The organism is Vibrio sp. NH-7 (assembly GCF_053643215.1).
Genome location: NZ_CM132188.1, coordinates 287347 through 518032, shown reverse-complemented (window position 1 = coordinate 518032; position 230686 = coordinate 287347). Strand labels below are relative to the sequence as shown.

Here is a 230686-nt window from a genome sequence, read left to right as displayed (position 1 = left end):
GCGGCCCTCAATGGTCACAGAATAACTACCTCGTTTTTAAGGGAAAGATGATGGTAATACCAGAAAACAGCAGCATCGTTATTTTTGGTGCTTCGGGTGATTTGACGTATCGTAAGTTGATCCCCGCGTTATACCACCTTTACGCGAGTAAGCAGCTTCCAGAAAACTTCGCTATTCTTGGTGTCAGCCGCACAGAGTACAGTGATGACTCTTACCGCGACAAGCTGAAGAAATCACTTCAGGAAATGGAAAAAACAGAGCCTGCTACGCTTGACGCATTCATCAATCATTTGCACTACCAAGCGATCAATACTTCCGATAGCGCAGACTACAGCAAACTGGTTACCCGTCTTGATCAACTGTCTGACCAATATGGTTTTGAGCAGCGCAATACCCTTTTCTACCTTGCCACACCTCCTAGCCTTTACAGTGTTATACCTGCAAGCCTCGCAGCGCATGGCTTAAACGGCGAGCAAGATGGTTGGAAGCGTTTGATCATTGAAAAGCCATTCGGCTACGATTTGGAATCGGCGCAAAAGCTCGATAAGGAAATTCACGAGCATTTCCAAGAACATCAAATCTACCGTATCGACCATTACCTAGGTAAAGAGACAGTGCAAAACCTGTTGGTTTTCCGCTTCTCAAATGCGATGTTTGAGCCGCTTTGGAACCGAAACTTCATTGATTACGTGGAAATCACAGGCGCAGAATTCTTAGGCGTAGAAGAGCGAGGCGGCTACTACGATGGCTCTGGTGCGGTGCGCGACATGTTCCAAAACCACCTACTACAGGTTTTGGCTATGGTTGGTATGGAACCCCCAGCGCAGATCAACGCAGACTCTATGCGCGACGAAGTGGTCAAAGTCCTTCAATGCCTAAAACCGCTTGAAGAAGAAGACCTACGCAACGATCTAGTTTTAGGTCAATACACCGCCTCTGATGTACGTGGCCAGCATTTGCTGGGTTACCGTGAAGAAAACGGTGTGGCTGACGACTCTCGAACTGAGACCTACATTGGTTTGAAAGCGCACATCAACAACTGGCGTTGGAACGGCGTGCCATTTTACGTACGTACAGGCAAACGTCTTCCAACTCGTGTGACTGAAGTCGTTATTCACTTCAAACAAACGCCACATCCAGTGTTTGGTCAAAATGCCCCTGAGAACAAACTGATTATTCGTATTCAGCCAGACGAAGGCATCCAAATGAGCTTTGGCCTGAAAGAGCCGGGCGCAGGCTTTAAAGCGAAGGAAGTGAAAATGAACTTCCACTATGCTGACCTGCAAGAAACCCAAATGCTGACAGCTTATGAGCGCCTACTTCTTGATGCGTTAAACGGCGATGCAACCTTATTTGCACGTAGTGATGCGGTTGAAGCATGTTGGAAATACGTGCAACCTATTCTAGATTTCAAACAAGATCCTCAAGCGCTCTTTGGCTACGCTTGTGGTACATGGGGACCAAAAGAAGCGGATGACCTACTTCAACGAGATGGCCGCGCTTGGCGCTTCCCGTGTAAAAACCTAACCGATACGGATTACTGTGAATTATGATCAACCATAAGATCTTCCAAACAGCCGAGCAGGTTGTTGAAAGCCTAGCGAACGATATGAAAACGTACAGCGAACTTGATCGCCCAGTTCATATCTCGCTCTCGGGCGGTAGCACACCAAAAATGCTGTTTAAGCTATTGGCAACCGAGGAGTACGCAACTTCTATTCAGTGGCAAAACCTACACTTCTGGTGGGGTGATGAGCGATGCGTAGCGCCTGATGACGCGGAAAGTAACTACGGTGAAGCAAATGCTCTGCTCTTCTCTCAAGTAAATCTACCTGCTGAGAACATCCACCGCATCCGTGGTGAAGATGAGCCAAAAGCGGAAGCAGAGCGTTTTGCAAAAGAAATGGCGGAAGTGATTCCAACTGAAAATGGCACGCCTGTTTTCGATTGGATCTTGCTTGGCGTTGGTGCAGACGGACATACCGCGTCGCTATTCCCAGGTCAAACAGACTACCAAGATGCGAACTTATCGGTACTGGCTTCTCACCCAGAGTCTGGCCAAATTCGTGTGTCTAAAACAGCAAAAGTTTTGGAAGCCGCTAAACGAATCAGCTACCTAGTGCTTGGTGCAGGCAAAGTTGACATCGTAAACGAAATTCATACTACTCCAGCAAACGAACTGCCATACCCAGCAGCGAAGATTCAGTCTAAGACTGGAGAAACGGAGTGGTACTTAGATTCTGACGCAGCAGCAAAAATCGCGTAATGCGAGCGTCCAAATAGGAAAATTGGAGAGAAACAATGAAAGGTGATATCGGTGTAATTGGCCTAGCAGTTATGGGTCAAAACCTTATCCTAAACATGAACGACCATGGCTTTAAAGTCGTGGCTCACAACCGTACTGCTGCGAAAGTAGATGAGTTCCTAGAAGGTCCAGCAAAAGGCACCAACATCGTTGGTGCATACTCACTAGAAGAACTCGTTGAGAAGCTAGAAACGCCTCGTAAAGTGATGTTAATGGTTCGCGCAGGTGACGTTGTTGACACCTTCATCGACAACCTAATCCCACTTCTAGACGAAGGCGACATCATCATCGATGGTGGTAACACTAACTATCCAGATACAAACCGCCGCGTAGCGCACTGCCGTGAGAAAGGCATTCATTTCATCGGTACTGGTGTATCTGGTGGTGAAGAAGGCGCACGTTTCGGTCCTTCAATCATGCCTGGCGGCGCAGCGGAAGCTTGGGAAGCGGTTAAGCCTATCTTCCAAGGTATCTCAGCAAAAACTGACGCTGGTGAGCCTTGCTGTGATTGGGTTGGTAACGACGGTGCGGGTCACTTCGTTAAGATGGTACACAACGGCATCGAATACGGTGACATGCAGCTTATCACTGAAGCATACCAGTTCATGAAAGACGGTCTTGGTATGTCTGCAGACGAGATGCAAGCAGTATTCGCTGACTGGAACAAGACTGAGCTAGATAGCTACCTTGTTGAAATCACGGCTGACATCCTTGGCTACAAAGATGAAGACGGCGAGCCGCTAGTAGAAAAGATCCTAGACACTGCAGGCCAAAAAGGTACCGGTAAATGGACAGGTATCAACGCACTAGACCTAGGTATTCCACTAACGCTTATCTCTGAGTCTGTATTCTCTCGTTGTCTATCTGCACTGAAAGACCAACGTGTTGAAGCTGAGTCTCTATTTGGCAAGACAATCACACCAGTTGAAGGCGATAAGCAAGAGTGGGTTGATGCACTGCGTCAAGCGCTACTAGCTTCTAAGATCATCTCTTACGCTCAAGGCTTCATGCTTATGCGCGAGGCGTCTAACGAGAACGGTTGGGACCTAAACTACGGTAATGTAGCCCTAATGTGGCGTGGTGGTTGTATCATCCGCTCTGCATTCCTAGGCAACATCCGTGATGCGTACGAAGCGAACCCAGACATCGCGTTCCTAGGTTCTGATGAGTACTTCAAAAACATCCTGCAAGGCAGCCTAGCAGCATGGCGTAAAGTCGCAGCGAAATCTCTAGAGTCTGGTATCCCAATGCCATGTACGATTTCTGCGCTATCTTTCCTAGACGGTTACACAACAGCTCGTCTACCTGCGAACCTGCTTCAAGCTCAACGTGACTACTTCGGTGCTCACACTTACGAGCGTACTGACCGCCCACGTGGCGAGTTCTTCCACACTAACTGGACTGGTACAGGCGGCGATACAGCGTCGACAACTTACGACGTTTAAACAAAAGGATGAGTTTAGTGTTTATTCAACCCTAAGACTCATACTATAATTAACCATTCATGGAGGATGTTAACTGAGTTAGCATCCTCTATTTTTTGAAACCTATACAAGGAACCGCGCACGTTTGTGCCGGCTATCGGTGGCTACTCTAACCTGGATGGTTAAATAACATTTAATTGAGGTTCTTAAGATGACTATTAATAAGTACTTTGTATTCGTTCCACAGGCTGAGGAACACAACACTTCAAAGGACAATAAAGTGGTAACAGATAAGGAAGCTCAACGTCAGGCTTTAGTAAAACAAGCGCAGCAGCAAGGCGGCTTGTAATCGGCTAGGTTTCAAAACAAAGAGGAGCAGAAATGCTACTCTTTTTATTTGTTCAACAAACTAAGCTCAACCGGAAATTAAACCCAGCGCCTTTAACTTGCGATACACCGTGTTTCGACTCACACCAAGTATCCGCGACACTTTACTGACATTCCCGTTGTGCGCTTGATAGGTTTCGATTAGCGTTGTATTGAGCGTAGACTGCAAATCACCGCCCTCTCTGCTCGCTTCTTTGATTGGTTGGCGCTGTAACAACTGCGACAAGTGGGATGGAATATGCTCCAAACGCAACTCTGGCTCATCGCTAGCGATCACCGACGAGACTTTGATTAAGTTATCTAACTCTCTAAAATTGCCCGGCCAATGGTAGTTGGTCAACAACAGCATAAGGCTGCTTGAGATGGTTTGCCGATTTTCGCGATGTTTCGCATGGATCGCCTCAATCACCGCCGCTTTGTCTTGGCGATCATTTAAAGCTGGCAATTTCACCATCAAACCATTAAGTCGATAGTACAAATCCTCACGAAACCGCCCTTCTGAGACCAGTTTGGGGAGGTCTTGATGCGTTGCAGCAATCACCTGAATATCAACTTGACAAGACTGCGTTGAACCAACAGGCATAACAACCTTATCTTGGAGTACCGACAACAATCGACATTGTGCATCTAGCGGCATTTCTCCAATCTCATCGAGAAAAAGAATGCCTTTATCCGCTTGTCTAATACGACCTAGGTAACCTTGCTTACTCGCCCCCGTAAAAGCTCCCGCAGCATGACCAAACAACTCAGACTCTATTAACTCCTTGGGCAGCGCACCACAATTGACGGTAACCAAAGGCTGGCTGCGTCTCGTGCTCTGTTTATGCAGTGCTTTAACGAACTCCCCTTTACCGACCCCGGTTTCTCCAAGAATCAAAAGGCTAATGTCTTTTCCTATCACTTTAAGTGCCTGCTGCCACGCTTGCTCCACGTAGTGATCCCCATAATGAAGCTCGCAAGAAGCAGACAAGGGAGATTTTCGGCTGCGCTGTTTGTTCAATGAACGCTTTTCAAACACGAGATCGGCGTTGTGGTCGGGCTGTTTTACAACAGTTTCAAACGACTCACCAAGTAACGGAAAATCAGGCATAAGCTGGCTAGCAACTTGATTGTGCGCCACGATCTGGCCATATTCATCGGCAATTACGATGCCTTGCCAACCACTGTTTAGAACCGATTCATTTTGTGCCAAGTTGATCTGCGTTACCCCCCCAGGCGCACTTGTGAGCAGTTGATTCTCGACCAGTTGGACCATGTTTTGTACCAACAGTTGGGTCGTCACATCGTGCTTACTTTGCTCACTTGTGATATCGAGTATCCCGACCAACTCCCCTTGATAGTCAAACAACGGACTGGCCGAGCAGCTAATAAAGCGATGCTGTTTAATAAAGTGTTGCTCGCCAATAATGGAGACGGCTTTTTTCTCGTAAAGCGCCGTCCCTATCGCATTCGTGCCTTTAAGTCTCTCTTGCCAGCAAGTGCCTGACTCTAGCGCAATCGACATCAAACGTTCTCGGAACCGCTCTTGTCCCCAGCTCGCTAGGATCACCCCTTCTGCGTCGGTCAGAATCAAACGACTGTCTGTTCTCGCAAGGACCTGATTAAAAAGTGGCAAAGCGCACTGCTCAACCGCTTCTATTACCGAGCTTGAATTGTGCATACGCTCTTTTAGGAGTGCACCCGTTACATTGATATCGTCCGGCTTTTTAACCTGTTTCAATCCTGCATTTGAGCTTCGCTCCCAAGAAGAAGCAAGCCAAGACTCTAACTGACGCGTTTGTATATCCATAGCTGTTCCATTTGTGAACAATTAAAGTGTTCCATTTTGGAACAGGTGAACATTTTGTTAACACCTGTTCGCCTTATCTGCGTTTTAAACAACACTCTCTACGCCCTGACAACTCTAGCGCGACAAACTTTTTACAACAAGTTTTTAACATCTGGTCTGTGATTTGCGTTATCTGATGAGAAACAATAAATGAGCAACAACGAGTGCTCATCAAACCAAACGAGAAATGTATAAGGATATTTTATGATTTACGCACAACCTGGCAGTCCGGACTCTGTTGTTACCTTCAAAACTCACTATGACAACTTCATCGGTGGAGAATGGGTTAAGCCAACCCGTGGTGAATACTTTGACAACACCTCTCCTATCAACGGTCAGCCTTACTGTAAAGTAGCACGCTCAACTGAAGAGGACATCGAATTGGCACTGGATGCCGCTCACAATGTCCGCGCGACCTGGGCGCAAACCAGTGTCACTGAAAGAGCCAATATCCTCCTCAAAATAGCTGACCGAATTGAAGCAAATCTCGAGGAGCTCGCAGTGGCGGAAACTTGGGAAAACGGAAAGCCTGTTCGCGAAACGCTTGCGGCAGATCTGCCACTCGTTGTTGACCATTTTCGTTATTTTGCAGGCTGTATTCGCGCCCAAGAAGGTAGTGCAGCGGAATTGGACGTAAACACCGCAAGTTACCACTTCCCAGAGCCGATCGGCGTGGTTGGCCAAATCATCCCATGGAACTTTCCAATGCTCATGGCGGCTTGGAAACTGGCGCCTGCATTGGCTGCGGGCTGTTGTGTCGTCCTTAAACCAGCGGAGCAAACCCCGACATCAATCTTGTTGTTAATGGAAAAAATCGGCGACCTCATCCCTGCGGGCGTTGTCAACGTCGTCAACGGTTTTGGTAGCGAAGCGGGACAAGCATTGGCCACCAGTAACCGCATTGCCAAGCTTGCATTTACTGGCTCAACGGAAGTCGGTAACCATATTCTGAAATGTGCCGCTGAAAACTTGATTCCATCGACGGTGGAGCTAGGGGGTAAATCACCAAATATCTACTTCCCCGATGTGTTTGATCACGAAGACGAGTACCTAGACAAGTGTATTGAGGGAACTCTGCTCGCCTTCTTTAACCAAGGCGAGGTGTGTACCTGTCCATCACGCGTTCTGGTCCATGAATCTATCTACGACAAATTTGTCGCTAAAGTTGCCGAACGAGCGAAGTCGATCCAACAAGGCAATCCACTAGATACCGATACACAAGTTGGGGCACAAGCCTCTCAAGAGCAGTTTGACAAGATTCTGAGCTACTTGGAAATTGGACGACAAGAAGGGGCAAAAGTGGTATTTGGTGGCGATATTGCCAAGCAACAGGATGATTTGGCGTCAGGCTACTACATTCAACCAACGCTGCTTCAAGGTCACAACAAAATGCGCGTGTTCCAAGAAGAGATCTTTGGTCCGGTCATTGCTGTGACGACGTTTAAAGACGAAGCAGAAGCACTGGCGATAGCTAACGACACTGAATATGGCTTGGGCGCTGGTGTCTGGACACGTGACCAAAACCTCGCCTACCGAATGGGGCGCAACATTGAAGCTGGCCGAATCTGGATAAACTGTTACCACGCCTACCCAGCACACGCGGCGTTCGGTGGATACAAAAAATCAGGTATCGGACGTGAAACCCACAAGATGATGCTGGATCACTACCAAAACACCAAAAACTTGCTGATCAGTTACGATGTCAATCCTTTAGGGTTCTTCTAACGTTGAGCGAAACGAGTGATAAGAGCGCGTTAAGCGCTCTTTTTTTGCTTGGAAGAACCTGAAGAAGACTCGTTGCTTTTGTACTTATCGTAGAGATAGAGCGCAGCGCTAAAGAACAGAGCAACAATAGAGACCGTCATCAGGGCAGGCATTTTGAGCACCCACGCAAACACAGCAGCCAAAAATGCAACAAAGCTAACCATTCGGCTGTTTGACATAACACGACCGAGCTTTCTGTTCATACATCCTCCCATCTTACGAGATGATTAACCCGCTTTTTCTCGCATTAAGTATCTGACAATTGAACAAAAATAACTCTAAAAGAACCTCAAAAACTATGGCAATGTGATGACTAACACATGCTCGCTTATGCGTACGTCGCCCAGAAAAAGTAACACGTCATGCCAATGCTAGACAGTGCGACAAAATTTTTGATGTGGTGCTGCGCGATGTTTCTTGATACCCGAGCCGCCACATACCCCCCAGCTAGTGTGCCAAGCATCACGACAAACCCTCGCTGCCAATCGACCGCTCCATTCGCAACAAAAAGCACAATTGCGATAATCGAGACGCACGATGAAACAAGCAACTTGATGCCATTCATTTGATTGATGTTGCTGTATCCGGCGAGTACTAGGTAGCTGAGAATAACAACACCCAGCCCTGCATTGAAAAAGCCACCGTAAGCGCAAACAAGCACAAGACAAATGGCCAGCGACAATTTGGCCCAAATCGGCGAAATCGTCGAACGACTGGCGAAACGGACGAAAAATTGATTGATATGTTGCCCACAAAGAAAAAGAGCCGTGGCGAACAGCAGTAGCCAAGGAATCGACTCGAGGAATGCGCTCTCATCAATCGTCAGCAGAAAATAAGCGCCTAGCCCTCCGCCAACCAGACTCCAAAGTATGATCGAACCAATCTGCTTAGTCTGTGAGATTTCTTGTTTAAAGCCATAAGCGCCGCTGATGTAGCCGGCACACACAGCAAAGGTATTGGTTGCGTTTGCGGAAATGGGAGGGACGCCAACGAAAAGCAGCGTCGGAAAGGTGATAAAACTGCCTCCGCCTGCCACGCTATTTAGAACGCCCCCCAACACGCCCGCGATAAATAACAGAATCCATTCCATAGTATTGTTGCGAAACTGGTTGTTGATGATTTAATGTACTGCACCCACCCTTGGCGGTAAACAACCTATCGACCACACTGAGCTCAAACTCACTGTATCGCCAAAGCTATCTCCTTCCAGTCGCTCAATTCTTTTCGGTAGTGTTCGATTTGTTTATCCGAGGCTTGAGTGGCGATTTCGACAATATAGCGAGTCGCAACATCACGATTGTGTTCAATTTTGCTCCGTAGCATAGGCGAATACAGACTCTCAGACTCAACAAGTAAGGTGTTCATTTCTCGCTCTGTCGCGTTCAAATCTGACCGCTGATTCAGCAGTTGGCTAATTCTGATTCGTAAGTTGGTTTGGTGGTCGCTCCAATCCGAGGTCGTAATCTGCAAATCGTTTGACCACTGTTCAACCAAGCGTTCTTGATCCTTTGTTAATCTGCCTAGCCAGTTTTCCATACTTTCTGCGATTCTCTCAGCGTACACTTGGCGAACTTCCTCCTCGTTCAGTTGGCTGTATTTCGCTTTGTATTTGCTGTGCCTGACTCGAATGTTGTCCATTAACTCATCCACTTGCTCGTCGGACAGTTTATGTATCAACTGGGCAAGATCAGGCGCAACCCGTTTGACGATGCGATCGGTATGCGCACGCAGCTTCTCCTCCTGCGCGTTTAACTGAGCGGCGGTCAGATTTTTTAGGTCAAGCGTCATCAGCTCGTCCAGATGCTCAACATAGTTAGGTATTTCTTCGCTCCGGTGCCACTCACTCAGTAGCGCCACCCTCTGCTCAATCAGCGACTCTTGGTCACTGTTTAGGTCGACATAGTCTTCCAAGTAATCGATCAATAGCCAGTCCATGTTGTTGTAGACAAACTTGGTTCCACACCCTACCAACAGCAAACAACACATCAGTGTTACCAACCCAGCTCTCATCATTCATCCTTGCTTTTTATGGTTGCAGAGCATCGTTAACGCCCAATATCAGTATCAAATATCCCATACTCTGATGTCACTATGTCGTCTCTCTGACAAGAAACGAAAGAAAAACACCAATGTCAGGATCGAGCAATCGGCATGTAATCATAATCAACAAATCCTTTACGAAACCTAGGATTATCTTTACATACCTTGACTGACCTCTTACGTAACTGAAGATAGTATGGTTCTCAACGGTTAGCCAAGAGGAGAAACCCGTATGAAAAAAATCATTCTATTAGCATCACTGGTTTTGAGCACATCGGTATTTGCAGCAACGTCAACGGTACTGTCAGAGCGCACGTTTACAACAGATAGTTACGCATCAAAAGAGCAAGCGTATCAAGCGGGTTTTGGCCTCGTTGAGGAGTTCAAACAGATGTCACAAAATGAACTAGAAAATAAACTCGTCACTGGGCCAAATGACGCGATTTACCAGAGTATTATCGTCAACGATATGAACGTCGCGGTGAAAGAGTTTGGAACGATTGACGGCAAGATTGAGTATAAAGCCGTTGTCGATGTCGACTACCAGTACAAACACAGAGAAAGCAACCACAGCTAATCTGCGCTGATTAACCAAACCGCCACTCTAAGAGTGGCGGTTTGCGTCTCTAATACCCGATTTCAGTGACAATCAAGCGATGATCCGATCCGCTTGGGCTTTGCTTGCTCTCTCGCTGGCAAATTCTCCGCCCTTCATTCGTGGATTTTAGCCATAAGTGATCAATCGCTATCATAAAGCTTGCTGGCACATACCAATGCTTTAATCGATTAGGCCAACTTGCCACTGGCGCGGTCTGGAAACTGGGGAAAAGACGTGCGAATCGCAAACTAATCGCCGACAGATTAAAATCACCGACGATCAAAACTTCATCATACGAATGATTGGACAACAAAGAACCCACTTCACTCATTAACGCATTACGCCGTTGCCACAGCTCTAATGACCTCGGTGAAGGTGGATGAGCCGTCATCAACTGAAAGGCTTGCTGTTTGTTTGGTCGCCATGTTCCTTGAATAATAGCCTGTCGATCGGACGTCCAATATACCGACAAACCACTGAGTTCCGTTTGGCTGAGTATCATCTGCCCAGAAGGATAACCAACGCCCTCTTGTCCCCCATACATATAAGGATAAATATCGTCCAGCAATTGGATTTTCTCCCCAACAGGTGGCGAGACTTCTTGCAAAACAACCAAATCAAAAGCGTGATTGTGAAGATAGCTGAGCACTTCATTCAGGTTTTCGTTGTCATAAAGCAAGTTGTACTGCGCCACCGTAATCGCATTGGCGCATTCATGGGAGACTTTCTGCACACTCACCGGGCTAAGCAACCAAAAAACAGCAGCAAAACTGCAACTGATGAGCGACCACACCCATCGTTGGCAAAACAAAAGCACACAGGCAACAAAAAGATAGGTGATAAAAAACAGGCTAGGAAATGTGACCACATTTTCCGCCCACCAAGTCACCTCATAAAACGTCAGCGTGACCCAAACTAAAGAGGGAGCAAACACGCCGATCCATATCATCCACCTCAGTTGAATCACTCCTAAGTTGCTAAGAACTCACTCAAGTATGAACAAACTTTCGGGTTATGCACTCTGTATAACCACTTAATTGTGATTTTTAACATTGCAGAATTTGGCGAGCCCGATATGATTGAAACATTTTGAAATATACTTGTTATTCTTTATAACAATTACGCAGCAAGGACCGCCTCTACTTCATGGCTGAGATTACCGATAAAAAACTACTTAAGTTAATCACTTATGCTCCTGCTAGCATCGTCGGTGCATTCACGTTGCTTTGGGTTGTGCTTGCTGTCACTGACGTGCTGATGGGCTCCCAAGAAAAACTTCTTGCACTCAAAGAAGAGTACCAGCAACGCGAAAACCAACTTTTAACCAAACAAGTCGAATACGTTGCTCAACAAGTAAAGTTTGCCCGTGAGCAAACAGAGCAACAACTTGAAGACACCATTCAGTCGCGTATCTATGAAGCGCACAACATCGCAACGCGACTCTACGAAAGCAACAAGCACCTGCCAGAAGCCGAAGTAACCAAAATCATTACCGATGCCCTTCGCGACATCCGCTTCAACAATGGACGCGGCTACTTTTTTATCTACAAAACCGAAGGGCTCAACGTGATGCACCCGTTGCTTCCTCGCGTGGAAGGCACCTCTCTTTGGGACTTTAAGGACGTTCGTGGCAGTTATATTGTTCGAGAAATGGGTGAACAAGTGAAAGCAAATGGCGAAGCCTTCTATCGTTGGTGGTTCGTCAAACCTGACAACAAAAACAAAGAGTTTGAGAAAATCGGCTTCGGTAAGTATTTCCAGCCCTACGATTGGTTCATTGGTACTGGAGACTATGTTGTTGACGTAGAAGACGACATTAAACAAACCGTCTTAGCATGGATTAAAAACCTAAGATTTGGTGAGTTTGGCTATGTTTTCGTGCTAGACGCGGACGGCACCATTTTATCGCACATTGATCCCGAATTGATTGGCAAGAACGCGCTCACGCTTGGCAATGAAGTTAACATCGAAGGGGTGCGAGACATTCTTCAATCAGACCAGCAGTTTGTCCATCACCAAGCCATTTACGCCCCGCCCGGTGTGTCTGACTTCGCCAAAAGCAGTTACATCCTGAAAGAGCCTAAATGGGAGTGGCGCATCGGCTCTGGGATTTACGATGAAAATAGTCAACGTTTTATCCTAGAAAGGCAGCAACAAACGGAAGAAGAACAGCAAAAAGCCGTCGCTCAGATGATCACTATCGGCGTGATTACGACGCTTATTGTGGCCCTGTTCTCGCTTATGATGAGTAAACTGATCGCTTCTCGGTTCGAACGATTTCAAAACAAGATCAACAGTGACTTTAGCCAACTTCAGCAAACCAAAGACAAACTGGAACACATGGCACTGCACGATGAGTTGACCGGTTTGCCTAATCGCTCTCTGCTGCACGAACACATCAGTGCAGGGATAGAGCGATCGAGAGGCCAATGCCAACAGCTTGCGGTAATGTTCGTCGACTTAGACGATTTCAAAAAAGTAAACGACCTATATGGCCACACGGCAGGCGATCGTTTATTAAGCGAAATTGGTAAGAAGTTTGAAGCCTTTCTACAACCCGATGAGTTTGTCGCTCGATTCGGCGGAGATGAGTTTATTTTCTGTTTTCCTGAGCTCAATAACTTGGCTGAAACAGAGAAGAAAGTGGAGTTGATCAAAGACGTGTTCAAGCAACAGTTTGTTATCGATAACAAAGTCTTATACGCAAGTTGCTCGATCGGTGTCTCCATGTTCCCAACCGATGGTGATGAACCAGAAGATTTGATCTCAAAAGCAGACATTGTTTTGTACAAATCTAAAGCGAGACAAAAAGGCGATGTGTTGTTTTTCGACAGCACCATCAATCAGCAAGTTCAGTATGACTTCCTGTTAGAGCGTGAACTTCGCGGTGCCATTGAACGCGGTGAGCTTTCTGTTGTTTACCAACCGCAAATCAACGCCAAGACGGGCAAGATTTACGGTGTCGAGAGCCTTTTGCGTTGGCACAACCCTCAGCTTGGCCATGTTTCCCCTCTCGAATTTATCACTCTGGCGGAGGAAATCGGCCTGATCAGCGAGCTTGGCGAATTTGTCCTTGAACGTTCATGCGAAGAGATCAATAAAATATTCCCCGACAGTGACTTGGCACTCTCTGTCAACATTTCACCCATGCAGCTAGTCAATGAGTCCTTCGTCACTCAACTGCTCTCGGCGAGTGCAAAACACGCGATGCCACCTAATCGCATCACTTTGGAGATTACCGAAAACGTACTCATTAACGATCTGCCCAAGGTGACACCGATCATCAATCAACTTAAAGAGCTAGGCTTTACCATTTCACTCGATGATTTTGGTACTGGTTATTCCTCCCTCAGCTATTTGAGTAACTTGCCACTCGATGAATTGAAGATTGACCGAGTGTTTATAGACAAGATGCTCAACTCTGAACAAAGTAACTCATTAGTCAAAGCGATCTTGGCGATTGCTCGCTCTTCGGAGATGCGTGTCGTCGCCGAGGGCGTCGAAACACAAGCACAAAAAGACAGGCTAATAGAATATGGCTGCGATTTATTGCAAGGCTACTTTATTGAGAGACCACTATCTGCCGATTTGCTGGCGAAGAATTACGCAAGCGGCGCTCAATAGATGAATCATTCACCACTTGTTGGTAATTCGCTGCGAATCTATTAATAAACATGTTAGTATCACACGCTTTTTGACGCACCTCACAGTTATTGTTTATTTCATATGAGGATACATGCATAGGTCATTCATAACGACTGACCAACAAATAGCGAACTTATTGATGTCTAATTTAACGCAGCCAATGGATGGTGACAGTATCAACGCCACCAGTGCCGCTGCTAACCGCTCGCACACTCAACACAACGCGTTCTTCTACAAACTCGAACTGCATAACCCAGTATTTTGGTTAAGTGGTACGTTCCTCACTGCCTTTGTCTTGTTAGCACTGTTTGATGCAGAGAGTCTGACAGGGCTCGTAAACCAAGGCTTCTCTCTGTCAACTCGTTACTTTGGTGCGTTCTGGCAAGTACTGCTGCTTGCGAACTTTCTGATTGGTTTATTTATGGCATTGAGCCGTTTAGGGGACGTCCGACTAGGCGCTCTATCTGTCCCTGAAATCGCCAACAGCAAGTGGCTTGCGATTGTGCTGTGCACACTGCTCGCAGGGGGCGGCGTATTTTGGGCGGCTGCAGAGCCTATCGCCCATTACGTTTCTCAGCCACCTCTGTTTTCACACGGCACCTCGCCACAGAATATGGCTATCAACGCTCTGGCTCAGTCGTTTATGCATTGGGGCTTTTTGGCTTGGGCAATACTTGGCGGCTTGTCGTCCATTGTGCTAATGCACCTGCACTACGAGAAAGGTTTGCCACTAAAGCCAAGAACTTTACTCTATCCCGTTTTCGGTGATCGCATTCATGGTGTCCTTGGCCATATTGCGGATGCCTGTTGTATTGTCGCTGTGGCAGCGGGAACCATCGGACCTATCGGGTTTCTTGGTCTGCAAATTAGCTACGCGCTCAATTCGCTTTTCGACGTTCCCGATACCTTTGCCACTCAAAGCATAGTGATACTCTTTGCCATTCTAGCGTATACGCTATCGGCACTGAGCGGACTTAGCAAAGGTATTCAAATTGTCAGCCGTTACAACGTCATTTTGGCAGTGCTTCTGGTTGGATACCTCTTGGTCTTTGGCCCTACTGGTTTCATCATCGATGGCTATGTGCAGGGTATTGGACGCATGGTGGACAACTTTTTCCCAATGGCACTGTATCGAAATGACAGCGAATGGCTGAGTTGGTGGACGGTCTTCTTCTGGGGATGGTTCATCGGTTACGGCCCAATGATGGCCATTTTCATTGCTCGGATTTCACGAGGCCGCACTCTGCGCCAAATGATTTTGTCCATTAGCATCGCCGCCCCACTGATCACATGTTTTTGGTTCAGTGTTGTTGGGGGAAGTGGCTTAGCGTTTGAGCTCGAATCGCCTGGGCTAATTTCACAAGCATTTGAAGGGTTTAACTTGCCTGCAGCCTTGTTAGCGATTACCGAGCAACTGCCATTTGCTACAGGGATTTCCCTGCTATTTTTGGTACTCACCACCACCTTTATTGTGACAACAGGTGATTCGATGACTTACACCATCTCTGTTGTGATTTCTGGCTCAACTGAACCAAACGGCTTGATGCGCTGCTTTTGGGGTGTGATGATGGGGATCGTCGCGATCGCGTTGATTTCGGTCGGTTCTGGCGGAATCTCAGCTTTGCAATCGTTTATCGTGATTACCGCAGTTCCCGTATCATTTATTCTGTTACCGAGTCTTTGGGCTGCTCCAACACTCGCAAATAAAATGGCTAAATCACAAGGGCTACTGCGATAGTAGCCCATACTTAGCCAAAGTCAGTATCGACTGTTCATTCCATAACGATTGGAGAAGTCGTCTTCCATTGCCCCACCTTTCCATTGGGATGGGGCAACAAGTTTGAGTATGTCCATTGCCGTATACTCTTCTCCTGAGAAAATCTTGTTCTCCAGTTCAACACGTAGCTTGTCAAGCTCAGCCTGACTCAAGTCGAGTTTCTCACTTGCTTGCTCGTCAAGCTCATTGCAGAAAAGCGCAACATTGTAGTGCAGGTAACGTTTAGAGGCATTCACTCGTTTCGAAGTCTGAATAACCTGTCCGCAAGAGTAAAATTCTCTTGAACCATAGCCTTTGATCAATTCAGGTGACATCTTTGCAATCATCTTACGTAAGATTCTGCGTTTAAAAAAAGATCGAAATATCGGCATTTATACTCCTCGATTATGGTTATCCAGCCACTATACCACGCAACATGTCGCGATCGATATCACTCCCCATACGTCTTTTTTTCTTTTCATTTTTGGAAATTATCTTTGCACATTTGATGTTTAACGCATAATAACAAAAGTGTTACTTTATCTCTCATTGGTTACACCGTTTTAAAATCACGCTCAAGCGCTTAATCTTTTATAACGGCGAGTATATGGATGTAAAACCAAACATTTCCAACTAAACAATTGACTAATTGTTACCTTTTGCCCGCTTAGTCTTTGCTATGCGGGCTTTTTTTCTGATGAGCGCGACTTCCTCTTCAACCATTGGCATAAATTAATCAATTGATTAAATAGTGTTGAATTAATCACCTGTTAACTCGCGTGCAACCCCCTATAATTAATCATCTGTTTAATTATGAGAGCGAATCACATGCCCCCCGTTCATCGAAAAGTCGGCAGGCCAAGCGAAAAGACGCAGGCACGAGAAAGCTTGATCACGCAATCTCGAGAGCTGTTTACCGTGATGCCTTACGAAAAAGTGTCAACGCGCTTGATCGCCCAGCGTGCTGGCGTCAATGTCGCCATGATTCGCTACTACTTTGGCAGCAAAGAAGGATTGTTCGAGGCAATGCTTCGCGAGACGATGGCGCCGATGCAAGAACAAATGGCCAAGTTAATCGCCAACGGTTCCCAAGCCAATTTCTTGGATATTATGCGTACCTATTACCGTGAAATGATAAAAGTGCCACAGTTTCCTCGCTTGGTGATGCAAGTCATGAACATGTCGCCATCTGAGACGCAAAGGAAACTGCTTGAAAAAGTGTTCATGGATGTCACGCAGCCAATGCAACATCTGATGTTTGAGAAAATGACTGGGGGTGGGATTCTCAAACCCGGCGCGGATCCGAAGCTGTGCAAAGTCTCTTACATTAGCTTGATGGTCTTTCCGTTTATCGCTCCCCCCGCGATGCTTGCCATTCACGGGATCGAACTCAATCAAGAATTCCTCGACAAATTACTCGAACACAATATTGAAATGATGAAATTTGGATTTCTCAATACGCAAGGTATCGCCGATGAAAATCAATAAGAAACTTCTGTTCTTTCCCGCCCTTGCTGTGGGAGTTATCGCACTGGTCACAGCGATAAAAATGAAACCTCAATTGCCAGTCAAACCCGCTGGCGACCGCGCACGAATCGTTGAAACCATACCACTTGAGCTGCGTGCCAGCGCCCCACTCGCGATTGGCTTTGGAAAAGTTGAACCTAAAGTGGAATGGAAAGCGATCGCCGAAGTATCGGGAAGAGTCGTATATAGAAATCCGATGCTACAAAAAGGTCAAGTACTCCAAGCCGGTACTGAAGTCATTCGTATCGACCCGCTCGACTACGAGCTCAAACTGGTTCAAGCTCAAGCTGATCTCAAATCTGCCCAAACCTCTTTAGCTAAGCTAAGCCAAGAAGAAGCCAACCTAAAGCAAACGCTAAAAATTGAGAAAAACCGCCTCGCGATTGCCAATAAAGAGTTGGAGCGTAAGCAAAACCTGCGCAAAAAAGGGCTGACTTCTCAATCCGATGTTGACCAGCAAACCCAAAGTGCGTTGTCACAACGTAAGATCGTGCTGGATATTGAAAATCAAATTGGTCTCATGCCCGATGAGAAAAGAGTGGCTCAAGCTTTGGTGAAAGTGAACGGTTCCAAAGTTGAAGAGGCGCAGCGCTCGCTAGAAAAAACCATCATCACTTTGCCCTACGACCTGCGTATTGCAGAAGTAGACATCGAACAAGACCAAGTGGTCAATCAACAGCAAACGATGATTGTCGCCCACGGCATCAACACCATGGAGGTGGAGGCGCAATTGTCCATTCACGACATGCATACGCTCGCGTCCAGCCTTGGCGAGTTCGAACGTGACACGTCGGGCATTCCCAAACCTGATACCTCCTTCATCAATGCGCGTATTGAGCTAAATAGCGGCAACGTTACCGCCACTTGGCCTGCGAAAGTCTCGCGTATCAGTGAAACCGTTGACCCTAATCAGGCGACTGCAGGCGTGATTTTAGAGATCACTCAAGACTACCGCGATCTCAACCCAGCCTCTGCTCCACCACTGGTTAACGGCATGTTTGTGCGTGCCTATATAGAAGGACAAGCCAACCCAAACTGGGTGATACCTGAGCGCGCACTGCATGGCAACAAAGTCTATCTATTGAATGATCTTAATCAACTGGATATCCGCCCGGTGGAAGTGCTGTATCGCCGCGATAACCAAGTAATCATTGATGGTGATTTCGAACAAGGCGAAAAGTTAATTCTGAACGATTTGCTTCCTGCAATTGAAGGAATGCAACTGAAAGAAGCCACCGCAGAGGAGCCAAATGTATGATTCGCTTCTTTGCCAAACACCCAACGGCAGCCAACTTGCTGATGCTGACTTTGCTGCTTCTTGGGATTACCTCATTGCCCAATATCAAACGCGAAACCTTCCCCGAGTTTGATCCTCCTTACATAATGGCGGGAGTCGTCTACCCGGGGGCCTCCCCGCTAGAAGTGGAAGAGAGCATCTGTGTGCGTATGGAAGACGCCGTTGATGGGCTAGCCAATATTGAAGAGACCCAATGTGAAGCGGTCGAGGGCTCGGCTCGATTAATACTGAAGCTCAATGAAAAAGCCGATATCAGCCGGATGCTCGTCGATGTCCAAACGCAAATTAACGCCATCAATGACTTCCCTCAAGAAATTGAGTCGCCCGTTGTTCAAGAGTTAGATTGGAACGAACCTGTTGTTGATGTGGCGATTACCGCGGACACCACTTGGCCAGAACTCAAAGCGTACGCAGAGCAGCTTAAACGAACGTTAAAGCTCGATTACGATGTCTCCTTGGTCGATGTAGCAGGCTTTTCTGACCATCAATATCGAGTCGAACTCGACACTCAGGCAATTCGTCAGCTCGGGTTAAGCGTCGGTGATATTGCTGAGCAAATTGGCCGTCAAAATGTCAAATTACCCAGCGGTAATATTGAAACGCCCGATAAGCACTTTCTGATTCGATTTGATGAACGTCGTATAACACCTGAAGCGCTAGAAACCATTGTTGTTGGTTCGGGCCCAAATGGCTCTCTCATTCGCCTCAAAGACATTGCCACCATTACAGACCGCTTTGAGCTTGATGAACAAAAGGTGCTGTTTGATGGTCATCCGTCCGCCCTGCTGAAAATCAGTAAAAATAAAGAAGATGACGCGCTGCGAATCAAAGAGCGAGTCTCCCAGTTTGTTCTCGACCAACAGGCCATCGCTCCCGATGGTGTCACGTTAGAACTGACCAATGACCTATCCTCTGTCCTTTGGGATCGTCTCACCATGATGGTCAGCAACGGCTGGCAGGGTATTGTCTTGGTGTTTGCGACCATGTGGCTTTTCTTTAGCCTACGCTACTCTTTTTGGGTGGCAGCAGGATTGCCGGTTGCCTTTTTAGGAGGCTTGTTCCTAATGGCGCAGCTGGGGCTGTCGATTAACATCATGTCTTTAGTCGGGTTGCTCATGGCGATTGGTATCATGATGGATGACGCCATTGTGATTGCCGAATCGATCGCTGCCCACCTAGACAGAGGAGAAGAGATAGACAATGCGGTTATCAAAGGCGTTAAAAAAGTACTCCCGGGCGTTATTTCATCGTTCTTAACGACGGTGTGCATCTTCGGCAGCTTACTCTTTTTACAAGGGGAAATGGGCGCGGTGCTCAAGGCGGTGCCTCAAGTTCTCATTTTGGTCCTCACTCTCAGCCTTGTGGAAGCCTTTTTGATTCTGCCAAACCACCTTTCTCATTCACTTCACAAAGAGAAGCGAGAAAAATCACCCGCTAAATTCAAGAAGAAACTGCTCGATGGCTTTGAGAATTTTCGTAATACCAAACTGGTGTCCGCGGTGGATAAAGTGGTCGAGTATCGCTACGCCTTTATTGGTGGCGTGATTACCCTGTTACTGATTTCGGTGGCAACGATAGTCGGCGGAATACTCAAGTTTCAGCCGTTCCCAGAACTCGACGGCGACATCGCAGAGGCGCGCATCATTTTGCCTCCGGGTTCTTCGCTCTCACAAACCGAATACGTGGTAGAAAAGATCGTTGCATCGGCGGAGAAGCTCGGCAAACAATGGACTATAGATAAAGAAAACGGCACGCCTTTGGTCGAGCACATCACTAGCCAGTTCAACGCCAATGCCGATGCCAATGAGTCTGGACCTCACATCGCAACGGTTAGGCTCGACCTACTTGGTGCGGAAAGTAGAAACACCCTTATCGACGAGTTTATCTCCGCATGGCGAGCAGATGTCGGAGAGCTAGCGCAGCCGATTTCTTTGGTGTTTAAGCAACCCACAATGGGCCCCGGTGGTCGCGCCATTGAGATTCGAGCCAAGCATGACGATCTTGAAGCATTGAAAGCAGCCTCGATTGATATCCAGCAATATTTGAACGAGTTTGATGGCGTTCACGGCGTACTCGACGATATGCGCATGGGTAAAGAAGAAGTCTTGGTCAAATTAAGACCGGGCGCAGAGACCTATGGTGTCAATGGTCAGCTCATCGCGAGCCAGCTCAGAGCCGCCTTCTTCGGCCAAACCGCGGACGAAATCCAAGTTGGCGTTGAGAACATTTCCATCGAAGTTCGTTTGGATAAAGTACAAGCCGGTGACTTACAACAGTTGGCAAACTTCCCAATCATAATGCCAGATGGTAGCCAAATTCCCCTGGCCTCGATTGCAACGCTCGATTTTCAGCGTAACTATGTGCGTATTCAACGTATCGATGGCCTACGTACCATCAGCGTGTTTGGCGATACCGACAATACCAAAGCTAACTCGACCGCTATCATTCGCCAATTCCAGCAAGAAGAAGCCCCTAAGCTACTGAAGAAGTATCCCGGCTTACGTTTCGACTTTGAAGGTGAGGCAAAAGACACCGCGGAAACGGGCGCTTCCATGGGTAAAGGCTTTGCATTGGGACTGTTTGGCGTTTTTGCCATTCTTAGCTATCAATTCCGCAGCTATCTTGAACCTTTTGTTGTGATGCTGGCCATTCCTCTCGCCTTTATTGGCGTGGTCTGGGGGCATATCCTTCTTGGCCACTCGCTGAGTATGCCAAGCATGATGGGATTTGTGTCTCTGGCTGGTATAGTGGTCAACGACTCCATATTATTGGTGCAATATATAAGGCATCACGTTGATGAAGGGGACAGCGTTCATGACTCTGTGGTTAAAGCCAGCAGAGAACGGTTTAGAGCGGTATTTTTAACCTCGATGACAACAGCGGCGGGGCTATTACCTTTGCTAACAGAGACAAGTTTACAGGCTCAGGTGATTCAGCCTCTGGTGATTTCCATTGTCTTTGGTATCTTCGCCTCGACACTCCTCGTCCTGTTTATGATCCCAGCAGCCTATGCGATTTTGGCTGACTTCGGCCTCGTTCATAAGCATGAGGAGATATAACTCATAGTATAAAAGCGGCTATCAAGCCGCTTTTTTCTTGTTTTTCAAAAAATTAGACAGTTTATCTGTTGACCTCTAGCCATAGCTCATTAATCTCTAACCACACTCACCAGCTAGGAAACCTCATGCGAACATCACTTAGGGAAAAGGTTATTGCAGTCTGCAACAAGAAAATCGCGCAGAAAGGCGATAATGTCGGCGTCTCATTCTATGCATTTTTTGCTAACAAGAATGATGACCCAGAGTTGCTAATGGAAGCAGCTACTTGGTGGATTCAAACCCACAAACTCGATCATTTTGAAAAAGCACATAAGATTATCGAAATGGTCGAAGCGGGGAAATAGTCGATTTCAAAAAAGAAAGGCGGAGAACAACTCCGCCTTTGATATTAGTTGGTTAGTGCTGGTTGCTTACGGCTGAACAACCGTTTGATGCGACGAAAAACATTTTTAATGTCTTCCAACATCAAGTAGAGACAAGGCACCAGTAGCAGGGTAAGCAAGGTAGCAAACAGAACGGCAAAGCCCAGTGCCACCGCCATAGGAATCACGAACTTGGCCTGCAAGCTGGATTCAAACATGATCGGCAATACCCCAACAAAAGTGGTAATGGACGTGAGTGTAATCGCTCTAAAGCGAGCACATCCAGCTTCAATCACAGCTTGCTTGATCGCCACGCCTTCGCTTCTCACCTTATTGACATAATCGGTCATCACCAACGAGTCGTTAACCACTACCCCCGCCGCCGCAATCAAGCCAAAGGTGGACATCATGCTCAGGTCAAGGCCAAACCAGTAGTGTCCCCATATTGCGCCAGTGAGACTAAATGGGATCACCGACATAATGATCAGTGGCTGGGTGTAGCTCTTGAGTGGAATGGCCAACAGCATGTAAACAATAATCATGCCTGCGACAAAGAAGATTTTCTGCTCATCTTGTTGAGCTTGCTGCTCTTCAATGGTGCCGCCAAGCTCACTCTTCACGCCCGGATATTTAGCAAGGATCTGAGGAATGATTTCCCCGTTGACTTTCTCCACCACCGCACCGGGTTCGACCAGTTCCTCATCAATTGAGCCGTATACATAGACGCTTCGGAATCCTCCTTCGCGGCGAATGGTACTTACCCCTGGTTTCTGAGTGATTTCGACGACATCCCCAAGCATGACTTTTTTGCCTTCCGGAGTTGTAATGATGGCGTAACGCAATGACGAGAACGCTTCGCGAGTCAGCTTAGGATAACGAACCATCACTTTAATCTCTTCACCATCACGAAGAACTCGTTGCGCTTCACCTCCGTAGAAGCTTCCGCCAACCTGACTGGCGATATCAAACAAATCCAAGCCTAAGTCGTACGCCACTGGCGCAAGAGACAACAATACCTCTTGGCTTCCGGCATCAATAGAAGAGGAGATATCAAACAAGCCTTCTTGTTGCTTAAGCGTTACGATCAGCTCTCGCCCTGCTTCATTCAATGTGTCGATGTCAGAGCCAAATAGCAAGAATCCAAACTCATCCCCTTTGCCGTCATCGTTAACATTGTCCGATATCGTCAGCGTCTTTAGACCGGCAATTGCAGGCATTTGCTCACGCCAACGTCTGGCGAGCTCGAAGGTGTTAAACGGTCTTAGCTCCTCATCCACTAACGGAATCACCAAGCTCCCTTGTTTACGCCCTTCATTGAAGGTCAAGATATCCTTGATCATCTTCTGACCGGTTTCTTCGGCGATCACGTCATCAATTGAAAGCACCGTGCTCTCAATCTGTTTTAACGCTGAGATAGTTTGCTCACTCGACACATTGTCATTCATTACCAGCTTAATGCTGGGAAAATCATGAGGCACTTTAGGCGAAGGCACGATACGCACATAGTTCGCCATCACCATTGCAATACTGATGACCAACAAAGCGACAAAGCCACTAAACACGCTCCAACGCCAGTGCGTGCATAGCGTGACAAATCGTTTGTACGGACCATTAACAAAGCTGAAGAAGCGAGTATTGAATCGATCGCGCCAACTCCCCTTCTTAATCGGCTTGAACTTTGAGTGCGCCAAGTGAGACGGTAAAATCAGTTTTGATTCGATCAGGCTGAATAACAGACACAAGATCACAATTGAGGCGATGCCGAAGAAGAAGGCACGCTCAATCCCTTTGGACATCATGAAGGGAGCAAACACCGCAATCGTGGTAAGCACGCCGAATGTCGCAGGGGTTGCGACACGTCTTACGCCACGAACGACATTGTCGACTCCGCCGCCGTTTTTCTCGATTTCAGTGTATGCACTCTCACCGATGACAATGGCGTCATCAACCACGATACCGAGCACCATGATGAAGGCAAACAGGGACACAATGTTGATACTCACGCCAATCGCTGGCATCAACATAACCGCACCCAAGAAACAAACCGGTAAGCCAACCATCACCCACATCGCCAGTTTGAAGCGTAAGAATATACTCAACATCAATGCGACCAATACCGCGCCTTGAAGTAAATTCTTCAGCATCATATCGAGACGCGCATTAAGGTAGTACGTCATGTCGACCAAGGTTTTGATGGTCAAATCCGATGGCAACGCTTTGTTTTTCTCTTCGATGTAACTCTTCACCGACTCTGCGACTGCCACCATATTTTGATCTTTGGTCGCTTTCACTGAGAGGTAAATGGCATTTTCACCGGAATACTTAAAGTATCGATCGTCTTCGGTAAACCCATCTTTGATGGTGGCAATATCTTGAAGTAAAACCTTGCCCCCATTGGCGCCTATTTTGACGGGGATTTGGCGAAACTCTTCGCCGCTGTAGTATTGATTTTCAATACGCACGGAGATCATCCCTGCGTTCGTGCGCACTTCACCCGCAGAATAGTTAGCCGAATAACGTTGAATCGCCTTGCTGACATCATTCAACGTTAAGCTGTATTTTTGCAGGATGCGTGGTTCGATCTCGATTGCGATCTCATATTCAGGCGCGCCCAACTCCACCAAAGCGACATTATTGAGTTGCAGCAGTTCATCTTCAATTTGCTTGGCAATTGGTTTTAGTTCAAGCAGCGAACGATTACCAACAATCGCCATTTCAATCACGTCTTGTCGAAACTCGAATTGGTAGACCTGTACCGGCTCCATTCCTGCGGGGAAGTTGGCGATAGAGTCGACTTTTTGCTTCACTTTGTCGAGAACGTCTTCGATCTCCTCATCCACGTCTATCTCAAGTTCAATTGAGCCATAACCACGACTCGCGGTTGAGATCGCTTTCTTGATGCCCGTAACATCCTTAAGCGACTCTTCGACCTTGATTAAGATGCTCTCTTCGATTTCTTGCGGCGACGCACCTGGATACTGCGCACTTACATTGATGTAGTTCACTTCAATATTGGGGAACATCTGCCTCTGAATGAAGAAAAAGCTCGCAGTTCCTACAATCAGAATGAACACCATCAATAAGTTCGCCGCCACCGAATTGTTGGCGAAATAAGCAATTAAGCCCTTTTGCTTAGTCTCTTCCATGTGGCGCTCCTAGAAAATAATCGCTTCATCTGACACGTTAACATCAACAAGCAGACCTTTTTGCGGATACTCCGGAACGGTCAGCACGATTTGGTCTTCATCTGAGAGACCTCCCGCAATCAACATAAACTCTTTTTCTGCTCTCACTACGTTGACCGTTCTTGGCTCTAGTTCGTTGTTCTCATTGACTACCCAAACCTGCTGATTGTTGACCAACTCTTGTGGCAAGCGATAGATTTGCTCCAGCTCTTTGCCAACAAACTGAACCTCGACATAAGAACCGAATTTAACTGGCGTCTTGTCTGAGGCGATCCCATAAGGGTCTTCCACTCTTACGACGACGTTAATCATTCGGGTACTCGTGTCTACCACGCCAAGATCGCGCTCAATCGCGCCTTCACGTTCAACCGTGTTTAATCCTCGCAACAACACTTTCGCTGGGAGACCGGCATAGGTTTCAGGTAAGAACGCGCTATCAAATCCAGCAATCGGAATGTGGATCTCTCCCGCTTCAACGTTATTAAGTGTCGCGACATGCGCCCCTGCGGTAATGAACTGACCGACACCAATATCTCGAGCAACGACCAAGGCGTCGTAAGGGGCGACCACTTTACAGTTGTCTAGGTCTCGCTTGGCGCGTTTCAATGCCGCTTGTGCTGATTTAACTTGTGCGGTCGCACTCAACACCTGAGGTTTGCGTAGGTAGAGATCTGTGACCTGCTTTTGAGGAAGATTTTTGGCTTGGCGCTTAGCGACTTCTGCCTTCGCTTTCTCTTCGATCAGCATTGCCTGAGCACTCGCCAATTGCGCTTGAGCTTGAAGAACCGCCGCTTGGTAGTTGTCGCTTTCTATCTCAAACAACACTTCTCCACGTTTGACGACGCCACCGACAACAAAGTTACGGTGCCAACTGATCACTTCACCGGAAACCTGTGCAGAAAGTTGGGTTACCTCAACAGGTTGTAGCTCTCCGTGGCTCGAGATAACAACGTTATAGTTGCTTGAGCGAATCGGTGAAACGGTAACAACTGGCAAGCTCTTGTTTGGTTTATCCGAATCAGGCTCTGGTTCGGTTGACGCAATCGCACTGTAGCCTCCGTATGCCCCGGCTAAAATGACACATGGCAGTAACCAACGTAACGACTTAGATATCATGACTATTCCTTATCTAGGTATGGTGCATAGCATTCTCTGACGCTGAGCGTGCGCTAAGAATGAGAATTATAATTTTTATACGTTCAGACTCATGCTTCGACATCAATAGAATCAAAACTATCCATAAGAATGAGAGTATTTATAGAACTCATTAATATTGATTTAGCCGCTCAGAACTTCCAGCTATACAGCAAAGTACATGCCACTAGATGAATTTATAATAATCAACCACTTATAGTATGAAATATCTCATTTAAACTATAGACATGGCGAATATAAAGCAGTTTAGGTATTTTTCACCAGTATCAAGTTCGGCATATTGGTGAGAGATCAGCAAGAAAGAAGAGAATGAAGAGTATAAACAGCAGAAATGAAAAAGGAGCCTGTAAGAGGCTCCTTCTAGAATGCTTGGATTTCCAAAGAGTTTAGGAATCGATTAAGCTTTTTTTAGGCTTTTCACTGGGTAAGTCAGAGTCATGCCGTCAACGCTAACGCGAATGTACGCGCCGCCACTGCTAATACCAACAACGACCATTTGGCCTAGATCGATACCTTGTGTAGCCACTACTACATCATCAATAGAAAACATATTAAACACCTTAAAGAAAGACGATGAAAATCTAGGTGCGTATTTAATATGAACTGCGCCTCATGTACTAATCGGGTATTTTGTCGTTAGGATAAGATTTTGTATTCATATACTTAACGCTTAAGTACGGCAAAGGAATCACAATGAAAAACTTGGATGTAATCTACCTATTTGATTGGGGCAACACCTTGATGTTCGATGACCCAACCCAACACGGCAAGATGTTACATTGGCCAACCATCTTAGCAATGCCGGGGGCAAAAGAAACGCTGAAGCACCTTTGCGCTTCCCACGCCATCTATGTTGCCACCAACGCTCAAGACTCAAACGAATCAGAAATACAGCAGGCATTTCAACGCGTAGAGCTGGATCAGTACATCAGTGGTTATTTCTGCAAAGCCAATCTAGGGATTGATAAAAATGATTCTGCTTATTACTCACGCATTGCTGAAAAACTTAATGTGCGCTGCAATCAGCTTGTCATGGTCGGTGATACGCTCGAGAAAGATATTGTTCCCGCATTAGCCGCGGGGTGCCAAGCCATCTATCTAAACCGAGAAAACAGGAAGGTGTCAGGCGCAATTTCACAGATTCACTCTTTGGACGCGCTCATTAACAAAACGGCTTAGCATCATGCTAAGCCGTTAATTATTCTTTAGGCGTTGCTCGGTTGAGGCTGATATCGGCCAGGCTTGTGATTCATCGCTAAGATGAGGTTGGTGGCAACAGCACCTAGTATAGACAGCGCAATCAGGGACACATCAACAATGAACAGCGACATCACTACAATCGAACAGTCTAGCGCCATTTGAACCTTGCCAGCGCGAATGCCGAAACGCTCTTGGAGGAAAAGCGCAAGGATGTTAAATCCACCTAAGCTCATTTTGTGGCGGAAGATGACTAACATACCAACGCCGATTAGACCGCCACCAATCAAGGCTGCGTACAAGGGGTCGATTCGCGCAATTTCAATCACGTTGTGCAAATGGTCCACGGCCAAAGAAACGATGGAAACCGCAATAAAGGTGTTAATCGTAAATCGCCATCCCATCCGCATCACGGACAATATATAGAAAGGTAGGTTCAAGGCAAAGAAAACTTGCCCAAAGCTAAAGTCGGTCACTTTCGTCAAAAATATTGCTAAACCTGCGGTTCCACCAGTAAGCAGCCCTACTTGGCTAAAAAAGATGACTCCAAGTGACACCAATGCACTGCCTAAAGTGAGTGCAAGTAAATTTTCTCGTAAGCTGTGTTCATTATCCATAATGTACTATCCCTGTATAACTGGCTTAAAAAGCAGACATAAGCCAAAACAGGGATAAGATGTCTATTATTGGAACTAAAGTCGAGTGACTAAGGCCATAAAGCATTTATAAAAGATGTTAAATTTTATTTACACCTAGGCTGTCAGGATACTTAGCGGTTGAATCAACTGGGGTGTTTTCTAACCTGAGCGAGCTCCACAACATCACTTGTGGAAGATTGACACTGCATGGTTTCGCCATCGTAACAGCAAGGTCCTTTTACGTGCTTGGAACGATACATGGCTTCGTCTGCCATGCTAAGCAGTACTTCTTTGTTTCTCGTACTGTCGGGGAAGTGGCTCACGCCAATACTGGCGCTGATCGACAGCTCTCGCCCATTGAAACCAATCGGCTCACAGATGGCTTGCATAATTTGCTCGACCTTTTGCGGTAGAATGTCAAAATTGTTCAGCAAATCGAGACAAATCACAAACTCATCGCCCCCTAGTCGCCCCACAAAATCTGACTGACGAATCGCGTTGCTCAATCTGTTTGCCACGTTGACTAAAATGGCGTCTCCCGCATCATGCCCGTATGTGTCGTTGACCACCTTAAAGTCATCAAGATCAATAAATAGAATCGCCAATTTGCACTTGGTTCGATTGGCTTTCACGATCGCATTTTCGAGCGATTTATCGAATGCGCGGCGATTGTATAACCCCGTTAGCGGATCATGCTCTGAAAGGAAAATCAATTGCTCGTGCTTTTTCTCCAGCTGCATGGTTTGGCGTTTCACCTCTTCTTCTAACTCATGTTTGGTCACCGTTGATTCACGCAGCGAGATAGTCATTTGGTTAAAGAAAAACGCGATTCCTTTAAATTCAGAGTCCATGGAAGCGGTGTCCACTTTTGCTTCGAGATTGCCTTTGGCCAACGCAACAATGGCTTCTTTGACCGACTCGGCATCGGATTTGAAACGCAGCAAAATGAGCCAGGCAATAAAACTGACCAGCAATGAACAAACTATCAACCATGCCGCGGCGGATTTCATGACATTAGAAAGGTTGCTCGCGCTTCGGTCGACCACCACTTGGTGAACATGCGCCAACTCTTCGGTCATGTTCTGTACAATCATGTTGTAGCGCGAATGAAGTAAACCAAACGCATTGATCCCCTCCTCGCTTGCCACGTCTCGGTCATAGAGTTGCTTCTCTTGGGTCAATAAGGCTTGTAAGCTTTGGTTCATCCTTTGCAAATTGTCGAATCGAGCGCCCTGTTCGCCATAAGCTGTGAGCTGCGTGGCAAGCTCAGCTTGGGCATACTCTACCTGCTTAAGACTGGATTGATCGCCAAACTGCAGAAATACCCATAACTGGCTGCGAAGTAGGTCAACTCTTAGTTGAAGGTCAATGATGGTATCAAGCTCAGATTTGGTCTGATTTTGTTCGCTGTTAATCTTGGCAAACGACGCCACAATCAGCAGCGTCAACAACATGGTGGTTGTCGACAGCAGAAACAGTTTTTTAAACAGTGAACTGATCATCGCTAATATCTCTGCAAAGTAGCCTGTTGGTAAGGACGAGAATAGAAAACGTCACGAAAATCTGGGTTCGGACCCGCGACAAGTCCCGCTTCGTCCGCCCAGCGGGCTTGAAACTGTAAGTTAGACAATAACGAATTACCCAACGAGAGCCGAAACACGTAATCTTGCCAAGACCATTCCACTTGATTAACCGGAATGTTAAGCCGCTCCGCGACTAAAATACGTGCTTGCTCTGGATTGATATTTATCCATTGAATCGCCTCATTTAGTGCGCTAAGTAACCGAGTTGGTTCGTCTCCAACAAACTCAAGGTAAGGCGTAGTAGAAAGAAGATTGAACGAGATTTGATACACCCCGCGAGTACCTAGATTAATGACTTCAGCAGCAGAGTGAAGGTTGGCTTGATACCCCATTGGCTCCCAAGCAGAAATCGCTTCAACTCGGTAAGAAAGCAAAGCAGGAACGAGATCATTGGCGTCTAAGTAGACTTTCTCCACATCCAACCCTTTTAGATCATTAGCCAGCAGAATGGAATCAAAGTAAAACTCGCTTGCGGTTCCCTTTATAAGGCCGACTCGCTTACCTTTAAGTTGAGCAACATTACGGATGTTGTTTGGCCCCAAAGTGAGCAACTTGAGATCATTGTCTGACTCAACAAACGACACCAACAAAGCAAGTTCATTGTGCTCGTGACTTTGAAACATCACTACCGATTCTGAGGCGGTGGCATAATCTACGTTGTGGTCTAGCATCAGCTGTGTGCACGCACTGCCAGAAACGCAAGGAAAGAGGCTAACGTCGAGAGAATGTTTTTCGAACAGTTTGAGCCTTTCAGCAATAAGAAAAGGAGACGCTGTCGGAGTCAAGGAGACTCCAACCCGAACCGTCGACATTTCTCCTTTCTGCTTTGAAAGAAGAAAGTACCCTGTCGCTCCTATTAAAAATAGACACACTGAACCTAGCCAAAAGCTCTTGCGTTGTAAAAGCAGCATGTTCTCCATACTTATTTTTTATGCAACCGAAACTTTTATTACATTAGCCTATGATTTGAGTTGCACATCAAAAATCACATCGTAATGAAGAAATCTTGCTACACAATTGCTTTAAACGTGTATTCCGTCACAAAAGGTTGGAAATTAACGACATGGTTATAGAATTTGATACAGGTAATTTTGACTCGTCAAAGAAGAATAATCCCAAGTTGGGACAGCAGTTGCTCTTGCTGCCAATCGCAGATCTTCGCGCCGAATAACGACACTCTCCGGACATCGACGCCTTCAAGGTCAACGTGGGCTAGGTTACACTCTTCAAAGTTGGCGCTTTCCCACTGCTCAGAGCTGAACTCACCACTAGACAGATCGGCGCCTTTGAAGTTAACACCAAATAGGTGCGCGCCATTCCAACGATTCTCAAATAGTTCGCACTTTTCCAACACTGCGCGCTCAAAGTTTGTGTATGAGAGATTGCATCGTGTTATGTATGCTGAGCAAAAATAGGCTTTATGACTGATTCGGTTGGTGAAATTCGCTCTAACAAAGTTGGCACCTTTCAAATCGCAGTCTCGCATTTCGATACCAAAACATTCCGCTGAGACAAATTGGCTCATCGCCAACTGACATCCTTTAAAACTGGCATCCCTTAGATTGGCATGGTTAAAGCTACACCCTTCAATCGCACCTGACTCAATAAAGCGGCAGTCAACAAATTGAGCCTCTCTTAAGTCGGCATACTCAAAACTGCAGTTGTAAAACTTACACGCTTCAAATACGGCTGAGTGAAGCTCTTGTTTTGAAAAGTCTTGGTTTATGTATGTCTGTTTGTGTTGGATCATATTCCCTCCGTTTAAGAGTCGACAACCTAGCATCTTCCTCACCGTTTAAGCCAGCTTCATAAGTGCATGAAAAACATAGCAATAAAAATCGCTCAAATCGCCAATTTAAGGCACCAAATACGCACGCTAAGCCCTCTGTTTTTGTTTTTTGATATGCGCATATCACTCATTTATTTTCTGCATCTTTAAAAAGTGTTAAAACGATCACACATCACCCGAAGAATTTATCGACATCAACAAACAAATAACCGTTACAGACTTGCCTATTATCAAGATTTTGCTCTAATTGATTCACTGTTTAATAATGATAAAAACACAATGCAAACAATCTATCTCGCAGGTGGCTGCCTTTGGGGTGTTCAAGAATTTTTAAGGCATCTACCGGGCGTAATATCGACCCAAGCAGGAAGAGCGAACGGGACAAGCTCAACAACTAATGGCCCCTATGACGGATACGCTGAATGTGTTCGGGTTGAATTCGATCCCACCCAAGTGAGTGTTGTCGAGCTGGTTGACTATTTATTTGAGATCATCGATCCATACAGTCTCAATCAACAAGGCAACGACGTCGGAGAAAAATATCGTACTGGCATTTACAGTGACGATCCCGCACATTTGTCGGCGGCGAAGCGCCATATTGTGCAGCGAGAAGACAGCGATCGTATTGTGGTAGAGATAAAACCACTGACAAACTACGTCAAAAGTGACGATGAACACCAAGATAGGCTATCTCGTTTCCCTAATGATTATTGCCATATCCCGATCTATTTGCTGCACAAATACCGAGAAAACTAGTCACCCAATTACAAAAAGAGATACGCTGATGTCGCGTACAAGCGGAGCTTAACCCCTATGCTGCAACAAGTTGTTGGTATCCTATTCCCCGTGTTTGCTTTGATTGCAGTGGGCTTTTCCGTCGGCCGTTGGCTTAAACCTGACTTTCGCCCCATTAATCGAATCAACATGGATACCTTCACGCCGGCATTAGTGTTTTCATCCCTCGTGTCGATGCCACTAGATACCCAGCAGCTTCCTCTACTTTCGGCATCACTCATCGCGGTACTGTTACCCGGAGTTATTATGTTGTTTTGGTGCCGAGTGTCAGGACTGAACTTTAAAGCATGGGCACCGCCGCATATGTTCAGAAACAGCGGCAATCTAGCGATCCCTCTATTTACTTATACGTTTGGTGATACGGCACTTGCCCCTGCGGTTTTGCTGTTTGTTGTATCAGCATGTATCCATATTAGCCTTGGGCTCGCCTTACTAAGCGAAGGCAACCCATTTAAGCAAATCATAAGAATGCCTATTTTTCTCGCCGCGGCATTGGCGCTCACGATCAACTTGCTGGGGATGGGTGTGTGGGCTCCCCTCTATGAGGCAACAGCTCTGCTCGGACAGGCAGCGGTTCCTGTCATGTTGCTTTCACTCGGCGCGCAAATGTGCAACATGAGATTAAGTGGCTTAAAGGTCGGCTTGCTCTGTACCTTACAATCGCTGATTACAGGTGGCATTGCGTTTGCCACCATCTATACGTTTGTCCCGCTGCCAAAGTTGGAGTTGCAGATGATGGTGCTTTTTTCCATGCTCCCACCTGCGGTGATGAACTATCTGTTTGCTGAGCGTTTTAGTATCGAGCCTGTCAATGTGGCCTCTATGGTCTTGTTTGGCAACTTTTTCAGTATTTTAACCTTGCCGATACTGCTGACGTTTGCACTCTCGCTATGACCACTCTTCTGGGTTAGTCAGCATGGTTTTTCCTTGATACGCTTCTGCGCGAATGTCTTGTGGATTGTATATCGCACAAGATTTCATCGATAAACAGCCGCAACCAATACAACTACCGAGATCGTCTTGCAGGGCTTTCAACTGAAGAATTCGGTGTTCTAACATCGCCTTCCACTCAGACGCCATCTCTTCCCATTGCTCTTTGCTTGGGGCTTGATGCTTGGGTAGATAAGCTAATGATTGAGCAATTTCTTCTAAAGTCAGCCCAACCTCTTGAGCCGCTTTGATCACCGCGACACGGCGAAGAACACTGCGGTGATATCTTCGTTGGTTACCTTGGTTCCGCCAACTACTGATTAACCCTTTCTGCTCGTAAAAATGCAACGTAGAGACCTTAACTCCCGCCCGTTTCGCCACCTCGCCAACACTCATATCCATATCCGAACTCCTTAACAAATCCATTTATTCCTCAAGTTTACTTTAGGTATACCATTACGCCTAGATCAGTGATCGCACTTTCGACGTACCCTACATTTTCGCCAAGCTGTTGAAAACTTGAGAGTACGCTGAGCCAGTTGGTTAAAAATTACCGCCGTATCATTGAGAGTTTCCTAAACTAAAGTAAGAATACAAAAATAGTCAGGAAGGCGAATATGGAAGCCATTGGAAATATCAACAATGAGAGCTTTTCAGTAGACTTAAAACACGCTCTCATCTGGGTGGCGCGGGCGCTCGATTATGTGGGCGTTGATGACATTCACCACAATCATCGAGTTGGGTACATCAGCTATGAATGCGCTAAACTTCTTAACTGGGACGTTAAAAAGCAAGAGTTTTGCTTTTTAGCGGGTCTGATTCACGACTGTGGCGTCTCTCAAACGGAAGAGCACACCAAGCTGGTGAGCAAATTCAAACCTGACGATCCCAGCATCCACTGCATTCACGGCTACCATGCACTGAGAAAATGCAACATCCTTGCTCAGTTTGCGAATATTGTCCGCCACCACCATACGGCTTGGGATATCTTGGAAGGCATTCACTTATCGCCTTTCGAAAAAGACATTGCGGCACTTATCTTTATTGCCGACCGACTCGACGTACTACGCGCCCGACATCTAGACAACGAGCATAGCGATCTCATCACTCTCAAAAAACGCAGTATCGCCGAACAACTGCGCCAATATAAAGGAACGCTTTTTCGTCCGGATTACATTGAAGCCATGTCTGAACTGACCAACAGAGATGGTTTTTGGTTTTCAATGGAGCCAGAAAACATTGAAGCCATTCCTTTGAGTTTCACTCATCTTGATTGGCTCCAGCAAGATTTAACCATTGACAACCTTGTCGAGCTCGGCACTTTTATCGCTGGTATTGTGGACGCCAAAAGCCCCTTCACCTACCAGCATTCAATCAAAGTGGCTGAACTGTGTAAGTTTCTCGCCACAAGGTTGAAGCTGCCTGCCAAAACGACCGAACAGTTGTACGTTGCCGGCCTTGTTCACGATATTGGAAAATTGCGAACGCCAGACGAAATCCTTCATAAGCAAGGGAGCTTAACCAAGGAAGAGTACACTCGCATCCGCAGGCACACCATAGACACAGAAATCGCTCTAAAAATGGTGTTCCCCGGTTCAAAAATTGGTGAGTGGGCGACCAACCACCATGAGCGCATTGATGGCAGCGGTTACCCCAACAATAAGCAAGGAGACGAGCTTGACCTCCCCTCACGTATTATCGCGATCGTGGATGTGTTTCAGGCACTGTCACAAGACCGCCCCTACCGTAGCCGACTATCAAAAGAAGAGATCGTCGAAATCATGTACCCGATGGTTAAGCGCAATGAGCTCGATAAAGATGTCTATCATTGCTTAGAGGCTCATCTAGAGCAGTGTTATCAACTGTCTACGGACTTGTCTATGAACGCTATCTAACCGATAGAGAGGTAAACATGTACCACCGCTTGATCGACAAACTCACCCATTTATCGGCGCTGCAAATCGTTGTTTTCTGTCTCGTACTGGCATTACCTGTGACGCTATATCTCGCGGCCACCAGCGCGTGGTTGGCGCTCCTTCTTGTTCTTATTTACTGTCTCTGCTTGGCCATTATCTTAAGCTCAATTACCCAGATTCTGCTTCAAGTGAAAGCCGCCGCGACGCACCTTTCCGAAGGGGACTTAACCCAAAGAATTGCCCACCAGCCGGGCGTGACTCCACCGATTTACCACACCATCAATCGAATCGGTTCTGATATTTCGCGGACAATCCATGCCCTAGGCAAATCGACTAAGCACCTACTAGACGTGGCGGACACTGTGCAAAAGGACTCTCAGGCGTCCAAATCAGGCGCGATTGGACAAAAACAAGACGTCGATAAAGCGGAAATCATCATTCGTGAACTGTCCGACATCACCCATCAAGTGTCCGATCACTGCGAGACGACCGCAACGGTCGCCAACCAAGCAAAACGCCAAGCGGATCAAGGCACGCGCGACATGATAGATCTCGAAAACGCCTTGGACAGTGCCAATCAACACATCGACAACTCGAACACACATTTTGAATCCTTGATGGCAGAAACAGCGCAAATCAGTCAAGTCATGGAGACCATCAGCGGCATCGCCGAACAAACCAACCTTCTCGCCCTTAATGCCGCGATAGAGAGTGCTCGGGCGGGAGAACAAGGACGAGGATTTGCAGTCGTGGCCGACGAGGTTCGTAATCTCGCAATGCGCACCCAAGAAGCAACAGAAGAGATACGCACGAAGATCACCAATCTGCAAAACAAAACCAATGATGTCATGCAAACCATGCAAGAGAACAAGTCCAGCATGCTTCATTCACTCGAAATTGCCTCAACCGCAGAAAATACCTTCAAAGCTCTGAATGAACAGATTGAGGAAATCCAATCCCTAGGCAAACAAATTGCCGCCTCTTCCGAGCAGCAGACAGCGCAAACCAATGAACTCAGCCAGTGCCTGGATCTGATAGCGTCTGAATCGGAAAACAACGTCAAATCAACTCAAGAAACCTTGATCGCCAGTATCACAGTGCGAAACCTGTCAGGCGAAATTGATTCGCTGCTACACCGCTTTGCCATTAATCCTCATCAGGTTGAGCAAGAAGATGGGCGTCGGGATCGGTTGATGGACTGGAGCGACAATCTGGATATCGGCATCGAAGAGATCAATCGTCAGCATCAAACACTGCTACATTTGGTCAATGAACTCCATCACCTCCTCCATAACAACTACGGTTTGGCCTCGATCAAACGCGTTGTTCAAGGGCTTATTGACTACACCGCCAATCATTTCACCTATGAAGAAACCCTATTCGATCAAGTTGAATACAGCCAAAACCAGCAGCATAAGGAGAAGCACAAAAAGTTGGTCAAAGAAGTGCTTGAGTTCCAACGTCGAGTTGAGAAAGGAGAAGAAGTTGGCGATGAGTTAATGCAGTTTCTTAAAAACTGGTTGGTTCAACATATCATGCGAGAAGACAAAGCCTACGCCGATGAGTTCAAACACGGAGGCATTAAGTAAAGAAACCGAGATTAAGGAGAAATGTATGTATTTACCATGTGAGATGGTTAAGCCAACACACCTATTTTCCATACCCTACTGATTGGAAGACAGTTAACGGTGCCTTTGCAGCTATCACCAAAAGACAACCAAATTCCAGACATCGATACTCTTTTTGCTGAAGAACAAGTGTTCGCCCTAGTCAAAGAGGTGCTCGGCTGGTCGAACGTGACCGAGCTCCGACGCGAATACCTCAGATACAAACCAAGCAGCAGTTGCCTATGCCTCTACCAGATAAAACACAATGAAAGACACTTTCTATTTTATCTAAAAGCGTATTCCGACAAAGTTAAGGTCGATAAAGCGCAGCAAAAAAACCAATCTGGCAGCCTTTTTGCCGAAACGCATAGCCATGTCATCGAAACGGGTAACCTTGTCTTCAATCGATATCCCTATGACACACGCTTACCCGCGCTAGAGCGACTTGTCGATATCACAAGGCGTCGTGATTTACTGCAACGCGCTTTTTTCAACTCTACCGATGCAGACAATACGCTGCTCACGCCATTACAGTACAAGCCAGAAAGACGCTTTGTCGCCAAATTGACCTTGCAGGATGGAACGCCTTTGGTGGTCAAACTCTATACTCCTGAGCGATACAAAACGCTAAGTGTGAGTTATTTAAAGCGTCAAAACAGTCCGTTTGGCAACATCGTAGGTAAAAGCGACAAACACTGCATGCTCATTTATGAATGGGTTGAAGGCTCGCCGCTCAATCAAGAAGATCCCATGACCACAGACCAGCTTAAACATTATTATCTGTGTGGAGCGCGCCTAGCGGAATTTCATCATCGAACGGTATCGAAAAAAATACGGGCTGTGGATACCCGCCACTTTGCCAGCCTGATTCAAAACCATGCCCAGTCTATAACCCAAATACTTCCGCAACAGAGTTCACTCACCTTATGGCTCGCCGATCAACTCGCTCAACAAGTCACATCAATTGAAGACGAGAAGTGTTTTATTCACGGCGATTTTTACGCCGATCAGGTGCTCGTCACATCAGAACGAGTCGAGTTTATCGACTTTGATAATCTCACAACTTGGTTTAGTGCATTCGACTTGGGTAACTTTCTCTCTCATTTACGTTATAAGTCGGAGATAGGTTTAATCTCAAAAAACAATTACGCCAAAATCGCACATATCTTTCTTGATGGGTATTTGCAAAAACGAAACGCAGATCGACGTCAAATCGACCTGTTTGTTGCAATTGGCGTATTCCAACTTATCTATCATCCGCTAAGATTTGGGCTCGCTGATTGGCAGTTCGCTTGCCAACGATTACTCACGGCGACCTTTGCTTACTTAACGCAATCTCTAGATACCCAAGACTCGTTCCGCCATTTGGTGGCGCGCTGTCTGGACGCACGCATTGTAGAGCAGCAAATCAAGGCTCAAACGACAACGCCCTTATCAATTGAACACGCAACCTTGGTGAGATTCAAAGACGATAAACGAGCCATCGTCGAATACTCGACCGCCGATGGCAGTCCGGAGGTGATTATCGGGAAAATTCGAGCCAAAGGATTAGACAAACACAGCTGGAAAACTCAATCCACTCTGTTCCAAGGAGAGTTCGGAAACAAAGCCGCAGATAATATTCATGTCCCCGAGCCACTATTTACGATGCGAGAACTGAACATGTGGTTTCAAAAGAAAGTCGCGGGGGACAACGTGTTTAAACCATTTTGTGAAAACGTCGAACCAGCACTTGCTCACCAATTGGCGCTTGCGCTATACAAACTTCACAATACCGAGTTACCTCTTAAAAAAGAACACACGACAGGTAAAGAGTTAACGATCTTACATGACGGTTTGCACAAAGTAGCAGAGCAGCAACCTAGCCTAGAAAATCGACTGCGTGCACTGTTCCAGCAAAGCATCACCCTGAGTGAACAGCTTTTAGCATCCGAGTTGAAACCTATTCATCGAGATTTCTACCATGACCAAGTGCTGTGGGATGGACACAAACTGCACTTGCTTGATTTCGACCTAATGTGTCTGGGTTCTCCATACCTAGATCTAGGAAACTTCATCGCCCATATACAAGAACAATGCCTGCGCGTGTATGACGATCCTCTCTTTGCCCAACACAATATCAACCAGTTTGTAACACGCTATCTTCTCCTTTGCGGACACAGTGACGCAGAGAGAGAAATAGAGATCTACCGAGTCCTCAGCTTAATTCGACATATATCGATCAGCCAACGAATTCCAGAACGCCGGAAGTTTACTGGAAGTATTATCACGCTTTGTGAGGATCAAATTAAAAGTTTGTAGAATAAAATAAGTCAAACTATTTGATCAATATTTAACCACCAACCACTTTCACCCAACTCGTAATCGCCAACAAAAAACAATTTATATTTAAAAATCCGCGAAGATCAGTTTTATATATCTAAACGAAATAACCATTCCAATATTGACAATGTCTATTGTCGACGTCATTTGTAGAATTAACCTAGTACTAAAGCATTAATTTTCAAATACTTTGATCTCAACATGATAAAACTAACAGTAAAAAGTTTGGCTATATAATTAAATCTAAGCTAGATCTATTACTTATAGTTACCCCGCTCCTTTACAATCAAAATAATCCACCAAAGACATCAGATCTAAAAATTCCTTAGTAATTTATCTAATGCTATAAGGTTAATATAAACATGCTACTAATATGGAGGTGCCAACTGAATGACTAGCCCATTACCTAGACGGCTAAGATCTATTAGAAAACAACAAGGAATAACCCAGGAAGAGCTGGGAAATAAACTAGGGATGGAGCCGGCAGGCGCAAGTGCACGAATCAGTCAATACGAAACAGGAAAACATGCTCCAGATTACGCCACCATAAAGCGTATTTCTGAAGTGCTTAATGCACCTGTTGCCTATTTCTATTGTGAAGATGACTTAATGGCAGAGATCGTAATTCAAGTGTCGAGCTTACATACACTCACCAAAATTGAAATACTCGATTTTATCGACACTTATGACCCCGCCAATTAGTCGACTGGCATCAGGCAGGTAACCAACAATAAGCCAACGTTCTTTTGCCACTAGATCGATCACTTTGTATGTGCGCGGCTAAGTCTCAGCAATGTTAGAGGCGAGAGAAGACAGAGTGTTGGCTCAAACAAACTAAAGGGGTTACACCCGTTTTCTCTCTCCATCTATTACCTTCTCGATGTCTTAGCCTAGACTATAACTATGGCGTTAAAAACTATAAGAAATAACCAATATTATGAAGATTCAAAGCTTTCTTTTATCTCTGCTTGCACTGCTCAACACCAGCTGCTCTCCTGAGAAAAGCAGCATCAAACTCGGGGCTGTACTGCCGCTGACTGGCACCTTTGCAATCTATGGTGAACAAGCCTTAAAGGGTGCGCAACTTGCGGTTGATGAAATCAATGCCAATGGGGGCGTTTTAGGACGTCCACTTGAGCTGATTGTCCGCGACAACCAAACCAACCCAGCGAAAAGCGTTAAGCTCAGCCGAGAGCTGATTCAACAGTACCAAGTATTCTCACTACTCGGCCCAGTTAGTAGTGCTTCACGCTACGCCATGACAGAAGTCGCAGAGGAGTTCCAAACCCCTCTTTTTTACGGGATTGATTATGAAGGACGCCATTTTAGCCGTTACCTCATTTGCTACAGTACCATTCCTGAACACTACATTGAGCCAATTGTTCCTTACCTAGTTAACAATGTCGGCGACAACTTTTACATTTTCGGCTACGACTACATATGGCCGCACCGTATGTCAGAACGCATTGTTGAGTCGGTAGAAAAGCACAACGGCAAAGTATCAAATACCGAGTTCACGGCCTTTGGTGTCGGAGACTACACGCCAGTTTTTGAGCGAATTAAGCAATCACAAGCAAACAACCTCATGCTGATTTTGCCCGGTCAAGACGGCTTCAACTTCCTAAATCAAATGGCATCATTCGATTTTGAACGCGAGATACAGGTCGTCGCTTTTGCTGCAGACGAAACCTACCTAACTAACCTTCCCTCCTCTGCGCTCGACGGCGTGCTCACCGCATTGCACTTTTTCAGTAGCTTAGAGGCAACCGCCGCTCAATCTTTTGTTACCAACTATCAAAAACGCTTTGGCCAAGAGTCGGTGGTGACCTATTCCAGTAAAGCGCATTACGATCTTATCTATCTGATTGCTGCCTCACTCGAAGAGGTAGGAGAAGTCGACAAAGAAAAGCTGATCGATGCTTTGCCTAATACCACCCTGTACCTTGGTGATTCGGAGCTTAGAGTGAGAGAAGACCACCACGTCGATCTCCCTATGTATCTGGCGCAGTTTCGTGATAGCTCTCTATCCGTGATTAAAAACCTTGGCACCATCCGACCCGGCGATCAGCGAAGTAACAGTGCTAATGAATAAACTGCGGACCAAAGTCTTTTTCATTCTTCTCCCGCTGGCGGCGAGCATACTCGGTTTTGGTTACGCGTATTATCAATCGCGAGAAGCGTTAACCATCGATCATATATTCCGCTCTAGTCAGCTTTCCGCGCTGTTGGGTGCCAATGAGATCAGCCACTATATTGAGGGTAGGTTCACCGAGTTTGATCGCCTAAGTTCAGCAATGTCACTTTGCCAAGAACCATCAATATCTTGGGCAGAGGTCTCTTCCAATGCGCTTAGCTTTAGTCGCGGTTTTTCGGCGCTGATGATTTCAGACCTATCAGGAAGGGTGCAAAACTTTCATCTTTCTTCCAATAAGAGTAATCGTTACATCTTGAGGCAAGATCTTAGAAATGCTCGAGTATTACCTGCGGAAACCATTGAGTTGCTCAATGGAGCCTTTGAAGAGTGGCAAGTTAATTACCCAAGGAATATCGCGCTAGAACAAAGTACTTTGAAGAAACTCAACGAACTGCAAGAACATGGTGAAGCTAACTCTCAAGCGAATCGAGACCTAAGCAATCAACTGAGCAGATTGCGAGAGAAACGAAATCTTCCCAAACAAGTCGTCAACCTCGCCTCAACAGAAGTGGTGTCTCGTCTTGGTCTGATTTTCGACAATGAAACCTACTTTTTCTCAAGACCTTTAATCGACTGCAATAAGGAACTTATCGGTTATTACACGGCTGTTCTGGATCGAACGCTTATCGAAGACCAACTTTTCGATATTAAACGCTCACTCACCGAGAGTGGTTTAGAGTATGTCGATGTTTTCGTAGTGCGAAATGATAGCCTGGCCTCTCTGTCACGCTCTAACTACATGCGCTTAGATCAACTCAAGCGAAACGGGCTGAATGAAGTTATAGAGCCCGTGTTTCGAGAAGATCTGGGGGGCATCATGATCAACCAGCCGATTGGAATCAATATCAAGCAACACCTTGTCTTTCATGACAATATCAATCTCAAAAACGGCAAACACTCCGTCACTCTCGTCGTCTTTGTCTCTAAGCAAGAAATTGATAAGCAAAACCAAACTCTGATTCGTGAAATCTCAGTGTATTTAGTATTAGCTGCGCTGTTATTTGTTGGGCTCATCAGCTATCTGTCTCACTATATCGCCTCACCGATTACTGATCTTCGAAGACGAATTTCAACGTTATCACGCATGGGGAAAGCCGATACAAAGTTCAGCAATCGCGACGATGAGATCGGTGATTTGTTTCAAGCATTCTCGGATATGGCGTCCAAGATAAAACAAAAAGAAATGCAGCTTACTCGGTTAGCTCGTGAAGACCCACTCACTGGCATACTCAATCGACGTGCGCTGGTTGACGGTGCTGAAGAGATACGCCGCCTCGCCAGTTCTTGTTACATCTGTATGATGGATTTAGACCACTTCAAACAAATTAATGACCAGTGCGGCCACTCTGTGGGTGACGATGTACTGGTCGCATTTTGTGACGCGGTCGCTAAGGAAACTCGAGAATCGGATATGTTTGGCCGACTTGGCGGGGAAGAGTTCGCTCTGTTGTTGCCAAACACCACACTGCGCGAGGCGGCACAAATCGCTGAGAGAATACGCGTCCGAGTTGAACGTGATCTCGCGGAGAAGCTCTGTTCTAGCCACACCCTCCCTGTAACCGTCAGTATGGGGTTGGTCAGTTGGCCTAACGAAAAAGCATTCACCCAAGTTCTAGACCACGCAGACAAACTGCTCTACAAAGCCAAACAAAGTGGCAGAAATCAGATCGTCGCAGAATAAAAAAACTCGCCACGTGTGTGGCGAGTTTTTTAACAATGATTGGTTAAGCGTCTATCGACAAACCAATTTGACTGAGCTTAGATTTGAACTCATCAATACTGCTCGCTTGGTAGGTTGGAGCGCCGTTAAAATATCTCGGTTTTTCAGGAAGCATCGCGTTTTTTAGCGTATTTTCTTGTTCAAGATCATCGTGGTAGACCGTGACGCGATTTGGAATGTCCTGTTTTAATGTCGCCATTCATGTTCTCCTTTTCTTCTGACGTTGTTCCCAATTAAGGTTAGAAAAGAACGCTTTGATGTCAAAATCAACGAAAGTAGTAATCAGAGAAACCAGATCGATTTAATTACATGAATTTATTGGTTTTATTCTTCTGAAATCAAGCTAAGTCCCATCTATCCAATTATCCAAATTGTGAGCTTGAATCCACTATTCATTTCTTTGATTACGCGCCTTTGCATTGCCCGCTTTTTGTCTGAATAACATGGACATGACCACAGCGCTTATAATTACTACTCAAGTCACACTTTCGTTTTCTACGCCCCCAAATAGATGCAAAGGGATGAGTAGAGAAAAGCAGCCTTGTTTTAGCCTGCGAATAACGTTGAAACGAGGAAGATGCATCTCAAATGAAAAAAGCCAACATCTACCAAGTCTTTACCCGCCTCTTTGGCAACACCAATACCAACAATAAGCCGTGGGGAACCATCGAAGAGAATGGTGTCGGCAAGTTTAGCCATTTCTCAGACCGCGCATTAAGTGAAATTCACAAACTGGGGATCACGCATATTTGGTACACAGGTGTCATGCACCATGCACTAATCAACGACTATCGCGAGTTTGGTATCACCGATGATCACCCTTCGATAGTCAAAGGTCGTGCTGGATCTCCCTATGCCGTTAAAGACTATTATTCCGTCAACCCAGATTTGGCGGATGACCCAAGCCGTCGCAATCAAGAGTTTTATGATCTGATAGCGCGCACCCATCGTGCTGGCATGAAGGTGATTGTCGATATCGTGCCAAATCATGTCGCGCGCGTGTATCAAAGTCTGAACAACCCTGAAGGAGTGGAAGACTTTGGCGCGAGTGATGATACCTCTGTCTCCTATCGACGCGACAACAACTTCTACTATCTGCCAGAGCAAGCGTTTAAGTTGCCAGAACAACTCGCGACTGAGCCTCCCCTTGGCGGCGAGTCACACCCGAGTAATGAAACGCCCTATACCGAGTACCCGGCCAAGTGGACAGGCAACGGCTCTCGGCTTGCCCAGCCAAATTTCGATGACTGGTATGAAACAGTCAAAGTGAACTATGGCGTTCGACCAGATGGCACAAAAGAGTTCGACATTCTACCGGACGACTACCGCCACAAAGACCACGCTGCCCATTTTGCATTCTGGCAAGATAAGGACGTGCCTGATTCATGGAAAAAATTCCGCGATATCGCGCTGTTTTGGACCGAGAAAGGCGTCGATGGATTTCGTTACGACATGGCAGAGATGGTGCCTGTGGAGTTTTGGAGTTACATGAACGCCTGGATTAAACATCGCAATCCAGAAGCGTTTCTGATGGCAGAAGTGTATCAACCCGATCTATATCGAGATTACATTCAACTCGGTAAAATGGATTACCTTTATGACAAAGTTGACCTGTATGACTCGTTGAAAGCTGTCATGCAAGGTCATGGCTCCACGGGAGAGATTGGCCGCATCCAGCATGAGCTGCGCGATATTGAACACCAAATGCTGCATTTTCTCGACAACCATGATGAGCAAAGAGTCGCCGCTCCAGAATTTGCCGGAAATGCAGACAAAGGCAAACCTGCGATGCTTGTTTCCGCTTGCCTGTCGAGTTCACCGACCATGATCTATTTTGGCCAAGAAGTGGGCGAACCTGGGGCTGAGCTGGCTGGATTTGGCCAACCCTCTCGTACTTCAATCTTTGATTACATCGGCGTGCCACACCACCAGCGTTGGATGAATAATGGCGCCTTTGATGGTGGTCAGTTGAACGCAAGTGAACGAGAGCTGCGACACTTCTATCAAGCCCTACTCAATCTTGCTCATCAAAGCCCTGCACTGTGTGGCGATTACCATGACTTGTACGCGGCCAACTATGATAATTTCGCCCCGATACAAGACAAGCTGTATGCCTTTGCACGCTCCTCAGCTGAACAAAAACTGGTGCTAGTCGCCAACTTTTGTGACCAAAATGGGCGTTCACTTTCACTGATACTGCCACCGGAGGTTATCAGCTCTTGGCAGCTTTGCGATGGAGACTACCGCTGCATTGACCGCCTCAGTGACACTCAGTACACCTTAAAAGTCACCGGAGGTCAGGGTGCGATCGAGGCTCAGTTGCCCCCTTTGGCGAGCCTGTTTCTAGAAATCAACGTTTCACCTAGCGAGGAGTGCCCAGCATGACGAAACCTTTTATTTTTCATGGTCAATCTTCAGACTGGGTAAGTCGACATGACCAGCGACTGACCGTCAGACTTGCGGTCGAAAAAACCGCGGCATTCAACAAAATTGTTGTCCGCCATGAACCAGACAACGAAGAATACCTCGTCGAGATGACGCTTAGCGGCGAAACAGAACATCTCAACTACTGGACAGCAACATTTGAGCTCAATAGTGACCGAGCCATAACTCACTATGTGTTTAAGCTCGTCGCAGACAAGCATCAATACTGGCTGGATGGCAAAGGAGTGAGTCAACGTGTCCCGAGTAAGGAAACTCACTTTAAATTCAACGCCGAACATCAACCACCAGAATGGGTAAGTGAGCAGGTTTTCTATCAGATATTTCCCGATCGCTTTTGCAATGGCAATCCTGATATCAGCGTGAAAGATGGCGAATACCTTGTCTCTGGCGGTCATAAGTCGGTCACCTCAAAAGCGTGGGGCTCGCCTGTCGACACAGAAAATGGCGACGGTGGATGCGAGTTTTACGGCGGTGACTTGTATGGTGTCGAGCAAAAACTCGATTACCTACAAGCGCTTGGCGTCAGCGCCTTGTACCTTAATCCTATCTTTACGGCGCCAAGCAATCACAAGTACGACACGTCAGATTACACGCAAGTCGACCCTCATCTTGGCACCAACGAACATTTCGCCAGCTTGTGTGAAAAACTCCACCAGCGAGATATGAAAATCATGCTGGATGCAGTGTTCAACCACACATCGACTGAGCATCCTTGGTTTAACTTGCAAGGGCTTAGCCCGACGACAGGCGCATACCAAAGCGTTGACTCTCCTTACCGTCACTACTACTTCTTTGAAGGAGAGAGCCAAAACTACATTGGCTGGAAAGGCATACGCTCTCTACCCGTGTTGAACTTTGAGCATCCCGAAGTGCGCGATTATATCTACCAAGGGGAAGACGCTGTCATCAAGCATTGGCTCAAACCACCTTACTGCATTGACGGTTGGCGATTTGATGTAATACACATGCTAGGCGAAGGTGAAGGCGCAAAAAACAACGCGCATTATGTCAAAGCCTTCCGACAATCCGCAAAAGACGTAAACCCCGATTGTTATGTCTTGGGCGAGCACTTTTTTGAAGCGACGCAATGGCTGCAAGGCGATCAAGAAGACGGCGCCATGAACTACTATGGATTCGCCCACCCCGTCCGAGCGTTGTTGGCTCAGCTTGATATTTCGTTTGACCCGATTCAACTCTCGGTCGGCGATTTCCTTGATTGGCAAGCCGAAGCTCGCGCCAAGATCCCGTGGCACAACCAACTGTCGCAGCTCAATCAACTTGATAGCCATGACACCACTCGATTCCTTGATCTCGTGAAAGACGATCCACGCCGCTTCAAATTGGCGGCGACCCTACTGTTTGGTTACGTGGGCACGCCTTGCCTTTATTACGGGACAGAACTTGGTATGCTGGGCAGCCATGATCCGGACAACCGACGCTGCATGCCTTGGGACACCGTTGAAAACAACTCTTACCTTGCTTTCTTCAAGCAACTGATTGCGCTGCGTCTATCAAATCCGGCATTGCAAAAAGGTGACTATATTCCGCTCCATCAAGACAACGAGAGTTTTGTTTTTGCCCGCCAGCTTGGCGACAACACGGTAATCAACGGCTTTAACCTTTCTGACACACCAAAGAGACTCTCGATAGACGTATGGAAAACCGCTGTAACCGACGGTGAGTTTATCTCTTCGCTCTCAGGGCAAAAAACATCGGCTTGTAACGGTCAACTCGCGCTTACCCTTTCACCCATGTCTGGCGATCTGTTGGCTTTGCAACGAGGTAGCTAGAGTTCACATAAATCGGTATTGATATAAACGGCGCAACCTAATCAGTGCGCCGTTTTTGTTGTATATATGATTCCAAGCCCCCATTGATATAGATTTTTCCTATAACTGACTATCGATTATCTATTTTTGTTTTATATGCATTGGGTTTAGATTATCTGCAAACCTAAACAAGGATTGATAATAATGAAAAAGTTCGTGAAACCTCTTTCTCTCGTCGCTCTTGCTGTTATGGCGGCGAGCCCTGTTGCTGCCATGACCGAAGGTGAAATCACTATCTGGATCAATGGTGACAAAAGCTACGAAGGCCTAGCCAAAATCGGTAAACAGTTCGAAGAAGATACTGGCGTAAAAGTGATCGTTCAGCACCCAGAATCACTGGAAGCTCGTTTTGAAAAAGTGGCAGCAAAAGGCATGGGCCCAGACATCATCTTTTGGGCACACGATCGCTTCGGGGGTTATGCAGAAGCTGGCCTTTTGAAAGAAATCAATCCGAGTAAAGAATTCAAAGATAAGCTGGTCGACTTTAGCTGGGATGCCGTCACCGTGAATGGCAAGTTGATGGGCTACCCGATGGCGATTGAAGCACCATCGCTTATCTACAATAAAGACCTACTTCCAGAGCCACCGAAAACATGGGAAGAGTTGGCAGACATCCACAACAAGATGCAGGCACAAAACAAAACCGCCATTATGTGGGATGTGAAAAACGCCTACTTCACTTGGCCAATGATTTCATCGGGCGGCGCATACGCATTTGAAAAAGTCGATGGCGGCTACAACGGTGCGAAAACAGGCGTAAACAACGAAGCCGGTGTCAAAGGCTTGCAGTTCCTTGTTGATATGGTCAACCAAGGTGTCGTTAACCCAGATATGGATTACTCGGTTTCTGAAGCGGCATTTAGCAAAGGCGAAGCTGCCATGACCATTAACGGCCCTTGGTCTTGGGGTAACTTAGACAAGATGGGTGTGAACTACGGCGTTGCCGTTCTACCGACATTAAACGGTGGTAAAGGGAACCCATTTGTCGGTGTATTGAGCGCAGGCATCAACGCAGCGAGCCCGAATGGCGACCTAGCGGTAGAGTTTTTAGAGAACTACCTGTTTGTCGATGAGGCATTGAAAACCATGAATGATGACAAGCCACTGGGCGCGGTGACATTGAAGTCTTTCCAAGCCATTTTAGAGAAAGATGACCGCATTAAAGCGACCATGACCAACGCCGAGAATGGCGAGATCATGCCTAACATTCCACAAATGACGGCATACTGGTTTGCAGAAGGAGCGGCCATCGATAACGCAATGCAAGGTAAACAGACGGTAAAAGAAGCACTCGATACCGCCGCTAAGCAGATCGTTAACTAATTCGTACACCAATACTGTTTTTCATTGAAACCAAACTCAGCGCGTTACAGCGCTGAGGGCGGAATGTCCTTTTGTTCAATACCTTGCCGGAGTTTATGCTCCGGCTTTTTTTGTAATCAATTCAATCAAAGCCGTGGTTGGCTCTGTCAATGTTCCCACTTTGGTGTAGATGCCAACTTGCCCCAACTGGTCTTTGTTGAGCCAAAGCTGCACCAATCCTTGTTCGGCTAACTCTTTGGCAATCTTAGAGGTGTACGGCATGATCGCATCGCTCATTTTCACCATATCGATGCTGGCTGAAAGTGAGTCCATCTCATAAATCACCCGCGTCTCTTGAGCCGCCACGGTAAAGAGCTCTGCCCCTTCTTCCGTCAACACATCGCCATGACGAGCGTGATCAGGTGTCACTTTAAGTAACGGGTAGTGGTGCGCGTGCTCTTCAACCTCTTTTGCTTCGAGCAACGGGTGGTCAGGTCGCACATACCATGCTTCATGCTCTTGAAATAGCGGGATAAACCTGACTCTATAGCGGCTATTGATGCCGTTGATCTCATGGCCAACAAAAAGATCGATATCATCGTTCACTAGGTGGTGCAGCATCGACAATCCATTACCAAATTCAATGTGCATCGAGCTCGCTGGGTATTGCTGACAAAATGCCTGCATCGCATCTGCGGCAAAACAGTTCCACCAAGCCTCACCAACGCCCAGTTTCACTTTTCCGCCACTGCGCATTCGCATGTCTGCCAGTTGGTGAATCATCTGATTGTGCTTTTCTTGCACCTCTTGCACATAGCGAAAGTAAACCCAGCCGTATTCGGTCAGCTCTACCCCCTTGGAGCGCCGAATAAACAAGTCGGCACCGAGCTGCTGCTCCAACTTTTTAATCGCCGTGGTTAGCGAAGGTTGGCTAATAAACAGCTTGTCCGCAGCAGCTTTAATACTGCCTTGGCGAGCAACTTCATAAAAATAGCGGTATTGCTTATCCATTTTCTATATCACCACACATATTATCGGGCTAAGATTAGCGCTTGATATTGATTTTTTCTATAACCAGATTCAAAGATTCAATTATTTTTGTCGCAAAATGTCGGCTATAGTCATCATCAGTTTCTATTTGATTGAAAAGGTATAGAGCAATGGAACAACGTTGGTGGCATAACAGTGTCGTCTATCAAATTTATCCACGTAGCTTTTGTGACTCCAACGGAGATGGCATTGGCGATCTACAAGGCATCATCAGCAAACTAGACTATTTAGAGCAGTTGGGTGTCGACGTTGTCTGGCTCTCACCAGTGTATCAATCCCCCATGGATGACAATGGTTACGACATTTCCGATTATCAAGCCATCGCACCCGAATTTGGTACCATGGACGACATGCGAGCACTGCTTGATCAAGCCAAGCAGCGCGGGATTCGTATCGTGATGGATTTGGTGGTTAACCACACCTCTGACGAGCACCCTTGGTTTGTGGAAGCCAAGGCGAACCCAGACAGCGACTATCGTGATTTCTACATCTGGCGCGATGCAAACCCTGATGGCAGCGCCCCAAGCGACATTGGCTCCATTTTTGGTGGTAGCGCATGGCAATGGGACGAAGAGAATCAGCAGTACTATTTCCATCTGTTTTCTAAGCGCCAGCCAGACCTTAACTGGGAAAACCCTGCCGTACATAACAAAGTCTTTGACATGATGAACTGGTGGATTGACCAAGGCATTGGTGGATTCCGTTTGGATGTGATTGACCTAATTGGCAAAGAAGTCGACAAAGGCATCACTGGCAACGGTGAAAGATTGCACCCACTATTGAAGCAGATGAACCAAGCCACATTCGGCGATAAAGATCTTTTAACCGTCGGTGAAACATGGGGAGCCACACCCGAAATCGCCAAGCTATACAGCAACCCTGAGCGCAATGAACTCTCGATGGTGTTCCAATTCGAACACATTACGCTTACTTGGCAAGATGGGGATAAATGGCAACCTAAGCCGCTGGATTTGGTCGAGTTCAAGCAGGTGCTCACCAAGTGGCAAGTTGAGTTGAAAAACGAAGGCTGGAACTCACTGTTTTGGAACAACCACGATCTGCCGCGTGTGGTGTCTAAATACGGGTGCGAGAACGAGTACCGCGTGAAGTCGGCGAAAATGCTCGCCACAACGTTGCACTTTATGAAAGGAACGCCTTACATCTATCAAGGTGAAGAGATCGGTATGACCAATGTCGCCTTTGACTCACTCGAGCAATACAAAGACATTGAGACGCTCAATTTCTACAAAGTCAAAACCGAGTCTGGTGTGAGCCACGAACATATGATGCAGGCAATCCATGAGAATGGCCGTGATAACGCCCGCACACCGATGCATTGGAACCGCGACAACCACGCTGGCTTCACCACGGGTACGCCTTGGATAGAACTCAACCCGAACTATCCAGAGATCAATGTCGCTGATGCGCTTGAAGATAAAGCGTCCATTTTCTACCACTACAAACAGCTCATTGCGCTGCGCAAATCGCACCCGGTGATTGTCTACGGTGACTTCATTCCTCTGCTTGAAAACGATCCTCAGGTGTTTGCGTATGAGCGAAAAGACAGCCATCAACACATCGTGGTGATTAATAATTTCAGCAATCAAACGGTTGAATTCAATTTACCTGCCCATTTGGTTGAGCAAGAGTGTGAAACGCTAATCAGCAACCATCAACACTTAAACAGATTGCCAGCACGCTATTCGTTGACCCCTTACGAGTCAATCGCTGTCAAACTATAAAATAAAAAAACAGGATATAAGCCGCGTGCTTATATCCTGCCTTTTCCATCCCCTTTTGCGCTACCAACAAGTGTTAAACTTGGCTTGCATCGCCCGACTGACAGGTAGCTTTTCACCGCCCACTATCACTACCATCTTGCCGGTAAATTCCTTTTTAACTCGCTCAATGGCTGACACATTGACAATGGTTGAACGATGAATCTGCCAGAACTGGTCTGGATCTAACTGAGTCAGTAATTCTTTGAGGGAGGTTCGCAAAACGTACTCGACGGTTTTGTTTTGCTCCTGCTGGAACAAAGACACATACTTATCTTCGGCTTTAAAGTAGAGCACTTCTGAAACCGAAATAAGGTGAATGTCCTCCCCTTTGCTGGCTCGAATCCAACTCAGGTAGTTGGGTGTTTTTTGCTCAGCAAGTTGCTGCATCTGTTGAAACAGCGCCTGCATATCGGGCGCTTGAGCCGTTTCATCAACACTAAATTTTTGTTTAAGCCGAGCAACACACTGCTCCAGTCGCGTTTCTGATAAAGGCTTGAGCAAATAATCCGCGGCATTGTTTTCAAAGGCTTGCACCGCGTACTCATCGTAAGCGGTAACAAACACAACCGTTGTCGCGCTGTTATTTTCCATCAAACGTTTCGCCGCCTGCATGCCATCGCATTTCGGCATACGGATATCCAAAAATGCGATAGTCGGTTGGTGAGCCTCAATTAACTCAAGTGCCTGCTCGCCATTTTCCGCTAAGCCTTTTATTTCTAGTTCAGGCCAAACATCGGCTAAGGCTTTATCCAAATGAAAACGAAGCAAAGGTTCATCGTCAGCAATAATGGCAGTGAGCGGTGTTTGGCTCATAGCAGATACTCCATTTATTAATTAGCTTGGCAGTGCGTTTAGGGGAATCGACACTTTGGCTTTGACGCCCCCAGATTGGGATTCCAAAAGCGATAAGTTGGCATGCTCACCAAACAAGGCTTTTAAACGCTGTCTGGTGTTTTGCAGACCAACGCCGTGACCCGCCTGCCCCAGTCCACTGTTCATTCCCACGCCAGAATCGGCAACTTCAATGATTAAGTCACAATCACTCTGTTGTACCGAAATGTGCACGCTTCCGCCATCGACTTTTGGCTCAATGCCGTGTTGAATCGCATTTTCTACCAAAGGCTGAATAACCAAAGGGGGTAGGTTAACTTCTTGCTGAATCGGGTTATCAATCGAGTAACTTAAGCGATTACCCAAGCGAATCTGTTGTATCGCCAAGTATGCGTCCACCATCTCCAATTCGGTCTGTAAGGATGAGTATTCTTGGCGGCTCGATTTGAGCGTGCCACGTAACAAATCAGTCAGACGTTCCAACATCAACTGCGCTTGTTTCGGGTCCTGTCCGATCAATACGCTCACGTTGGCCAAGGTGTTAAACAAGAAGTGCGGCTCTATCTGGCTTTGAAGCTGTTTTAACTGGCTAAGCAACATCGCTTTTTCGAGCTCACTTTGTTTGCGCTTGGCAATCTCAGCTTCTTTTTGCGCGATCAAGCGTTGTTCGTGCGCATAGAAAAACACAAAGCAGGTACAAGTAAACACTAACCCTAAAATAACGACGGGCTTTAAATCGCTAATCTGAGCGAACTCATCATACTTTTGAAGTACAAAGTAAGCATTAGCAGTGCCTATGGTCATCGCTCCAGCCAAGCCAATCGAGGTAACTTGACGCGATGACAATGAGGGAATGAACAGAGCAACAAGGTGAGATGTACCCACCGCGCTGTACCCGTAGCCAATGCTAATCAACAGGTGCTCCATGTAACTGCTCGGCCAAATCGATTGGGTGACAAAGGCAATGACCATACAAAAGAGCGAGGTTAAGATCAGGCTGCGAATGCTATCTTTGCCATGATGCTTTAATGTTTCGTTCATTAGAACCTTCCCTTAATATTGATAAAAACCATACGCTTATCCGACAGGTTTGCATATACCGAGTCACGGTCTCCGGTCATAAAGCGGAGCGCGGTCTCAATATTTAGTGACATATCACCAGAATCGTACGCTTGATAATCTAGCCATTGCGTTGCGATCAAACCGCCATCTTGCGGCGAGTACAGAAAGTCTGCCGTTGGGGTGAAGTTATTCAGCCACAAGTAATCCTGCGACCATTGCCATTGACTCCACGCACTCGAGTCCAAGCTCCAGTGGACCATCACGTTGTGAGCCATTAAGTTGGCGTGATAGAGCCCCTGAGCGTAAGACGGTGCCAATGGCGCGGTCAGGTTGGAACCGCTTAAACGGTCAACACGTTCAAATGCTTGCTGCCAATCAGACTTGTCCCAACTGCGGCTATCATACCAATATTCGACGATGATATTGTTGCCTACCTCGTTCGCCCAGTTCGCCCCAACTAAAGCCTGATACCCGTTCGACTGTTTATCTAAGCTCACCGCGTCCAAAAGCTGTCCTTGCTGATAGGCCATGTAGTTACGCTGATAGACGGCAGATGCGTGCATCGCCCATGAGGCATCAAAAACGGTAACAAACGAGCCTCCCACAAGACCGTGGCGAACATCATCGTAGTAGGCTAACCATTGATACTCGCTATCACCCACAAACGCGTAGCGACGCAAGCCAATGCCATGCTGCTGAGATTCTTCTTCCAGCTCACTTCCCGTTTGCTGAGTGTGCTTAGAGTTTGAATAGACAAGGCTCCAATCCCCTTGCTCGTCAAAATAGGAGGCCATCGCCGTGAGCGTTCCCTCTTCTACTTGAATGCCCACTGGGTTTCGTCGATAGGGTTTAAACACATCCAACGGGCGATAACCATACCCCACTCCCCAATCGAGGCGCATTTTTCCTAAGGTGACATCGATTGACGTACCCATCAGTGACAGCCCACCTTGCCAGAACAGCTCTTGAATGATGAGCTCACCCTTGTATTCACTGCTGTCCGAATTAGAAAGCACATCACTGCCTTTGGCTGCAAACAAGCCTGTCCATTGATAGGCGCGTAGCTCTACATCAATCAATGCATCGAGCGCCTGAGTCGATGTTTGTTCACGGTCACCCAGTAGCAGGGAGTCTTGATGAGTGGTAGAGCTGCCACTCAAGGTCCAATCCCACTCTAAATTCACCTCGTCAGCATAGCTCGGCGCGACTGACAAACTGGCGACAAGCCCTATCACGACTGTTTTCATCTAGAGCTCCGTCACCGCGTTGCGAGTTAAGTACGCCGGGTTATAGTATTTATCTTCAAGCGATAAGGGCGTAATTTGCTGGTACGTAATGACGGTTTTCTTCGCTGGCTGTATCTTGTCGAGTAGCGTCATAGAGACCACTCGGTTTTCGCCATCTAGCTCACCACCTTCAAAATACGCTTGTTTGGCAAGTTTGCCTGAACGTAAATATAAATCGGCTTTGACCGGGAAATCGTTGCCTGCATCTAGCCAAAGGTCAATACGATGATAACTGGCGCCCTTAGTGGTTGAACGTAAACGCAGCTGATGGGTCGAGACTGTCTTGCCAGCCACATCGAGTTGATCTTGCGAGACAAACGTCGCGTGGTAATCCTCGCTCCAAGTCAGAGTAGAGATGTCACCAACCGACGCTTCACCCAGCAGCTTTTGCATGGGCGTGATTCGAATGGGTCGACGGCTTTTTGGCATCACTAACCAGTAGTTATCCCCTAGCATGAGCATCTTTTGCCCTTGCTCAACCTGAGATTTAAACACCACCAACGACTCTCGGTTTTCACGCGTGTAGACATGGTACTCGCGTGTTTTATCAAGCGTGTCGTTTTCGTATAGCGCCACCTCTGAAACCACTTTGGCTGACTCATACCCTTGGCGGAAGCTATCTGCATTGCGCACCATGGAACCAACATCCATAGGCGCAGATTGAGCACTTAACGCCTGGCTAACCAGCAGTAAACTGACTGCACTGAATCGATTGATGAGCTTAAACATAAGTAAGAGCCTCCGTGATAGGTTTGTTCACGCCTTTACGCGCCGATAACCAAGCGGCTACCGTACAAATTAGAGCCACACCCAAGGTACATGCGAGGACAAGCTCAAGAGAGAAATAAATAGTCAGTGGGTAACCGTCCGTTCTGCCTGGCGGTGGCGGCATTTGAACATCAACCACCATCAGAAACAGCGCCGCTAGCGCACTTAACAAGCCACCAACCACCGAGCCGATCAACGCCAAAAGACCTGCTTCTTTCACAAAACCTGAGACGATTTCACTCGGGTAGGTGCCCAGCGCTGACAGCGTCCCGATCTCACGAGTACGCTCAGTGACCGACATGGTCATGGTGTTAAACAAGGCGACAAAAACCACCAGCGCCATAACCGCGCCCATGATGCCAAAAATGCGATCGTACAAATCTTTTACTTTGCTGTAGAAAAAGGCTCTATCTTGCCAAGGGGTCAGCTCAATGTCTTGCGCCAAATCGATGTTACTCAGCGTGGTATCGATCCAGTTCTGCACGGTTTGGGTTTTCTGGGTATCAAACAAAAACACCGATAGCGTGCTCACTCTGTCTGAAGCCAAGAGATCTTGCGCAGAGAGGATATGTAAGTAAAGCTGGCGCTTATCCAACTCTGGAACACCTGTTGAGAAAATGCCTCGAACTTTAAAATCAAACGCATTGAGCGCACCGTCACTGGTGGTGGCCAGCAGTGTCACCCAATCGCCAACCGAAACTTTAAGGTTCTTAGCCAAATCCACACCAAGCATCACTTCAGGTTCGCTTTCATCGTAGCGCGGCGAATTCACATTAGATAATGTCTTGCCTTGGCGAATATCCAGAAATGGTCCCTTCATATCAAATTCACGGTCATTCACACCTGAGCCAACAAAAATGGTCGACTTACTGCCATTGGAGATCAAACCATTAAACTCGATTCGTGGCTGAATCCCGCGAATCGCTTTATTGGCAATTAACGCTTTTGAAATCGTAGCGCTGTCAGCCAAACCATTTTCGAGCGGCATTTCCTCGTCCATTTCAAAATAGTTGGGCTGGCTGATGGTGATGTGGCCAGTCTCTCTCGCAGTCGATTCTTTCAAAGACTCATAGGTGTACAAGCCAAAGCCACCCGCTGCGGTTAAGGCAAAGACAGCGATGGCGATAATTAATATGGAAAGCACACTTCTGCGACGATTGCGCTGTAGATTCAAAAACGCCACACGGATAGATAAAGGAATCAACTTGCCCATTGCATTGCCTCCGTACTGATTACACCATCCACTAGATCAATGGTTCGGTCACAGTGCATCGCCATTCGCGCATCATGCGTCGCGACGACAAAGGTGGTGCCCATTTCGTGACCGAGTGACTTCATCATTTCCACCACCAAAGCTGCGGTTTGGCTATCTAGGCTCGCGGTTGGCTCATCGGCAATCACCATTTCGGGTTGATGGACGAGAGCTCTGGCGATAGCCACACGCTGCTGCTGGCCACCAGATAAATTATCCGGTCTATGGTCGACAAACTCCGCTAACCCAACTCTGTCGAGAATATCGAGGGATTTTCGCTTCTGCTCCGCGAGAGACAAGCCGTTGAGCATCAGTGGGTAAGCGACGTTCTCCCATGCCGACATAACGGGAATCAAATTGAAGCGCTGGAACACAAACCCTAAGCGAGTGCGCCGATATTGGGCGGCGGCCATTGGATCTCTGGGGTAGGCTTTTCCGGCTAATTCAATTTTGCCCTGATAATCCATTTCGAGTAACCCGAGCACATTGAGCAAGGTACTTTTCCCAGACCCTGACGGACCACAAAGAGCCACCATTTCACCTTGATTGATGCGTCCGCTCACCCCTTTTAGGGCGTCAACACGCTGTTGGCCCAGTTGGTACTGCTTAAAAATGTCCGTAAATTCAAGCATAACGCCTCCTTAAGCCGCTTTTTCGATAATGGCTTGAGCTTGTAGGGTAAGAGGATGTTGGCTGTTTTTTTGCTCCATCACTTTTAGCCACAGCTGCGCTTGCTCTGGCTGCTCGGCGCGAAGTGCAGCACGAATCGCGTACAAATAAATCCAAGACGTTGCATCGTAATGCTGTTGTTGGAACTGCTCATCAGCAAGCAAATCGAGGTAAATGTCGTACCCACGCTCAAAGTGGTTAAACATATCTGGCAGAGACGTAAATGTTGCTGCCGCAATAGCTTGGGCAAGTAAAGATTCTGGTAACCCTTGACGGATCGCTTGCTCATGAAGAGGAACTGTTTCGCTTTGCAGTAAGTCGAGCCCTTTTGAGATAGTCGCTAACCCTTGCTCGGTGTACTTCATCTTATTCCACGGCATAAACGCATCTCTTCCTTTTAGCGTCTCGGTACTGCCTAGGTAGACCAAGCTCAATGGATCCGCGCCTTGGTTTTCAATCGCACGTTGCAAAGTCTCGAAGACGACCTCGACTGCATTTTCATCGCCGTCTGCCGCTTGGTTGTACTGCGCGATCACCTCTTCGCTAGGTGCTGCAAAAGCGTTAACACTAATAAGAGCGGTTGCGAGCAAAGCCATTGTGAATTTTTTCATCGAGTTATTCCCTATTCCTTGATTTGACCATCTTAGAATAGTGGCAAGTGATGTGTAATTTTGGCCAATGCGACAAACGGTATATTGATGGCGTGAATGGCAATAATGCGGCGTGAACAGTTATTGTCTGAGCGGATAAGCGGAAAACAGGTAGAATTAATCACAAAGGGTCGTTAAAGTAGCGGCCATTATTACAAGCTTCGCAAAGCCAGATTCAGAGCATAGACCATGATTGATGACAACAAAGTAATTGATAACCTTAAAGATCTAGAAACCTTTTTGCTAAGCGTTGAAAGTGGCGTTTTAGGACTGCAAAACGTAGCGGGTGTGGCGTTGGCAACACAAAATTCAACAGGTCGCCACTTTGTCGCCGTCCTCGATGACAACCATCAACTGCTGTTAGGTCATTGGGTTACAGAAGAGATTTTTAAAACGGGCCAAGATATGGTTCGCCACGGGCCGCGAAAGTCTCACTAATTGGCGCATAACAAAAGGCTCGCAGTGCGAGCCTTTGTTATGTTTTATCTAATCTAGCGCGTTGGGTTTGCAATCCAGTCACCGTCCAAGCTGACGAGTGACTGCTCGAAATCAATAGCGACCAGAGCCCCTAGCGGCGTCACTATCATAGGGTGCGTATGGCAGCTATCAAAACCCGCTACGATTGGCATCGCTTGACCATTCAATACTTCCAGTAAAATATCCAGTGGCTGCCTACCAGTCCCTTTGTCATCAAACAACTCATGCTTACCGAGAATAATCGCGGAAACTTTATCAAAAACGCCGCACGCTTTTAGATGGCTAAACGAGCGCTCGACATCAGGTGCGCCTTTCAAACAATCTTCCAGCAACAAGATGTCGCCTTGTTTTATCTCTGGCATGTATGGGCTTCCCCAGATACCACTCATTGTATTTAGGTTGCCTCCAATAATCCGACCAGAAACTCTCCCCTCACCCAAGAACTGCCACTCATTGCTTTGCACTGGTTTTGCGTGAGTTTGGCTCTCCCAATCAATCATTGTATCCGTCCAATGCGAAGGCATACGATAGAGATATGGCGGATAAGCTTCGGCTTGAGGCTGGCAAACTAAGATATCAGCGAAAGACTGATACGTTTCATCCACCAACGGCGGATATTCACCAAAGGAGGCCACCAACGCCGGACCATAGTAGGTAATTAAACCTGTTTGTGCGTAGATGCCCATTAGTAGCGCCGTAACATCGGAATAGCCAATAATGATTTTAGGGTCTCGCTTAAGTGCTTCGTAGTCGATATAGGGCAACAGTGCATTGCTGTTATAACCACCAATCACAGACATAATGCAGCGAACATTTGGGTCTCGAATAAGTTGGTTCAGTTCGTCTGCACGCTCTTTGATGCTTCCTGAGCGATAGTGGTCGCTAGCGCCTGTTAGAGAGCCCGCTTTAAGCTGAAACCCTTTACTGGTAAGAAATGCCTTTGCGCGTTCGAATCGTTTTGGAGCAAACACGGTGGCAGGAGATGATGGAGAGAAAAAGCCTATCGTATCTCCTTGATTGAGGCGCGGTGCAAATAACGGCGGCAGATCCTTGTGCATGGTGGCTATTCCTTTAAAACGTTACAAATAACCACCATAAGGTACTGATACTAATAGCGAAAAACAAGTTTCAGTTACGTACAAATCATAACTCTTCTGGCATGACGAGCTGATTTCGTCCACGTTCCTTCGCTTGATACAAACATTCATCTGCAATGGAAAATGCGCGTTTCGAAACTCTCAATCCCTCTAGCGTATAGGGTTCGCTAGCACCAATAGAAATTGTGACCTCGAGTTGATGATCGCCAACCACAATAGGTTTTTTGTTTACCGCGGCGATCAGGCTTTGGGCACGTTCGCAGTAATCGGCTCCGTCACTGACCGCAAGTAAAAACTCTTCACCGCCCCAGCGGACGATGACCTCATGGTCTTGCAACTCACTTTTTATCCGAGCCGCTACTTCTTTCAGCACACCGTCACCCACTTCATGGCCAAAGTTATCGTTGATCAGTTTGAACCTATCGATATCGAACAATGTCACTCGGTAGATGGCTTTAGGATCAAGCACCACAGGCGTCTCTAACTCGCGTTGATAAAAACGACGGTTTCCGACTGCGGTCAGAGGATCATTGAATGAGAGATCGTGCAAATACTGGTTGCGTTTGCGTTCAGCAACCCAACGAGCCACAAGCCAAACCGCGACCAGCAACGCAAAACCCAACCAAATATAGAGAAGCCGAACCCGTTGCTCCGTCAAGCCTTGCTCAAACTCTTTGAGCTCATTTTGCAAATCCAGCAAATCACGTTCACGTTCTAACTCTTGAATTTCAAAAGCGGTCCCTAAGTTCTGAATCTCACTTAAAATCTGGTTGCGCTCTTTCTCATGATAGGTTTGATAGACTTGTAGCGCTTGCTCATGCTCGCCCTGTTTCTCAAGGATATTCGCCTTCAACAAATGACTACGAATCAACCAACGCTTATGGTTAATCTCTGTAAACGACGCAATACTTGTCTCAATGGCCTCGCGAGCTTCGTTCAATCTACCGAGATCTTTCAGCGCCATTGCGTGCTCCATTTGGCAAATACCAAGCTGCCTTGGGTACTTATCAATCGCTTCAGCATTCATACACGCAATCGCCACTCCAAGGGCTTTGTCTGGCTGCCCTTCCAACAGTAGCAATCTCGTTTCAGACTTTAAGCGAATAATTCGGTATAAAGCGGGAGTGTGCTCATCAATATAACGAATTCCTTTTGCAAACGCCTCGCGTGACTCATTTACCTTGCCCAATTTGTTGTAGACAAAAGATTGGTTCATCAGAACGATAAACTTTGTTTCAGGTTCAATAGACTCAAGTGTTTCGCCCAATATCTCTGCTCGAACTAGGTATTCGATTGCACGCTCCCATTGCTCTGAGTGGACGTACAACAGCCCTAAGTTGTTATTAAAGCGAACGTTGTACTCGCTCTCGGGGTATTTTCTACCGACCTCTACGCCTTTAATGAAGTACTTTTGCGATAACTTGAGTTGATTGTCGGAGTTATACAATGCACCTGCGGTGTTATACGCTTCCAGCAATAAAAAGTCCGCTCGGATATGTTCTACAAACTTGATGGCATCCATGATTTTTGTGATGCCTTCAGGGTAGGAGCCACGACGAAAATCCTTGTAAGCACTTTCAATATCGAGCTTTGCCAGCAGCCAACTCAATCGATGTACTTTGGCAATCTTGTTCAGTTCACTATCGATCGAATCGAGAACACTCGGCTCGTTTTTCGCCGCTAGCCGACGGACCCACAGTGAAAAGATTTGTTCGATGACTTCTGGTGGGCGCGTTAAACCCGCTCGCCACTGCTCTAGGCGAACAAGCGCTTCTTCCGGTGAACGAGCCGCCAACTGATGAATGGCGAGCAATGGGTGCTCGGCATCAATCGCTAACAGTTGCTTTTCTGGAGCCAATACCGGTGCCGTTGCTTCAGTCGTAGAGAGTTTCTGAGGGCGAAACAGAAACGTCTCAAGTGTCACTACAGTGAGTAACGACAGTGACATCAAAAGTAACGCAGTGGTTGCTTTTTTGAACATGGGTTTAAACGGGGCTCCAAGAGGCTAAGTGTGTGCGATAGAAATTATACAGAAATTGAATCATTTTCATAAATCTTAGCGTCAAAAACGGCTGGATTCGTAAATGCTGACTGTCAAGGAGCAGGTTTGTCGGCTTTTTGAATGATTAGGAAAGTATGTTGTTCAGGATACTGATCAAACTCCAGATGGCGGATGGCACATCCTAACTCCATAAATAGACGCAAAAAGCCATCCGTGCCTAGGGTTGAGTAGTACATCTTTGGCCCCATGACGTTATTGTCATGCTCGCCCGCCTCTTGCGTGCCGCCAAAAGAAAACAGAAGGACACCGCCTGGGTTTAAGGCATTGACGAGTTTTGTCATTACGTAGCGTTGCGATGACAACGGAATGTGCCAAAGACTGTCCCATGCGGAGATAAAATCATACGTCTTTGTAAACTCGAATTGACAGATATCGGCGTGGTGAAATTGAACAGCAGGATACTTGTTCCGAGAGAGTCGGATCATTTCGCTGGAAACATCGAGGCCTTCTGGGGTAAGCCCTGAGGCTTGCATAAGCTCGATGATGCGACCTGTGCATCCGCAGCCAACATCCAGCCCAGTGCTAGAATGAGAAAGAAAAGTGAGTGCTTTTTTATGAGCGTCGATACCATTGGAGAGGTCAAAGGAATCACTCTGCCATCGATGTGTAATTTGATCGTACGCCAATCCAACTTCGCTAGGTTTCACTGCACTTAATTCCGTCTAATTTATTAACGTTACAAAATAAACAGATAGGAAACCAATTGCAACCATTGAATTACAAATACAAAACAAAAAGTGCACTCTATATAAATAGAATGCACTTTAATAAAACCTACTATTATTTAGAAGGCGGTGTACCTTCCGCGTTGGAAATAATAGCATCAATTTGAACTTTTGCGTCCATTGCTATTTCTTTCACGCCAATAACGGTTCGTGCTGGTAGCTCTTTTTCAAAGAATGAAGGATAAACTTCATTAATTAAATCAATATCAGCCATATCACTAAGTTGAATATTTACTTTGACGACGTCATCCATCACATGACCAATGCTTTCCACAATAGATTGGACGTGTGTTAGACACTGCTTCGCTTGCTCTTTTGCATCACCCGAAACCAAAGACTGAGTGTTCAAATCAATTGGCAACTGGGCAGCGATATGGTTGTAGTGAGAAAACGCAACAGTTTGAGTGTACAACTCGTTAAGAGGTGCCGCATCTGTGTTACGTGCGCGAATCACAATGCCATGACGATCTTCAACTTCTTGAGGAGGCGTGCCGTCACCATGAGAAATCACCACATCAATTTGGACGCGAGCATCTAATGGTAGCGCTTCTACAGAGACGACTGAGCGTGCTGGTACATACGCCACAGCGCGAGCGATCGCCGAGTCTGGGAAGAACGTAGAGTACACTTCATTCACAGCATCAAGATCATTTAGGTCAGTTAGATAGATGGTCGCTTTGACAATATCGTCAAACGGGACGTCGATGCTTTCTAAAATCGCTTTCACGTTCGCCAAGCATTGTGCGGCTTGCTCTTTAACACCGCCTTCAACAAGCGCGCCGGTCGCAGGGTCAACAGGCAACTGCGCAGAAATGTTGTTGTAGTGCGAGAAAGCAACAGTGTGTGTAGAAAGCTCATGAGTTGGCGCACGTTCGGTGTTTCTTGCCAATTTGATCAATTCACATGGATCTTGCGGGTAAGTCCCTTCGCCATTTGAAATGAGTGCATCCATCTGAACCAGCGCATCCGCATCAGGTAGCGCAGCAACAGCGACCACCGTTCTAGTCGGGAAGTAATCGAGGAAGAAACTACGGTACGCCTCATCGACCGCTTCAACGTCTGCCATGTTTTTCACAAAGACGTTAATTTTGACCACATCTTCCATGACGTGACTAATGCTCTCAACAATCGCTTTAATATTAACTAAACATTGGCGAGCCTGCTCTTTCACGCCACCAACGACGATTTCCCCCGTCGCTGCATCAATCGGAAGCTGCGCAGAAATATTATTGTAGTGTGAAAAAGCGACAGATTGCGTTGAATATTCGCTAATAGGTGCATTATCTGTATTTCTCGATAATTTGATGATCACGTCACTCATTTAAGGTTTATCCTTATATTATTTTAAGCAATTAAAATCACTTATGTAGGTGTTATTGGTTATAATCAGAAAGTGAGAAAATACTAAGTTAAATATAAAATTCTAAATGTGACTAGAATCAAAAACCATTTCCACTAGCATGTAATACAAGGGTTGGATATTTAATCATTCGAGACTAATTATCCGTAAACGACCACTCTTTCGTATTACACCAAGATATAAATAAGGGATTTATTGCAAATTAATGAGTAATTTCCCAATTTAGAAAAAGACCAAATTCGCGTATTTTGATCAACTCTGTTAGCGCCTTCACAAATCCTTACTGTGAAATCTACGAATCGACATCAAGGCGTGCTGATTAACCCCGTATAAGTGCATAAAATCTCTGCTAGCTTTCAATATGCAGTAAAGTTTGGCTAACAGCCAACTTAAAACGCTGACCATATTGGTATATCACCGCATTATGATTGGTTGATCACTTTGGCAATTTTCTTGAGCAATAGGTCTGCTCGCGTTGGCTTAACCACATAATCAGACGCACCATTGTCTATGCTCGCTTGAATCATACTTTTATCGGCGTGGCTAGTGAGCATAATGACTGGGATATTTTTTGTTATTTCGACCTGTTTCATCGCCTGAAGTGTCGCCAAGCCATCCATGATAGGCATATCAATATCTAACAAAATCAACTTAGGAATCATGACTTTTGCCTTCATGATCGCTTCAACACCGTTACTCGCCAGTTCCACTTTAAAGCCTCTGGGTTCGAGAATAGTGGCAATGATTTTTTGCATCACGGGTTGGTCGTCTGCAACCACAACAATCGGCCTTTCCGACTTCATATGTGGTTTAACGGTTTCTAACATTGAGGAGAATGCTTGTAGCGAGCCGACACTGTTGTCTTTGTATGTCTCGAGGTTCTCACGGAACGTAGACATCGAAAAGTCCCTTGCTGAGGCTTTTTGCAATGGTTCGGGTAGAGAGCTGATGATGCTAGAAAATGCTTTTTGCCATTCTACTGCGGGTACGTTGTCGAGTAATTCGTCTAGAGGCTTGGTAATTTCGTTGAGATCTTCAGCTTGTTGATCGGCTTGCACATCCACCTTAGTTCGCAGTTGGGCAATAGAATCAATACTCTGGCTTAGTGTCTGGAAGAGTTCCGCATTGTCCTCTGCGACCTTTAACAGTTCAACATCCGATTGCAGGTGCTCCGCTAAGCGCTTTAAAGTCAACTTAACACGGTTGGTGTCGTAAATCGGCTTGATAATTTCGTAGGTGTAAAACTGATTTTTCTCACACAAGTCATACGCATCTAAACGACTCGATTTATCACATAACAATATCTCGAACCTAGGAATGTGTGATTGATTATTGAGTGCATCATGTCCGTGAAGAAGATTAGAGAGCTGCTCTGCATCTGCTGCTGAGTCAAACGCGTAAATAAAAATGATACTCGTATGCTCTCCTGACAACGTTTGAACAAATTTGCTTTGGTCAGATTTGACGTTAATCGGTGTAACATCATCAAACATACTTGTGATCAGTGATTGAATGATATCCAAAACGGCGATGTCTTCATAAAAGACATAGATGCTAGTTTGTTTAAAGCTCATGCCTGTTCCCTCTCCAAGTTACCGCCAACCAATCCTTTTCAATAAGCCCAGATGCATTGATTAAATAATATTGTCTGCTTTGAGCTGTGCTTCGATCTCTTCCATCATCGCCTTCACTTCGACAAGAAGCTCACGAGCGTCTTCTCGCTTGTTGTAGCCTTTTTCAATTTCTCGGAACAGGTCACCGAGCTTTTTAGCTCCACTCGATGTCGACGCGCCTTTCGCCCCGTGCGCTAAGCTTCTCACATCATCGAGCTCATTAGCTTCAACGGCCTCTTCCAGCTTTATGACATCTTGACTAACACTGTTCCAAAACATCGACAACACTGCACGTTTCATCTCCATATCCTCGCTGCCAATAACATTAGCGAGATGGTCATAATCAATCAGTGCTGTATCGGCATTTGACTCTGTAAAGCGACTACTCGACGTGTCATCGCCGCTTTGCTGCTTATCCCGCAGTGCTCGACCTCTAAGACGCAGTGAGAGTACCTTGTTAAGTTTAGCTATCTCTACTGGCTTTGATATATAGTCATCCATTCCGGCTTCCAAGCAGTGCTCCGCTTCACCAACAAGTGCATTTGCCGTTATCGCTACAATCGTTGTACGATCTAAACCCATTTCAGACTCAATCCGACGTATTTCCGACGTCAGCTCGAAGCCATCCATTTCAGGCATATGGCAGTCTGTCAGCACCATAGCGAAATCGCCATCAATCCAACGTTCTAAAGCCTGCTGACCGTTTTCCGTCATCTCAAACTGATAGCCTAATTTGGTCAACTGCTGGCTCAGCACCAAGCGGTTTGTTGGCTGGTCTTCCGCGCACAATATCACTATACCTTCTGTAGGTTCGTTGACTTCATGTTGATGGGAGCCAACGTCACCATACAAACTGGCAGACCAATCAAAGTCGGGGCTTTCGTTGCCAGAAAGTATCGCTAAGCCATACATAAGTTCGGTTGGTTTTAAAGGGTGCGCGCCGACGACAACCTTATTCGGTTCTGCATACCCTTTTGTGGAAGCTGGATTGTCATCTAGAACCAAGCATCGATATCTCTCGCTCACCTCTGCATGAGCAAGATCGTCTCCAACAACAATCATCTTGGAAGACGTCATCAAATCATCGTTTGCGACCGAATTGATGATTTGCTTCGGACTCAGCTGCGCAAGCACCTTTTCGGTTGAATCGCGCAAATACCGATCACCGATATTGAGTACAATAGCAAATTCCGACAGATCAAAACGGTCAAATTGACAATCAGAGTTCGACACTTCACCTGGGATGGTAAAGGTAAACCGACTACCGTGATGGTGCTTACTTGTGACGCGAATTTCACCGCCCATCAGCTCGACAAAGGATTTGCTGATACTCAGCCCTAGCCCGGTACCTCCAAACTTGCGAGTGGTAGAAGTATCGGCCTGAGTAAACGGCTTAAACAGGCGCTCAAGTTGATCTTGAGTCATGCCGACACCGTTATCTTCAACCGCAATTCGCAGCTCTCCCTCCGTATAGCCGACATACACTTTCACATAACCTTGCTGCTCGTGACTTGCAGTAAATTTAATGGCATTGCCGAGTAAATTAAGTAGAACTTGACGCGTACGCACTGGGTCTAGAAGGAGTGACTCGGGTAAGTTATCTTCCACCTCTAGGTAGAGACCGACATCTTTTTGATGAGCATTGACCCAAAGTGCATCGAGCGTCTTTTCGACCAAATTTAGTATATTGACATCAGTTAAATCTAGTTCCATTTGCCCAGATTCAATCTTCGAAAAGTCGAGAATGTCATTGATTATCTCGAGTAAAGAGAATGATGAGTCTCGAATGGTGCTGACCATATTTACTTGATCTCGACTCAGGTTGGTTTCTCTAAGCAAATCAACCATCCCAATGACGCCATTCATTGGCGTTCGAATTTCATGACTCATAGTGGCAAGGAATCGAGATTTTGCTTCGTTGGCTTGTTTTGCTGAGAGTGTCTCTCGCTCTAGAGCCGCTTGCGCATCTTTTTCATCAGTAATGTCCAAGTTAATCCCGAACACCATTTTATCTCCGGACTCCTTGTCGAAGACCACATCACCCGCCGCTTTCACCCATCGAGTTTGATTGGTCTTTTGATTGATAATTCTAAACTCTGCGTTGAACACCTCTTTGCTTTCCAGTGATTCCTTAAAGGCTTTTGTCGCGTAGGAAAAGTCATCGGGGTGCAGTGATCGTTCCCAATCTTCATAATGAAGGGGTTTGTTGCGCTCAACACCATAAAGGGTATACATGCTGTCATCCCACTTAAGAGCACCAGTATCCACATTCAATGCCCAATTGCAGATTCCTCCCGCATCTGAAGCTAAACGCATTCCACGGAGTAACCCATCTCTGGCAGTCTTGGCTGAACGTAACTCTTTTTCTATATTCTTGCGCTTGGTAATGTCTTCCACAACCGCGACAAAATACTTGGGCTGCTCCTCTTCGTTGGTCACAGCTGACACCGATAGCGTTGCCCAAAAAGTATCACCCGATTTATTGAGGTATCGCTTGTCCATCGTAAATGAACGTTGTAATCCCTCAATTAAATCATCGACCATCTGCTGGCTTTCATTCAAATCTTCAGGATGTGTAACGTCCCCAAAATGCATTGATAACAGCGCTTCCTCGCTGTAGCCAAAGATCTGACACATTTTGTCATTCACCTCGATAAAGCGCCCATCCAATGCAACCCGGCATATGCCGACTGCTGCTTGGCTAAACGCTGCTCGGTACACCAGCTCTCTCTCAAACAACTCGTTCTGAAGTAGGGTTTCCCTCGCTTTCGTTTCTTCCTGTACCGTAATATCTTTCACGACGCCGACGAACACTTGAGTATCACCTACTTTCGCTTCGCCAACGGAAACTTCAATAGGGAATACACGGCCAGACTTATGCAGCCCTTCAACTTGTCTTGGCTGACCAATGAGCTTTTTGTCACCCGTTCTCATGAAGCTTTGAATGTACTCGTCATGCTTATTGGCATATTTCGCCGGCATCAAAATAGCAACATTCTCACCAATTAACTCATCCCTATCACGGCCAAAAATCAGTTCTGTCGAACGGTTTACATCAATAATGGTTCCTTTGTCATCGATAACAACCGTACCGTCCAATGCCGTATCAAACACGGTACGAAGGCGAGTCTCAGACTCTCTCACTTCTTCGGTTCGGCGAGCTATCTCTTGCTCCAACTTGGTCGTATTTTCTGCCTCACGACGCTTCATTTCAGTAACATCGGTTTGGATACCAATAAAGTGGGTCATCTCCCCTTGTTCATTGAAAACAGGGTCAATCTTCAAGTTGTTATAGAACAAGGTGCCATCTTTACGATAGTTTCTAATAACTACCGAGCAGGAGGTTTGATTAGCAATCGCGTCACGCAGCTGATCTATCCCTTTTTGGTCTCGGTCGTCGTTTTGCAAAAATCGACAGTTTTTCCCTAACACTTCTTGTCGGCTGTAGCCGGTTTGCATTTCAAACGCTTTGTTGGCAAAAATGATGGGAAGGTCCGGCTGAGTTGCGTCACTCACCACAATACCCGATGTGGTCGAATCGATGGCTTTATTTTGAATATCAAGCATGGAGCGCTGCTCGCCAGTCTCTACGCTCAGTTGCGCTCGCTCTATTACGATATCTTTTAGGTTATCAAGCTCAGAGACCATAACAGCGATTTCGTCTTGACCCTTTACCGCTGGCAAAACAACGTCTTTCTCTCCATTTGCCAGACTCTTTATTGCCAACGACAGCTCATTGAGCGGGCTCGCAATCTTTTTCCCTAGATAGAATGACACTAACAAAATCAGCACTAGCATTATCATCGATAAAAAGAACGTCGTTTTAAATAACAAATTGGAATCAAAGAACGCTTCATCAACCGAGACTCGGATCAATGCAGACCAACCAAGTCCTGGGTAATCGTAAGCACCTTTGGTATGAGCATACCCTGTCACTTGCTCAATCTGCTTTCGAAAATGCATAGATATGTTTGACCCGCTTCGACCCGCTACCGCAAGTCGCGCCCCTTCCACACCGTTTGTCGCCAAGTTCAACTGATTGAGCACATTAAAATCACGCGAGTACCGCGCTTTACTTTGCCCCACTGGGTCATAATCAACAATGATGCGACCTTCTTTGTCTAAGATCGTTAGCTCTGAGCTCACAAAACCCCGATTGGACAACAACTCGTACGTTTCTGCGACAATCGATTCGACCGCTGAAAAATCAACGACGTTGACCCACAAGCCCGCTTTACGGCCTTCATGGTCAAAAATCAGCGATGCAAACACCATATCAAAAGAGTTAGGTTTATCGTCGATGAGGAAACGCTTAGGACCAATAACGTAGCTACTTTCGGGTTGTTCAGGTACTAAAGTTTCGCCGGAAATGGCTTCTTGGAACCAATCACTATTGGCTACTTTTTCGGCCGAAGCTTGAGAGCTAGAAAGCGTTTTACCAAACGAGTTCTTGGTGCTAAATGCCAACAGTTCTCCATCAAGATCGAAAACCATAATACGTCGATACACTTTGTAATTGCTGACAAAATCGTTGAGGCTGGAAGCGAACTTAGGGCTTGAGGTGATGAATTTGAGCTTTCCCTCGTCGACTCTTCCCAATGAAAGGCGAAAAGCTTGAACATCGTGGTAACGCTCAAACAAATTACGCTCTATCAGCCGGATCAACAAGGTGGCCTCTCGCTCCATGTTGAGCAACATTTTTTCTTGCTGAATATCTCTCGCTTTAAGAGAAACGACCGTCACCACTGCAAGCATGATGAGACTTAAACTCAAAAACAGCAGTGGCAATTTGATGGAAAACTTCATTCGCTTTTCTCTTTATGGTTTCAGCCTTGTTTAATCAGCTCTATGACAGAATCGAGTGGCATCGGCTTGGCGTACAAGTAACCCTGTCCAACCCCACAGCCTGACCCAATTAGAAACGCTTCAACGTCTTCGGTTTCTACCCCTTCCGCGACAACTTCAATACCCATCGCCTTTGCCATTTTGATACTCTGTTCGACAATGGCAGCAGACTTTGTGTTAGACAAACAGTCGACGACGAAACTTTTATCTATTTTCAACTCGTTGAAAGGAATGGTGTGCAACTTAGCGATCGAAGAGTAACCCGTACCAAAATCATCGATTGAGAGCTTGAATCGCATAATTCGCAATCTCAACATTTGCGCGTCTATGGTGGTCTGGTCGGTGCTGATTGCGGTCTCTGTTAACTCGCAAACAATCTGTTCATGAGGAATTTCATATGTGCTTGCAACACGATTCAACCACTTGGGGAAATCACGGTCTTCTAATACTTTACCGGAGATATTGAACGCAAATGTGAGTTTTGACAGGTGTTCAAACTGGTTTGATATGTCTCGCAACGCAAATTCAATGATCTGCTTTGTCATTGCAAGTATCAACGAAGGTGATTGCTCAGCAGTGGGAATAAATCGGTCAGGAAAAATTAAGGCTCCATTATGATCAAACAGCCTAGCTAATATCTCTAGACCTTTCACTTTTTTACTACTAAGAGAAAGTTGGGGCTGATAATAGGCTTCCAGGCGACCATATTGGAGGGCTGCCTGAAGTTCACTTTCGCTCAACACAGGCAAATTCTTAGTAGTACTTTTTTTTGAGGAGCGTTTCTGGATAGTATTGAAAAGACACTGAACAGTAGGGAAAGTGATCGGTTTTTCAACGCAGCCTATGATGTTGAGATCGTACAATCTCGCAAGATTCGAGGTTGATGCTAACACCTCTTGCTCTTGACTGCTGATGATAATGACTGAACCTTGATACTCTTGATCACCTAAAAAGCGGAGCACTTCAAAACCATCTTCGACCGGCATGTCTAGATCGCAAAAAATAACGTCAAACTCATAGTCTACATACTTGCTTTTCGCCTCTTGGCCATCTTGCGCTTGCACGACTTGGCCGATACCCAAGTTGTTTAAGCACAGTGATAGTGTATGTCTTACTACCGATTGATCATCAATGACGAGTACTGTGCTGGATTCCATTGTCACAACACTTTCTCCTACTAGCACGATACGAAAGCGTCATTTGCTTTCTCTTTATTGTTAGTACTTTAGTGTAGATAGTAGGATCATATTTCGCCAAATAAGCTTAAAGTAAAATGTGAAGCCAATTAGTTTAAAACAACTCAAACGCACCGAGCCAATCCCGTAAAGTAGCGAAAGACTACTCACACGGCGGAGAAAGATGAATGAGCGCTAACCCTCCCAATGAGGTCTCCCGATACTTCTTGTTCATGTCTTTGCCCGTTTGGTACATGGTTTCAATCACCTTATCCAACGAGATCAAACATTTACTATTACGCTTTAATGCCATGCGAGAAGCATTGATCGCTTTCATTGCCCCCATGGCATTGCGCTCAATACACGGCACTTGAACCAAACCACCAATAGGATCGCACGTCATCCCCAGTGAGTGCTCCATAGCAATCTCAGCCGCAATACAAATTTGCTCGTTGCTACCACCACGTAGCGCGGTCAAGCCAGCGGCTGCCATAGAGGAAGATACACCAACTTCACCCTGACAACCCACTTCGGCCCCAGAGATTGACGCATTGGTTTTGTACAAAATGCCAATAGCACCGGATACAGCAAGGAAGTCTTTGAGCTGTTTAGTATCAAGCGGTTTGATGAAGCGATGGTAGTACATCAATACCGCAGGAATCACACCTGCCGCACCATTGGTTGGCGACGTAACCACTTGTCCGCCCGCTGCATTTTCTTCACTTACTGCAAAAGCAAACAGGTTAATCCAATCCATGATTTCCATTGGATCGTTTTCGATTGCTGCATTTGCTTCAAGCTTCTTCAGCAAGTTTGGCGCGCGGCGGGTCACGTTCAAGCCACCTTCCAAAATCCCTTCTGTCTCGAAACCACGCTCCATACAGCGAATCATGACACGCCAGATCTGTTCTGCACGTTGATTAATGGCATCCATATCCTGAAATGCTTGTTCGTTTTGCAGGATCATGCCGCCTAAGCTCATGCCGTTCTTCTCTGCTTGTACCAGCATTTCGTCTGCACTAGAGAAAGGGAACTCGACCTCTACTGGAGCAATCGCACTGCCATTTTGTATTTCATCCGCCGTTGCGATGAAACCACCGCCGATCGAGTAATAAGTTTCAAAACCAATTTGCTCACCTTGTGCATCGAACGCGGTAATCGTCATACCATTTTCATGCAGAGGTAAATTCTCTTGGCGGAAGAGCATATCCGATTTGTAGTTGAACTCGATGTCATGGCGACCATTGACCGACAATATCTTTTCATCGACAGCTTTGCGCATCGCTCGGTTGGCCGAAGCAATTTTAATCGTATCGGGCTTATTGCCTAACAAACCCAGAATCGTCGCACGATCCGTATGGTGACCAACTCCAGTGAGTGAAAGCGAACCATAAAGATCCACTTGAATACGAGTCACTTTTTCCAAGTTAGATTCAATTAAGCGCGTGAAATGGTATCCCGCAATCATTGGTCCGTTGGTGTGAGAACTCGAAGGCCCCACACCGATCTTGTAAATATCAAAGATAGACAGCATAAACTTACCCATTAAGACAGTGCAGCATAAAGCCAATCAGGAAGCACCGCACAAGCTGCGATGGTCGCGGCTGCGAACGCCAACAACCCATAGTGGCTCGCCGTTGGCTTTGCAAAGAGATGTTTTTGATTGTTGATAAAGATTTGTTGCTCAGCACTCACCGAGCCCCATCGACGACTGACCTGTACCCCGACGACAAGAAATACCAAGGTGCCTAGCGGTGCAAACCAAGGCCAGGCGATGTCCATAAATCTCGCGACAAAGACTACAATCACACTGGCAATACTCCCTGCGATCACGCCTTTCTCATTGGCAGATGACCAAAATAGGCCTAAAACGAACGAACCTAATCGAATGCCGACAAAGATGGAGGTTAAACTGGCAATGGTTTTCAGTACCGACTCGTTAGATACCGCTAGCAAGGCAGGGATAATAACCAACGCCGCGGCCAGCAAACTCATCTTTCGCGCGACGTGTTCATAGTGCTTATCGCTTGCGTTTTTGCGGACAAAGCGTTTGTACAGGTCGAAAGTGGCCACAGTGGCCATCGAATTATAGGTAGAGTCCAAGGTTGACATCGCTGCGGCTGCAAGAGCCGAAATGATAAGACCAATCACAATCGGGTTAGTATGATTGAACACGAAATCTAGGATCACTTGATTGCTGTTTGCAAAAGCGTGATCTTGGTAAAAAACGCTCAGAAGCACGCCAATTAACGCAAAGAACAGATAGATGAAAAACGCGCCATAGCCACACAACAGCATCGATTTCTGTGCCGTTTTCTCACATTTGGTGGCCAGTGTGCGTTGAATGATCAACTGGTTGGTGCCATACACATTCAAGTGCAAAAAACTCACCGCCACAACCCCAGCCCAAAGCGTTGTATCGACGCCCAAGTCAAAGTTTAGGTTGAGTATATTCAGTTGCTCGCGCGACAAGTGCTCTGCCGCATCAATGTGGGTCAATAAGATAATGAAAATAGCGATGCTACCTAGAACCAACACCGCAGACTGCAACATATCGGTCCAAATCACCGTCGAGATTCCACCAGCATAGGTGTAACCAGCGGTAAAAATACTGATATAGATAATGGCTTGGAAAATATCAATCGGCAGAACATGTACCAGGATAAGGGCCACCGCATAAAGAATCACACCAGCAGAAATACACTGCACCACAATAAAAACAATCGAGTTGATGGTTCGGGCATACACACCAAATCGGTGCTCTAGGTACTCATAGATGGAGGTTAAACCCAGCTTATAAAAAACCGGAACAAAAAAGATAACGGCAAAAAAGATCACGATGGGATAGTTAAGATGAATACTCATCGCTTCCATACCCGAGCTATACACCCAACCGGGCATACCCACAAAGGTCATCGCACTGATGTAGGTGGCCAATATAGACACCCCAGCCGTAAACCACCCAAACTGCTTCCCGCCAGTGGAGAAATCACCACCAACGCGATATCGCCTATTCACCAAGTAGCTGATTAGCAGCGTGGTTGCTATGTACACGGCAATAACAATTAAACTTGAGTACGTAACCATTTTGAAATTTCCGAATCTATTTGGAAGCTGTGCGACGCGCTTTATACTACTTAAAACTCGCTTCCCATTTCCAAAATGTCACTGTAACTGTGACTATCGTCACCAATATAGGTGATTTTGTGTTCAAGAATGACAAAACCATACTAGTTCGAGATCGTGATCACTAAAAACCCCAAAATGGGTACGCATTCATTTGAAAATTGATTTTGATCACGGATCATCATTCACCATTAAAACTATGATTAGCACCGAACAGAAACGAAATAAGATCAAGTGAAGATCAACATCATTTAGTCTTTATATTTTTAAAATCCAATGAAAATAGAGGTTTATCGGTCATGACTGCGAAAAAACACATGAGCGAAGTTCCTATGATTCAAAGAGTAACTGCGTATCTTGCGATACTAGTCGGATACTTTTTCTATTGTTATAACTTTGTAATTATTGACTACGTACGCCCTTACATAGTGGAAGCGTATGATGGCATTAGCTTGTCAGATACCGCTCAGTTCTACACCTGGCAATCACTGGGGGCGCTTATTGGTGCTCTATCTTGTGCTTGGTTTGCCACCCGGTTTGGCAAGAAGAGCACCCTAATCGCCATTACAGCGTTAAATGGTGGCGCCACCATTATCAACATGATGTTTACCGACTACGCCACTTGGGCGGCAATGCGATTCATCGTTGGTATTTCTCTGGGTGGTTATTTCACCGTTGCAGTGAGCATGATGATTGGCCTATTTCAACCCACCGTTCGCGGCAAGCTTACTGCTTTCGCCTCTTCTATGTTCTCAGTGGCCTTAATGGCTATGGGTGCTTACGCAGCCTTTATTTCTAGTATTGATGCGCCTTGGCAAAGTCTGATGTGGGTAGGGGGTGTGCCGCCGCTAGCCGCCGCGGTAGTGATGTTATTTATTCTGCCTAGCGATAAAAAAGTGATTGCCTATGGGGAAGAAGAACAAGATTCAGACCAGGGCAATGCTCAGCAAGAAGTGAAAAAAGGCTCTTGGGGCGAAATGTTAAGCAAGCCGTATCGTACGATTACCATTACTTGTTTACTACTCGCTGGTCTAAACTTCTACGGTTATCAATTCTTCTCAGGCTTCGTGACCACATACTTAAAAGAAGTTCGCCAATTTGATGGTGCAACCATAGGCCTTATCTTCTCAATCTCTGCATTTGGATCGCTGTTTGGTGCTTGGGTATGGGGCGCTATCGCTGACAAATTTGGTCGTAAAGTGAATGCATTTGGCTTCATTCTTGCGGGCATCATGGTTTCAATCTTCTTCGTTGCGCCAAGTGACGTGATGATCGGTAGCCTTAATATGCTGGCGCTACTCGGTCTTATCTACAACTTCGGTCTGTCAGCATCGGCTGTATGGGGTGGCTACTTCTCAGAGCTGTTCCCTCCACACCTACGCAGCTTTGGTGCCGCGCTATTCCATGGTGGACGTATTATCGGCATGTTCGCGCCAATGGTCCTTATTTTCATCCAAGAGCGTACCGACCTACAAACCGCAATGTGGGGCTCACCGATTGTCTGGATTGTCGCTGGTCTACTATGGCTATCTCTACCAGAAACACTGAAAGGCGGCGTGTTCGACAAGAACAAGAAAGCGCAATCAGCCACTGCTTAATCAAAACAACCCTGCCGGCTGAACGGTCAGCCGGCAAAACAAATTAACTTCGAGTCCTGTTCCAACTTTGCTGACTCGGCAACTGAAAGAGAGTTTATTATGTCTAAATATCAAGAAGCTAAGCGTGTTGTTCGCAACTATTTCGACGCTATGGAAAACGCAACGCACGAGAACGTAGCAGAAGTTCTTAAAGCGCATACATCTGAAGATTATCTATGGCGTGGTGTTTATCCATTCCGTGAGCAACAAGGTGCTCAAGCCGCAGCAGACGTTTTCTGGGCTCCTTTGATGAAATCCATGACTCGCATGCAGCGTCGCCAAGATATCTTCATTGGTGGTGAAAACGAAGTGACACCAGGTGAAATTTGGGTAATGAGCATGGGGCATTTCATGGGTCTGTTTGACGCAGAATATCTAGGTATGCGCCCTACAGGTAAGATCATGAACATCCGTTATGCAGAGTTTAACTGTGTCGAGAACGGCAAGATCACTAAAACCGGTCTTTTCCTAGATCTTCTCGGTGCGATGGACCAAGCGGGTTGTTACCCACTGCCGCCATCGACAGGTAAACACTTTGTCTACCCAGGTCCTCGCAATCACGATGGTTTGCTGTTCGAAGATGCAGCGCCAGAAGAAGGCGTAGCAACACTGGCACTGGTCAACAAAATGGTGGATGACCTATCGGCACTCAACGACAGCGGCGCAATGGGCTGCCCACCAGAAGTCTTAGAAAAGAGCTGGTCTAAAGACATGATTTGGTACGGCCCATGTGGTATCGGTGCGTCTTACACCATTCCTCGCTACCAACAGCAACACCAATTGCCGTTCCGTAACAACCTTAAAGACAAGAAGTTCAACGGCCACGTCTGTCGCTTCGCTGAAGGTAACTTCTCATGTTTCTTCGGTTGGCCAAACCTATCAAACACGCCAATCGGCGGTTTCCTAGGAATGACAGGTGGCGAAGTGCGCGCCGACATGCAAGTTGTCGATGTTTATTACCGTGATGGTGACAAACTGTCAGAGAACTGGGTACTGATTGACCTCCCATACTGGTTAAAACAGCAAGGTCTAGATGTGTTCGAGCGCACATCAAGCATCCTAAACCCATCACTATAGTAAGTCCGAAAGGCGGGCCGTTAACCCGCCTCAATATCGCTTAGATCGCCCTTTCGGTTTAAGCGATTTGCTCCCAATTGGTTTGAAGGCAGTGAGTTTGTAAACAGCGACGATCAATTCGTCGCTAGTATTCGTTACTACTTCTGGGAACGCCGCTTGATGCGTTTATCGCAAACGCCATCCATTCAAGCCTTACTTTATGGTAAGGCTTTTTGCTTGAAGCACGTCTTTTGACCACTACTCTCTTTTTGGGTTAACCCAAATGACAAAACCAAAACCTTTTCCAGCCTTTATTTAACTGAAAGATTACTCTTTATGTAGATGAATACGTACCTATTTATGGTAATCTATATGTAGTTTAACGTCGTATGAATCTGCACACATGTCTGCTGAAAAACAAACCGTCACCTCCAAAGACGTCGCCAAGTTGGCTGGTGTCTCTCAATCTACTGTTTCACGCGTATTTGTTCCGGGAAGCAGCGTCTCTGAAAAGACAAAGACCAAGGTATTTGAAGCGGCAAAAGCACTCAATTATCGCCCAAATGCGTTTGCACGTAGCTTAACAACCAATGAATCGAAACTTATCGGCTTGGTCTTTCCCGACGCCGACTACCCTATTCATATGAAAACCCTCCAGCTCATTTCTACCGAGTTGCAAAAGCAGGGTTACTCTGCGGTATTGATTCCGTGGCAAGTGGATGACGAAGACAATCATTCGATTCCCAATATCTTCCAGTATCGTGTTGATGGCGTCATTGCCGCTTCTGCAACGTTTAATAAATCTTTGTACGAAGAGTGTGAAGAGTTCAATATCCCTATTGTTCAGTACGCGCGAGTCGTAGAGGGCACCAAGAGCAGTTATGTTATTAGTGACAATTACGAAGCAGGACAACAAGCCGCACAATTGCTGCACGAAAGTGGGGTAAAAAACGCAGTTTACCTAACTGGTGAAGTACCAACCTTTACCAACGACGAACGCCAAAGTGGCTTCTGCACAGAATTTGAAGATTTAACCGGTAAAACACCGCGCATCATCGAAGCAAGCTACGATTACGCGAGTTCACTTGATAAAGTGCGAACTATGCTGGCTGACAAGAATCGCCCTCAAGCTGTTTTTTGCGCAACCGATAACCTTGCGATGGCTGTTATGGATATCGCAAGGATTGAGTTCGGGTTAACCATTCCACAAGATCTCAAAGTCATTGGCTTCGATAATATCCCTCAAACGGAATGGTTGAGCTATCAATTGACGACTTTCCGACAAGACTTCCGCCGTTTAGCCCGTGAATGCGTAAAAATCATCGTTGATCAAATCAACAACAAAAACAGCAGCTTGGTAAAAATGATGGTGCCTGTGAAGCTCATTGAACGAAGCACGACATAATAGGGTAATGCTATGAGTTTTTGATAGCCTCCAAAAGCGTAAATACCACTCGTTTCGGGGGCTGAGTAGCAACTATCAATACCTCTGAACGATAGACTCTGCTAAACTCCGCCCTTTAATGAGTATGGCGCCAAAAATGATGACTGACGAAGAGCGAATCGAACTGCAACGAAACAACCCACTGCATGGGTTAAAACTTGAAACAATGTTGCAAGAGTTGGTGGATTTTTATGGCTGGGACATTCTAGATACAGCAATGCGCTTCAACTGCTTTAACACAAAACCTTCTATTGCAAGCAGCGTAAAGTATTTGAAGAAAACCGATTGGGCGCGAGAAAAGTTAGAAAACTTCTACCTCTACCGTTTTAAACGCATGCCACGCGCAAGTGCAGAGGAATATAACTTGCCGCCGAGAGCGCGTACGTTTCCTCATGGCCTTGAACCTAAGGAGCCAATGCACCTTACGGTAGACTCCATTTTGAAGTCGCAAGCCAAAGCGGCGTCAGCATTTAAAAAACGCTCACCTCGTGGACGCCCACCACGTCGATAATGCGATACAAAAAAGCGCCTTACTTGTACATCAAGCAAGGCGCTTTTTCTGTTTAGGGAGCGCTCACCAATTCGGCTCACCTCCCTAACATTAAAACTATTCAGTGCGCTTTTTCTTCTTCTTTTTGCCTGTGCCTTCAGGCTTGGCACGTGGCTTCATAGGCAGGAAGTAAGCTTCACTTTGATCGTCTTCAACCTCAAACCCTTCAACCTGCTCGCGCTCAAGCTGAAACTTATTCTTCTTTTCGATCACTTTGAAATGATGATAATCATCATAATCAATCAAAGACAAACCAAGACCAACTTCACCTGCACGACCACTTCGTCCAATGCGATGCATATAGTCAGCTGGACTGCGCGGAAGATCAAAGTTAATCACCACGGGTAACTTCTCGATGTCGAGACCGCGCGCTGCAATATCTGTCGCAATCAGCACTTGAATCTCACCCGACTTAAAGCCATCAAGAACACGAGTACGAGCACCTTGCCCTTTGTCGCCGTGGAACACTTCCGCGGTGATACCACGTTTTGACATTTTTTGAGCCAAGTGATTACAGGCGTTCTTCGCATTCACGAAAATCAAAGTCTGTCGCCATTGATGCTTTTTGATTAGATGCGCCAATACCGCCGTTTTCTCACCTTTATTCACACTGAATACGCGCTGTACCAAGGTACTTGCTTCGGCACTTTGCAGCTGAACTTCAACGGGATCACTCAACAAGTGTTGAGCCAAGGTGGTCACCTTTTCAGGGAAAGTCGCGGAAAATAACAGTGTTTGTTTCTTCTCAGGAAGCAGCGCAAGAATCTTGTTAAGCTCATCGGTAAACCCAAGGCTCAACATACGATCGGCTTCATCGAGAACAAGCGTTTTCACTTGGTCCAACTTGATGGCATTACTCGAAACCAAATCAAGCAATCGACCTGGTGTGGCGACGATGATGTCACTCCCACCACGAAGGGCCAACATTTGAGGATTCACCGATACACCGCCAAATACAGCCACCGTTTTTACCTTATCTCGAAGGTGGTACGAGTAGGATTTCACGTTGTACGCAACCTGTGATGCTAGCTCACGAGTTGGGACAAGAATAAGGTGTGAAACGAAGTTACCGCGAGAGCGGTTTGAATCACCTTGCTCGAGAATCTTTTGTAGGATAGGCAACGAAAACGCAGCAGTTTTGCCAGAACCGGTATTAGCGCCACCAACAAAATCCTTGCCCTCAAGTACGTGAGGAATGGCGTAAGATTGAATTGGGGTTGGCTGAAGATACTCCAACTCCTCAAGTCGTTCGACTAAGGTTGGAATCAGGCCGAGGTCGGCAAAGGTCGCTTGCTGTGTTTTATCTGTCATTGCGATAAGTGGCTCAGTGATAGGTAAAGGGCGTGTATATTATGCTATTTAGCCCAAGGATGTTAGCGATAATAATCAGCCTCTCTTAACATGACTCTAAATGTCACGGATCGAGACAATGCGTGATCTAGCACACTAGTGTCTAATAAGTCGTAGAAGAGCGGCTCATCTCCAAATTACTTAGCTATTTGTTGTTTCGCCAGATTTGATAACCACTTTCCTGCGTCGCCTTACCCAGCAAGTGTGCCGCTACCGGGGCGGTGATAAAGATAAACAACATTGTGCCAATCACTCGAGAAATTACCGTGATATCCGGTATCGCTATCGCCACTGCCAATAACAACGAAGCTAAGCCCACCGTGCCAGCTTTGGTTGCAGCGTGCATTCGCGTGTAAAGGTCAGGCATTCGCAAGATCCCAAGACTCGCGATGAGCGTAAACAAGGTTCCGAGACAGAGTAAAATCCCTACAATAATGTCCATTACACCTCTCCTTTTCTTTTGAAGATAAGCCTTGCAAATGCAATCGTCCCGAGGAAGGCCACTAGACCGAGCGTGATAGCAATATCCAACAAGGATTTTTGTCCACTATCTAAGGTATAAACGGCAATAAAACCCACTGTTACAAATGAAATCAGATCAAGCGCTATCACTCTATCGGCTAAGGTTGGACCAAGAACCAAACGAATGAATGCCATCACAACACTGAGCAACAAGCCAATATAAGCGAACGTGATGCTCATCTGTAACCAACTACCTACCTGTAATCCATCAGCCACGCGTCACCTCCAAAATCCGTTTCTCTAAACCATCTTTGATCTCTCGAATTACCTTTTCGTGCTCGGGTGCAAACATCGCGTGCACCACCATGTGCTTCTTATCTGGCGTGACATCTAAGCTCAAGCTCCCCGGAGTAAGTGAAACCATGTTGGCGAGCAACGAGATCTCTAAATCTGACTCGGCATCTAGCGGCACATAAACAATATCTGGGTCACTCAAATGGGTTGGCGTAACCACATCCCAGACAACTCTGGCTACCGATATCACCATCTCATAACAGAAGAAAAGAAACAGGCCGACCAAAGCACGGAAGCGTCGGAAGTAACTGGTTTTCAACCCAAACGGTTGGCTAAGTCGCAATGCCAAAAAACCGACCACAAAACCAAGAATGAAATTCGTGCCTGTATAGTTGCCGTTTAGCAGCATCCAAGCCAAAGCGAGAAACAAGTTTAAAAACAGATAAATCATTGGTTCCCTCCCGATGCATTCAATGCCACGTGTTCAGCTATTTCGCTGTCAACTATTGCAGTGTCAGCTAAAGCACTCTCTCCAAGAACCGCTTTTACATAAGCTTGTGGCTCAATCAACTGTTCTGCGGCGAGTTCTGCAAATTGGTAAAACGGCTCGGCTGCCAAACCAATAATCAGGCTTAACGTGGTCAATGTCGCTATTGGCACGCAATACAACCCTTTTGTGTAATTGTTCATTGGCTGAGCTTTGAGTGTTTGCTGAGGCTTTTTCCAAAACACCTCGTTCCAGATCTTGGTCATCGAGAACACCGTTAACAGCCCCACTAAGAGCGCTGCCCCTGCAAGCCAATAAAACTCGGTTTGCAAGCTAGATTTGATGACAAGGAACTTGCCCCAGAAGCCCGACAAAGGTGGAAACCCCGCTAAAGAAAATGCAGGAATGAGAAACAAGAAAGCGAGCCAAGGCATGGCTTTGTAGACGCCACCTAATTGCCCCAGATTACCCGAGCCATATTTACGCTCGATAAAGCCGCCAATCAGAAATAAATTTGCTTTCACTATGATGTGGTGCACGATGTAGAAAATCGCGCCCGCAATGGCAAGCGGCGTGTAGATCGCCAATCCCATGATCATGTAACCAATCTGGCTGATGATATGGAAAGAGAGAATCTTTTTAATGTCGTACTGGCTCGCTGCCCCCAATACGCCAGTTAACATCGTAAGCCCTGCCACCCACATCAAAGTCGGTTGCCAACCGCTTTCTGATAGCGGGAAAATCAAGGTGAACACACGGATTAATGCGTACACCCCAACCTTGGTCAGCAACGCTGCAAACAGTGCGACAACCGCGCTCGGCAACGTATGGTAAGAAGCAGGAAGCCAAGCAAAAACAGGGAACAACGCCGCTTTAATTGCAAACGCGAATAGGAACAGTACCGCGAGCAAGGTTTTGGTGTCTGACGGAATCAGTGCAGCTTTGGCGTGTAAATCCGCGAGGTTCAAAGTCCCTGTAGCACCGTAGAGTAAGCCAATCGCGAGCAAGAAGACCAAGGTCGAAATTAGATTGAGCATCACGTACTTCACTGCTCCATCCACTTGATGCTTTGATCCATCTAAGATCATCAAACCAAACGATGCTATCAACATCACCTCGAACCACACGTAGAGGTTGAAAATGTCGCCAGTAAGAAACGCTCCATACACGCCGGCCAACAAGACATGCATTAACGCATGAAACGTGCCGTAAGACGCCTTTTCTTGCAGATCGCCCATGGCGTAGAACACGCTAACTACACCAATAATGGCCGTCACCATCACCATGGCAACGGCAAGATAATCCGCCACAAAAACAATGCCAAATGGCGCAGCCCATTGACCGAATGCCACTGCTTGTGGACCGCCGTTGATGACATCGTGCGTCAACAATGCTGCAATCACCAAGGTTGCCAATGCGCTTGTGCCGCTTATTGCATCCACCAGCGCTTTGTTACGCTTCACGCAGAAGATGGCGACAGCGGTAAGAAGTGAAACAACTACGGGTAACGTCAACCAAATCGTCGTCATTCATCCTCCTCAGAACGTCGCATCGCATCCACATCTGCCGAGCCCGCCTCGGAATACGCGCGGTAAAACAACATTAATGCGAACACCAACAAACCAAAGCCAATCACAATGGCGGTCAAAATTAAGGCTTGAGGAAGCGGGTTTGCCGCACCTTCTGGTGGCAACACCGAATTCGCCTCAATCAATGGCGGTAGTCCGGGGGTTAAACGTCCAGCAGTGAAAATCGCGATGTTCACCGCACTGCTCAACAAGATCAAACCGAATAGTAAGCGTAAGATGTGTCGTTCAAGCATGAGATAGACACCAGCAGCGACAAACACACCGACCACGAGACTCCATAGTATTTCCATCAGTCCAACTCCTCATTCACGCGCAGCAACATCCCCATCACGCCGCCAATAATGGCGAGGTAAATGCCGACATCGAATATCAGCGGTGTGCCAAGTGGCAGAATGTCTTTCCACCACAAACCCGTCAGGAACGGCAAATTGAAGGCAAAGCTTATTAGGCCAGCCACAAAGCTTAAGAAAATGCCAAACAGAGCAATGCTAAATGGCGCGTAATACAAGCGGTCACGCACATACTTTGGCGATTCTGCAAACATCAGTAGCGCAAAACCAATTACAGCGATCAGCGCTCCAATGAAGCCACCACCCGGTTCGTTGTGACCTCGTAATAAAAGGTAAAGTGAGAACACCAACATCAGCGCTGCAACAATGTGTGCGGTAGTCGCAAAGATAAGGGAACGGATACGGTTGCGTTTGTGATAGTGCGTTTTCAACAAGCTAACCGCAGCGATGCCCGCCATTACGACCACAATCACCTCGCCTAACGTATCGAAGGCTCGGAAATCGACCAAAATCACGTTGACGATGTTGCGTCCATGCCCGCCGGGAACGCTGTTCTCTGCGAAGAAATCAGCCAGAGTGGAATCTAAAGGTTGTGCGGTGATGTTTATCAATAACGCCGTTACCGACATACCAATCACACCCGCTATCGCCCCATGCAGTAATCTTCGACGTACAGTATGTTGCGCTACCGTCAATAGACCTGGGATGTGGCGTATCAAGAGCACCACAAATACAACCATCAAGGTTTCTACCAACAATAAGGTTTTCGCTACATCTGGTGCGCTGTAAAGCATAAAGACTAAGGTGGTCATAAAGCCCACCACGCCAAGGGCAGAGACAGCCAGCAAACGAGACGTGGTAAAAGTGCAAACTAAGGCAGCCCCAATGAGCAACAGCGCAATGCTGATTTCGTAGAAGCTAATGTCTGCTAATGCAGCAAAACGAGCTTGTGGGATCACTAACGGGCTGCTTAACAGCAATCCAGCCAGCACAATAAAGAACAACAATACGTAATGGCTTAAGCGCTTTTGCTGCAATAACTGCGTTTGCCATTTCGCCAAACGCATCATGCTAACCATGATTTGGTCGAAAACGGATTCTGCTGTTGGCAACACGGGTACTTTACGTTGCCAAATCACTAGCAGCCTTGGGTAGACTCGATACAAAACAAAACCGAGTAACAAAGTTAATGCGCTGAGCGCCAATGGCAGATTCACGCCCTGCCACAGTTTGGCAGCCTCTGGTGCGGAGTCAGGCAAGCTCGACAAAACACCCGGAATAACCACATTGTTGTTGATCCACCCTAAGCCAAATAACGGCGCAAGCACACTGGCTATGGCAAGCAGCATTGCTGGCATCCATAACCCTTTACTAGCTTCCACTTTCTTGGCTAGCGTGGGATTACCTTCATACGTCGCGAAGAAAGGTTTAACGATTAGCGCCAACGCTAATGCCACCATGGTGACGTTAACCATAAGGAATATCGAGGTTAGGATGACACTCACTTCCAGACCGGATTTGTACATGTATTCTTTGCTTAAGAACCCAAGTAGCGGCGGCACACCTGATTTCGACAAGGCGGCAAGGATTGCGGCTGTGACACTGAGTATTAGTGCTGCTTTCAAACCATGCAGCATTCGAATATCACGCGTTCCTGTCGCCTTATCGATATTACCCACCACCATAAACAGCGCTGCTTTGTAGAACGAGTGCGCCAAGATAAACAACAGCGCGGCCATCATCGCTAGCTCAGTCCCCATGCCTATCAATAGCACCAATTTACCTAAGGCGACGTTGGTGCTGTATGCCAGCATCAGCTTCAAATCGGTTTGCTTTAGGGCCAGCAGCGCGCACCATATCGCGGTAAAACCGCCAAAAATACCGAGCGTGTAAAACCAAATCTCGCTGTGTGAATAGATAGGTGACACACGGGTAAGTAAGTACACCCCAGCCTTCACCATAGTGGCAGAATGAAGATAGGCACTCACTGGCGTTGGCGCTGCCATGGCATTGGGTAACCAGAAGTGGAATGGAAACTGCGCCGATTTAGTAAACGCACCGAGTAAGATCAGAATCAACGAAGGCAAAAACCATTCATGTTGTGCAATCAGCGCACTTTGCGCGACGATGGAACTTATCTCATAACTGCCAGCCATTTCACCCAGCAGTATCAAACCAGCTAATAACGCTAAGCCACCAGCGCCAGTGACAATAAGTGATTGCAATGCATTCTTGCGGGATTTGTCTTTCTCATGATTAAAGCCAATCAAAAGATACGATGTGATGGTAGTGAGCTCCCAAAACACAAAAAGGAGCAGGATATTGTCGCTCGTGACAACTCCGAGCATGGCTAACATGAACAGTGTTAAATACAGGTGGAAAGAGAATCGAGACGAATGCCCCTTCAGGTAAGCCAGTGCGTAAATCTGGATAAGCGCACCGATACCGCTGATCAAACATGCAAATAGGAAAGACAAGCCATCCAACTTGAAGCTCGGGTTTACATCTAAACCCGGAACCCAAGCCGCTTGCCAACTTACGCCTCCCGGCTCATACCAACTAATGAGCGAGACGAAAATGACCATTGGCAGCAAAGGAAAGATCATAAGAATCAACGAACGATCTTTTGAGCCTTGTGTGTTTTTATTCCCTATTACGCTATTCAATATCGCCATCCATTTCGTTAGGTTCACACTTGGATGGTGACTCATAGAATCAACGGAAAGACCGCCCTCTCCTGATACTTCAGGCTTCAACCACAATTGTCGATTTGGGTGTTAGAAAGGAAATCCGAGCAAGACAGGTGAACGGATTATCTAGAATGCGAAGGCTTTGAAGCAGACCGCTGAACACTCAAGTCACCATCATCCATTTCAATATAAATTTCGCAATGGATAGACCTACTTACTGTCAGGAGAGACGTAAGAACGCAGGTCGCCGTGGGTGTTAGTCTGATCAAAGAAGAAAGTCGACTCTTCATTCAGCGCATTAAGAGCGTCATAGGAGCAGTCACCTATGTCATTTCTTGGGCACACGTGAATGTTAGATCGCTCAAGCATCTCAGTTTGACAAATAGGGCATAGTTTCTTCATACAATCCTCCAGTAAATAATTATTAACCTGTGGGCTACTGTCTACCTTGGTGTTGCTCTTTCAGCGAAAGTAAACTCTCGATTACGTAATGGGAGAGACAAAGCCCTCTGGCTTCATGGCGACTAGGGAGCAATTGATCGATTGGAGAATGTTCTCGGCAGTATTACCGATCACAAAGCCAGAAATACCAGTTCGGGCTAAAGTCCCCATAACCAAAACATCTATTTCAGTGTCATTAACACACTCTGGAATTTTATCATCTGGTTTGCCATGCAAGTGGTGAATCACCAACTCACCAGAAATACCAGAATCCTCAATTAACCTTTTTAATGCTTGTTCGTGCTTTGTTTTTGCTTTTGAAATCTCTTCCGACAACTGTGAATCTTCCACTTGGATCCAAACATGGTTGTCGAGGTAATTCTCCAAATAATATTCCCAACAGGAAATAATGTGTAACCGGCTATCACAGGTGTCCGCAATCGAACGAGACAGTTCCAGCAATCGACGCGAAAGTGCTTGTTGCTCATCACCAACCGCCATCGGGTCCACCGCAACGGCAATGCGCCTTTTATCTCTGGGTTTAGATGCCGGGCGATGAAGCCAAACCGGACAAGGGCACTTGCGCAGTAGCGTCATGTCGATCGCTTTAAAACCTTCAGCCCCTTCACTGAGTGGTTCCGCCTCTTTGATGATCAGGTCATGGTGGTGAGCAATCGCCTCTTGGATAATGCAAACCGCTGGTTGTTCACTTCCTTTCACTCGCAATGGAAATGGAACCTGTTCTGGTGAAATGTTGTACTGCTCTCGCAGATTTTTCACGCTCTGCTGAAGTGATTCGTGCAGAGAGTGTTCATAGCTTTGTTGGTACTGAAAAAGCGTATTTGGAAAATCGGGACAGGCGATAAGTCCTGAAACCGGAACGCGATTACTGGCGGCTATACTGATCGCTTGACCCAATGCTTCGCTGTGCCCCGGCAATCCCTGTGTGGCAAAAAGTATGTTCTCGAATCGTCTCATAAACACCTCCTTGTTGGTTAAATATTAGCCAATGGAAGTGACTTTTTTCTAGCACGCAATTGTAACCACTCATTAGGTGAATGACATTTGTTCTCATTCAGTGAGTTACGCAATAAATCGCATTAAATCCATGCGTAAATCCGCCCATTTCTACAGCGATATGTAACAAGTTACGTCAATAATCAGTGAAAGATTGGCTTCAGTAGATGCATCAGGGACAAGAGGCTCAAACTACTCACAATCCTAAGAGTCGCGAACTTATTGCGTAGCCTCACAACAAAAAACTGTAAGCAAGAGGCTGCAATTACGCAGCCTCTATCCGGTTTGAACTGTATTTATTAGCGCGGCTTTTTAGCGATCACCCCTCGGCCGGCCACCAACAATATCATGCTCAGCAATACAGCGAGGTTCATACTGCCACCACCGCCGCCACTGCCACCGCCGGAGTAACTTGGTGTCGGTTGATTAAATGTCGGCTGATTCTTGTCAGCGCGGGTTGGTTTCACTGGATTGTTCTTTTTAACCTCGCGAGCACTTTGTTCTTTCAGTACTCTCGCTTGGTTTTTGCGCTCCATACCTAGTTGCTGGAACATCTCTTCTTCTACCACAAGCAGTGATGTGTAATCTGTTAGCAGTCCATATTCCAAGGCAATATCTTCAATCGCCTGCTCTTTGTCGCGATCTTTTTGCTCCAAATAGTCCATCTGCTCCTGTAGGTCACGAATCGCTGAAAGCGCCCACATTCTTTCAAGTTCAGGATGTTCAGTTGCAGTTTCCGGCAGCATCACTTTAGTACGGTACTCGCGCGATTCCCCACCAATATCCATAGTCAACTTGATGTCCGCTTCCCCGCCTTGGAAGTAGTGACCAAACACCGTCAATTGTTCACCACGGTATAGACTGCTGATCTGCTCCGGCGTCAAGTCTTTAATTTTTACGCCATCGATATCAAGCTGGATGTTTCGGTATGCTTGATGTGTCAGTTTGCTGGTCATGCTCATCAGGTGACCGATAATATCGTCCGCGTTAGATACGGAGGTCGCAACACCGTTCGACAACTTAGTCATTGGCGCGAGGAGCGGCGTGTTAGCGCTGTTCCCCATGATGAAAGTAAACAGTCGCACATCGTGTTTTTCCATCAATTCAAAGAAACGGCGTTTTTCGGTTACCCCCACGTTTGCGACACCATCGGTCACTAGGACAATGCCAGTAGGACGATCATCATCGAGTTTACGAATCGCAGCAGCCATTCCTTCGTAAAGGTTGGTACCATTACTCGGCTCTACCTGCTCGACAGCTTGCAGCGCTTTGCTGATATTGGACTGATTGACCGCCACAAATCCACCCGTTAAGTCATAGGTCTTACTGTCGAACATCACAACGCGGAATCTGTCTTCTGAAGGCAACTTACCCAAGCCTTGGCGCACGCCTTCCACTAGCGTCGAGTACTTGCCAGACATGGAACCTGACTTATCCAGCACGAACACCCAGTCGCGTCCTTGTGTTACGCGAGTCAGATCATCACCGGGAGTAAAAGTCAGTTTGACCGTGCCGCGCTTAGAAGACTCTGGGTCACGGTACGCCACCATATCCACTCGCCCCGGCAAGCCATCTTGCAATCGCCAGTAGAAAACAACGTCCTGATCGAGCCTCATTGAAGCCTGAGCGGTTTGCATAGACTCACCCTCTTGCACAGCATCGGCGACGTGGTTACTAATGTTTGCCTTCCACGTGGTATGCTCGCCATCCGCTTGCTGAGAGATCACTGCCGCAGGGTGCGCTGGCAGCCTGACATCATCCACCGGATAAGCGGAGCGTAATGTCACGTTGAATGAAAAATCTTGCTCAACTTTGTCGTTTCGGGTCCAAAAGCTGTTTTTAGCGACATCCACTCCGCCCTCTTCTAGTGGGTAAACATAACGTCCGATACCATGGTCCAACAAGGCATCTTGCATATAGACGAGTTTTACCTTCACGCTCTGTTGCGGCTGCACTGGATACACTCGAATATCAAAGGTTTTGTATTCGTCTTTTTCAGTCAGTGCTGTGGCGTTGCCTTGCGCTTTTTGGTCGTCGTAAATCTTACGGGCTTTTTCTTTAGGGACCGCCTCGGCAATGACTGGTGAGCCATTGATCCAATAAATAAACTCACCCACAACGGCGTTTTGCGGAACAGGGAATGAGTACAAAGCTTCCAGTTCAGAGTCATTGGGATTGAAGAAGGTTTGTTCTATAGACGTGGTTGCGTATCCATCCTGAATTGCGACATCAACATGATGGGATTCGATCTGAAGATCTTTATATTGGCTGCCAATGGGCTTGAGTAATCCAGCAGCTAGCGCTTTTGATGAAAACGTAGCGATAAGTACAGCGATAAACAAAACGCTCCAGATGGCGGTTTGTGAAATCATTTTCAGTCGGTTCAACATTGTTGCCTCCGTTATCTTCTGTCATCAGAGAGTCTTTCTCTGGCTGTTCAGTAGGTTGCACGAAGGAGAGGCAGCAACAAAGCTCAGCGAGCAAAGTAGCAAATAGTATTACCGCAGGTGTTATCCGATACGACTTTTCTCCGCGTCGTCTTTTATTTCGAACTCATCAAATAAGGGGAAGCTCCAGCGACGCATGGCAATCACCATAGAGGTGCCATGTCGCTGCTCCATAGCCAACTCGTTGTCGCTATTGCACGATTCATAAAACTCTTTCACTAATCGTTGAATCCGCTGTTGGAGCTTGTGATTGGTAGGTAACGACATCAACCCTGTCGCCATCACCAGTTTTTCGTCATTTTTGGAAAAGTGGGTGTGGAAGAAGGTGTTTACGACCTGCTGCTGGAAGAACTGCTGAATAGGCCCCCCTGCAATCCACGAAAACGAGGAAGAGATTTTGAGTTTGATGCGATTACCCGGCATCAACTCAATCACTTTGAGGCGATCAAGGTGCGCCAGTTTTTGAATCAACTGAGGCTCACTGAGGTTGTATTGAGTTAGGATTTGTTCAAAGCGATAACCATTGGTGATACAAACGGCGACCAGCAGTAGCGCCTTATCCACCACTAACTGTTTTTCCTGCTCCCAAGTCAATGAAGAAAGGTTTTGACCCTCTTCTTCGGCAAGTTTAAACAGCGCTGTCATTTCCAGGTCAATCAAGCCACACACCGCAGACAAACGCTCAAGGCTCATGCTGCCACCGTTAGAGAATAGGCGCTTCACCGAACCTTCACTCAAATCCAGCGCTTTGGCGACATCTTGGTAATTCACACCGTGCGATTTTAATTGCTTTTTCAGTGCCTGAATCACCTGTTCACACTCTGACATCCACCTCTCCTTGATTAATCAACGGGCTCACAACCAACCTCTTGTGAATGTTGGCCATATGACAGCTCACGGAGGTATTTTTCGCAGGTTTGATGTGATATTTCAACCGCTAATTTGGCGGAAAAAAGAGTCAGCCTTAACGGTCTGACTCTTTTTAATAGGAGTGTTCTTGGGGAGTGTAACGATGCTAAAGCAAATTACACGCGTTGATTAGTTTAAGTGATGCCCACTGTTTTTTGCGAGTTTTTGCATTGCTTCAGCGAACGTTGTTGTTTTGCCTTTCGCTTTAACTTGCACAACCCTATACCCCATTTTTTCCAACGCGTGGCGCTCTGCTAACACAGCTTTATCATCTTGTTGGCTACCTTGTGCTGGCTGGTGGATATAACAACCCTCAAGTTGGCCATCCTCAACCAGTTGGTGATGCCTCAATGCATCGATGTCAAAATTCATAGTCAATATTGTCGTTCTAAGTGGAGAGTTTTTTTGGTAGGTTACATGCGCTTTAAAGGCTTAACAACGGTATCTAAGCCTTCTATTTTTAGCGCTAGGCATAGCTTAAGGAGGTCACCAAGCTCCCCTTCAGGGAAACCTTTTTTATCAAACCAAAGCAAATACTCTTCAGGCAAATCAATCAAGACACGCCCAGCGTATTTCCCAAATGGCATTTGCACTCTGGCTAATTTGAGCAAATTTTCTTTTTCGAGCATGACAAACAGTCTGGTTCATTTAAGTTGGCCAAGCATAGCATGTTCATCTGCCACTCTCTAATGTGTGACGTGATAAAGCCTATTTCACAGGCTAGGCATCATGCACTGTGTGCGCGTATTCCACGACAACCTGATTACCTTCGATGTAGGCATTTTGTATTTCACCATCCACGGTCATTCTGCTTTTCAAGTAAACCACTCTCGGGCCTGCTTCGCGGTGCTCTTTAAGCGATGGGAAAGTATGTTTGGGCTCTAGATGCAGATGACGACAAAAATGGCTGACAAAAGACATCGTCATCGGACGCTCACCACGAAGAACTTGTGAGAACGTCAACTGATTCATACCCAGTTTTTTGGCAAATTCCATTTGGGTTAAGCGCATTTTCGATTTCTGTGACATCCACGTTTGGTAAAGCGCTTCTCGGTCTTGTTCGGTGAATTCCATTGTTGTTCCCTGTATTGGTAGCATCAATAAATTGTCGGCACTTTTATCCAAGTGGATGTCAGGTCAGCGTTAACGGAGCTTAAAGGTTTGGTTGATATTGAAGAAAATAGGCATGGATTTGCGACGAATAAAAGCGGGAAAAATCATTCACAAATCAAATATAAATGAGAAATAAAGCATTGATTATCAATATTTTATTCAGCTTATCATTGAAAAATAATCAAGTTAATTCATGTCAGAAATTTCAAATCGAGATTGCCCTTCCACAAACGTAATCGGATCGTCGCTTTTAAACAAAACTATCACTACATTTCGCGTGCTCAACTGCACTTCTGGCAAACTATCTGAAAAGTTAGGACGCAAAGTCTCCGGTCTGTCGACTTACTCAAGTCTATGATAGCGGGACCGCCACCCAAGTCGGGTGCCATCATGCCAGGGTGTCATCTTTTTATTCAGCGAATGTATAAGGATAGATGATGAATCAACTCCCTCAAAAAACGCTCATTGCTTTAAGTCTAGTCACTGTCAGTGGAACGGCCATTGGCCACGGCTATGTTTCGGCATATGAAAACGGCGTAGCTGCAAGCCGCGCTGCACTATGTAAATTCCCAACCAGCGACACCAACGAAAAGAATGCGCAATGCGGTGCCATTCAATATGAACCACAAAGTGTCGAAGGGCCTGACGGCTTCCCAGAAGCGGGCCCCCGTGATGGCAAAATTGCGAGCGCAGAAACCTCTCTCGCCGCCGCATTAGATGAACAAACCGCCAGCCGCTGGGTGAAGCGCCCTATTCAATCCGGTCAACAATTCTTTGAGTGGACGTTTACCGCCAACCATGTAACAAAAGACTGGAAATACTACATCACCAAGGCAGATTGGAATCCAAATCAGCCGCTTGCTCGTCAATCATTTGATTTACAGCCTTTCTGTGTTGTCGATGGCAATATGGTGCAACCACCAAAACGTGTCAGCCACCTATGTGATGTCCCAACACGTGAGGGTTACCACGTAATTCTTGCGGTGTGGGATGTTGGTGATACGGCGGCCTCTTTTTACAACGTTATTGATGTGAAATTTGATGGGGATTTGCCTGTTGATCCTGATTGGCGCCAAGGTGGACAGATCAATCCAACCATGGATCTGAACGTCGGAGATACCGTTTTTACACGCGTATTTGACCAAAGTGGCGAAAACATCAGTTACCGAACGCAGATCGTCATTAATAGTGAAGAGCAAGGCAAAGCGAATCAGTGGTCTTTTGCCCTCGCAGACAAAATCAACCAAGAGCAAAACCTCATCCGCTCTGGTGAACGCAAAGAAGATGGCGCTTTTGCCCCTGTGTATGGTTCGAACCCGATTTACCTAAAAGCGGGCTCTTCACTTGAGCGTGTTGAAATAGGCTATGACATTGTAACGCCTGAACCAGAGCTCGATTTGAGTGTTGAAGGCTTGCAAGATAAGTACACTGTGACCGAAGACGCCACCGTACTTAACCTTGAACTCTTGGCGACAGGTGATCTAAACGCTGAACTGACGGTGTACAACCATCACAAGGAGTCATTGGCTTCATACTCGGGCAAGTTAGAAGACGGGGCGGCTCAGTCAATAGAACTAGCGTTATCGAAATCAGAGCCTGGACATCACATGCTTGTTGTTGTGACCAAAGATGACAAAGGCACACTGGTAGGACAAGAGACTTTGGACTTCCATTTGGTAGAAGAGCAAACACCACCGCCATCAGGAGACTATGACTATGTTTTCCCTAACGGTATGGAAAGCTACACGGCGGGAACCAAAGTACTTGCGAATGATGGCAACATCTATCAATGCAAAGCGTTCCCGTACTCAGGATACTGCGTGCAGTGGTCGCCATCAGCCAACCACTATGAACCGGGAGTTGGTTCACATTGGGAGTCGGCTTGGGACAAACTGAAATAACCATGTTACAAGGGGCGACGTCGCCCCTTTTTAGATCTGATGGCACGCGATATTGAGGTCTTCGCTTCCGCTTTTACCATAGAAGAACAGTTTCTTACCTTCGATATAGAAATGTAAGTCAGATTCGAAACTCGCTAGACTGTTTTTATCTCGAACAAATGTCGGTGACTGCTCTGGTTTTAGATTCCAGTCCACCCCCGTAAACCTCTGCTCCATTCTTTGCCCCGTCACTTTGTTGTTGGCCATTAAAACAACCTCATAAGGTTCAACTAGCCCAGACTTATGATGCAAAGCCCCTGATTGGTAATAGAGCACGCTATTGTTGGTTGGGAAATACATGGTGGTGAGTTCATCTACCTTCGCATACTGCTTGTATGCTTCAGAGCTGAAGCCTGCTTTGGTTTCCGAGCAATGCCAACGCGTACCACTAAAATCAACATCACTCAAAGAGTAGTAATAAAGACCAAAACCCGTTAAAACACCAAATAAAAGAGTTAATGCAACTCGCATCTAACCTCCTTGTTATCCAAAGAGCCTGCGATGTTTCTCGCCAGTTGATGCTTATCGACACGGAAGAAGTGCAACATGTGATTACGCTTGCCTGTGGCTTGCTGTAGCCAAACCGTCAATGTGACTTCGTCTGGCTCATAGAGAGAAGGGTATAGCCTTATATAAACATCAGCACCACATATAGTAGTTACCAAGGCTGCTAGTTGTTGCTTTAACTCAAACACACCGATAAATCCATCTGTCATATCATGGAGGTAGTAGTTTGTGTCACCATTTGAGAAATGCTCATAGTTATGTTTTTTAATGTAAGAAGGCTTGGTGACCAAAGGTTTAGAGTAAAAGAGTAACAGCAAAGTCACCAGCGTCGTCAGCATAAACACAGCCCCTAAAATGTAAGGTTGTATCACCTTTTGCTTCCAAAATGGCAATGATGAGGCCTTTGGTTTTATATCTGTAGTCTCTTCTATGTTTAGAGAATCTTCTACGCGTTCATCCAAGCATTGAATATCGATAGCATCAGTTTGTAAGTAGTAACCTACTTTGCTAATCGTCGTAATCTCAGTCCCTTTCGCTTTAAGAGACAATAAATTCCTACGCAGGCCACAAATAACATTCGTCAAAGCCTGATCGGTGACAATCGTACCTTCCCAACACTGGGCAAAAAGTTCTTCCCGTGAGACGGGTTCTTTGGCTTGCAGTAACAGCAGCAGGACCTCATAAGGTAGAGGTCGTAATACTATTTTATTACCATTTTGATTGCGTAACGTCCTTGTTGCACATTCTAAAGTTAAGTTCGAAAACTGAATCGCTTGCATTACTTCATTCAATTTGTTTAGAGGGCAACTTATCTAGCTCAGAAAACATGAGCTGAAAAGTAGAGATAGCCTACGAAGAGGTACTCCGGTCCAAATTTTGAGAAAGCGACAGTCTACCGATAAGTTTTTATAAATCAACAATCCACAGAAATGGTTATTTAAAAATAAACCTTTACTTAACAGTAAAATAGCGAACACAGCCAATCAAAACCAAGAAATTTCTCACTATTGAGACAAGATATAAATGTCGATTTCGTGTGCTTTCAGTTTAGTTACCGAGATCACAAATTTGTAAAGTGCGCGGCCAAATTCATTCGTTCACTGACTAAATGAGAAATTACAAAATGGGAAAAGCTCTCTTACTTACCGCCTTGTTTTCTGGCTTTGCTTCAGCACATGGTTTTGATGGGTTTTACTTAGGTGCTGGTCTTGGTAGTACGGACTTTGATGACGGAGGCGTCTTCAACGATGATGAGCTCCCCCTCTCCACTGATACAAAGGGAAGTACAGTCAAGTTAATCGCAGGCTATCAGATCAACCGCGTTCTAGGTGTAGAAGCTCAATACACTAGATACGGTGAAACAAGCGTTCAAATAGCCGAGCAAAAAGCAGCCGATATCAAACATCGTTCCTTTACTATTAGCGCAAGCCTTGGTCATTCATTCGACAATGGCGTACGCCCATTCGCGACACTGGGTATAGGCTTTATTGAATACACACTTAAGAACAGAATCTACCCTCAAGAATCAAGAGATGAATCTGGTACCACTGTTCGGTTAGGTGCTGGTCTAGAATATACACCTTATGTAGTTAAGGGCTTTACGATACGAGCAAGCTATGAAGCTGACTACTTTGTACTAGAGGATAAATGGGCCAACCGCGATTACGACCAATCTGTTGGCTCTTGGTATTTAGGCACAACTTATAAGTTTTAACTTAAGTCGATGCGAGTAGTATTGACTACTCGCTTTAATCACTCTTAGTCAAAGCTTTACTTTCCATGACAACCACCACTATCTCTCTGTTGAAAAAAGACCTTCCATCCAAACCTCAAAAACAAAGAGCCCCAACAACTTTTTATAAATTTCGTGTCAACAGAAACAGTTACCAACAATTTAAACTCTTAACTATCAAAAGCTTAATCACAACCATAGTGCAATCCACTCACAACTGAATAAAACATAAATGTGTTTTTTATTTGGTTTCGGTTTAGTTACTTGAATGAAAACTGAATAAGGTTTGCAGCTCAATTTTTCCGTTCGAATATTAATGAGAAAACACAACATGAAAAAAGTTCTGCTGCTTACTGCACTAGTTTCAAGCTTTGCTTCAGCACAAGATTTCGATGGCTTTTACCTTGGTGCAGGTCTTGGTAGCACAAATTTTGAAGACGGCGGCCTAGTGAGCGATGCAAACTACGCGTTAGGTAGCCAAGGTCACCTGTCTACCGACTCAAGTGGTACTTCAGTTAAGCTAATCGCTGGTTACCAAATTAACCGTATCGTTGGTATCGAAGCACAATACACAAACTACGGTGATACTGATGTTAAGCTATCTGGCTCTAAACTGGGCAAACTTGAGCACAGCAGCTTCACTGTAGCCGCTAACCTAGGTTACACATTTGACAACGGTCTACGTCCTTTCGGTACTATTGGCCTAGGTTCAATTAACTACAAAGAGACTGGCGCAGGCGCAGCACAAGGTTGGGATTTTGACGACAATGGCGGTGCAGTACGTTCAGGTTTGGGTATTGAATACGCTCCAGCGTCATTTAACGGCTTCGCTATTCGCGCAGGTTACGAAGCGGATTTCTACGTAATGGATGTTGGCCTTGAAGACTACAGCCAGTTTGTAGGTTCGTTCTACATTGGTTCAACTTACAAATTCTAATTAAGAATCAGCGAGTCTATTGACTCGCTGATTACAACGTCAGGGCTATCTCAGCTAAAAGAAGCTTGAGATAGTTCGCTTTATCCAGTCCATCAAACGTTTGAACAGGCTTCCTTGCTCAACATCTTCTAAGGCCACTAAGTCCGCTCGCGCAACTTCTTGCCCTTCGACGTTATAAATCACATAACCTACTTTGTCTCCTTGTGAGATAGGAGCAGTAAGCTCACCGTTAGTTTCGATTTCCGCGGATAACTTTGCCGCATCGGCTTTGTTAAGCGTCAAGTAGCTGTCCTGACTCACTCCCACGTTAAGTGAGTCTTTGTCTCCCATCCACACTTTCACCTCACTTAATGATTCCCCCGCCTTTGCAGGAGAAACAGTATCAAAGAATCGGAACCCATAGCTAAGTAGCTGCTTACTTTCCGACTCTCGGCTTTTCGTACTGTTTGACCCCATAACAACGCTGATTAATCGCATATTACCGCTCGTTGCAGAGGTCGCTAAGCTATAACCTGCGCCGCTGGTGTATCCGGTTTTCATTCCGTCAACGTTCAAACTGCGGTCTCGGAGCAAACCGTTTCGGTTGTATTGGGTAATGCCGTTATAAGTGAAGGCACGCTCACTGTAGAGGGGGTAAATCGATGGCAAATCTCGGATGATTGCTTGGCTTAGCTTAGCGATGTCATGCGGCGTGGAATACAGTGCATCACTGTCGAGGCCATGAGGGTTTGAAAACGAAGTATTGGCAAGCCCTAGCTTGGTCGCCCAGCTATTCATCAGGCTGACAAAAGCCCCTTCGCTGCCAGCGACATGCTCTGCGATGGCGACACTTGCATCGTTCCCCGATTGAACAATCAACCCACGATACAAATCGTGCAACGAGACTTCAGTTCCGACTTCAATAAACATCTTTGACGAATCAGGAAAGTTTTTCGCCCAAGCGCGTTGGCTGATCGTGACTTGGTCTTCTAATGAAATATTGCCATTTCGAATCTCTTGCCCTGCAACATAAGCCGTCATCAACTTGGTGAGACTTGCAGGGTTAAGCTGAGCATCCGCATTTTTTTCAACCAGTACAGCGCCAGTGTGATAGTCCAATAAGATATAACCCTTCGCGCCGATCACAGGAGGATCAGGGATGATGGTGGGAGCAGCTACAACGCTAAAAGAAAACAAAGAGACGAGTGTGGAAGTGAAAAACGTTTTTCTCATAGTGACGCTCTATAGTCCAAATGAAATTAGGGAACGGTTTGAGTATAAACAACGTGGTCATGCACGCAGCAGCTTTGTAATCAATCGTTACCTTTAATCGCGATTTATCGAAATTATTGCGAAATCGAACCCAATTTTGGGCACAAAAAAGCCAGCGACCTAAGCTCTGGCTTTCAATTCTACTTACAACAAACTGATTAAGCGGCTTTTGCTTTCAAGCTCTTGTTCACTGCGCGGTCTTTCACTTTGAACCACAAGTAAGTCGCCACAATTGAGAAGAACAAGTACGACAGCGAGAACACAAACGGAGACGTTACTAGCCCTTGGCTAAAGCCCCATACTACACCACCAACCGTGATTGATATTTTGGCTAGGAAGCCACAGATCAGTAATACAAGTGCTAACTGAGGAAAACGGCTGCTTCTGAATGCGAACCAGTAGCACGCGCCAACAGCAAGAGTTGCAATGTATAGGCCTAATAGAAACGAATGAAGGTGTTCAGCAGATGCGACACCAGCAGTCACGGAAATGATAAACAGGATAAACAACTTCATACGACACCTCGCTTTTAAACTAGAAAAAGCTTCCTTTCATTTTTGCAAACTCATTTTGCGTATATTTTCGCCCATCTAAGAAAAAGATCAAGGGGCCAAATTGTATCTTTTTTGTACAAACCAAGCTCGACGCTCAAATGTAAAATCATTGTTAATGCTATATTTTGTAACAGTCTCGGCAGATTCTGACTTTGCGGCTTTTGAGAAGATTGTGACTTTTAGATGTTACAGTTAGATAACATTTGAAACATTTTAAAACTTTTGTTTTTTGTGACAAACAACCCTCTATAGTTGGAGGGAAAATCCGCCAGATGACACAATGAAACCTAAGATTTCAAATTCACCCCTTCCTTTACTGATTGTTCTATTTATTTAGTGTGAGCTTAGCCACTGTTCGCGCGCCTTTGACTCGTTTAGCAAACAGAGCTCTGGTACCTTTGCGTCACATATTTTTACGTACTACATACCATGCCTTCAGAGTACAGAATCCGTAAAATCGTCGAGATAGGCGATACTCTCCACCGTTGTGGATGTGCGCCCTACAAACTGGAAAAATACACACAGTTTTACGCACGAAAACATGGTGTCGATGTGATGATTCAAGCGACCCCGACTACCGTCAACTATCAGTTCCCTGATGACAATAATGCCGTCATCATGAAGCGACACCAGCCTGCATCCATCAACTTAAGTTTGTTGGCGAACACCATCATTCGCATTAACCAACCGAGCCAAGAGCCGGTTCCAGAGCCGGTTGGTTATCCTAAATGGGTTATTGCACTCGCGAATATGGGGATCCCACCGGCCTATCTCATGTTGGTGGGCTCAACCATGGACGCGATATATCTTTCTGTGTTCTTGGGGTTTATGGTGTGGTCAGCACAACAAGTGTGCAAAGCTAGGCGCTCGATCGCCGTTGAGTTCATTGCTGCCTTATTGACGGGCATATTGGTTGCATTCTTCGCCAGTACCGGCGCTGAAATCCCTGTTTGGGCACTCTGCATCGCTGCGATCGTCCTGTTTGTTCCGGGACTTTCCATCGCCAACTCTTTGGAGTGTCTTGCATTCAATGACTTAGTGTCGGGGACCAGTTTGCTCGGTCAAAGTGCATTAACCTTGATAAAACTGTTTGTTGGCATTGTTATGGGGTTGAATATTGGCGAATCTATTTGGGGACAAGCAGAGCCGCTGAGTTACATCAATGAAGTGCCTACCGCATTGCATATTTTTGGCCTGTTCCTTATCTCAATTTCATTGGGCATTATCTTTAACGCCAGACCAAAGGACATTCTACTCGGCCTACCTGTTGCGATGCTGGGGATGTGGGGACCGTTTTACTTAGGCTTTGAAAGTGGTTGGGTCGTTGGCACTTGGGTGACTACGGTATTGATTACGCTTTATGGTACTTGGGTAGCTAAAAAACTCGATCTCACCGGATCGATATACATCGTTCAAGGTATCATCATTTTAGTACCGGGAAGCCGTGTATTGGTTAGCGCGAGCCAGTCGGTGTTTGAGCAATCCATTCTTCCGATCCCAAGTATTGGTCTCTCCGCCCTATTTATGTTTTCAGCCATCGTCGCAGGACAAATCACCGCGTACTCCATCTACTCCCCGAAAATAGAGCGTTAAAGGCGCTAGACTTTACAGCCAAGCCTCGCAGTAATCGATCATAATGATCGTTATTGCGAGACTAGCTAATACGGCAACGCTCTATATTCACTCCTCGCTCTCTACCAACTATCTAGGCCCCAACCTCGGAAGGTTGTTGGTAAACTGAACAAGGCATACTAAGAAAAACTGTTACCAAATGTTAATTTTCGAGTGAAAATATCATTTGAACAGATGATAATAATTATAAATATCAATAAAAATTATAAATCATCAGTTGAAATTGCCAATTTAATAATGCCAAAGGTAACAGAATCACAATGGATAAGTCATTTGTCGCAAGACAGCCAATTTTAGATAGAGAGGAAAAATTAATTGGCTACGAACTCCTTTTCAGAGAGGGACTCAACAACGCATTTCCAGACATTGACCCAGTGCGAGCCACGTCAAAAGTGCTCTCAAATGTGTACTTCAAAAGTGATAGCTACGAACATGTCATTCAGGACAAGGTAGGTTACGTCAACTTCCCCTACCAAAGCCTAGTCACACTTGTGCCTGCTCTGCTTCCAAAAGAGAAAATCGTGATCGAAGTGCTCGAAGACTGTAAACCGACCGATGAACTGCTGGTGGCAATCAAACACTTGAAAAGCCTTGGCTATACCATCGCTTTGGATGATTTTGTCCCAACCCCTGAATGGAAGCGTTTCCTTCGTTTTATCGACATCATCAAGTTTGATATCAGTGTCATACCACTCAACAAAGCGGCAAATCTCATTAAAAAACTTGGCGAACGAATTTCCTTTGTCGCTGAACGAGTCGAAACTCGGGAGCAGTTTTTGCAGTGCAAAGAGTTGGGATTTCACTACTTTCAAGGCTACTACTTTGCCAAACCTGAAATTATTGAGCAGAAGGCGATCTCAGCTTCCCAGTTGTCAGTGATCAAACTGTGCCAAGAAGTGGCGAAGGAAGAAATTCAAATCAAGCGATTGGAAGCCTTATTCGCGACGGATGTGGCGCTGTCTTATAAGTTGTTTCGCTATGTGAATTCATCAAACCTCAGCGCTCCAATACGCTCATTCAGACAAGCCTTAGCCTATCTTGGTGAAAACAAAATCAGGTTGTTTGTCTCCCTCGTTGCCCTATCGTCAGACAGTGAGTCAGGGCCAAAGCCGATCTATCATATGGCTATCCAGAGAGCCTATTTCTGCTCTCTCATTGCAAAAGAGCTCAATTTGGCTCGTTCGGATGCTTATATAGTGGGATTGTTTTCGCTGTTAGATTCAATATTCAAAGTGAGTTACGACACGATTTTTCAATCCGTCAAAGTCAGCGATCTTGTTACTGAAGCGATTCTCGAACATAAAGGCGTACTCGGAACGGTTTTGCGACTGGTTGAATCCTACGAAAAAGCGGATTGGGACTCGATTACCTCGCTAAACGAAGAACTCCAACTCTGCCCCCACGTCTCATCACGTTGCTTCACTAGCTCCTTAAAATGGGACCAACCTAGTGACAAAGCTAGCTTAGCGGCCTAACTATGTAAAAAGCCCTATTCGAAAGACGCTGTTAAGCAGCTTTTGAATAGGGCTCTTTGCCTCTGTGTTTCATTTTGCGGCTGAAACTGCCTTTGCCTTTTTTCGCTTTTTCCACTCTCACTTTAAACAATTCACTGGTAACAACCGCTTTCAAAGCGTTATCTTTGATCTCGCCGCGTCCCACTTCTAATTCGTGTTGCAACGAGCACTCTTTCCTCATCTTCTGAGGTTTATTTTTGGCCATATCTAGCTCCTTTGATTTTGGATTTTCATTGGTCACTAAAGAGAATTTACTCAGCAACCAAAGCAGACGAATGTTACACCAATAATAATCAAAACTGTATAAATTTAAATCTTTTACCTAGCGCAAACTTTGAATGAAAAAGCTTGTGACAACTGAGATTTGCCCCGAAATCTTATTGACTTAGTTGCACTTCAGCCTACACTGGATTTCAGCTAGAAAACGGTTCTTGTTTACCCCGCCGTTTCGTTGGATTTATGACTGTCCGCCGTAACGTCGTGCTCAATAGCAATCTCCTTTTCCACGCTATCGGTGCCGTCATGGCTTTTGCAAGATTTATCAAGGATATACACTATGTCTAACACTGTAACTGGTACAGTTAAATGGTTTAACGAAACAAAGGGTTTTGGTTTTATTAAGCAAGAAAATGGTCCAGACGTTTTCGCTCACTTCTCAGCAATCACAGGTGACGGTTTCCGCACTCTTGCTGAAGGTCAAAAAGTTGAGTTCGTAATTACTCAAGGTCAAAAAGGCCCTCAAGCAGAAAACATCAAAGCGGTTTAATCACAACCACTTACAGCATACAATAGCCAGCACTATCGCTGGCTATTTTTTTAAGTATTACTATGGCACTCAAACCCACTATCTATAAATTCCGTCTTTCGCTCTCTGACACGAATAGAGATGTGTACGATTCAGCGCAACTGACGATCGCGCAACACCCATCTGAAACCATCCCTAGAATGATGGCTCGTGTCCTTGCCTTTTGTGCCAAGTACCAACCGGACTTGGTCTTTACCAAAGGCTTGTCCACCATTGAAGAGCCGGACCTATGGGTAAAATCACTTGATGATCAGATTCAGTACTGGGTTGAAATTGGCGAGCCTTCATTAGATCGAATCAAAAAAGCGACGCGATTATCACCTCGTGTGGATGTGTTTAGCTTCAATAGCAAATCTGATGTCTGGTGGGAACAAACCAAAAACAAAGCGCATCAATACAACGCGAGCTTTTACCGCTTTAACTGGGATGCAATCGAAGCGTTATCAGAAGTTGTCGAGCGAGGCATGGATATCTCGGTGATGATTACCGGCGATAGTCTGTTTGTCGACGTCCCTCAAGGCTCTTTTGAAGTACAGTTAGAGACCCTCTACAGCAATGAGTGAGCTTGAGAAGTCGCTGCAAGAGATTAACGCTGACGTCCTGTTAAAAACACCGCAGCAAGAACGGCAGTGGCAGCTGTTTTGTGAACAGCATGAACGCTTATTTGTGCAAGTGAGCAAGAAAAAGCCCGATGTTGATTTTACTCATCACCTGTTGGGTATTTTGACCAAAGCGCATATCGAGGCTCAAGCAACCATCGAAAATCACAAGCAGGCGATTCAAGCGATGCAGCAAACCATGTCTAGCCATTTAGGGGATGAGGAAGCCAAAAAGTTTAACAACCAAAGCTTGCTGCAACTCGAGTTTGTCACCCACATGTGGATATACCTGCAGGGTTACTTAAAGATGGACTTTAGTCTGGCCAATGATCATGCCGAGCAAACAGCGCTCACTATCACAGCGGTTACGCCCAGAGATAGCCAAGACCTGCGCACAGAGTTTCTCGAAAGCTTTTATTTGGGCGATCAACACTCGCCACTCGTTCAAAAACGACATTGGTTCTGGTCGTTGATTACTAAGCTGTTTAGTCCAAAACCATAAATTAAGGCCTTCAATTGAAGGCCTTTTGCAATAAAATGTGCACCCCATTTACAGGTAAGTGTGTGGGCCAAACACCTCGTAATGAATGCGATCGCGTGATACGCCAAGTGATGCAAGCTGCTTAACAATGCTCTCCATAAACAGCACCGGACCACAAATATAAAAGTCCGCCTCCTCCATAGGCAATACTTCACTCACAAGGCAAAGATCCATTTGGCCAGAGAAATCCGCTTCTGCGTTTAGATACCACGCAAACTGCTTCCACCCTTGCTGCTCAATTAATTGTGCCGTTTCTTGCTTGAACGTGTGCTGCTCCGGCCCATTACACGCGTACAAGTAGCTCACATCTTGCTTACCCGCATCCGCGAGACTATGAAGCATAGACTGCATTGGCGTCGCCCCAACACCCGCAGAAATTAACACTACAGGCACGTTCTTTTCTTGATAGTAAAAGTCGCCTGCTGGCGCGTATAAGCGAACCTCATCACCCACTTTTACAGCATCATGCATGTGATTCGACACCAAGCCCCTATGCTCACCCACTTCGCGCTTAACAGAGATACGATAGTCTTTGCCATTCGGTTTGTGCGATAACGAATACTGCCTGATCTCAACATGTTCTGAACCTGCAGGCTTCACCTCAATACCTAAGTATTGCCCGGGTTGATAATCCAGTACTGCGCCACCATCAACGGGAGCAAGGACGAAGCTGGTGACAAACTCAGACTCGCGGATTTTTTGCGTCACCTTGAATTCGCGCGCGTTTTCCCAACCTCCTTTGGCTTGGCTGCGCTGCTGATACAAGTCACCTTCACGATCAATAAAAATCTGCGCTAAAAACAAATAAGCCGCTGTCCAAGCTTCTTCCACTTCCGCCGTAAATGCATCTGGCGCAAGTTCACGTAGGGTCTCAATCAAATGGTGACCGACAATGTGGTAATGCTCTGCTTGAATATTGAAACTGGTATGTTTATGAGCAATGCGCTCTACCGCAGATGTCAGAGCAGCAAGGTTCTCAATGTTCTTTGCATACGCTGCTACCGCCTCAAATAATGCGACACTTTGGCGTCCTGTTTTTTGGTGCGTCATATTGAAAATGTCTTTGAGCTCAGGGTTATGCGCAAACATACGCTGATAAAAGTGGGCCGTAAGCGCTGGACCGGCACTTTCAAGTAATGGAATGGTGCTCTTTACAATGTCAATATGCTGGTTGTTAAGCATGAAGTTCTCCTCAATGGGGTTTTATTTATACGTTATATTTACAACTTTACTACCCAGCCTAGAGCACAAATGGTGCCAACTTCTTGTTTACCGATGGCGCTATGGTTCATGGCAATAAAACAAGAGAATCTAGGTCAAAATGACCTTTTGATTTCATGTCTATTTGACTCTACAATGCATTAATCACTCACGCTAAATGAGTGCAAAACAACCTATTTAAAACAAGTACTTGGATCATTATGCAAGATATTTCTGTTTCCACGTTGATCGATATGACCATCAGCCTTGCTGCCGGTGACAATGACCACGATAGATTCAACAAATTACTCGATGCCATTCGTAAAGCGATTCAATGTGATTGCGTCGCGCTACTCTCACTACAAGGTGATACTCTCGTTCCTTTAGCCATTCAGGGGCTGACTCGAGACACACTAGGACGTCGATTTAAAGTAGACGAGCACCCAAGGTTTAAAAAAATCTGTGAGTCCAAAAGTGCCATCCGTTTCGACGCCGACTGCGAACTTCCTGATCCTTTTGACAACCTACTACTGGATTATGAAGGCGACCTGCCAATGCATGCCTGCATGGGACTGCCGCTGGTTTACGCGGAGACGCTCATTGGTATTCTCACCCTAGATAGCCTGACACCGAATGTGTTTGACCAGATTCCTACTCGTAGTTTAGACGCTCTCTCTGCCCTTGCTGCATCAAGCCTTAAGGTCGCACTCACCGTTAGCCAATTAGAGCAGCAAGCGAAGCAGACTCAACAACGTTTTGAAGAACTCAATGAGGAGGCATGGGAACGAGATGGCGGAGAGATCATTGGAACCAGTGATTCAATGCAATTGCTCAAGTCGGATATTGAGGTGGTGGCTCCATCAAATTTCAACATACTGATTCACGGTGAAACCGGCGTAGGCAAAGAATTGGTCGCCCGCAGCCTTCATCACTTGTCGGCACGAAAAAAACAGCCCTTGGTCTATGTAAACTGTGCTGCGATTCCAGAAAATTTGGTCGAAAGTGAGCTGTTTGGTCATGTAAAAGGGGCGTTTACTGGGGCCGATAAATCCCGTTTGGGCAAATTTGCTCTGGCTAACGGCGGCACGCTCTTTCTCGATGAAATTGGTGAACTTCCGCTTGCCGCGCAAAGCAAAATATTACGAGCACTGCAAAACAACGAAATTCAGCCCGTTGGTCAAGACAAGGTTGAAACCATTGACGTGCGAGTACTTGCCGCCACTAACCGTGACCTCAAAAAGGAAGTCGCTGACGGCCGCTTTCGCTCTGACCTTTACCATAGATTGAGCGTTTACCCGATTCAGGTTCCGCCTCTTCGCGAACGCGACGGGGATATAATTCTGCTAGCAGGGTACTTCTTAGAACAAGCGAGACGTAAACTTGGCATTGTACAAATCAAGTTGGGTAAAGAAGCTCGACTGGCTCTGGCCAAGTATAATTGGCCAGGAAACGTTCGAGAGCTCGAACACGTTATTAATCGTGCGGCGCTTAAAGCACGGGCAAGAGTGCGAAGTGGCCACCTTATCACGGTGACTCTTGAAGATATTGGCGATCTGCATTCCGTATCAGGGTTAACCGCCCAAGCGTCCTCGGCTCCAGCCACATTGACTCATGATATTGACTGGTCGAAAGGGCTTCGTGAAACGACGGAATCCTATCAACGAACCATCATCATGGCCGCCCTCACCGAAGCCAATTTCAACTGGGCTCAAGCAGCGCGGGAACTTAAAACCGACCGAGCTAACCTGACTCGCTTAGCGAAACGCTTAGGCATAAATGTCACCAAAAAACACCAAATAGAACTCAACTAAGCCAGTATCCTCTTGATTACAACTTGGTTACAATAGGCCGCATAAGGATGGGACGGGCTACCTAACCCATCCACTATTAAGTCAACCTCCAGCTACACTAAAGGGAATAGTATGAAATTTATTCGTTGGTTTTTGGGCCGCGTTATTTTGTTGCTCAACTTTGTTTTCTCCCCAAGAGGAGTCAAACGTTCACCAGATGCGCAAAAAGAGGCCGATACCAAAGCGCAATCCATGGCCCTGTATCAATTTGAAGCGTGTCCATTTTGTGTGAAAGTTCGTCGTGCAATGAAGCGTCAGTCAGTGAATATTGAGCTCAGAGATGCTAAAAATGATCCCACCCATCGCGCTGATCTTGAAGCGGGTGGCGGCCGTATTAAAGTGCCATGTCTTCGCATTGAAAAAGATGGTCAGGTAGAGTGGATGTACGAATCTTCAGACATCGTCACTTATCTGGAGAAAGAGTTCGCCTAATACCCATTTAAACATAAGGTACAGTCTATGCCCGCAATTCAACTTGATACTACCTCCCTCAAAGCAATTGTATTCGACCTAGACAATACCTTAGTCAGTTCAAACATGGACTTTAAATGGTTAAGAGAGCAAATCGGCTGCCCTTTGGACAGTGATTTGCTCTCATTTGTCGACACGCTCAACTGCCCTGTTGAAACCGAGCAGGCTAACGCAATGATTCTCCAACACGAACTCGACGATGCTCAGCACTCAACGCCGATGCCGGGTTGCATGAAACTGCTCGACTTCATCAACGCCAATCAACTGCAAACCGCCATCATCACTCGCAACTGCGAACAAGCTGCCAAACAAAAAGTCGTTCACAATCAACTGGATATTTCGCGCATAATCAGTCGCGAGCACTATCCGCCAAAACCCGCCCCAGACTCCTTACTCGCTCTTGCCAAAGAATGGTCACTCCGAGCGCATCAAATTCTCTATGTCGGCGACTACCTATATGATTTACAAGCGGCTTATAACGCCAATATGCCTTCATGCTTGGTGACTCATGGACAAAGAGCGCAATTTGCAGACCACGCCTCGTTAGTGGTTGAGTACCTCGACGACATCATTGACGCCATCAGCCGCGGCAGTCGTTAGCACGAGGCTCCCTCAGACAAACTCATACATGGATTGTCCACGAATTTTTGAAACTGTTTCTGTCATTTAGTAAAGGTTACAAATGGTTAAAACGGTATCTCTGTGCAACAATAACCTCATTATATAAAACCGTGAGTCTTTGTTTGCTATGCCAACCAACAACGTCCTTGTTCTCTATGCTCATCCGTCACCGAGACGTTCAGAAGTGAATCAACCTTTGTTCCGCGCGGCAAAGGCGATCGAAGGTGTCACCGCGGTCGATCTCTATTACGAGTACCCAACTTACAACATCAATATAGACCTCGAGCAACAGCGGTTGCGCGATCACGACATCATCATTTTCCAATTTCCGCTTTATTGGTATTCCACGCCGTCCATCTTGAAGGAGTGGCAAGATCTTGTGCTGGAGTACGGTTTCGCGTACGGCAGCGAAGGTAATGCCCTTCACGGCAAGAAGTTTTTCTGCGCCCTCACCGCTGGCGGCAAAGAAGACGCTTATCAAAGTGATGGCTATAACCATTTTACGATTCGCAAACTGCTCTACCCGCTTGAGCAAATGGCATCACTCACGGGGATGAGATACCTCGCGCCTTTCGCCCTGTTTGGCGCAAGAACAGCAAAAGAAGAAGGGCGAATTAAACAGCACGTTGAAGAGTGGAAAACGCTCCTTCAAGCGCTTGTGGATGGGCGCTTAAATTTCAAACAGGCAGCAAAAGCAGAAAAACTGACTCATTGTTTAGCGAGTATCAAAACTGAGGACAAGGCATGACAGGTTACTTTCTCCAAGCATTTATCTACCTTGTCGCAGCCGTTATTGCTGTCCCCATTGCAAAGCGACTCGGCCTTGGTTCGGTACTCGGCTATTTAATTGCCGGGGTAGTCATTGGCCCAATAATCGGTTTGGTTGGAGAAGAAACCACCACCATTCAACACTTTGCCGAATTTGGCGTTGTCATGATGCTATTTCTGGTCGGTTTAGAGCTAGAGCCGAAAATGCTCTGGTCAATGCGAAATCGACTTCTGGGCCTTGGCGGTCTGCAAGTTGTCGGTACTGCGGCTCTGATCATGGCGATAGCTCACTACTTTAATCAACCGTGGACAATTGCCTTAGCCATCGGCCTTATTTTTGCGCTTTCATCAACTGCGATTGTACTGCAAACCTTTAACGAAAAAGGGCTTAGTAAGACAGAAGGCGGCCAAAATGCCTTTTCGGTTTTGCTATTTCAAGACATCGCTGTTATCCCAATGCTGGCGTTTATCCCCTTGCTTGCTTTGCCCGAATTGGTCGAGAAAGCACAGTCTGGCGCTGCAGCGGCGGCGGCACACCATGAGGAACTGAGCTTAGTCGCCGGATTACCTGGCTGGGCCTACGCGATCGTGATTGTGGTCTCGATAGCAGGCTTAGTGGTTGGTGGGCACTACTTGAGCCGCCCACTGTTCCGATTTGTCGCCAGTTCTGGCCTACGTGAGATCTTCACTGCCACGGCGTTGATGTTGGTCGTCGGCATCGCTGCGTTGATGAGTTTGGTTGGGCTATCTCCTGCATTAGGCGCGTTTTTGGCTGGTGTCGTATTGGCAAACAGTGAGTTTCGCCATGAACTGGAGTCAAACATCGACCCATTTAAAGGATTATTGCTCGGTCTATTTTTTATCACCGTCGGGGCGGGGATCAACTTTGCCATCCTGTTCAACCAGTTCTTCGTTATCGTTGGTCTAACGCTTGGGGTCATGCTGCTCAAAGCGCTGATTCTTTTCGTATTAGCCTTTGCTTTTCGTATCAAGAGCAGTAATCGATGGTTGTTTACACTTAGCCTTGCCCAAGCTGGTGAATTTGGTTTCGTATTGCTGAGCTTTACAGTACAAAATCACGTTATTCCTGTTGAGCTTGCGCAAACACTCTCTCTCGTCGTCGCCCTGTCGATGTTTTTAACACCAGGCTTATTCATCTTCTTTGATAAAGTCATTCTTCCTCGCTACCAGCATCAGTCCAATGATCAGGTCGCTGATACGATAGAAGAACATGGCAGCGTGATCATTGCAGGAATTGGTCGCTTCGGTCAGATTGTGAATCGACTGCTTGTGTCTAATGGAATTAAAACCGTGGTTCTTGACCATCAGGCTGACCAGATTGATGTCGTTCGCCAAATCAATACTGAAGCCTATTTCGGCGACGCCACCCGACCGGATATGCTTCACACGGCGGGGATTGAAGAAGCAGAAATGTTGGTCATCGCTATCGATAATCGCGAAAGCAGCGTTGAACTCACTAAGTACGTCAAACATACCTACCCGCATGTCAAAGTCCTTGCACGTGCCTTTGACCGGGGTCATGGCTACCTTCTTCGCCAAGCGGGCGCGGATGTGATCGAACTAGAAACCTACCACTCAGCATTAGAACTGGGCGCGCATGCGATGCGTGGCCTCGGGCACCATCCATTCTTTGTAGAGCAGCAAAAAGCGGCTTACCAGCGGGTCGAAAATCGCAAGTCAGACAGTTTGTATCAAGCTTGGGAAGAAGATTCGAGCGGAGAGCGGTTTGACAATAATTACCGTAAACTGTTTATGCATCTTGAAGAGCAGATCAAACTTGAGATGACGCGAGATCGATCCGACAAGCATGCAGCAGACGAACGAGGCTGGACACCACCGCCAAAAGGGTACGCAGACGATCTTGACGACTAACCCGCAAGAACAGTTTTCCAAGTGCCGAGGTCATGCCTCGGCTTTGCTTTCTAAAGAACCGCCTTCACTAAAATAGAGAGATTATGGCTTCAAACACGCTCAATACATCGCCTTCTTTGGCACGACAACTTTTTAATATGACTTGGCCAATGCTATTTGGTGTCTTGTCGCTTATGAGCTTCCAACTGATTGACAGTGCTTTTATTGGTCAGTTGGGCGTTCTACCGCTGGCCGCACAAGGTTTTACGTTGCCAATACAGATGATCATTATTGGCATCCAAGTCGGTTTAGGTATCGCGACAACGGCAGTCATTTCCAGAGCACTGGGCGCAAAACAAGAACGTTATGCGCAGCAGCTAGGAGGCTTGATCATTGTGATGGGCAGTGTCGGCGTCGCCCTCATCTCGCTGTTCATTTATCTGCTGCGTGGCCCTATCTTGGCGCTACTTAGCGCGCCTGAATCGGTACTCCCGATCATTGATAGCTACTGGATAGTTTGGCTTGTTAGTGCGTGGACAGGCGCCCTTTTATACTTCTTTTACAGTATATGTCGTGCAAATGGTAACACCATGCTACCAGGCACCATGATGATGGTGACGAGTTTACTCAACCTCGCATTGGACCCGATTTTCATTTTTACCTTTGATCTGGGTATCAATGGCGCTGCTATTGCAACGATCTTGGCATTTGGTATCGGGATTCTTGTCGTTGCACCCAAAGTTAGCCGAAAAAAATGGCTTTGTTACCAATGGGCAGACCTTGATGTCAGCCAAAGTGTTCGTTCAATTGCCAACATCATGGGACCTGCCATGATTAGCCAACTGCTGCCTCCTTTATCTTCCATGTTAGCCACGAAACTGCTTGCCAGTTTTGGCACGGCGGCTGTCGCTGCTTGGGCGCTCGGATCTCGATATGAGTTTTTCGCCATCGTATCCGTGTTGGCTCTAACCATGTCGATGCCTCCAATGATAGGGCGACTGCTTGGCGCCAATAAGTTAGATGACATTCGCCAGTTGGTGAGCATCGCCTGTCGTTATGTCCTAGGATTTCAGCTGCTTATTGCCTTGATTACTTGGCTAGGCGCTGAGCCACTTTCAACGCTGATGACCAGCGAAACCAACGTGAGCGATATTCTCCATTATCACCTGCTGATCGTCCCATTTAGCTTGGGCGCCTTAGGTATCTGTATGTTGATGGTGTCTGTCGCAAACGCACTTGGAAAATCCTACACGGCGTTGACGATTTCAGCGCTGCGGTTGTTTGCGTTCTTCTTGCCATGTCTTTGGGTTGGTGCTCAAATAGCCGGGATTGAAGGACTATTTTGGGGCTCATTAGTGGGTAATTTCCTTGCAGGTGGCTGCGCATGGTGGATGTATCAAAGAGCCCTGGTTCAATTGGAACAGCAGTCGGCGGATAAAGAGGTTGCATAGCACTTACTATCACGTTAGGCTAAAAAATCATCAAACAGGATTATGATTATGCACTGCACGTTTACCTACCTATGGCTCCTTCTGCTTAATGCCCGTAGCTGGTAGGTAATTGTGTGCCTGGCTACGAGAGAACGTAGCCAGTCGCCCACTCTCTCGTCGCCTTATCTTCACTTTCAAGGATACGAGACTATGACCGAAGACTCTCAACCCATACCCTCAACCGCAGCATCTGCAACACAGATCGGCATCTTGCTGGCTCTAGCAGGGTGTATTCTCTTTTCACTGAAACCCGTTTTAATAAAAATTGCCTATCAAGCCGGCGGCGATGCAACCTCGATAATGGCGCTGCGCGCGTTTAGCTCTCTGCCTCTCTATATCGCGATGTTTTTTTACCTTTGTCGTCGCGCAGACAATCGAAACAAAGTCAGAGATCATGGGCTAAAAGCGGTGGTGATAGGCATCTTGGGTTACTACTGTGCCAGCTATCTTGATATTGCATCACTGGCTTTTATCTCGGCTCAACTTGAGCGTCTGCTGATATTTTTGTTCCCAACATTTGTGGTTCTGATTAGCTGGGCGCTCTACAAACAAGTTCCGACCAAGCAGGTCATGCTATCGGCGCTGATTGGTTACTTAGGCATCGCCTTTATTTTTATCCATGACTTTCAGCTACTTGGCAAATCCATTGTTAAAGGCAGCCTGTTGGCTATGGCCTCCGCACTGGTGTTTGCGTTCTATTTGGTTTGGAGTAAACCACTCATCTCCCATCTTGGTAGTGCGCTATTTACCAGCATAGGAATGGGCAGTGCTGGGTGCGCCATCTTACTTCATCTGCTCAGCAGTGGTGCACACATAACACAATGGAGCCAAGAGCTGATTGTTATTGGTGTGCTACTCGGTATTTTTTGTACCGTTCTGCCTTCTTATCTGATTGCCGCAGCGATGGCGCGGCTCTCCCCTACACAACTGAGTTTAACGAGCAACATAGGTCCAGCGATTACGGCCATCGCCGCCGTGTTTGTCCTTGGTGAGACCTTTACGCTCTGGCACGCGATTGGAATGACGCTAGTCGTTTTCTCTGTGGTCACGATGAATCGGCGTAAACCCCAGTAAAACAAGGGATTAACCCTCGATAAATTTGAACATCAACAACGAGATAGAGTGGTGACGCAAGAGGGATAAACACGTATGATTCAGCAACCCTTTTTCATCTTTACAAGATTATGAATTCTAGAGCCCACCACCCTATTCAAGGCGCAAGCTGGATGCTGACAGCTGGTCTTGCTTTCGCCATCGTCAATAGCCTTGCGCAAGTCGCCAGCATCAACTTTGGCCTCTCGTCCACAACGGTGGCACTAATACAATATGCCATCGCTTTAGTGGTCATTCTTCCTTATCTAAAAACGCTTGGCATTAGACAATCGCTGAAAACACGACACCTTGGTCTGCATGTGTTTCGTGTGTTTCTCTCTGTTATCGGTATTCAGCTTTGGCTTTGGGCGTTAGCTTATCCGGTACCGATTTGGCAAGGCATTGCACTGCTCATGACATCGCCTCTGTTTGCGACGGTCGGCTCTGGGCTAATCTTAAAAGAAAAAGTAGGACTCGCCCGTTGGTTTGCCACCCTCACCGGTTTTGTTGGCGCGATGATCATTTTAGAGCCATGGGCAGATAACTTTAACTGGGCATCCTTGCTGCCCGTTGGCGCCGCCTTCTTCTGGGCATGTTATTCATTGATGGTGAAGAAGCTTTCTTCAGATGACTCTCCTTCGACCATGGTGGTATACCTGCTGGTGCTGATTACGCCCTTTAATATCTTATTGGCACTACCCGACTGGCAAATGCCGACGGGTGGAACGATCTGGTTGGTGCTTCTTGCCGCTGGCGCCATGACGGCCTTAGCTCAATGGGCTATTGTTAAAGCATATTCCGTTGCTGACGCCTCTTTTGTACAGCCTTTTGACCACGCAAAACTGCCTTTGAACGTACTTGCTGGATGGATGGTGTTTGGCTGGGTACCACCAGGAAGGCTGTGGCTAGGAGCTGCAATCATTATCGCGTCAGTGGCATTCATCACCCAGTGGGAATCAAAAAAATCGCGCCAAGCTGAAATTAAATCCTCCTAGTTCCTTTCTATTAGGTAAAGGTTTACGGGAGAGAGTTCAATGACAAAGCCAATTAAAATTACACTGTATCGCTGGGGAGGCAGTTGGGGACCATTCAGTGTCAAGATTCCTTGCGGTGAATGTACTCTAACAAAAGACATCCTCAAAGATACGTTTGAAAACGAACTTGCTGACGTGCCAATAGAGCTCGAAGTAAAAGATTGGCTCTCTCATTGGTGGGAACCATTGAAAGTTGGTGCTTGGCATGCCCCGATTCTGATGGTTGAAGGTAAAGTCATCAGCCAAGGTGAAGCACTAAACCGCGGTGTATTAGTGCAATCTGTGATCAAAGAATGGACAACGCGCGACACCCTGAAAGGTAACATTGTCTATGGCAAAGCGACTTGCCCTTACTGTGTCAAAGCGAAGAAAATGCTCGACGATGCTGGCATTGAGTACCAATATCACGATGTCGTGAAAGAGAGTGCCGCTTTGTACCGAATGATTCCAGAGGTCAAAGCCATTATCGGTGAGAAAACCCCTGTGACTGTGCCACAAATCTGGATGGATGGTCACTATGTGGGAGGCTCAGATAACCTTGCCACTTGGTTGGATGAAAAAGGCTTGAGTAATGTACCTGATAATGTGGTGACTCTGGACGAGAATCAAAGCTCAGTCGGATAACTCTCAACGTTACCCAGAAAAGCAAAAGCCGGAAATCAGCGATGATTTCCGGCTTTTTAAATTCCATTTCACTCTAAGCGTTTACTTGCTCATTTTCTTCATCATGCGTTTGATGAAAGAAGCTTTCTTCGCCTTAGGCTTTCCGTACAATGCTTCGTGCATTGCTTGCTTTGCGATCATTTGACCTAGATATGCATTGCCTAATTCGTGATTCATGTGTATCTCCTCGACAGTAAGGAGCGTGATTTTAATCACAATTAAAACAAAAACAAGATCTAAATCACATTATTTTGCACGTTTTGGTTGGTGATACGTTTTGCCTGCCGCTTGGTAAGTCTCTTTGCGTTTCACTTCAAACATGACATCAAAGAACCAAGCAACGAACACTATGACATTATCGCCTTCGTTCATCACATGCTCGATAAACTCTTGCTCTTCACCTTGCTCATTTTCTTGGATCGTAACATGGTAAATTCGCTTCTCGCCTTCCACTTCCGCCAAGGCAAACTGACCAACCAAAGATTGTGCCGCTTCTGCCACTTCAGGGTCGTCTGACGCTTTTAGTACTTCCAGCGCTTGGGGCAAATTCTCTTTTTCGCACAGGTCTTTCACCAACTGTTCAAACTCTTTGTGTTCCATGCTTTCTACCTACTTGGTGCATTTAATTTTGCTGCGCGCATTGTAACAGTCGTTTGTGCCCATTCAAGCAAACTCTTGCTTAACAATAGGTCGACGAAACGTCATGTAGGTCACGCTCGCCATGATGGTTGCAGCGATAATGTATCCCCACCCCAACGAAGTTTGGCCTTGAACCCAATGCTCAACCAGGTAGCCACCAAATAATCCTGCTAGACACATTTGAATAGAACCCGATAAAGCGGACACCGCTCCGGCTTGTTTTTTATGCGGCTCCAACAACATGCTGATCGACAAAGGAAATGACATTCCCTGAGCAATCGTCAACCAAGTAAACGCCCAAACCAGATTAAACAGCGTGGTTTGAGTGACCAACAGCCAAACACCAGCCGATCCCATAATCGAAATGGATAAGACTAAAAGCTGCGCAGTAGATAGATAACGGTTGAGGACATTGAGAGTTAAGCTACCCAACATTAACCCCGCAGAAGGGATGATCATCACAGAGCCATACTCTGCCGCCGTTAATCCGATTTGATGTTGCAGCAAGAACGGCATCACCGAGAGCGACACTAGGCTGGTTAAGTAACTAATCCAGTTATAGCTGGCACTCGAGATAACTTGTCGGTTGCCAAGCAAACGCCCATAGTTTTTTACCACCTCGACAACGTTGAATCGATGCTTGCCGCTGTTGTTTGTCTCTGGCAGGACGAAATAACCCAAGGTAAAAATCGCCGCCAAGTAGATGAGCACAAACAAAAACACCGACTGCCACCCAAGATAAAAAGCCATCCAACCGCCAAACACTGGCGCAACAATAGGCATGATTGAAGCCGTCACCGAGATATAAGAGAGCGCCTTAGTCAATTGCGGGCCGTCGTAACTATCTCTGAGCACACTCCGCCCAAGAACAGATGCGCTTCCCGCACCTAGACCTTGCAGTAAACGCCCGAGAATCAAGGTTGAAAGATCACTCGAAAATGCAACGCAAATCACCGTCCCCAGCAAATACACGCCCTGACCCAACAAAAACACGGGTCGTCGTCCGATAGCATCAGACAAAGGTCCATAAAACAGCTGGGAAGCGCCAAATCCGACCAAGAAAAGGGTCACTAACAGTTGAACATCGGCATGGCTGGCAGCCAAGTCTTGGCTAATTAGGGGTAAAGACGGCAGATAAATACTGACACCAACTTGACCCGTCGCAATGATCATCATTGCCAACAAAATAGGTGTTTTTCTCATTCTCCCCCCTTAGTTGCACCGATTTCATTTCAGTGTAAATTAGGTACTGGATAAAGATAATACACTTCGTTGGAAACTAATTAGTTCCAAACAAGAATCAATAAGGCAATGGTATGGATTGGATTCAAAGCGTTCACAGTTATATTCGTGTAGTTGATGAAGGGAGCTTCAATGGCGCAGCACGAAAAATGAACACCACCAGCTCTGCTATTTCCAAACGAGTCCACTGGTTAGAAGAGCGAATTGGCGTACAACTCTTAAAGCGCACCACCCGGACCGTAACACAGACCGAGGCCGGGGCTCTTTTTTACGAACGAGCCAAGATGCAACTGGAGGAGTGGCAATCCATTGTCGATGAGACTCGCTCGGTGAGCCAAAGTCCTGCAGGGTTACTAAAAATTGGTGCCACGCTGGCGGTAGGATCGAAATTTCTCGTCCAATACTTAAATGATTTTCTTCGCATGTATCCTGATATTCGCATTCAGTTGATCACCACGACACCAGGGCAACTGCCAGAGCTGAGTTTGGATCTATTTATCAGTCGCGAGTTGGAGCAACTCAACTCACTTAGCTTCAAAGCCACACCACTCTTCGAGCATAAAGCGGGCTTTTATGCCTCACCAAGCTATATAGAGACTCACGGAGAACCGAAAACAATCGAAGAATTGACCTCGCACAATGCCCTGATATGGGGGGAGAGACCGCAAAGAGAGATCACACTAACGCAGGGAAAACGCATCATGCTGTCTGGCAATTTTGCAACAACCAACCCAGAGGCAATGTTCTATGCCGCGAAAAACAGCATGGGTATCTTGGTCACAAACGATGTGATGATCAAAGACGATCTCAATAACGGTACGCTTCGACGCATCTTACCGAACATCACAGCAGATGAAGCGACAGTGTACGCCTATTACCCTAAATTGGACTACCAGCACACGCGCACCAAACTGTTTTTGGACTATTTAAAAGAGCGCCTAGCCAAAGAGCGATCGGACTAAAGTCGAAGGGATAAATCGACAATCTCACTTGCGATAATATGCGACCTATACCATATTTAATTTGAACCAATACTAACAACATGTGACTCAAGTCACTCAATATGGGTTCTACTATGGCTAGGAATACAATGATCGCTCCGTCTATTGATTTGGATGTAATCAACAAAACATTGAGTTTAGATGGCGCGGAACTGCTCAACAACGTAACCCTCGTGTTGCATCAGAATTATTCAAGTTTTTGCACATGCTTGATAGAGGTTGATCGCTTCAAAACCAAAGCAACCACCTTGTCTTTCGCGTGCGAGAATCAGTTGCAACCCCCTTTCGACTATGCGTTAACAGCAACACCCTGTGCGACGGTCACCAACACAGAACTTGACCATGTCCTGTATGAAAACGAAGTTGTAAAACGCTTCCCTCACGATGTGTACCTCAAAGAAAATGGCATCAAGTCCTATTTAGGTGTACCACTTCGTTCAGAAACGGGCGAAGTGTTGGGCGTGCTTCTCTCCAGTTTCACCCGAGAATTACATGATGTCGAAGAGATGATTTATCACCATAAGCTGTTCGCCCATGTTGTGGTTCACAGCCTACGTGCTAAATGGCTTTCAGCTCGCTCAGACAGCTTGGTCAATCAACTGAGTTTCGAGGTTTCTCACGACAATTTAACTGGCTTACTCAATCGAAGCTTTTTGGCTGATAAGCTGGAGCGGTTGACCGAAATCGGGACAACTCCGTTTACACTTGCCTATATCGATATCGATAACTTTAAGTCAATCAATGATCTGTATGGCAATTACATTGGTGACCAGATCATCAAGTTCGTCGCCAAAACGATTGAAGAAACTGTACACGACAAACAGCTGGCCTTTCGTATCGCGGGGGATGAGTTCGCCTTTATTTCACTATCTGGCGACCCGTTTGAAGTGTGTAATCGCATCATCGATAGACTTGAACAAGGGTATCAAGACCCAGCCCACACCATTCGAGTGAAAGTCAGCATCGGCTTAGCTCGCTACAGTGCTCATAGCTTAAATGCAGATCAAATCATGTTAAATGCCAGTCTCGCGTTGAAAGAAGGGAAGAAGTCTCGACACCTATCCATTCAATGCTACGACACCCATTTGAGCTCGCAATACTATCGAAGAGCAATGATCATTGATGCGTTAAGAAACGAACTGGACCCCACGACCAGAGAAAACGAGATCTACGTGGTGACTCAGCCAATCGTCAGTCGCCACTCTGAACAATGGAACTACTTCGAAGTGCTTGCTCGTTGGAATAGCCAAGCGCTTGGTGCGATTTCTCCCTTGGAGTTTATCGAAGCTGCGGAGCAATCAGGCCTGATCATTGAGCTTGGTGAGCGAATTGTTGAATTGGCCTGCGCCGCTAAACAGAAACTTGAAAAAGGATTGGGACATAAAGTAAAGCTCGCGCTGAACTGCTCTGCCTATGAAATAACCAATGCCAAACGGTATTTAGAACACTTGCTAGAAACCATTGAGCATTACGGATTTAAACCGGAAGAGTTCACCATCGAGCTCACTGAAACCGTGCTCCTTTCACGTACCAAAGAAGTGAAAATTATCTTAGATAAACTGAGATTGCTTGGTTTTACCGTGGCTCTCGATGACTTTGGTACTGGCTATTCGAGTTTAAACTACATTCACAGCTATCCAATTGACTGCATCAAGATCGACGCGACGTTTATTCGCAATATGTTGACCAACGAGACATCTGAAAGTGTGGTTTGGCTGATCATCCAGCTAGCAAATAGACTTCAAGTGAGCTTAGTGGCCGAAGGGGTTGAAGACCAACAAGCGCTCGACAAGCTTTACGCGATGGGATGTGAACAAATTCAGGGCTACTATTTTGCTCGCCCTGCACTTCCTGAAGAAATCATTGAAATGCAGTCTGCACTTTTGGATAAACAGCAGCATGTTTCTAATGGCTAGCTTCCCCCTTCGCTAGCCAGTTTTCTTTTTCCATACCGAAAGCAGGGTTGATAAAAAGATCTTATTTGATAATAATTATCATTAAGATTAAACAATCGAGGCGAATCATGCATTGCCAGCAACCCTTGTATTTGTGTTTCTTTAAAGCACAGGACCGCTTTAACAATAAACTCACGTCTGGTGGTTTTGAACCCGACGTTATTCAAGACTACATCCACAGCGCAATGAACCTGTCGTCGTTCTATGAACCCGGAGCGACTAACGAAAACACACTACTGTGTGAGCTCTTCCTAAGACGGCTCTATTTCGACTTGTTGGACGCCATCCAAGACCCAATTCGCAGCCGAATATTTCGTCGTGTCTGCCTCGATTCCATTCACACGCCCCTACTCTGTCTCAAGCGGTTTTACTACCACTGGGATGACGGTGATATTCGATTTCTTCAATTACAACAACAATTACAGCGCATTCAAGCGCCTTTAGACTGATAACGTAAGGAATAAACATGACTCAACCTTCAAGCTCGCCTACATTTCGTGTCGAGAAAGACAGCATGGGAGAGGTTCAAGTACCTAAAAATGCCCTGTACCAAGCTCAAACTCAACGTGCCGTCGACAATTTCCATTTTAGTCGCCACAAGATGCCGATCGCTTTCATCCAAGCACTCGCTTATGTCAAGCAAACCGCAGCACTCTCGAATGCACAGCTTGGTTTACTTGAGGGTGATATTGCCAATGCAATTGCGGACGCCGCTCAGCCAATCATTGACGGAGAACATCTAGAACACTTTCCAATCGATGTTTTCCAAACTGGCTCCGGCACCAGTTCAAACATGAATGCGAATGAAGTGATCGCAACGTTGGCGAGCGAAATTCTTGGCGCAGACGTAAGCCCTAATGACCACGTGAACATGGGCCAAAGTAGTAACGACGTTGTACCAACCGCGATCCAAGTCAGCACCGCCATTTCAATTGAGAAACAACTGCTACCTGCGCTCGATCATCTGATTAACGCACTTAAAGTAAAACGAGAAGAAGTGGGACAAGTTGTCAAAACAGGACGTACTCACTTAATGGATGCGATGCCAGTTACATTCGATCAAGAGCTGGGTGGTTGGCAATACCAAATCGAACAAGCTCGCACTGGCATAGTTCATAGCTTGGCCGCTGTTAAAGCGCTCGCTCAAGGTGGTACGGCAGTAGGGACAGGCATCAATGCCGATCCTAGATTCGCTGCTGCATTTGCAGACAACCTATCGCAAGCGACGCGTATCCAGTTCACTGCCAGCAGCAACTTCTTCTACAACCTAAGCTCGCAAGATGCGATTGTCGCGCTGTCAGGACAACTGAAAACAGCCGCCGTCGCCACCATGAAAATCGCGAATGACCTCCGATGGATGAATTCTGGTCCTCTTGCTGGCCTTGGCGAAATCGAATTGCAAGGCCTTCAACCGGGTTCTTCAATCATGCCAGGTAAAGTGAACCCTGTGATTCCAGAAGCGGCTGCTATGGCGTCTGCGCAAGTGATTGGTAACGATGCCACCATTACCCTTGCCGGCCAATCAGGCAACTTCCAGCTTAACGTCATGCTACCGGTTATTGCTCACAACGTAATTGAAAGCATCGAGCTGCTGTCTAACTCAGCGATTGCACTGGCAGACAAAGCAATCGCCACTTTCAACGTGCGCGAAGACAACTTGCAAGTTGCCCTTTCACGTAACCCAATTTTGGTCACTGCACTCAACCCAGTAATTGGTTATCTCAAAGCAGCGGATATTGCGAAGAAAGCCTATAGACAGGGCCGAGCCATAATTGACGTGGCAGAAGAAGAGACCGATCTGGATAGAGCGACATTAGAACGTTTACTCGATCCAACTCAGCTAACAAAAGGTGGGGTTGCGCAGTAAAAAGAACACATCCTTGTGCAGTGTGCTCTGGTTTAAATCCAAGCCAGGGCAATCAGCAAAGCAGGCACCGCAATCATTGCGGCCATTTTTGCCAGCGACATCAGTTCGCGGAGTGCAACGTCACGCTTTCTAGACGTCATGTGCTCCGCGGAATGCGCCGCTACAGCTTGTGTGGCGTTCATCGGTATTTCCTTAAAATACAGATTGAATCAAGGAGCGGCGATTCTACGTAAATGCCCTTCGTGGTGCAATGGAACTGACCTATTCTTACTCCCCCTTTAACCAACAACGCATCGTTTGCCATTTAACTAAGTAATAAAGCGGCACTCGGAACTGATAAAGCTTGCTCCGAGTGCCCTACCCTTTTGCTTTAGCCGAAAAGTTGGCTTGAGCTAAAAATCCCAGTCCTCATCTTCGGTGGCAACCGCTTTACCAATGACATAAGACGAACCAGAACCCGAGAAGAAATCGTGGTTCTCATCGGCATTTGGCGACAGCGCCGCCATAATGGCTGGGTTAACCTGACACAACTCATCAGGAAACAGAGGTTCGAATCCAAGATTCATCAGCGCTTTATTCGCGTTGTAGTGTAGGAAGTGCTTCACGTCCTCCGTAAGACCCACTTGGTCGTACAACGATTCTGTGTATTGGCTTTCAATTTCATACAAAGAGAACATCAGTGAGTAAGCCTCATCCTTAACCTTAGCTTTCTCTTGTTGTGACAGTTCGTTAAACGCCAGTTGGAACTTATAGCCAATGTAGTAGCCATGAATCGCTTCGTCTCGAATGATCAATCGAATCAAGTCTGCGGTGTTGGTCAGCTTGGCTCGACTCGACCAATGCATTGGCAGGTAAAAACCGGAATAGAACAAAAAGCTTTCAAGGAAAACACTGGCCACTTTTTTCTTGAGCGGGTCGCCTTGCGCTAGGTAATCTTCCAGTACTAACTGAGCTTTCTTTTGTAGTAGCGGATTCTCTTCAGCCCAGCGAAACGCTTCATCAATTTGTGGCGTGGTGCACAAGGTCGAGAAAACAGACGAATAACTGCGAGCGTGTACTGCTTCCATGAAAGCGATGTTGGTCAAAACGGCTTCTTCATGGGGAGTGCGAGCATCAGCCATTAAGGCAGGAGCGCCAACGGTATTTTGAATCGTATCAAGCAGAGTCAAACCAGTAAAAACTCGTATCGTCAGTGTTTGCTCTTCTTCAGTCAGTTGCTTCCAAGTTTGAATGTCATTGGACAGTGGCACCTTCTCGGGCAACCAAAAATTCACCGTTAAGCGGTTCCAGATCTCGAGATCTTTATCATCTTGCATTCGGTTCCAGTTGATCGCTCGAACCGGTTCAGTATGTGGGTGACTCATAATGGGGTTCCTTGTTTACAACGAGCAAGAGACGCAGCCTTCAACTTGCGTACCTTCAAGGGCTTTTTGGCGCATGCGAATGTAATAGAGCGTTTTGATTTGCTTTTTCCATGCGTAGATTTGGGCTTTGTTGATATCACGAGTGGTCACTTCATCACTAAAGAACAGCGTTAAAGACAAACCTTGGTCGACGTGCTCTGTCGCTGCTGCATAGACGTCAATAATGGCTTTAGGGCCAATTTCATAGGCATCTTTGAAGTACTCGAGATTGTCATTACTCAGGTATGGCGCAGGGAAATAAACCCGCCCTATCTTGCCCTCTTTACGAATTTCAACTTTTGCGGTGACTGGGTGGATAGAAGCCGTCGCGTCATTGATGTAACTGATCGAGCCTGTCGGCGGAATCGCTTGCAAGTTGCGGTTGTACAGACCAGACTCCATCACCTTAGACTGAAGCTGCTGCCAATCATCAATCGACAGTACCCGCATATCCAATCGTTCAAACAGTGCCGCGACAATGTCTGTACGAGGCGCGTAGTCTTGCTGCAAGTATTTGGTGAAGAACTCGCCAGTGGCGTACTTGGAGTGTTCGAAACCAACAAAGACTTGCTGCTTCTCCTGAGCTAATTTGTTTGAAGCGGTTAAGCAGTGGAATAGGGTCGTGGCAAAGTAAGCACGAGTAAAATCGACGGCCTCTTCGCTGTCATAGTGAATTTGCTCACGAGCTAAAAATCCGTGCAGATTCATCTGACCTAATCCAATGGCGTGGCTTTCATCATTGCCTCTACGTATCGACGGAACGCTGTCTATTGCACTCATTTCAGACACAGCGTTAAGTGCGCGAATCGACACCTCGACAGTATGGGCTAAGTGGCCGCCATCTAGCGCCTTTGCGATGTTGACTGACCCCAAATTGCACGAGATATCACGCCCAAGGTGTGCATAGCTCAAGTCATCATTAAAGTGAGAGGCATCATTAACCTGCAAAATCTCGGAGCAAAGATTTGACATGTTAATTCTTCCCTTTATTGGGTTGGCTGCATTCACCGTATCCTCAAACATAAGGTAGGGATAACCGGACTCAAACTGAATCTCTGCAAGGGTTTGGAACAATCCACGCGCCGAAATTTTACTCTTGCGAATACGCGGGTCATCAACCATTTCATAGTACTTCTCACTCACGCTGATTTCAGAGAAAGGTACACCGTAGACCCGCTCCACATCATGAGGCGAGAACAAATACATGTCTTTGTTCTGCTTGGCGAGCTCTAAGGTAATATCGGGAATCACAACGCCCAAGCTCAAGGTTTTGATGCGAATCTTCTCATCGGCATTTTCCCGCTTGGTATCAAGAAACTGCATAATGTCCGGATGATGCGCGTTCAAATACACTGCGCCCGCCCCTTGACGAGCACCTAGCTGATTCGCATAAGAAAAGCTGTCTTCAAGCAGCTTCATAACAGGCACAACACCCGAACTTTGGTTGAGTATCCCTTTAATCGGAGCGCCTTGTTCGCGCAAGTTACTCAAAAGAAGGGCGACTCCACCACCTCGACGAGAGAGCTGTAACGATGAGTTAATCGCCCGACCGATACTCTCCATGTTGTCTTCAATGCGGAGCAGAAAGCACGAAATCAGTTCTCCGCGACTCTTTTTCCCCGAGTTGATAAATGTTGGCGTGGCAGGTTGAAAACGTTGAGAAATGATCTCTTGCATGAGATCCAGAGCAAACGCTTTGTCACCACGCGCAAGAGTTAGTGCCGTCATCACAACGCGGTCTTCGAAGCGCTCCAAATAGCGCTTTCCGTCGCGGGTTTTCAGTGCGTAAGAGGTAAAAAACTTGTACGCACCAAGAAAGGTTCTAAAGCGGAATTTGACTTGATAAGCTCGATCCCAGATCAGTTGGAGAAACTCTCTATCATATTGTTCTAAAACTTCTTTTTCGTAATAGCCTTCGTTTACCAAGTAATCGAGTTTTTCCGCCAAGTTGTGGAAAAAAACCGTATTCTGGTTAACGTGCTGTAAGAAGAATTGACGCGCGGCTTGTCGGTCAGCATCTAGCTGGATATTGCCCTTTTCATCAAGCAAGTTAAGCATCGCATTGAGCGCGTGATAATCGAGCGGCTCGGTGCTAAGTTGGTTATCCATGTTGTTTCCAAAATTGTTCGAGTCCCTGCTGCACGGCTTGAACATCGTGCTGGGTTCCTGAAAGTTCGAAGCGATAAAGCACAGGGACCTGGCATTTATGCGCAATAATATTTCCAGCTTGGGCGAACAGTTCACCAAAGTTACGATTTCCCGAGGCGATCACCCCTTTGAGGTGCGCGCGGTTTTCTGCATGGTTGAGAACTTTGATCACTGATTTCGGTACCGCGCCGCGCCCTTCTCCATCCGCATAGGTGGGACAAACCAAAACATAAGGCTGATCTAGAATAGGCATAGGCTCGTCGGCGTTTATCGGAAGTCGAATTGAATCTACCTCCAATCTTTCAACGAACCGCTGAGTATTTCCCGACGCGCTGGAGTAATAAACAATCATTAGGCGAGCTGACTGATCATATCTGGACGAAAACCAGACCAATGTTTCGCTCCCGCCACAACAACGGGCGCTTGCCGATAACCCATCGATTGAACAGATTGCATCGCCGAGTTATCGAGCGTCAGATCAATCACTTTGTGTGAGATGCCTTTGGCTTTAAGTGCTTTTACTGTCGCGGTGCACTGAACGCATTGGGGCTTGGAATATACGACGATGTCCATGAATGAATACCTCTTAGATTTAAAATGTAATGATAATTATTATCAATTGAATCTACATATAGTATTGCTAGGTAACCATTTGTCAATATATAGAAATAATTCGCATTACCCTCACTAAACTCATGGTTGATAAATAAATGATAATCAATATCATTCTCATGCATTTGCGAACAATAGGAATTTTAAATGAGTATTCCAAGTTCAGATTCAACTCAAATCTCTATTCACGATATGGAGTGGCAAGGAGTCCGTCTCTCTGAGAGCGCGGCAAAACGCGTCGCGGGGCTAACCAAACAAGGACAGTATTTTCACCTTAGTGTCCGCCCTTCTGGCTGCACTGGGTTTGCCTATGAAGTCACGCTAGTCGACACCATCGCAGACGATGATTTGCGATTTGAGTCACACAACACCCCTTTCTATGTCTCGTTGAGCGCTATGCCAATGCTTGACGGTACTGAACTGGATTTCGTCCGCCAGGGCCTTAACAGTCATTTCGTCTACAACAATCCCAATGTGAAAAACCTTTGCGGTTGTGGCGAAAGCTTTGGAGTTTGATCATGTGTGCAGTTGAAACACAGCCCGAAGTCGAAGAACTATTCCAAACCAGTCATTACAAAGAAGGTTTTTACACCCAACTTTCCTCTGACACACTCTCCAAAGGCATCAACGAAGACGTTGTTCGTGCCATCTCAGCAAAACGCAGTGAACCAGAATGGATGTTGCAATTTAGGTTAGATGCCTTCAGGAGATGGCAGCAGATGGAGGAGCCGCACTGGCTCAAAGCCGAGTATCCCGAGCTGGATTATCAGGACTACAGCTACTACTCAGCACCAAGCTGCGCAAGTTGTGACACAGGCTGCTCGGATGATGGTTCCAATGAATATTTGACCAGAGAAGTTGAAACCGCTTTTGAGCAACTCGGTGTGCCAGTTCGTGAAGGTGCGGAGGTGGCCGTTGATGCCATTTTTGATTCCGTTTCTGTTACGACAACCTACAAGAATGAATTGAATGAATTGGGAATCATCTTTTGTTCATTTAGTGAAGCGATCCAAGAGCATCCCGAACTTGTACAGCAGTATCTTGGCACGGTCGTTCCCCCTGAAGACAATTTTTTTGCCGCGTTGAATGCAGCTGTCGCCTCCGATGGCACCTTTGTTTACATTCCTAAAGGTGTTCGATGTCCTCGGGAGTTGTCGACCTATTTCCGCATCAATCAAGCGAAGACAGGCCAGTTTGAACGCACCATATTGATTGCTGATGAAGAAGCTTATGTCAGCTACATCGAAGGTTGTTCAGCCCCCATGCGCGATAGCTACCAACTGCATGCCGCGGTTGTAGAAGTCATTATTCATGACCGTGCAGAAGTAAAATACTCGACCGTTCAAAACTGGTTCTCTGGCGAAGAGGATAGCCAAGGCGGCATCTTAAACTTTGTTACCAAAAGAGCTGTATGCGAAGGCGACCACAGCAAGATGTCATGGACTCAATCTGAAACGGGTTCTGCTATTACCTGGAAATACCCAAGTGTCATTCTCAAGGGTGACTATTCTGTTGGGGAATTCTTCTCAGTGGCGCTGACTAATGGCGTTCAACAAGCCGATACTGGGACAAAGATGATTCATATCGGTAAACACACGCGTTCTACCATCATCTCAAAAGGTATCTCCGCGGGGAAGAGTGAAAACAGTTATCGCGGCCTAGTCAAAATACTACCCAACGCAGAAGGGGCGCGTAATTTCACCCAATGCGACTCAATGTTGATCGGCACTCAATGTGGCGCACATACATTCCCTTACATCGAAGTGAAAAACCCAACGGCACAAGTGGAGCATGAGGCAACCACCTCTCGGATCGGTGAAGACCAACTGTTTTACTGTGTGCAACGCGGCATCAGTGAGGATGATGCTATTTCCATGATTGTAAACGGGTTTTGCAAAGACGTTTTTTCAGAATTACCGCTTGAGTTTGCTGTAGAAGCCCAAAAACTGCTTTCAATCAGCCTTGAGCATAGCGTGGGATAAATCAATGCTAGAAATTAAAGATCTACACGTGAGTGTAGAAGACAATCCAATACTTAAAGGCATCAGCCTGACGGTGAAGCCAGGTGAAGTTCACGCGATCATGGGGCCGAATGGCTCGGGTAAAAGTACCCTTTCTGCGACACTAGCCGGCAAAGACGACTACGAAGTTGATAGGGGTGAGATGTTGTTTAAAGGTAAAGACCTAACCGAACTCGATCCAGAAGAACGGGCTGGTGAAGGTGTCTTCCTTGCGTTCCAATATCCCGTTGAGATTCCGGGTGTCAGCAACAAGCTTTTTCTCAATACCGCATTAAATGAAATTCGTAATTATCGTGGCCAAGAGCCGTTAGATCGCTTTGATTTTGAAGATCTATTGGAAGAGAAAGCAAATCTACTCAAGATGCCAACCACCCTGCTAAACCGTTCAGTGAATGAAGGTTTCTCTGGCGGTGAAAAAAAGCGTAACGACATTTTGCAGATGGCGATGTTGTCACCCGATCTGTGCATTCTTGATGAAACGGACTCAGGCCTAGACATTGATGCTTTGAAGGCCGTCTCTTCTGGCGTTAACGCTCTGCAAGATGGTCAGCGAGCCTTCATCCTTGTCACTCACTACCAACGAATTCTGAATTACATCAAACCAGATTATGTGCATGTCTTGTACAAAGGAAAAATCGTTAGATCAGGCGATCACACACTGGCACATGAGCTAGAGGAGAAAGGCTATGGGTGGATTACTGGTGAAGAGTAACTGTCCTTCAGTGGATACCTTACAGCACCTAGTACAGGGTCAAGACTGGCAAAAAAATCAATTTGCTAAAGCCAAGTCTGTAGGTTTACCTAGCGCTAAAGAGGAAGGGTGGAAGTACACTTCTCTCGAATATTTCTATTCGCTGCCATTACAATCTGCCGCCTTGCAATCTGCAGAAAATATCTCTTATGAAGGGCTCAGCCTAGGTATCGATGCCTATCGACTCGTTTTCTTTGATGGCCACTTTTCAGCCAGGTGTTCAGATTGGATTCCTAAGGTGCGGGTCACTCCACTCAACGTGCTAACCGCAGTCGAAACCAATGAGCTCTCGCGCTCAGTGCGAGCCGATGCGTTTACCTACCTGAATGATGCGACAGCATCAGGCGGCGTGCTGATTGAAGTCGAGCCCAATACGCGAGTCACCAAGCCGATTTATCTGCTGCATATCAGCTCTGGTCAAAAAGGCGAAGTGTGTAGCTATCGCCATCATATTGAGATGGCTCCCCTATCGGAACTCGAAGTGATCGAACACCACATCTCACTTGAGCAAGGCGGTGGAGTGACGTTGTCACGATTAACAAGCTATATTGGTGAAGGTGCTAACTACCAGCACACCAAGTTGATCGAAGAATCGAATCAGCAACATCACTTTGGTCACAACGATATTCGTTTGCAAAGAGATGCCAAAGCGAATTCAACGGCCGTGTTGTTATCAGGCCTGTTGGTGCGTCATCAAACCAGCTCAGAACTGAGCGGCGATAATGGAGAGTTGGCGATGAACAGCGTCGCCATACCGAGAGATAAGCAGACATTTGATAGCCGAACGTATCTTAAGCACAATGCTCCACACTGCCGCAGCGAGCAAATGCATAAGATTATCGGTCGAGACAAAGGCAACGCGGTCTTCGATGGCATGATTTACGTTGATCCGGTCGCCCTGAAAACTGATGGCCAAATGGACACCCATAGCTTGTTGCTCAGTGACCATGCACAAGTAAACTGCAAACCTCAGTTAGAAATTTACGCCGATGATGTGAAATGTAGCCACGGCGCAACCACGGGGCAACTGGATAACAATCAAATTGACTATATGCGTGCCAGAGGAATAAACCGACAACAAGCCGAACAGATGCTGTTGTCCGCGTTCGTTTGCGAGGTTGCCGACAAAATCCGCCATCCAAGCCTGCGAAGTTACGTGAATACCAGACTTGCAGACTCGTTACACAAAGAGGTTAACTATGGCTGATTTACCTCCCATTGTAAGCCCGTGGGCAAAGGACTTTCCAGCGCTAGGTACGCAAGTCTATGGTAAACCGCTAGTTTATCTTGATACGGCCGCCACCGCTCAGACACCTACTCCAGTGATCGAGAGAATGACGCAATTTTACCAGCGCGACTACGCTAGCGTTCATCGTGGCGCACACTATCTCAGCGCTAAGGCGACCGAAGATATGGAGCTGGTAAGAACTCAAGTTGCTGATTTCATCAACGCCGCCGAAGCCAGCAACATTGTGTTTACCAAAGGCACCACTGAAGCCATCAACTTAGTGGCCAATAGTTACCTTCGACCAAAAGTAAAAGCAGAAGACGAAATCATCGTCACTGAGATGGAACATCATGCCAACCTTGTCCCGTGGCAACTGTTATCCGACCTTTGCGGTGTAAAGATTCGCGTCTGGGAAGTGAACAACCAAGGCCAACTCGATGTGGCAGAGCTGCAAAAACTGCTCAACAACAAAACTCGCTTAGTCGCATTGACCCATATTTCTAATGTGCTAGGACAGGTAAATCCGGTGAAAAATGTAGTCAAATTGGCGCACCAAGCAAACGTGCCTGTACTGATAGATGGTGCTCAAGCGGTTATGCATCAGCAAGTGGATGTCAGCGAGTTAGACTGCGACTTTTATACCTTCTCTGCCCACAAACTCTACGGCCCAACAGGTACTGGGGTGCTTTACGCCAAAACCGAGCACTTGACTAGCATGGTGCCATGGGAAGGGGGCGGCGCGATGATCGATCAAGTGACGCTTCCCATCGGCACATCTTATGGGCAAGCGCCGTGGAAGTTTGAAGCAGGGACGCCCAACATCGCGGGTATATTAGGTTTAGGGGCTGCGATTGAGTATGTTGAAAACATCGGCCTGAACGCAATCGCGGCTCACGAAGCCAAGCTCATGCACTACATGGAAAAGTCTTTAGCCAACGTGGCTGGAATCGAAATCTATGGAGAGAGCAAAAATCGCAGCGGCTTGATCTCATTTAACCTCAAAGGCCATCACGCGTTTGACGTGGGCGCATTTCTAGACAGGTACGGGATCGCAATTCGAACTGGCCACCACTGCGCCATGCCGCTGGTGAAAAAGCTCGGCCAAAGCTCTGTCTGTCGCGCGTCCATAGGACTGTACACCAGTTCTAACGATATCGACAACTTGTGTCAGGCGCTGCAACGAGTCAGCCAGTTGTTAAGGTGATTATCATGACACCAGAGAAAGTACTCAAAAACTTTATCCGCTGCGCCGATTGGGAAGAGCGATATCTTTATCTCATCGAACTCGGTGAACGCTTACCCGCCTACCCGTTAGATAAACAGCAAGATGACTACCTTGTAGCTGGCTGCCAAAGTCAGGTTTGGGTCGATATTCAATGCTCAAAGCAAGGAATTCTCACTTTACGCGCCACCAGCGATTCTTCCATCGTTAAGGGGTTATTGTCGTTAATTTCGATTGCTTACGATCAGCAAAGTGTCGAGCACGCGAAACGCTTTGACATTCATGCTTGGTTTGATTCGCTAGAGTTAAAATCTCACCTTACTCCGGGAAGAACGCAAGGGCTGGATGCCATTATTCAACACGTTCGCCATCTCGCGGCTGAAAGTGACATTACACCGCTCCCCCAATAGCGAATAGACATCACATCAAGAGGCCCACACTCTGGCCTCTTACTCTCAAACAAAATCGTTTGTCGTCTAGATAAAATCCATCAGTTGCTGCTCTCACACCTAGTCACTACACTGCGCCCGTCCCCAGCGCTGTGGGCCTATTATGCTCTTTAATATTGATGACTCTTCGATGCAACCAAACTATCTGGTTGATCCAAAAACGCTCCCCCTAGATAGCCCCCTTTTAAAGAACTCGTTCTATTAACCTTTTGAGCACATGTAAACGCTCTCAACTATCTACATGACTTTATTGGAGTACTCGTTGTGAACAAACTTAAAGGCATCAGCCAGAATCGCATCGGAAAAGAACGTATCAAGCGTGAATATGATCTGCGCGTTCTTAACCTCGTCGGTGAAAGCGAATACGAATCTCGTATGGCGATCTGGAACAACCTTAACTTCACGAATGATACCGTCAATGACATTAAAACATTTGTCGATCAGGCATTTAGCAAGTTACAGCAAGAGCTGTCTAACAATAAGGCGGAGCTAAGCATCGATTACAATGAGTTTGTAATTACTGCAAACGAAGAGATTAACTACATTAAAGGCAATGTCGCGGATACCACTTCTCAGTACTTTTGGTATGCGATGATTGCACTTATGGTGGCCGGTACAATCGCGATTTGCATTTGACGCCAAGCAGACCCAATATCACTCTACTCTTTTGAGTTGTCTATTTCATTCGAAGTGGGATATCTGCTCCCGCTTCGACAAATGTTGACAGATAGATTACAAAACCCTGCTGATTCGTTCTAAAATCTGTTCACTGTTTTGATTTTGGACTCTCTGATGCTCGGGCGCTTGTACCTCATCTCGCTGGCTTACCTTTTTTCTTGCGCGGCATTTGGCCAAGATTTACAACACCAATGGCAAGCATTGTACCAAGAAGCGTGGCAACAGACAGAGGTCACCATTAAGCAATCTCATATTGCTCAGTTTCCAAAAGCACTGTGGCTATCAAGCAGTCAGTACCCAAATTTCGAGCGCTTTAGCTGGCAAGACTTACGTGCACTAGAGCAAGTTGCCACCGACTGCCGAGCAACTGCGAATGCACCGCAGCACATCTCAGACGCAATCGAATTTGAGCTGGCGTTATGCCAAAACAAACAGCTTGATCCCGCTTGGTTTGCCAATCACACATTGTTGCATCCCGCGGGTGGCAGCTACGCAGACCGCTATTTGGAACAAGGTAAAGCGCATAACCAAGTATTCTCACCCGAGTTTCTTGCCTTCACCAGCTTATCCAACCCGAATAACCCACTCTATTCACAAGTTTCCTCGCTTTCTGCAGAAGGTAAACAAGCCTTGATTAACGGTTATCGAGCTTGGTTAGAAGGTGATGCCTTATGGCTAAGTGGAGAGTCTGGCTGGAAGCGAGTAACGGCAAATGTCTGGCAGCCACTTGCGAAACACTACAACATCACCCTAACAGGAAACAGTTGTGGCTTAACTTACAGTAACTTGTGTATTAGTCATACTGACACGACTTGGCTCAGTCAGCAGCAGTTGTTGTTGCTTTTCGGCACTTTAGTTGCTGTGTTTATCGCTCGGCTTAGCGTACTCAAACACAAACAGCAGCGAGAAAAGCGCTTTGTTCTACAATTATTGACTCACGAGTTGAGAACGCCTATCACCAGCTTGGGGCTCACCATCGAGCTGTTTCGTGATCAATTCGATCAGTTTGATTCAGAGACTCAGCAAGCGTTTTGGCGTTTGCTGGCCGACTACCAAAGACTGTCGCAACTGACAGAGAACAGCAAAGTCTACCTAAATGCGAGCAAGGGAACCGCACTGCTATCCCAAACGGCCTCGGTACATGATTGGCTTACCCATTGCTGCGACAAACATCAGGTCGAATTTTCACTTAATCAAGATAAAGAGATAACGCTGCCCTATTACTGGCTTTCTGTTTGTTTAGACAACTTAATCAAAAATGCGAAACAACACGGTCAAGGCGAAGTCTATGTCAGCGCGCACCTTGGCAAAACACTGACTATTGAAGTTCAAGATCAAGGGCATTTCCCAAATCCTTGGCAGCGCATGTTTAGGCGAAGAAAGGTGTCCAGCGATAACATGGGCATAGGTTTACACATCGTTGCCCACCTCATAAAGCTCGCTAATGGCAAGCTAATCTTATTGCGTAAACCAACTCGATGTATTTTGGAGCTGCCGTATGAGCACAATACTTCTGATTGAAGACGATCAACTCCTAGGACAAGGCCTCGTCAGCGTCTTTGAAAACAATCACTACCGATGCTTATGGGTGCAAAACAGCGAGCAAGCCAAAAAGCTATGGTATAAAGCAGATTTGGTGATTCTCGACAGACAGTTGGACGACGGCGATAGCTTACAGCATCTCCCGCATTGGATGTTGCTTAAGGCACTCCCAGTGATTGTGTTAACAGCCAGAGTCACGGTTGAAGAGCGCGTGGAAGGCTTGATGGCCGGCGCTAAAGACTATGTAAGTAAGCCATTCTCTACCGATGAGTTGCTCGCACGTGTCACTTCTCAGCTTCGTCCCTTAGGTGGTGGCCAACTCAATTATGCCGACATCCAAATAGATATAGGTCGACGCCAAGCAAGCATTGGGCCGCAGTCGGTCGCACTCAAACCCAAAGAGTTTCAACTCTTACTGTTGCTGGTACAAAATCAAGGCCGAGTGTTTCATCGCGATGAGTTACTCAATAAAATTTGGGGTTATGAAGCCTTTCCAAACACACGTACGGTCGACAATCACGTTTTGCATTTACGCCAAAAACTGCCGAGCTTAAACATTGAAACTCACCGAGGCGTAGGCTACCGACTGAGAGAGGCAAACCAATGAGTAAATCCGCATTGTTTGGCGCCACGTTTTTGATCGCGCTCGTCGCCTCGACGCCCTGCCATAGCGAGCTATTCCTTGATACACCGCTGCAACCGGCGTATCAAGCAACACTCAATCGACAGCCTCAACTTGCTTGGCAAGAGCTAACCCTTGCTCTCAGTCAGCACGAACTTGACGACCACCTCTGGTTACCTGTGAAACAAGAAGTCCTCCACCAGACCGATTGTGGAAGCGCTCTGTCAGGTGGTACGACTAACAACCTGCGGCTCAGCTTTGTGAAGCGATTGGGTACCACGGCGAAAGGTTATCAGGTGCGAATTTCCACAGAGAACAGCCCGAGCACCATGGATGTCACGTTATTTACCCCAGATGGTTCGCCATTAGTCTCAGGGCAATTTGCCGCAGGGCAAAGCTATCAAGAACTTGAAAGTATTGAGTTGTTACAGAAACCACGTTCTGGGGTCTTCAATCTTGTTATTGACGAGCAAACCATTGGATTAGTCATTGCTATTGAAGATCAGTCGCAATGGCTCGTCTTTAATCAACAGCGCGCCATCCCAACCGTCGAACTGAATCTGCCACAAACCCTTCCAGGTTGCCCGAGTGTGTCGGCAAGTTGGCAGTGGTTTGATAGCGATTATCGAATGTTGGGTCACAAAGTCGCGTTTCAACAAAACCCGCAGCCAATACCAGCCAACAGCCCTTATCAAACACAAGCAAAACACCTTAGTGCTAGCGTCGAACGAGTCGAGTTTCAGCATGGAGTTCGCATCGAATACATTCAACGCATTGCCATTCCATACCAGTAAAATCATAGGCATCACTCATTCTCGAATGGAGACAAATGGGTGACAAAACTCTAGGTAGATTCACGTTAAATACTCCTAACTTAATGTCGGAGTTTCACAATGAAATTAAATCTACTTTTTTTAACAACGCTACTGGTTGGCAGCACTTTGGCGGCCAGCACGTTAGCCCAACCAATTGAGCTCACTGCAAATAAACAACACGTCTCAATTGTTCCGGAAACCTTACAGATAGACTGGAACGGTTTGTCCATCAATGACAATGCCCTATCGATCAATCAGCAAACCAGCTCCAGTTATCGGCTGATAAAGAAAAGTGCAACGTATGCGAGCTGGCAAGTTCAACCAAGTGGTATCCAATTGCAAGCGTCGCTGGAGGGCGAGGTTTTGCAACTCACATTGACTCCGCCAAACAACCTGAAGATTGACCGAAAACACCCGTTAGTGATTGATTGGTTTGAACTCAACGAACAAAAAGTCGATACCTTGTTATTACCCCTTAGCGAGGGAATGCGTATTCCAGTGAAGCATGCAACTTGGGCAAACTTCCTTGCTGATGAATACTCAGGCTCAAATACGACTCAAGGCTTGAAAATGCCCTTCTGGAGTGCGGAACAACAAGGGCGCTTTATCAACTACCATTTGTTGTCACCCACGAATAACCAGTTGAGCTTCTCGAACCACAAGGGTCGAGTTGATATGGCGCTAAACCATCACTTCACTCCTTTGAACCGTAATCAGCCGCTGCGAGTAAACATCTCTATAGGTGACGACATGTTGAGCGGCGCAAAGCAATACCGAACCTGGCGACAGACTCAGCGGCTAGCCGCCCCCTTAAGCGCGAAAATTGCCCGTAATCCAGAGATAAAAAAACTGATCGCAGCCAACCACGTTTATCTCTTTGGCACTGGCCCTCTTAGCATTCAGGATGTCAAAAACTGGTGGGGCCTAAACGAATGGTATACAAAAAGATCAGGGTTAATCCTGTCTCGTGAGGCAGAAAAAGAACTGTCTTCATTGAGCAAAGATCAAAGTTGGTTTAGCGCATTTCACAAGCAGTTGCTGCTAGACGAATTACAATCCTCGTTAACGAAAAAATTCCCAGTGCCTCACCCAAGCTTAATTGACAACACCATTGCAACTCAGTACCAAATGGCACAGGCTCGTAAATCGTGGCTGATTAAACAAGCAGGCCAATACTTAGTTAAACCATCAAAGTGGGGCCAGGCGTTATCTAGCGATATGCTTAGCACCTTTCAACAAGCGGGTCTTTCCCATTTGTGGCTTGGCTTTGATAATTGGATGCCAAGTTTCTATCAACCGGAAAGCGTAAATAAATCCAAACAACTTGGCTACCTTGTCGGGGTTTACGACTCATACAACACGGCGATTGCACAAGGTGTGAATGATGGATGGCTCACTGCCTTGCTCCCTGACGAGATGCGTAATGACTGTGCGATTGAAAAAGCTAATGGGGATAAAAAAACCGGTTTTCGCGGTAAAGGCTTCTATCTGAATCCAAATTGCCACTTAGATTATGTCAAGCAACGTGTTCTCGATATTGCTCATTACGGGGGGTTCAATAGCTTGTTCCTTGATGTTGACGGTACATCAATGGCTCGAGAAGACTATGGAGATAACAGTAGCCAAACTGAGGTCCTGTCTGCTTACAACAAACGTTTAAATTGGATCAGCCAGCAAACATCATTGGTATTAGGTTCTGAAGATGGGAATGCATTAACCAGCACAGGTATGGCGTTTGCTCACGGATTGGAGACAGTGGGCTTTGGTTGGGTAGATCCGGATATGACCAAGAATAAACAATCTAAGTACTACTTAGGTCGCTGGTACCCCAATCACAAGCCTGAATATTTCTTCAAATCAGCACAGGTAAAAGAGCCTTATCGCAGCTTGCTGTTTTCACCTCAATATCGCCTCCCACTCTATCAAGCGGTGTTTCATGATGAGGTCATCAATAACCATCATTGGCATAGTGATAGCCTAAAGTTCAGTGACGTTAAAGCGTACCGAGACCTCACAGCAATGCTATACAACACTCCAGCAATGGTTCATTTAACAAGAGACGAGGCACTGAGTGTTAACAGCCCAAGAATTAAAGCTCTTCAACATTATCAAGCCGGCTATTCACCACTCCATAAGGCTCTGTGGGATAAGGCGCTGACCGACTTTGTTTGGCTAAACCCGCTCGGTACGGTGCAAAAAGCGACCTACTCTGATGGCAGCATTATTGTGGCTAACTTTACCCAACAGCGCGTCAAATACGGTGACAAGCACATTGACCCGCTTGCGATTTACGCAGAGCTTAGCGATGGCACGCGGTTAGATTGGCAGAGTCAGTAAATGTAACCGAACAAAGTGCGCCACGGAACCGTTACCCGTGGCCACTCAAATGCAGTGCTAACCAAAGTAGACAGTCACACCTTTTCGTTTAAGAAAGTCGATATCAGCTTTTGGTGCCGATTTATCAGTAAGCAATATTGAGATCTGGTCTGTCGCACCGATAGTAGAAGGGAAGATTTGACCAAACTTGCTTGAATCAGTGAGGATAATATTGCGACGCTGTTTAGCCAAAATAGTGTCGGCAATGTCTGCACGCATCATATCTCGACTAGTGAAGCCCGTATCTTGGTGGAAACCATCAATACCCAAAAATGCAGTACTAAAATGAATGTTTTCAATACAAAGCTTGGTAAGAGGTCCAACTAAGCTTTCACCTTGATGCTGATACACACCACCGAGCAATATGATGTTTGCAGAGGTATTGCGAATTAGGTGAGCGATGTAAGCAGAGGGGGTGATAATGGTAACGTCACCTCGCTCCGCTAACGTCCTAGCCAACAAGGCGTTGGCACTGCCACCTTCAATCAACACCGTTTCATTAGGAGCAACTAGGTCAGCCGCTTTATTGGCTAATGCCTGTTTAATATCAAAGCGTACTTCGAGCCGACTATCGATGTCGTCGCTTTGCAGTGCCATCGCCGCACCATGAACACGCTTCAAGTAACCTTCATGCTCTAAGAAATTCAGGTCTTGACGAATAGTTACTCCAGATACGCCTATTATCTCTACCAATTCAGTCACTTGTATACGTTTTCGATCATTGACGAGTTGCAGAATTTCATTTTGTCTTGGGTTCATCGTACTGGCTCAATAAGGTAAGAGGCACTATTATAGTGCCTCTTACTTTCATTTGAAACTAAAGTGAAACTTCAGTTACAGATCGTGCTCAGTACGTGCGATGATGTCGTCTTGCGCGTCTGGTGATAGCGCGGTGAAGAAGGCTGAGTAGCCTGCAACTCGCACAACAAGATCACGATATTGTTCAGGGTTCTTCTTCGCAGCTAGCAAGGTCTCACGAGAGACTATGTTGTACTGCACGTGCCAACCTTTGTGGTGGTTGAAGAAGGTGCGAATCAACATAGAAAGCTTGAGCTTATCCCCTTCAGACTCAACCGCTGCTGGGCTTAACTTCTGATTAAGCAGCACGCCACCAAGGATCTTGTTCGCTTGGATCTTACCGACCGAGTTGTACACAGCCGTTGGACCTAAACGGTCTGAGCCAGATGACGGGCTTGCACCTTCTGCCAATGGCGTTTTCGCTTTACGACCATCTGGCGTTGCCATGGTTGAAGCACCGAATGGGACGTTTGCCGAGATACTTGATGTACCTGCGTAGTAACCGCCGCCAATTGGACCACGCCCATGACGCGTATTAACGAACTGCTCTAGCTCATCAATGTACACTTGGTAAGCGTCTGCCAGTAGTTGGTCTACTGCGTCATCATCATTACCGTATTTTGGTGCAAAGTTGATAAGACGTTGGCGAAGCTGCTCGCTCTCCATGCCGTCGAAATCTTCTGCCAATGCTTTTGCCAACTCTGGTTGGGTGATTTGCGCATCATCGAAAACAAGGTGCTTGATGGCGGCTAGGCTGTTACCCAAGTTCGCGATACCGACTTGCAAGCCAGATACCCAATCGTATTTCGCGCCACCTTCTTTCACGGTTTTACCGCGAGCCAAACAGTCATCCACCAGCGTTGAACAGAAGATGTCTTGTGCCTGCTGTTCAAGCACACTGTCGACTACAGTATCAATCTCAATCGATTTACGGGTGTAGTAGCGGATTTGCTCTGCCCAAGAAGCGGTCACTTGCTCAAAGTTCTCAAAGTTGCCTTTTGCTAATGACTTATCGTGTGGCAAGAAAGCTTTACCCGTTGTTGCATCCACACCTTCGTTCAATGAAGCGAGCAGGATACGAGCGAAGTTAATGAAGCTCATGCCCGTACAACGGTAACCCCATTTGCCCGGAACTGCGGTCTCGATACAGCCGATAGATGCGTAGTTGTAAGCGTCTTCTTTCTCAACACCAAGCTTGATGAATTCAGGAATAACAATCTCATCGTTGTTGAACGCTGGCATACCGAAGCCGCATTTAATCACTTCGATACAACCCATTAAGAATTCTTGGTTCAAACCTTCGTGGTAACGCACACTCAAGTTAGGTTGCGTCGAACGTAACTGACCGCAAGATTCCAGAATCGCCCAAGAAAGTGGATTCACTGCGTCTTCAGGCTCACCCTTTTCATTCAACTTCTGACCGCCGATACACACGTTTTGATACAGCGGAGAACCAGCCGATGCTTTCGAGTGTGCACCAGAGCGAATCTTGTTTACTTCAAGCAACTTCAACCAACAGCTTTGTAGCAACTCTAACGCGAAGTCTTTCTCAATTGTGCCGTTTTCGATATCACGAACATAAAATTCGTTTAGGAACTGGTCCATACGACCGAAAGAAACCGAGTGACCATTCGATTCGATTTGTAGCATCAACTGAACGAAGTAGCTCAACTGCAATGCTTGCCAGAAGTTTTCTGGTGCGTGGCTTGCTACATGACGACAGTTTGCCGCAATGCTTTCTAACTCAGCTTTGCGCAGCGGGCGCGTCTCTTCTAACGCCATTTTAGCTGCTAATTCAGCGTAGCTCACCATGTGATCTTGAATGGCAAGCAGTACGATTTCGACTGATTTATAGAACTGCTCTTTCTTCAAGCCTTCAAAGGTCGAAACATCATTGTTAGCACGGTGCTGACGAACATCCTCTAATAAGCCGTTCATGCCTAGCTTCAAGATTTTCTCGTTATCCACCGCAAGGTGCGCGTCACCCGAAGTCATATTGCCTTCAGCTTTAATGATGGTGCTGGCTAAGATATCTTGCTGCTCATCAGTAAACAAACCATAACAACGGTCTTGAACGGTTTTACCGCGCCAGTACGGTGTGATGCTGTGGATGCTTTGCTTATCTTCTTCAGTGACCGCGAAGCCTGCACCAGGACGGTCGGCTAGCTCATCAATTTCCGCTTCAATCCAACGTACAGTGTATTCTGGGAAAATAGGCGCAGCGCGCACTTTGCTCGCTTGGTTACCGACGATCAATTCATCGTGTTTAATCCAAATCGTACGAGTGCGTAAGTGCTCTTGCAGTGCTAGCGCACGTTGGACAATTACAGGTTTGTCTTCGTTTGCTTGATAAGCACGAGTGTATGCCTCTGCACGCTCGGTACAGACAGGTGGCGTTACGATATTTACCAGTGCCGATTTGTGCGCTTTGATACGCTCAGGAAGGTAATTCAGGTCCATAGTTAACCTCTTACAATCACGTTAAGTTGGGTGTTTTCGCTTGCGTATTGCATGGCGCTTTCTAGCAGTTCTGGTTTGTTTAATGGCTTGTCAGAACACTCGTAAGGCATATCGAGCAAACGGTATTTATTGATGCCGAGCGTGTGGTACGGCAGCAAGTGAAGTTCTTGGCAGCTCTCTAGTGAAGCCGCAAAATCGATGATGTCTTTCAACTCTTCGATGGTGTCATTGAACCCCGGCACAACGGGAACGCGAATCACAATGCGTTTCGCGATAGGTGCCAGTTTTCGGAAATTGTCTTTGATGCGTTTTAGTGAACCTTTCGCCCAGCTAAGAAACTTTTCTTCGTCGGTATGTTTTAAATCCGCCAACCAGCAATCAATATATGGCGCGGCTTTTTCAACGTTCTTCCACGGAACATGCATGCACGATTCAATGGCGGTAGAGACTTGGTTGTCATGCAGACGCTGCGCGAGTTCTGCCACCAAATCGGCTTGCATGAGTGGCTCACCACCGGAGAAGGTCACGCCACCTTGGCTTTGGTCGTAGAAAGGTTTGTCTTTCATTAAGGTGTCAAACAGCATGTCTGATTTTGCTTCGTCACCGCAGACGGTCAGTGCTTGCGTAGGACAGACGTTTCGCAGCGCGATCAGTTGGTCTTCTTTGATGGCTTTGCGATTGATGATGATCTGGTTGTCGATGCGTTGAATACCATCGCTCACCGTTTCACTACCCGCAGTAGATTGAGTTGTAGCTTGATAAGCAGAAACGCACAGCTGGCAACCTTCCATACAGCTTCGCTGATCAAACAACAGTGAATGCTTTTCGCTGCGGCTTTCTGGGTTTTGACACCAAGGGCAAGACAAGCTGCATCCTTTAAGAAAAAGAATGGAACGAATGCCATCGCCATCATGGGTAGAGAATCGTTGGATATTGAAATACATCTCTGCTTGCCTCTTGGTCTGTGCTACCGCTATTTACTTAATTCGTTTCTTTTGCTCGTTGAGTCTTATGAACAGCTTTTCTGTTTTCTAACTGAAAGCTTCATTTGAGCCTTTACAAGTTTCACTTAGCCTTCATTTAATGAAATTATTATAGTTTCAAATGAAATTTCAATTGATCAAAATCAAGATCTCGTTCGATTGTCAGCTCTATAGTGATCCCATCATCAAAACGAAGATTTTGTTTAAGGTAGAAACCATGATTGAACTTTATTTAGATACTGCTGATGTGGCAGAAGTAAAACGCTTTAACCAGTGCCTACCGCTAAAAGGCGTGACGACAAACCCAAGCATTTTGGCGAAGTCAAAGCAGGGACTGAATGAAACCCTAGCAGGCATGCAAGAAGCACTTGGCGGGACACCTCGCTTTCATGCTCAAGTCGTGAGTTCAACCGTCGAAGGCATGGTGGCAGAAGCGCGCCAACTGAATGAATTGCCTTACGATATGGTGGTAAAAGTACCAGCAACAGAAACCGGCTTAGCTGCAATTAAGCTAATGAAAAAAGAGGGAATTCAGGTTCTTGCTACCGCTATCTATTCAGCTCAACAAGGTTTCCTAGCGGCACTGTGCGGTGCTGACTACCTAGCACCTTACGTAAACCGCATTGATGCGATGAACGGCAACGGTGTTGAAGTGGTCGCGGATCTTCAATTGTTGCTCGATCAAAACCAACTACCAGCGAAGATTTTGGCAGCCAGCTTCAAGAACACTCAACAAGCGATGGAAGTGATGAAACTGGGTATCGAAGCCATTACATTACCTACCGATGTGGCGGCACAAATGTTCGCTCACCCAGCAGTAAAACCGGCGGTTGAACAGTTCGATAAAGACTGGAAAGAGACGTTCGGCGACAAACTTTCATTTGAAAGCTAGTCATTCAAAAGCCGCTGAACACTAGCGGCTTTTTTACTCACGATTTCAGACACAACCTTCCTACCCCTCGATCTTCGATATCTAAGAGTTCAAATTTATTAATGGCATATGCCAGTAATAAGCATATAGTCATACTGTTCAATTCAGAAAAAGCTAGGAGTCAGCATGATTTACGCCGTGCCGTGCAATAGCACATTGATCAGTAACCACTTCTCTCGTTGCGAGCAAATCGCCATCATCGATTCAACCACTCATCAGACTCAATACCTGTCTATCGCGCCCGATACATCTTGTTGTAGCGTAAAGAAAAAGTGGCAACAGGTTATAGCTGGTTACAAAGTAGACGTTGTTGTGGTGAGGGACATTGGCCAAAATATGCTCAAGGGACTGTTTCAGTCTCAAGTTAAGGTGCTAGCTGCAAAAGCGAGGCAAGATATACGCAACATCCATTTTTCCGAGCTTATGACAGTGGAGAGTTTAGACTACAGCCGTGTATCACCAAAGAAAAAAGCCTGTGGCAACGGGAACAACGCCACATCCTCTTTGGCACTGCCGCAGTCAGGCTGGCACTCAATCCGGAGGATTAGACGATGACGTTACTGCTTACTGTACTTATATTTGTGAGTTTTATCAGCCTCATGGCGATAGGGGTCATGTTCTCTCGCCGACCGATTCAAGGCAGCTGTGGCGGTCTATCTAAACTAAGTATTGCTCGGGAGTGTAATTGCAAAGACACTTGCGAAGGAACAAAGCGCACGCTTTATCAAATTAAAGAGCCTGATTAAGCGCCTGCTATTGAAGCTTTAGAGCGTGACCTTGGATGATGCTACTCGCAACCTTTTGCCTCGCTCGTTTGATGATATTGCCAAACGTTTGACGTGACACCTGCATCTGCACTGCAGCATCAATCTGATTGAGCCCTTCTTGATCGGCGAGCCTCAGCGCTTCTAACTCATCTGGCAGCAGTTCGACAACTTGCAGCTCGTCCATCCTAACGCCATTAGGTTTGTAAAAAGCATAAGCTGCACGCGTGCAGACTTTACGGTGTATTTTCGGGCGAGCCATAATCTCAATCCAACAGTTTCTCAAAGAGACGTTATCGTTACGTCGGTGCAAGATTGTAGCAACCTAGCCAAGACTAAACCATCTGAATCCAAAGGTTGCATTTATGACTGAGCCGATTTCGCGCAGAGAGGTCCAGATACTCTCTGCGCTTGCCTGTCACTAACTCGATAGATTGCGCAGCTTTGGATCGTCGGTCAGATACTCGACAAACTCTACCTCAAAACCCGCAGGGTCAACAAAATAGATGTTCTTACGATACGGTTCTTCAGCGCCAGGTTTGGCGATAGAAAAGCCTGCGTCTTGTAGGCGGCCGATCACAGCATCAATATTGTTGGTGACATAGGCAAAATGCGCTAATCCAACCTGATGGCCGGGTAAATCACGGTTCTCTCCTTCTCCGTGGTCACTCAGCGCAATATATTGATACTCATCACCAAAATGTAACCAGTTTCTCGGCTTTCCACTCCACTCGCCCTGACCTTCATCGCGAACATACCAATGCGGGAACGCCGCTTGATAGAACTTCAACATTTCTGGGATATCTTTTACTACTAAGTTCACATGCTCTAGTTGAATCATGGTTTTCTCCTTTGATTTCTTAGCCAACGGAGACCATGCTAAAACCTCAAGTTAGGTTTAGGTAAAGTGTTTTTTTGCTTTTTTTTACTCAGGTGCGTTTTTCACTAGCGCGACCATGATCTCGCCACTTTCAGGCTTAAAACTCTCTGGCTGAGTGATCAGATTGATATGCTGAGCGGTACTGACGACAAATAGAGGCACCACCGTCGCCGATTGGTATTGCAGTTGGTAATCCTCAAAGGTGAAACTATCGCTTATTCGAGTGTGCTTAACCTCCGCCCCCTGAGCGATCAAGCTAGCGATTTGTTTATAGCCAATTGTTCCTCCAAGCAGCAACGAGTAGGAATGCTCTCCATTATGAGAAAGCTTGTCTAATGAATCTTGGTTCTTTTTATCTTGCAGGCTAAACACTTTTCTGGCGCCAAATTCATGAGAAAAGTGCACGCCCGCCACAGAGTTTAAGTGCTGGTCGGGAGTAACAGATATCACCTGACCTATACCGATCAAGTCTAAATACTCATCCGCATGGCTTGACGTTGGATTCCCATAATAACTTTCAAAACCCGCCATGCGCGCCTTACTAACGTAATCCCAGTTGGTATCCGACATCAGTACACGGCAATCGTAGTTTTTTATTGCGGTACCAATCGTTCGAGCCACATCATTTGCGCCAACAATGAGGAAACCTCGCGGAGATGGTTCCGCAACCCCAAGCAACCTTGCAACAGGACGCGCTGTTGCACTCTGCAGTACGACTGTCCCAATGATCACCATAAAGATCAGAGGCACCAGCAGGTTCGCCTGTGAGACTTCTAAGTTCGTTAATTTTAGGGCAAACAACGAGGACACTGCGGCGGCTACAATACCACGTGGAGCAACCCAAGCGAGAAAGGCTTTCTCTTGAAGCTCTAGGCTACTTTTGAGGGTTGAGAGAAAGATGGATACCGGACGCGATACAAGCTGGATAAAGGCAAACAACACTAACGCGGATAGACCTAGCTGTTCAAAATCACTCAGCTCAACACTGGCTGCGAGCAAAATAAACAAACCAGAAATAAACAGGATGGTTAAGTTCTCTTTAAAATGAAGAATATGACTGATGTTGACGCCCTTGGCATTAGCCAACCACACCCCCATCACGGTGACCGTCAATAAGCCTGATTCGTGCTCTAAATAATTTGAGGCGGTAAATACCCCAAGTAGTATGACAAGAACGGCAAAAGGCTGCAGATACTCAGGTAGCCAATGCCGCCTTATGATTGCTGCGACTAAAGCGCCTGCTGCAATACCGAGCGCAAAGCCAACAAGCAGTATGAGTCCAAACACAATCAGACTGTTCACTTGGCTTTGCGAGACAATAAACTCGTAGACCATAACAACAAACAGAGCGCCCAACGGATCAATCAGTATCCCTTCCCAACGCAGAATGTTTGACAACTTGCTACTGGGTCGCACGGTGCGAAGCAAAGGCACAATCACCGTAGGCCCCGTCACAACGGTCAAACTACCGAACAGTAAAGAGAGGGTCCAATCAAACCCTAATAGATAGTGGGTAGCCGCTGATGTCATTGCCCAAGAGATGATTGCCCCAAGGGTCACAATACTCCAAACGCTTTTGCTTATTCCTCTTATCTGCTTGAAATTCAGAGTCAGGCTACCTTCAAACAGGATCACAGCGACGGCGAGGGAAATAAACGGGAAGTAAAGCTCACCCAAGGTATCTTGAGGTTGGAGCACACCTAAGATAGGTCCAACAATGAGCCCAGTGACTAACAAGAATAGAATCGCTGGCAATTTAAAATGCCAAGCAACCCACTGACAGCACAACCCCAACAATCCAATACTGGCCAGAGTCAGCGCAATTGTTTCTGAAGACATCAACAAATTCCATTTCGTGGACCTAATGAATCTTGATTAAGCACGCTTGCCTAACCCTTTTCCCAGGTCATGAGTTAACTGTGATTTCCGCTTACACGGATGAATAAGAGAGTACTCCTTTAAAGTAGCCAACAATCACCCATTATTGAAAGCACTGTTTGCCAAAACCAAAAAGGACGGTTTATAAAAACCGTCCTTAAAGAAGAGTGAGCCATGTGGCCAACTACTTGAAATACGCTATTGAGCTCAATCTAATTGGCCAACAATCACTTACTTAATCGCAAAGTAGTCTAGCGCTATGCGCCCTTTGCCTTCTAGGTTACCGATAGGTTGCATCTCCACTTTGATGGCCTCTCCCTTTAACTCAAATTCGTTAACCGTCACCTTAATCGCATCACTATCAAATGAGTTCACATCAACATTCGCAGCGACGATACGGTCGTCCACAATCAAATCAAAGGCGGGAATCTCAGCTTGCTTGGGAACCACAAACTCAATCGAATAGCGTTCTCCCGGCGTGGCATAAGCCGTGGCATAGATTCCACCATTGTCATACCAACCAGTTCCGTTGAAGTCGAAGCTCTCCGCCTTCCAGTAGCTGAAGTACGCATGGTAGTCCTCGCTATTTTCTGGCGATGCTGGCGTCCATTTCACTTCATCAAGTTTTACTTCCTCTACATAGCTGAAGCCATGCGTTTGCATCGTTTGTTTGATGAAATCAAGGCGAGTGAGCGTGTTTTCAAACGTGTCAAACCAGTATCGCGCGCCAATCTGTATCCCAATCTCGCCCAAAAGGTAAAACTCACCATCCTTTTCAACCGTGATACCAGACCCTGAATCCCCAAGAATCGAATGCCACTGCAGATCGGTTTGCGGGGTGTAGGCGTCGTCAAAAACCAATGGCGTCACCCAACGGTTGTGGCGATCAAGGTAAACGTATTTTGTCCCGCCATTTCGACCGTTATAGTTTCCGTAGCCAATCTGATTAACTTTATAGTGCTCTTTTGGATCAAACATACCTTCAACGGGCAACTTGGCAGGCTTTATCCCAATGATCGGTGTATCCAGTCGAACCAGCGCGAAGTCTCTACCATCAGGAGACGTAAACTCGTATTCCCCATACTCCCCATCCGGATCGGTAATCGCACTGACGCTTTTTACCTGATGGAACACACCATCCTCATCTTTTTCGAACGATGAGCACGTAACTCGGTTTTGATAGTTTTCAGATTTTGCGCCACTCACATGATCCGCTGTAATAACCCAGAATGGGTCGATAAGTGTCGCGCTGCCCGCGTTCATGTGACAAGCGAAGTCAAACTTGCTCTGCAAAGCAAACTCTTTATGCTGCTGAACGGAGCGATCAGCACGACCTAAGCCTGCGTTGGCCGAAAATGACGCCAACACTGCGGTAGCAATAAGTAACTTGTTCATTTATTTGCCCTCACTTAGGTTGATCGCTTCCAAGCTCAAATAGCCGTCGTTTTGTGACCAACCAAATTGATCAGGCTTAAATGCAAGTTGAATCGTTAAAATGTCTGCATCAGATTCGGTAGTGAACTGCACACTATTTTGGGTCGTCGCGATGCTGGTCGGATAGAAGTTATCAATAGTGACGCACTCTTCGTTTAGGCAAGCAGTAAACTCTGAAGCAGACAACCAGTTGTGAGTATACAAATCAAGCCTAAAGTCACCTGATTTACCTGGCTTAACCTGAAAAGAAAAACCACCACCCGGCTTGGCATAAATGGCGTGATTCGACTCATCGAGGTAGTCTTTAGAGCTTCCGCCTTCCCAATAGTACTCGTTACCATGGGCTGGCTTTTCGTCCTTTAATTCGTATTCACCAATCATCTGAACATCACTGATCAGATCGACACCTTGTTTCGCAGTAAAACGATGTTCACCGTACCAAAACGCCCAATCCAAGCCATCGAGATCAACGACATCCGCATAGCGAGAATCACCTTGACTTAGTGTGTAACCGTAGAGTTCTGACGATATCGACAGCGACTCGCCCGCGACGGTAGAAATATTGGACAACTGATTTTCAGACGCCAAAGCACCACCCGATAGAAACAGCAGAGCCATTATTTTTAGCTTCATTATTACTCTCCGTTATAGACAACCTCATGACTATACATTGGAAAAATGAAGCGTAATTACATGCGTTTAATATCAGGAATGAAACTTCAATTAATTTAACTGCTTACAGTTGCTTACTTGTAAACAGGCGAGGCCTTGTGTAAATAGTACGAAATTCCATATTAACCGAAATATGACATTATGTAGGAGAAGAGAAATTGAGAAAAGAAAGTGAAGTAGAAACGAAAAAGCCCGCTAACTAATTAGCGGGCTTTCTTAAATGTGGCGGAGAGATAGGGATTTGAACCCTAGATACGCTATTAACGTATGCCGGTTTTCAAGACCGGTGCTTTCAACCACTCAGCCATCTCTCCGTTGCGGGTTGTATAGTAGGTTTTGGCACAACTCTTGTAAAGCAATAATTTGAGGCAACGTGTTCAAGTGGTGAGTTTTCACACACCTGACTAAACTCTAGTCAGATGGAATAACGCTGTTGTGTATGATTTTTGTTGTACAAAAACTCTAATCTTTAGATTGTAATAAAATAGTGTTTTATTTATAACTCAATGAATTTATTGAATTTAAGCACTTTCAAGCAACAGATGTACGCTCGAAAGTCATTGCACAATATTGTGAAGTAATTCAAACTTACTGAGTTAATCGAACCAAATTGTATATTTCAGAGGTTTTTATGAAAGTCGCTGACCTGTTTAAACATCGTGGTGAATCCCACTCAAAACATCATTCAGAATTCATGCAGTGGATGTCTCCAACTGTGCGTGAGTACTGGGGAGAGTTTTTGACGAAGGCAAACAATCGCCACCTTTTTACACGTCTACGCGATCTTCAACAACCTGCTGTTAATGACGAAGTTGAGTCTCCTGCTCCAATTACGACTGAGCAGCCTAAAACGATCGAACTCAAGCCAGAAGCCCAAGCCTTGTATGAAGAGCTTCAGGCAAAAATTGGTGAAGTCATTCATGTGGGTGATTGGCTGGATGTCTCGCAAGAGCGAATTAATCAATTTGGTGCCGTTACCGAAGACATGCAGTGGATCCATACCGATCCTGAACGTGCGGCGGCTGAATCGCCTTTCAAGACAACGATTGCACACGGTTTTTTGACTTTGGCTCTATTGCCAAAACTAACAGACAGCGTCGACCCTGACCAAAACCTGTTTCCAACCGCGAAAATGGTAGTCAACATCGGTCTCAACCAAGTTCGTTTTCCTTACCCAGTAAAATCAGACAACCGCATTCGCGCAGTGAGCACTTTGTCAAAGGTAACGCCTATTCGCAAAGGGTTAGAGATTGAGCGCGAAATTAAAGTTGAAATCGACGGTGTTCGACGCCCAGGCGCAGTAGTGACATCGGTCATTCAATTGCATTTCTAGCTCGATAACAGAGATCAAAAAAAGGATACGCATGCGTATCCTTTTTTGTTTCTGCTGAATCGCGCTATTTATTCATGGTGTAACAGCATTCCAAGTCGTAGTCCTCACCGCTTTTAGCTGTGTAGGCTTTTGATTCTGTGCACGCTTTAGGTTTACCCTTCTCATCGCCTCGAACCAAACTAATCCAGTGACGCATTGCTGAAATTTCAGAGCTTTCTTGAGGGAACATGGTGCATGTTTCCAGTTGGATATCATCAATTTCAATCAGCTCAACGCAGCCAGTCCCTTTATGGCGACCAAATGTCAGCTCAACGTGGCTACCGTTACCATCGCGGAACAGAATCGACGTTGGCGTCTCCTTTTCACCGCTGTAAGCGACAAAGTGCTTGTTGCTTTTCAAACCACTGTGAGACCCATCTTTGAAATACGCTACAAGGTGGCGGTAATCAACCATGTACGCCGTTACTTCTTGGTGAGAGCCGTTCTCTAATGGAAACATACGATCTAGTAGCTGTTTTGCTTTTGTTTGCTTCTCAGATGATTGCTTCGAGTTTGTTTTCTCTACCGCGAAGACTGCTTCAGCGATAAATGGCTTGTCTTGTTTTTGGATGTCTGTTTTATCGATTGTAAGCATGTTCATAGCGTTTCCCTCGCGGATATTTCACAACTTTTATGTCCTAGAGCAAAGATTTCAAACTTGCGTTCAGTTGTTTTAAGTTTTGTGACTTTGCTTACTTTCTATACTAGTGATTTTTTGACTACAATTTCACAACAAAAATTTTACAATGTGAATTTTACAAAATTATGCTGTCGAAAAGTCTTATACGTCAGTCCCATTTTTTAGGGACGAAGATCAGAAATCTTAGAAAACGCAACCACTTAACCATGGAAGATCTCTCTGCGCGTTGCATTCGAGTAAATCCAGAATACGCACCGTCGGTTTCTTACCTGTCAATGATTGAGCGAGGGAAACGAGTCCCAAGTATCGATATGCTAGAAGTCATTGCGGAAGTGTTCCAAAAAGATCCCGCGTGGTTTTTAGATGATGAGCCAGAGCAAACGGACATCACTCCCGACAAGGGGAATCGTGGTGGGATCAGTGGCATGGCGCTTGAGCCAAGTTTCCTGTTCTCTAACGATATTCTTCAAATCGCGATTCCTGAGATGCTCTCGCAAACGGGAATCACCGGACGCCAGTTCGCGCACTTGCTTATTCGAGCGCATCAGGAAAACAACCAGAATCACTTTCCTGATCTGGAACGCGCAGCCGAAGAGATTGGACTGAAGCGCCTTAACCTCTCTGCGGAAGACTTAATGGATATCGCGCGAAGTATGGGGCTTACCATCCGTTGGACATCTCGCCCGCCACAAGATATTGTCGATGAACTTGGCGTTAGTGCTAAGCAAGTCGTTACTTCCTTTTTCGAGCCACCCGGCTTTATCTACTTGAATGAAATACTCAAGCAGTACCCTACGCGCCTTAAATATGACCTTGCGGTCTACCTAGGTCACTGTGTGTTACACAACAAAGAAGGGCTAAAGAGCGTTCTATCTGTCGGTCACGCCAACAGCTGGGAAGACAACACTCAACAAGTGAACCCAACGTCTGAGTTGAATTCGCAAGACATACTCCAAGCCTGGCGAGATTTTGAGTCCAGCTTCTTTGCTGGCGCATTACTCTGTCCTAAGGTGCCATTTCGTCAGTTGCTTGATCGAAATGGCTACGAGATCGATGTTCATGCTAAGGCAGGCGTCTCCCCATCAGTTGCGATGAGGCGCATGACCGTTGTCTCCCCTTATCCGCACTGGCACTACTTTGATGCGTATGGGCAGAACAAACTCAAAGCAGTCTATCGGGGAAATGGCATCCCGCTCCCTTGGGGCAACATGCGACAAGTTAACGACCCATGCCAACACTGGGCGGTGTTTAGACGTCTTTCTGAGCCTCGCAGTGGCAGTTCAGCGCAGATCTCCATTTTGAATGTGGGCGACGAACCAAGAATATACTGCTGCGAGTCCATTAATATGACTGATCCTGCAGGTAACAATCGCGTTCTCTGTGCTGGCATTGATTTAAATCCGGCGATCGATGCCCAAGGCGGAGACTCGAGAAACATTGCAGAAGAGCTCAAATCCTTGTGTGTCAGCCAAGGTGGTTCTGCACCCATTCCAAGACATATTCAAAAGGAGTTCACGACCATCGCGAAGATTCTAAACATCAATTGGATAGAGCGTGGAATTGAAACGGATGCGCGAGTGATTTGTTCCCGTGGTGCAGTTTGCCCAAGAAAACCAAGCTGCTATAGCGGATGCCAAGACGCCTAGCTCAAAAAGAAAAAAAGCCAATCACAATAATCGTGATTGGCTGTATTTGATTGTGAACAAATTTCGGTTCACTAACAACGTCAGTTGGCTAGGTGACCCTCGGCTTAATAAGGGTCATTACAACTAAAGCATGATACGTGCCAACTTTTTCTATCAATAAAAATCGTTGATTTTGTTCACTTAATAAACTGTTTATTAAAAACAAGGCTCATAAAGTAATCTCGAAATGATAAATTTCGCATAATGCGAAAATTACAATCTTTGCAAAATGCAAAATCCTGGTTGGATACTGGCGTTACTTCTTCCTAAATACCCAAATAGGACCAATCAATAGGTAAACCAGATCGTCAAGAAATGAAGGTCTTTTCCCTTCTATTTTGTGGCCAATAAACTGCAGTAACCACAAACTTGCAAAGCCGGTCAAAGAAATAAGGAAGACGGGAAGCCGCATCAAGTCAAGGGACCAAATCAATGAGATGCAGGCTAACGTGAATCCGAGCATCATAAGAAAGACACTCAACGAAAGCCGAAAGTAGAATACCCAGATCGGCATCGCTGCGACCCAGACCCAGTTAACGGTTGTGCCAAGCAAGTTAATCGACGGAATAGACCAAACCAAACCGACGACCGAAAGAAAAATACCGGGTACCGCGACTTGATGAATTTTCTGATTGATTGGATGCTGATGGCTCTCGCCGTAATCCGCTAACCACTGAGCTAAACTGCGCATACTGACCTCACAACCGACTCTTTATATTGTCTATAGCATGGTTTGAGAGTATTTGCCCACTAGCTCAATGAGTTAACATCATTTCTTTGTGACTGACGCCGCTTCTCTAAATACATTCTCTCGTCCGCCAGCTTAAGCATATCTTCTATGGTCGTAAAATCCGGATGGTACAACGCGTAACCAACACTGACGTGAATATTGATGAGTTGCTGATCGTAAATCACTGGACTGTGACAAATTGCTCGCTGAAGCTCGAGGTTTATGTGGTCAATGTCTTCAGACTTGGTCACTCGTGGCAACAGCACTAAAAACTCGTCTCCGCCAATACGGGCAACAACATCCGAGGATCGAAGTACTCCCTTGATTCTTTCTGCCGTTGCAATGAGTACTTTATCGCCAGCAACATGACCGTAACTGTCATTAATTGCCTTAAATTTATCAAGATCGATGTTTAGAATTGCAAAGCCTTCTTCAGCTCCGCGTTTTTTAGCAGCGTCGAACTGATTTTCTATGGTGTACAAAAAATAACGTCGGTTTGGCAAACGAGTAAGAGCATCTTGAAGGGAGCGTTTTTTCGCAACAGAATACAACCGATAAACCAACACAAATGCCAACGCCAGTAGCACTAACAGCGGATAGCCTATAAGCCTGACCGCATGGACACGATACCATTCGCTTTTGCTTAAAAGGTCTTCCTTTGTGCTTGCGGCAATATGCCAGCTACCATAAGGAAAATAAACATTCTCCGTGGCAAATGCAGTCTTGTAGACATTAGCATTCCCATAAAAGTGCTCACCTTCTGAACCTGTACTGTCCAGCCCACGCATCGCAATATTGTATTTGTGCTCAAACTTTTCGATGCCCACATCGTGAAACAGAGAGTTTAAATCGAGCACGACACTGCACACGCCCCAATAGCTGCTGTTATAAGGCGGATCTTCATAAATGGGAACACGGGCAATCAAACCTTTGCCGCCTTGAACTAAATTGACGGGACCAGCTATGAAAATATCTTGGATTTCATTAGCTTTGCGAACAGTGCGCCACTGGCTTGGAACGGTCTTATAGTCTAAGCCCAAAGCAGCCTCATTACCTTTAAGTGGGTAAATGTATTTGATGACATCATTAGGAGCTAGGCCAATGACTTTGACATGGCTACTTTTGCGCATAATGCTGGAAGCAATAAGCCCCCAGCCGTTAAATTCAAACTCAGGGTTAGCAGCAAGCAACACCGATATACTGTTTACAGCAAAAATATCAGACACTATTGCCGCTTCCAGTTCGGAACGAATAATCGAGAGTTCTTCTTTAGCTCGACCGAGTAGACTGTCTCGCAAAAAGTTTTTCTGACTGCGATCGATGACTTCGACCAATCCAATTGCGAAGCTACTGATCAAGATAATAAATATGTAGACAGACCAACGCCTGTTTATGCGATCCTGCATTTCTTCCCCAAAACTAAAAAGCGCTAAAAGCCTTTTTCGACAGCGTAGTTGATTTTCTAGCACTTCTACGGTGCTGTATTTTTTGTTATTTCTATCAATTATACAAAAAGGCGCATTGATTTGGATATTTTTTCATCTCATATTCAGTCAATATTTTGCATCTATCTGACAAGCGCTTTACATCCAGCAAAGCAATAATTGATATTTTATCGCCAATTCAAACTCAATCACTTCCCCACCAAGGAATGGTTCGCCTACCCAACGAGGTAGGCTTCGATAGGTAATGGTATTTTTATGCGCCAACGAATACTCGCCCTTTGCTTAGGGCTCGCTCTACTGCCTACAGTTTACGCTACCGACTTAAACGAAGAGTCAGCGGACATCATCAAGCAGACATACGAAAGCCAGCTATACACTTTACCAGCCTTCAAAGAAGGACATTACGGTTTGCGTATGTACCGACAAACGCTCGACAACAAATACGCTGCCGCAGTCTGGAGTGACATGGCGCGTGTTGCGAGTCGGCTCAATCGTTTTGCGGCAGAAGTGAACACACCGGAGCAAATCTTGCTCTACTCAGAGAAGCGTATTGCTGGCTATCAAGACGAAACAGACGAACGCAGCGTGCGTCGCTACACCGTGACAAAACACATGCCTGAATACCTCTACTTAGGTGTGGATTTACTAGGCTCGATGGCGCGAGCCAATGAATATGGATTAAAGCACAAAGAGGACGCGAAACTGCGCCAAGTGATTCGCCGCTACGACTTCAACAAATACGCCACAGATCCAGAAATGATCCGAGCGTGGGCAGCTCAGCTCGCAAACCAAGTCTTTTGGCTAAAGCAACTGGGCGAGCAAGATGTCACCCAAGCGTTTATTGAGTCCTTTAAAGCCACTTATCCAGACAACGAAGACAAAAAATTGTCCAAACAGCAGTATGGCAATAAGCTTTACGGTTTGACGCATATAATCTTCGCCGATTCGCAGTATTACCAACGTCTTGTGAGCGAAAAACAGTATCAATGGATTTATGACTATTTTCGCGCCAATATCGACACCATCCTCCTTAGAGCGAAAGAGGATATCATCGCCGAAGTGGGCATCAGCTTTTTGCTGGCAGGTCTAGAAGACGACCCTGTTGTGGCAAAGACCCGCGACGTAATACGCAAGTCGATTGATAAAGACAAGGGGATGATTCCGTCTGTTTCAGGGGATTTTGATTTGGCTTACGGTGAACACAGAAACGTTTTGGCAATCATGCTGCTAGATTGGCAAAGCGTTAACAAAGCCCCGACAATGGAACAGCATCCACGGTTTTTTTCTCGCCTTCCATACGGTTTGGAGAAGAAGTAGCGCACTCTGAACTGTTGAGGGAATGCACAAAACGAAGAGTACCGTTAGACCATTTTATTATATAGGCCTGAATATAGAGGTACTTTTCGTTTTTAATTCAGTAACTTGCCACCGTCAACAAACTAGCGCTTGCTTGAAATCTTTCTTTTATACAATACGTTATCTAAGCGCCAATTTTCTGCCTAGCTCCAATCTATTACGTCAATAAACAACTAAGTTCATACAAATCAAACTAGGTACCTAACCAGCAAGATACTATCACTGAAGCAAAATCACATTTTACTTCTAGAATTTATGCAAGAAATACCAAAAATAGGACTTGCGGTGAATGGGTAATTTTGTCGGTCGGCATTTAGAAGAAATGGCGGACTTGCGCTCTTCGAGGAAGCACAAGGTTGTACAAATATGTTCGATCGTCTCCATCACGATACTGCTAGTCTACAGTACGGTCCATTTTCTTAACGGATCCTTACTCTTTGCCATTTTTAACTTGGGGTGTACGCTCATCCTGCTCCTTAACCTATGGTTTGGACGACATCAGCAAGCGCGCTTTAATGACTTGATACTCAGCGGAGTCTTACTTCTTCAAGCATTCATATTGCTACTCTTCGGTGAGCACGGAACAGGAACGCTTGTTTGGCTGTATCCAATTCTCGCAGCTGTCATATTTGCCAACGAATTCAAAATCGGCTCAATATTGAGCACCTTATTCTGCTTGTTGGTCGCTGTTATTACACTGTCCGGTGGAGCCATCACATTAGAATCACTATCAGCCGACCGATTTGTGATCAGCTTGTTTGCCCTCTGCCTACTTTGCAATACCTCGGCCTATTTTTACAATAAAGCGGTAGCCTATATTCAATCTTTATATCGCGAAGGTATTGAAGATCTCGCCTACTTTGATCAACTGACTGGACTTGCCAATCGTTGGAGCTTTGAAAGCTGGGCGATCGATAAACTGGAAGAAGAGCGGCACAGCAACACGCTCACCGCGATGATATTTTTAGATATTGATGATTTCAAAGCGATTAATGACTGCTACGGCCACGATGTCGGCGATCGCGTATTGCAGCACTTTTCGCGCAGACTGAAGAATAATATCCGAAACAAAGACAGGAAAACCGACAAGCATGATTATTCCATCGCTCGATTTGCTGGAGATGAATTTGTTCTACTGCTCTACGGAGTAAAAAGTCGTGCAGATCTTGAAGGTATACTCAATCGCATCCTGCACCTATTTGAGGACTGCTATCAGGGAAAAGAGGAAATCGGCAAAGTGAACGTGAGCCTTGGTGTAGCACTGTTTCCTGAAGATGCTGACACTTTACCAGAACTCACACGTTGTTCAGACAAAGCGATGTATTCAGCTAAACACAGTGGTAAAAATCAGTTTCACTACTATCGAAAAGATCGGGGGGAAAAACCAAAAAAGCAAGATAATGTAACACCTATTACTCAAAGAAGAGTTTAGCCCGTCATATACATTAACCATAAGCTTACTGCCATAACCACAATCATCCACACCGCATATCTCACCGTATTCGGCTTATCCTTCTTCGGCGTAATAATCGGTTTGAATGCAACATCCTTCGCGTCAGCTAGCACCGATTGTCGGGCTGATAGTTTATCTCGTCTCTTTTGAGCGGAAGACGCGACTTTTCCGAAACGGTGCAATTGGTCCTGAGTCAGGTCTTGGCTCGGATCATATCGTTGGTGAGAATCTTTATGCTTAGGAACAACAGCCATGTTCACCTCCTAGTTACAATTTCTCATAATAGAAGTATAGCCTAGGTTTATCTTGATAACTTTGATAATAACTGAAGGACAGTTCGGCAAAATCGAATCGGCGCTTGGAGTAAACGAGCGCACTTTGCCCCTAACTGAGTGTGACAAAACAAAACGCCGCTGATTAGCGGCGTTTTGATTTATAGAGCGATTTTCTTAGAGGTATTCACACAGGTAAGCAGTCGTTACCAGTATTTTGACGTCAAATGAAGAGTCTCCGGACACATCGAAAGACTCACCTGCCTTGTAAGTGTTCCAATGGCTTTCACCATCTCGCTTAACCGCCATTTCACCTTTTACAACCGTCATTTTTTCTGGCGCCGCGGTACCAAAGGTATATTCACCAGCAAGCATGACTCCAACACTCGAGTTCTCTTCGCCCTGAGTAAAGCCCAACGACTTTACACCATCATCGAAATAGCTGTTTACTGTAATCATATGTCCCTCATGAACCTGTTTAATCAAATTATTGTTGTCACGTTTTAATCGATATTGTCGGTCACAGCAATCTAAAATGCTGAAATCTAACCAATATCGACAGCGTATGTGTCTAAATCAAAGCGTGCCTACATAGATTTCATGCTGTTGAAGAAGATCTCATTGCCGTTGACTGCTAGTCTTACAATAACCAGTGACAGTTTACTCTGTTTTCTCATTGAGTTAGCGACGTTCAGCACTCAATGGATTTGAGGTAAATATCAAATTTCTTGGTCAGGTAATTGATTTAAATATTCATTTCTTTCAAGCTGACTTTGGTTGACGAGTTCCACTAGGAATGGCAGTTCACATCCATTGCTTCAAAGGTAGTTATGATCCAAGCCAAAATTATCAAGTTGTTGTTTGTTGCCATATTCTTATCCTTGGCGGCTGGCTTTTCATCGCTACTCTATTTTAGCTACAACGACTATATTCACCCCAAACACGTATACGGTACTTGGATAGAAGTCGGAGCCCCCTCTTACAGCACCGAGACGCTTACCCTGAATGAACAGGGCGTATTCCGTAATAATCGCCTTATTGCCACCAGCTTTGAGTTTGATGGAGAGCAAGTCTTTATCGAAACAGGCAGTGGTACCACCATCTATCAGATTGCAGGAACGTTTAATTCCCCTCAATTGCGTCGTCTTCAGCCAAGCATACCGAGCCAACGCTTCGTCAAAGCAGGTTATGAAGACACTGTCGATATGGAGGGTGGTGGTGGCGCAAGCAAAAGACGCGCTGCACTATCAGAGCATTTTGGTAACAAATAGGATCGCTCTCTATTTAGGCTTATTGTTCAAGCCAACCGTTTCTTCACCTTGACGTTTCAATACAGAAACAACTACCCGTAACTCCATCACCCGACCTAGTATCACTACAAAGGATTGCTTATAATCGCTCCTCCTCCACCATAATAAGAATCGTTTATATGGATCAGCTACTTTCCTACTTACCGCCTTCAATAGCCGGCTTGTTAGAGCAATGGGATACCAACGTCATACTCATCACTGTTGCCAGCTTTTTTGCTTGGGTTATCTGGAGAATCGTTTATGGACGATTGGAGATCCTAGCGGAAAAAACCCGCTTTCACTGGGATGATCTCACACTTGCTGCGTTGAAAACGCCCGTCAGCACTTTGATTTGGTGTTGGCCAGCGACCGTTTCACTTGGCTTTCTACTCCAAGATCATATGGGTGATAAGCTCAACTGGCTAAGCACCGTCAAGCTCCTGCTCGTTATCGCTATCTTCGTCTGGATTACCATACGCTTAATTAACAACATCGAAGAGTATGTTCTTGACCAAACGAACCGAGACGAGACCACCGTACAAGCAGTAGCCAAGGTTTCGCGTTTGTTCTTCATTGTCATTGGTGGGATGACGGTCATGCAAGCCTTCGGTTTGAGCCTTTCCGGTCTGCTCACCTTCGGTGGTGTCGGTGGTTTAATTGTCGGTCTGGCTGCTAAGGACTTGCTGTCCAACTTCTTTGGCGGAATGATGATTTACTTTGATCGTCCGTTCAAGGTCGGCGACTGGATTCGCTCCCCAGATAGACAAATAGAGGGTACCGTAGAACGTATCGGCTGGCGCATGACCATCATCCGCACCTTTGACAAACGACCGCTGTATGTCCCTAACTCCGTCTTCAGCAGTATTGTGGTCGAAAACCCTTCACGCATGCAAAACAGACGCATCAATGAAACGATTGGTGTCCGATATGACGACAGCACTCAGGTTGAAACCATCGTTGAAGAGATAAAAGAGATGCTGAAAACCCATCCGGATATCGACGCTAAGCAGACGTTGATCGTCAACTTCAACGGCTTTGGACCATCATCACTGGATATCATGGTCTACACCTTTACTAAAACCGTCAACTGGGTGAGATTCCATAAAGTAAAGCAAGACGTATTACTGAAGATATTGGCAATCGTCCATCAAAATGGCGCGGATATCGCCTACCCAACTCAAACCATTAAGTTGGACGCACAAAACAACGAGATGCAAGGCGAACCCGTTTAGCAAATAAAACAAAGGCTAGCAAAACGCTAGCCTTTTCAAATCCCCAATCTTGAGATCAACTATTTGAGACAGCCACCTCGCGCTCCACTTGATCGTCAGTGTGCTGAGCAATCCAGTAAAGCCAAATCATGGTCACGCTGACAACAAAGCAGAGTCCAAATAGCCATTGTGCCCCCAACCACTCGACCATTGCGCCACCCAACGCTGGTCCAATGGCAAAACCCAGTGAGTACAGAGCTGTCGCACCAAAATAGGAACCCCGTAAATGCGCGGGAGCCAAACGGTCGATTTGCACGTTAAGCGTCGGGAAAGTAATCACTTCTCCCAAACTAACGATAAAACAGGCAACAGCCCATCCAATCGCCGACTGCTCAGGGGTAAAAATGAACGCCAGTTGACCAAGCGCGATGGCACTCATCCCGATTCGAGTCCGAGTAAACAGTGGCAGTTTTTCCATAACCTTGAGCACCGGAAACTGCAACAATACAATCGTCACAGCATTGACCATCATCAAGAGCGCGATCAGTTTTGCCGCATCTTCAATACCACTGCGGACAATGACTTGCGGAACCGAAGATTCCAATTGAGCGTAGACAAACATCAAGAGTACGTTGGCAAGCAAAAGCAATACAAAGACGCGATCCCTGCTGATCACTTTGACCGTTTGACGAAAGTTAGGCAGTAAAGAGAGGTCTGGCTTGGTAAAACTGCCTTTGCGTTCAATGCCAAACAAGATCCACCCGCTGTAGAGCAAGTGAGTGACACCAGTAACAATAAATAGCAACTGAGGCTGGGCCAAAGCGAGTGTCACGCCGATAAGTGGACCGACGGCCGCGCCAATATTCAACAAAAAGTAGCGAATGTTGAGCGCTAGTTCCCGATCTTTAAGATCACTCAATGCATCGCCGATCACCGCCTTGGCAGGGCCATCGATCAACGGGCGCATAAATCCAGCCAATAGGATTAAGGCATAAAAGTGCCAAACCTGAGTCGCTAAGCCAATCCCCGTGTAGGCGATGAACGCTATCAAACACCCTGCGACCATGATCCATTTGCGCCCGAACTTGTCTGACAGGTAGCCAGAATATAATCCGGTGAGCGATCCCGTTACCGCTGAAAGTGCAAGCATTCCCCCCACTTCCACCGCCGATGCTCCGTAATCTTGATAGAGAAAAACAATCAAGAATGGCCAAGCCATAAAGTAGCTTGTGCGTGCAATAAGAACGCCCACGAGTACAGTCCAGACAGGAAGATTAAATCGTTTTACTCGCTCCCACTGAAACAGGCTTTGTTCTTGTTCCATACGCACTCCTTTGAAGTCAATATTGTTGCATTATTGTGATCGAGTATAAGGAGGTTTTATAAAAACAAAAGCGTTATTTACCCTTGCATGCAAACATCTAGAAAATACGAGTAACAAGTTAAAATTATCAATTATTTTAATTACTTAATAAGTGGTTTTTGAAATTTTACTTGTACGTTTTCTAGCATTTTATCTTGAATTTCCCACTAAAAAGTTGCGTATATCTCGTTTTTGAGCGCCTACTCTCCACACTATGCAAATGTGATCAACCGTACTCTTCATTTCCCTTATGTTCGCAGAGCCATTTGCAACTACCCAAGAAAGTAAACGATGATGTATACTTTGGGCATGTAAATTCTTGAAGGTTAACTCGCCCGTTAACTTTAAATCGGTACAGGTTCTATTCATGCTCAAAAGAAGTGATATAAAACAAGAAGATATCATCCAATCTGCGATAGAGGTTTTTTCTCAAAAAGGACTTGAACAAGCGAGTATGGAAGGAATTTCCAAGCATGCAGGCGTGTCTAAACGCACTTTGTATAAGTACTACCCGAACAAAGACGCGCTGTTCGAAGTCATCGTAGACAAATTGATATGTCGCTTTGATGACCGTTGTGAGCTCAGATATGAGCCGTCTGTCTCAGTGTTTGAACAATTGAAGGCGCTGACACTTAAGCAAATGTGCTACATCAACACGGAAGATTTTCAAGTAACCGCAAGGCTAGTGATGGCGGAATGCATTCGTTGTCCGGAGACGTCAAAACTCTTAATGAGTAAATTTGAAGCGATTGGCGATTCGTATGGTTTGCATGAGTGGATTAAACAAGCGGTCGCCGCTGAAGCCATCGAGGTAGACAACATTCCACTCGCGGTGGAGCAGTACATTGGTAGCATTAAGGCGATTGTATTCTGGCCTCAGTTACTGGCTCATCAACCGCCTGCCACCCAAGATCAACTCATAGTTGCTGTCGACACGGCTGCGCAGATGTTCGTTTCGACCTATCAAACAAAGAGTTAACCTCACTGGCCGATAGATTAGAAGATCAAATCCGGCCCTTAGACTGAATCGATAGTATTGGTCAGGCGTTTGAACAGGTTAATCAGCGAAGATTGTAGTTCAGTGTCTGTAACGAAGATGCTTATAATCATGATTGCGACCACACTCAAGATGAGGACGTATTCGATCGTAGTCACTCCACGCTGATCATCTCTAAACTCTGTGAATAGGAGTTTTAGCTGACTATAAACTCTATTAAACATTTGAATTCTCTTTCTATTTTTATCAATCGACGTCGTGAGACCAAACGAAACCGCATAAGAGTAAGCTCAACTTCATTTTTATTGGACTATGAAGGGGGCTATCTGACTAATTTTACAAATAATTAATGACGATTACGTCGTTGTGCAGCCATTTAATGGCATGCAGTCTAGTTACCTTGGTCCACTCAATCAAGACATTCACTTGTTTTTATTGATTCGGCCCTAATTCGGGCCGATATTCATTACCTTCGATTATTGATGATGAATGATGACATCGTGGTCAAGCAACGAAGAAACAATGTCCAATGAGCTCATACCATCAAGCGACAGCTGCGGCGCCAGATCCTGAACTAAAATGGTCTGTTGTCCTTGCCCTCCTCCTGGATGAAGTGTCAGCTCGATATCTGCACCATCTATCACTTTGGCGTCAATATGATCGAGCAAAACATCCATGTCTATCGACGCTTGTTTAAGCTCAGGAAGCACTTCTCGAAGATCGATTTTATCTCCTTCTGCGATACTAAAGTCTGTGATGGTGTCCGTCGCGCCGTCATCAATATCCAACCAGACGAAGGTATCCATGCCCCCTCCGCCAGTGAGGATGTCTGAGCCAAGCCCACCTTCGAGAATATCATCGCCTTCTCCTCCTTGAAGATGATCGTCTCCAGCCCCTCCAATCAGATGGTCATTACCCGAACCACCTTGCAGCAAATCATCACCGCTGCCGGAATGGAGCTCTGTGTTTCCACCGTCTCCAATAAGTTGCACATCTTGGGCTTGCGTGGACTGGTCTATCGTCGAGCCGTCAATCACCACATCCAAGTTTAAATCTAACGAGGTTGAGCTCGCGGTATCCCCGTTGGACTCTTGCGATATCGCCGTTACGGTGAGCGTGTGGTTCCCCACATCTGCGCCCTCTAACTTCAGGCTGCTGATCGCGTCGGCAGACACCGTCCAAACACCAGACGATAGTGTCACGGTGCCAACATCACTGGTTAGCGTCGCCTCTGCTGGTACGCCAGAAACCTGCAAGAACAGAGTCTCGTTGCTATCAACCAATGCGGCTACTATCCCGACAAATGCGATACCATTTGAGCTTGCCGTCTGGGTCGCGCTGATGTTTTTCACATAATTGTACTGAGGGTCGATGGTTAACGTCGGTGAGTTGGCGACAGGCATGACAGTGATCGTATGTTGAGTCGTCTCCTGCATCACCATTCCAGACGGGTTACCTGAATCAGTCGCAACAACGGTTAAACTGATGGTATCTGTTGGGGCAAAACTTGAATCAAGTAACACACCGCTGCCACTTGCAGGGCTATCCAGCAGAGCATTTAGTTCTGTGATAGTACCCGTTAGCGTGATGGATGCGCCAGTCACTGGGTTGACGACAATTCCCGAACCCGTAGGCACAACAACGCTGAGCGTACCGTAGTCAACACTAAGCTCGACCGACATAAGATCGTTGCTATTGGCGCCAACGTAATCCACATCTGACACGGAAATACCACTAATTAACTGCCCTGCCGCTTCATCAATCAATGCCGTGGCACTGCTCAAGTCCAACTCGGGTTTGTCATTAACTCCTTGTACCTCAAAGTGCACGCTGGCAGCGTCTTGCTTAAAGTCATTCGCACCATTCGTTGTACCATTGTCTTCAATGGTGTAGTCAAGTTTCACCTCGCCATTGAAGTCTTGCGCCGCGGTAAACGTCCAAGACACACCATCTGGATTGAGCGTCAAGCTGCCTTGCCCCTCGGCAACCGTTAGGTCCGTCACCGTGAGTGTATGATTTTCTGGATCGCTTGACGCGTCGATCAATTGCTGAGCGGTGATGATAATCTGACCTTCTTCCAACATCGGAGCCAAATTAACATCCGCAGCATTTGGCGCATCATTGACCTCCGTCACCTGAATCTCGAAGGTTGTTTGATTGGTTGATGACGTCGAGGCGTCTCCCGAGATGATTGCGCCATTGTTGCCGCCATCATCCACACTTGCTGTCACGGTTACCGCCCCACCTGAATTAAGATCGTTGCTGTCGAGATCAGGATTAAACGATATGTTGCCCGCAGACAACGCCGCATTGATGTTGGCGACAGTACCTGAAATGACCAAATTCTGATTGGCGTCGTAGTTCAAACTTAGATCAAAGAGAGTAGCCGTATTCGGATCGAAAATAAGCTCCCCTTTATCGAGACTCAATGTGAGTGTATAAACCGCGTTGGGGTCATCATATTGAGCATCAATGTCCGCGATTTGGAAATTATCAATCGCAATCGCCGTGTCTTCTTGTGTCTCTAAATCAGTGACATTGACAAAGGTAGGACGGTCATTAATTGGGTCGATGCTCAATGCCACCTCAAAGCTCACCGCAGGTCCAAGGTATTCATTACCAGAGGCATCTTTATCGACTGACTGAACGCTGATTGTGAGAGGCGCATCAATGCCAAAAGCGTTGCCCACATCACTATTGTGCTGACCAGAATTAAACACGATTTTGTCGAGTTGTTGTGCAGCAACGTTAACAATCCAGACATTGTTCACTGCATCATATTGACCTAAATTGCCATCGGCGTCATAGATAGTTGCATCGCTTGGAACATCGCGAATTTCAACACGGACAGTCTCTGGAGCATTTTCGCTGTAGACTCCATTGCCTGTTGCCGAAAGCGCTTTATCCACTACTGACGCATTGATCGCAATATCTATGTTTTCTCCCTCAACGCCACTGACGGCATTCGTTGCATCAACATCAATCACGTCTCCCTGTGGCGTCACGTTGATTTTGAAGTTAGGGAGATTCGCCGCTTGCGTCGGCACACCCAGCAGCGATTCTTGGGTAAATACCGTCAAAGCAAATTCCGCGCTGCCACTAAAATGCTTCGGAGGCAGAACAGATAGAGCTCCTAAGTTGAGAGAGTCTCCCGCGCCAGAAGGCAGTTGAACACTCCATTCTCCCCCACCATTGTTTTTTACTGTGTAACCGCTTGACGGATCAGCCGTTAAAAGAAAACCTTCCGGCACATCAGTGAACTTGATGGAAACAAAATGCTCGGAGCCATCGAGATCAGTCAGCGAAATCGATACGTCTCCGGAACTTGCCAATGAGATTTCTGTGTCTTCCAACCCCGTCACTTCAAGCGTTTGGCTAGGGTCCACACCTGGACCTGTAACAAGCACCGGATCAACCACAGGTACAACATCAAAGCTCACACTCGTTGAAAAGCTTCCACTGTCTGTCGCGGTTTGCGTTGGAACAAGCTCGTTAAACGTTGCGGTATCCGTTACAGAGCCAGTCACATTGACTTGGACAGTATTGTCGTCGTTACCTGTTGGGTAGTTTGCTTGCGGCTTGAAGAGCACATTATCGAGTGCTCCCGCTGCAATCTCCGCTTGGCTGAAGGTGACTGTAGAACCAAGCGCCTGATACGAGAACGTCCCATCACCATTATCAACAAGCTGGTAGAACTCCCCGACCGAAGGATCCGCCAAACTTAGGGTGATGGAGGAAAGCACTTCATTGCCACCTTCAATTCCCGTCACTTGGTCTGCGATTTGGTAGCCAAACCCAAGTTGAATGTAGCTATCTTCATAGCCCTCCAGGTCTTGCCCAGCGATGCCGTCCTGATCAATTGGCACTTGGTTATCATCTAACGAGCCTTTCACCGTTAAGCTAATGTCCGGTTCACTGCCAGTGACGTCCGCAATCGGGTCAACTTTGACGATCACATTGCCATTTTCCACTTTCTCATCACCGGATGTCGTATCTTTGGTAATGACGGTAATTGGCAACCTGAAATCTCCTGAATAATCATCAGGTAAGTTGAGCATCAGGCCATCAAAACTTTCCACTTGTCCAGAGGCTGAAATACCCGTTTGGAACACGAACTGACCGTTGACAAAATCGACCTCGCCACCGGATATCGAAATCGGATAAGTCACGCCGCCAACGGTTACCGTATTGCCTATGATGATGGTCACTTCGTCAGCGCTGCCGTCTTGGTTGGTAAAGCTGATCACTGAATCCAGCTGTTTACCTAGGTCGACTTGATTGTCTTCAGTAGCGGTAATCACACTATCTGGTGTAATGCTGGCCACAGCAGCGACCTCATTGCCTACCACTACCTCTTCAGGGAAGGAGAGATCCAACGTCGTTTCGCGAAGCGTAGATTTGGAGTTTTCATTGCTATCTTCACCTTGGTCAATGACTAAGGTTTGAATGTTCATCTTGATACTGTTGAACGCCAGAGGATCGTCATCAGAACTGCTATTCGGCGTCAGATCCAAACCATAAGGCGCACGAATACTGAACGCATCCTCATTGGTAATGACCCAGCGCCCATTGCCCTCATAAGCGGCACCTGTCACCAGCAGTTGGTCGAGAATATCCTCACTCAACGCACTTCCATCAAGGTGAGTAAGGGTAACAATAACGTCGCTGACCACTTCTTGTGATGACAAATCGGTTTCTTGATATTTCACCACATATTCGCCATCCCACACTTCGGCACCTGTTCCGTCGGTCGCGGTGTTATCAGCATTAGTGGTAAAACGAATCCCCCCTTGCGCGTTAGCCGTAATTGCATTGACAACGCTGGCACCAGACTCATCCGTCACGATCAAGGTATTGTTGCTGTCTTGTGGCTCAACGATTGGGCGCACCACAACGGTCAGTTCGCCCGTGATGGTAGCGGTTACCCGACCACCTTCGCCGACAATTGAGTCACTCGTGTATTCATGATCTCGCTCTTCCACTTCCACAACGGTATTCAATTTGAAATCCGTACTGGAGTCTTTGGGCGGAGTAATTTGAATAAAGTTATTTGCCAAAGCATCTTGGGTGAATGACTGTGCGGATTGGGTTGCCCCTGGGGTAATGGTTAACGTCCCCGATGCCGCGTCATACACCGCGACAACGTCGCTACTGTTTACATTGACCGCGGCACCATTTGGAATTCCAGTAATCGTAATGGAAGTAAAGTGTTCGTCATCATCAATGTAATCTGTCCCTTCAGGGTGCCAATTGATGTTGATTGGTGTGTCTTCATCGCCAACAGACTGATTGGTATAAGTCGCTGAGGCGTCAATAACGGGTGCAACCTTAATGCGAATCTCTTGTTCAAACTCGCGACTGTGTCCATCATTTTCCGTCACGATGACGGTACCTTTGATGTGAATATTCTCCGTTGATGAATCAACCGGTCGAACAATAATGCCTGACGTGGTGTTTAAACCCGTTATATTGGCTTCATAGATCGGCTGACCGCTGCCATCATAGCCGACAAAGTTGAGATCAATCTGCGTTCCATCACTGTCCTCAATGACAACACCTTGCGGAATATTTGAGAGCAGTACAGTTAACGACTCTGAACCGTCCAGCGGTTTGTCTTCGCGCTCGCCAGAGATGATCGAGAAATCAAGTACCGCAAAGCTATCACCATTTTGACTCTCATTGATGGTTGTCTCTACGCCTGAAACTGCGCCATCCGTAAACTCGCTCCACTGGCTTCCGGCAACAACGCCCTGAGGAACATCCGCCACCCCTTTGACACTGACATTGACTGTTTTCGAGCCCATGATCGCTTCGTCAACTAACGTTGTCGTCGACAGGCTTGCGCTATCTTTCACTACCCCTGTCACATCAAACTTGAAGTCCGCGTTGCTGTGTAACTCTGGTATCACTTCTACGTTATGTATCTGATCATAAGGGACTTCTTGATAGACGACGCCATTGATCGTTACCGTTGTCAGTTGACTAGGCGCAGCGCCTTGCCAAGAAAGCGTAGCGCCCTCTGTAATGTTTGAGATTCTAACGAACAGCACTTCAGAGCCATCGGTGTCCACTGAAGGTGACATTTGAATCACTTCGTCCAAAGTAAACGGGTCTTTGTCTGTCGCGGGATCAACCGTATTTTGGGTCGCCGCATTGTCTTCGAAAATAGCAATCCGATTGACACTAAAACTGCCAAGATCCGCATCCGGTCGAACATCGAAAATGAGCGCTTTTACATCAGACTGGGCACTCCCCTTGTCGGTCACAGCATTGGTTGACTCGGTTGTAATGGCAACCACATCAATCTGTATCGTGCCGGAGAAGTTCTCATTCGGGTTGACTTGAATCGTATTGATATCAGCAGATGAAACAATGAAATTCCCGTCTGCGTTTGGCACTAATGGTGAGCCGTTTTTGTCAAGTAACTCGAAGTGGCCATCACCCTGCGAAACGGTTAATTGATAAGTTATCGTTTCCGGGTTGAGCGTGTCTTGAGTCAGCGCCTGTAGATTCAGGGTTGCATTAGATGAATCTTCATCTAACACGTAATGATACGTGCTATTGCTATCGTCCCATGTCGCAATATCCGCCACGCTTTCCACTTCCATGGTGAACTGCGAGTTGAGTCGATGATCTAACGCACCATCATTGTGAATCTCAAGTTGATATTTAATTTGAAAACCGCGATCAGTCGTGGAGTAGTTTCTGTCTGGCACAAAATACAAGTTGTTGATTGTAGTTATCTGATCGCCATTACCATTCACAATCGAACTCTGGTCTATCAATGAGCCTGCAAAGTAAATTTTGCCTGAATTATCAGCCGTGAGCTCTACATACTCTGACCCATCAAAATAGAAGAATTTACCATGATGTTGCCCTGCTTTGATTGTCATGCCGCCAATCGATTCGTTATTGTCGGCATCGTATAGGTTGGCTTGCAACTTAACCTGTGTAGGAACGCCAACACCCGGAATGTCCGCTTGATTGTCTTGTGAGTTGGCTGTCTCCAAAGGTGTAGGATTCGCGGCACTATAATCAATTGATGGCGCTCTACCCGAGTCTTCAAACGAGACCACTTTAAGAGGGATCGCAGAGGCTCTTCGGTCTTCAATGGTGATTTCAAGCGGCGCCACAGAGGTATCTTTATCTCCGTCGGTGGCGGTCAGATTTACGGTAAACACAAAGTTATCACCGTCATGTTCGAGGTTATCGAACGCTCTAAACTCAACTTCTCCGTTAGAGTTTATTCTTAACTCGCCCAAATCACGCACAGCGGTATTGCCATTGCTGTCTTGATACTCCTGCGCCACGACAATGCGTTGGCTTCCAGAGCTCAGGTCGACACCATCCACATAGCTGCCACCCTGCTTGAACAGAATGTCCGAACCACTGGACGTTGTCCCTTCAATTCGGGTTAGCTCTGCGCCATCTGCGCCTTTGTCGGTCGCACTGTCAAACATATTGACCATCGAGCGATTGAAACCTTGCCCCTCAACACGACTGATCTCCTGCTGGGTTAATGTCGGAACGTCATCCACAATAGTAATAGGTAGGCTAATTGGGTTGGATTTGTCACCATCAAAATCAAGCGCCTGAATATTGAAATCAATTTGTACTTGATTCTGCTCATTGGCATTCGGATGCTCGACCGGCTGCAATAAATTAAAGGTGTAACTGTTGTCAGAGGTATCAAAAGTCAAGGAGAACACAGCTTGCTGACTGCCAGACGTCTGTGCAATATAAGTAAACGTCGTCCCGTTCTCGACAACGGCTCTCCACTCGAGGCTCTCGCCCCCACTTTGCAAACCAACCAGGCTATCGGCAGGCGCGATTAGCTGGTACTCGGTAACGCCGTCGGCGCCTTCGTCAACCACAAACTGGCCGTGGATTTGGGTATCCTCTGTTTGATCGGACCCAATACCAACCAGATCATCCTCATCAACTCGCGTTTCGCCTTGAGTACCTGTAATGATCGGCTCGTCGTCTGCTACTGAAATAGGCAACGGGTACGCAGGTGACGCATCCCCATCTCCATCAATCGCAACAACATCAAAGGGAATAGTCAGAGAGTCGGAATCAGGCGCATGATCTAACGGTTGTAATAACTCGAAGCGATACGAACCATCGTCGCCTAGTTCAAGGGTAAACACGACCGTATTGCCTGCAACCGCTTGATAACTTGTGGTATTCGCCGCACCGTCATATTTTTCGATTGTTAACTCGACGCCGCCGGAATGAAGACCCGACAGTGCGCTGTCGATATTCCCAAGCTCGAAGTGGACAATATCGTCGGCACCTCTCGTGACTTCAAACTGTCCGGTCGCGACCGAGCTAGCGGAGAGATCATTTTCATCCACATTGAAACCACTTCCAGCGGCAGTACTGTCTATGGTAGGGAGATCATCCGCAATCGTTACCACCATAGGTTTCATCACTGAGTCGTCATTGTCACTATCAACCGCATAAACAGGCAAGTTAAAGCTCAATACATCATCTTTTGCTCCAGATAGAGCATGATCGAGCGCTTCAATCAATGTAAAGGTGTAATCGCCTTTATTGCTGGCATCGAAGTTGAGTGTAAAGACGGTGGTCTCCGCACCGTTCACCGCCGTGGTAAAGCCGATGTACTGGCCAGAATCTGCAGGCTCTTCTCGAAGCTCTACCTCTAGCCCATTCGATTTGAGCGAGCCGTCAGTATTGAACTCACTTGGCTCAAGGCGGAAATGACCTAGGTTGTCGCTGCCTTCGGTATAACTGATCGTGCCCGTGGCATGCACCGCACTGCCGCTTGGTGCAGAGCCATCCGTTAGTTGAGATTCAGATAGACTCACCGACGGAACAGTATTGATCACCGGATCGTCGCCATCTTGGATGGTTAAAGTAACCTTGGCGCTGACACTGTCTTTGTCGAAATCGCCCGACGTCACGACGATGTTTTTCACAATATCGCCACTCTCATGGTCTAAATCACGATTGGGCTCAAAGCGCATTTCGCCATCAAGGGTGATATAGAGCGAGCCTTCTTGGTAGTCAAACTTCTGCTCACCAGTGACGTTTTGGTCAAGCTGCTGCGTTGGGTTATCACCAAACTTAAATTCGGTGATGGTGGCGCCATCGGCACTGTGTCCAGGCATCACATCGATGGTCGCTGTTGTTGGGTTTTCGCCTTGATTCGGCTCAGTGATGGTCCAGCTGCCATTTTGCATTAACTGGACATCATCAGTGATGGTGATATCGAGATCGGCTTGGACAGAGTTATCACCGTCGCTGTCAACCATGTAGACGGGCAGCGCAAAACTGAGATCGTTATTCCCGTCCGCATTGGCATGATCGATGGCTTCAATCAGTGTGAAAGTGTAATCGGCACTATTAAAATCAAGGGTAAAGACAATGGTCTCTGCGCCGTTTGCCGCCGTGGTAAAGCCGATATATTGTCCAGAGTCTGCGGGCTCTTCTCGAAGCTCTATGACAAGCCCATTCGATTTTAGCGAGCCGTCAGTATTGAACCCAGTTGGTTCAAGGCGGAAATGACTTAGGTTGTCGCTGCCTTCGGTATAACTGATCGTGCCCGTGGCTTGCACCGCATTGCCGCTTGGCGCTGAGCCATCCGTTAGTTGAGATTCAGATAGACTCACCGACGGAACAATATTGATCACCGGATCGTCGCCATCTTGGATGGTTAAAGTAACCGTGGCGCTGACACCGTCTTTGTCGAAATCACCCGAAGTAACGACGATGTCTGTCACAATATCCCCATTTTCATGGTCCAAATCGCGATTCGGCTCAAAGCGAATCTCACCATCAAGGGTGATATAAAGCGAGCCTTCTGGGTAATCGAACTTCTGCTCACCAGTTATCGATTGGTCAAGCTGCTGCGTGGGGTTGTCACCAAACTTAAACTCGGTGATGGTGGCGCCATCGGCACTGTGTGCAGGCATCACATCGAAGGTCGCGGTGGTTGGGTTTTCGCCTTGATTCGGCTCCGTAATGGTCCAACTGCCGTTCTGCATTAACTGGACATCGTCAGTGATGGTGATATCCAAATCGGCTTTAGCGGAGTTATCGCCGTCAGTGTCAACCATATACACGGGCAGCGCAAAGCTAAGATTGTTATTACCGTCCGCATTGGCATGGTCGATCGCTTCAACCAATGTGAAGGTGTAATCGGCATTACTAAAATTAAGGGTAAAGACAGTGGTCTCCACTCCGTTTGCCGCCGTGGTAAAGCCAATGTACTGACCAGAATCTGCAGGCTCTTCTCGAAGCTCGACCACTAACCCATTCGATTTGAGCGAGCCGTCGGTATTGAACTCACTTGGCTCAAGACGGAAGTGACTTAAGTTGTCGCTGCCTTCGGTATAACTGATTGTGCCCGTGGCTTGCACTACACTGCCGCGCGGCGCCGAGCCATCCGCCAATTGAGACTCAGATAGACTTACCGATGGCACAGTATTGATCACCGGATCATCGCCATCTTGGATGGTTAAGGTGACCGTTGCGCTGACACTGTCTTTATCGAAATCGCCCGAGGTCACGACGATGTTTTTCACGATATCGCCTGCAGAGTGGTCTAAATCGCGATTAGGCTCAAAGCGCATCTCACCACCAAGAGTGATATAAAGCGAGCCTTCTGGGTAATCAAATTTCTGCTCGCCAGTGACAGTCTGGTCAAGCTGTTGCGTGGGGTTATCACCAAACTTAAACTCGGTGATGGTTGCGCCATCGGCACTGTGTGCAGGCATCACATCGAAGGTCGCGGTGGTTGGATTTTCGCCTTGATTCGGCTCGGTAATAGTCCAGCTGCCGTTTTGCATGAGTTGGACATCGTCGGTGATGGTGATATCGAGATCGGCTTTGGCGGAGTTGTCGCCATCGCTGTCAACCATATAGATGGGCAGCGTAAAGCTGAGATCGTTGTTACCATCCGCATTGGCGTGATCGAACGCATCAATCAATGTGAAGGTGTAATCGGCATTATTAAAAACAAGGGTAAAGACAGTGGTCTCCACTCCGTTTGCCGCCGTGGTAAAGCCGATATACTGACCAGAATCTGCAGGCTCTTCTCGCAGCTCAACCACTAGCCCATTCGATTTGAGCGAGCCGTCAGTATTGAACTCACTTGGCTCAAGGCGGAAGTGACTTAGGTTGTCGCTGCCTTCGGTGTAGTTGATCGTGCCCGTGGCTTGCACCGCACTGCCGCTTGGCGCAGAGCCATCAGCTAATTGAGCTTCGGATAGACTCACCGATGGCACAGTATTGATCACCGGATCGTCGCCATCTTGGATGGTTAAAGTAACCGTTGCGCTGACAGTGTCTTTGTCGAAATCGCCCGAGGTAACAACGATGTTTTTCACGATATCGCCTGCAGAGTGGTCCAGATCGCGATTCGGCTCAAAGCGCATCTCACCGTCAAGGGTGATGTAAAGCGCGCCTTCTGGGTAATCAAATTTCTGCTCACCAGTGATGTTTTGATCAAGCTGCTGCGCTGGGTTGTCACCAAACTTAAACTCGGTGATGGTTGCGCCATCGGCACTGTGTGAAGGCATGACATCAATGGTCGCGGTGGTTGGGTTTTCGCCTTGATTCGGTTCAGTGATGGTCCAACTGCCATTTTGCATCAGTTGGACATCGTCGGTGATGGTGATATCGAGATTGGCTTTGGCGGAATTATCACCGTCGCTGTCGACCATATACACGGGCAGCGCAAAACTGAGATCGTTATTCCCGTCCGCATTAGCGTGATCGATCGCTTCAATCAATGTGAAGGTGTAATCGGCATTATTAAAATCAAGGGTAAAGACAGTGGTCTCCACTCCGTTCGCCCCCGTGGTAAAGCCAATGTACTGACCAGAATCAGCAGGCTCTTCTCGAAGCTCAACCACTAGCCCATTCGACTTGAGCGAGCCGTCAGTATTGAACTCACTTGATTCAAGGCGGAAATGACTTAGGTTGTCGCTACCTTCGGTATAGCTAATCGTGCCCGTGGCTTGCACTGCACTACCACTTGGCGCCGAGCCATCGGCTAATTGAGCTTCGGATAGACTTACCGATGGGACAGTATTGATCACCGGATCGTCGCCATCTTGAATGGTTAAAGTAACCGTTGCGCTGACACTGTCTTTGTCGAAATCACCCGACGTCACGACGATGTCTTTCACGATATCGCCATTCTTATGGTCTAAATCACGATTGGGCTCAAAGCGCATCTCACCATCGAGGGAGATATAGAGCGAGCCTTCTGGGTAATCGAATTTCTGCTCACCAGTGAGGCTTTGGTCAAGTTGCTGCGTGGGGTTATCACCAAACTTAAACTCAGCGATGGTGGCGCCGTCGGCACTGTGTGCTGGCATAACATCGATGGTCGCAGTGGTTGGGTTTTCGCCTTGATTCGGCTCGGTAATGGTCCAACTGCCATCTTGCATTAACTGGACATCGTCGGTGATAGTAATATCGAGATTGGCTTTGGCGGAGTTATCACCATCGCTGTCGACCATATAGATGGGCAGCGCAAAACTCAGGTCGTTATTACCATCCGCATTGGCATGGTCGATCGCTTCAATCAGCGTAAAAGTATAATCGCCTTTGTTAGTTCCATCGAAGTTGAGCGTAAAGACGGTTGTCTCAACGCCGTTCGCTGCCGTGGTAAAGCCGATATATTGCCCTGAATCTGCAGGCTCTTCTCGAAGCTCAATCACAAGCCCATTCGATTTGAGCGCGCCGTCGGTATTGAACTCACTTGGCTCAAGGCGGAAGTGACTTAAGTTGTCGCTGCCTTCGGTATAACTGATTGTGCCTGTGGCTTGGACCGCACTGCCGCTTGGCGCAGAGCCATCGGCTAGTTGAGATTCGGATAGACTTACCGATGGTACAGCGTTGATCACCGGATCATCGCCATCTTGAATGGTTAAGGTGACTGTGGCACTGACACTGTCTTTGTCGAAATCACCCGAGGTGACGACGATGTTTTTCACGATATCGCCTGCAGAGTGGTCTAAATCGCGATTAGGCTCAAAGTGCATCTCACCACCAAGAGTGATATAGAGCGACCCTTCTGGGTAATCGAACTTCTGCTCACCAGTTATCGATTGGTCAAGCTGCTGCGCTGGGTTATCACCAAACTTAAATTCGGTGATGGTGGCGCCATCGGCACTGTGCGCTGGCATAACATCGATGGTCGCTGTGGTTGGGTTTTCGCCTTGATTCGGCTCGGTAATGGTCCAACTGCCATCTTGCATTAACTGGACATCGTCGGTGATAGTAATATCGAGATTGGCTTTGGCGGAGTTATCACCATCGCTGTCGACCATATAGATGGGCAGCGCAAAACTCAGGTCGTTATTACCATTCGCATTGGCATGGTCGATCGCTTCAATCAGCGTAAAGGTGTAATTGACATTATTAAAATCGAGGGTAAAGACGATTGTCTCTGCGCCATTCGTCGCCGTGGTAAAGCCGATATATTGCCCGGAGTCAGCGGGATCTTCTCGAAGCTCGACCACAAGCCCATTCGACTTAAGCGAGCCGTCAGTATTGAACTCACTTGGCTCAAGGCGGAAGTGACTTAGGTTGTCGCTGCCTTCGGTATAACTGATTGTGCCTGTGGCTTGCACCGCACTGCCGCTTGGCGCTGAGCCATCGGCTAATTGAGACTCAGATAGACTTACCGATGGCACAGCGTTGATCACCGGATCATCGCCATCTTGGATGGTTAAGGTGACCGTGGCACTGAGACTGTCTTTGTCGAAATCGCCCGACGTCACTACGATGTCTTTCACAATATCGCCATTCTCATGGTCCAAATCGCGATTAGGCTCAAAGCGTATTTCGCCGTCAAGCGTGATATAGAGCGAGCCTTCTGGGTAATCAAATTTCTGCTCACCAGTTATCGATTGGTCAAGCTGCTGCGTTGGGTTGTCACCAAACTTAAATTCGCTGATAGTGGCACCATCGGCACTGTGTGCAGGCATCACATCGATGGTCGTGGTGGTTGGCGTGTCTCCGGTATTCGGTTCAGTAATAGTCCAACTGCCATTTTGCATCAACTGAACATCGTCGGTGATGGTGATATCCAAATCGGCTTTGGCGGAGTTATCGCCGTCGCTGTCGACCATATAAACGGGTAGAGCAAAACTGAGATCGTTATTACCATCCGCATTGGCGTGGTCGAACGCTTCAATCAGTGTGAAGGTGTAATCGCCTTTGTTGGTGCCATCGAAGTTTAGCGCAAAGACGGTGGTCTCCACTCCGTTTGCCGCCGTGGTAAAGCCGATATATTGCCCTGAATCTGCGGGCTCTTCTCGAAGCTCTATTACAAGCCCATTCGATTTGAGCGAGCCGTCAGTATTGAACTCACTTGGCTCAAGGCGGAAATGACTTAGGTTGTCGCTACCTGCGGTATAACTGATTGTACCCGTGGCTTGCACCGCACTGCCGCTTGGCGCTGAGCCATCAGCTAGTTGAGACTCAGATAGACTTACCGATGGCACTGTATTGATCACCGGATCGTCGCCATCTTGAATAGTTAAAGTGACCGTTGCGCTGACACTGTCTTTGTCGTAATCACCCGACGTCACGACGATGTCTTTCACGATATCGCCATTCTTATGGTCTAAATCACGATTAGGCTCAAAGCGCATCTCACCGTCAAGGGTGATATAGAGCGAGCCTTCTGGGTAATCAAATTTCTGCTCGCCAGTGACAGTCTGGTCAAGCTGGTGCGCTGGGTTATCACCAAACTTAAATTCAGTGATGGTGGCGCCATCAGCACTGTGCGCTGGCATCACATCGATAGTCGCAGTGGTTGGCGCCTCTCCGGAATTTGGCTCCGCAATGGTCCAACTGCCATTTTGCATTAACTGGACATCGTCGGTGATGGTGATATCCAAGTTGGCTTTGGCGGAATTATCGCCATCGCTGTCAACCATATAGACGGGCAGCGCAAAGCTGAGATCGTTGTTGCCATCCGCATTGGCATGGTCGATCGCTTCAATCAGCGTAAAGGTGTAATCGGCATTATTAAAATCAAGGGTAAAGATGGTGGTCTCCACACCGTTTGCCGCCGTGGTAAAGCCGATGTATTGCCCAGAATCTGCAGGCTCTTCTCGCAGCTCGACCACAAGCCCATTCGATTTGAGCGAGCCGTCAGTATTGAACTCACTTGGCTCAAGACGGAAGTGACTTAGGTTGTCGCTGCCTTCGGTGTAACTGATCGTGCCCGTGGCTTGCACCGTACTGCCACTTGGCACAGAGCCATCCGTTAGCTGAGATTCGGATAGACTTACTGATGGCACAGTATTGATCACCGGATCGTCGCCATCTTGGATGGTTAAAGTAACCGTGGCGCTGACACTGTCTTTGTCGAAATCGCCCGACGTCACGACGATGTTTTTCACAATATCGCCATTCTCATGGTCTAAATCGCGATTAGGCTCAAAGCGCATTTCGCCGTCAAGAGTGATATAGAGCGCCCCTTCTGGGTAATCGAATTTCTGCTCGCCAGTGACAGTCTGGTCAAGTTGCTGCGTTGGGTTATCACCAAACTTAAACTCGGTGATGGTGGCACCATCAGCACTGTGCGCTGGCATCACATCGATGGTCGCGGTGGTTGGGTTTTCGTCTTGATTCGGCTCCGTAATAGTCCAACTGCCATCTTGCATTAACTGGACATCGTCGGTGATAGTAATATCGAGATCGGCTTTGGCTGAGTTATCGCCATCGCTGTCAACCATATAGATGGGCAGCGCAAAGCTGAGATCGTTGTTGCCATCCGCATTGGCATGGTCGATGGCTTCAATTAGCGTGAAGGTGTAATCGGCATTATTAAAATCAAGGGTAAAGACAGTGGTCTCCACTCCGTTTGCCGCCGTGGTAAAGCCAATGTACTGACCAGAATCTGCAGGCTCTTCTCGAAGCTCTTCTCGAAGCTCGACCACAAGCCCATTTGATTTGAGCAAACCGTCAGTATTGAACTCACTTGGCTCAAGGCGGAAGTGACTTAGGTTGTCGCTGCCTTCGGTATAACTGATTGTGCCTGTGGCTTGCACCGCACTGCCGCTTGGCGCTGAGCCATCGGCTAACTGAGTTTCGGATAGACTCACTGATGGGATAGTATTGATCACCGGATCGTCGCCATCTTGAATGGTTAAAGTGAGCGTTGCGCTGACACTGTCTTTATCGAAATCGCCCGACGTCACGACGATGTGTTTCACAATATCGCCATTCTCATGATCTAAATCGCGATTAGGCTCAAAGCGCATCTCACCATCAAGGGTGATATAGAGCGAGCCTTCTGGGTAATCGAATTTCTGCTCACCAGTGAGGCTTTGGTCAAGTTGCTGCGCTGGGTTATCACCAAACTTAAACTCGGTGATGGTGGCGCCATCGGCACTGTGTGCAGGCATCACATCGATGGTCGCGGTGGTTGGGTTTTCGTCTTGATTCGGCTCCGTAATAGTCCAACTGCCGTTTTGCATTAACTGGACATCGTCGGTGACCACAACGTTTAAAGAGGTTGTTGGTGTTCGGTCATTGTCGGAATCAATTGCGAAAATCGGCAATGAAAAAATCAGTTCATTGTTATTTTGCCCATCGGGATGATCCAGAGCTTCGCTCAACTCAAACGTATAGGAGCCCTTGGTATTGGTATCGAAACTAAACGTGAAAACCGTAACTTCACTACCCGTAGAATCAGTATAAACACCCAAATAGGTCCCCGAATCTGCCGGCTCTTCTCTAAGTTCAATCGAATATCCCTGTGACGTTAAATTTGCCGAAGCATTAAACGCATCGACATCAACAACAAACTTAGTGATAGTGTCACTACCTTCGCTAAAGGTAACCTGCCCCTGTGATTCGACGGCACTGGTTGATGGTATCGACCCATCAGTCAAAGCTGACTCGCTTACTTGAGCCTGAGGAACAGATTCGATAGCCGGATTGTCACCGTCAGCGATTGTAACTTGAGCGGACACGGGAAGCTGAATAGGGTTGCCTCCAGTATCACTACCACTAATTTCGAATGAGATGGATACCTGATCATCAGCGATCGACACCAAGCCCCCCGCGATACTCGGCACATGATCGATGGGTTGGTATATCGTGGTTGTCAGCTGAAGATTGACGTCTTTGCCAATGTTGGTCGCATCTATATCAATGTTCACGACCTCAAGACCGCCGAGCTCACCTATAATGGCGTTCGAAGCTGAATCATATCTGAAAGAGACGGCCTGACCGCCAGAGGTGATATCACTGTTGAGCTCAGCCAATAGCGCTGAAAGCGAGGCCGCCGTTGGCACAAAAGTGTTAGAGTCTAACGGTAAATCGCCAGCAAAAATCGTCGCGGAAGACGTTATAGACTGAGGGTAGGTACTAAGAGATATTGAGCCTTCGACCAAGGTTTCTGAAAGATTATTTCCCCCGGCTGCAAATACCAATGGCCTAGCTTGCTCCTCATCGACAACGTCCGCTTCTCCTGAAATCCCATTCGTTTCGAAAAACGTACTCGCGAGTACCTCAGCACCATTGTATTCGATCGTAACAAAACCAGCGTTAGCAGAACCTGCACCGCCACCTGCTGCTGTCGCTTCCAATATTTCAGTCGGATCGGCGCCAGCTAAAATGGCTTCTTGTATGGCATCAATATCGAGACCAGAAATGGAAGCGTCTTCCAACTGCTCGACGTCAATTGAGACATCTCCATCAATATCCGCGGTTACCCAACCGCCAGAATTGTCAGAGCAGGCAAGGCAATTATCAGGGACATATACGGTGTCCAAAACAATAGAGGCGTGACTAGCCGTTAATACTATGTCGTTGACTGCAATAGTATCGCCGACTTTCGCCTTTCTGGCATCCCCATCGACGTTAACAATCACAACGTCACCGTTAACTTCTTTTACAACAGCAGCTTGGCGCAATACCTCAATATCCATACCTTCTCCCCCGACCTTCTAGCCGATGCGACTCGATCGATGTTTATTATTTGTTTTATAAACTCATTCACCCAAAGTAACAAATTTCGACATTTTTGCGACTCATTTAACCTGATATGAGAACTATCAAACGGCTGATTTGAGTATAGCCAGTGACATATTTCTTGTAGCTTCTCTAACTTATTGAGTTATTGACAAAAATCATCCGCTGAACCATGCGTATCAAAAATGAGAATTTAGACTACAAAAACAAGCAGAATCGAAGAAATTGGCTGATTGAAAGCAAATATTCGTACATCTGAAGAAAATTAAAACCTATAGTACTTACATCGATTTAGCGATTGAGCGCGATATGAAAAAACGCAATTTTATGGTTGAAAATAGATTCAAAGAGATTTGGAGTCATTTCCCGGTGCTATTGCCGGTCACATCGATATTTGTGGGCGTTTTCTTACTCGCGGCCATCTTCAATCACCACCAATTACGCAAACATGCGCTGAACGATGGAAGCGATTCGATCAATAAACTAGAACGTTATATCGATACCATGGCGGATGATTTGCAGACGCTCGCCATCAAAGTTGGGGATGATTGCAGCGAACAAGACAAACTGGCGCTAAGGGCAAAGGTTTTCAACTCGAGAATGTTGAAAGAAATCGGCCTGTATAAAGATGGCATCGTTTACTGCACGAGCAATGAAGGCCCATCACAAATTCGGCTCTTTAACTCAACCTTGCAACGTATTGACGCCTCCCCCAAACACATCACCATTTCTCTTACCGAATCGAAAAGCAAACTAAAAACCTTTTTTATTTACTCATCTTCAGATAAGAAACGAGGCATCAACGCACTTCTTCATCCTCAGCAGTTTTTGGAACTCATTTCACCAGTATTTGAAGAACGTAAGTATGGATACCAAATTCATGTACTCAACGAAGTCATCCAAAGCAATCAAACACAGCCCGGCTTAAAACTCTACAGTTTTTCGTCCTCGCTTTACCCTTTGTCTATCAGCGTTTACCTCACCAGCGAGTCATACCAAAATCACTACTTGTCGCACATGGGTGAGACCGTCTCTATCGCCCTAGTCTTATCATTGCTCTACTTAATGATCCGATACCAAACATTAGTAAAAAGCTCCGTTGAATACTCACTCGTTAATGCAATCCACCAAGAACAAATCGAACTCTACCTGCAACCTATCGTTGATATTCACTCGAGAAAAGTGGTGGGAAGTGAAGCTCTAGTGCGTTGGAATCATCCGGTACAAGGGCAGATTTCTCCGGAGCAATTTATCCCTCTCGCAGAAAAGCTAGGGATCATTGATCGCGTAACGGAATACGCGTTTAGGGAGGTGACTCGTTTTCTTAAACGCAATCCAGACTATTGTGAACATAACTACATCAGCATCAACATCAGTCGTTACCAAATCGTCAAACCTGAGTTCGTCGAATATCTGACAAACTACGCCAAGCGCCATCCAAAACTGGTCTCAAGAATACTATTGGAGCTCACAGAGAACGTTGACCTTACCTCCGAGCAACTTGATTTAGCACTCACCCATTTAACACAAATCCAATCACTCGGTTTTGAAATTGCCATTGATGATTTTGGCACTGGATACTCGGGATTAAACCTCATTAGGCAAATGAAATTTGATGTGGTCAAAATCGACCAAGTGTTTATCAAAAGTTTGCATTCAGATTCCAATATTAAGCCGGTTTTGAAATCGATGATTCAACTCGCGACAGACTTGGGGATGAGAGTGATTGCGGAAGGCGTGGAAACCGAATATCAAATCGAACAACTCGAGCAACTTGGCGTTAAATACATCCAAGGTTTTTACTACGCCAGACCGATTAAGCCTGAAGACTTTGCAGTGTTCTACCAAATGAGCGACACCGCACACATCCAAGCTCAGCCTGTTCCTAGGTGGAACACGGATGGCTAACCCGAACAACCTTACCTAATTTAACTTCTCAATATCGTTTCCTACTCTGTGATAGATGGGTGATCTATCGCCCATTTTAGGGCGTAGACGGGGAGAATGATGTCGCACTTATCGGTTCCTTTTATGATTAGCTAACTATCATAAAAATAAGGACTATTACGTGAAACATTGCCATACTCTCATCGCGGCGAGTATATTGCTCGCGACAAGCACTTCGGCCTTTGCTGCGCCTAGCTTATCGGTTAGCACTACCACCACGAGCAGAGACTTTCCTTTGACCACTTCAGAACCACTCGTTCTGCCACTCACCAAACAACTCTACCAGCTAAAAATTTCAGATGTTGAAGGGGAATGCGAAGCGCCTGCCGAACAAAAAGTGAAGTTTCGCCGCCCTTTACAGTTGAACTGCGGTAAAGAAACGCTGCTTGACCTCAACGTTCGCTTCGCTGGTGATTACTCCTTTTCTTACGATGAAGAAAACAAAACAATCGCAATCGCAAGGGAAGCCAAAAAAAGTAAGCAAACCGTATTTAAACGCCCGATTCCCAATGTGCAGTGTGAACAATTGTCAACCGAGCCTGCAACGTTGGATCTCGCCGAAACTTATCCAGATGGCACGAAGTTAAAAGAGGCATTCAGCGGACAAGTTGTCACGGTTGAAAATGGGAAAGTCACACTTAGCCCAGCACAAACAAGCGGGGGGCTGGTTCTCCTTGAACCGATAGAAAGCCAACCTAACGCATTTCCATTTAGTTACAGCAACGCCAATATCTACTTTGTTATGGTGGATAGATTTAATAATGCTGACCCATCCAACGACCAAAGCTATGGCCGACAGAAAGATGGCAAACAAGAGGTGGGCACATTCCACGGTGGTGATCTAAAAGGCGTAACGGCAAAACTAGACTACATAAAAAGCTTAGGGACCGATGTGATCTGGCTGTCACCGATTGTTGAGCAAGTTCATGGGTTCGTGGGGGGCGGAGAAAAAGGCAGCTTCCCATTTTATGCCTACCACGGTTACTGGACGCGAGACTTCACCAAGATAGATGAAAACTTTGGCAACGATGATGATTTAAAAATCTTGGTCAACGAAGCTCACAAGCGAGGCATAAAAGTTTTCCTCGATGCCGTGATCAACCACTCTGGATATTCCACATTAGCGGATCTCCAGTTCGACAACATTGATGTTGTTAACCCGCAATCACTGCCAAGCAAATGGGCACAATGGTCTCCAAATGGCAGTGAGAACTGGCATAGTTACCACCAAGCGATCAACTATCAAAGCGACAATTGGGTAAACTGGTGGGGGCCGGATTGGGTTCGAACTGGTCTGCCTGGCTACTCGAAACCGGGCTCAAGTGACATCACCATGACATTAGCAGGCCTACCCGACTTTCTCACCGAAGCCGACCAGCCCGTCACGCCGCCTCAGTGGTTACTCGATAATCCAGGAACACGAGTCACCAAAAGAGATAATTTTACCGTCTCTGATTACTTGATCAGTTGGCAATCTGACTGGGTCAAACGCTTTGGTATTGACGGTTTTCGCGTAGACACCGTCAAGCATGTTGAAGGAGATGTGTGGCGCAGGCTCAAAGCGTCCGCCTCCCAAAGCCTTGAACAGTGGCGCAGAGAAAACGGTAAACAAGGCGAGCCTTTCTGGATGATGGGAGAAGTGTGGGGCCATTCGGCGTATCGCTCTCCGTACGTGGATGATGGCTTTGATGCATTGATCAACTTTGATATGCAGAAAAAACTGGATAAAGGTGCCGCATGTTTTAGCCAAATGCAGGATACCTATCAAAATTATGCTGATTCAATGCAAGAAACGCCTGATTTTACGCCGGTAAGCTACATGTCATCTCATGACACAGAGCTATTTTTCGACCGCTTCAAGTCGTTTGAAATGCAGCGCAACGCTGCCAATGCGCTCATGCTAAGTCCAGGCGCTGTTCAAGTGTACTACGGGGATGAAATCGCTCGTGAGCTTGGCCCATACGCCGATGATTTCCACCAAGGCACTCGCTCAGACATGCTGTGGAAACTCGACATCGAGCGCAAAGCCCTTTTAGAACATTGGCAAACTCTCGGCCAGTTTAGACAACGACACCCAGCCATTGGTGCCGGTCAACACAAGCTCATCCCGAATGAGTCCGCCTATGTATTTTCTCGTACCTTTGGCAACGATAAAGTCGTAGTGGGTTACTTGGGAAAATAATCTAAATAGAAAAACGAGCTCAAATGAGCTCGTTTTTTAAGGTTGGTCGTTTGGCAAAATCAAACGGGTTCGATATTCCTGATCCGCCTTTGCTTCCGCGACCATTTGAAGCACGAACAAACTCGTATTTCTTACCCCACATTTGACATCACACGGCTGTCGGTATTCTATTGGCAGAGTCTTATCTTTTACGAGTATTTCATCTGAATAACTCTTTTCAGGTTGATGAAGATCTTCTTCGACCGGATTATTCAGCGAGTAGAGAAATAGCGGCGACGTTTGACTGTTCGCCCAGCTCAGCGAAGAGAACGACAGCAAGAGCAACAGACTCACTCTAATCAACATAATTCATTCCTTCTATTATTAACTGGCGCAGTATAACCATACACCTATAAAAAGCAAAAAAGCTCCCGAAGGAGCTTTTGTATCGCTAAAAGGTTGGCTTACTTATTGTCTCGGCGAGCTTGGACCGAATCGGCCAATTGGCGCAACACTTTCTCAGTGTCTTCCCAGCCAATACATGCGTCAGTGATCGATTGACCGTAGTTAGGCGCAACGCCGTCCACTAGGTCTTGTCGCCCTTCAACCAAGTGAGATTCAATCATCACGCCAAAGATCGCCTCTTCACCACCGGCAATTTGACCTGCGACATCATCACTAACAACCATTTGGCGTTGATACTGCTTGGAGCTGTTTGCGTGGCTAAAGTCGATCATCACTTTTTGAGGAAGGCCAGAAGCTTCAAGCTCAGCCTTGATTGAACCAACATGATCTGCACTGTAGTTAGGCTCTTTACCGCCACGAAGGATAATGTGGCAATCCGGGTTACCTGCGGTTTCTACAATCGCAGAGTGACCATACTTGGTAACAGATAAGAAATGGTGAGATGCACTTGCGCTGCGAATTGCATCCGAAGCAATCTTAATATTACCGTCAGTACCATTTTTGAAACCCACTGGGCATGAGATACCCGAAGCCAGTTCACGGTGCACTTGTGATTCCGTAGTACGAGCGCCGATTGCCCCCCAACTGATTAGGTCTGCCACATACTGTGGTGTGATCATGTCGAGGAATTCACTTGCAGTTGGCAGCCCCATATCCGTCAAATCGAGAAGCAGCTTACGGCCCATACGCAGACCATCGTTGATCTTAAATGTATCGTTTAGGTAAGGGTCGTTGATTAGCCCTTTCCAGCCAACTGTCGTACGTGGTTTTTCGAAATACACACGCATGACAACTTCAAGTCGGTCGCCCAATTCATCGCGTAGCACCTTTAAACGCTTGCCGTATTCAATCGCGGCTTCTGGATCGTGGATAGAACACGGACCAACAATAACAAGCAGGCGGTCATCCTCACCTTTTAAAATATTTGAAATCGCTTGGCGGGAGCGAAACGTGGTTGAAGAGGCGGTTTCTGTTGCTGGAAACTTCTCTAAAACAGCAACTGGTGGTAATAATTCTTTTACTTTGCTGATTCGTACATCATCTGTCTGGAACATTGCTACTACTTCCTATTTCTCTTGGCGTGAGCGCCAGCATCCAACGGGTTGATGCATAATTGCTCAACGTGTTTTTCCTGTTCCTTGTAACTTATCTATCAAAAACCAAGGTTGCAACCACTATTTGCACCAAAAGGCAATATTTCCACCAATTTTACACTTTACGATTGGTGTAAAAATAAAATTACACCTCGTGATTTGCGGTTAAAATCCGCGATTTAGCGGCAGATATTCGCTATGTGTGATGCAATATCCGATTGATATTGCTATGGTAATACCACTATAAAAACAACGCAGTATCGTCATGAACGCGATTAATTTTTCGAATGTCAGCAAATGGTATGGGCAATTCCAAGCCCTAAAAAACATCCAACTCTCGGTATCCAAGGGAGAGATTCTGGTCATCTGTGGCCCTTCTGGATCGGGTAAGTCCACCCTGATACGAACAGTCAATGGGCTAGAAAGCGTATCGGAAGGCGAAATCTCTATTCTTGGTTCATCCATTGATCAAGTCCCACCTGGAAAAGTGGGTATGGTGTTCCAACACTTTAATCTCTTTCCTCATTTAACTGTGTTAGAAAACTTAACACTGGCCCCTGTTCGAACCCTCAAGCTCTCTAAGCTCGAAGCCCAACAACGAGCAATGCATTACTTGGAGCGGGTCAACATCGCTGAGCAAGCATCTAAATACCCAATCCAACTTTCAGGAGGGCAACAACAGCGTGTCGCCATAGCCCGTTCTTTGTGCATGCAACCAGAAATTTTACTGTTCGATGAACCAACATCAGCCCTAGACCCTGAAACGATTCAGGAAGTCCTTGATGTAATGATCGACCTTGCCAACGACGGCATCACAATGATGTGCGTGACCCACGAGATGGGTTTCGCGAGAAAAGTCGCCCATCGAGTGATCTTTATGGACAAAGGTGAAGCACTAGAAAGCGCTCCTCCTGAGCAGTTGTTCACCGCGCCGTCTCATCCACGAACAAAGCAGTTTCTCACCCAAATACTCTGTCATTAATCATGGTTAACATACTTAAACCCGTTTTTTCCGCCATTTTTCAGATATTGCTGCTCGCTGCGGGGCTATGGTGGCTGTTGGATTCAGGTGCCAAGACGATGGGCTACCAATGGCAATGGGACCGAGTACCTGACTACATCGCCTTTTATGAAGAGGGAGAATGGTGGCCTGCTGAGCTTATTGAAGGCCTGTTTGTCACGATAAAAATATCGTTAATCAGCCTACTCTTTACCTTAGTGATTGGGTTAACCACCGCTTTGCTAAAACTGTCCAACTCGGTTGTCGGGCGTGCGCTAGCGACTGGCTACATTGAACTGATCCGCAACACTCCGTTGCTGGTGCAGATCTATCTGCTCTATTTTGTCTTTGGTCCTGTGATTGGCTTAGACCGCTTTGCAACAGCGGTACTCGCTTTGTCCCTCTTTCAAGGTGCTTACACGGCCGAGATTTTCCGTGGTGGCTTGAATAGTATATCGAAAGGCCAGTTTGAAGCGGCCAAGTCATTGGGGCTCAATCCGTTTCATACCTACTATGATGTTATCTTGCCTCAGTTGCTGCAAAGGACGCTGCCGCCTTTGACCAACGAAGTGGTATCGTTGGTCAAAAATTCCTCCATTGTATCTGTGATGGCGATTTTTGACCTCACTACGGAGGGGAGAAACATCGTTGCTGAAACTGCGATGCCATTTGAAATTTGGTTCACCGTCGCAGCGATTTATCTGCTGCTCACCCTGTCATTGTCCGCTTTGTCTGCTCTCCTTGAGCACAAATTGGGCGCTAGTTGGCGAACACAATAAGGAACAACCATGAAAACGTTAGGAAAGTTCGTATCGAAAAAGAGTTTCAAGCGTGCTATTACCGCATTGCTTGGATTGGCGATTGCACTGCCTTCTATGGCAAGTGACACGCCCAACATCGATAAAATCAATGAGCGCGGTACATTGCGCGTTGGTATGTCAACATTTGTCCCTTGGGCTATGCGCAACACTCAAGGTGAGTTGATTGGCTTTGAAATCGATGTTGCCAAGCGCCTTGCCGCAGACTCTGGGTGGAAAGTCGAGTTCGTACCCACAGCGTGGGATGGCATTATTCCCGCGCTATTGGCGCAGAAATTCGATGTCATCATCGGCGGAATGAGCGTCACGCCAGAGCGTTCTAAAAGCGTGTTGTTTTCGACGCCTTACTCGCACTCAGGGGTTCAAGTGGCCGCGAACACAGAGCTTGCAGCCGGATTTACAGAGTTCAGTGACTTCGACTCTCGCCGCGTAAAAATAGCCGCCAGACGCGGGGCATTTACCGTTCAAGTGGCTCGTGAGACGTTCCCGAAAGCAAAAATCCTTCAATTTGATGACGACGCGCAAGCATTCCAAGAAGTCCTCAATGGCAACGCGCACGCAGTGATCGCCTCGAGCCCGAAACCGGAGCATGAAGCGGTCAAACATGCCGATAAACTGTTTATTCCTTTCTCAGAGCGTTTGTCTAAAGGCAATGAAGCCTTTGCAGTTCGTTTAGGGGAAGAGGATAAAAAAGCCTTTTTCGATGAGTGGATCAACGCCAGAACTCAAGATGGTTGGTTAAGCGAGCGCTATGAGTACTGGTTCTCCACACTAGATTGGCAAAACCAAGTCGCAAACGGTCAATAAACATAACGAAGTGGTAGTAAAGTGAGTAATGTACAATCCGCATCTGCACCCGTTGTTGCAGCAAGCAAATTCAAGTTCAATAAGCTAGACGTCACTCTATTGTTTGGCTTAGCGCTTCTTGTCGGCTGGCTCTACTACCGCTCTTCCATTGGCGTTAACTACCATTGGCGATGGCAACAAGCCTTTGACCTCATTTTTACCGCTCGGTCCGATGGCTCACTGCCCTACTTTTTTCAAGGTTTGGTCGCGACACTGCGCCTAAGTATTTGGGGAGGTGTACTCGCCTTCACCCTAGGGACATTACTTGGTATCGGTAGGCAATCGCGGTTTACCCTCATCCGTCAGCCTATCAATATTTTCATCCAGTTAGTTCGCAACATTCCGCCATTGGTGTTTGTGTTTATTTTCTATTTCTTTATCTCAAACCAATTAATCCCTTTATTAGGTCTAGGAGAAATACTCAGAAACCATTCCGGTGAAATTACCTCACTGCAATCTCTGTTGTTTGGTCCCGCAGCGCTGTGGGAAAACTTGCTTTCTGGCGTGCTTTGCATTGGTATTCTGTCTTCAGCTTACGTCGCAGAGATCGTCCGCTCAGGTTTAGCCAGCGTTGAAAAAGGTCAATGGGAGGCCGCTGAATCACTGGGTTTATCCACTTGGGTGAAGTATCGCTATGTAATTGCGCCGCAAGTGCTTGTCACGATAACGCCAGCGTTGGCAGGACAGGCGATCTCGCTGATTAAAGACACGTCGATTGTGTCCCTGATTTCTATTCAGGAAATGACGTTTGTCGGCACCGAGATGGCGAACTCGTCTGGGTTAATTTTTGAAATTTGGTTGATTGTCGGCCTAACGTATTTGACGATTTGCTTAGCCCTTTCCATGCTCTTTAAAAAGCTAGAAAGTCATATTCTGCGCCATCAGCGTAGGTAAGCAGGGTAACGAAAGCCCATGTAACAAAGATAAGTAAGGCTTCCAATCAACACACCACTGATATTGATCGCCAAATCACTATAAGAAAACTGTCGAAGTGGGAAATACATCTGCGAAAACTCATCGATCGTGACGGCAATAAGCAGCAACCCGACCCAAGGTGAGATTGGAACGCTTGAGTATTGATAGAAGCTTTTTGGGGTTGCCCAAGATGCAAAAAAGCCCAGCGTTGTGGCTACGATAAGGTGCATTGCCCAATCACCGCCCACCAGTGTTTCCATACCAGCAACAATGTGACCGTAAATATCAAACGATTTAGCCAAGGATGCAGAGCCACCGATAGCGACTAACGCTACCCACAATAGCAATCTTTTCCCAAACAAATCTGACAACGACAACATAGATTTCAACTCAACTCCTACAAGGGCTGCAAAGATTAACCTATGTTGTACCGTGTGAACAGTCAGTTAGGTTAAATAATGGTCAAATAATAATAAGACAAACAGTGCCATTAAATGGTAGATCGAGAATTTGAAAGTTTCGATAGCTGAACCTTCATTCGGGTTAAATTTTAGTTTCCAAGCATAACCAATAAACCCTAGGCTAAGAAATACCGATCCTATCCAGTAAATCGTGCCGCTCATTCCTACCAAGGCAGGCATCAAACAGACCAACGCCAGAAGAATGGTATATAGCAAGATAGACGTTTTTGTGTACTCAACACCATGGGTGACTGGCAGCATAGGAATATCAGCTTTTGCATAGTCCTCTTTGCGGTGAACGGCGAGCGCCCAGAAGTGAGGAGGAGTCCAAATGAAAATAATCATCACCAGTAACCAAGCGTGAGCATGTAACTCTCCGGTGACGGCAGTCCAGCCCAATAGTGGAGGCATCGCACCGGCAATACCTGCGATGACGATATTTTGTGGCGTCGCTCTCTTTAGGTACATGGTATAGATCACCGCATAGCCAACCAAACTGGCGAACGTCAGCCAAGCGGTCAGTGGATTGACCAACGCATAAAGAATTACAAAGCCAATCAAGCCAATACTGGTCGCAAACATCATCACATGACTGGCTTTGATGTCACCAGACGGCAACGGGCGCTTATAGGTCCGTGCCATGATTGAGTCGATTCGTCGGTCGATGAGATGGTTATAGGCGGCGGCTGACCCCGCCATCAACGCAATTCCGAACAGTCCAAATGAGGCTTGTTGAAGAGGCAATGCATCCGGCACCGCGAGGCACATGCCAACCAATGCTGTCAAAAGCATGAGTGCAACCACTTTGGGTTTAGTTAGAGTAAGATACACATGCCAGTTGGCGCGAGACGACGCTCGTGTGTAGTGAATCGTTTTACTCATCGTACACCTTCCTTATCTAACAATTCAGAGTGGGTCACTCGACTGGTCGAACGGTCAAACAACACATAGTTGGCTCTTAGCACTGTAACCAGCAGCAGTGCCGCCCCCAAGTTGTGCGCAACAGCCACGACCAACGGCAGGCTAAACACCACGTTGCTAATGCCAAGAAGCAGTTGCAGCGTAAGCAATGCCACCAGCCAAACTGCAGTTCTCACCAACACTTTGCTTTTTGCTGAGAGCAGTTGAAACGCCAAGGCAATCACCACAAGCGTCGTCAGTATTGCGCCAAATCGATGGGTCACATGAATCGTCATTCTGGCTCCGTAATCAAGGGTGCCAAACTCGTAGCTTTCGTGTTGGGGTTGAATCAGCTCAAACGCGGTAGAGAAATCGAGATAGCTTGTCCAATCTCCCTGACAAATCGGCAAGCTGGTACACATCAAGGCGGCATAATTTGACGATGTCCATCCTCCCAAGGCGATTTGCAAAACCACAACGACTAAGGCGATTGCAGCCAGTCCCTTCGCGGCTTTTGGAACAGATAAAGCCGCTGCCGAGGGCGTCGATTTATCTTTGAGTCGCCAATAGAGTATCGCCAACAAACAAAATAACGAGAACCCGCCAAGCAAGTGCCCCATCACAACAATGGGCATCAACTTCATCGTCACTGTCCACATACCGAGCAATGCCTGAAATACCACGACCAACGAGAGCGTCAGTGGCAAGCCAATCCCTAAACTCTTTTCTCGAATACACCGAAACGAAATAAGGAAAATGATCAACCCGAGCGTGCCTGCAAAATAGCGGTGAATCATCTCAAGCCAAGCCTTGTTGGCTTCAATGGTCAGTGAAGGGTACAAAGTTTTGGCCAATGCGATCTCATGGTGCTCATTCGGCACAGTCAGATGACCATAGCAACCGGGCCAATCCGGGCAGCCCAATCCAGCATCTGCGAGTCTTGTATAGGCGCCAAGCATAATCACGACAAAGGTTAACGCTACACTAAGCCGCACTAAATTTATCAATTTCATCAACGTGCTCCCTGTCTTAAATCGTGTGAACGCTTACCCTACTCGCGATAGTTTGAGTAGCTTGCGTAAATCGGCCAACACATCCTTGCTTTGTTGGACCAAGTCACTTTCTGTTTTCACTTTTGGATAACGCATGACTAACTGCCCTAGAGGATCAACAATCACGACCTCGAATCCTGAGACCAAGTGGTCCAAATTACCGCTTACATTAACCACGTTAAATTGCTCGGCTACCTTTGGCATCACCTCATTGTCCGAGCGAACCAGTAATACCGGAGAAACCCGACCTTGGTACTTGCCAAGCGCGGTATGACTTTGCCCCAATAGATAGAGTTGCTGCTGGCAAAATGCCTCACAGCGACTCGGCATCACATAGGCCAACTGCCACTGACTTCCAGCATAGGGGTTGTCGATGCCGAGAGTTTGGTAACTGACACTTGGCTCAATCAACACGCCTCGATTGGTCACCCCAGACTGATACCAATGATTGATTAATACCGTCTTGGCCAAAATTGCAGGCAATGCGAACATCAGCACTAATGTGAGAAATATGATTCTTCCTCGCCACACTGGATTACTCATGCGCCACTCCTTTGTTTATCGCTCTCACGAACACCCAACCACTTAACCCAAGCAGTGCCGCCGCCATCGCAAACCACTGCACTGCATAGCCAATGTGCTTTGATGATGTCATTGGTACGGGCTGCCATGGTTGAGGATACGTCCAATCTTCAACTTGGGGCTGAAATACATAAGGCTCTAACGGCTGCTGCCACTCTTCGGCCAATCGTTCCAAGTTGAGATTTTGAATCCTGACCACTGGTCCTGACTCAGCAAGCAGCTGCTCACTCAAAGGGTTGTTCGAACGTTGATACAAGCGTCCTGTCACCTCGATGGGTTGATTTAACCACTCAACCCTAGGCAACACTGAGCGGCTCTCCGCTGCTGGTACAAATCCTCGTTCGAGTAACACTCCTTTCCCCTGCTCATTTATCGTCAACTGCATCGCCAGATAGCCAACTTGTCCCTGATAGATTTGGTTATCCAGCAGCAGATACTTCCCGCTCACTGGCGTAAGACGAGCCTTGACCTTAATGCCAGTCAAATACCCCTTCGTCCGGGATTCCAACTCACTCATCGATATCGGCTGAGAAAATTCTCGGCTGCTAAGGTATTGCTCCATCGCCAGTTTCTCGTCTGCTCGCCCTAACTGCCACAAACCCAAGTTGATCAATAGCGAAAAGACAACCAAAGTTAATATCAAAGCTAACCAAAAAGTTGGTCTCTTTACTAAAAAGCCTAAGGACAACCTCATGGTATTTCTTTTCAAATTGCTGCTTGTGGTGTTATTGCTGTTCATTATTTTCAACCTAGCTCGCGCAATGATCGAGATGGTCAAAGGACCACAACAAGACGACGAAGATACTCAGCAACCCGACAAACCAATGAGCTTCTACCTTGGTCGTCGTGTGTTTCTTTCTGCATTGGCCGTCGTCCTTATGGTTGCTGCATTGCTTAGCGGTTTTATCGACCCAAACGTGCGCCCCTACTAGCGGTCTACAGCACGTAAACAAAGACAAACAGGCATAACCAAACCACATCAACAAAGTGCCAATACCAGCTGCCCGCTTGGAATGCAAAGTGATCTTTCGGCGTAAAGTGGTCTTTCGCAATCCGAGCAAGTAAAACAATAAGGAAGGTGGTACCAAGCAGCACGTGCATGCCATGGAAACCCGTCAGCAAGAAAAAGGTATTACCGTAGATCCCCGATTGAAGCGTGAGACCTAGATCTTGATAGGCATGAGCATATTCGACGCCTTGGTAATACAAAAAGAAGCACGCCAACACTATGGTGATCTCAAGCCACACAATCAGCGCCATCCGTTTATTTTGCTCCAAGCTGGTATGCGCAAGATGCAGGGTTATCGAAGAAGTCAGCAGAATTAGCGTATTAATAAGAGGGATCCCTTGCCAGCCCATGGCCTGCGTTTCGGTGCCCCCTGGCGTTGTCGTTAATGGCCAAAGCGCTTCAAAGGTTGGCCAAAGCACTTCATGGGTCATCGCATTGTTACTGGCGCCGCCTAACCAAGGGACGGCTATCACGCGGGCATACAACAAAGCACCAAAAAATGCCCCGAAGAACATAATCTCAGAGAAAATAAACCAGCTCATGCCCTGTCGAAATGAACGCGAGATTTGCTGTGAGTATTGACCGCTCATCGACTCGGTAATCACATTGCTAAACCAGCCCGCAAACATGTACAGCAAGAAAAGAAATCCCGCCAACAAGATAAGTTTGCCAAAAACGCTGCCATCGCCACCCTCGGCCATGTTTTGCACCGTTAGCCCCGCCCCGACCGCGATTAGAAATAGGGCAACCGCGCCGACAATGGGCCAACTACTCTGAGCGGGAACATAGTAAGGTTGATGTTTTGAGCTCATTGGGCTGCTCCTTGCTTTGGTCTTGAGGGTATTGAGGACGTGGCAGTTAATGTCGCCACTTCTAACGAGGCGTCCACAGACTGAGTAATGTCATACAAGGTATAAGAGAGAGTAAGAGTGTGGATCGAATCGGGAATATCAGGCTCGATATAAAAGATCAGTGGCATTTCGGCGCTGTCTTGACTCGCCAGTGGTTGCTGATTAAAACAAAAACACTCGATCTTATTGAAATAGGTTGCGCCTAACCCTGGGGACACGGAAGGTACCGCTTGGCCAACAATCTCTTTCGCGGCGAGATTTTTTGCCACAAACGCTGTTTGTATGACTTCACCAGGGTGAACATCCATGTAGGCTTGCTTTGGCCCAAACTGCCATGGGATCCCTTGATTTAAATGGGCCATAAACTCCACGCGGACAACACGAGAGGTATCCGCAACCATCCCTTGAGGCTGAAGAACAGATTCTGTGTTGGTTTTGCCGTTGATGCCAAGCGCATCACACATCACATCATAAAGAGGCACCAGCGCAAAGCCGAAGCCAAACATCGCCATGGTTGCCACGAGCAGCTTCAGCGTCAGTTTTTGATTCGACTTCGCTTGGCTCATAACGCCCCCCTAATCCACTTTTGGTGGTGTATCAAAGGTATGATGAGGCGCAGGGCTCGGCACGGTCCATTCAAGTCCTTCCGCCCTTTCCCACACTTTAGCCGGCGCTTTCTCTCCGCCGCGAATGCATTTGATCACCAACCAGAGGAAAATCAGCTGCGATAGACCAAAAGCAAAACCGCCGATGGAGACAATCTGGTTTACGTCAGCAAACTGAATCGCATAGTCCGGAATTCGGCGTGGCATGCCCGCCAAACCCAAGAAGTGCATAGGGAAAAACAGCACATTGACTGAAATGACCGAACACCAGAAATGCCACAAACTCAACTTATGGTCATACATGTGTCCGGTCCATTTTGGCAACCAGTAGTAAGCGGCCGCCATAATCGAGAATACTGCCCCAGAGACCAAGACATAATGGAAGTGCGCCACCACAAAATAGGTATCGTGGTATTGGAAGTCCGCAGGGACAATCGCCAACATAAGCCCAGAGAATCCACCGATGGTAAACAAGATAATGAAGGCTATGGCAAACAGCATCGGGGTCTCAAACGTCATCGCCCCTCGCCACATAGTGGCCACCCAGTTGAACACTTTCACGCCTGTCGGCACCGCAATCAACATGGTGCAATACATAAAGAACAGCTCTGCAAACACCGGCATGCCCGTGGTAAACATATGGTGTGCCCAGACCAAGAATGAGAGCAGTGCGATGCTGCAAGTCGCGTAGACCATCGAATGGTAGCCAAACAGTTTTTTGCCACTAAATGCAGGAATAATCGCGGAGATAATGCCAAACGATGGCAAGATCATGATGTACACCTCAGGATGGCCAAAGAACCAGAAAATGTGCTGGAACATCACAGGATCGCCCCCACCTGCGGCATCAAAAAACGAAGTGCCGAAGTATTTGTCGGTCAACACCATGGTCACCGCCCCAGCGAGCACGGGCATCACAGCGATAAGCAAAAACGCGGTGATCAACCAAGTCCAAACGAACATTGGCATTTTGAACCAAGTCATCCCAGGGGCGCGCATGTTGACGATGGTAACAATCACATTGATCGCCCCCATGATCGAGCTGATCCCCATGATATGTACCGAGAATACAAACAGGGCAGTGCTGTCTGGACCATACGTGGTGGACAGTGGCGCATAGAAAGTCCAACCAAAATCAGGGCCTCCGCCTTCGGTAAACAGCGAGGCAATAAGAATCAAAAACGCAAAGGGAAGAATCCAAAAGCTGAGGTTGTTCATGCGAGGCAAAGCCATATCTGGCGCCCCGATCATCATTGGAACCATCCAGTTTGCCAAACCAGTAAAGGCCGGCATAACGGCACCAAATACCATGATCAAGCCGTGAACGGTCGTCATCTGGTTGAAGAACTGAGGATCCACCAATTGCAAGCCTGGCTGGAACAATTCGGCACGAATGATCATCGCCATCGCGCCTCCGGTCAAAAACATGATGAAGCTAAACCACAGGTAAAGCGTCCCGATGTCTTTGTGGTTTGTGGAATAGAGCCAACGCGTTATCCCTTTAGCAGGCCCATGATGATCGTGCTCTTCAACGACAATCGCACTGTTCGCTCGGCTGATCTCCGCGTCGGCTGCTGGAGCAGATTTGATCTGTTCTGATAACTCAGGTTTGGGCGTTTTCATTGTGCCTCCTCAGATGCGCCAGATTGCGCCGCTTTGAATGCGTTCACGTCAGCAGCTTGTACCACATCACCCGTGTTGTTACCCAAACCGTTTCTTTGGTAGGTGACAACCGCAGCGATTTCTTTGTCCGTCAACTGATTGGCAAACGCCTGCATCGCCGTGCCTGCGCGACCATTGACAATCACATCAATGTGTTCGCTGATGTCTCCCGTTGCGACTGCACTGCCGGTAATCGCAGGAAACGCACCCGGAATACCCGCGCCATTTGCTTGGTGGCACACAGCACAACGGTCAACATAGACTTGCGTGCCAATGTCGATCAGTTCTTGCTTTGAGAGTGTCGCAGTCAATGATGCCGCAGCCTCTTGCTTCGCTTGTTCGATTTCCGCTTTCTTATCTGCAAGCCATTGGTCGTACTGCGTTTCTTCCATAGCGTGCACTACGATAGGCATAAAGCCATGTGCTCGACCACAAAGCTCTGCGCACTGTCCTCGATAAATGCCGGGCTCATCAATTCGCGTCCATGCTTCATTAATAAAACCGGGAATGGTGTCTTTTTTGACTGCGAAATCGGGCACCCACCAAGAGTGGATAACATCGTCCGACGTCATCAAAAAACGGACTTTGCGATTGATAGGGAGGACTAAGGGGTTATCGACTTCCAGAAGGTAGTGGGCTCCCTTCTCTTCGAGTCCGTCGATCGACTTTTGACTGGTTGCCAACAGGCTAAAAAATTCGACGTCTTCATTAAAGTAGCTGTAATGCCACTTCCATTGTGAGCCGGTAATCTTCACCGTTAGGTCCGATTGCGACGTATCTTCCATTGCAACGAGAGTCTTCGTTGCGGGGATCGCCATCAGGACCAAAATGATGATCGGAATCACCGTCCAAATCACTTCCACCTTGGTGCTTTCATGGAAATTAGCCGCCACCGCTCCTTTCGATTTACGATGGTGATACATGGAATAGAACATAATGCCAAACACAACGACAGCAATCGCAACGCAGATGTAAAAAATCAGCATATGCAAATCGTAAACTTGGCCGCTAATGTCCGTCACACCTTGCGTCATGTTGAAGGTGTTATCTTCAGCCACGGTCGTTGCCACGAAGCTCATGTATGTAGCAAGGCCAATACAGACCGATTTGAACAATCGCCACACTGTAACCTGTATTCCTTTCAAAAGACCTCTCCTCTGCCTTTACCACCCGTTAGATGGCTGCTTTGAGGCTCCGTAGCAAAAAAGTCCAACTGAGCCTGTGGGCTTTGAAAATTCCGTTTAAACAGCAAAATTGACGTAATTTGTTATATTTATGTTAATAAAAGCTAGTTGGCGTTTTTCGATTGTGCAAGAAAGTGCTAATCCCTTTTAATAGGACTTCTGTGCAGTTTAGCGATTGCGCTATCACAAATGATAATCGTTATCACTCATAATCTCCCAAATGTCATACACTTGGGATAACGATTAAGAAAGGTAAAGAAACTATGATGGAACAAGTCACGCATTGGTTAGAAAAAGATCCTGATCCTCGTACCCGAGAAGAGCTTCAACACCTGATTGATGAAAAGCAGTTTGATGAACTTGATGATCGCTTCAGCCAACGTTTAGAGTTCGGAACGGCGGGTCTACGGGGCAAAGTCGGGTGTGGACCAAATCGGATGAACCGCTTAGTCATTCAAGAAACTGCAACCGGACTTGGTCACTACTTGATTGAACAAGTTGAGAATGCAAAGGAGCGCGGGGTTGTGATCGGTTACGACGGTCGCCCTGACTCAAAACAGTTTTCTCATGATACTGCCGCCGTTTTGACCTCGCTAGGTATCAAGGTTTACTTGACTCACGAGGTTGCCGCCACCCCTATCGTTGCGTTCGGCGTTCGTCACTTTAACGCGGCAGCGGCCGTGGTGGTGACAGCCAGTCACAACCCACCAGAGTACAACGGTTTTAAGGTTTACTGGGAGAATGGCGCGCAGATTATTCCGCCTCACGATTCTGGTATCGCAAAAGAGATTGATATTGCCGCGACAAAGCCCGTGCCTCTAATGTGTCTTGACGATGCACAAGCACATCAACGACTCGTTTGGCTCAAAGAGGATTACTACCAAACCTATCGCCAGACCATGAACAGCAATGCACTGCTGTCTAACCACAATGCCCCTGAAGCGGTCGGCATCGCTTATACTGCGATGCATGGCGTCGGTGCTGAGATGGCAGAAACATTGCTCGCTGATGCAGGCTTCACCAAGGTTTACAGTGTAAAAGAGCAACGTGAACCAGACGGTTCTTTCCCAACGGTCAACTTCCCGAACCCAGAAGAAGCCGGTGCAATGGACATGGTTGTCGCGCTGGCAAAAGACAACGATGCCGATATTGCCTGCGCCAACGACCCTGATGCGGACCGCTTTGCTGTCTCGGTGAAAAAGCCAAATGGCGAGTATCAAATGCTGACAGGCGATCAAGTCGGTTCACTGTTCGGCCACTACTTGCTGTCTAAAACAGAGGCAAGCGGGCAACTGGTGGGCAACACGATTGTTTCATCAACACTTTTGCAAAAGATCGCTCACTCTTTTGGCGCCGAATACTATCAAACGCTCACTGGCTTTAAATGGCTGACCAATATCGCGATGCAAAAGCAAACACAAGACAAGCGGTTCTTGTTCGCCTATGAGGAAGCATTGGGCTATACCGTGGGTAACAAGGTTTGGGATAAAGATGGTCTTTCTGCTTTAGTGGCGTTTGCTCAACTGACGGCGGAACTAAAAGCGCAAGGCAAAACGATTTGGGATCAGCTAGAGTCGATTTATCGTCAACATGGTATGGTCATCAATGCCCAACACAGCACCGCTTTGGATCCGAAAGCGCCGCCAGTGGGCGACAAACTGCGCGCCAATCAACCGACTCAAATTGCCGGTCGACAGGTCGAAGTATTAGAAGATCTTAAAACACTAACCCGTACTCACTCAGACGGCACGGTTGAGAGCATCGATTTACCCGCCAGTGACGTGCTTATCTACCATCTTTCAGGCGGTGCTCGAGTGATTGTTCGACCTTCAGGAACCGAGCCAAAACTCAAGTGTTACTACGAAGTGGTGGAAGAGTTCTCGAGCCAAGAGTCTTTTGAGCAAGCCTACGAAAAAGCAGAACTTGCAATGGACATGCTTATCGCCGAGCACCAACACACGCTCTAAATAAACCAAGCCTCCCATCTCGGGAGGCTTTTTACTATTGGTGAAACATGACTCTCGCCAACAAACCGGGCGGCGTCGTAATACCTGTGGTCATTGATACTACTTGCCCATTTTTGACGATTGCGATGGTGGGCGTTACCGATATTCCCCAACTGCGGAAAATGTCACTTTTTGGATCATTAAGATTATCAAATTGATATTCTCTGTGTGCCATGTAGCGTTGAACACGCCCATCAGCACCTGAGGCTCCAGACACAGCCACAACCGGATAGTACTCACTGAGCCAATCAATCGTCGGTGTGACAAATCGACAAGCGCCACACCATGTCGCCCAAAAGTAGACCACAACAGGCTGCTGATGACTTTGAGCAACCACATCAAAATATTCTCCACTAATCAGCTCTCCGGTAATGTTCGGGGCATTATCTCTTGGCAAATCTTTGGTGCGATACCAATCAACAGAAACGGCAATCACAATAGCCAGCGCTCCATAGATAGCGAGGTCTTTACTCCAACCTAATAGGCGTTTTTTCATTACTGTACTCCTTTGCTTGCCATGTGCATCGCATCCATGACCACTTGCTCGGTCAAGATAACAGGCAGTGGAATACCATCGGGAGCGTAAGGGCCATAAACGATATTAAATGGCACTCCGTAGCGACCATTGGCGCGCAAGTAGTCCGTCACTGCGCTGTCAGGATGAGTCCAATCGCCTTGAATCGTGACCACATTTTCTGCCAACAGCGTTGAGTAGACAGGATCTTGCAAGATGACACCAATTTTGTTGGCTTGACAGGTAATACACCAATCTGCAGTAACGTTGACGAACACGGTTTTACCCTGTGCAACCGACTGTTCAATCAGGCGATTAGAAAGCGGCTTCCAGTTTGGGTCTTGCGGTAATGGTGTAGCCCAATGCTCCGTCGTCACACTGGCAACCAGCAGCGAGCCCGCAAGTGAAAACAGCAAAATAGCGCCGGAGAACGCCATGGCTTTGTCTCCATATACGCGTTTGATGCGTGCGAGCAACACCACGATGGCGGTCACTGCTAATAAGATAATCCAGAATATGGGTAAATGGTTGGCAAGTAAGTAGAGTAACCAACAACTCGTCGCCAGTAGCATAAGCCCAAACAGCGCTCTGACTTTATTCATCCAGCGGCCCGGCTTTGGCAGCGCTCGAGCGAGGTTTGGCCACATTGCCACTAAAAGCCAAGGCATCGCCATACCCGCCGCCAAAGCGGTAAATATCACCAATAGTTCCACGTTGCTGGCTGCTAAGGCGAAAGCCACGGCTGTCCCCAAAAAAGGCGCGGAGCACGGGGTTGCCAGTAAGGTTGCAAACGCACCTTGGCTAAAGTGCCCCCAGTAACGACCGCCTCCTCTGGTCGCAAGCCAAGTGGTGGTATTGGCGGAAAGACGAATCTCAAATAAGCCCAACATATTGCTACCAAACAGCAAAGTCACCAACACCATCAAGCCGATAAACCATGGACTCTGAAATTGAATGCCCCACCCGACCACACTGCCTGTCAGTTTCAACCCCACTAACATCGCAGCCAGTAGCCAAAATGAAGCCAAGATCCCCGCAGAGGAAGCTAAGAATTGGCGCCTAACTTCGCGACGCTGCAAACCTTGAGTGGACAATACGCTACTCAACTTCATACCAAGCACTGGTAACACGCAAGGCATGATATTGAGTATCAAACCGCCTAAAAACGCAAAACCGAGCATCGTAGTAATCGAGGCACTTTGTTCAACCCGCCCGCTCCTTGCGATGACCGACTGCTCGGCTAAAAAATGCTCGTCTTTAATGGAGATACGTAACTCGCGACCATCAAGATGTACCTCCCCCAACCAGCTTTTTACCGCAAAGGTTGCAACGGCCATATTCTCCTCGACAACCAAACCAAGAGGTTTAAATCCGTACTCTTGAGATGACTCAGTCGCCCCATCGACGACCATCTCAGGCAGATGCCAACCTAACGACTTGGCAACTCGAACTTCCAATCGCTGCTGATCTCGGTCCCAAGTGGCTTGAGTGCTTTGAATCAAAGGAGAGGCTTTAGGTACCCTGCTGATGGCTTGCGCGTACTGATACACCGCGTCTTCGGACAAAGTGAGTTGTTCTGGGCGAAATGAAAGCTCGAATGGATAGTCGGTCAATACACAAATGGTGGTGCAGGAAGAGAGTCGTAGAGTCGCCTTTAGGTCAACGGGCTGCGACCAATCCTCAATCGTCAAGGTCATCGGGAGCACGGTGTCCCCTTGGTAACCCAGGGTATGGATGCCAAGTAGATCAAATTGCTGAGGGTAAGGCCAATGCCAATCAACGTTGCCTAAGTTTTCTGAATCATGCCAATCAATACTGGGAGCAACACCTCCTTCAGCAGGACTGCGCCAGTAGGTTTTCCAACCATCACTCAGCTCAACTTCAAGAAATCCCTCAACCTGTTGTTTGGTTTCATCGACCTGTCCTGTGATCACAAACCGAGTACGCACTGGAGGATGTTCTGGGCTGCTCATCCAGCCAGTTTCGACACTTGCCTGAACTGAGAAGCTCAGTAAAGCGCTTAACATCGTCAATGCAAACAGCATCAGGTAGGCGGAGGTTGATTGAATTCGGTCTCTCATCACTTTTCTCTGGTTATTACACGTGCTTGGCACCATCCATAGCAAGGTTATGGGATAGCTTGATTCAGGGCACTGGTCATTTGTTGGCCCCATTATCATAGAGTTACACCGATAAGTGCTAGTGATGTCCTCAAGATCCACCCGCTTCGTTTGTAAGATTCTATTAACATTTCTTAAACCAAAAAATGCATGCCATCCTGTATATAACGGTAAATCCCTTGCCAACCCGCGAAACCAAAGGCGCTTTTCTCCTTAAGCCGTCATGGTGCCTGTTTTTCATAAGCGATTAAGATTAAATAATAACAATTCTCATTTGCATCTTTTCTAATTCAACGATTAAATCCCCGTCGAAGTTAAGCGGTGAACAACGTGCTCATCGTAACATCACGTTTTTTGCCGTTCGTTAATCTATAAGGAGATAGGGTGTGGCCTTCATACGCAACCATGTAACTGCCATTTTGCAATCTAAGCCCCAAACCACAAAACTTGCCACTTGTATTGCTGCAGCCTTAGTCAGCCCTTGGCTAAGCGCGAACACCGGACAACATGACCAGGCTTCCGATTCAGTCACCACACTCGACACCATCGTGGTGATCGGTGAGAAAACGGAGCGCAGCATTTATGAGACCGCCTCCAGCGTAAAAGTATTCGACGAATCGACCATCGAATCGACACCGGGGGCCACTGAAGTCGCTGACCTGATCACGCTCGCGCCCAACGTTGTTGACTCTGGTGTCGGAAACAGTATGCCTTCTGTACGTGGTATTGATGGCTCCGGCCCTTCAGTGGGCGCATTGGCGAGCTTTGCTGGCACATCAACTCGATTGAATCTATCCATTGACGGGCGCTCACTCACCTACTCTGAAATCGCCTTTGGTCCACGTTCGCTCTGGGATGTAGACCAAGTCGAGGTCCACCTTGGCCCGCAAAGTTACATTCAAGGCCAGAATGCCTCTGCGGGTGCGATTGTGATCAAAACCATGGACCCAAGCCACGATTTTGAGGTCAAAGCACGCGCGGGATACGGTCAGCATGACTACACGCAAACCTCAGCAATGATCAATGCACCGATAATCAGCGACCAACTGGCATTTCGCCTCAGCGTTGATCATCAAAGTCGCAATAGTCACTTGGATCTAGAAAGCTACAATCCTGCCGGAGACAGTCGCGAGTTTCGGACCACTACCGCGCGAGCAAAACTGTTGTTAGAGCCAAGTGCCATCGCCGATTTTAAAACCATGCTGACTTTTGATTCTAGCGACACCCATGCCCCACAATCCGAGAATGAAATCGGCGCTTCTTTCCCGGCAAAACGTCCGGTGTATGAAACAGAATCACGCAATGTCATTTGGGATATCGACTGGCAGTTCGCCGATGCTTGGACGTTTGAAAACAGCGTCGTCTACAGTCAATCGAAAGCGGAGCGCATCACTGATCCTGAGGGGTGGCGTGCTGACTTCATCACCGAAGGCACAGAAATGCACATCGAGCCTTTACTGCGTTACCACGCCGCAGACAATCGACTCACCGCGCTATTTGGTGCGCGTTACTATCGCTCAAAGCAAGATGATCTGTTCACCAATGTGCGCGGAGAAAGCCCTATGGACGGCAAATCCGAGACCAAATCTGCTTTTGCGGAAGCAACCTATGCGATTATTCCCGAGGTCGAAGTGACACTTGCAGGTCGATTTGAGCGCGAGAACAAGCAACGTGAAGTTGACATGCTCAAGCTGGATTATGATGAAACCGAAACCGTGTTCTTGCCAAAGTTTGATATCGCCTTTAGACCGGATTCCCGTCAAACCTATGGTTTCAACGTTGCCAAAGGTTATAACAATGGCGGTGCTGGTGTAAGTTTCCACTCTGAACGTCAAGGACCAATGAAACCTTACGCCTTTGAAACGGAAAGTGTCTGGAACTATGAGCTCTACACTCGCCACGGCTTAAACGATGGAAAAATCGAGCTGACGTCTAACGTATTCTACAACGACTACGAAGACATGCAGATTCAACAAAACCTTGCTGACGGCTATGTTGCAATTCAAAACCTAGATTCAGCCTCCACCTACGGTGCTGAGCTCGGCGCACGTTGGTTGCCAAGCTACCAATTGGAGCTGTTTACCAACTTAGGTTTATTAAAGACTCGCTATAAACAAACCAAGGCCGCAGGTGGTGACAACAAAGAGCTGCCTCGCGCTCCTGCACTGACCGCAAACATGGGCGCCTTGTATGCGATTACCGACAATTTCGAAATCTCAGGCAACGCGCAGTACACAGGCAAATACTACTCCGATTTGAAGAACAGTGACGACCAAGAGATCAAACCGTATTGGACAGCCAATATGCAGCTCTCCTACTTGTTTGAAAATGGTCGAGCCAGCCTTTACGCCACGAACCTGTTTGACTCTGATAAACGAACGTTAGTTAGCCACCATACGGCAGTTGACCAGCCAATCAGACAAGCTCCTCGTACGATTGGCGCAAACCTTGAACTCTTCTTCTAACTTCAATGCGAAGCCCTAGTGGCTTCGCTTTTTGACATGGTAGTCGTAATGAAATTTCTCACCACACTTCTTACTCTTACACTAAGCTGGGCGATGCCAGCACACGCAACATCAGTGACGATCACACACGCACTTGGCGAAACCACCTTAGAGAAGAACCCGCAACGAGTAGTTGTTCTTGGTGTGGGCGCTCTCGATATGTTGACGGCCTTTGGCATTAACCCTATCGCCACTTCTCAAGACTATCTTCCAGAGTACCTCGAGAAGTACACTCAAGCGCCTTACGCCTCAGCAGGGACAATTTTCGAACCTGACTTTGAAGGCATTTATACGCTCAAACCCGACGTCATCTTTATTGGACCTCGAGCTGCAAAAGGCTATAAAGATTTATCAAAGATCGCGCCGACCATCGTCATTTCTCCCTCAGAAACGGGCAGTTACTGGGAAAGCACTCAGCAGCAATGGCGTAATCTAGCGGCTATTTTCGAAATTTCAGACCGTGTAGAAACGACGATTCAGCGTTTGGATAAGGAGTTCAAAGCCATTCACCAGTTCACCCAAACTCACCCATCAAGCGCACTCACAGTGATGAGTGCAGGCGGTGTGGTAACGGCTTTTTCCGAAGATTCTCGCTTTGGCTCATCGATATACATGGATTTTGGTTTCGCTCAAGCGGCACCGGGACTGAAAACAAAACGACACGGAGACGCCATTTCGTTCGAGTTCATCAATAAGGTCAACCCAGAACATCTCATCATCCTTGACGCGGATAAACTACGAAACCAATTCTCTAGCCGCACGAAAGAGGAGTTCAGCAACCCTCTGATTGAAGCCACCCTGTCATACAAAAACGACAACATCCTATACGTTGATATGAACGCTTGGTATCTGGCAATGGGCGGTGTGGTCGCAACAGAGCGTATGCTTAAAGAAGTCAAACAACTGATTGACGCAACACACGAGGGATAAGCTATGAGTGACCGCAAACCTATTGTCATCGGCATGGCGCTCGCAATGAGTTGGTTGACCCGCTCTGCGTGGCGACGAGAAGAAAGTGATGTCGAGCACTTATTTGATTTAAAACACTATGTCGCTCTCGCGCAGCAAGCGGAAGAAGCCAAACTCGATTTCCTTTTCGCGCCCGACACCTTGTTTCTGGCGAAGGAAGCCCTCGCCCATGAAGTGGGATTTACGGGTTTCGATCCAACAACGCTGATCGCGGCCATGGCGTCACATACCCGTCGTATCGGTCTGGTTTCGACAGTATCCACCACTTTTACTCCGCCCTACATTGCCGCGCGTCAGTTGCAATCATTGAACTGGTTAACCAAAGGTCGTGCAGGTTGGAATATTGTGACCGCGTTAGGCGGGAATGAAAACTTCGGCGTAGAGACCATGCCTTCTTCGCAGCAGCGCTACGCCAAAGCGCACGAGTTTGTTGAGGTGGTAAACCGACTGTGGCAAAGCTACCCGCACACAGCAATCAAAGCGGATAGAGCCAGTGGGCAGTTCGCTAACGTAGACGACATTGAAGAAATTCACCACCACGGCGAGTTCTTTGATGTCCTTGGACCATTGAACATTCCCACCCTCCCATCTGGGCGAATGCCATTCTTCCAAGCGGGCGCTTCCGATGCGGGAAGAAACTTTGCAGCGCACGTCGCCGACGTGATGTTTGCAGCCACGCCCGATATAGAATCAGGCATTGCGCTCAAACAAGATCTTGCTTCGCGTTGTCAGCAAATTGGGCGTTCACCCTCAGCGCTCAAGGTGCTTCCGGGAGTGGCTCTCTATTTAGCGAAGTCAGAGCAAGAAGCGCACGACTTGTTTACTGAGACGCACAAAGCGATTGACCCTGCCAAGCATTTTGCACATTTGCACAAAGCGTTGGGAATCGATTTTTCCAACCACAACCTTGATGACGTAGTAGAAGTTAACTCACTTGCAAAAGGATTTATCCCATATAGCCAAACCCATACCGACTTACTCCTTACCTATATCCAGCGCGAATCGCCTACGCTGCGCCAACTACTGGCAAGGCCCGAAGTGATCGGCTCTTCTCACTGGTTGATTATTGGTACAGTACAGCAAGCGTATGACGACATCGTCCAACGCTTGGAACAAGGCGCTGCTGACGGATTTATCGCAGTTCCGGGTGGGTCAAAAGAATCGATGCGACTCTTCTTTGAGTCACTGATTCCAATGCTGCAACAAAATGGCTGGTTTAAGTCTGAATACATCGGTGACACACTCGCCACGCATCTAACTGAGCAAGCGCTATAAACTAAAAACCCGATAAGCTGAGTTTATCGGGTTTTGCTCTTACGTGACTTTGGTTGCAGTGTAAGCGACTGTAATGGTATCGACTTGGCTCTATACGCTCTCAACTATGCAACAGCAATCTGCTTTTGAAGGAAAATCTTGTCGACCCCTGCGGTCGGAAAACCGGTGTAGCGCCCGACTTCTTTAAAACCTAACTTGGCATAAAAGCCTGGCGCCTGAAACGTATAGGTATCTAAATAAAGATGAGTCACGCCGTGTGCTTTCGCTTGCTCTTCTAGAGTTTCCATTAATTTACGTCCCATTCCCACAGAGCGGTGCTGGTCATCGAGCCATAAAAACTCGACAAAAAGCGTATTGGTGAAAATCTCACCCGTCAGGCCACCGAGAAAACGCCCTTCTTCATCTTCAGCAATGCACGCCAGCGATTGAATGTCCTCATCCGGAAAGTGCTTTAGGTTAAACGCTTTCAAACCTTCATAAATGCGTTCTTTGATATTTTTCGGCGGGTTGAACATGAAATGCACGTGCATAAGATTCCTTCCTTTAGATAGCAAAAAGGCCGGCAACTGCCGACCTTTTGTTAGGGATAACTGATCGTTAGCTCGCAAATGAGCTTAACATCCAAATGGCGAGAAGAACAAAGATTGCGCCCATAAATTTGTGTTGATAGGTACGAAACTTTGCGTTTTCTAACAGAGGTTTACCTAGCGTTCCTACTAACGCGACCAACAACAAGTTAAATGCGAGTCCAAGCACGTTAAGCAGCAGCCCTAACGCAAGCATCTGCTCCCCAGATGTGGCTGAGATGTTGCTCGAAACGAACTGAGGCAGGAACATAACAAAGAACACCAAAGCCTTCGGGTTGAGCAAATTACTCACCAAGGCGCGTTGATAAAACGTGGTCGCCATTGTGCGTTCGCCATTTAGCTCTGGTGCGTCTGCGGCGCTTGCACGCAAACAATCCCAGCCCATTTTAAGCAGATACGCACCACCTAAAAGGTGAAGCGCCTTAAGGGCAATAGGACTCATCGCAATTAATGCTGATACCCCCAAGGCGGCTAACAAGGTCAGAATAATGCCCGAGGTCGCATTGCCCAAACTGGCAAACACGCCCACCTTGCGTCCGTAGCTCATACTGGAGCTCGCAATCAACAGCATGTCGGGACCAGGAAGCAGTAAAAGTGCAACAACAGCCGTGAGATACACCGGCAGCACAGAAATATCGATCATTTTTTAGTATTACATAGACAGCAAAGCGCGGAATTTTATACCAACATTAACTCCCCATCCATAGTAAACATATAACTTATTTACTTAATTTCAGCACAATGAAATTCACTTAGTTATATTATTCTTAGTGAGCAAAAAGCAATTTTGTACAAAAGTTCCAAATATCGATAGGCTAAACTGTCCGCATCACAATCAATAGGGATGATGAATGACAGCGCAAAAGGGAAAAGAGTCGGCTCATTTTCAGCTCGCCAGTGAACTGGGGGGCCTTGAACTGCTAGACGCCAAGTACACAAACCAGAACTTTTCTCGACACAGCCACGAAGGCTATACCATCGGTGTCATTGAAAAAGGGGCGCAGCGCTTCTATCGCACTGGCGGCAATCATATCGCGCCGCAAGACAGTATTATTTTGGTCAACGCTGATGAAGTGCACAACGGTCAAACCGCCACCGAGGGCGGATGGGAATACAAAGCGATGTATCCTCTGCCAGAGCAGTTTGCTCAAATGACCGACGGGCTCAATCGAGCGTCGTCTGTCCCCTACTTTCCTGAGCCTGTCGTCTACGATCCTGAACTCGCTCAGCAGTTAAGACTTGTGTTCGATACCTTGGCACAATCAGACAATCGCCTACTTCGCGAAACCTTGGTCTACGGCACTTTGGTGAAACTGGCCGCGAAACACAGTAAAACTCGCGCGATGTGGGAGCCCACGACGCGAAGCCAACGTCAATTACTGCTCGTCAAAGAGTTTCTCGATGACTTTCCGCAAGCCGATGTTAGCCTTGAAGATCTCTCTAAACTGGCGGGGCTCAGCCCTTACTATCTCGCGCGCAGCTTTCAAAAAGAGTTCGGCTTGCCACCGCACGCCTATCAGATTCAATCTCGGCTGCGGGTAGCGAAACGACTTCTGCGCCAAGGCGTACGTATCTCTGACGTCGCGCAAGAGTGTGGTTTTCATGATCAAAGCCATCTCCACCGACACTTTAAGCGCGCTCTAGGCGTTACTCCGAAGCAATACGTGAGCGGCAAATAAGCGCAATTTTGTACAATTTTATCCTCGCGGCTTGTGACGTAATGGTGACTCACTCCAACAAGCAGAGGCGATAGCCAATAATGATGAGTAGTATAAGTTTGACTTCAATTGATAAAGCCAGCAATGGCAAGCTGTTTATGCACGGTACACTCGCAATGGTTCCTTTGAGCATTGCCGTCATCCCTTGGGGCCTATTGGCGGGTTCGTTTGCCATTGAAGCGGGATTAACCGTGTGGGAAAGCCAAGCGCTTTCAGCCATTTTGTTCGCAGGCTCAGCGCAACTTGTTGCCACGGGTATGCTTAAGGCAGGGGCATCCCTCGCAACCATGCTATTGGCGACCTTCTTTATCACCTCTCGCCATCTACTTTACAGCGTATCCATGCGCTCAAAAGTGAGCCCGCTGCCGTTAAAATGGCGATTGGCGTTAGGTTTTTTGCTTACCGATGAATTGTTTGCAATTTGTGGCCAACAGTCTGATAAGCAATTTAATCGATGGTATGCGCTAGGGGCAGGATTAAGTTTCTATTTGTGTTGGAACCTTGCCACACTGGTCGGCATTGTGGCGGGCAGTTATATCCCCGCGATGAACGAGTTAGGATTAGAGTTCGCCGTTGCTGCGACCTTTATCGCCATCGTCATCCCCAACGTTAAAAATGCCCCTATTCTGATTGCCGTATTGGTTTCGTTGACGCTGTCCGTCTTATGTAGCTACTTAAACGTCGAGTCAGGACTCATGATCGCCAGCATTGGTGGCATGCTCGCAGGGTATGTCGCGGAAACACTTAAAGGAGGCAAGTAATGGTAATGCTCTCAATTTTGGCCATGACGCTACTGGTTTTTGTTAGCCGCTACCTGTTTTTGGAGCCGAAACTGCCTCTCAGACTAAACCCACAAGCGCAGCGTCTACTGAGTTACTCGAGCCCCGCCGTGCTGACCGCAATTTGGGCACCCATCGTATTTATGCCGGAAAACGAACTTTGGCTTTCACACAGTAACCCTTATTTAATCGGTGCTGTGATTGCTGCCATCATTGCTTGGAAAACCGGTAACGTTCTGTTGACGACCATTGTCAGCATGGTGATTTTCTTAGCGTTAAAACTGCTCTAGCCAAAAAGAGCAGCGATAAGCAGCAGAGCGATGGCAATGATTAACGTCACCTTAACCAGCACGCCCAATTGAGACGTTCCACCGCGTGGAGATTGGTTACAACAGCCCATAAAAAACCTCTGATTGTTGTCTACAATCAGAGGTTAAACCTTAACCTTGGGTGAATGTAAAGCCCTACGTCCGATTGATTACTGCGCGACCCATTCAATCTCAATTAAGGTGGATTCGCGCGACTTCAAGCGGGCAAGAAAGACGTCTCCGCTATGGACTTCTCCTACTCCTTTGGGCGTTCCTGTCATCACAACATCGCCATCACACAGCATCGTGTAGGATTTAAGCTCATTGAGAATCACTCTCGGTGAATAGATCATTTGCGATACGTCGCCTTTTTGTACTCGAACGCAGTTGATAAACAGTTCTATCTCAAGCGAGTCCATCTCCAGCCCCGCAACAGGAATAAAGCGACTGAACACCGCAGAACCATCAAACGCCTTCGCGCGCTCCCACGGTAAGCCCTTACCCTTGAGCTGTCCTTGCAGCGCACGTTTGGTGAGATCAAGACCAAGGCCAACCGCTTGATACTTGCCATCTTTGATCAAAAAGCAGATTTCCGCTTCGTAGTGCAAACGCTCGTGATGATAGGAGTTCAACACAGATGTTATGGAAGTGGAGGGTTTATTAAACACCACCATTTCGTCGGGAATGGCGTTGTCTAACTCATGGATATGCTCTAAATAGTTGCGCCCAATACAGAGTACTTTTGATGGACGAATCAATTCATCGCCAAGCTTTACCGAATACATAATGTCTTCCCTGAACGTTTACATAAGCGCATGATTTTAATTCAATCTCGGTACAATGAAACGACTGATAGAGCAAAAACAGGATCTAATGCTCATTATTTACTCATTCGTCACTTAGCTCAAATCCTCGTCAAAACCGACATCAACGTGGCCTCGGTTCATGCATTTTTTACCGCTAGAATTATCCTCATGATTTTAGACCTACTCGGTCACACATTTTAGGCTGAGAGCCTCATCCTTTCGCGACCGAGCTCCTCCTCAGCTTCTCATCCACCGCTTAGTTCAACGTGACCAAGCACACTGTGTCGTACAAAAATTCCCCTACACAACGTGACTTTCATTTAAACCATCAATTATTTATCGAACAAAATTAACTTTGATTATTCAACTCACAGCGTGCTGACTTTTGCTAACTCTATGATTTTCTGCGTCCAATAACCTACGTATGGAAACAAAAATAATGAACACTCTTAAATTATCTCCGCTTGCCAAAGCGCTGATACCTATCTTGTCGGCCAGCGTGCTAATGGCCTGTAATGACAACAGCTCCGATACCAAACCCGTGACCGAAATTCTCGACAACAAAGTCGTCATCTCACCAAGCGATATGCCAACAGAACCTACCGTTGCGGCTGATGAAATCATGGTCAGTTACATTGCAGAAACTACGAGCAACAGTGCGCGCTCTCTATCACTTGGCGAAAACTGGCAGCTTACCTGCGGAAACGATGAGTACAACGCAAAAGGCAGCGACAAATTTGGCCCATACTGGGTGCTACCGAAATCCAGCACTCTTGGCGCGTGCACAATTGCCAAAGGGGAAGAAACACTGGCGAGCGTTACTTTAGATGCCACCAGCGGCAGCAGCTTAGGAGTAACAACGAAAGGTGAAGTAATCCAAGGCTCGCGCACCGACACTTACCTTACCTCTATTGGTTTCGATCAATCAGGCACAGATGTAAAACTGAAACAAGTCGAGGCGCCAACTGAGCTAGCCAATCCACCAAGTGGCCACTTTGCCATTCAGTTTTATGACCCACTTGGCGATTACAACGAAGAAGGCGCAGATAAGTTAGGTTACGGTAAATTCAACCTTCACCTTTGGAACAACGCCGATTGTAATGCGGGCGATCCAAATGGATTTAACGATGGCTGGGACGATGTCACCATCACCCCAAATGATGCCGATGAGTTTGGCCCAGTCTGGTACATTCCTGTCACAGAGGATGCGACGCAGTGTTTCAACGTCATCATCCGCAATAGCAACAAAGACAAGGTGATCAACGCTGATTTAAAAGTCGATATTTCAGGTAAGGCCGACAACCCTAGCGCAACCTATATGTCAGGAAAAACGCGTGCTTACGCCAGCCGACTTGAAGCCTACACCACTGATGGCCCATCTAGCGAGTTTACCATCGACACCATTGGCGCCATTTTGCTTGATGATGAAACCTTGGTTTGGAAAGCAGCAAACAATGCCGACTTGGTTCAGCTGATGTTCTCCAAAGATGGTCAATATAAAGTGGGGCAAGATGGCGTTGTAAGTGGCTCGTCACTGAAACTCAAAGCCACCAAACTGAGTGACGCACAAAAGTCGAAATTCCCACATTTAGCTGACTATCCAGCATTTGAGCTGCCTAACGTGGCGTTGAACGAGCTGCTTAAATCAAGCCTTATTGCCATTGCTTCAAATGATGTTCAAGGTGAGAGCTTTGGAGAGCTTCGCGCCTCAACCGCGGTGCAATACGCCGGCGCGTTGGATGCTATTTTCGCCGAAGAAGCGACAGAGCTTGAGTATGGTCCAATCTATGGCGACAACGGCGTCACCTTCCGTCTTTGGGCACCGACCGCTCAAGAAGTCAAACTCGTGGTGTATAACGCAGACAAATCGGTCGCGGGCACCCATGAACTGGAAGAAGATAGCGAATCGGGCAGTTGGAGCGTAGAACTCGATAAAGAGACGGTGGATGGCAAATTCTACCGTTACGCGATGAAAGTATTCCAGCCAAGAGGACAAAAAGCCGCGGAATATGAAGTGACTGACCCATACTCAGTCAGCTTGTCGATGAACTCCATTTACAGCCAAGCAATCGACCTTGATGACGACGCGCTAAAACCAGCGGGTTGGGACGCTCTATCGGCACCTCACTCTCAGCTTGAAAGCGACGGCAGCTTATCCGATATGGTGATTTACGAATCTCATGTTCGTGATTTTTCAGCTCTTGATAACAGTACTGAGCCGAATCACCGCGGTAAATATCTGGCCTTCACTGAAAATGGCACCGCGCCTGTGAACCACCTCAAAGAGCTCAGTGAAGCGGGCATGACACACCTTCATTTGATGCCAGTGTTTGACATTGCCACCATCAATGAAGATCCAGATAAAGTCGCCAACATTGATCAGCCATTTAGTAAGCTGTGTGACCTCAATACCGCAGTGAAAAGTGACGCAGAGTTCAGCCAATACTGCTCAGGTGACCAAACCATCGCAGAGGTGTTCGAGACCATCTTGCCCGATGACAGACTACAAAACCCAGTGGTGCAAAGGCTGAACGACTATGTGCGTTCCGTCGACAGTTACAACTGGGGCTACGACCCGTTCCACTACACCGTTCCAGAAGGTTCATACGCGACCGACGCTGAAGGCAGCCAACGCATTCTCGAATTCCGCCAGATGGTTCAATCGGTTAAGCAAGACATTGGTATGAATGTCGTGGTCGACGTAGTGTACAACCATACAAACGCATCAGGACTAAACGATAAATCGGTTCTTGATAAAGTGGTTCCGCTCTACTATCACCGCCTAAGCCCAGATACAGGCAATGTTGAAACATCAACCTGTTGTGAGAACACAGCGCCAGAGCACGCGATGTTCGCCAAGTTGATCGATGACTCAGTCAAAACCTGGGTAGAGGCGTACAAAATTGACGCATTCCGCTGGGATCTGATGGGCCACCACCCACTGGCGCAAATTCAAGGTACCTTGAGTGCCGCTCGTGAAGCAAACCCAGAAGTGTACTTCTATGGTGAGGGCTGGAACTTTGGCGAAGTGCAAAACAACAAACGTTTTGTTCAAGCCACACAGCCAAACCTTGGCGGCACAGGCATTGGATCATTTTCCGATCGTCTGCGTGATGCAGTACGCGGCGGTAGCCCATTCGACAGCGGTGACGCACTGCGTAAAACGCAAGGTTTTGCCACAGGTGCAGGCGTTCAGCCTAACGAAATGAACAAGCAGTCTGATGGTTCAGTGAGCGAAGCGGAAATGACGCGCGCACTTGAGCAAATCGATCTGACTCGCCTTGGCATGGCTGGCAACCTCAAACAGTTCAAGATGATTGACCACACTGGCACAACCATCTTGGGCAAAGATGTCGATTACAACGGTCAAGCGGCTGGGTACGCAGAACAACCTTGGGAAATCCAAAACTACGTGTCAAAGCATGACAACCAGACGTTCTGGGACATCAACATGTACAAGGCTCCGCAAGAAGCCGCCTCAGAGGAGCGTACCAAAATGCAAACCGTGGGCATTGCTACGGTTCTGCTAGGTCAAGCGATGCCATTTAACCACATGGGCGGTGAATTACTGCGTTCTAAGTCAATGCAGCGCGACTCCTATGACTATGGTGACTGGTATAACGTCGTGGACTTCACGCGCCAAGCGCAAAACTGGGACAAAGGGCTACCAACAAAAGACAAAGATCTGAGTAACTACGAGCAGATCGAGCGTGCAACCTCGGATGTTCACTCTCAAGCAACGCCGTCAAACATCGATACCATGTTTGAAAACTACAAGGCAATGCTCAAACTCAGAACATCAACGCCATTGATGACGCTTCCGAGCGCACAAGAGATCTTTAATCGCGTTGATTTCCGAAACACGGGTAAAGATCAAACACCGGGATTGATCGTCATGACCATCGACAATGGCTCAACGCAATCGACCGATCTTGATGAAAAACTCGATGCCGTGGTTGTGGTGATCAATGCCAGCCCTGACAATCAAACGATTGGGGACTTCTTCGATCATCAAAGCAAGAAGATTGACCTGGCTGGCTTCGAGCTTGCTCAAGATGCAAATGGGATTGCAAACGGCGCGACCTTTGCTGATGGCCAGTTCAAGGTCCCTTCTTGGTCAGTTGCGGTATTCATTCAACCTCGTGGTGACGTACGTGGGTTAGGTTTACCTGTCAGCGAAAAATCCGATGATTTGCCTCCGTTTAAAGCGGTGCATGTCGCGGGCGCATTTAACGGCTGGAGCCATATCACCAAAGCGACTTACGCTAATCAAGGACTGTATACAGCGCGAGTCGGTTTATCTGAATCGAGTGAATACAAATTTACAGCAGGCAATTGGGATACGGCTTGGGGCTGTGGTGCATCGGGCTCAGACAACTGCGTTGCCACCTTCACCGAACTCGGTATGTATGAGCTCTCGCTCGATGCGTCCGACCCTGAGAAGCCAGTCGTCCTGGATGCTAAATTGGTCGAAAGTTACGAAGGTAGGACTTGGTACATTCCTGGCAGCATCTCGGGTGGCTGGGGCCATGATGGCGCGCAGATGATGGTGTCAGGTGACAACAATACCGTCACGTTTGAAACGGGTGAGTTGCCAAGCGGTGAAACCGTCGAGTTTAAGTTTACCTGTGGAGGTTGGGGAGAATGTGAACATGGCGCTGCCGATGTTATCCCTGCAACAAACTCCCTGCCAATTGGCGGTGACGGCAATATCAGCTTCACACCAAAAGAGACCGGCTCCTATCGAGTGAGCTTTAACATCTTGAGCAAAGAAATCACGATAGCGAAGATGTCGTGATATAGAAAATCACGCTTAAGATAAACCACCATACAGGGAGGCGCTATGCCTCCCTGATTCCATAAGCCTCACAGATTAAGTTCACAAAAATAAAATCTTATTCAACAACCAAATTAGTCAATTCAGCGCAAAGCGCACCGACAAGCTCTCTGATATAGCCTTTGCCTATACCACTAACACGCTAATCAATTTCAATCTCCGCCACTGCGCAACTAAAATTAGACCTATTCCATCAATCATTTTGTGACGTCATTAAGCGAGTGCCCAAAAGGGATGAAACAACAAGTTGGAGCACAACACGCGCTCTTATTCTATGGCGCATTACACAAGCGAGTTTGAGAAAATAACATGAACAACCTACCCAATTTATATCTAAAAGGGACTTTCAACGGTTGGGGGTTAGACACACCTTTCACCCAACTGTCAGCTGAACAATATTCAGCGTGCGTGGTCTTCTCGGCAGACCAACATCGCTTCAAAATTACCGATATGGATGGCTCTGAGCAGTGGACTCTTTCTGGCCATGAGATAGACCCTACCACCGTCGAGTTAAACCAAACGACACCGCTTCTCACGACTCACGGCATTGGTAATGACTTGCTATTTACGCCAAGCGCCACAGGTCGATTTACCCTTCTGCTTGACCTATCCGATGACGCGCCAAGTCTGACCATCCAAACGGGTGGAGACAACCAGCAGACCCTATCTAAACGCGATCGCCTTTGTGCTCGACTAAACAGTGTGAGCGCACCGGCATCCGAAATCCTCTGTGCAGAGGGCGCCCTTGAACCCTCCACTCTTTTCGATGCGCTTGCGATTGAAAACGATGACAGTTTTCCGTTCGTCTTCGGCGACAACGTCGATGGCTACTACGAAGGGCGAACTCACCAATTTGTCTCTGCGGGTCGCTATCGTCATCATCAAGGTTGGTACTTAGGCGGTTTCGCCTCTTGGGTCGATGGCGAGCTCAATATAAAACCTTCCGCGCTCAAAGCACGCCTGCTTCCTTTTGGAATAGAGCACCAGTTCCACAACGCTAAAGACTTACTCAGCCTTCACCAAGCGCAGCGAATGGCGTCGCTCACTGTCAGCACAAACGAAGCAAAACCGTTGAGCGTACTTCCAGAGCTCAATGTTGGCGTGAATGATGTCAGCGTGGAAATAGAGGGCGATGTGATCGTGTTAGCGATCAACGCCGAACTTTGCCCAGAAGGTAGCCCAAGATTCATCGCCATCAGTGCCAATCAACCTGTAACCATCGAGGAAGTGTCATCAACGCAGTTCCCAGAGCTGGAACAGCACTTATTCCTGTCTGGTTCACACTGCCAGATCATGATCAGCAGCGTTCAACCAAGCGTTGAACTCACGGCGTATCTCTGTTTTGAACACAGCAAAGCTAAAGCGATTGAACATTGCCGCCAAGCGGCCCAGCACAATGCGCTTCAACAGCATAAAACGAAAATCTACCAGTTTCTCACCCACAACTATCTTTGGACAGACGACCTTGAATACAACCGCGCCGTGATGTGGGCTCGTTTGTCGAGTCGTGTCTTCGTCAGCCATGAGTTTGGCACAGGTATATGGGCGGGTTTGCCTTGGTTTAAAGATTGTTGGGGAAGAGACACCTTCATCGCGCTCTCTGGCACAAGCTTAGTCAATGGCGAGTTTGAGGAAGCAAAATCCATCATCGAAAACTTTGCCTCAATGCAACAGTTGGACACTCAATCTGTCAACTATGGTCGCATCCCAAACCGAGTTACCAGCAAAACCAATATCATCTACAACACCACTGACGGTACGCCTTGGATGATGCGAGAGATCCTTGAGTACATCAACTACAGTGGCGACAGAGCGTTTGCCAAGCGGATTTACCCTGTCATTCAACGTTTCATTTCTGGTGTTGAGACGCATTATTTTGATGCTGATGGTTTGATGAAGCATCGTCATCCGGATACGTGGATGGACGCCAAGATCAACGGCCAAATTCCGTGGTCGCCACGAGGGCCAAAAGCCAACGACATCCAAGCCCTGTGGTTTGAAAGCCTCAACGTCGCAAAACAAGTCGCACTTCTCAATAACGACCAAACATTTGCCGAGCATGTCAATGCGCTCGCCAAACATGCCAAACAAAGCTTTATCGATAAGTTTTGGGATGAGAAACACCTGCAATTGGCCGATCGTCTAGAAGAGAATGATCGTCCTGACTTCAGTGTCAGACCGAATCAGTTGATGGCGATGACTATCCCACAACAAGAGAGTCTTATCGCCCCTAGCATTGGCCAGCATATGGTGAAAAACTGCGTCGACAACCTGCTGTTCCCTTGGGGGATTTGTTCGCTCAACCAGCAACATGCCGATTTTCACCCTTACCATGACAATCGCAGCGAGTATCACAAAGACGCCGCCTACCATAATGGCACCATTTGGGGGTGGAATGCAGGGTTTACCGTCTCAGCGTTAAACCGCTACCACCAACAAGACTTTGCTTATCAACTGAGTAAAAACCTCGCCAAACAGATTTTGCAGCAGGGTCATCGTGGCACCATGAGTGAAAACTTAGATGCCTTTCAGACTCATCCTCAGCAACTGGTTGAAACGGGCACCTATGCCCAAGCGTGGTCAGTGTCCGAGTTCGCCCGCAACGCTCAACAAGACTATCTGGGCTTTAAGCCAAAACTCATCGCCAATAGGATCGAACTTGCGCCCAAAATCCCGTCGCAATGGCAGAGCTTTAAAGCAAAGCTGCCATTTGGAGAAAACAACGCACTCCAATTTGAGTATCAGCGAGACGCACAAGGATGCCGCTTCCAATTAACCCCTGCGGTATTGAAAGCGGATATTCAACTTGATATCAAATTCCGCGTTGGCGACAGCGTGATTGCGGTAACAAGCGACTTGTCTGCGCCTATCACAATACACTTAGATCTCTCGGGTAACTGCACTTACATCTCTTCACCCGCTAACGTGAAGCAGGTAGAAAATGAGTACCGATGGGAACTGGAAAAGCTCGCGTTTGCGTCTCCGGACAACTCAGCGTGTTTTGCTTCGTTGAATGAGCGCGATTATCTCTTCAACAAGCGAAAAACTGAGGGGCTACAGCAAGATAGAGACGCCATCTAAATACTAACGCTAGATAGCAAAAGAGCTCCAAACAAGGAGCTCTTTTTTATTATGAGTGTTTAGATGCTTACTTTGCGTTCACCGCTTTGACGAACACTTCCTGAGCACCTTTGATATTGAGCGCTTTCGCTTCATCAAGCAGGCTTAATGCTTTGGGAATATCACCCGATGCTACCGCAGTCTCAATCGCATTGTAGTAGTAGGTTTGCGTGTCTGGCTGCGCTTGAATCACCGGTTTTGTGACCGCTTTTTCCGTGGTCACGACAGCGGAACTCGCCGCGGCAGCACGGAATGGACGCAGCTTCAGGGTTTCTACCTCTAGCTCAATATCCCCTCCCAATTGGTAGGTGTAGACAGGGTCAGTCACCATCGGCATAACTTCGCCAAATTCTTGCGCACGAACTTTCGCTGGGTGGTCAATTTTGACGCTTTTACCCAAGGTGTCGGCTGGCGTATAAATAACAAAATAAGGCGTTTTCTCGGCGCTAGCTCGGAACTTAGCGACATAGCGAGTGCGGGTAAACGCATTTGACGCTAACACTTGGAAGTCATCTAAGGTCAACGTTTTTACGACCTTGAAATTGCTGTCTAGAAGTTGGACTTGAGGCGAGAATACCGAGTCATCAATCATTAAACTCGATACCGTTACCTGCACTTGTCCAGAGCGCTCACTAAAACGGAACGCTTCAAAATAACTGTTGCCTTCAGCAAATTGTCCGACTGGGGAAGAAGGATTAATTTCGAATGAAAGCGATTCTTTGTCGCCCAGTTGAGCGAATGGGAACTTAGAGTAGTCACTGCAACAAACTTCAGCGTTGGTTGGCGCAGCCACTTGTTTATCAATCGGGGTATTCGATGCACAACCCGCTAGCAAAGCACCTAGCACAACGGCTAAAAAAGAGTGTTTATTGTTCATCATTATCTCTCACTAAAGGTTGTTTTATTAAAATGACAAAAGGCAGCCAATTGGCTGCCTTGCAGTTTATCTGGCTTAGAACCAGATTTCTGTGTGGATACCGACAATAACTTCTTTGCCGTCAGTGCCACCTAGACCGATACCACCTGCACTTTCTTCTTCAGTGTTGTAGTAAGTCACGTAAGGTTTGATTTGTGGACGACCGAAGTAGTCTGCGTTAACCGTTACTGGAAGCGCGGCTTCTAGCATGTAGTACATGTTGTCGTCTTGACGACCCCATGCTGCGCCATCAGCAATTGTTTCTTTAGAGACACTACCTGTCATTTCAAAGCGTAGGTTGTCGTTGATCTTGTAAGAAGGACGCGCTGCTACAAGGATACGAGTCAAATCTTCTTGACCGAACATTTCGTTAGTGATGAAGGCTGTAACTTCTGTACCTAGCTGCCAAGAGTCAGACAGGTTCGCAACACCGTAAGAAGTTAGGAAGATGCTGTTTGAATCATCGCTAAAGCCGTTGTCACCGCTCCACGCACCGAAGTTCACACCGCGGTTTGCTGCTGCGCCGTAACCGTAAGCAATACCTGTTTGGCTCCAACCATCAAAGCCGTAGTAGTCGCGGTTATAGGTAATTGCTGCGCCAACGCCGTTGTCTGCTGCAGGATCCGTTTTGTTCGCACGAGTGATGTATTTCACATCAAAGTTGAAGCTGCCGCCAAGCGCTTGAACGCCGTGGTAGTAAGCGTTGTACGCAACGTTTGTTTCGCGGTCGCTGTTAGTGCCGTTATTGATGTCATCATTAGTGTCTGCAGCAATCACTGCGAAACCTGCTGTGTTACCGCCAAGTTTGGTTTGGAAACCCGCACCTAGACCAGAAGATTGGTTCCAGAATTCACCAGAAAGCAGACCCGCTGAACGGTTGAAGTATCTGTGACCACTCCAGATAGACGAATCGTCACCCAAGAAAGAGATGCCACCTAGCTCAACGTACGCTTCTTTGATCTCAAATTGCGCTTTGTCGTTCGCTTTTTGGCTACCCTCTGAGGAGTAAGCGAATGAGTTACCGTTACCGAACTCTGAACGAACAACGAAATCAGACCAAACACCGTTGTTGTGCTCTGTGTGTTTCTTGATTGTGAACTCGACTTGGTTTGTGCTTTGACCTGAAGTACCTGCACTGTGGTAATCTGGCTTACCGAACTCAGAATCGATCGTCTCGCCATCTTTCATGCGGAAGTTTGCTGACATGTAACCATGCACTTCCCAGCCATCAGAAATCACTTCTGTTGGGTTTGCTACTTCCACTTCCATCGCTGAATCGCCTGATGTTACGTCTAACGCAACGTCTGTTTCAGCCATGACAAATCCCGATGTTAAGGCAGTCGCCACTGCAGCCGCTAACACGCTTACTTTTTTCATTATATAACTCCGTTTAGGGTTTCTTATTCTTATGCCTCGTATTTCGATACATCCTGAAAGGCAGCAACAGGTCGCGAAAAATAGAGGTAAGACAGAACTCAGCTTCAAGTGAAACCTTGTCCTCATTTGTTTCAACTGTGGCCAGATTACAGGGGGAGTAGAGGGTCGACTTCATCCGAAATAAATTAATTTTGGGGGGATGAGAAAGGAGGAGAAAACTAACCGTATGATATATTAGTGCCCTAAATCACACTATCTAGGAGGAGGATACCTCGTAGGAGAAACTATTCTTAGAACAAAATGCCAACTTGCTCACTAATTGAATTAAATTCGCCACAAATTTGAAATAAAATTACATTTACAAATTTTATCCAAGGCGCTTGACCAATGTCTTACAACACTATTTACTTAAGTTTCGCTATATAGAACACAATATTTGTAAGTAATGATCATGCAGTGCTCTCATCCATATCCGTTAGGCGCAACACCCCATGAACACGGGTGTAATTTTTCTATTTACGCGCCCGATGCAGACTCGATTCAATTAGCTATCTTCGACCAATCCGGTGACTTTAAAACGTTTCAACTCGATGGCGAATACGCGGGAATAAAATTCACCTTTGTACCTGGCATTCTGCCTGGCGCTCAGTATGGCTATATTGTCGAGCACAATGGCGAGCCGCATTTAATCTCAGACCCGTACGCAAAAGCGCTGGCAAAACCTTTGCATTACACGCTGCCTTTTAATTCAGAGAAGAGCTTTGAGTTAGCGCGCTGTGTGGTTGTCTCCGACGAGTTTGACTGGCAAGGGGTTCAGCGACCAAACCGTCCTCGTGATGAGATGGTGCTGTTTGAAACACACGTCAAAGGGCTGACTAAGCTCCACCCAGACTTGCCAATTGAGTGTCAAGGACGCTATCTGGGACTGGTTAGTGACGCCATGCTTGAGTTCTATAAAGAGCAAAACATTAACACGCTCCAACTGCTGCCAGTGGCTGCCTGCATGCATGAGCCTCACCTGTTAAAGATGGAAAAGGTTAACTATTGGGGCTACAACCCCTACTTGTTTATGGTGCCTGATCCAAGATACGCCGACAAAGATGCCGTCAACGAGCTAAAAACCGCTATTCGCGAGCTGCACCGCAACGGCATTGAGGTGATATTAGATGTTGTTTACAACCATACGGCGGAAGGCGGCAGTGATGGCCCGGTATTCAACCTAAAAGCGCTCGACAAACGTTACTACCTGAAACACGGCGAGCACTACGCCAACTACACCGGATGTGGCAATACCGTCGATCTTTCTTATCAGCCGAGCTTGAATCTGGTGATGGATACGCTCCGATACTGGGTTAATGAATATCAGATTGATGGGTTCCGTTTCGATCTTGCGGCCACACTGGGCCGTCATGGAGAGCACTTTAGCCCAGACGCAGGTTTCTTCAAGGCTGTGGCTCAAGACCCGGTATTACAGCAAATTAAACTGATTGCAGAACCTTGGGATATTGGCCCCAACGGTTATCAAGTCGGCAACTTCCCATTCGGCTGGAACGAGTGTAACGATCGACTGCGCGATATCACCCGTAGCTTCTGGCGCGGCGATCAAGGGTTTCTCAAAGAGTTTGCGACACGCCTTATGGGCTCACGTGACTTGTACAGTGCTGCGAACTGGCCTTATAAACTGACGGTCAACTACATCACCTACCATGACGGTTTCTGCATGCAAGATCTTGTCTCTTACAAGCACAAACATAATGAAGCCAATGGGGAGCACAATCGTGATGGTCACGGCGACAACCGCTCTGACAACTATGGCGTAGAAGGCCCAACGGAAAACCTCACCATCGTTGAAAAACGTGAAAAGCAAAAACGCAACTTCATGGCCAGTTTGCTGTTTGCGTTCGGTATTCCACATATTCTTACCGCGGATGTGCTTTCTCATACGCAACGAGGGAACAACAACGCCTATTGCCAAGACAATGAACTGAGTTGGTTAGACTGGCAGATGGATGAGCGGAAGACGCGTTTCAAACAATGGCTCGCAGAGATGATCCAAGCTCGCCAGCATTATATGGTGCCTTTTATTCGTGCGTTCAGCGGCGAAAACCGCAACGACAACCGAATATTCTGGCGCAGACTCGACGGTTCGTTTATGGAGCATGAAGACTGGAACCGACTCAGCTCGATGGCTCTGCACTTGGGTATCGGCGAAGAGGGATCAGAGCTGTTTTACTGCATCAACCAAACCAACGCACCCGCCAGATTTACCTTACCAGAAAGAAAAAGCGCTGAATGGACCATGATCTGTAATACCGACTCACATGATCTTCATCAATCGATCGATCACAAACAGGTATTGGTCGCCCCCGCGTCCATAGCGATCTTCCACTCAAAATAGAGACACAAAATGAGCGATATGGTGACATATCGCTCAATTTTATAAAGCCATGCAATTATAGACTGGATTAATATGCATTGATGTGCTTTCCAATACCGTTTAGTATACTGGGCATAATTACTATATATTCCGTATCAATCAGTTGGCACACATGGCGTTACCAAAAATACTTATTCGAACGCTGAGACCGTATATCATTCTTCTTGTTTTAGGGATGATTTATGCGGCTTATCATCAGCTCAATCAATCCGAAAAGAGTGCCTATCAGCAATCTTTTGGCAACTTAAAAACCGCATTTCATCTTATTTCCTCTCAAGTCGAAGCGGCAACAAGTAAACTCTATCTCCTCAATGATACCGATTCACTCAAGGACTTTGATTCAACCGCAAAACGCATCTTGGAGCATTCACCTGCTTACCTAGATATCATCACCGTCGATCATCAAACTGGGCAATATCGTTCGGTGTTACTTAATCCAACTCTGGCCGAGCAAAACACCACTATGGTGTGGAGTCCGCTGAATAAAGTTGACCCTAGATTTACCGTTTCTTCTGTTTACGAAAAGCAGCCAGAGCAATGGGTGTTTGCCGTCAAATACCAACAAGACAACCTCAATGAAATCTGGATTGAGTTTGACCTCAAGTACACCACACAAAGCCTGCGCGGCCTAAGAACACTTTCCGATGGGTACGTCTTTGTCGTTGATAGCTCAACCGGCAGACTTGTCTTTCACCCAGATCCGCGACGAATCGGCACCCCTTCTGTCAGCTACCATGCGGGCATCAGTGAAATGATCACTAACGGCTTGCGTTTTGGTCGGCATGAGTATTACTACAAAGGTCAATTTAAACTCTCCGTATTCGATAGTGATAACCCATACCAATGGGTATTTATCTCTGGGACGGATAGGTCTGATGTTTTGTCCTCTTCGTATCAGTTTTCGCTAACGGCGATAGTGATTGCGTCCCTGTTGTTGCTTGCCGTCGCTTTTAACTATCTGACCTATCAACTTAACCAATCTCTGGCCGACCTGAACAACAAGCACGATCTGCCAGATTTTAAACACCATCTGCGCGCTATCTTGGATCGCTTCTGCCATCATAAGGGGATCCAACTCTGTTTTTATGACTCTGATTACGGTTACTTCAGCACTATCGATTACCATGGAAACAGTCACATCGTTCTGAAAGACAAAGATCTCGCCAATCGATTTTCACCCAGCTCACTACGCTATACCGCCAAGCGCTACGCCGATCCTTTAGCCAAAAAACTAAAGATCGATGGCCGACATTACACCATCCCCTTGTTCGATAAAGGCAGCTTAATTGCGGTGATTTACATGACGGCAACCTTCCCTACTTACCGCAGTATTTTGCGCATGATTCGTGACTACTCAGAAGTGGCGCTTTCCAATCTATTACTGCACAAAAAACTGCGCAGTAAAGATGTGATGACTCACCTAGATAACAAGCTAACGATCCGTGAAAAAATTGATTCAAACTTAGATAAAGAAGGCATCTACCTAGCGATACTCGATATCGATCACTTCAAGCGTATCAACGACGTGCACGGGCACCAATGCGGTGACCATGTCATTCTCCATACGGCTGAGTTGATGAAGAAATGTTTCCCTAAACCCGGGGCAATGAGTTTGGCTCGCTATGGCGGCGAAGAGTTTTGTGCGTTGTTTTACGCCAATGATGAAAACGATGCCTATGAACAGTGCGAGCTGTTTAGGCAAGTAGTAGAACAAACCGAGTTAAGTTATGAAGAGATTAATGTTCGCTTCACCGTCAGCATCGGCATTACCTCGGTGCAAGATAGCCAACACACGACGATTGGCCGCGCCGACAAAGCCCTTTATCAAGCGAAAGGACTTGGTCGGAATCAGGTAGTGCTCAACACGTTTCGTGCGTAATAGAAAGGGGAAGTGGCTAAGCACTTCCCTTTTCTTTCCCAATCAACCTATTGACGCTCATACATTTTCCTTGAACAATGATTCCATGTTCAAGGAGCGCACTATGTCAGATAAACTATCCACCACCGCCCTCGCCAAGTTGCGTCAACAAGATGCGAAGGAACTCTTTACCGAGTTAAAAAATGCTGGCTATATCAACCGAGGTGACGAAGGTTGGGTGCTCACCGAGATTGGGGCTAAGTTTGGCGGTGAGTACATCACGCACGCCAAATTTGGAAAGTTTATTGTTTGGCCACAAAACCTCCTCATCGATCATGCTGCGACCAGTGGTAATACACTCTCTGCTACTCAAATAGGCCAACGCTTTGCTCTGCCAGCAAAGAAAATCAATCAACTCCTGCAAGAGCTGGGCTGGCTTAGTCGCACTGAACAAGGTTGGCAGGTAACTAAATCAGGTCTTACTGTTGGCGGCCATCAACGGGGAGATAAAGAGACCGGTGCGCAATTTGTGGTTTGGCACGATACCATCATTCGTAATAAGCGCTTGAAGCAGTCGGTCGTCGAATTTTCCGGACAAGACGCCGAAACACACACGACAGACAAATCCTTGTCCAGCTTTAGGCAAAAGTTTGAAGCCAAACATCGCACCCTCGATGGCCACTATGTGCGCTCTAAAGGTGAGCTCATCATCGATAACTGGCTTTACATGAACGGCATCGTTCATGCCTATGATCGCCAACTACCTATCGAACAGGACGTATTGAGTGACTTTTACTTGCCGGCAGGAAAAGTGTATCTCCAATATTGGGGAAGTGATTCTGGTGAAACCGATGCAAAACAACGAGATAAAATAATAGCGTTATACCAAGAGCATGGGTTTGCCCTTATCGAAGTGACTCCTGATGACATAGAGCACCTTGATGAGCGATTGCCAAGTAAATTACGAGAGTTTGGGATTAAAGCCTACTAACGCCCCGTTGCTCATAAACTTAATCAAGCAATCAAGAGCATTCGTGATAACGGCACGTACGACAAAATCGCTGCCAAGTACTTTTCATTTGATATTTATGGAGAAGAGTAGCCTTCGAGCCGCAAACAAAAAGCCCTCTATAATCTAATATTGAGGGCTTTTTCTGTTAATGCCTTATTTTGAGTAACGCGCCATTGCAGCTTGCTCTTTAGGCACTACAGTTTTACCAATCGGCGCCAGTGAAATGTAGGCGAGCTTCAAATGCTGAAGTGCGAATGGAATACCGATAATGGTAATAAAACACGCCACTGCCGACATGATATGACCAATCGCCAACCAAATGCCTGCCAACAAGAACCAGATCACGTTACCTATTGTGCCTAACGGGCTGGTGCCTATGTCCATCTCTTTGGTGAGCTCATCTCGTCCTATCACCTCTTGTCCGAACGGGAAGAAAGAGAAGTTCCCCATCACGAAACACGCTCGTCCCCACGGAATACCAATAATACTGATGAAACACAACAAGCCGACTAGCCACCAAGCAAGTCCCATGATGACGCCACCACACAAAAACCAAATAATATTACCGAGTACTCTTAACACTTGTTTCTCCTTTGTAGAAAACCTTATCCGTAGACCTTTTCAAAGTGTTCTACGGTTGGGAAGGGATCATAAAAATGATGTAAAAGTGCCTTCCATTCCTGATATTGCGCGGATTGTCTAAATCCTTGCTCGTGGTCTTCTATTGTTTGCCAGTTCACCAACAAAATATAGCGGCTCGGGTTTTCAACACACCGTTGCAGTTGGTGTGAAATATAGCCCTTCATGGACGCTATGATCGCCTGCGCTTTGGCAAAGTTTTGCTCGAATTCAGATTCCAAATTCGGCTTCACATCTAATATTGCGACTTCCAGTATCATGTTTTTTCCTTAACCTAAGATGAACAGCGCCCGTTTTATTGAACTAATCCCTGCCATACCGCCGTTGCACCACTGACCGTACATAGGGCGAGTGCGCCCAAGCGTATCTTCTCTTTGGGTAAAGAGTGGGTGGTTAACTGCGCCAGTTTATAACCGACCCAAGAAGCGGGAATCAATGGAATTGAAATCCAAAGATGATGCCAAGTGAGAAACCCAGCAGGCATTTGAATGATCAGCGAGATGATGGAACTAAAGACAAAAAACGCCGACAGATTTCCCCGAAGCTGATTCGCCTCTTGGTGCTGTAAAAGCAGTGCCATTGGCGGGCCACCGATGGCTGAGCTGGTTCCAAAAAATCCAGAGAAGAATCCCGCAATGCCCATCCTCGCCGGTGTGGGCTCGATTCGAAATGGCAGTAAGCTGACTGCAACCGCAAACAGCACCAATAAACCAAGCCATAGTGCCAGTAAGTCGGTGGAGACTAGAACAAGCAGCACCCCACCCGCAACAGAGCCGGGAACTCGCCCTATCAAGGCCATTTTTAAGCCACCGATTTCGACACTTGCGCGGTGTTTTAAGGCATTGAGAATCGAGATGAATAGCGCCACCAAGCAAATCGGCGCGGGAACGTAATCTGGGGACACCAAAATCAGCAAAGGCGCTGCGACAATCGCCAGCCCAAATCCAATCGCTGTTTGCACAAACGATCCTAAGAAGATCAAAAACGCGGCAATCAGAGCCTCTGGCGTTATCCATTCAGCGTACATATTCATCATTTACTACGAGTCAGTGAGAAACTTCATAATAATCTAACGCGATGAAAATGCGACCGTTTTAAATGATTAAAATCTCACTGTTTTTCCGCTGTGTTTTGCCATCGGCGAGTAAACGATGAATCGGGGTCATAAAGCTCAGCTTGCTTGGCCAAATTAAATCGCCTTGAAGGATTGGGATCAGCGCCAACACCCGCTAGGTACTGCCAATTTCCCCAGTTTGACGTCACATCATAGTCAATCAATTGAGTTTCAAAATAAGCCGCTCCACATCGCCAATCCAAACCTAACTCATGAATCAAACAACTCGCCACCAATTGACGCCCTCGGTTAGACATAAAACCGGTCTCTTTGAGCTGATTCATGCACGCGTTGACGATAGCAAAATCTGTCTCACCTTTTACCCAGCGTTGAAACGCCTCATCATCAAACGGCTTAGGGGCTTGTTTCGATGTCAGTCCAGAAAAATAGAACACCCTTTGCTGGTGCTTGCGCCCGTACCAATGGAAGTACTCGCGCCATAACAGCTCAAATATAATCCAGTAGGTCGACTGATTGGCGCCATTGCGTTGCTCATATTGGCGTAACAAAGCGACAATTTGTGCAGGAGAGATGCACCCGAGAGCGAGCCAAGGAGAAAAGTGCGTCGAGCTCGACTCTCCCTCTAAATGGTTGCGAGTCTCTTTGTAGCTACTGGCAAAAGGTTGGGAAAAGTACCAAGTCACGTGTTGGATCGCAGCGCGCTCGCCACCAACAAACCCCGTGGGAGTGGCAATCTCTCCGAGACGATACAAAGCGTCTTGAGAAGGATAAAGATGCTCAAAAATGGGCTCTACTTGTTTGCGAAACTGAGTAAAGGTTGCCGGAAGCTCATCAAGTGGAAACGGCAACTGATCTAAGTGAAAAAGCGTGGTGTTGTCAGACTGAATCACCTCTAGCGTCGGAAATTTCTGCTTGATGACATTGATCATGACGGTCTCATCAAATCCCGCAACCTCGCTGACGTAAAGGTGGCTAACGCCTCGTTGCTCGATTATCTCTGCCACGGCTTCTGTTGCGCCTTGCTCAGCGATATTGAGTTCGACGCCCAACGCCGCGAGGCTCTCTGAAAGGTCCTCAACGGACTGGTGTATAAACTGCTCTCTGTGGGTTCCGAGGTTGTGCTCGCCGGAGAAAGCCGCTAGGAACTCGGTCACATGAGGTAGACAATAGACGGCGACTAACTCGTCAACCTCGTTTAATGCGCGGTCGAATAATGAATTGTTTAAGCGTCTTAAATCGTTGGTAAACCAGTATAAGCCCACAGTTGTTTGCACAGTAATGCCTCCTCTACGTTGCACGATTATTCGATACGTAGAACAGAGGCATTTAGTTTACCCAGTTAAGCAATCGCAACGCGCTGGATAGGCTTGTCGTTGATTGGTAAATGAATCAAGGCTGCGACAAACGCCAGAACCACAGTTGACCACCAGATTGGATCGTACGAGCCGTAGTAATCGTAAATACGTCCTCCTGCCCAAGCGCCTAAAAAGCTGCCAACTTGGTGAGTGAAAAACACCAAACCATACAGAGTTGACAGGTACTTGGCACCGAAGATCTGACGAACTAAGCCAGACGTTAACGGCACCGTACCGAGCCAACAGAAACCAATCGCACCGCCAAAAATCGCCGCCGTGTGTTCAGTGACAGGCAAGGTAACAAAAGCACCAATCACAACCGTACGCACCAAATACAACGCTGACATCACGTGGCGCTTACTGTACTTATCGCCCATCACGCCCCAAAAATAAGAGCCAAAGATGTTGAAAATTCCGACATACGCGAGTGCCATTGCCGCGGTTTGTGCCGACAAGTTCTTATCCGCTAAGTAGCTTGGTAAATGGGT

The 230686-nt window shown here is 46.8% G+C and carries 190 protein-coding genes, 1 tRNA gene, 1 pseudogene and 1 riboswitch (1 of these 193 cut by a window edge); of the genes and pseudogenes, 92 read left to right on the top strand and 100 right to left on the bottom strand.

Translation table 11 applies throughout. The features are described 5' to 3' along the window. Positions 1–50 precede the first annotated feature (50 nt). The 4 genes from zwf to ACUALS_RS16600 all read left to right on the top strand — a co-directional run bounded on the left by zwf (position 51) and on the right by ACUALS_RS16600 (position 4078). Positions 51–1553 (top strand): glucose-6-phosphate dehydrogenase, encoded by a 1503-nt coding sequence (gene zwf / locus ACUALS_RS16615; protein WP_454450040.1) that lies wholly within the window; start codon positions 51–53, stop codon positions 1551–1553. Next, complete coding sequence (pgl, locus tag ACUALS_RS16610) at positions 1550–2266, top strand: 6-phosphogluconolactonase (RefSeq protein ID WP_454449897.1); 717 nt, start codon at positions 1550–1552, stop codon at positions 2264–2266. Before zwf ends, pgl begins: the two co-directional genes overlap by 4 nt. 35 nt (positions 2267–2301) lie before the next feature. Then, positions 2302–3750, top strand: a complete 1449-nt coding sequence (gene gnd / locus ACUALS_RS16605) for a decarboxylating NADP(+)-dependent phosphogluconate dehydrogenase (protein WP_039473728.1) — start codon at positions 2302–2304, stop codon at positions 3748–3750. A gap of 190 nt (positions 3751–3940) precedes the next feature. Then, complete coding sequence (locus ACUALS_RS16600; RefSeq protein ID WP_005473628.1) at positions 3941–4078, top strand: hypothetical protein; 138 nt, start codon at positions 3941–3943, stop codon at positions 4076–4078. A gap of 66 nt (positions 4079–4144) precedes the next feature. Here the strand turns inward: ACUALS_RS16600 and ACUALS_RS16595 are convergent, their stop codons facing one another. Beyond that, complete coding sequence (locus tag ACUALS_RS16595; RefSeq protein ID WP_454449896.1) at positions 4145–5905, bottom strand: sigma-54-dependent Fis family transcriptional regulator; 1761 nt, start codon at positions 5903–5905, stop codon at positions 4145–4147. A gap of 243 nt (positions 5906–6148) precedes the next feature. Between ACUALS_RS16595 and exaC the strand changes: the two genes are divergently transcribed. After that, the gene (exaC, locus tag ACUALS_RS16590) at positions 6149–7669 is read left to right on the top strand and encodes an acetaldehyde dehydrogenase ExaC (RefSeq protein WP_005473641.1); all 1521 of its coding nucleotides are present in this window, start codon (positions 6149–6151) and stop codon (positions 7667–7669) included. Positions 7670–7698: 29 nt separating this feature from the next. On the opposite strand, the gene ACUALS_RS16585 is transcribed toward exaC, so the two are convergent. From ACUALS_RS16585 to ACUALS_RS16575, 3 genes are all read right to left on the bottom strand, one after another. Continuing rightward, positions 7699–7911: a hypothetical protein gene (locus tag ACUALS_RS16585; protein WP_038216652.1), complete on the bottom strand. Its 213-nt coding sequence runs from the start codon at positions 7909–7911 to the stop codon at positions 7699–7701. 125 nt (positions 7912–8036) lie between these two features. Further along, on the bottom strand, positions 8037–8798 hold the full coding sequence (locus ACUALS_RS16580) for a sulfite exporter TauE/SafE family protein (protein ID WP_454449895.1): 762 nt from the start codon (positions 8796–8798) through the stop codon (positions 8037–8039). Positions 8799–8887: 89 nt separating this feature from the next. Then, positions 8888–9721, bottom strand: a complete 834-nt coding sequence (locus tag ACUALS_RS16575) for a DUF6279 family lipoprotein (RefSeq protein ID WP_454449894.1) — start codon at positions 9719–9721, stop codon at positions 8888–8890. 259 nt (positions 9722–9980) lie between these two features. Here ACUALS_RS16575 and ACUALS_RS16570 point away from each other — a divergent pair, with 259 nt between their 5' ends. After that, the gene (locus ACUALS_RS16570) at positions 9981–10325 is read left to right on the top strand and encodes a DUF3316 domain-containing protein (RefSeq protein WP_454449893.1); all 345 of its coding nucleotides are present in this window, start codon (positions 9981–9983) and stop codon (positions 10323–10325) included. A 49-nt stretch (positions 10326–10374) separates the two neighbouring features. Here the strand turns inward: ACUALS_RS16570 and ACUALS_RS16565 are convergent, their stop codons facing one another. Further along, positions 10375–11295 carry an endonuclease/exonuclease/phosphatase family protein gene (locus tag ACUALS_RS16565; protein ID WP_454449892.1) on the bottom strand — a complete coding sequence of 307 codons (921 nt, stop codon included), beginning with the start codon at positions 11293–11295 and terminating at the stop codon, positions 10375–10377. 197 nt (positions 11296–11492) lie between these two features. Here ACUALS_RS16565 and ACUALS_RS16560 point away from each other — a divergent pair, with 197 nt between their 5' ends. Together ACUALS_RS16560 and ACUALS_RS16555 are read left to right on the top strand one after the other, a co-directional pair. Next, complete coding sequence (locus ACUALS_RS16560) at positions 11493–13970, top strand: bifunctional diguanylate cyclase/phosphodiesterase (protein WP_454449891.1); 2478 nt, start codon at positions 11493–11495, stop codon at positions 13968–13970. Positions 13971–14130: 160 nt separating this feature from the next. Then, complete coding sequence (locus tag ACUALS_RS16555) at positions 14131–15729, top strand: BCCT family transporter (RefSeq protein WP_454449890.1); 1599 nt, start codon at positions 14131–14133, stop codon at positions 15727–15729. Positions 15730–15749: 20 nt separating this feature from the next. Here ACUALS_RS16555 and ACUALS_RS16550 read toward each other — a convergent pair whose 3' ends face one another. Then, entirely contained in the window at positions 15750–16139 is a 390-nt protein-coding gene (locus ACUALS_RS16550; RefSeq protein WP_454449889.1) for a DUF6559 family protein, read from the bottom strand. Positions 16140–16575: 436 nt separating this feature from the next. On the opposite strand from ACUALS_RS16550, the gene ACUALS_RS16545 reads away from it, so the two are divergent. The 4 genes from ACUALS_RS16545 to ACUALS_RS16530 all read left to right on the top strand — a co-directional run bounded on the left by ACUALS_RS16545 (position 16576) and on the right by ACUALS_RS16530 (position 21974). Continuing rightward, on the top strand, positions 16576–17235 hold the full coding sequence (locus ACUALS_RS16545) for a TetR/AcrR family transcriptional regulator (protein ID WP_454449888.1): 660 nt from the start codon (positions 16576–16578) through the stop codon (positions 17233–17235). Continuing rightward, positions 17222–18532: an efflux RND transporter periplasmic adaptor subunit gene (locus tag ACUALS_RS16540; protein ID WP_038136386.1), complete on the top strand. Its 1311-nt coding sequence runs from the start codon at positions 17222–17224 to the stop codon at positions 18530–18532. The genes ACUALS_RS16545 and ACUALS_RS16540 overlap by 14 nt, the downstream gene beginning before the upstream one ends. Next, positions 18529–21630 (top strand): efflux RND transporter permease subunit, encoded by a 3102-nt coding sequence (locus ACUALS_RS16535; protein ID WP_454449887.1) that lies wholly within the window; start codon positions 18529–18531, stop codon positions 21628–21630. The genes ACUALS_RS16540 and ACUALS_RS16535 overlap by 4 nt, the downstream gene beginning before the upstream one ends. Before the next feature lie 125 nt (positions 21631–21755). After that, a complete protein-coding gene (locus ACUALS_RS16530) occupies positions 21756–21974 on the top strand; it encodes a DUF6500 family protein (protein ID WP_005476085.1) in 219 nt (72 codons plus the stop codon). 44 nt (positions 21975–22018) lie between these two features. On the opposite strand, the gene ACUALS_RS16525 is transcribed toward ACUALS_RS16530, so the two are convergent. The 3 genes from ACUALS_RS16525 to ACUALS_RS16515 all read right to left on the bottom strand — a co-directional run bounded on the left by ACUALS_RS16525 (position 22019) and on the right by ACUALS_RS16515 (position 26882). After that, positions 22019–25138: an efflux RND transporter permease subunit gene (locus tag ACUALS_RS16525; RefSeq protein ID WP_454449886.1), complete on the bottom strand. Its 3120-nt coding sequence runs from the start codon at positions 25136–25138 to the stop codon at positions 22019–22021. 9 nt (positions 25139–25147) lie between these two features. Next, entirely contained in the window at positions 25148–26293 is a 1146-nt protein-coding gene (locus ACUALS_RS16520; protein ID WP_454449885.1) for an efflux RND transporter periplasmic adaptor subunit, read from the bottom strand. A gap of 436 nt (positions 26294–26729) precedes the next feature. Next, positions 26730–26882 carry a hypothetical protein gene (locus tag ACUALS_RS16515; RefSeq protein ID WP_005476051.1) on the bottom strand — a complete coding sequence of 51 codons (153 nt, stop codon included), beginning with the start codon at positions 26880–26882 and terminating at the stop codon, positions 26730–26732. A gap of 143 nt (positions 26883–27025) precedes the next feature. Here ACUALS_RS16515 and ACUALS_RS16510 point away from each other — a divergent pair, with 143 nt between their 5' ends. Then, the gene (locus ACUALS_RS16510) at positions 27026–27511 is read left to right on the top strand and encodes an HAD family hydrolase (protein WP_454449884.1); all 486 of its coding nucleotides are present in this window, start codon (positions 27026–27028) and stop codon (positions 27509–27511) included. A gap of 26 nt (positions 27512–27537) precedes the next feature. Here the strand turns inward: ACUALS_RS16510 and ACUALS_RS16505 are convergent, their stop codons facing one another. The 4 genes from ACUALS_RS16505 to ACUALS_RS16490 form a co-directional block, all read right to left on the bottom strand. Beyond that, positions 27538–28146 (bottom strand): YitT family protein, encoded by a 609-nt coding sequence (locus ACUALS_RS16505; RefSeq protein ID WP_454449883.1) that lies wholly within the window; start codon positions 28144–28146, stop codon positions 27538–27540. 164 nt (positions 28147–28310) lie between these two features. After that, positions 28311–29669: a GGDEF domain-containing protein gene (locus ACUALS_RS16500; protein ID WP_005476116.1), complete on the bottom strand. Its 1359-nt coding sequence runs from the start codon at positions 29667–29669 to the stop codon at positions 28311–28313. A gap of 2 nt (positions 29670–29671) precedes the next feature. After that, positions 29672–30670 (bottom strand): ABC transporter substrate-binding protein, encoded by a 999-nt coding sequence (locus ACUALS_RS16495; protein WP_454449882.1) that lies wholly within the window; start codon positions 30668–30670, stop codon positions 29672–29674. A gap of 179 nt (positions 30671–30849) precedes the next feature. Beyond that, positions 30850–31500, bottom strand: coding sequence for a Qnr family pentapeptide repeat protein (locus ACUALS_RS16490; protein ID WP_038136368.1), 651 nt, complete (start codon positions 31498–31500; stop codon positions 30850–30852). Positions 31501–31818: 318 nt separating this feature from the next. Between ACUALS_RS16490 and ACUALS_RS16485 the strand changes: the two genes are divergently transcribed. Next, positions 31819–32295 carry a peptide-methionine (S)-S-oxide reductase gene (locus ACUALS_RS16485; protein ID WP_454449881.1) on the top strand — a complete coding sequence of 159 codons (477 nt, stop codon included), beginning with the start codon at positions 31819–31821 and terminating at the stop codon, positions 32293–32295. A gap of 57 nt (positions 32296–32352) precedes the next feature. Further along, positions 32353–33228: an AEC family transporter gene (locus ACUALS_RS16480; RefSeq protein ID WP_454449880.1), complete on the top strand. Its 876-nt coding sequence runs from the start codon at positions 32353–32355 to the stop codon at positions 33226–33228. Here ACUALS_RS16480 and soxR read toward each other — a convergent pair. Continuing rightward, positions 33223–33666, bottom strand: coding sequence for a redox-sensitive transcriptional activator SoxR (gene soxR / locus ACUALS_RS16475; RefSeq protein WP_038136366.1), 444 nt, complete (start codon positions 33664–33666; stop codon positions 33223–33225). The genes ACUALS_RS16480 and soxR overlap by 6 nt on opposite strands. Positions 33667–33881: 215 nt before the next feature. Between soxR and ACUALS_RS16470 the strand changes: the two genes are divergently transcribed. The 6 genes from ACUALS_RS16470 to ACUALS_RS16445 all read left to right on the top strand — a co-directional run bounded on the left by ACUALS_RS16470 (position 33882) and on the right by ACUALS_RS16445 (position 42984). Next, the gene (locus ACUALS_RS16470; protein WP_334474111.1) at positions 33882–35159 is read left to right on the top strand and encodes an HD domain-containing phosphohydrolase; all 1278 of its coding nucleotides are present in this window, start codon (positions 33882–33884) and stop codon (positions 35157–35159) included. Between the two features lie 17 nt (positions 35160–35176). After that, positions 35177–36769: a bacteriohemerythrin gene (locus ACUALS_RS16465; RefSeq protein ID WP_454449879.1), complete on the top strand. Its 1593-nt coding sequence runs from the start codon at positions 35177–35179 to the stop codon at positions 36767–36769. Between the two features lie 105 nt (positions 36770–36874). Next, entirely contained in the window at positions 36875–39088 is a 2214-nt protein-coding gene (locus ACUALS_RS16460; protein WP_454449878.1) for a phosphotransferase, read from the top strand. Positions 39089–39499: 411 nt separating this feature from the next. Beyond that, a complete protein-coding gene (locus ACUALS_RS16455) occupies positions 39500–39811 on the top strand; it encodes a helix-turn-helix domain-containing protein (RefSeq protein ID WP_038136351.1) in 312 nt (103 codons plus the stop codon). Positions 39812–40046: 235 nt separating this feature from the next. Beyond that, positions 40047–41201: a substrate-binding protein gene (locus ACUALS_RS16450; protein ID WP_454449877.1), complete on the top strand. Its 1155-nt coding sequence runs from the start codon at positions 40047–40049 to the stop codon at positions 41199–41201. Then, positions 41194–42984 carry a GGDEF domain-containing protein gene (locus ACUALS_RS16445; RefSeq protein ID WP_454449876.1) on the top strand — a complete coding sequence of 597 codons (1791 nt, stop codon included), beginning with the start codon at positions 41194–41196 and terminating at the stop codon, positions 42982–42984. Before ACUALS_RS16450 ends, ACUALS_RS16445 begins: the two co-directional genes overlap by 8 nt. Positions 42985–43027: 43 nt before the next feature. On the opposite strand, the gene ACUALS_RS16440 is transcribed toward ACUALS_RS16445, so the two are convergent. Continuing rightward, positions 43028–43222 carry a hypothetical protein gene (locus ACUALS_RS16440; RefSeq protein ID WP_038188631.1) on the bottom strand — a complete coding sequence of 65 codons (195 nt, stop codon included), beginning with the start codon at positions 43220–43222 and terminating at the stop codon, positions 43028–43030. A gap of 389 nt (positions 43223–43611) precedes the next feature. Between ACUALS_RS16440 and ACUALS_RS16435 the strand changes: the two genes are divergently transcribed. The 3 genes from ACUALS_RS16435 (at position 43612) to malE (ending at position 48620) form a co-directional block, all read left to right on the top strand. Further along, positions 43612–45408, top strand: a complete 1797-nt coding sequence (locus ACUALS_RS16435) for an alpha-amylase family glycosyl hydrolase (protein WP_454449875.1) — start codon at positions 43612–43614, stop codon at positions 45406–45408. Then, positions 45405–47258 (top strand): maltodextrin glucosidase, encoded by a 1854-nt coding sequence (malZ, locus tag ACUALS_RS16430; protein ID WP_454449874.1) that lies wholly within the window; start codon positions 45405–45407, stop codon positions 47256–47258. The genes ACUALS_RS16435 and malZ overlap by 4 nt, the downstream gene beginning before the upstream one ends. A gap of 183 nt (positions 47259–47441) precedes the next feature. Next, positions 47442–48620, top strand: a complete 1179-nt coding sequence (gene malE / locus ACUALS_RS16425) for a maltose/maltodextrin ABC transporter substrate-binding protein MalE (protein ID WP_454449873.1) — start codon at positions 47442–47444, stop codon at positions 48618–48620. A 93-nt stretch (positions 48621–48713) separates the two neighbouring features. Here malE and ACUALS_RS16420 read toward each other — a convergent pair whose 3' ends face one another. After that, positions 48714–49610, bottom strand: coding sequence for a LysR family transcriptional regulator (locus ACUALS_RS16420; RefSeq protein ID WP_454449872.1), 897 nt, complete (start codon positions 49608–49610; stop codon positions 48714–48716). A 149-nt stretch (positions 49611–49759) separates the two neighbouring features. On the opposite strand from ACUALS_RS16420, the gene ACUALS_RS16415 reads away from it, so the two are divergent. Further along, positions 49760–51391 carry a glycoside hydrolase family 13 protein gene (locus ACUALS_RS16415; RefSeq protein WP_454449871.1) on the top strand — a complete coding sequence of 544 codons (1632 nt, stop codon included), beginning with the start codon at positions 49760–49762 and terminating at the stop codon, positions 51389–51391. Between the two features lie 60 nt (positions 51392–51451). Here the strand turns inward: ACUALS_RS16415 and ACUALS_RS16410 are convergent, their stop codons facing one another. From ACUALS_RS16410 to ACUALS_RS16380, 7 genes are read right to left on the bottom strand one after another with little or no spacing between them, the layout of a single operon-like run. Continuing rightward, complete coding sequence (locus tag ACUALS_RS16410; protein WP_454449870.1) at positions 51452–52243, bottom strand: LytR/AlgR family response regulator transcription factor; 792 nt, start codon at positions 52241–52243, stop codon at positions 51452–51454. Positions 52244–52264: 21 nt separating this feature from the next. Next, positions 52265–53302 carry a sensor histidine kinase gene (locus ACUALS_RS16405; protein WP_038136325.1) on the bottom strand — a complete coding sequence of 346 codons (1038 nt, stop codon included), beginning with the start codon at positions 53300–53302 and terminating at the stop codon, positions 52265–52267. After that, entirely contained in the window at positions 53302–54570 is a 1269-nt protein-coding gene (locus ACUALS_RS16400; protein WP_454449869.1) for a hypothetical protein, read from the bottom strand. Before ACUALS_RS16400 ends, ACUALS_RS16405 begins: the two co-directional genes overlap by 1 nt. Continuing rightward, entirely contained in the window at positions 54571–55338 is a 768-nt protein-coding gene (locus ACUALS_RS16395) for an outer membrane lipoprotein-sorting protein (protein ID WP_454449868.1), read from the bottom strand. It lies immediately after the preceding gene. Then, positions 55331–56590 (bottom strand): ABC transporter permease, encoded by a 1260-nt coding sequence (locus ACUALS_RS16390; protein WP_039480992.1) that lies wholly within the window; start codon positions 56588–56590, stop codon positions 55331–55333. The genes ACUALS_RS16395 and ACUALS_RS16390 overlap by 8 nt, the downstream gene beginning before the upstream one ends. Further along, entirely contained in the window at positions 56578–57261 is a 684-nt protein-coding gene (locus ACUALS_RS16385) for an ABC transporter ATP-binding protein (RefSeq protein WP_038188603.1), read from the bottom strand. The genes ACUALS_RS16390 and ACUALS_RS16385 overlap by 13 nt, the downstream gene beginning before the upstream one ends. A 9-nt stretch (positions 57262–57270) precedes the next feature. Continuing rightward, positions 57271–57909 (bottom strand): hypothetical protein, encoded by a 639-nt coding sequence (locus ACUALS_RS16380; RefSeq protein WP_043887232.1) that lies wholly within the window; start codon positions 57907–57909, stop codon positions 57271–57273. Positions 57910–58137: 228 nt separating this feature from the next. Here ACUALS_RS16380 and ACUALS_RS16375 point away from each other — a divergent pair, with 228 nt between their 5' ends. Then, positions 58138–58386 (top strand): hypothetical protein, encoded by a 249-nt coding sequence (locus ACUALS_RS16375; RefSeq protein ID WP_005474639.1) that lies wholly within the window; start codon positions 58138–58140, stop codon positions 58384–58386. Between the two features lie 53 nt (positions 58387–58439). On the opposite strand, the gene ACUALS_RS16370 is transcribed toward ACUALS_RS16375, so the two are convergent. The 9 genes from ACUALS_RS16370 to ACUALS_RS16330 all read right to left on the bottom strand — a co-directional run bounded on the left by ACUALS_RS16370 (position 58440) and on the right by ACUALS_RS16330 (position 74389). After that, positions 58440–59483, bottom strand: a complete 1044-nt coding sequence (locus ACUALS_RS16370) for a S66 family peptidase (protein ID WP_454449867.1) — start codon at positions 59481–59483, stop codon at positions 58440–58442. An 85-nt stretch (positions 59484–59568) separates the two neighbouring features. Continuing rightward, positions 59569–61503, bottom strand: coding sequence for a tetratricopeptide repeat-containing diguanylate cyclase (locus ACUALS_RS16365; protein ID WP_454449866.1), 1935 nt, complete (start codon positions 61501–61503; stop codon positions 59569–59571). A 113-nt stretch (positions 61504–61616) separates the two neighbouring features. Next, a complete protein-coding gene (locus ACUALS_RS16360; RefSeq protein ID WP_454449865.1) occupies positions 61617–62231 on the bottom strand; it encodes a class I SAM-dependent methyltransferase in 615 nt (204 codons plus the stop codon). A gap of 133 nt (positions 62232–62364) precedes the next feature. Then, positions 62365–63630 carry a Rid family hydrolase gene (locus ACUALS_RS16355; protein ID WP_454449864.1) on the bottom strand — a complete coding sequence of 422 codons (1266 nt, stop codon included), beginning with the start codon at positions 63628–63630 and terminating at the stop codon, positions 62365–62367. Between the two features lie 461 nt (positions 63631–64091). After that, a complete protein-coding gene (locus ACUALS_RS16350; RefSeq protein ID WP_454449863.1) occupies positions 64092–65243 on the bottom strand; it encodes a response regulator in 1152 nt (383 codons plus the stop codon). Between the two features lie 60 nt (positions 65244–65303). Next, positions 65304–70088, bottom strand: a complete 4785-nt coding sequence (locus ACUALS_RS16345; RefSeq protein WP_454449862.1) for a PAS domain S-box protein — start codon at positions 70086–70088, stop codon at positions 65304–65306. Positions 70089–70108: 20 nt separating this feature from the next. Further along, the gene (locus tag ACUALS_RS16340) at positions 70109–71284 is read right to left on the bottom strand and encodes an EAL domain-containing response regulator (protein ID WP_454449861.1); all 1176 of its coding nucleotides are present in this window, start codon (positions 71282–71284) and stop codon (positions 70109–70111) included. A 181-nt stretch (positions 71285–71465) separates the two neighbouring features. Next, positions 71466–72836 carry an L-serine ammonia-lyase gene (locus ACUALS_RS16335; protein WP_454449860.1) on the bottom strand — a complete coding sequence of 457 codons (1371 nt, stop codon included), beginning with the start codon at positions 72834–72836 and terminating at the stop codon, positions 71466–71468. A gap of 11 nt (positions 72837–72847) precedes the next feature. Continuing rightward, positions 72848–74389 (bottom strand): sodium:solute symporter, encoded by a 1542-nt coding sequence (locus tag ACUALS_RS16330; RefSeq protein WP_454449859.1) that lies wholly within the window; start codon positions 74387–74389, stop codon positions 72848–72850. A gap of 338 nt (positions 74390–74727) precedes the next feature. Between ACUALS_RS16330 and ACUALS_RS16325 the strand changes: the two genes are divergently transcribed. The 4 genes from ACUALS_RS16325 to ACUALS_RS16310 all read left to right on the top strand — a co-directional run bounded on the left by ACUALS_RS16325 (position 74728) and on the right by ACUALS_RS16310 (position 79076). Further along, on the top strand, positions 74728–76026 hold the full coding sequence (locus tag ACUALS_RS16325) for an MFS transporter (protein WP_454449858.1): 1299 nt from the start codon (positions 74728–74730) through the stop codon (positions 76024–76026). Between the two features lie 99 nt (positions 76027–76125). Continuing rightward, positions 76126–77142, top strand: coding sequence for a nuclear transport factor 2 family protein (locus ACUALS_RS16320; protein WP_454449857.1), 1017 nt, complete (start codon positions 76126–76128; stop codon positions 77140–77142). Positions 77143–77524: 382 nt separating this feature from the next. Then, positions 77525–78526: a LacI family DNA-binding transcriptional regulator gene (locus ACUALS_RS16315; protein WP_005474603.1), complete on the top strand. Its 1002-nt coding sequence runs from the start codon at positions 77525–77527 to the stop codon at positions 78524–78526. Between the two features lie 136 nt (positions 78527–78662). Further along, on the top strand, positions 78663–79076 hold the full coding sequence (locus tag ACUALS_RS16310; RefSeq protein ID WP_038136300.1) for a VF530 family protein: 414 nt from the start codon (positions 78663–78665) through the stop codon (positions 79074–79076). Positions 79077–79172: 96 nt separating this feature from the next. Here ACUALS_RS16310 and ACUALS_RS16305 read toward each other — a convergent pair whose 3' ends face one another. The 14 genes from ACUALS_RS16305 to ACUALS_RS16240 all read right to left on the bottom strand — a co-directional run bounded on the left by ACUALS_RS16305 (position 79173) and on the right by ACUALS_RS16240 (position 92165). Further along, a complete protein-coding gene (locus ACUALS_RS16305) occupies positions 79173–80426 on the bottom strand; it encodes a DEAD/DEAH box helicase (protein ID WP_454449856.1) in 1254 nt (417 codons plus the stop codon). A 184-nt stretch (positions 80427–80610) separates the two neighbouring features. After that, positions 80611–80907, bottom strand: a complete 297-nt coding sequence (gene mnhG / locus ACUALS_RS16300; RefSeq protein ID WP_454449855.1) for a monovalent cation/H(+) antiporter subunit G — start codon at positions 80905–80907, stop codon at positions 80611–80613. Further along, on the bottom strand, positions 80907–81167 hold the full coding sequence (locus ACUALS_RS16295) for a monovalent cation/H+ antiporter complex subunit F (protein WP_454450039.1): 261 nt from the start codon (positions 81165–81167) through the stop codon (positions 80907–80909). The genes mnhG and ACUALS_RS16295 overlap by 1 nt, the downstream gene beginning before the upstream one ends. Positions 81168–81195: 28 nt before the next feature. Then, positions 81196–81672, bottom strand: a complete 477-nt coding sequence (locus ACUALS_RS16290; RefSeq protein WP_454449854.1) for a Na+/H+ antiporter subunit E — start codon at positions 81670–81672, stop codon at positions 81196–81198. Further along, on the bottom strand, positions 81669–83237 hold the full coding sequence (locus ACUALS_RS16285) for a proton-conducting transporter transmembrane domain-containing protein (RefSeq protein ID WP_454449853.1): 1569 nt from the start codon (positions 83235–83237) through the stop codon (positions 81669–81671). Before ACUALS_RS16285 ends, ACUALS_RS16290 begins: the two co-directional genes overlap by 4 nt. Continuing rightward, the gene (locus tag ACUALS_RS16280; protein ID WP_009704566.1) at positions 83234–83587 is read right to left on the bottom strand and encodes a Na+/H+ antiporter subunit C; all 354 of its coding nucleotides are present in this window, start codon (positions 83585–83587) and stop codon (positions 83234–83236) included. The genes ACUALS_RS16285 and ACUALS_RS16280 overlap by 4 nt, the downstream gene beginning before the upstream one ends. After that, positions 83587–86193, bottom strand: coding sequence for a hydrogen gas-evolving membrane-bound hydrogenase subunit E (gene mbhE / locus ACUALS_RS16275; protein WP_454450038.1), 2607 nt, complete (start codon positions 86191–86193; stop codon positions 83587–83589). Before mbhE ends, ACUALS_RS16280 begins: the two co-directional genes overlap by 1 nt. Positions 86194–86487: 294 nt before the next feature. Further along, a complete protein-coding gene (locus ACUALS_RS16270) occupies positions 86488–86679 on the bottom strand; it encodes a hypothetical protein (RefSeq protein ID WP_083794680.1) in 192 nt (63 codons plus the stop codon). 81 nt (positions 86680–86760) lie between these two features. Then, entirely contained in the window at positions 86761–87696 is a 936-nt protein-coding gene (locus tag ACUALS_RS16265) for a universal stress protein (RefSeq protein ID WP_454449852.1), read from the bottom strand. A gap of 338 nt (positions 87697–88034) precedes the next feature. Then, a complete protein-coding gene (locus tag ACUALS_RS16260) occupies positions 88035–90125 on the bottom strand; it encodes a VIT and vWA domain-containing protein (protein WP_454449851.1) in 2091 nt (696 codons plus the stop codon). Between the two features lie 120 nt (positions 90126–90245). Further along, entirely contained in the window at positions 90246–91010 is a 765-nt protein-coding gene (locus ACUALS_RS16255; protein ID WP_454449850.1) for a helix-turn-helix domain-containing protein, read from the bottom strand. A 210-nt stretch (positions 91011–91220) separates the two neighbouring features. After that, entirely contained in the window at positions 91221–91463 is a 243-nt protein-coding gene (locus ACUALS_RS16250; RefSeq protein ID WP_039473593.1) for a hypothetical protein, read from the bottom strand. Between the two features lie 41 nt (positions 91464–91504). Then, a complete protein-coding gene (locus tag ACUALS_RS16245; RefSeq protein ID WP_038136282.1) occupies positions 91505–91720 on the bottom strand; it encodes a DUF3820 family protein in 216 nt (71 codons plus the stop codon). A gap of 91 nt (positions 91721–91811) precedes the next feature. Beyond that, positions 91812–92165 (bottom strand): helix-turn-helix domain-containing protein, encoded by a 354-nt coding sequence (locus tag ACUALS_RS16240; RefSeq protein WP_005474660.1) that lies wholly within the window; start codon positions 92163–92165, stop codon positions 91812–91814. Between the two features lie 324 nt (positions 92166–92489). Next, positions 92490–92578: riboswitch (cyclic di-GMP riboswitch) on the top strand. 63 nt (positions 92579–92641) lie between these two features. Here ACUALS_RS16240 and gbpA point away from each other — a divergent pair. Next, positions 92642–94105, top strand: a complete 1464-nt coding sequence (gbpA, locus tag ACUALS_RS16235) for an N-acetylglucosamine-binding protein GbpA (RefSeq protein WP_454450037.1) — start codon at positions 92642–92644, stop codon at positions 94103–94105. Positions 94106–94135: 30 nt separating this feature from the next. On the opposite strand, the gene ACUALS_RS16230 is transcribed toward gbpA, so the two are convergent. Together ACUALS_RS16230 and ACUALS_RS16225 are read right to left on the bottom strand one after the other, a co-directional pair. Beyond that, entirely contained in the window at positions 94136–94615 is a 480-nt protein-coding gene (locus ACUALS_RS16230) for a hypothetical protein (RefSeq protein ID WP_454449849.1), read from the bottom strand. After that, positions 94600–95430, bottom strand: a complete 831-nt coding sequence (locus ACUALS_RS16225; protein WP_454449848.1) for a winged helix-turn-helix domain-containing protein — start codon at positions 95428–95430, stop codon at positions 94600–94602. Before ACUALS_RS16225 ends, ACUALS_RS16230 begins: the two co-directional genes overlap by 16 nt. A gap of 344 nt (positions 95431–95774) precedes the next feature. Between ACUALS_RS16225 and ACUALS_RS16220 the strand changes: the two genes are divergently transcribed. Next, positions 95775–96365 (top strand): porin family protein, encoded by a 591-nt coding sequence (locus ACUALS_RS16220; RefSeq protein ID WP_454449847.1) that lies wholly within the window; start codon positions 95775–95777, stop codon positions 96363–96365. A gap of 349 nt (positions 96366–96714) precedes the next feature. Beyond that, a complete protein-coding gene (locus ACUALS_RS16215; RefSeq protein ID WP_322414059.1) occupies positions 96715–97320 on the top strand; it encodes a porin family protein in 606 nt (201 codons plus the stop codon). A 54-nt stretch (positions 97321–97374) separates the two neighbouring features. Here the strand turns inward: ACUALS_RS16215 and ACUALS_RS16210 are convergent, their stop codons facing one another. Then, positions 97375–98532, bottom strand: coding sequence for a D-alanyl-D-alanine carboxypeptidase family protein (locus ACUALS_RS16210; RefSeq protein ID WP_454449846.1), 1158 nt, complete (start codon positions 98530–98532; stop codon positions 97375–97377). Between the two features lie 197 nt (positions 98533–98729). Continuing rightward, entirely contained in the window at positions 98730–99086 is a 357-nt protein-coding gene (locus tag ACUALS_RS16205; protein ID WP_038136275.1) for a hypothetical protein, read from the bottom strand. 468 nt (positions 99087–99554) lie between these two features. On the opposite strand from ACUALS_RS16205, the gene ACUALS_RS16200 reads away from it, so the two are divergent. Further along, positions 99555–100718 carry a threonine/serine exporter family protein gene (locus tag ACUALS_RS16200; protein WP_005470145.1) on the top strand — a complete coding sequence of 388 codons (1164 nt, stop codon included), beginning with the start codon at positions 99555–99557 and terminating at the stop codon, positions 100716–100718. Between the two features lie 299 nt (positions 100719–101017). After that, complete coding sequence (locus ACUALS_RS16195) at positions 101018–102232, top strand: EAL and HDOD domain-containing protein (protein WP_322414057.1); 1215 nt, start codon at positions 101018–101020, stop codon at positions 102230–102232. Between the two features lie 31 nt (positions 102233–102263). Here ACUALS_RS16195 and ACUALS_RS16190 read toward each other — a convergent pair whose 3' ends face one another. After that, positions 102264–102476 carry an alternative ribosome-rescue factor A gene (locus tag ACUALS_RS16190; protein WP_038136270.1) on the bottom strand — a complete coding sequence of 71 codons (213 nt, stop codon included), beginning with the start codon at positions 102474–102476 and terminating at the stop codon, positions 102264–102266. 351 nt (positions 102477–102827) lie between these two features. Between ACUALS_RS16190 and ACUALS_RS16185 the strand changes: the two genes are divergently transcribed. The 3 genes from ACUALS_RS16185 to ACUALS_RS16175 all read left to right on the top strand — a co-directional run bounded on the left by ACUALS_RS16185 (position 102828) and on the right by ACUALS_RS16175 (position 104177). Then, positions 102828–103037: a cold-shock protein gene (locus ACUALS_RS16185; protein WP_005470115.1), complete on the top strand. Its 210-nt coding sequence runs from the start codon at positions 102828–102830 to the stop codon at positions 103035–103037. A gap of 62 nt (positions 103038–103099) precedes the next feature. Beyond that, positions 103100–103639, top strand: coding sequence for a YaeQ family protein (locus ACUALS_RS16180; RefSeq protein WP_005470198.1), 540 nt, complete (start codon positions 103100–103102; stop codon positions 103637–103639). Continuing rightward, positions 103632–104177, top strand: a complete 546-nt coding sequence (locus ACUALS_RS16175; RefSeq protein WP_005470121.1) for a hypothetical protein — start codon at positions 103632–103634, stop codon at positions 104175–104177. Before ACUALS_RS16180 ends, ACUALS_RS16175 begins: the two co-directional genes overlap by 8 nt. A gap of 48 nt (positions 104178–104225) precedes the next feature. On the opposite strand, the gene hmpA is transcribed toward ACUALS_RS16175, so the two are convergent. After that, entirely contained in the window at positions 104226–105398 is a 1173-nt protein-coding gene (hmpA, locus tag ACUALS_RS16170) for an NO-inducible flavohemoprotein (protein WP_454449845.1), read from the bottom strand. Between the two features lie 239 nt (positions 105399–105637). On the opposite strand from hmpA, the gene norR reads away from it, so the two are divergent. The 9 genes from norR (at position 105638) to ACUALS_RS16125 (ending at position 115238) form a co-directional block, all read left to right on the top strand. Beyond that, the gene (gene norR / locus ACUALS_RS16165; RefSeq protein ID WP_454449844.1) at positions 105638–107227 is read left to right on the top strand and encodes a nitric oxide reductase transcriptional regulator NorR; all 1590 of its coding nucleotides are present in this window, start codon (positions 105638–105640) and stop codon (positions 107225–107227) included. A 111-nt stretch (positions 107228–107338) separates the two neighbouring features. Further along, on the top strand, positions 107339–107698 hold the full coding sequence (locus tag ACUALS_RS16160) for a glutaredoxin family protein (RefSeq protein ID WP_005470036.1): 360 nt from the start codon (positions 107339–107341) through the stop codon (positions 107696–107698). A 27-nt stretch (positions 107699–107725) separates the two neighbouring features. Then, the gene (locus ACUALS_RS16155; protein ID WP_454449843.1) at positions 107726–108337 is read left to right on the top strand and encodes an HAD family hydrolase; all 612 of its coding nucleotides are present in this window, start codon (positions 107726–107728) and stop codon (positions 108335–108337) included. A gap of 148 nt (positions 108338–108485) precedes the next feature. Beyond that, on the top strand, positions 108486–109106 hold the full coding sequence (locus ACUALS_RS16150; RefSeq protein WP_005470226.1) for an NAD(P)H-dependent oxidoreductase: 621 nt from the start codon (positions 108486–108488) through the stop codon (positions 109104–109106). Next, positions 109103–111019: a monovalent cation:proton antiporter-2 (CPA2) family protein gene (locus tag ACUALS_RS16145; RefSeq protein WP_005469945.1), complete on the top strand. Its 1917-nt coding sequence runs from the start codon at positions 109103–109105 to the stop codon at positions 111017–111019. The genes ACUALS_RS16150 and ACUALS_RS16145 overlap by 4 nt, the downstream gene beginning before the upstream one ends. Before the next feature lie 83 nt (positions 111020–111102). Continuing rightward, on the top strand, positions 111103–112449 hold the full coding sequence (locus tag ACUALS_RS16140) for an MATE family efflux transporter (protein ID WP_043886549.1): 1347 nt from the start codon (positions 111103–111105) through the stop codon (positions 112447–112449). 189 nt (positions 112450–112638) lie between these two features. After that, positions 112639–113562, top strand: a complete 924-nt coding sequence (locus ACUALS_RS16135) for a DMT family transporter (protein WP_454449842.1) — start codon at positions 112639–112641, stop codon at positions 113560–113562. A 110-nt stretch (positions 113563–113672) separates the two neighbouring features. Continuing rightward, complete coding sequence (locus ACUALS_RS16130; RefSeq protein WP_454449841.1) at positions 113673–114575, top strand: DMT family transporter; 903 nt, start codon at positions 113673–113675, stop codon at positions 114573–114575. Positions 114576–114614: 39 nt separating this feature from the next. Continuing rightward, positions 114615–115238: a glutaredoxin domain-containing protein gene (locus ACUALS_RS16125; RefSeq protein WP_038188542.1), complete on the top strand. Its 624-nt coding sequence runs from the start codon at positions 114615–114617 to the stop codon at positions 115236–115238. An 81-nt stretch (positions 115239–115319) separates the two neighbouring features. Here the strand turns inward: ACUALS_RS16125 and ACUALS_RS16120 are convergent, their stop codons facing one another. The 3 genes from ACUALS_RS16120 to ACUALS_RS16110 all read right to left on the bottom strand — a co-directional run bounded on the left by ACUALS_RS16120 (position 115320) and on the right by ACUALS_RS16110 (position 117119). Next, positions 115320–115454, bottom strand: coding sequence for a hypothetical protein (locus tag ACUALS_RS16120; protein ID WP_005469995.1), 135 nt, complete (start codon positions 115452–115454; stop codon positions 115320–115322). A 69-nt stretch (positions 115455–115523) separates the two neighbouring features. Continuing rightward, complete coding sequence (locus ACUALS_RS16115; RefSeq protein WP_454449840.1) at positions 115524–115877, bottom strand: hypothetical protein; 354 nt, start codon at positions 115875–115877, stop codon at positions 115524–115526. Positions 115878–115940: 63 nt separating this feature from the next. After that, positions 115941–117119 (bottom strand): multidrug effflux MFS transporter, encoded by a 1179-nt coding sequence (locus tag ACUALS_RS16110; RefSeq protein WP_454449839.1) that lies wholly within the window; start codon positions 117117–117119, stop codon positions 115941–115943. Positions 117120–117232: 113 nt separating this feature from the next. Here ACUALS_RS16110 and ACUALS_RS16105 point away from each other — a divergent pair, with 113 nt between their 5' ends. The 4 genes from ACUALS_RS16105 (at position 117233) to ACUALS_RS16090 (ending at position 121981) form a co-directional block, all read left to right on the top strand. Next, a complete protein-coding gene (locus tag ACUALS_RS16105) occupies positions 117233–118120 on the top strand; it encodes a LysR family transcriptional regulator (RefSeq protein ID WP_005469978.1) in 888 nt (295 codons plus the stop codon). Between the two features lie 113 nt (positions 118121–118233). After that, complete coding sequence (locus tag ACUALS_RS16100) at positions 118234–120075, top strand: putative bifunctional diguanylate cyclase/phosphodiesterase (RefSeq protein WP_334474150.1); 1842 nt, start codon at positions 118234–118236, stop codon at positions 120073–120075. A gap of 107 nt (positions 120076–120182) precedes the next feature. After that, positions 120183–120563 (top strand): hypothetical protein, encoded by a 381-nt coding sequence (locus ACUALS_RS16095; protein ID WP_005470085.1) that lies wholly within the window; start codon positions 120183–120185, stop codon positions 120561–120563. A 17-nt stretch (positions 120564–120580) separates the two neighbouring features. Further along, positions 120581–121981, top strand: coding sequence for a class II fumarate hydratase (locus tag ACUALS_RS16090; RefSeq protein WP_454449838.1), 1401 nt, complete (start codon positions 120581–120583; stop codon positions 121979–121981). A 32-nt stretch (positions 121982–122013) separates the two neighbouring features. On the opposite strand, the gene ACUALS_RS16085 is transcribed toward ACUALS_RS16090, so the two are convergent. From ACUALS_RS16085 to nrdH, 5 genes are all read right to left on the bottom strand, one after another. Further along, positions 122014–122163 (bottom strand): hypothetical protein, encoded by a 150-nt coding sequence (locus tag ACUALS_RS16085; protein WP_005470038.1) that lies wholly within the window; start codon positions 122161–122163, stop codon positions 122014–122016. Positions 122164–122373: 210 nt separating this feature from the next. Further along, positions 122374–123345, bottom strand: a complete 972-nt coding sequence (gene nrdF / locus ACUALS_RS16080) for a class 1b ribonucleoside-diphosphate reductase subunit beta (RefSeq protein WP_454449837.1) — start codon at positions 123343–123345, stop codon at positions 122374–122376. Between the two features lie 15 nt (positions 123346–123360). Then, positions 123361–125493, bottom strand: coding sequence for a class 1b ribonucleoside-diphosphate reductase subunit alpha (nrdE, locus tag ACUALS_RS16075; protein ID WP_454449836.1), 2133 nt, complete (start codon positions 125491–125493; stop codon positions 123361–123363). Continuing rightward, on the bottom strand, positions 125486–125884 hold the full coding sequence (gene nrdI / locus ACUALS_RS16070; RefSeq protein ID WP_454449835.1) for a class Ib ribonucleoside-diphosphate reductase assembly flavoprotein NrdI: 399 nt from the start codon (positions 125882–125884) through the stop codon (positions 125486–125488). The genes nrdE and nrdI overlap by 8 nt, the downstream gene beginning before the upstream one ends. Next, entirely contained in the window at positions 125884–126105 is a 222-nt protein-coding gene (nrdH, locus tag ACUALS_RS16065; RefSeq protein ID WP_454449834.1) for a glutaredoxin-like protein NrdH, read from the bottom strand. The genes nrdI and nrdH overlap by 1 nt, the downstream gene beginning before the upstream one ends. A gap of 186 nt (positions 126106–126291) precedes the next feature. Between nrdH and ACUALS_RS16060 the strand changes: the two genes are divergently transcribed. The 11 genes from ACUALS_RS16060 (at position 126292) to ACUALS_RS16010 (ending at position 137809) form a co-directional block, all read left to right on the top strand. After that, a complete protein-coding gene (locus tag ACUALS_RS16060) occupies positions 126292–126660 on the top strand; it encodes a HesB/IscA family protein (RefSeq protein WP_038216821.1) in 369 nt (122 codons plus the stop codon). 2 nt (positions 126661–126662) lie between these two features. Next, positions 126663–128126, top strand: a complete 1464-nt coding sequence (gene sufB / locus ACUALS_RS16055; RefSeq protein ID WP_454449833.1) for a Fe-S cluster assembly protein SufB — start codon at positions 126663–126665, stop codon at positions 128124–128126. Positions 128127–128130: 4 nt separating this feature from the next. Continuing rightward, positions 128131–128877: a Fe-S cluster assembly ATPase SufC gene (gene sufC / locus ACUALS_RS16050; protein WP_454449832.1), complete on the top strand. Its 747-nt coding sequence runs from the start codon at positions 128131–128133 to the stop codon at positions 128875–128877. Further along, positions 128852–130123 (top strand): Fe-S cluster assembly protein SufD, encoded by a 1272-nt coding sequence (gene sufD, locus ACUALS_RS16045; protein ID WP_454449831.1) that lies wholly within the window; start codon positions 128852–128854, stop codon positions 130121–130123. Before sufC ends, sufD begins: the two co-directional genes overlap by 26 nt. Then, a complete protein-coding gene (locus ACUALS_RS16040; RefSeq protein ID WP_454449830.1) occupies positions 130116–131348 on the top strand; it encodes an aminotransferase class V-fold PLP-dependent enzyme in 1233 nt (410 codons plus the stop codon). Before sufD ends, ACUALS_RS16040 begins: the two co-directional genes overlap by 8 nt. Positions 131349–131353: 5 nt before the next feature. Next, on the top strand, positions 131354–131776 hold the full coding sequence (locus ACUALS_RS16035) for a SufE family protein (RefSeq protein ID WP_454449829.1): 423 nt from the start codon (positions 131354–131356) through the stop codon (positions 131774–131776). A 336-nt stretch (positions 131777–132112) separates the two neighbouring features. Further along, complete coding sequence (locus tag ACUALS_RS16030; RefSeq protein WP_179944642.1) at positions 132113–132451, top strand: thiamine-phosphate diphosphorylase; 339 nt, start codon at positions 132113–132115, stop codon at positions 132449–132451. A gap of 156 nt (positions 132452–132607) precedes the next feature. Continuing rightward, a complete protein-coding gene (locus tag ACUALS_RS16025; RefSeq protein ID WP_454450036.1) occupies positions 132608–134014 on the top strand; it encodes a DUF3404 domain-containing protein in 1407 nt (468 codons plus the stop codon). Then, on the top strand, positions 133992–134642 hold the full coding sequence (locus tag ACUALS_RS16020; protein ID WP_454449828.1) for a response regulator transcription factor: 651 nt from the start codon (positions 133992–133994) through the stop codon (positions 134640–134642). The genes ACUALS_RS16025 and ACUALS_RS16020 overlap by 23 nt, the downstream gene beginning before the upstream one ends. Beyond that, positions 134639–135451 carry a DUF2861 family protein gene (locus tag ACUALS_RS16015; RefSeq protein WP_454449827.1) on the top strand — a complete coding sequence of 271 codons (813 nt, stop codon included), beginning with the start codon at positions 134639–134641 and terminating at the stop codon, positions 135449–135451. Before ACUALS_RS16020 ends, ACUALS_RS16015 begins: the two co-directional genes overlap by 4 nt. A gap of 99 nt (positions 135452–135550) precedes the next feature. Further along, positions 135551–137809, top strand: coding sequence for a glycoside hydrolase (locus ACUALS_RS16010; RefSeq protein ID WP_454449826.1), 2259 nt, complete (start codon positions 135551–135553; stop codon positions 137807–137809). Between the two features lie 57 nt (positions 137810–137866). On the opposite strand, the gene ACUALS_RS16005 is transcribed toward ACUALS_RS16010, so the two are convergent. The 3 genes from ACUALS_RS16005 to ACUALS_RS15995 form a co-directional block, all read right to left on the bottom strand. Beyond that, the gene (locus ACUALS_RS16005; protein ID WP_005470013.1) at positions 137867–138607 is read right to left on the bottom strand and encodes a DeoR/GlpR family DNA-binding transcription regulator; all 741 of its coding nucleotides are present in this window, start codon (positions 138605–138607) and stop codon (positions 137867–137869) included. Between the two features lie 75 nt (positions 138608–138682). After that, on the bottom strand, positions 138683–141106 hold the full coding sequence (locus ACUALS_RS16000; RefSeq protein WP_454449825.1) for a formate C-acetyltransferase/glycerol dehydratase family glycyl radical enzyme: 2424 nt from the start codon (positions 141104–141106) through the stop codon (positions 138683–138685). Between the two features lie 2 nt (positions 141107–141108). Continuing rightward, positions 141109–142050, bottom strand: coding sequence for a glycyl-radical enzyme activating protein (locus ACUALS_RS15995; protein WP_454449824.1), 942 nt, complete (start codon positions 142048–142050; stop codon positions 141109–141111). Positions 142051–142306: 256 nt separating this feature from the next. On the opposite strand from ACUALS_RS15995, the gene ACUALS_RS15990 reads away from it, so the two are divergent. From ACUALS_RS15990 to nqrM, 3 genes are all read left to right on the top strand, one after another. Next, entirely contained in the window at positions 142307–142981 is a 675-nt protein-coding gene (locus ACUALS_RS15990; RefSeq protein WP_021707589.1) for a fructose-6-phosphate aldolase, read from the top strand. A 165-nt stretch (positions 142982–143146) separates the two neighbouring features. Continuing rightward, complete coding sequence (locus ACUALS_RS15985; protein ID WP_454449823.1) at positions 143147–143575, top strand: NifB/NifX family molybdenum-iron cluster-binding protein; 429 nt, start codon at positions 143147–143149, stop codon at positions 143573–143575. After that, on the top strand, positions 143572–143766 hold the full coding sequence (nqrM, locus tag ACUALS_RS15980; protein WP_043886560.1) for a (Na+)-NQR maturation NqrM: 195 nt from the start codon (positions 143572–143574) through the stop codon (positions 143764–143766). Before ACUALS_RS15985 ends, nqrM begins: the two co-directional genes overlap by 4 nt. 7 nt (positions 143767–143773) lie before the next feature. Here nqrM and ACUALS_RS15975 read toward each other — a convergent pair whose 3' ends face one another. The 6 genes from ACUALS_RS15975 to ACUALS_RS15950 form a co-directional block, all read right to left on the bottom strand. Further along, positions 143774–144046: a DUF134 domain-containing protein gene (locus tag ACUALS_RS15975; protein ID WP_043886561.1), complete on the bottom strand. Its 273-nt coding sequence runs from the start codon at positions 144044–144046 to the stop codon at positions 143774–143776. 159 nt (positions 144047–144205) lie between these two features. Continuing rightward, entirely contained in the window at positions 144206–144625 is a 420-nt protein-coding gene (locus ACUALS_RS15970) for a VOC family protein (RefSeq protein ID WP_005470294.1), read from the bottom strand. Positions 144626–144709: 84 nt separating this feature from the next. Further along, positions 144710–146503: a cation:proton antiporter gene (locus ACUALS_RS15965; protein WP_454449822.1), complete on the bottom strand. Its 1794-nt coding sequence runs from the start codon at positions 146501–146503 to the stop codon at positions 144710–144712. A 270-nt stretch (positions 146504–146773) separates the two neighbouring features. Further along, on the bottom strand, positions 146774–147937 hold the full coding sequence (locus tag ACUALS_RS15960) for a trypsin-like serine peptidase (RefSeq protein ID WP_454449821.1): 1164 nt from the start codon (positions 147935–147937) through the stop codon (positions 146774–146776). Beyond that, positions 147938–148609, bottom strand: coding sequence for a hypothetical protein (locus ACUALS_RS15955; RefSeq protein ID WP_454449820.1), 672 nt, complete (start codon positions 148607–148609; stop codon positions 147938–147940). A 262-nt stretch (positions 148610–148871) separates the two neighbouring features. Further along, positions 148872–148962 (bottom strand) — tRNA-Ser (locus ACUALS_RS15950). 317 nt (positions 148963–149279) lie between these two features. On the opposite strand from ACUALS_RS15950, the gene ACUALS_RS15945 reads away from it, so the two are divergent. Then, positions 149280–149981: a MaoC family dehydratase gene (locus tag ACUALS_RS15945; protein WP_005470247.1), complete on the top strand. Its 702-nt coding sequence runs from the start codon at positions 149280–149282 to the stop codon at positions 149979–149981. 64 nt (positions 149982–150045) lie between these two features. On the opposite strand, the gene ACUALS_RS15940 is transcribed toward ACUALS_RS15945, so the two are convergent. Next, a complete protein-coding gene (locus ACUALS_RS15940; RefSeq protein ID WP_005470108.1) occupies positions 150046–150621 on the bottom strand; it encodes an aldolase/citrate lyase/malate synthase family protein in 576 nt (191 codons plus the stop codon). A gap of 161 nt (positions 150622–150782) precedes the next feature. On the opposite strand from ACUALS_RS15940, the gene ACUALS_RS15935 reads away from it, so the two are divergent. After that, positions 150783–152306, top strand: a complete 1524-nt coding sequence (locus ACUALS_RS15935; RefSeq protein WP_072016629.1) for a DUF3612 domain-containing protein — start codon at positions 150783–150785, stop codon at positions 152304–152306. A 295-nt stretch (positions 152307–152601) separates the two neighbouring features. On the opposite strand, the gene ACUALS_RS15930 is transcribed toward ACUALS_RS15935, so the two are convergent. Continuing rightward, positions 152602–153036, bottom strand: a complete 435-nt coding sequence (locus ACUALS_RS15930) for an Mpo1 family 2-hydroxy fatty acid dioxygenase (RefSeq protein ID WP_454449819.1) — start codon at positions 153034–153036, stop codon at positions 152602–152604. Between the two features lie 59 nt (positions 153037–153095). After that, positions 153096–154481 (bottom strand): diguanylate cyclase, encoded by a 1386-nt coding sequence (locus ACUALS_RS15925; protein WP_454449818.1) that lies wholly within the window; start codon positions 154479–154481, stop codon positions 153096–153098. A 294-nt stretch (positions 154482–154775) separates the two neighbouring features. Here ACUALS_RS15925 and ACUALS_RS15920 point away from each other — a divergent pair, with 294 nt between their 5' ends. Beyond that, on the top strand, positions 154776–155837 hold the full coding sequence (locus tag ACUALS_RS15920; protein ID WP_454449817.1) for a DUF3541 domain-containing protein: 1062 nt from the start codon (positions 154776–154778) through the stop codon (positions 155835–155837). A 328-nt stretch (positions 155838–156165) separates the two neighbouring features. After that, a complete protein-coding gene (locus ACUALS_RS15915) occupies positions 156166–157308 on the top strand; it encodes a GGDEF domain-containing protein (RefSeq protein WP_454449816.1) in 1143 nt (380 codons plus the stop codon). Here the strand turns inward: ACUALS_RS15915 and ACUALS_RS15910 are convergent. Both ACUALS_RS15910 and ppnP read right to left on the bottom strand, forming a co-directional pair. Continuing rightward, positions 157305–157583, bottom strand: coding sequence for a hypothetical protein (locus ACUALS_RS15910; protein ID WP_038140528.1), 279 nt, complete (start codon positions 157581–157583; stop codon positions 157305–157307). The two genes, ACUALS_RS15915 and ACUALS_RS15910, sit on opposite strands and share 4 nt — an antisense overlap. A gap of 195 nt (positions 157584–157778) precedes the next feature. Beyond that, entirely contained in the window at positions 157779–158060 is a 282-nt protein-coding gene (gene ppnP / locus ACUALS_RS15905; RefSeq protein WP_005470007.1) for a pyrimidine/purine nucleoside phosphorylase, read from the bottom strand. A 371-nt stretch (positions 158061–158431) separates the two neighbouring features. Here ppnP and ACUALS_RS15900 point away from each other — a divergent pair, with 371 nt between their 5' ends. Both ACUALS_RS15900 and ACUALS_RS15895 read left to right on the top strand, forming a co-directional pair. After that, the gene (locus ACUALS_RS15900; RefSeq protein ID WP_005470106.1) at positions 158432–158872 is read left to right on the top strand and encodes a DUF2850 domain-containing protein; all 441 of its coding nucleotides are present in this window, start codon (positions 158432–158434) and stop codon (positions 158870–158872) included. A gap of 158 nt (positions 158873–159030) precedes the next feature. Next, positions 159031–160122 (top strand): mechanosensitive ion channel family protein, encoded by a 1092-nt coding sequence (locus ACUALS_RS15895; RefSeq protein ID WP_454449815.1) that lies wholly within the window; start codon positions 159031–159033, stop codon positions 160120–160122. A gap of 55 nt (positions 160123–160177) precedes the next feature. On the opposite strand, the gene ACUALS_RS15890 is transcribed toward ACUALS_RS15895, so the two are convergent. After that, entirely contained in the window at positions 160178–161425 is a 1248-nt protein-coding gene (locus tag ACUALS_RS15890; RefSeq protein ID WP_038140525.1) for an MDR family MFS transporter, read from the bottom strand. A gap of 406 nt (positions 161426–161831) precedes the next feature. Between ACUALS_RS15890 and ACUALS_RS15885 the strand changes: the two genes are divergently transcribed. Continuing rightward, on the top strand, positions 161832–162443 hold the full coding sequence (locus ACUALS_RS15885; RefSeq protein WP_005470083.1) for a TetR/AcrR family transcriptional regulator: 612 nt from the start codon (positions 161832–161834) through the stop codon (positions 162441–162443). Between the two features lie 38 nt (positions 162444–162481). On the opposite strand, the gene ACUALS_RS15880 is transcribed toward ACUALS_RS15885, so the two are convergent. Then, positions 162482–162685, bottom strand: coding sequence for a Flp family type IVb pilin (locus ACUALS_RS15880; RefSeq protein ID WP_334474881.1), 204 nt, complete (start codon positions 162683–162685; stop codon positions 162482–162484). 252 nt (positions 162686–162937) lie between these two features. Next, positions 162938–180391 carry a retention module-containing protein gene (locus ACUALS_RS15875; protein WP_454449814.1) on the bottom strand — a complete coding sequence of 5818 codons (17454 nt, stop codon included), beginning with the start codon at positions 180389–180391 and terminating at the stop codon, positions 162938–162940. Positions 180392–180743: 352 nt separating this feature from the next. Between ACUALS_RS15875 and ACUALS_RS15870 the strand changes: the two genes are divergently transcribed. Next, positions 180744–182342 carry an EAL domain-containing protein gene (locus ACUALS_RS15870; RefSeq protein WP_334474883.1) on the top strand — a complete coding sequence of 533 codons (1599 nt, stop codon included), beginning with the start codon at positions 180744–180746 and terminating at the stop codon, positions 182340–182342. A gap of 160 nt (positions 182343–182502) precedes the next feature. Beyond that, complete coding sequence (locus ACUALS_RS15865) at positions 182503–184563, top strand: alpha-amylase (protein ID WP_454449813.1); 2061 nt, start codon at positions 182503–182505, stop codon at positions 184561–184563. Positions 184564–184599: 36 nt separating this feature from the next. Here the strand turns inward: ACUALS_RS15865 and ACUALS_RS15860 are convergent, their stop codons facing one another. Then, positions 184600–184908, bottom strand: coding sequence for a hypothetical protein (locus tag ACUALS_RS15860; protein ID WP_454449812.1), 309 nt, complete (start codon positions 184906–184908; stop codon positions 184600–184602). A 98-nt stretch (positions 184909–185006) separates the two neighbouring features. After that, entirely contained in the window at positions 185007–186062 is a 1056-nt protein-coding gene (gene aroG / locus ACUALS_RS15855; RefSeq protein WP_005470060.1) for a 3-deoxy-7-phosphoheptulonate synthase AroG, read from the bottom strand. 304 nt (positions 186063–186366) lie between these two features. Here aroG and ACUALS_RS15850 point away from each other — a divergent pair, with 304 nt between their 5' ends. Genes ACUALS_RS15850 through ACUALS_RS15835 form a run of 4 tightly spaced genes read left to right on the top strand, consistent with a single transcriptional unit; the run spans position 186367 to position 189659 of the window. Further along, on the top strand, positions 186367–187083 hold the full coding sequence (locus ACUALS_RS15850; protein WP_454449811.1) for an amino acid ABC transporter ATP-binding protein: 717 nt from the start codon (positions 186367–186369) through the stop codon (positions 187081–187083). A 2-nt stretch (positions 187084–187085) separates the two neighbouring features. After that, on the top strand, positions 187086–187880 hold the full coding sequence (locus ACUALS_RS15845) for an amino acid ABC transporter permease (RefSeq protein WP_411572113.1): 795 nt from the start codon (positions 187086–187088) through the stop codon (positions 187878–187880). Between the two features lie 9 nt (positions 187881–187889). Further along, a complete protein-coding gene (locus tag ACUALS_RS15840) occupies positions 187890–188726 on the top strand; it encodes a transporter substrate-binding domain-containing protein (RefSeq protein ID WP_038188439.1) in 837 nt (278 codons plus the stop codon). A gap of 21 nt (positions 188727–188747) precedes the next feature. Then, positions 188748–189659, top strand: coding sequence for an amino acid ABC transporter permease (locus tag ACUALS_RS15835; protein ID WP_454449810.1), 912 nt, complete (start codon positions 188748–188750; stop codon positions 189657–189659). Here ACUALS_RS15835 and ACUALS_RS15830 read toward each other — a convergent pair. The 5 genes from ACUALS_RS15830 to ACUALS_RS15810 form a co-directional block, all read right to left on the bottom strand. Further along, positions 189647–190060: a VanZ family protein gene (locus ACUALS_RS15830; RefSeq protein WP_454450035.1), complete on the bottom strand. Its 414-nt coding sequence runs from the start codon at positions 190058–190060 to the stop codon at positions 189647–189649. The two genes, ACUALS_RS15835 and ACUALS_RS15830, sit on opposite strands and share 13 nt — an antisense overlap. A gap of 66 nt (positions 190061–190126) precedes the next feature. Continuing rightward, positions 190127–191023 (bottom strand): heme o synthase, encoded by an 897-nt coding sequence (gene cyoE, locus ACUALS_RS15825; protein ID WP_454449809.1) that lies wholly within the window; start codon positions 191021–191023, stop codon positions 190127–190129. Beyond that, a complete protein-coding gene (locus ACUALS_RS15820; RefSeq protein WP_454449808.1) occupies positions 191020–192054 on the bottom strand; it encodes a COX15/CtaA family protein in 1035 nt (344 codons plus the stop codon). Before ACUALS_RS15820 ends, cyoE begins: the two co-directional genes overlap by 4 nt. A 33-nt stretch (positions 192055–192087) precedes the next feature. Beyond that, positions 192088–192636: a hypothetical protein gene (locus ACUALS_RS15815; protein WP_454449807.1), complete on the bottom strand. Its 549-nt coding sequence runs from the start codon at positions 192634–192636 to the stop codon at positions 192088–192090. After that, positions 192629–193318 (bottom strand): SURF1 family protein, encoded by a 690-nt coding sequence (locus tag ACUALS_RS15810; RefSeq protein ID WP_454449806.1) that lies wholly within the window; start codon positions 193316–193318, stop codon positions 192629–192631. The genes ACUALS_RS15815 and ACUALS_RS15810 overlap by 8 nt, the downstream gene beginning before the upstream one ends. Positions 193319–193367: 49 nt before the next feature. On the opposite strand from ACUALS_RS15810, the gene ACUALS_RS15805 reads away from it, so the two are divergent. Next, a complete protein-coding gene (locus ACUALS_RS15805) occupies positions 193368–193607 on the top strand; it encodes a DUF2909 domain-containing protein (protein WP_038135052.1) in 240 nt (79 codons plus the stop codon). 4 nt (positions 193608–193611) lie between these two features. On the opposite strand, the gene ACUALS_RS15800 is transcribed toward ACUALS_RS15805, so the two are convergent. Genes ACUALS_RS15800 through coxB form a run of 4 tightly spaced genes read right to left on the bottom strand, consistent with a single transcriptional unit; the run spans position 193612 to position 197881 of the window. Further along, a complete protein-coding gene (locus ACUALS_RS15800; RefSeq protein ID WP_454449805.1) occupies positions 193612–194496 on the bottom strand; it encodes a cytochrome c oxidase subunit 3 in 885 nt (294 codons plus the stop codon). Further along, complete coding sequence (locus tag ACUALS_RS15795; protein ID WP_038135057.1) at positions 194493–195101, bottom strand: cytochrome c oxidase assembly protein; 609 nt, start codon at positions 195099–195101, stop codon at positions 194493–194495. The genes ACUALS_RS15800 and ACUALS_RS15795 overlap by 4 nt, the downstream gene beginning before the upstream one ends. A 9-nt stretch (positions 195102–195110) precedes the next feature. Further along, complete coding sequence (gene ctaD, locus ACUALS_RS15790; RefSeq protein WP_454449804.1) at positions 195111–196763, bottom strand: cytochrome c oxidase subunit I; 1653 nt, start codon at positions 196761–196763, stop codon at positions 195111–195113. Beyond that, positions 196760–197881 carry a cytochrome c oxidase subunit II gene (gene coxB, locus ACUALS_RS15785; protein ID WP_454450034.1) on the bottom strand — a complete coding sequence of 374 codons (1122 nt, stop codon included), beginning with the start codon at positions 197879–197881 and terminating at the stop codon, positions 196760–196762. Before coxB ends, ctaD begins: the two co-directional genes overlap by 4 nt. Before the next feature lie 368 nt (positions 197882–198249). On the opposite strand from coxB, the gene ACUALS_RS15780 reads away from it, so the two are divergent. Continuing rightward, complete coding sequence (locus ACUALS_RS15780) at positions 198250–199953, top strand: phospho-sugar mutase (protein WP_454449803.1); 1704 nt, start codon at positions 198250–198252, stop codon at positions 199951–199953. Positions 199954–199987: 34 nt separating this feature from the next. Here ACUALS_RS15780 and ACUALS_RS15775 read toward each other — a convergent pair whose 3' ends face one another. Both ACUALS_RS15775 and ACUALS_RS15770 read right to left on the bottom strand, forming a co-directional pair. Beyond that, complete coding sequence (locus tag ACUALS_RS15775; RefSeq protein WP_005470230.1) at positions 199988–200488, bottom strand: protein disulfide oxidoreductase; 501 nt, start codon at positions 200486–200488, stop codon at positions 199988–199990. Then, positions 200488–202587: a cytochrome c biogenesis protein CcdA gene (locus ACUALS_RS15770; RefSeq protein ID WP_454449802.1), complete on the bottom strand. Its 2100-nt coding sequence runs from the start codon at positions 202585–202587 to the stop codon at positions 200488–200490. Before ACUALS_RS15770 ends, ACUALS_RS15775 begins: the two co-directional genes overlap by 1 nt. Positions 202588–203012: 425 nt before the next feature. Here ACUALS_RS15770 and ACUALS_RS15765 point away from each other — a divergent pair, with 425 nt between their 5' ends. The 3 genes from ACUALS_RS15765 to ACUALS_RS15755 are packed head-to-tail and all read left to right on the top strand — an operon-like array spanning position 203013 to position 207374. Then, on the top strand, positions 203013–205091 hold the full coding sequence (locus ACUALS_RS15765) for a TonB-dependent receptor (RefSeq protein WP_454449801.1): 2079 nt from the start codon (positions 203013–203015) through the stop codon (positions 205089–205091). Between the two features lie 48 nt (positions 205092–205139). Next, the gene (locus tag ACUALS_RS15760) at positions 205140–206060 is read left to right on the top strand and encodes a siderophore ABC transporter substrate-binding protein (protein WP_454449800.1); all 921 of its coding nucleotides are present in this window, start codon (positions 205140–205142) and stop codon (positions 206058–206060) included. Between the two features lie 3 nt (positions 206061–206063). Continuing rightward, entirely contained in the window at positions 206064–207374 is a 1311-nt protein-coding gene (locus ACUALS_RS15755; protein ID WP_454449799.1) for an NtaA/DmoA family FMN-dependent monooxygenase, read from the top strand. A 104-nt stretch (positions 207375–207478) separates the two neighbouring features. Here the strand turns inward: ACUALS_RS15755 and ACUALS_RS15750 are convergent, their stop codons facing one another. Together ACUALS_RS15750 and ACUALS_RS15745 are read right to left on the bottom strand one after the other, a co-directional pair. Next, the gene (locus tag ACUALS_RS15750; protein ID WP_038135072.1) at positions 207479–207904 is read right to left on the bottom strand and encodes a GNAT family N-acetyltransferase; all 426 of its coding nucleotides are present in this window, start codon (positions 207902–207904) and stop codon (positions 207479–207481) included. Positions 207905–207971: 67 nt separating this feature from the next. Further along, on the bottom strand, positions 207972–208604 hold the full coding sequence (locus ACUALS_RS15745) for a LysE family translocator (RefSeq protein WP_005470191.1): 633 nt from the start codon (positions 208602–208604) through the stop codon (positions 207972–207974). Positions 208605–208812: 208 nt separating this feature from the next. On the opposite strand from ACUALS_RS15745, the gene ACUALS_RS15740 reads away from it, so the two are divergent. The 3 genes from ACUALS_RS15740 (at position 208813) to ACUALS_RS15730 (ending at position 210748) form a co-directional block, all read left to right on the top strand. Then, positions 208813–209640 (top strand): AraC family transcriptional regulator, encoded by an 828-nt coding sequence (locus ACUALS_RS15740; RefSeq protein WP_331399358.1) that lies wholly within the window; start codon positions 208813–208815, stop codon positions 209638–209640. An 83-nt stretch (positions 209641–209723) separates the two neighbouring features. Then, entirely contained in the window at positions 209724–210440 is a 717-nt protein-coding gene (locus ACUALS_RS15735; RefSeq protein ID WP_454450033.1) for an AzlC family ABC transporter permease, read from the top strand. After that, entirely contained in the window at positions 210440–210748 is a 309-nt protein-coding gene (locus ACUALS_RS15730) for an AzlD domain-containing protein (RefSeq protein WP_005469949.1), read from the top strand. Before ACUALS_RS15735 ends, ACUALS_RS15730 begins: the two co-directional genes overlap by 1 nt. Positions 210749–210936: 188 nt before the next feature. Here the strand turns inward: ACUALS_RS15730 and ACUALS_RS15725 are convergent, their stop codons facing one another. Further along, on the bottom strand, positions 210937–211551 hold the full coding sequence (locus tag ACUALS_RS15725; protein ID WP_454449798.1) for a fumarylacetoacetate hydrolase family protein: 615 nt from the start codon (positions 211549–211551) through the stop codon (positions 210937–210939). Positions 211552–212011: 460 nt separating this feature from the next. Here ACUALS_RS15725 and pulA point away from each other — a divergent pair, with 460 nt between their 5' ends. After that, the gene (gene pulA / locus ACUALS_RS15720; protein WP_454449797.1) at positions 212012–216370 is read left to right on the top strand and encodes a pullulanase-type alpha-1,6-glucosidase; all 4359 of its coding nucleotides are present in this window, start codon (positions 212012–212014) and stop codon (positions 216368–216370) included. A 348-nt stretch (positions 216371–216718) separates the two neighbouring features. After that, entirely contained in the window at positions 216719–219490 is a 2772-nt protein-coding gene (locus tag ACUALS_RS15715) for an amylo-alpha-1,6-glucosidase (RefSeq protein WP_454449796.1), read from the top strand. A gap of 67 nt (positions 219491–219557) precedes the next feature. Here ACUALS_RS15715 and ACUALS_RS15710 read toward each other — a convergent pair whose 3' ends face one another. Then, positions 219558–220406 carry a MalM family protein gene (locus ACUALS_RS15710; protein WP_454450032.1) on the bottom strand — a complete coding sequence of 283 codons (849 nt, stop codon included), beginning with the start codon at positions 220404–220406 and terminating at the stop codon, positions 219558–219560. A gap of 75 nt (positions 220407–220481) precedes the next feature. Beyond that, positions 220482–221822 (bottom strand): carbohydrate porin, encoded by a 1341-nt coding sequence (locus ACUALS_RS15705; protein WP_005469992.1) that lies wholly within the window; start codon positions 221820–221822, stop codon positions 220482–220484. Positions 221823–222273: 451 nt separating this feature from the next. Between ACUALS_RS15705 and glgX the strand changes: the two genes are divergently transcribed. The 4 genes and pseudogenes from glgX to ACUALS_RS15685 form a co-directional block, all read left to right on the top strand. Then, positions 222274–224220, top strand: coding sequence for a glycogen debranching protein GlgX (gene glgX / locus ACUALS_RS15700; RefSeq protein ID WP_331399525.1), 1947 nt, complete (start codon positions 222274–222276; stop codon positions 224218–224220). 151 nt (positions 224221–224371) lie between these two features. After that, a complete protein-coding gene (locus tag ACUALS_RS15695) occupies positions 224372–226138 on the top strand; it encodes a diguanylate cyclase (RefSeq protein ID WP_454449795.1) in 1767 nt (588 codons plus the stop codon). A 103-nt stretch (positions 226139–226241) separates the two neighbouring features. Beyond that, positions 226242–227108: a glycerol kinase gene (locus ACUALS_RS15690; RefSeq protein WP_454449794.1), complete on the top strand. Its 867-nt coding sequence runs from the start codon at positions 226242–226244 to the stop codon at positions 227106–227108. A gap of 9 nt (positions 227109–227117) precedes the next feature. Next, positions 227118–227219 (top strand): annotated as a pseudogene (locus tag ACUALS_RS15685) (ABC transporter substrate-binding protein); the annotation flags it as partial. Positions 227220–227282: 63 nt separating this feature from the next. Here ACUALS_RS15685 and ACUALS_RS15680 read toward each other — a convergent pair. From ACUALS_RS15680 to ACUALS_RS15660, 5 genes are all read right to left on the bottom strand, one after another. Beyond that, positions 227283–227711, bottom strand: coding sequence for a YccF domain-containing protein (locus tag ACUALS_RS15680; RefSeq protein ID WP_038135099.1), 429 nt, complete (start codon positions 227709–227711; stop codon positions 227283–227285). Between the two features lie 23 nt (positions 227712–227734). After that, positions 227735–228028 (bottom strand): antibiotic biosynthesis monooxygenase family protein, encoded by a 294-nt coding sequence (locus tag ACUALS_RS15675; RefSeq protein WP_454449793.1) that lies wholly within the window; start codon positions 228026–228028, stop codon positions 227735–227737. A gap of 35 nt (positions 228029–228063) precedes the next feature. Then, entirely contained in the window at positions 228064–228795 is a 732-nt protein-coding gene (locus ACUALS_RS15670; protein ID WP_454450031.1) for a sulfite exporter TauE/SafE family protein, read from the bottom strand. 83 nt (positions 228796–228878) lie between these two features. Beyond that, positions 228879–230117, bottom strand: coding sequence for a DASH family cryptochrome (locus tag ACUALS_RS15665; protein ID WP_454449792.1), 1239 nt, complete (start codon positions 230115–230117; stop codon positions 228879–228881). Between the two features lie 65 nt (positions 230118–230182). Next, positions 230183–230686 carry the 3' portion of an MFS transporter gene (locus tag ACUALS_RS15660; protein ID WP_454449791.1) on the bottom strand. It continues 705 nt past the right edge of the window, so only the last 504 of its 1209 coding nucleotides appear in the window; its start codon lies beyond the right edge, outside the window; it ends in the stop codon at positions 230183–230185.

Bases quoted from the DNA above. Each gene is read 5' to 3' on its own strand.
- ACUALS_RS16320 (WP_454449857.1), top strand. From the start codon at position 76,126: ATGTCTAAATATCAAGAAGCTAAGCGTGTTGTTCGCAACTATTTCGAC.
- ACUALS_RS15895 (WP_454449815.1), top strand. From the start codon at position 159,031: ATGGATCAGCTACTTTCCTACTTACCGCCTTCAATAGCCGGCTTGTTA.
- ACUALS_RS16130 (WP_454449841.1), top strand. From the start codon at position 113,673: ATGAATTCTAGAGCCCACCACCCTATTCAAGGCGCAAGCTGGATGCTG.
- ACUALS_RS16140 (WP_043886549.1), top strand. From the start codon at position 111,103: ATGGCTTCAAACACGCTCAATACATCGCCTTCTTTGGCACGACAACTT.
- ACUALS_RS15985 (WP_454449823.1), top strand. From the start codon at position 143,147: ATGATTTACGCCGTGCCGTGCAATAGCACATTGATCAGTAACCACTTC.
- ACUALS_RS16520 (WP_454449885.1), bottom strand. From the start codon at position 26,293: ATGATATCTAAGTCGTTACGTTGGTTACTGCCATGTGTCATTTTAGCC.
- ACUALS_RS15760 (WP_454449800.1), top strand. From the start codon at position 205,140: ATGAAATTTCTCACCACACTTCTTACTCTTACACTAAGCTGGGCGATG.
- pulA (WP_454449797.1), top strand. From the start codon at position 212,012: ATGAACACTCTTAAATTATCTCCGCTTGCCAAAGCGCTGATACCTATC.
- ACUALS_RS16480 (WP_454449880.1), top strand. From the start codon at position 32,353: ATGCTGCAACAAGTTGTTGGTATCCTATTCCCCGTGTTTGCTTTGATT.
- ACUALS_RS16515 (WP_005476051.1), bottom strand. From the start codon at position 26,882: ATGTTTTCTATTGATGATGTAGTAGTGGCTACACAAGGTATCGATCTA.
- ACUALS_RS15725 (WP_454449798.1), bottom strand. From the start codon at position 211,551: ATGTATTCGGTAAAGCTTGGCGATGAATTGATTCGTCCATCAAAAGTA.
- ACUALS_RS16395 (WP_454449868.1), bottom strand. From the start codon at position 55,338: ATGTTTAAGCTCATCAATCGATTCAGTGCAGTCAGTTTACTGCTGGTT.
- ACUALS_RS15975 (WP_043886561.1), bottom strand. From the start codon at position 144,046: ATGGCTCGCCCGAAAATACACCGTAAAGTCTGCACGCGTGCAGCTTAT.
- ACUALS_RS16255 (WP_454449850.1), bottom strand. From the start codon at position 91,010: ATGTCAGAGTGTGAACAGGTGATTCAGGCACTGAAAAAGCAATTAAAA.
- ACUALS_RS15995 (WP_454449824.1), bottom strand. From the start codon at position 142,050: ATGTATTTCAATATCCAACGATTCTCTACCCATGATGGCGATGGCATT.
- ACUALS_RS15775 (WP_005470230.1), bottom strand. From the start codon at position 200,488: ATGAAAAAACGCCTATTAGGTTGGAGTAAAGACCTCGCTATCTATGGA.
- ACUALS_RS16375 (WP_005474639.1), top strand. From the start codon at position 58,138: ATGATTGATGACAACAAAGTAATTGATAACCTTAAAGATCTAGAAACC.
- ACUALS_RS16325 (WP_454449858.1), top strand. From the start codon at position 74,728: ATGACTGCGAAAAAACACATGAGCGAAGTTCCTATGATTCAAAGAGTA.
- ACUALS_RS16210 (WP_454449846.1), bottom strand. From the start codon at position 98,532: ATGAGAAAAACGTTTTTCACTTCCACACTCGTCTCTTTGTTTTCTTTT.
- ACUALS_RS16485 (WP_454449881.1), top strand. From the start codon at position 31,819: ATGCAAACAATCTATCTCGCAGGTGGCTGCCTTTGGGGTGTTCAAGAA.
- ACUALS_RS16190 (WP_038136270.1), bottom strand. From the start codon at position 102,476: ATGGCCAAAAATAAACCTCAGAAGATGAGGAAAGAGTGCTCGTTGCAA.
- ACUALS_RS15960 (WP_454449821.1), bottom strand. From the start codon at position 147,937: ATGAACAAGTTACTTATTGCTACCGCAGTGTTGGCGTCATTTTCGGCC.
- sufB (WP_454449833.1), top strand. From the start codon at position 126,663: ATGTGTGCAGTTGAAACACAGCCCGAAGTCGAAGAACTATTCCAAACC.
- cyoE (WP_454449809.1), bottom strand. From the start codon at position 191,023: ATGAGTAAAACGATTCACTACACACGAGCGTCGTCTCGCGCCAACTGG.
- ACUALS_RS16145 (WP_005469945.1), top strand. From the start codon at position 109,103: ATGACAGGTTACTTTCTCCAAGCATTTATCTACCTTGTCGCAGCCGTT.
- ACUALS_RS15690 (WP_454449794.1), top strand. From the start codon at position 226,242: ATGTCAGATAAACTATCCACCACCGCCCTCGCCAAGTTGCGTCAACAA.
- ACUALS_RS16005 (WP_005470013.1), bottom strand. From the start codon at position 138,607: ATGAACCCAAGACAAAATGAAATTCTGCAACTCGTCAATGATCGAAAA.
- ACUALS_RS16090 (WP_454449838.1), top strand. From the start codon at position 120,581: ATGACTCAACCTTCAAGCTCGCCTACATTTCGTGTCGAGAAAGACAGC.
- ACUALS_RS15900 (WP_005470106.1), top strand. From the start codon at position 158,432: ATGATCCAAGCCAAAATTATCAAGTTGTTGTTTGTTGCCATATTCTTA.
- ACUALS_RS16280 (WP_009704566.1), bottom strand. From the start codon at position 83,587: ATGGAAATACTATGGAGTCTCGTGGTCGGTGTGTTTGTCGCTGCTGGT.
- ACUALS_RS16215 (WP_322414059.1), top strand. From the start codon at position 96,715: ATGAAAAAAGTTCTGCTGCTTACTGCACTAGTTTCAAGCTTTGCTTCA.
- ACUALS_RS15890 (WP_038140525.1), bottom strand. From the start codon at position 161,425: ATGGAACAAGAACAAAGCCTGTTTCAGTGGGAGCGAGTAAAACGATTT.
- ACUALS_RS16185 (WP_005470115.1), top strand. From the start codon at position 102,828: ATGTCTAACACTGTAACTGGTACAGTTAAATGGTTTAACGAAACAAAG.
- gnd (WP_039473728.1), top strand. From the start codon at position 2,302: ATGAAAGGTGATATCGGTGTAATTGGCCTAGCAGTTATGGGTCAAAAC.
- ACUALS_RS16010 (WP_454449826.1), top strand. From the start codon at position 135,551: ATGAAATTAAATCTACTTTTTTTAACAACGCTACTGGTTGGCAGCACT.
- ACUALS_RS16110 (WP_454449839.1), bottom strand. From the start codon at position 117,119: ATGAGAAAAACACCTATTTTGTTGGCAATGATGATCATTGCGACGGGT.
- ACUALS_RS16405 (WP_038136325.1), bottom strand. From the start codon at position 53,302: ATGAACGAAACATTAAAGCATCATGGCAAAGATAGCATTCGCAGCCTG.
- ACUALS_RS15885 (WP_005470083.1), top strand. From the start codon at position 161,832: ATGCTCAAAAGAAGTGATATAAAACAAGAAGATATCATCCAATCTGCG.
- ACUALS_RS16500 (WP_005476116.1), bottom strand. From the start codon at position 29,669: ATGATCAGTTCACTGTTTAAAAAACTGTTTCTGCTGTCGACAACCACC.
- ACUALS_RS16150 (WP_005470226.1), top strand. From the start codon at position 108,486: ATGCCAACCAACAACGTCCTTGTTCTCTATGCTCATCCGTCACCGAGA.
- ACUALS_RS16530 (WP_005476085.1), top strand. From the start codon at position 21,756: ATGCGAACATCACTTAGGGAAAAGGTTATTGCAGTCTGCAACAAGAAA.
- sufD (WP_454449831.1), top strand. From the start codon at position 128,852: ATGGGTGGATTACTGGTGAAGAGTAACTGTCCTTCAGTGGATACCTTA.
- ACUALS_RS16465 (WP_454449879.1), top strand. From the start codon at position 35,177: ATGTACCACCGCTTGATCGACAAACTCACCCATTTATCGGCGCTGCAA.
- ACUALS_RS16120 (WP_005469995.1), bottom strand. From the start codon at position 115,454: ATGAATCACGAATTAGGCAATGCATATCTAGGTCAAATGATCGCAAAG.
- ACUALS_RS16305 (WP_454449856.1), bottom strand. From the start codon at position 80,426: ATGACAGATAAAACACAGCAAGCGACCTTTGCCGACCTCGGCCTGATT.
- ACUALS_RS15740 (WP_331399358.1), top strand. From the start codon at position 208,813: ATGACAGCGCAAAAGGGAAAAGAGTCGGCTCATTTTCAGCTCGCCAGT.
- ACUALS_RS15780 (WP_454449803.1), top strand. From the start codon at position 198,250: ATGATGGAACAAGTCACGCATTGGTTAGAAAAAGATCCTGATCCTCGT.
- ACUALS_RS16560 (WP_454449891.1), top strand. From the start codon at position 11,493: ATGGCTGAGATTACCGATAAAAAACTACTTAAGTTAATCACTTATGCT.
- mbhE (WP_454450038.1), bottom strand. From the start codon at position 86,193: ATGATCTTTCCTTTGCTGCCAATGGTCATTTTCGTCTCGCTCATTAGT.
- ACUALS_RS15965 (WP_454449822.1), bottom strand. From the start codon at position 146,503: ATGTCTTCAGAAACAATTGCGCTGACTCTGGCCAGTATTGGATTGTTG.
- ACUALS_RS16040 (WP_454449830.1), top strand. From the start codon at position 130,116: ATGGCTGATTTACCTCCCATTGTAAGCCCGTGGGCAAAGGACTTTCCA.
- ACUALS_RS15710 (WP_454450032.1), bottom strand. From the start codon at position 220,406: ATGAACAATAAACACTCTTTTTTAGCCGTTGTGCTAGGTGCTTTGCTA.
- ACUALS_RS16250 (WP_039473593.1), bottom strand. From the start codon at position 91,463: ATGAATTTTGACATCGATGCATTGAGGCATCACCAACTGGTTGAGGAT.
- ACUALS_RS16155 (WP_454449843.1), top strand. From the start codon at position 107,726: ATGCCCGCAATTCAACTTGATACTACCTCCCTCAAAGCAATTGTATTC.
- ACUALS_RS16115 (WP_454449840.1), bottom strand. From the start codon at position 115,877: ATGGAACACAAAGAGTTTGAACAGTTGGTGAAAGACCTGTGCGAAAAA.
- ACUALS_RS15770 (WP_454449802.1), bottom strand. From the start codon at position 202,587: ATGAGAGACCGAATTCAATCAACCTCCGCCTACCTGATGCTGTTTGCA.
- ACUALS_RS16000 (WP_454449825.1), bottom strand. From the start codon at position 141,106: ATGGACCTGAATTACCTTCCTGAGCGTATCAAAGCGCACAAATCGGCA.
- ACUALS_RS15695 (WP_454449795.1), top strand. From the start codon at position 224,372: ATGGCGTTACCAAAAATACTTATTCGAACGCTGAGACCGTATATCATT.
- ACUALS_RS16550 (WP_454449889.1), bottom strand. From the start codon at position 16,139: ATGCCGATATTTCGATCTTTTTTTAAACGCAGAATCTTACGTAAGATG.
- pgl (WP_454449897.1), top strand. From the start codon at position 1,550: ATGATCAACCATAAGATCTTCCAAACAGCCGAGCAGGTTGTTGAAAGC.
- ACUALS_RS15805 (WP_038135052.1), top strand. From the start codon at position 193,368: ATGGTATTTCTTTTCAAATTGCTGCTTGTGGTGTTATTGCTGTTCATT.
- malZ (WP_454449874.1), top strand. From the start codon at position 45,405: ATGACGAAACCTTTTATTTTTCATGGTCAATCTTCAGACTGGGTAAGT.
- ACUALS_RS16390 (WP_039480992.1), bottom strand. From the start codon at position 56,590: ATGGGCAAGTTGATTCCTTTATCTATCCGTGTGGCGTTTTTGAATCTA.
- ACUALS_RS16380 (WP_043887232.1), bottom strand. From the start codon at position 57,909: ATGAAAAAATTCACAATGGCTTTGCTCGCAACCGCTCTTATTAGTGTT.
- ACUALS_RS16180 (WP_005470198.1), top strand. From the start codon at position 103,100: ATGGCACTCAAACCCACTATCTATAAATTCCGTCTTTCGCTCTCTGAC.
- soxR (WP_038136366.1), bottom strand. From the start codon at position 33,666: ATGGATATGAGTGTTGGCGAGGTGGCGAAACGGGCGGGAGTTAAGGTC.
- ACUALS_RS15755 (WP_454449799.1), top strand. From the start codon at position 206,064: ATGAGTGACCGCAAACCTATTGTCATCGGCATGGCGCTCGCAATGAGT.
- ACUALS_RS16565 (WP_454449892.1), bottom strand. From the start codon at position 11,295: ATGATATGGATCGGCGTGTTTGCTCCCTCTTTAGTTTGGGTCACGCTG.
- ACUALS_RS16580 (WP_454449895.1), bottom strand. From the start codon at position 8,798: ATGGAATGGATTCTGTTATTTATCGCGGGCGTGTTGGGGGGCGTTCTA.
- ACUALS_RS16450 (WP_454449877.1), top strand. From the start codon at position 40,047: ATGAAGATTCAAAGCTTTCTTTTATCTCTGCTTGCACTGCTCAACACC.
- ACUALS_RS15670 (WP_454450031.1), bottom strand. From the start codon at position 228,795: ATGTACGCTGAATGGATAACGCCAGAGGCTCTGATTGCCGCGTTTTTG.
- ACUALS_RS16410 (WP_454449870.1), bottom strand. From the start codon at position 52,243: ATGAGCCAAACACCGCTCACTGCCATTATTGCTGACGATGAACCTTTG.
- ACUALS_RS15990 (WP_021707589.1), top strand. From the start codon at position 142,307: ATGATTGAACTTTATTTAGATACTGCTGATGTGGCAGAAGTAAAACGC.
- aroG (WP_005470060.1), bottom strand. From the start codon at position 186,062: ATGTTCCAGACAGATGATGTACGAATCAGCAAAGTAAAAGAATTATTA.
- ACUALS_RS16290 (WP_454449854.1), bottom strand. From the start codon at position 81,672: ATGATTTATCTGTTTTTAAACTTGTTTCTCGCTTTGGCTTGGATGCTG.
- ACUALS_RS16125 (WP_038188542.1), top strand. From the start codon at position 114,615: ATGACAAAGCCAATTAAAATTACACTGTATCGCTGGGGAGGCAGTTGG.
- ACUALS_RS15750 (WP_038135072.1), bottom strand. From the start codon at position 207,904: ATGCACGTGCATTTCATGTTCAACCCGCCGAAAAATATCAAAGAACGC.
- ACUALS_RS16205 (WP_038136275.1), bottom strand. From the start codon at position 99,086: ATGAAGTTGTTTATCCTGTTTATCATTTCCGTGACTGCTGGTGTCGCA.
- ACUALS_RS15815 (WP_454449807.1), bottom strand. From the start codon at position 192,636: ATGAGTAATCCAGTGTGGCGAGGAAGAATCATATTTCTCACATTAGTG.
- ACUALS_RS15925 (WP_454449818.1), bottom strand. From the start codon at position 154,481: ATGCAGGATCGCATAAACAGGCGTTGGTCTGTCTACATATTTATTATC.
- ACUALS_RS16345 (WP_454449862.1), bottom strand. From the start codon at position 70,088: ATGAAGTTTTCCATCAAATTGCCACTGCTGTTTTTGAGTTTAAGTCTC.
- ACUALS_RS16350 (WP_454449863.1), bottom strand. From the start codon at position 65,243: ATGAGCTTTAAACAAACTAGCATCTATGTCTTTTATGAAGACATCGCC.
- ACUALS_RS16270 (WP_083794680.1), bottom strand. From the start codon at position 86,679: ATGAAGAAACTATGCCCTATTTGTCAAACTGAGATGCTTGAGCGATCT.
- ACUALS_RS16265 (WP_454449852.1), bottom strand. From the start codon at position 87,696: ATGAGACGATTCGAGAACATACTTTTTGCCACACAGGGATTGCCGGGG.
- ACUALS_RS15870 (WP_334474883.1), top strand. From the start codon at position 180,744: ATGAAAAAACGCAATTTTATGGTTGAAAATAGATTCAAAGAGATTTGG.
- nqrM (WP_043886560.1), top strand. From the start codon at position 143,572: ATGACGTTACTGCTTACTGTACTTATATTTGTGAGTTTTATCAGCCTC.
- ACUALS_RS16295 (WP_454450039.1), bottom strand. From the start codon at position 81,167: ATGAGCATCACGTTCGCTTATATTGGCTTGTTGCTCAGTGTTGTGATG.
- ACUALS_RS15795 (WP_038135057.1), bottom strand. From the start codon at position 195,101: ATGAGCCAAGCGAAGTCGAATCAAAAACTGACGCTGAAGCTGCTCGTG.
- ACUALS_RS15875 (WP_454449814.1), bottom strand. From the start codon at position 180,391: ATGGATATTGAGGTATTGCGCCAAGCTGCTGTTGTAAAAGAAGTTAAC.
- ACUALS_RS16600 (WP_005473628.1), top strand. From the start codon at position 3,941: ATGACTATTAATAAGTACTTTGTATTCGTTCCACAGGCTGAGGAACAC.
- ACUALS_RS16260 (WP_454449851.1), bottom strand. From the start codon at position 90,125: ATGTTGAACCGACTGAAAATGATTTCACAAACCGCCATCTGGAGCGTT.
- ACUALS_RS16085 (WP_005470038.1), bottom strand. From the start codon at position 122,163: ATGAACGCCACACAAGCTGTAGCGGCGCATTCCGCGGAGCACATGACG.
- nrdI (WP_454449835.1), bottom strand. From the start codon at position 125,884: ATGATTGTTTATTACTCCAGCGCGTCGGGAAATACTCAGCGGTTCGTT.
- ACUALS_RS16510 (WP_454449884.1), top strand. From the start codon at position 27,026: ATGAAAAACTTGGATGTAATCTACCTATTTGATTGGGGCAACACCTTG.
- ACUALS_RS16095 (WP_005470085.1), top strand. From the start codon at position 120,183: ATGCATTGCCAGCAACCCTTGTATTTGTGTTTCTTTAAAGCACAGGAC.
- mnhG (WP_454449855.1), bottom strand. From the start codon at position 80,907: ATGGACATTATTGTAGGGATTTTACTCTGTCTCGGAACCTTGTTTACG.
- ACUALS_RS15845 (WP_411572113.1), top strand. From the start codon at position 187,086: ATGGTTAACATACTTAAACCCGTTTTTTCCGCCATTTTTCAGATATTG.
- ACUALS_RS15715 (WP_454449796.1), top strand. From the start codon at position 216,719: ATGAACAACCTACCCAATTTATATCTAAAAGGGACTTTCAACGGTTGG.
- ACUALS_RS16225 (WP_454449848.1), bottom strand. From the start codon at position 95,430: ATGCAAGCGATTCAGTTTTCGAACTTAACTTTAGAATGTGCAACAAGG.
- ACUALS_RS15675 (WP_454449793.1), bottom strand. From the start codon at position 228,028: ATGATACTGGAAGTCGCAATATTAGATGTGAAGCCGAATTTGGAATCT.
- ACUALS_RS16060 (WP_038216821.1), top strand. From the start codon at position 126,292: ATGAGTATTCCAAGTTCAGATTCAACTCAAATCTCTATTCACGATATG.
- ACUALS_RS15850 (WP_454449811.1), top strand. From the start codon at position 186,367: ATGAACGCGATTAATTTTTCGAATGTCAGCAAATGGTATGGGCAATTC.
- ACUALS_RS16220 (WP_454449847.1), top strand. From the start codon at position 95,775: ATGGGAAAAGCTCTCTTACTTACCGCCTTGTTTTCTGGCTTTGCTTCA.
- ACUALS_RS16035 (WP_454449829.1), top strand. From the start codon at position 131,354: ATGACACCAGAGAAAGTACTCAAAAACTTTATCCGCTGCGCCGATTGG.
- ACUALS_RS16535 (WP_454449887.1), top strand. From the start codon at position 18,529: ATGATTCGCTTCTTTGCCAAACACCCAACGGCAGCCAACTTGCTGATG.
- nrdF (WP_454449837.1), bottom strand. From the start codon at position 123,345: ATGAGTCACCCACATACTGAACCGGTTCGAGCGATCAACTGGAACCGA.
- hmpA (WP_454449845.1), bottom strand. From the start codon at position 105,398: ATGCTTAACAACCAGCATATTGACATTGTAAAGAGCACCATTCCATTA.
- ACUALS_RS16540 (WP_038136386.1), top strand. From the start codon at position 17,222: ATGAAAATCAATAAGAAACTTCTGTTCTTTCCCGCCCTTGCTGTGGGA.
- ACUALS_RS16230 (WP_454449849.1), bottom strand. From the start codon at position 94,615: ATGCGAGTTGCATTAACTCTTTTATTTGGTGTTTTAACGGGTTTTGGT.
- ACUALS_RS16285 (WP_454449853.1), bottom strand. From the start codon at position 83,237: ATGACGACGATTTGGTTGACGTTACCCGTAGTTGTTTCACTTCTTACC.
- ACUALS_RS16415 (WP_454449871.1), top strand. From the start codon at position 49,760: ATGGAACAACGTTGGTGGCATAACAGTGTCGTCTATCAAATTTATCCA.
- ACUALS_RS16455 (WP_038136351.1), top strand. From the start codon at position 39,500: ATGACTAGCCCATTACCTAGACGGCTAAGATCTATTAGAAAACAACAA.
- ACUALS_RS16015 (WP_454449827.1), top strand. From the start codon at position 134,639: ATGAGTAAATCCGCATTGTTTGGCGCCACGTTTTTGATCGCGCTCGTC.
- ACUALS_RS15745 (WP_005470191.1), bottom strand. From the start codon at position 208,604: ATGATCGATATTTCTGTGCTGCCGGTGTATCTCACGGCTGTTGTTGCA.
- exaC (WP_005473641.1), top strand. From the start codon at position 6,149: ATGATTTACGCACAACCTGGCAGTCCGGACTCTGTTGTTACCTTCAAA.
- ACUALS_RS16445 (WP_454449876.1), top strand. From the start codon at position 41,194: ATGAATAAACTGCGGACCAAAGTCTTTTTCATTCTTCTCCCGCTGGCG.
- ACUALS_RS15970 (WP_005470294.1), bottom strand. From the start codon at position 144,625: ATGATTCAACTAGAGCATGTGAACTTAGTAGTAAAAGATATCCCAGAA.
- ACUALS_RS16020 (WP_454449828.1), top strand. From the start codon at position 133,992: ATGAGCACAATACTTCTGATTGAAGACGATCAACTCCTAGGACAAGGC.
- ACUALS_RS16400 (WP_454449869.1), bottom strand. From the start codon at position 54,570: ATGAAAACAGTCGTGATAGGGCTTGTCGCCAGTTTGTCAGTCGCGCCG.
- ACUALS_RS15880 (WP_334474881.1), bottom strand. From the start codon at position 162,685: ATGTTTAATAGAGTTTATAGTCAGCTAAAACTCCTATTCACAGAGTTT.
- ACUALS_RS16355 (WP_454449864.1), bottom strand. From the start codon at position 63,630: ATGAGTGACGTGATCATCAAATTATCGAGAAATACAGATAATGCACCT.
- ACUALS_RS16200 (WP_005470145.1), top strand. From the start codon at position 99,555: ATGCCTTCAGAGTACAGAATCCGTAAAATCGTCGAGATAGGCGATACT.
- coxB (WP_454450034.1), bottom strand. From the start codon at position 197,881: ATGAGCTTCGTGGCAACGACCGTGGCTGAAGATAACACCTTCAACATG.
- ACUALS_RS16245 (WP_038136282.1), bottom strand. From the start codon at position 91,720: ATGCTCGAAAAAGAAAATTTGCTCAAATTAGCCAGAGTGCAAATGCCA.
- ACUALS_RS15860 (WP_454449812.1), bottom strand. From the start codon at position 184,908: ATGTTGATTAGAGTGAGTCTGTTGCTCTTGCTGTCGTTCTCTTCGCTG.
- ACUALS_RS15915 (WP_454449816.1), top strand. From the start codon at position 156,166: ATGGGTAATTTTGTCGGTCGGCATTTAGAAGAAATGGCGGACTTGCGC.
- ctaD (WP_454449804.1), bottom strand. From the start codon at position 196,763: ATGAAAACGCCCAAACCTGAGTTATCAGAACAGATCAAATCTGCTCCA.
- ACUALS_RS15705 (WP_005469992.1), bottom strand. From the start codon at position 221,822: ATGAAAAAAGTAAGCGTGTTAGCGGCTGCAGTGGCGACTGCCTTAACA.
- ACUALS_RS16340 (WP_454449861.1), bottom strand. From the start codon at position 71,284: ATGGAATCCAGCACAGTACTCGTCATTGATGATCAATCGGTAGTAAGA.
- ACUALS_RS16495 (WP_454449882.1), bottom strand. From the start codon at position 30,670: ATGGAGAACATGCTGCTTTTACAACGCAAGAGCTTTTGGCTAGGTTCA.
- norR (WP_454449844.1), top strand. From the start codon at position 105,638: ATGCAAGATATTTCTGTTTCCACGTTGATCGATATGACCATCAGCCTT.
- ACUALS_RS16105 (WP_005469978.1), top strand. From the start codon at position 117,233: ATGGATTGGATTCAAAGCGTTCACAGTTATATTCGTGTAGTTGATGAA.
- ACUALS_RS15940 (WP_005470108.1), bottom strand. From the start codon at position 150,621: ATGAACATGCTTACAATCGATAAAACAGACATCCAAAAACAAGACAAG.
- ACUALS_RS16240 (WP_005474660.1), bottom strand. From the start codon at position 92,165: ATGGAATTCACCGAACAAGACCGAGAAGCGCTTTACCAAACGTGGATG.
- ACUALS_RS15800 (WP_454449805.1), bottom strand. From the start codon at position 194,496: ATGAGCTCAAAACATCAACCTTACTATGTTCCCGCTCAGAGTAGTTGG.
- ACUALS_RS15945 (WP_005470247.1), top strand. From the start codon at position 149,280: ATGAAAGTCGCTGACCTGTTTAAACATCGTGGTGAATCCCACTCAAAA.
- ACUALS_RS15930 (WP_454449819.1), bottom strand. From the start codon at position 153,036: ATGCGCAGTTTAGCTCAGTGGTTAGCGGATTACGGCGAGAGCCATCAG.
- ACUALS_RS16310 (WP_038136300.1), top strand. From the start codon at position 78,663: ATGATGACTGACGAAGAGCGAATCGAACTGCAACGAAACAACCCACTG.
- ACUALS_RS16025 (WP_454450036.1), top strand. From the start codon at position 132,608: ATGCTCGGGCGCTTGTACCTCATCTCGCTGGCTTACCTTTTTTCTTGC.
- ACUALS_RS16160 (WP_005470036.1), top strand. From the start codon at position 107,339: ATGAAATTTATTCGTTGGTTTTTGGGCCGCGTTATTTTGTTGCTCAAC.
- nrdE (WP_454449836.1), bottom strand. From the start codon at position 125,493: ATGGATAACCAACTTAGCACCGAGCCGCTCGATTATCACGCGCTCAAT.
- ACUALS_RS15830 (WP_454450035.1), bottom strand. From the start codon at position 190,060: ATGTTGTCGTTGTCAGATTTGTTTGGGAAAAGATTGCTATTGTGGGTA.
- ACUALS_RS15910 (WP_038140528.1), bottom strand. From the start codon at position 157,583: ATGGCTGTTGTTCCTAAGCATAAAGATTCTCACCAACGATATGATCCG.
- ACUALS_RS16330 (WP_454449859.1), bottom strand. From the start codon at position 74,389: ATGGTTACGTACTCAAGTTTAATTGTTATTGCCGTGTACATAGCAACC.
- ACUALS_RS16135 (WP_454449842.1), top strand. From the start codon at position 112,639: ATGACCGAAGACTCTCAACCCATACCCTCAACCGCAGCATCTGCAACA.
- ACUALS_RS16385 (WP_038188603.1), bottom strand. From the start codon at position 57,261: ATGCTTGAATTTACGGACATTTTTAAGCAGTACCAACTGGGCCAACAG.
- ACUALS_RS16505 (WP_454449883.1), bottom strand. From the start codon at position 28,146: ATGGATAATGAACACAGCTTACGAGAAAATTTACTTGCACTCACTTTA.
- ACUALS_RS16195 (WP_322414057.1), top strand. From the start codon at position 101,018: ATGGATAAGTCATTTGTCGCAAGACAGCCAATTTTAGATAGAGAGGAA.
- ACUALS_RS15820 (WP_454449808.1), bottom strand. From the start codon at position 192,054: ATGAAATTGATAAATTTAGTGCGGCTTAGTGTAGCGTTAACCTTTGTC.
- nrdH (WP_454449834.1), bottom strand. From the start codon at position 126,105: ATGGACATCGTCGTATATTCCAAGCCCCAATGCGTTCAGTGCACCGCG.
- zwf (WP_454450040.1), top strand. From the start codon at position 51: ATGGTAATACCAGAAAACAGCAGCATCGTTATTTTTGGTGCTTCGGGT.
- ACUALS_RS16100 (WP_334474150.1), top strand. From the start codon at position 118,234: ATGGCTAGGAATACAATGATCGCTCCGTCTATTGATTTGGATGTAATC.
- ACUALS_RS16315 (WP_005474603.1), top strand. From the start codon at position 77,525: ATGTCTGCTGAAAAACAAACCGTCACCTCCAAAGACGTCGCCAAGTTG.
- ACUALS_RS16335 (WP_454449860.1), bottom strand. From the start codon at position 72,836: ATGCTGTCTATCTTTGATATTTACAAGATCGGTGTGGGGCCTTCGAGT.
- ACUALS_RS16365 (WP_454449866.1), bottom strand. From the start codon at position 61,503: ATGTTCAAAAAAGCAACCACTGCGTTACTTTTGATGTCACTGTCGTTA.
- ACUALS_RS15920 (WP_454449817.1), top strand. From the start codon at position 154,776: ATGCGCCAACGAATACTCGCCCTTTGCTTAGGGCTCGCTCTACTGCCT.
- malE (WP_454449873.1), top strand. From the start codon at position 47,442: ATGAAAAAGTTCGTGAAACCTCTTTCTCTCGTCGCTCTTGCTGTTATG.
- ACUALS_RS16490 (WP_038136368.1), bottom strand. From the start codon at position 31,500: ATGATCCAACACAAACAGACATACATAAACCAAGACTTTTCAAAACAA.
- sufC (WP_454449832.1), top strand. From the start codon at position 128,131: ATGCTAGAAATTAAAGATCTACACGTGAGTGTAGAAGACAATCCAATA.
- ACUALS_RS16440 (WP_038188631.1), bottom strand. From the start codon at position 43,222: ATGGCGACATTAAAACAGGACATTCCAAATCGCGTCACGGTCTACCAC.
- glgX (WP_331399525.1), top strand. From the start codon at position 222,274: ATGCAGTGCTCTCATCCATATCCGTTAGGCGCAACACCCCATGAACAC.
- ACUALS_RS15955 (WP_454449820.1), bottom strand. From the start codon at position 148,609: ATGAAGCTAAAAATAATGGCTCTGCTGTTTCTATCGGGTGGTGCTTTG.
- ACUALS_RS16175 (WP_005470121.1), top strand. From the start codon at position 103,632: ATGAGTGAGCTTGAGAAGTCGCTGCAAGAGATTAACGCTGACGTCCTG.
- ACUALS_RS15840 (WP_038188439.1), top strand. From the start codon at position 187,890: ATGAAAACGTTAGGAAAGTTCGTATCGAAAAAGAGTTTCAAGCGTGCT.
- ACUALS_RS16435 (WP_454449875.1), top strand. From the start codon at position 43,612: ATGAAAAAAGCCAACATCTACCAAGTCTTTACCCGCCTCTTTGGCAAC.
- ACUALS_RS15735 (WP_454450033.1), top strand. From the start codon at position 209,724: ATGAGTAGTATAAGTTTGACTTCAATTGATAAAGCCAGCAATGGCAAG.
- ACUALS_RS16470 (WP_334474111.1), top strand. From the start codon at position 33,882: ATGGAAGCCATTGGAAATATCAACAATGAGAGCTTTTCAGTAGACTTA.
- ACUALS_RS16575 (WP_454449894.1), bottom strand. From the start codon at position 9,721: ATGATGAGAGCTGGGTTGGTAACACTGATGTGTTGTTTGCTGTTGGTA.
- ppnP (WP_005470007.1), bottom strand. From the start codon at position 158,060: ATGATTACAGTAAACAGCTATTTCGATGATGGTGTAAAGTCGTTGGGC.
- ACUALS_RS16555 (WP_454449890.1), top strand. From the start codon at position 14,131: ATGTCTAATTTAACGCAGCCAATGGATGGTGACAGTATCAACGCCACC.
- ACUALS_RS16585 (WP_038216652.1), bottom strand. From the start codon at position 7,911: ATGAACAGAAAGCTCGGTCGTGTTATGTCAAACAGCCGAATGGTTAGC.
- gbpA (WP_454450037.1), top strand. From the start codon at position 92,642: ATGAATCAACTCCCTCAAAAAACGCTCATTGCTTTAAGTCTAGTCACT.
- ACUALS_RS16420 (WP_454449872.1), bottom strand. From the start codon at position 49,610: ATGGATAAGCAATACCGCTATTTTTATGAAGTTGCTCGCCAAGGCAGT.
- ACUALS_RS16545 (WP_454449888.1), top strand. From the start codon at position 16,576: ATGCCCCCCGTTCATCGAAAAGTCGGCAGGCCAAGCGAAAAGACGCAG.
- ACUALS_RS16370 (WP_454449867.1), bottom strand. From the start codon at position 59,483: ATGCACAAGGATCTGCCGCCGTTATTTGCACCGCGCCTCAATCAAGGA.
- ACUALS_RS16525 (WP_454449886.1), bottom strand. From the start codon at position 25,138: ATGGAAGAGACTAAGCAAAAGGGCTTAATTGCTTATTTCGCCAACAAT.
- ACUALS_RS16595 (WP_454449896.1), bottom strand. From the start codon at position 5,905: ATGGATATACAAACGCGTCAGTTAGAGTCTTGGCTTGCTTCTTCTTGG.
- ACUALS_RS15730 (WP_005469949.1), top strand. From the start codon at position 210,440: ATGGTAATGCTCTCAATTTTGGCCATGACGCTACTGGTTTTTGTTAGC.
- ACUALS_RS16570 (WP_454449893.1), top strand. From the start codon at position 9,981: ATGAAAAAAATCATTCTATTAGCATCACTGGTTTTGAGCACATCGGTA.